The organism is Amycolatopsis sp. NPDC049253, from assembly GCF_040678995.1.
Taxonomy (GTDB): Bacteria; Actinomycetota; Actinomycetes; order Mycobacteriales; family Pseudonocardiaceae; genus Amycolatopsis.
On sequence record NZ_JBFAQX010000007.1, the window covers coordinates 79,544 to 302,740 of the forward strand.

223 protein-coding genes, 3 tRNA genes, 1 other RNA gene and 6 pseudogenes (1 of these 233 running past the window's edge) are annotated in these 223,197 nt (G+C 70.0%); 88 read left to right on the forward strand and 145 right to left on the reverse strand.

Translation table 11 applies throughout. The annotated features are described in order from the left end of the window. A partial coding sequence (locus tag AB0K15_RS18075; RefSeq protein ID WP_364051116.1) for a Zn-binding domain-containing protein occupies positions 1–795 on the forward strand: 795 nt, incomplete at its 5' end. Positions 796–837: 42 nt separating this feature from the next. On the opposite strand, the gene AB0K15_RS18080 is transcribed toward AB0K15_RS18075, so the two are convergent. From AB0K15_RS18080 to ssd, 8 genes are all read right to left on the reverse strand, one after another. Further along, on the reverse strand, positions 838–1,458 hold the full coding sequence (locus AB0K15_RS18080; RefSeq protein WP_364051119.1) for a bifunctional DNA primase/polymerase: 621 nt from the start codon (positions 1,456–1,458) through the stop codon (positions 838–840). Between the two features lie 421 nt (positions 1,459–1,879). Next, on the reverse strand, positions 1,880–2,233 hold the full coding sequence (locus AB0K15_RS18085; RefSeq protein ID WP_364051122.1) for an Rv3654c family TadE-like protein: 354 nt from the start codon (positions 2,231–2,233) through the stop codon (positions 1,880–1,882). Then, positions 2,230–2,568: a TadE family type IV pilus minor pilin gene (locus AB0K15_RS18090; protein ID WP_364051125.1), complete on the reverse strand. Its 339-nt coding sequence runs from the start codon at positions 2,566–2,568 to the stop codon at positions 2,230–2,232. Before AB0K15_RS18090 ends, AB0K15_RS18085 begins: the two co-directional genes overlap by 4 nt. Further along, positions 2,568–2,732: a DUF4244 domain-containing protein gene (locus AB0K15_RS18095; RefSeq protein ID WP_220244842.1), complete on the reverse strand. Its 165-nt coding sequence runs from the start codon at positions 2,730–2,732 to the stop codon at positions 2,568–2,570. Before AB0K15_RS18095 ends, AB0K15_RS18090 begins: the two co-directional genes overlap by 1 nt. Before the next feature lie 31 nt (positions 2,733–2,763). Next, a complete protein-coding gene (locus tag AB0K15_RS18100; protein ID WP_364051128.1) occupies positions 2,764–3,456 on the reverse strand; it encodes a type II secretion system F family protein in 693 nt (230 codons plus the stop codon). Then, on the reverse strand, positions 3,453–4,205 hold the full coding sequence (locus tag AB0K15_RS18105; RefSeq protein WP_364051131.1) for a type II secretion system F family protein: 753 nt from the start codon (positions 4,203–4,205) through the stop codon (positions 3,453–3,455). Before AB0K15_RS18105 ends, AB0K15_RS18100 begins: the two co-directional genes overlap by 4 nt. A 295-nt stretch (positions 4,206–4,500) precedes the next feature. Next, positions 4,501–5,637, reverse strand: a complete 1,137-nt coding sequence (locus tag AB0K15_RS18110) for a TadA family conjugal transfer-associated ATPase (RefSeq protein ID WP_364051134.1) — start codon at positions 5,635–5,637, stop codon at positions 4,501–4,503. 173 nt (positions 5,638–5,810) lie between these two features. Next, entirely contained in the window at positions 5,811–6,875 is a 1,065-nt protein-coding gene (ssd, locus tag AB0K15_RS18115) for a septum site-determining protein Ssd (protein WP_364051137.1), read from the reverse strand. A gap of 556 nt (positions 6,876–7,431) precedes the next feature. Here ssd and AB0K15_RS18120 point away from each other — a divergent pair. The 7 genes from AB0K15_RS18120 to AB0K15_RS18150 all read left to right on the forward strand — a co-directional run bounded on the left by AB0K15_RS18120 (position 7,432) and on the right by AB0K15_RS18150 (position 17,281). Further along, the gene (locus AB0K15_RS18120; RefSeq protein WP_364051140.1) at positions 7,432–8,277 is read left to right on the forward strand and encodes an HAD family hydrolase; all 846 of its coding nucleotides are present in this window, start codon (positions 7,432–7,434) and stop codon (positions 8,275–8,277) included. Between the two features lie 587 nt (positions 8,278–8,864). Then, entirely contained in the window at positions 8,865–10,688 is a 1,824-nt protein-coding gene (locus AB0K15_RS18125; RefSeq protein WP_364051143.1) for a glycoside hydrolase family 3 N-terminal domain-containing protein, read from the forward strand. Continuing rightward, positions 10,685–11,953: a DUF1343 domain-containing protein gene (locus tag AB0K15_RS18130; RefSeq protein ID WP_364051146.1), complete on the forward strand. Its 1,269-nt coding sequence runs from the start codon at positions 10,685–10,687 to the stop codon at positions 11,951–11,953. The genes AB0K15_RS18125 and AB0K15_RS18130 overlap by 4 nt, the downstream gene beginning before the upstream one ends. A gap of 11 nt (positions 11,954–11,964) precedes the next feature. Then, positions 11,965–13,740: a serine hydrolase domain-containing protein gene (locus tag AB0K15_RS18135; protein WP_364051149.1), complete on the forward strand. Its 1,776-nt coding sequence runs from the start codon at positions 11,965–11,967 to the stop codon at positions 13,738–13,740. A 211-nt stretch (positions 13,741–13,951) separates the two neighbouring features. Continuing rightward, entirely contained in the window at positions 13,952–14,953 is a 1,002-nt protein-coding gene (locus AB0K15_RS18140; RefSeq protein ID WP_364051152.1) for a MurR/RpiR family transcriptional regulator, read from the forward strand. Positions 14,954–14,970: 17 nt separating this feature from the next. Further along, positions 14,971–15,900 carry an N-acetylmuramic acid 6-phosphate etherase gene (murQ, locus tag AB0K15_RS18145; protein ID WP_364051155.1) on the forward strand — a complete coding sequence of 310 codons (930 nt, stop codon included), beginning with the start codon at positions 14,971–14,973 and terminating at the stop codon, positions 15,898–15,900. A gap of 277 nt (positions 15,901–16,177) precedes the next feature. Continuing rightward, complete coding sequence (locus tag AB0K15_RS18150; protein ID WP_364051158.1) at positions 16,178–17,281, forward strand: HoxN/HupN/NixA family nickel/cobalt transporter; 1,104 nt, start codon at positions 16,178–16,180, stop codon at positions 17,279–17,281. Positions 17,282–17,284: 3 nt separating this feature from the next. On the opposite strand, the gene AB0K15_RS18155 is transcribed toward AB0K15_RS18150, so the two are convergent. The 5 genes from AB0K15_RS18155 to AB0K15_RS18175 form a co-directional block, all read right to left on the reverse strand. After that, entirely contained in the window at positions 17,285–19,066 is a 1,782-nt protein-coding gene (locus tag AB0K15_RS18155; RefSeq protein ID WP_364051161.1) for a GAF domain-containing protein, read from the reverse strand. Continuing rightward, positions 19,063–20,385: an MFS transporter gene (locus tag AB0K15_RS18160; RefSeq protein ID WP_364051164.1), complete on the reverse strand. Its 1,323-nt coding sequence runs from the start codon at positions 20,383–20,385 to the stop codon at positions 19,063–19,065. The genes AB0K15_RS18155 and AB0K15_RS18160 overlap by 4 nt, the downstream gene beginning before the upstream one ends. 32 nt (positions 20,386–20,417) lie before the next feature. Beyond that, positions 20,418–21,191 carry a 3-hydroxybutyrate dehydrogenase gene (locus tag AB0K15_RS18165; protein ID WP_364051167.1) on the reverse strand — a complete coding sequence of 258 codons (774 nt, stop codon included), beginning with the start codon at positions 21,189–21,191 and terminating at the stop codon, positions 20,418–20,420. A gap of 88 nt (positions 21,192–21,279) precedes the next feature. Then, a complete protein-coding gene (locus tag AB0K15_RS18170; protein WP_364051170.1) occupies positions 21,280–22,002 on the reverse strand; it encodes an oxidoreductase in 723 nt (240 codons plus the stop codon). Beyond that, complete coding sequence (locus AB0K15_RS18175) at positions 21,999–22,505, reverse strand: phosphoribosyltransferase (RefSeq protein ID WP_220244857.1); 507 nt, start codon at positions 22,503–22,505, stop codon at positions 21,999–22,001. Before AB0K15_RS18175 ends, AB0K15_RS18170 begins: the two co-directional genes overlap by 4 nt. A 114-nt stretch (positions 22,506–22,619) precedes the next feature. On the opposite strand from AB0K15_RS18175, the gene AB0K15_RS18180 reads away from it, so the two are divergent. The 3 genes from AB0K15_RS18180 (at position 22,620) to AB0K15_RS18190 (ending at position 25,932) form a co-directional block, all read left to right on the forward strand. Next, complete coding sequence (locus AB0K15_RS18180) at positions 22,620–23,201, forward strand: GNAT family protein (RefSeq protein ID WP_364051173.1); 582 nt, start codon at positions 22,620–22,622, stop codon at positions 23,199–23,201. 94 nt (positions 23,202–23,295) lie between these two features. Then, positions 23,296–25,275 (forward strand): acetate--CoA ligase, encoded by a 1,980-nt coding sequence (acs, locus tag AB0K15_RS18185; RefSeq protein ID WP_364051176.1) that lies wholly within the window; start codon positions 23,296–23,298, stop codon positions 25,273–25,275. Between the two features lie 150 nt (positions 25,276–25,425). Next, positions 25,426–25,932, forward strand: coding sequence for a DUF6319 family protein (locus AB0K15_RS18190; RefSeq protein ID WP_364051179.1), 507 nt, complete (start codon positions 25,426–25,428; stop codon positions 25,930–25,932). A 194-nt stretch (positions 25,933–26,126) separates the two neighbouring features. Here the strand turns inward: AB0K15_RS18190 and AB0K15_RS18195 are convergent, their stop codons facing one another. Beyond that, positions 26,127–26,312: a hypothetical protein gene (locus AB0K15_RS18195; RefSeq protein ID WP_364052000.1), complete on the reverse strand. Its 186-nt coding sequence runs from the start codon at positions 26,310–26,312 to the stop codon at positions 26,127–26,129. A gap of 108 nt (positions 26,313–26,420) precedes the next feature. Here AB0K15_RS18195 and AB0K15_RS18200 point away from each other — a divergent pair. Then, a pseudogene (locus tag AB0K15_RS18200) lies at positions 26,421–26,660 on the forward strand (DUF2848 family protein); the annotation flags it as partial. 150 nt (positions 26,661–26,810) lie between these two features. Further along, positions 26,811–27,536, forward strand: coding sequence for a VIT family protein (locus tag AB0K15_RS18205; RefSeq protein WP_364051182.1), 726 nt, complete (start codon positions 26,811–26,813; stop codon positions 27,534–27,536). Positions 27,537–27,539: 3 nt separating this feature from the next. On the opposite strand, the gene AB0K15_RS18210 is transcribed toward AB0K15_RS18205, so the two are convergent. Then, positions 27,540–28,997, reverse strand: coding sequence for a peptide MFS transporter (locus tag AB0K15_RS18210; RefSeq protein WP_364051185.1), 1,458 nt, complete (start codon positions 28,995–28,997; stop codon positions 27,540–27,542). Positions 28,998–29,205: 208 nt separating this feature from the next. Here AB0K15_RS18210 and nhaA point away from each other — a divergent pair, with 208 nt between their 5' ends. The 3 genes from nhaA to AB0K15_RS18225 all read left to right on the forward strand — a co-directional run bounded on the left by nhaA (position 29,206) and on the right by AB0K15_RS18225 (position 32,025). Then, positions 29,206–30,450 (forward strand): Na+/H+ antiporter NhaA, encoded by a 1,245-nt coding sequence (nhaA, locus tag AB0K15_RS18215; RefSeq protein ID WP_364051188.1) that lies wholly within the window; start codon positions 29,206–29,208, stop codon positions 30,448–30,450. Between the two features lie 4 nt (positions 30,451–30,454). Beyond that, a complete protein-coding gene (locus tag AB0K15_RS18220; RefSeq protein ID WP_364051191.1) occupies positions 30,455–30,955 on the forward strand; it encodes a phage holin family protein in 501 nt (166 codons plus the stop codon). Between the two features lie 149 nt (positions 30,956–31,104). Next, positions 31,105–32,025 (forward strand): alpha/beta hydrolase, encoded by a 921-nt coding sequence (locus AB0K15_RS18225; RefSeq protein ID WP_364051194.1) that lies wholly within the window; start codon positions 31,105–31,107, stop codon positions 32,023–32,025. Between the two features lies 1 nt (position 32,026). Here AB0K15_RS18225 and AB0K15_RS18230 read toward each other — a convergent pair whose 3' ends face one another. The 4 genes from AB0K15_RS18230 to nth are packed head-to-tail and all read right to left on the reverse strand — an operon-like array spanning position 32,027 to position 35,196. Then, positions 32,027–33,211: a MarP family serine protease gene (locus AB0K15_RS18230; protein WP_364051197.1), complete on the reverse strand. Its 1,185-nt coding sequence runs from the start codon at positions 33,209–33,211 to the stop codon at positions 32,027–32,029. Between the two features lie 4 nt (positions 33,212–33,215). Then, positions 33,216–33,920, reverse strand: coding sequence for a CoA pyrophosphatase (locus AB0K15_RS18235; RefSeq protein WP_364051200.1), 705 nt, complete (start codon positions 33,918–33,920; stop codon positions 33,216–33,218). Next, positions 33,917–34,516 (reverse strand): TlpA disulfide reductase family protein, encoded by a 600-nt coding sequence (locus AB0K15_RS18240; RefSeq protein WP_364051203.1) that lies wholly within the window; start codon positions 34,514–34,516, stop codon positions 33,917–33,919. The genes AB0K15_RS18235 and AB0K15_RS18240 overlap by 4 nt, the downstream gene beginning before the upstream one ends. Beyond that, positions 34,513–35,196 (reverse strand): endonuclease III, encoded by a 684-nt coding sequence (gene nth, locus AB0K15_RS18245; RefSeq protein ID WP_364051206.1) that lies wholly within the window; start codon positions 35,194–35,196, stop codon positions 34,513–34,515. Before nth ends, AB0K15_RS18240 begins: the two co-directional genes overlap by 4 nt. Before the next feature lie 226 nt (positions 35,197–35,422). Between nth and AB0K15_RS18250 the strand changes: the two genes are divergently transcribed. The 4 genes from AB0K15_RS18250 (at position 35,423) to AB0K15_RS18265 (ending at position 39,451) form a co-directional block, all read left to right on the forward strand. Further along, positions 35,423–35,674 (forward strand): hypothetical protein, encoded by a 252-nt coding sequence (locus AB0K15_RS18250; RefSeq protein WP_204092841.1) that lies wholly within the window; start codon positions 35,423–35,425, stop codon positions 35,672–35,674. A 159-nt stretch (positions 35,675–35,833) separates the two neighbouring features. Next, entirely contained in the window at positions 35,834–36,508 is a 675-nt protein-coding gene (locus AB0K15_RS18255) for a Crp/Fnr family transcriptional regulator (RefSeq protein ID WP_204092840.1), read from the forward strand. 548 nt (positions 36,509–37,056) lie between these two features. Beyond that, positions 37,057–38,319 carry an MFS transporter gene (locus AB0K15_RS18260; protein ID WP_364051211.1) on the forward strand — a complete coding sequence of 421 codons (1,263 nt, stop codon included), beginning with the start codon at positions 37,057–37,059 and terminating at the stop codon, positions 38,317–38,319. Positions 38,320–38,383: 64 nt separating this feature from the next. Further along, on the forward strand, positions 38,384–39,451 hold the full coding sequence (locus AB0K15_RS18265; protein WP_364051214.1) for a DNA polymerase III subunit beta: 1,068 nt from the start codon (positions 38,384–38,386) through the stop codon (positions 39,449–39,451). 16 nt (positions 39,452–39,467) lie between these two features. Here the strand turns inward: AB0K15_RS18265 and AB0K15_RS18270 are convergent, their stop codons facing one another. Next, the gene (locus tag AB0K15_RS18270; RefSeq protein ID WP_364051217.1) at positions 39,468–40,439 is read right to left on the reverse strand and encodes an AsnC family transcriptional regulator; all 972 of its coding nucleotides are present in this window, start codon (positions 40,437–40,439) and stop codon (positions 39,468–39,470) included. Positions 40,440–40,540: 101 nt separating this feature from the next. On the opposite strand from AB0K15_RS18270, the gene AB0K15_RS18275 reads away from it, so the two are divergent. Continuing rightward, on the forward strand, positions 40,541–41,392 hold the full coding sequence (locus AB0K15_RS18275) for a VOC family protein (RefSeq protein ID WP_364051220.1): 852 nt from the start codon (positions 40,541–40,543) through the stop codon (positions 41,390–41,392). Between the two features lie 5 nt (positions 41,393–41,397). Next, positions 41,398–42,612, forward strand: a complete 1,215-nt coding sequence (locus AB0K15_RS18280) for a carboxylesterase family protein (RefSeq protein ID WP_364051223.1) — start codon at positions 41,398–41,400, stop codon at positions 42,610–42,612. Positions 42,613–42,672: 60 nt separating this feature from the next. Here AB0K15_RS18280 and AB0K15_RS18285 read toward each other — a convergent pair whose 3' ends face one another. From AB0K15_RS18285 to AB0K15_RS18315, 7 genes are all read right to left on the reverse strand, one after another. After that, positions 42,673–42,927, reverse strand: a complete 255-nt coding sequence (locus tag AB0K15_RS18285; protein ID WP_364051226.1) for a glutaredoxin domain-containing protein — start codon at positions 42,925–42,927, stop codon at positions 42,673–42,675. Further along, the gene (locus AB0K15_RS18290; RefSeq protein ID WP_364051229.1) at positions 42,924–43,697 is read right to left on the reverse strand and encodes an MBL fold metallo-hydrolase; all 774 of its coding nucleotides are present in this window, start codon (positions 43,695–43,697) and stop codon (positions 42,924–42,926) included. Before AB0K15_RS18290 ends, AB0K15_RS18285 begins: the two co-directional genes overlap by 4 nt. A 3-nt stretch (positions 43,698–43,700) precedes the next feature. Continuing rightward, entirely contained in the window at positions 43,701–44,525 is an 825-nt protein-coding gene (locus tag AB0K15_RS18295; protein ID WP_364051232.1) for an NUDIX hydrolase, read from the reverse strand. A 115-nt stretch (positions 44,526–44,640) separates the two neighbouring features. After that, positions 44,641–45,780 (reverse strand): hypothetical protein, encoded by a 1,140-nt coding sequence (locus AB0K15_RS18300; protein ID WP_364051235.1) that lies wholly within the window; start codon positions 45,778–45,780, stop codon positions 44,641–44,643. A gap of 37 nt (positions 45,781–45,817) precedes the next feature. Beyond that, on the reverse strand, positions 45,818–46,447 hold the full coding sequence (locus AB0K15_RS18305) for a hypothetical protein (protein ID WP_220244880.1): 630 nt from the start codon (positions 46,445–46,447) through the stop codon (positions 45,818–45,820). After that, complete coding sequence (locus AB0K15_RS18310) at positions 46,447–46,902, reverse strand: RidA family protein (protein ID WP_220244881.1); 456 nt, start codon at positions 46,900–46,902, stop codon at positions 46,447–46,449. The genes AB0K15_RS18305 and AB0K15_RS18310 overlap by 1 nt, the downstream gene beginning before the upstream one ends. A 12-nt stretch (positions 46,903–46,914) precedes the next feature. Then, positions 46,915–47,076 carry a DUF4177 domain-containing protein gene (locus AB0K15_RS18315; protein ID WP_020664158.1) on the reverse strand — a complete coding sequence of 54 codons (162 nt, stop codon included), beginning with the start codon at positions 47,074–47,076 and terminating at the stop codon, positions 46,915–46,917. 162 nt (positions 47,077–47,238) lie between these two features. Here AB0K15_RS18315 and AB0K15_RS18320 point away from each other — a divergent pair, with 162 nt between their 5' ends. The 3 genes from AB0K15_RS18320 to AB0K15_RS18330 are packed head-to-tail and all read left to right on the forward strand — an operon-like array spanning position 47,239 to position 49,638. After that, positions 47,239–47,487: a hypothetical protein gene (locus AB0K15_RS18320; RefSeq protein ID WP_364051240.1), complete on the forward strand. Its 249-nt coding sequence runs from the start codon at positions 47,239–47,241 to the stop codon at positions 47,485–47,487. A gap of 22 nt (positions 47,488–47,509) precedes the next feature. Next, positions 47,510–48,514, forward strand: coding sequence for an ArsA-related P-loop ATPase (locus AB0K15_RS18325; protein ID WP_364051243.1), 1,005 nt, complete (start codon positions 47,510–47,512; stop codon positions 48,512–48,514). Further along, entirely contained in the window at positions 48,514–49,638 is a 1,125-nt protein-coding gene (locus AB0K15_RS18330; RefSeq protein ID WP_364051246.1) for an ArsA family ATPase, read from the forward strand. Before AB0K15_RS18325 ends, AB0K15_RS18330 begins: the two co-directional genes overlap by 1 nt. Before the next feature lie 37 nt (positions 49,639–49,675). Here the strand turns inward: AB0K15_RS18330 and AB0K15_RS18335 are convergent, their stop codons facing one another. Next, a complete protein-coding gene (locus AB0K15_RS18335; protein WP_364051249.1) occupies positions 49,676–49,972 on the reverse strand; it encodes a WhiB family transcriptional regulator in 297 nt (98 codons plus the stop codon). A gap of 341 nt (positions 49,973–50,313) precedes the next feature. Here AB0K15_RS18335 and AB0K15_RS18340 point away from each other — a divergent pair, with 341 nt between their 5' ends. Further along, on the forward strand, positions 50,314–52,461 hold the full coding sequence (locus AB0K15_RS18340; protein WP_364051252.1) for a transglycosylase domain-containing protein: 2,148 nt from the start codon (positions 50,314–50,316) through the stop codon (positions 52,459–52,461). Between the two features lie 241 nt (positions 52,462–52,702). Further along, positions 52,703–53,134, forward strand: coding sequence for a hypothetical protein (locus AB0K15_RS18345; RefSeq protein WP_364051255.1), 432 nt, complete (start codon positions 52,703–52,705; stop codon positions 53,132–53,134). Positions 53,135–53,146: 12 nt separating this feature from the next. On the opposite strand, the gene AB0K15_RS18350 is transcribed toward AB0K15_RS18345, so the two are convergent. Both AB0K15_RS18350 and AB0K15_RS18355 read right to left on the reverse strand, forming a co-directional pair. Next, the gene (locus AB0K15_RS18350; RefSeq protein ID WP_364051258.1) at positions 53,147–55,294 is read right to left on the reverse strand and encodes a protein kinase; all 2,148 of its coding nucleotides are present in this window, start codon (positions 55,292–55,294) and stop codon (positions 53,147–53,149) included. 128 nt (positions 55,295–55,422) lie between these two features. Beyond that, positions 55,423–55,884 carry a hypothetical protein gene (locus AB0K15_RS18355; protein ID WP_364051261.1) on the reverse strand — a complete coding sequence of 154 codons (462 nt, stop codon included), beginning with the start codon at positions 55,882–55,884 and terminating at the stop codon, positions 55,423–55,425. A 78-nt stretch (positions 55,885–55,962) separates the two neighbouring features. Between AB0K15_RS18355 and AB0K15_RS18360 the strand changes: the two genes are divergently transcribed. Together AB0K15_RS18360 and AB0K15_RS18365 are read left to right on the forward strand one after the other, a co-directional pair. Next, positions 55,963–56,931, forward strand: coding sequence for a metallophosphoesterase (locus AB0K15_RS18360; RefSeq protein ID WP_364051264.1), 969 nt, complete (start codon positions 55,963–55,965; stop codon positions 56,929–56,931). 29 nt (positions 56,932–56,960) lie between these two features. Then, a tRNA-Pro gene (locus AB0K15_RS18365) sits at positions 56,961–57,034 on the forward strand. Between the two features lie 266 nt (positions 57,035–57,300). Here the strand turns inward: AB0K15_RS18365 and AB0K15_RS18370 are convergent. Continuing rightward, positions 57,301–57,987, reverse strand: a complete 687-nt coding sequence (locus AB0K15_RS18370) for a methyltransferase domain-containing protein (RefSeq protein WP_364051267.1) — start codon at positions 57,985–57,987, stop codon at positions 57,301–57,303. A 40-nt stretch (positions 57,988–58,027) separates the two neighbouring features. Here AB0K15_RS18370 and AB0K15_RS18375 point away from each other — a divergent pair, with 40 nt between their 5' ends. The 3 genes and pseudogenes from AB0K15_RS18375 to AB0K15_RS18385 form a co-directional block, all read left to right on the forward strand. After that, entirely contained in the window at positions 58,028–59,869 is a 1,842-nt protein-coding gene (locus AB0K15_RS18375; RefSeq protein WP_364051270.1) for a prolyl oligopeptidase family serine peptidase, read from the forward strand. Between the two features lie 86 nt (positions 59,870–59,955). Continuing rightward, complete coding sequence (locus AB0K15_RS18380) at positions 59,956–60,468, forward strand: hypothetical protein (RefSeq protein ID WP_364051273.1); 513 nt, start codon at positions 59,956–59,958, stop codon at positions 60,466–60,468. 474 nt (positions 60,469–60,942) lie between these two features. Continuing rightward, positions 60,943–61,491 (forward strand): annotated as a pseudogene (locus tag AB0K15_RS18385) (histidine phosphatase family protein); the annotation flags it as partial. 15 nt (positions 61,492–61,506) lie between these two features. Here AB0K15_RS18385 and AB0K15_RS18390 read toward each other — a convergent pair. Continuing rightward, on the reverse strand, positions 61,507–62,133 hold the full coding sequence (locus AB0K15_RS18390) for a TIGR03085 family metal-binding protein (protein ID WP_364051276.1): 627 nt from the start codon (positions 62,131–62,133) through the stop codon (positions 61,507–61,509). Between the two features lie 73 nt (positions 62,134–62,206). Here AB0K15_RS18390 and AB0K15_RS18395 point away from each other — a divergent pair, with 73 nt between their 5' ends. Next, positions 62,207–63,274, forward strand: coding sequence for an NADH:flavin oxidoreductase/NADH oxidase (locus tag AB0K15_RS18395; RefSeq protein WP_364051279.1), 1,068 nt, complete (start codon positions 62,207–62,209; stop codon positions 63,272–63,274). Positions 63,275–63,320: 46 nt separating this feature from the next. On the opposite strand, the gene AB0K15_RS18400 is transcribed toward AB0K15_RS18395, so the two are convergent. The 6 genes from AB0K15_RS18400 to AB0K15_RS18425 all read right to left on the reverse strand — a co-directional run bounded on the left by AB0K15_RS18400 (position 63,321) and on the right by AB0K15_RS18425 (position 69,154). Next, positions 63,321–63,986, reverse strand: a complete 666-nt coding sequence (locus AB0K15_RS18400; protein WP_364051952.1) for a hypothetical protein — start codon at positions 63,984–63,986, stop codon at positions 63,321–63,323. A gap of 55 nt (positions 63,987–64,041) precedes the next feature. Next, positions 64,042–65,433, reverse strand: a complete 1,392-nt coding sequence (locus AB0K15_RS18405) for a glutamate decarboxylase (RefSeq protein WP_364051282.1) — start codon at positions 65,431–65,433, stop codon at positions 64,042–64,044. A 64-nt stretch (positions 65,434–65,497) separates the two neighbouring features. Beyond that, positions 65,498–66,979: a hypothetical protein gene (locus AB0K15_RS18410; RefSeq protein ID WP_364051285.1), complete on the reverse strand. Its 1,482-nt coding sequence runs from the start codon at positions 66,977–66,979 to the stop codon at positions 65,498–65,500. A 534-nt stretch (positions 66,980–67,513) separates the two neighbouring features. Continuing rightward, complete coding sequence (locus AB0K15_RS18415; RefSeq protein ID WP_364051288.1) at positions 67,514–67,990, reverse strand: DNA starvation/stationary phase protection protein; 477 nt, start codon at positions 67,988–67,990, stop codon at positions 67,514–67,516. Positions 67,991–68,038: 48 nt separating this feature from the next. After that, positions 68,039–68,461 carry an organic hydroperoxide resistance protein gene (locus AB0K15_RS18420; protein WP_364051291.1) on the reverse strand — a complete coding sequence of 141 codons (423 nt, stop codon included), beginning with the start codon at positions 68,459–68,461 and terminating at the stop codon, positions 68,039–68,041. Between the two features lie 132 nt (positions 68,462–68,593). Further along, positions 68,594–69,154 carry an NAD(P)H-dependent oxidoreductase gene (locus AB0K15_RS18425; RefSeq protein ID WP_364051294.1) on the reverse strand — a complete coding sequence of 187 codons (561 nt, stop codon included), beginning with the start codon at positions 69,152–69,154 and terminating at the stop codon, positions 68,594–68,596. 121 nt (positions 69,155–69,275) lie between these two features. Between AB0K15_RS18425 and AB0K15_RS18430 the strand changes: the two genes are divergently transcribed. After that, positions 69,276–70,337, forward strand: coding sequence for an alpha/beta hydrolase (locus tag AB0K15_RS18430; RefSeq protein ID WP_364051297.1), 1,062 nt, complete (start codon positions 69,276–69,278; stop codon positions 70,335–70,337). 336 nt (positions 70,338–70,673) lie between these two features. On the opposite strand, the gene AB0K15_RS18435 is transcribed toward AB0K15_RS18430, so the two are convergent. Then, a complete protein-coding gene (locus AB0K15_RS18435; protein ID WP_364051300.1) occupies positions 70,674–71,198 on the reverse strand; it encodes a hypothetical protein in 525 nt (174 codons plus the stop codon). Positions 71,199–71,689: 491 nt separating this feature from the next. Further along, on the reverse strand, positions 71,690–72,283 hold the full coding sequence (locus AB0K15_RS18440; protein WP_364051303.1) for a TetR family transcriptional regulator: 594 nt from the start codon (positions 72,281–72,283) through the stop codon (positions 71,690–71,692). Between the two features lie 154 nt (positions 72,284–72,437). On the opposite strand from AB0K15_RS18440, the gene AB0K15_RS18445 reads away from it, so the two are divergent. Next, positions 72,438–73,595: an MFS transporter gene (locus AB0K15_RS18445; protein ID WP_364051955.1), complete on the forward strand. Its 1,158-nt coding sequence runs from the start codon at positions 72,438–72,440 to the stop codon at positions 73,593–73,595. A gap of 1 nt (position 73,596) precedes the next feature. Here AB0K15_RS18445 and AB0K15_RS18450 read toward each other — a convergent pair whose 3' ends face one another. Together AB0K15_RS18450 and AB0K15_RS18455 are read right to left on the reverse strand one after the other, a co-directional pair. Further along, entirely contained in the window at positions 73,597–73,974 is a 378-nt protein-coding gene (locus AB0K15_RS18450) for a hypothetical protein (protein WP_364051306.1), read from the reverse strand. Positions 73,975–74,024: 50 nt separating this feature from the next. Further along, positions 74,025–75,215, reverse strand: coding sequence for an RtcB family protein (locus AB0K15_RS18455; protein ID WP_364051309.1), 1,191 nt, complete (start codon positions 75,213–75,215; stop codon positions 74,025–74,027). A 459-nt stretch (positions 75,216–75,674) separates the two neighbouring features. Between AB0K15_RS18455 and AB0K15_RS18460 the strand changes: the two genes are divergently transcribed. The 3 genes from AB0K15_RS18460 to AB0K15_RS18470 are packed head-to-tail and all read left to right on the forward strand — an operon-like array spanning position 75,675 to position 79,574. Then, a complete protein-coding gene (locus AB0K15_RS18460) occupies positions 75,675–77,147 on the forward strand; it encodes a M48 family metalloprotease (protein WP_364051312.1) in 1,473 nt (490 codons plus the stop codon). 10 nt (positions 77,148–77,157) lie between these two features. After that, on the forward strand, positions 77,158–78,294 hold the full coding sequence (locus AB0K15_RS18465) for a DUF4034 domain-containing protein (protein ID WP_364051315.1): 1,137 nt from the start codon (positions 77,158–77,160) through the stop codon (positions 78,292–78,294). Between the two features lie 56 nt (positions 78,295–78,350). Then, a complete protein-coding gene (locus AB0K15_RS18470; protein WP_364051318.1) occupies positions 78,351–79,574 on the forward strand; it encodes a hypothetical protein in 1,224 nt (407 codons plus the stop codon). Positions 79,575–79,622: 48 nt separating this feature from the next. On the opposite strand, the gene AB0K15_RS18475 is transcribed toward AB0K15_RS18470, so the two are convergent. Both AB0K15_RS18475 and AB0K15_RS18480 read right to left on the reverse strand, forming a co-directional pair. Next, the gene (locus AB0K15_RS18475) at positions 79,623–80,663 is read right to left on the reverse strand and encodes an aspartate-semialdehyde dehydrogenase (RefSeq protein ID WP_364051321.1); all 1,041 of its coding nucleotides are present in this window, start codon (positions 80,661–80,663) and stop codon (positions 79,623–79,625) included. Beyond that, the gene (locus AB0K15_RS18480; RefSeq protein WP_364051324.1) at positions 80,663–81,928 is read right to left on the reverse strand and encodes an aspartate kinase; all 1,266 of its coding nucleotides are present in this window, start codon (positions 81,926–81,928) and stop codon (positions 80,663–80,665) included. The genes AB0K15_RS18475 and AB0K15_RS18480 overlap by 1 nt, the downstream gene beginning before the upstream one ends. Positions 81,929–82,162: 234 nt before the next feature. Here AB0K15_RS18480 and AB0K15_RS18485 point away from each other — a divergent pair, with 234 nt between their 5' ends. Beyond that, a complete protein-coding gene (locus tag AB0K15_RS18485; RefSeq protein ID WP_364051327.1) occupies positions 82,163–82,759 on the forward strand; it encodes a nitroreductase family protein in 597 nt (198 codons plus the stop codon). Positions 82,760–82,884: 125 nt separating this feature from the next. Next, positions 82,885–83,565 (forward strand): hypothetical protein, encoded by a 681-nt coding sequence (locus tag AB0K15_RS18490; protein ID WP_364051330.1) that lies wholly within the window; start codon positions 82,885–82,887, stop codon positions 83,563–83,565. Positions 83,566–83,628: 63 nt separating this feature from the next. On the opposite strand, the gene AB0K15_RS18495 is transcribed toward AB0K15_RS18490, so the two are convergent. Beyond that, positions 83,629–84,009 (reverse strand): hypothetical protein, encoded by a 381-nt coding sequence (locus tag AB0K15_RS18495; protein ID WP_364051333.1) that lies wholly within the window; start codon positions 84,007–84,009, stop codon positions 83,629–83,631. Positions 84,010–84,253: 244 nt separating this feature from the next. Here AB0K15_RS18495 and leuA point away from each other — a divergent pair, with 244 nt between their 5' ends. Next, positions 84,254–86,041: a 2-isopropylmalate synthase gene (leuA, locus tag AB0K15_RS18500; protein ID WP_364051336.1), complete on the forward strand. Its 1,788-nt coding sequence runs from the start codon at positions 84,254–84,256 to the stop codon at positions 86,039–86,041. A gap of 7 nt (positions 86,042–86,048) precedes the next feature. Then, the gene (locus AB0K15_RS18505) at positions 86,049–87,020 is read left to right on the forward strand and encodes a YafY family protein (RefSeq protein ID WP_364051339.1); all 972 of its coding nucleotides are present in this window, start codon (positions 86,049–86,051) and stop codon (positions 87,018–87,020) included. On the opposite strand, the gene AB0K15_RS18510 is transcribed toward AB0K15_RS18505, so the two are convergent. Next, positions 87,011–87,910, reverse strand: coding sequence for an SDR family oxidoreductase (locus AB0K15_RS18510; protein WP_364051342.1), 900 nt, complete (start codon positions 87,908–87,910; stop codon positions 87,011–87,013). The two genes, AB0K15_RS18505 and AB0K15_RS18510, sit on opposite strands and share 10 nt — an antisense overlap. Positions 87,911–88,039: 129 nt before the next feature. Between AB0K15_RS18510 and AB0K15_RS18515 the strand changes: the two genes are divergently transcribed. Beyond that, a complete protein-coding gene (locus AB0K15_RS18515) occupies positions 88,040–88,588 on the forward strand; it encodes a DedA family protein (protein WP_364051345.1) in 549 nt (182 codons plus the stop codon). On the opposite strand, the gene AB0K15_RS18520 is transcribed toward AB0K15_RS18515, so the two are convergent. Continuing rightward, positions 88,585–89,490 (reverse strand): LysR family transcriptional regulator, encoded by a 906-nt coding sequence (locus AB0K15_RS18520; protein WP_364051346.1) that lies wholly within the window; start codon positions 89,488–89,490, stop codon positions 88,585–88,587. The two genes, AB0K15_RS18515 and AB0K15_RS18520, sit on opposite strands and share 4 nt — an antisense overlap. Before the next feature lie 88 nt (positions 89,491–89,578). On the opposite strand from AB0K15_RS18520, the gene AB0K15_RS18525 reads away from it, so the two are divergent. Then, entirely contained in the window at positions 89,579–90,487 is a 909-nt protein-coding gene (locus AB0K15_RS18525) for an EamA family transporter (protein WP_364051348.1), read from the forward strand. Here the strand turns inward: AB0K15_RS18525 and AB0K15_RS18530 are convergent. Then, positions 90,470–91,627, reverse strand: coding sequence for a YbfB/YjiJ family MFS transporter (locus tag AB0K15_RS18530; RefSeq protein WP_364051351.1), 1,158 nt, complete (start codon positions 91,625–91,627; stop codon positions 90,470–90,472). The genes AB0K15_RS18525 and AB0K15_RS18530 overlap by 18 nt on opposite strands. 89 nt (positions 91,628–91,716) lie before the next feature. Here AB0K15_RS18530 and AB0K15_RS18535 point away from each other — a divergent pair, with 89 nt between their 5' ends. Further along, positions 91,717–92,286: a TetR/AcrR family transcriptional regulator gene (locus AB0K15_RS18535; protein ID WP_364051354.1), complete on the forward strand. Its 570-nt coding sequence runs from the start codon at positions 91,717–91,719 to the stop codon at positions 92,284–92,286. Here AB0K15_RS18535 and AB0K15_RS18540 read toward each other — a convergent pair. The 3 genes from AB0K15_RS18540 to AB0K15_RS18550 form a co-directional block, all read right to left on the reverse strand. After that, on the reverse strand, positions 92,283–92,924 hold the full coding sequence (locus tag AB0K15_RS18540) for a DedA family protein (protein ID WP_364051357.1): 642 nt from the start codon (positions 92,922–92,924) through the stop codon (positions 92,283–92,285). The two genes, AB0K15_RS18535 and AB0K15_RS18540, sit on opposite strands and share 4 nt — an antisense overlap. 107 nt (positions 92,925–93,031) lie before the next feature. After that, positions 93,032–94,228, reverse strand: a complete 1,197-nt coding sequence (locus AB0K15_RS18545; RefSeq protein WP_364051360.1) for a DUF6596 domain-containing protein — start codon at positions 94,226–94,228, stop codon at positions 93,032–93,034. Then, entirely contained in the window at positions 94,225–94,614 is a 390-nt protein-coding gene (locus tag AB0K15_RS18550; protein ID WP_364051363.1) for a YciI family protein, read from the reverse strand. The genes AB0K15_RS18545 and AB0K15_RS18550 overlap by 4 nt, the downstream gene beginning before the upstream one ends. Positions 94,615–94,719: 105 nt before the next feature. On the opposite strand from AB0K15_RS18550, the gene AB0K15_RS18555 reads away from it, so the two are divergent. Beyond that, positions 94,720–95,142, forward strand: coding sequence for a nuclear transport factor 2 family protein (locus AB0K15_RS18555; RefSeq protein ID WP_364051366.1), 423 nt, complete (start codon positions 94,720–94,722; stop codon positions 95,140–95,142). A 52-nt stretch (positions 95,143–95,194) separates the two neighbouring features. Here the strand turns inward: AB0K15_RS18555 and AB0K15_RS18560 are convergent, their stop codons facing one another. From AB0K15_RS18560 to AB0K15_RS18610, 11 genes are all read right to left on the reverse strand, one after another. Then, a complete protein-coding gene (locus AB0K15_RS18560) occupies positions 95,195–96,316 on the reverse strand; it encodes an oligopeptide/dipeptide ABC transporter ATP-binding protein (protein ID WP_364051369.1) in 1,122 nt (373 codons plus the stop codon). Further along, on the reverse strand, positions 96,313–97,308 hold the full coding sequence (locus tag AB0K15_RS18565) for an ABC transporter ATP-binding protein (protein WP_364051372.1): 996 nt from the start codon (positions 97,306–97,308) through the stop codon (positions 96,313–96,315). Before AB0K15_RS18565 ends, AB0K15_RS18560 begins: the two co-directional genes overlap by 4 nt. Before the next feature lie 3 nt (positions 97,309–97,311). Then, a complete protein-coding gene (locus tag AB0K15_RS18570; protein ID WP_364051375.1) occupies positions 97,312–98,247 on the reverse strand; it encodes an ABC transporter permease in 936 nt (311 codons plus the stop codon). After that, complete coding sequence (locus AB0K15_RS18575; RefSeq protein ID WP_364051378.1) at positions 98,244–99,245, reverse strand: ABC transporter permease; 1,002 nt, start codon at positions 99,243–99,245, stop codon at positions 98,244–98,246. The genes AB0K15_RS18570 and AB0K15_RS18575 overlap by 4 nt, the downstream gene beginning before the upstream one ends. 91 nt (positions 99,246–99,336) lie before the next feature. Then, positions 99,337–101,007 (reverse strand): ABC transporter substrate-binding protein, encoded by a 1,671-nt coding sequence (locus tag AB0K15_RS18580; RefSeq protein ID WP_364051381.1) that lies wholly within the window; start codon positions 101,005–101,007, stop codon positions 99,337–99,339. Positions 101,008–101,288: 281 nt separating this feature from the next. Then, positions 101,289–101,768, reverse strand: a complete 480-nt coding sequence (locus AB0K15_RS18585) for a uridine kinase (RefSeq protein WP_364051384.1) — start codon at positions 101,766–101,768, stop codon at positions 101,289–101,291. A 44-nt stretch (positions 101,769–101,812) separates the two neighbouring features. Beyond that, positions 101,813–102,250, reverse strand: a complete 438-nt coding sequence (locus AB0K15_RS18590) for a DUF2304 domain-containing protein (RefSeq protein WP_364051387.1) — start codon at positions 102,248–102,250, stop codon at positions 101,813–101,815. A 9-nt stretch (positions 102,251–102,259) separates the two neighbouring features. After that, positions 102,260–103,006 (reverse strand): glycosyltransferase family 2 protein, encoded by a 747-nt coding sequence (locus AB0K15_RS18595; RefSeq protein ID WP_364051390.1) that lies wholly within the window; start codon positions 103,004–103,006, stop codon positions 102,260–102,262. A gap of 18 nt (positions 103,007–103,024) precedes the next feature. Further along, on the reverse strand, positions 103,025–105,001 hold the full coding sequence (locus AB0K15_RS18600; protein WP_364051393.1) for a DUF6541 family protein: 1,977 nt from the start codon (positions 104,999–105,001) through the stop codon (positions 103,025–103,027). A gap of 79 nt (positions 105,002–105,080) precedes the next feature. Beyond that, positions 105,081–106,391 carry a hypothetical protein gene (locus AB0K15_RS18605; protein WP_364051396.1) on the reverse strand — a complete coding sequence of 437 codons (1,311 nt, stop codon included), beginning with the start codon at positions 106,389–106,391 and terminating at the stop codon, positions 105,081–105,083. Beyond that, complete coding sequence (locus AB0K15_RS18610; protein WP_364051399.1) at positions 106,388–107,407, reverse strand: glycosyltransferase family 2 protein; 1,020 nt, start codon at positions 107,405–107,407, stop codon at positions 106,388–106,390. The genes AB0K15_RS18605 and AB0K15_RS18610 overlap by 4 nt, the downstream gene beginning before the upstream one ends. 71 nt (positions 107,408–107,478) lie before the next feature. On the opposite strand from AB0K15_RS18610, the gene AB0K15_RS18615 reads away from it, so the two are divergent. After that, entirely contained in the window at positions 107,479–108,588 is a 1,110-nt protein-coding gene (locus AB0K15_RS18615) for a UDP-N-acetylglucosamine 2-epimerase (RefSeq protein ID WP_364051402.1), read from the forward strand. 240 nt (positions 108,589–108,828) lie between these two features. Here the strand turns inward: AB0K15_RS18615 and AB0K15_RS18620 are convergent, their stop codons facing one another. From AB0K15_RS18620 to AB0K15_RS18630, 3 genes are all read right to left on the reverse strand, one after another. Beyond that, positions 108,829–109,350, reverse strand: coding sequence for a hypothetical protein (locus AB0K15_RS18620; RefSeq protein WP_364051405.1), 522 nt, complete (start codon positions 109,348–109,350; stop codon positions 108,829–108,831). Further along, positions 109,337–113,287 carry a nucleic acid/nucleotide deaminase domain-containing protein gene (locus AB0K15_RS18625; protein ID WP_364051408.1) on the reverse strand — a complete coding sequence of 1,317 codons (3,951 nt, stop codon included), beginning with the start codon at positions 113,285–113,287 and terminating at the stop codon, positions 109,337–109,339. Before AB0K15_RS18625 ends, AB0K15_RS18620 begins: the two co-directional genes overlap by 14 nt. Positions 113,288–113,767: 480 nt before the next feature. Then, positions 113,768–114,319 carry a hypothetical protein gene (locus tag AB0K15_RS18630; protein WP_364051411.1) on the reverse strand — a complete coding sequence of 184 codons (552 nt, stop codon included), beginning with the start codon at positions 114,317–114,319 and terminating at the stop codon, positions 113,768–113,770. Between the two features lie 780 nt (positions 114,320–115,099). On the opposite strand from AB0K15_RS18630, the gene AB0K15_RS18635 reads away from it, so the two are divergent. Further along, entirely contained in the window at positions 115,100–117,043 is a 1,944-nt protein-coding gene (locus tag AB0K15_RS18635; protein ID WP_364051414.1) for an FG-GAP-like repeat-containing protein, read from the forward strand. Between the two features lie 357 nt (positions 117,044–117,400). Here the strand turns inward: AB0K15_RS18635 and recR are convergent, their stop codons facing one another. Both recR and AB0K15_RS18645 read right to left on the reverse strand, forming a co-directional pair. Beyond that, the gene (recR, locus tag AB0K15_RS18640; RefSeq protein ID WP_364051417.1) at positions 117,401–117,997 is read right to left on the reverse strand and encodes a recombination mediator RecR; all 597 of its coding nucleotides are present in this window, start codon (positions 117,995–117,997) and stop codon (positions 117,401–117,403) included. A gap of 3 nt (positions 117,998–118,000) precedes the next feature. Beyond that, positions 118,001–118,360: a YbaB/EbfC family nucleoid-associated protein gene (locus tag AB0K15_RS18645; protein WP_364051420.1), complete on the reverse strand. Its 360-nt coding sequence runs from the start codon at positions 118,358–118,360 to the stop codon at positions 118,001–118,003. Positions 118,361–118,456: 96 nt separating this feature from the next. Between AB0K15_RS18645 and AB0K15_RS18650 the strand changes: the two genes are divergently transcribed. Next, complete coding sequence (locus AB0K15_RS18650; protein ID WP_364051423.1) at positions 118,457–119,314, forward strand: N-acetylmuramoyl-L-alanine amidase; 858 nt, start codon at positions 118,457–118,459, stop codon at positions 119,312–119,314. A gap of 13 nt (positions 119,315–119,327) precedes the next feature. On the opposite strand, the gene AB0K15_RS18655 is transcribed toward AB0K15_RS18650, so the two are convergent. Next, positions 119,328–121,463, reverse strand: coding sequence for a DNA polymerase III subunit gamma and tau (locus tag AB0K15_RS18655; RefSeq protein ID WP_364051426.1), 2,136 nt, complete (start codon positions 121,461–121,463; stop codon positions 119,328–119,330). Positions 121,464–121,508: 45 nt separating this feature from the next. Further along, positions 121,509–123,101 carry an ALF repeat-containing protein gene (locus AB0K15_RS18660; protein ID WP_364051429.1) on the reverse strand — a complete coding sequence of 531 codons (1,593 nt, stop codon included), beginning with the start codon at positions 123,099–123,101 and terminating at the stop codon, positions 121,509–121,511. Between the two features lie 124 nt (positions 123,102–123,225). Between AB0K15_RS18660 and AB0K15_RS18665 the strand changes: the two genes are divergently transcribed. Next, on the forward strand, positions 123,226–124,092 hold the full coding sequence (locus tag AB0K15_RS18665; RefSeq protein ID WP_364051432.1) for a fused MFS/spermidine synthase: 867 nt from the start codon (positions 123,226–123,228) through the stop codon (positions 124,090–124,092). Between the two features lie 19 nt (positions 124,093–124,111). Here the strand turns inward: AB0K15_RS18665 and ffs are convergent. From ffs to AB0K15_RS18680, 3 genes are all read right to left on the reverse strand, one after another. Next, positions 124,112–124,206, reverse strand: an RNA gene (ffs, locus tag AB0K15_RS18670) — signal recognition particle sRNA small type. Positions 124,207–124,234: 28 nt separating this feature from the next. Further along, complete coding sequence (locus tag AB0K15_RS18675; RefSeq protein ID WP_364051435.1) at positions 124,235–124,663, reverse strand: roadblock/LC7 domain-containing protein; 429 nt, start codon at positions 124,661–124,663, stop codon at positions 124,235–124,237. Next, a complete protein-coding gene (locus tag AB0K15_RS18680) occupies positions 124,660–127,134 on the reverse strand; it encodes a nitrate- and nitrite sensing domain-containing protein (RefSeq protein ID WP_364051438.1) in 2,475 nt (824 codons plus the stop codon). Before AB0K15_RS18680 ends, AB0K15_RS18675 begins: the two co-directional genes overlap by 4 nt. Positions 127,135–127,364: 230 nt before the next feature. On the opposite strand from AB0K15_RS18680, the gene AB0K15_RS18685 reads away from it, so the two are divergent. Next, the gene (locus AB0K15_RS18685) at positions 127,365–128,288 is read left to right on the forward strand and encodes a serine/threonine dehydratase (protein WP_364051441.1); all 924 of its coding nucleotides are present in this window, start codon (positions 127,365–127,367) and stop codon (positions 128,286–128,288) included. Here AB0K15_RS18685 and AB0K15_RS18690 read toward each other — a convergent pair. From AB0K15_RS18690 to AB0K15_RS18700, 3 genes are all read right to left on the reverse strand, one after another. After that, positions 128,275–130,197 (reverse strand): glycosyltransferase family 39 protein, encoded by a 1,923-nt coding sequence (locus AB0K15_RS18690; protein ID WP_364051444.1) that lies wholly within the window; start codon positions 130,195–130,197, stop codon positions 128,275–128,277. The two genes, AB0K15_RS18685 and AB0K15_RS18690, sit on opposite strands and share 14 nt — an antisense overlap. A gap of 66 nt (positions 130,198–130,263) precedes the next feature. Further along, positions 130,264–131,787: an ATP-binding protein gene (locus tag AB0K15_RS18695; protein WP_364051447.1), complete on the reverse strand. Its 1,524-nt coding sequence runs from the start codon at positions 131,785–131,787 to the stop codon at positions 130,264–130,266. Continuing rightward, complete coding sequence (locus tag AB0K15_RS18700; protein WP_364051450.1) at positions 131,765–132,514, reverse strand: response regulator transcription factor; 750 nt, start codon at positions 132,512–132,514, stop codon at positions 131,765–131,767. The genes AB0K15_RS18695 and AB0K15_RS18700 overlap by 23 nt, the downstream gene beginning before the upstream one ends. Before the next feature lie 176 nt (positions 132,515–132,690). Between AB0K15_RS18700 and AB0K15_RS18705 the strand changes: the two genes are divergently transcribed. The 4 genes from AB0K15_RS18705 to AB0K15_RS18720 all read left to right on the forward strand — a co-directional run bounded on the left by AB0K15_RS18705 (position 132,691) and on the right by AB0K15_RS18720 (position 136,413). Further along, positions 132,691–133,317, forward strand: a complete 627-nt coding sequence (locus AB0K15_RS18705; protein ID WP_364051453.1) for a hypothetical protein — start codon at positions 132,691–132,693, stop codon at positions 133,315–133,317. Between the two features lie 993 nt (positions 133,318–134,310). Then, positions 134,311–135,462, forward strand: a complete 1,152-nt coding sequence (locus AB0K15_RS18710; RefSeq protein ID WP_364051456.1) for a histidine kinase — start codon at positions 134,311–134,313, stop codon at positions 135,460–135,462. A 70-nt stretch (positions 135,463–135,532) separates the two neighbouring features. Next, on the forward strand, positions 135,533–136,195 hold the full coding sequence (locus tag AB0K15_RS18715) for a response regulator transcription factor (protein WP_364051459.1): 663 nt from the start codon (positions 135,533–135,535) through the stop codon (positions 136,193–136,195). An 11-nt stretch (positions 136,196–136,206) separates the two neighbouring features. Further along, positions 136,207–136,413 (forward strand): hypothetical protein, encoded by a 207-nt coding sequence (locus tag AB0K15_RS18720; RefSeq protein WP_364051462.1) that lies wholly within the window; start codon positions 136,207–136,209, stop codon positions 136,411–136,413. 1 nt (position 136,414) lies between these two features. Here AB0K15_RS18720 and AB0K15_RS18725 read toward each other — a convergent pair whose 3' ends face one another. After that, positions 136,415–136,864, reverse strand: a complete 450-nt coding sequence (locus AB0K15_RS18725; RefSeq protein ID WP_364051465.1) for a nitroreductase family deazaflavin-dependent oxidoreductase — start codon at positions 136,862–136,864, stop codon at positions 136,415–136,417. Between the two features lie 126 nt (positions 136,865–136,990). Between AB0K15_RS18725 and AB0K15_RS18730 the strand changes: the two genes are divergently transcribed. Then, complete coding sequence (locus AB0K15_RS18730) at positions 136,991–137,668, forward strand: TetR/AcrR family transcriptional regulator (RefSeq protein WP_364051468.1); 678 nt, start codon at positions 136,991–136,993, stop codon at positions 137,666–137,668. Positions 137,669–137,765: 97 nt separating this feature from the next. Further along, positions 137,766–139,286 carry a 3-hydroxyacyl-CoA dehydrogenase gene (locus AB0K15_RS18735; protein ID WP_364051471.1) on the forward strand — a complete coding sequence of 507 codons (1,521 nt, stop codon included), beginning with the start codon at positions 137,766–137,768 and terminating at the stop codon, positions 139,284–139,286. A gap of 55 nt (positions 139,287–139,341) precedes the next feature. On the opposite strand, the gene AB0K15_RS18740 is transcribed toward AB0K15_RS18735, so the two are convergent. The 3 genes from AB0K15_RS18740 to AB0K15_RS18750 all read right to left on the reverse strand — a co-directional run bounded on the left by AB0K15_RS18740 (position 139,342) and on the right by AB0K15_RS18750 (position 143,798). Continuing rightward, a complete protein-coding gene (locus AB0K15_RS18740; RefSeq protein WP_364051474.1) occupies positions 139,342–139,773 on the reverse strand; it encodes a cupin domain-containing protein in 432 nt (143 codons plus the stop codon). 117 nt (positions 139,774–139,890) lie between these two features. Beyond that, positions 139,891–142,869 (reverse strand): PQQ-dependent sugar dehydrogenase, encoded by a 2,979-nt coding sequence (locus tag AB0K15_RS18745; RefSeq protein ID WP_364051477.1) that lies wholly within the window; start codon positions 142,867–142,869, stop codon positions 139,891–139,893. Between the two features lie 266 nt (positions 142,870–143,135). After that, on the reverse strand, positions 143,136–143,798 hold the full coding sequence (locus AB0K15_RS18750; protein ID WP_364051480.1) for a L,D-transpeptidase: 663 nt from the start codon (positions 143,796–143,798) through the stop codon (positions 143,136–143,138). Between the two features lie 212 nt (positions 143,799–144,010). Here AB0K15_RS18750 and AB0K15_RS18755 point away from each other — a divergent pair, with 212 nt between their 5' ends. Beyond that, positions 144,011–144,517, forward strand: coding sequence for a hypothetical protein (locus AB0K15_RS18755; RefSeq protein ID WP_364051483.1), 507 nt, complete (start codon positions 144,011–144,013; stop codon positions 144,515–144,517). Between the two features lie 50 nt (positions 144,518–144,567). On the opposite strand, the gene AB0K15_RS18760 is transcribed toward AB0K15_RS18755, so the two are convergent. Both AB0K15_RS18760 and AB0K15_RS18765 read right to left on the reverse strand, forming a co-directional pair. Further along, positions 144,568–145,452, reverse strand: coding sequence for a serine/threonine-protein kinase (locus AB0K15_RS18760; protein ID WP_364051486.1), 885 nt, complete (start codon positions 145,450–145,452; stop codon positions 144,568–144,570). A gap of 9 nt (positions 145,453–145,461) precedes the next feature. Then, positions 145,462–147,204, reverse strand: coding sequence for an N-6 DNA methylase (locus AB0K15_RS18765; RefSeq protein WP_364051489.1), 1,743 nt, complete (start codon positions 147,202–147,204; stop codon positions 145,462–145,464). A 77-nt stretch (positions 147,205–147,281) separates the two neighbouring features. Between AB0K15_RS18765 and AB0K15_RS18770 the strand changes: the two genes are divergently transcribed. Together AB0K15_RS18770 and AB0K15_RS18775 are read left to right on the forward strand one after the other, a co-directional pair. Beyond that, a complete protein-coding gene (locus AB0K15_RS18770; RefSeq protein ID WP_364051492.1) occupies positions 147,282–148,031 on the forward strand; it encodes a protein phosphatase 2C domain-containing protein in 750 nt (249 codons plus the stop codon). A gap of 57 nt (positions 148,032–148,088) precedes the next feature. Next, positions 148,089–148,173, forward strand: a tRNA-Ser gene (locus tag AB0K15_RS18775). Positions 148,174–148,263: 90 nt separating this feature from the next. On the opposite strand, the gene AB0K15_RS18780 is transcribed toward AB0K15_RS18775, so the two are convergent. The 32 genes from AB0K15_RS18780 to AB0K15_RS18935 all read right to left on the reverse strand — a co-directional run bounded on the left by AB0K15_RS18780 (position 148,264) and on the right by AB0K15_RS18935 (position 165,396). Next, complete coding sequence (locus tag AB0K15_RS18780; RefSeq protein ID WP_364051495.1) at positions 148,264–149,622, reverse strand: site-specific integrase; 1,359 nt, start codon at positions 149,620–149,622, stop codon at positions 148,264–148,266. A 14-nt stretch (positions 149,623–149,636) separates the two neighbouring features. Next, entirely contained in the window at positions 149,637–149,936 is a 300-nt protein-coding gene (locus AB0K15_RS18785; RefSeq protein ID WP_364051498.1) for a helix-turn-helix domain-containing protein, read from the reverse strand. 390 nt (positions 149,937–150,326) lie between these two features. Then, positions 150,327–151,847, reverse strand: coding sequence for a hypothetical protein (locus AB0K15_RS18790; protein WP_364051501.1), 1,521 nt, complete (start codon positions 151,845–151,847; stop codon positions 150,327–150,329). Positions 151,848–152,034: 187 nt separating this feature from the next. Further along, a complete protein-coding gene (locus AB0K15_RS18795; protein WP_364051504.1) occupies positions 152,035–152,469 on the reverse strand; it encodes a hypothetical protein in 435 nt (144 codons plus the stop codon). After that, positions 152,444–152,680, reverse strand: coding sequence for a hypothetical protein (locus AB0K15_RS18800; protein ID WP_364051507.1), 237 nt, complete (start codon positions 152,678–152,680; stop codon positions 152,444–152,446). The genes AB0K15_RS18795 and AB0K15_RS18800 overlap by 26 nt, the downstream gene beginning before the upstream one ends. After that, the gene (locus tag AB0K15_RS18805; RefSeq protein ID WP_364051510.1) at positions 152,677–153,213 is read right to left on the reverse strand and encodes an RRQRL motif-containing zinc-binding protein; all 537 of its coding nucleotides are present in this window, start codon (positions 153,211–153,213) and stop codon (positions 152,677–152,679) included. Before AB0K15_RS18805 ends, AB0K15_RS18800 begins: the two co-directional genes overlap by 4 nt. A gap of 21 nt (positions 153,214–153,234) precedes the next feature. Further along, positions 153,235–154,164, reverse strand: a complete 930-nt coding sequence (locus AB0K15_RS18810) for a bifunctional DNA primase/polymerase (RefSeq protein ID WP_364051513.1) — start codon at positions 154,162–154,164, stop codon at positions 153,235–153,237. A gap of 74 nt (positions 154,165–154,238) precedes the next feature. Continuing rightward, positions 154,239–154,412, reverse strand: coding sequence for a hypothetical protein (locus AB0K15_RS18815; protein ID WP_364051516.1), 174 nt, complete (start codon positions 154,410–154,412; stop codon positions 154,239–154,241). Positions 154,413–154,457: 45 nt separating this feature from the next. Next, positions 154,458–154,925: a hypothetical protein gene (locus AB0K15_RS18820; protein WP_364051519.1), complete on the reverse strand. Its 468-nt coding sequence runs from the start codon at positions 154,923–154,925 to the stop codon at positions 154,458–154,460. Next, entirely contained in the window at positions 154,925–155,164 is a 240-nt protein-coding gene (locus tag AB0K15_RS18825) for a hypothetical protein (protein ID WP_364051522.1), read from the reverse strand. The genes AB0K15_RS18820 and AB0K15_RS18825 overlap by 1 nt, the downstream gene beginning before the upstream one ends. Before the next feature lie 51 nt (positions 155,165–155,215). Continuing rightward, on the reverse strand, positions 155,216–155,452 hold the full coding sequence (locus tag AB0K15_RS18830) for a hypothetical protein (RefSeq protein WP_364051525.1): 237 nt from the start codon (positions 155,450–155,452) through the stop codon (positions 155,216–155,218). A 294-nt stretch (positions 155,453–155,746) separates the two neighbouring features. Continuing rightward, entirely contained in the window at positions 155,747–157,996 is a 2,250-nt protein-coding gene (locus AB0K15_RS18835) for an FtsK/SpoIIIE domain-containing protein (protein ID WP_364051528.1), read from the reverse strand. 97 nt (positions 157,997–158,093) lie between these two features. Further along, positions 158,094–159,200 (reverse strand): conjugal transfer protein TraI, encoded by a 1,107-nt coding sequence (locus AB0K15_RS18840; RefSeq protein WP_364051531.1) that lies wholly within the window; start codon positions 159,198–159,200, stop codon positions 158,094–158,096. Next, on the reverse strand, positions 159,197–159,514 hold the full coding sequence (locus AB0K15_RS18845; protein ID WP_364051534.1) for a conjugal transfer protein TraH: 318 nt from the start codon (positions 159,512–159,514) through the stop codon (positions 159,197–159,199). Before AB0K15_RS18845 ends, AB0K15_RS18840 begins: the two co-directional genes overlap by 4 nt. Beyond that, on the reverse strand, positions 159,511–159,858 hold the full coding sequence (locus tag AB0K15_RS18850; RefSeq protein ID WP_364051537.1) for a hypothetical protein: 348 nt from the start codon (positions 159,856–159,858) through the stop codon (positions 159,511–159,513). Before AB0K15_RS18850 ends, AB0K15_RS18845 begins: the two co-directional genes overlap by 4 nt. Then, the gene (locus AB0K15_RS18855; RefSeq protein ID WP_364051540.1) at positions 159,851–160,102 is read right to left on the reverse strand and encodes a hypothetical protein; all 252 of its coding nucleotides are present in this window, start codon (positions 160,100–160,102) and stop codon (positions 159,851–159,853) included. Before AB0K15_RS18855 ends, AB0K15_RS18850 begins: the two co-directional genes overlap by 8 nt. After that, the gene (locus tag AB0K15_RS18860) at positions 160,102–160,275 is read right to left on the reverse strand and encodes a hypothetical protein (RefSeq protein ID WP_364051543.1); all 174 of its coding nucleotides are present in this window, start codon (positions 160,273–160,275) and stop codon (positions 160,102–160,104) included. Before AB0K15_RS18860 ends, AB0K15_RS18855 begins: the two co-directional genes overlap by 1 nt. A gap of 24 nt (positions 160,276–160,299) precedes the next feature. After that, positions 160,300–160,488: a hypothetical protein gene (locus AB0K15_RS18865; RefSeq protein WP_364051546.1), complete on the reverse strand. Its 189-nt coding sequence runs from the start codon at positions 160,486–160,488 to the stop codon at positions 160,300–160,302. A gap of 3 nt (positions 160,489–160,491) precedes the next feature. Further along, the gene (locus tag AB0K15_RS18870) at positions 160,492–160,707 is read right to left on the reverse strand and encodes a hypothetical protein (RefSeq protein ID WP_364051549.1); all 216 of its coding nucleotides are present in this window, start codon (positions 160,705–160,707) and stop codon (positions 160,492–160,494) included. Positions 160,708–160,807: 100 nt separating this feature from the next. After that, the gene (locus tag AB0K15_RS18875; RefSeq protein WP_364051552.1) at positions 160,808–160,951 is read right to left on the reverse strand and encodes a hypothetical protein; all 144 of its coding nucleotides are present in this window, start codon (positions 160,949–160,951) and stop codon (positions 160,808–160,810) included. Beyond that, entirely contained in the window at positions 160,951–161,112 is a 162-nt protein-coding gene (locus tag AB0K15_RS18880; RefSeq protein ID WP_364051555.1) for a hypothetical protein, read from the reverse strand. The genes AB0K15_RS18875 and AB0K15_RS18880 overlap by 1 nt, the downstream gene beginning before the upstream one ends. 55 nt (positions 161,113–161,167) lie before the next feature. Then, the gene (locus AB0K15_RS18885; protein WP_364051558.1) at positions 161,168–161,410 is read right to left on the reverse strand and encodes a hypothetical protein; all 243 of its coding nucleotides are present in this window, start codon (positions 161,408–161,410) and stop codon (positions 161,168–161,170) included. A 110-nt stretch (positions 161,411–161,520) separates the two neighbouring features. Continuing rightward, complete coding sequence (locus AB0K15_RS18890; RefSeq protein ID WP_364051561.1) at positions 161,521–161,778, reverse strand: hypothetical protein; 258 nt, start codon at positions 161,776–161,778, stop codon at positions 161,521–161,523. Between the two features lie 100 nt (positions 161,779–161,878). Continuing rightward, positions 161,879–162,286: an SsgA family sporulation/cell division regulator gene (locus tag AB0K15_RS18895; protein ID WP_364051564.1), complete on the reverse strand. Its 408-nt coding sequence runs from the start codon at positions 162,284–162,286 to the stop codon at positions 161,879–161,881. After that, positions 162,283–162,723 carry a hypothetical protein gene (locus tag AB0K15_RS18900; RefSeq protein ID WP_364051567.1) on the reverse strand — a complete coding sequence of 147 codons (441 nt, stop codon included), beginning with the start codon at positions 162,721–162,723 and terminating at the stop codon, positions 162,283–162,285. Before AB0K15_RS18900 ends, AB0K15_RS18895 begins: the two co-directional genes overlap by 4 nt. Beyond that, positions 162,720–162,938, reverse strand: coding sequence for a hypothetical protein (locus AB0K15_RS18905; protein WP_364051570.1), 219 nt, complete (start codon positions 162,936–162,938; stop codon positions 162,720–162,722). Before AB0K15_RS18905 ends, AB0K15_RS18900 begins: the two co-directional genes overlap by 4 nt. A gap of 96 nt (positions 162,939–163,034) precedes the next feature. After that, on the reverse strand, positions 163,035–163,184 hold the full coding sequence (locus AB0K15_RS18910; protein ID WP_364051573.1) for a hypothetical protein: 150 nt from the start codon (positions 163,182–163,184) through the stop codon (positions 163,035–163,037). Positions 163,185–163,243: 59 nt separating this feature from the next. Then, positions 163,244–163,447: a hypothetical protein gene (locus AB0K15_RS18915; RefSeq protein WP_364051576.1), complete on the reverse strand. Its 204-nt coding sequence runs from the start codon at positions 163,445–163,447 to the stop codon at positions 163,244–163,246. 41 nt (positions 163,448–163,488) lie between these two features. Continuing rightward, positions 163,489–164,019, reverse strand: a complete 531-nt coding sequence (locus AB0K15_RS18920; RefSeq protein WP_364051579.1) for an NUDIX domain-containing protein — start codon at positions 164,017–164,019, stop codon at positions 163,489–163,491. 36 nt (positions 164,020–164,055) lie between these two features. Further along, positions 164,056–164,754 (reverse strand): hypothetical protein, encoded by a 699-nt coding sequence (locus tag AB0K15_RS18925; protein ID WP_364051582.1) that lies wholly within the window; start codon positions 164,752–164,754, stop codon positions 164,056–164,058. Between the two features lie 103 nt (positions 164,755–164,857). After that, complete coding sequence (locus tag AB0K15_RS18930; protein WP_364051585.1) at positions 164,858–165,094, reverse strand: hypothetical protein; 237 nt, start codon at positions 165,092–165,094, stop codon at positions 164,858–164,860. Beyond that, on the reverse strand, positions 165,094–165,396 hold the full coding sequence (locus AB0K15_RS18935; RefSeq protein WP_364051588.1) for a hypothetical protein: 303 nt from the start codon (positions 165,394–165,396) through the stop codon (positions 165,094–165,096). The genes AB0K15_RS18930 and AB0K15_RS18935 overlap by 1 nt, the downstream gene beginning before the upstream one ends. A 114-nt stretch (positions 165,397–165,510) precedes the next feature. Here AB0K15_RS18935 and AB0K15_RS18940 point away from each other — a divergent pair, with 114 nt between their 5' ends. Then, positions 165,511–165,861 carry a winged helix-turn-helix domain-containing protein gene (locus tag AB0K15_RS18940; RefSeq protein ID WP_364051591.1) on the forward strand — a complete coding sequence of 117 codons (351 nt, stop codon included), beginning with the start codon at positions 165,511–165,513 and terminating at the stop codon, positions 165,859–165,861. On the opposite strand, the gene AB0K15_RS18945 is transcribed toward AB0K15_RS18940, so the two are convergent. The 6 genes from AB0K15_RS18945 to AB0K15_RS18970 all read right to left on the reverse strand — a co-directional run bounded on the left by AB0K15_RS18945 (position 165,858) and on the right by AB0K15_RS18970 (position 171,971). Next, positions 165,858–165,995 (reverse strand): hypothetical protein, encoded by a 138-nt coding sequence (locus tag AB0K15_RS18945; RefSeq protein ID WP_364051594.1) that lies wholly within the window; start codon positions 165,993–165,995, stop codon positions 165,858–165,860. The two genes, AB0K15_RS18940 and AB0K15_RS18945, sit on opposite strands and share 4 nt — an antisense overlap. A gap of 174 nt (positions 165,996–166,169) precedes the next feature. Further along, a complete protein-coding gene (locus tag AB0K15_RS18950) occupies positions 166,170–167,108 on the reverse strand; it encodes an NAD-dependent epimerase/dehydratase family protein (RefSeq protein ID WP_364051597.1) in 939 nt (312 codons plus the stop codon). A 4-nt stretch (positions 167,109–167,112) separates the two neighbouring features. Beyond that, entirely contained in the window at positions 167,113–168,579 is a 1,467-nt protein-coding gene (locus AB0K15_RS18955) for a helix-turn-helix transcriptional regulator (protein ID WP_364051600.1), read from the reverse strand. A 97-nt stretch (positions 168,580–168,676) separates the two neighbouring features. Further along, entirely contained in the window at positions 168,677–170,137 is a 1,461-nt protein-coding gene (locus AB0K15_RS18960) for a pentapeptide repeat-containing protein (protein WP_364051603.1), read from the reverse strand. Between the two features lie 620 nt (positions 170,138–170,757). Further along, positions 170,758–171,111 (reverse strand): hypothetical protein, encoded by a 354-nt coding sequence (locus AB0K15_RS18965; RefSeq protein WP_364051606.1) that lies wholly within the window; start codon positions 171,109–171,111, stop codon positions 170,758–170,760. A gap of 149 nt (positions 171,112–171,260) precedes the next feature. After that, positions 171,261–171,971, reverse strand: a complete 711-nt coding sequence (locus AB0K15_RS18970) for a hypothetical protein (protein WP_364051609.1) — start codon at positions 171,969–171,971, stop codon at positions 171,261–171,263. A 52-nt stretch (positions 171,972–172,023) separates the two neighbouring features. Between AB0K15_RS18970 and AB0K15_RS18975 the strand changes: the two genes are divergently transcribed. From AB0K15_RS18975 to AB0K15_RS18990, 4 genes are all read left to right on the forward strand, one after another. Next, positions 172,024–172,938, forward strand: coding sequence for a hypothetical protein (locus AB0K15_RS18975; RefSeq protein ID WP_364051612.1), 915 nt, complete (start codon positions 172,024–172,026; stop codon positions 172,936–172,938). Between the two features lie 72 nt (positions 172,939–173,010). After that, positions 173,011–173,217 carry a YDG/SRA domain-containing protein gene (locus tag AB0K15_RS18980; protein WP_364051958.1) on the forward strand — a complete coding sequence of 69 codons (207 nt, stop codon included), beginning with the start codon at positions 173,011–173,013 and terminating at the stop codon, positions 173,215–173,217. After that, on the forward strand, positions 173,207–173,611 hold the full coding sequence (locus AB0K15_RS18985) for an HNH endonuclease (protein WP_364051615.1): 405 nt from the start codon (positions 173,207–173,209) through the stop codon (positions 173,609–173,611). The genes AB0K15_RS18980 and AB0K15_RS18985 overlap by 11 nt, the downstream gene beginning before the upstream one ends. Before the next feature lie 339 nt (positions 173,612–173,950). Further along, positions 173,951–175,477, forward strand: a complete 1,527-nt coding sequence (locus tag AB0K15_RS18990) for a pentapeptide repeat-containing protein (RefSeq protein WP_364051618.1) — start codon at positions 173,951–173,953, stop codon at positions 175,475–175,477. Positions 175,478–176,203: 726 nt separating this feature from the next. On the opposite strand, the gene AB0K15_RS18995 is transcribed toward AB0K15_RS18990, so the two are convergent. After that, positions 176,204–177,691 (reverse strand): MFS transporter, encoded by a 1,488-nt coding sequence (locus AB0K15_RS18995; protein WP_364051621.1) that lies wholly within the window; start codon positions 177,689–177,691, stop codon positions 176,204–176,206. A gap of 167 nt (positions 177,692–177,858) precedes the next feature. Here AB0K15_RS18995 and AB0K15_RS19000 point away from each other — a divergent pair, with 167 nt between their 5' ends. Next, positions 177,859–178,761 carry a LysR family transcriptional regulator gene (locus AB0K15_RS19000; RefSeq protein ID WP_364051624.1) on the forward strand — a complete coding sequence of 301 codons (903 nt, stop codon included), beginning with the start codon at positions 177,859–177,861 and terminating at the stop codon, positions 178,759–178,761. A 263-nt stretch (positions 178,762–179,024) separates the two neighbouring features. Next, positions 179,025–179,921: an alpha/beta hydrolase gene (locus AB0K15_RS19005; protein ID WP_364051627.1), complete on the forward strand. Its 897-nt coding sequence runs from the start codon at positions 179,025–179,027 to the stop codon at positions 179,919–179,921. A 129-nt stretch (positions 179,922–180,050) separates the two neighbouring features. On the opposite strand, the gene AB0K15_RS19010 is transcribed toward AB0K15_RS19005, so the two are convergent. Both AB0K15_RS19010 and AB0K15_RS19015 read right to left on the reverse strand, forming a co-directional pair. Then, on the reverse strand, positions 180,051–180,419 hold the full coding sequence (locus AB0K15_RS19010; protein WP_364051630.1) for a hypothetical protein: 369 nt from the start codon (positions 180,417–180,419) through the stop codon (positions 180,051–180,053). 480 nt (positions 180,420–180,899) lie between these two features. Next, positions 180,900–181,895 carry a hypothetical protein gene (locus AB0K15_RS19015; protein ID WP_364051633.1) on the reverse strand — a complete coding sequence of 332 codons (996 nt, stop codon included), beginning with the start codon at positions 181,893–181,895 and terminating at the stop codon, positions 180,900–180,902. 917 nt (positions 181,896–182,812) lie between these two features. On the opposite strand from AB0K15_RS19015, the gene AB0K15_RS19020 reads away from it, so the two are divergent. Genes AB0K15_RS19020 through AB0K15_RS19035 form a run of 4 tightly spaced genes read left to right on the forward strand, consistent with a single transcriptional unit; the run spans position 182,813 to position 186,459 of the window. Further along, the gene (locus AB0K15_RS19020; protein WP_220244957.1) at positions 182,813–183,073 is read left to right on the forward strand and encodes a hypothetical protein; all 261 of its coding nucleotides are present in this window, start codon (positions 182,813–182,815) and stop codon (positions 183,071–183,073) included. Positions 183,074–183,077: 4 nt separating this feature from the next. Then, on the forward strand, positions 183,078–183,326 hold the full coding sequence (locus tag AB0K15_RS19025; protein WP_285971769.1) for a hypothetical protein: 249 nt from the start codon (positions 183,078–183,080) through the stop codon (positions 183,324–183,326). Between the two features lie 26 nt (positions 183,327–183,352). Continuing rightward, positions 183,353–186,091, forward strand: coding sequence for an FtsK/SpoIIIE domain-containing protein (locus tag AB0K15_RS19030; protein ID WP_364051637.1), 2,739 nt, complete (start codon positions 183,353–183,355; stop codon positions 186,089–186,091). Further along, positions 186,091–186,459, forward strand: a complete 369-nt coding sequence (locus tag AB0K15_RS19035) for a hypothetical protein (RefSeq protein WP_364051640.1) — start codon at positions 186,091–186,093, stop codon at positions 186,457–186,459. Before AB0K15_RS19030 ends, AB0K15_RS19035 begins: the two co-directional genes overlap by 1 nt. A 4-nt stretch (positions 186,460–186,463) precedes the next feature. Here the strand turns inward: AB0K15_RS19035 and AB0K15_RS19040 are convergent, their stop codons facing one another. The 3 genes from AB0K15_RS19040 to AB0K15_RS19050 form a co-directional block, all read right to left on the reverse strand. Then, positions 186,464–187,573: a serine protease gene (locus AB0K15_RS19040; RefSeq protein ID WP_364051643.1), complete on the reverse strand. Its 1,110-nt coding sequence runs from the start codon at positions 187,571–187,573 to the stop codon at positions 186,464–186,466. Between the two features lie 112 nt (positions 187,574–187,685). Continuing rightward, entirely contained in the window at positions 187,686–188,261 is a 576-nt protein-coding gene (locus tag AB0K15_RS19045) for a hypothetical protein (RefSeq protein ID WP_364051646.1), read from the reverse strand. Between the two features lie 98 nt (positions 188,262–188,359). Continuing rightward, complete coding sequence (locus AB0K15_RS19050) at positions 188,360–190,858, reverse strand: endonuclease/exonuclease/phosphatase family protein (protein ID WP_364051649.1); 2,499 nt, start codon at positions 190,856–190,858, stop codon at positions 188,360–188,362. A 138-nt stretch (positions 190,859–190,996) separates the two neighbouring features. Here AB0K15_RS19050 and AB0K15_RS19055 point away from each other — a divergent pair, with 138 nt between their 5' ends. Next, entirely contained in the window at positions 190,997–192,001 is a 1,005-nt protein-coding gene (locus tag AB0K15_RS19055) for a CapA family protein (protein ID WP_364051961.1), read from the forward strand. 332 nt (positions 192,002–192,333) lie between these two features. Here the strand turns inward: AB0K15_RS19055 and AB0K15_RS19060 are convergent, their stop codons facing one another. After that, complete coding sequence (locus AB0K15_RS19060) at positions 192,334–192,762, reverse strand: limonene-1,2-epoxide hydrolase family protein (RefSeq protein ID WP_364051652.1); 429 nt, start codon at positions 192,760–192,762, stop codon at positions 192,334–192,336. Continuing rightward, positions 192,759–193,694 carry a TauD/TfdA family dioxygenase gene (locus tag AB0K15_RS19065; protein ID WP_364051655.1) on the reverse strand — a complete coding sequence of 312 codons (936 nt, stop codon included), beginning with the start codon at positions 193,692–193,694 and terminating at the stop codon, positions 192,759–192,761. Before AB0K15_RS19065 ends, AB0K15_RS19060 begins: the two co-directional genes overlap by 4 nt. A 313-nt stretch (positions 193,695–194,007) precedes the next feature. On the opposite strand from AB0K15_RS19065, the gene AB0K15_RS19070 reads away from it, so the two are divergent. Continuing rightward, on the forward strand, positions 194,008–194,307 hold the full coding sequence (locus AB0K15_RS19070; RefSeq protein ID WP_285971760.1) for a hypothetical protein: 300 nt from the start codon (positions 194,008–194,010) through the stop codon (positions 194,305–194,307). Next, the gene (locus tag AB0K15_RS19075) at positions 194,307–194,879 is read left to right on the forward strand and encodes a hypothetical protein (RefSeq protein ID WP_364051658.1); all 573 of its coding nucleotides are present in this window, start codon (positions 194,307–194,309) and stop codon (positions 194,877–194,879) included. The genes AB0K15_RS19070 and AB0K15_RS19075 overlap by 1 nt, the downstream gene beginning before the upstream one ends. Before the next feature lie 632 nt (positions 194,880–195,511). On the opposite strand, the gene AB0K15_RS19080 is transcribed toward AB0K15_RS19075, so the two are convergent. Beyond that, on the reverse strand, positions 195,512–196,063 hold the full coding sequence (locus AB0K15_RS19080) for a hypothetical protein (protein WP_364051661.1): 552 nt from the start codon (positions 196,061–196,063) through the stop codon (positions 195,512–195,514). A gap of 51 nt (positions 196,064–196,114) precedes the next feature. Here AB0K15_RS19080 and AB0K15_RS19085 point away from each other — a divergent pair, with 51 nt between their 5' ends. After that, positions 196,115–197,077 (forward strand): site-specific integrase, encoded by a 963-nt coding sequence (locus AB0K15_RS19085; RefSeq protein ID WP_364051664.1) that lies wholly within the window; start codon positions 196,115–196,117, stop codon positions 197,075–197,077. Between the two features lie 86 nt (positions 197,078–197,163). On the opposite strand, the gene AB0K15_RS19090 is transcribed toward AB0K15_RS19085, so the two are convergent. The 3 genes and pseudogenes from AB0K15_RS19090 to AB0K15_RS19100 form a co-directional block, all read right to left on the reverse strand. Further along, positions 197,164–197,250, reverse strand: a tRNA-Ser gene (locus AB0K15_RS19090). Positions 197,251–197,295: 45 nt separating this feature from the next. Beyond that, positions 197,296–197,721: pseudogene (locus AB0K15_RS19095) on the reverse strand (nucleoside deaminase); the annotation flags it as partial. Between the two features lie 23 nt (positions 197,722–197,744). Next, positions 197,745–198,227 carry a tRNA adenosine deaminase-associated protein gene (locus tag AB0K15_RS19100; RefSeq protein ID WP_354864834.1) on the reverse strand — a complete coding sequence of 161 codons (483 nt, stop codon included), beginning with the start codon at positions 198,225–198,227 and terminating at the stop codon, positions 197,745–197,747. A 76-nt stretch (positions 198,228–198,303) separates the two neighbouring features. On the opposite strand from AB0K15_RS19100, the gene AB0K15_RS19105 reads away from it, so the two are divergent. Next, a complete protein-coding gene (locus AB0K15_RS19105; RefSeq protein WP_364051667.1) occupies positions 198,304–199,536 on the forward strand; it encodes a M20 family metallopeptidase in 1,233 nt (410 codons plus the stop codon). An 836-nt stretch (positions 199,537–200,372) separates the two neighbouring features. Here AB0K15_RS19105 and AB0K15_RS19110 read toward each other — a convergent pair. Further along, entirely contained in the window at positions 200,373–200,933 is a 561-nt protein-coding gene (locus AB0K15_RS19110; RefSeq protein WP_364051964.1) for a phospholipase domain-containing protein, read from the reverse strand. Between the two features lie 243 nt (positions 200,934–201,176). Then, positions 201,177–202,154 (reverse strand): annotated as a pseudogene (locus AB0K15_RS19115) (alkaline phosphatase family protein); the annotation flags it as partial. Between the two features lie 330 nt (positions 202,155–202,484). On the opposite strand from AB0K15_RS19115, the gene AB0K15_RS19120 reads away from it, so the two are divergent. From AB0K15_RS19120 to AB0K15_RS19150, 7 genes are all read left to right on the forward strand, one after another. Then, complete coding sequence (locus AB0K15_RS19120) at positions 202,485–202,955, forward strand: heme-degrading domain-containing protein (RefSeq protein WP_364051670.1); 471 nt, start codon at positions 202,485–202,487, stop codon at positions 202,953–202,955. Positions 202,956–203,060: 105 nt separating this feature from the next. After that, positions 203,061–203,522, forward strand: coding sequence for a dihydrofolate reductase family protein (locus AB0K15_RS19125; RefSeq protein WP_364051673.1), 462 nt, complete (start codon positions 203,061–203,063; stop codon positions 203,520–203,522). Beyond that, positions 203,519–204,121, forward strand: a complete 603-nt coding sequence (locus AB0K15_RS19130; RefSeq protein WP_364051676.1) for a dihydrofolate reductase family protein — start codon at positions 203,519–203,521, stop codon at positions 204,119–204,121. The genes AB0K15_RS19125 and AB0K15_RS19130 overlap by 4 nt, the downstream gene beginning before the upstream one ends. A 58-nt stretch (positions 204,122–204,179) precedes the next feature. After that, entirely contained in the window at positions 204,180–205,082 is a 903-nt protein-coding gene (locus tag AB0K15_RS19135; RefSeq protein ID WP_364051679.1) for a dihydrodipicolinate synthase family protein, read from the forward strand. 175 nt (positions 205,083–205,257) lie between these two features. Continuing rightward, positions 205,258–206,307, forward strand: coding sequence for an acyl-CoA desaturase (locus AB0K15_RS19140; RefSeq protein WP_364051682.1), 1,050 nt, complete (start codon positions 205,258–205,260; stop codon positions 206,305–206,307). Beyond that, complete coding sequence (locus AB0K15_RS19145) at positions 206,304–206,489, forward strand: RGCVC family protein (RefSeq protein WP_364051685.1); 186 nt, start codon at positions 206,304–206,306, stop codon at positions 206,487–206,489. The genes AB0K15_RS19140 and AB0K15_RS19145 overlap by 4 nt, the downstream gene beginning before the upstream one ends. Next, a complete protein-coding gene (locus AB0K15_RS19150; RefSeq protein WP_364051688.1) occupies positions 206,489–206,644 on the forward strand; it encodes a DUF6307 family protein in 156 nt (51 codons plus the stop codon). Before AB0K15_RS19145 ends, AB0K15_RS19150 begins: the two co-directional genes overlap by 1 nt. Before the next feature lie 81 nt (positions 206,645–206,725). Here AB0K15_RS19150 and AB0K15_RS19155 read toward each other — a convergent pair whose 3' ends face one another. Continuing rightward, positions 206,726–207,685, reverse strand: coding sequence for an RNA polymerase subunit sigma-70 (locus AB0K15_RS19155; protein ID WP_364051691.1), 960 nt, complete (start codon positions 207,683–207,685; stop codon positions 206,726–206,728). Between the two features lie 209 nt (positions 207,686–207,894). Between AB0K15_RS19155 and lysA the strand changes: the two genes are divergently transcribed. Next, positions 207,895–209,232 (forward strand): diaminopimelate decarboxylase, encoded by a 1,338-nt coding sequence (gene lysA, locus AB0K15_RS19160; protein ID WP_364051967.1) that lies wholly within the window; start codon positions 207,895–207,897, stop codon positions 209,230–209,232. Positions 209,233–209,251: 19 nt separating this feature from the next. On the opposite strand, the gene AB0K15_RS19165 is transcribed toward lysA, so the two are convergent. From AB0K15_RS19165 to AB0K15_RS19175, 3 genes are read right to left on the reverse strand one after another with little or no spacing between them, the layout of a single operon-like run. Beyond that, on the reverse strand, positions 209,252–209,710 hold the full coding sequence (locus tag AB0K15_RS19165) for a dihydrofolate reductase (RefSeq protein WP_364051694.1): 459 nt from the start codon (positions 209,708–209,710) through the stop codon (positions 209,252–209,254). Next, on the reverse strand, positions 209,707–210,504 hold the full coding sequence (locus tag AB0K15_RS19170; protein WP_364051697.1) for a thymidylate synthase: 798 nt from the start codon (positions 210,502–210,504) through the stop codon (positions 209,707–209,709). Before AB0K15_RS19170 ends, AB0K15_RS19165 begins: the two co-directional genes overlap by 4 nt. A 15-nt stretch (positions 210,505–210,519) precedes the next feature. Continuing rightward, complete coding sequence (locus tag AB0K15_RS19175; protein ID WP_364051700.1) at positions 210,520–212,061, reverse strand: APC family permease; 1,542 nt, start codon at positions 212,059–212,061, stop codon at positions 210,520–210,522. 311 nt (positions 212,062–212,372) lie between these two features. Between AB0K15_RS19175 and AB0K15_RS19180 the strand changes: the two genes are divergently transcribed. Next, a complete protein-coding gene (locus AB0K15_RS19180) occupies positions 212,373–212,870 on the forward strand; it encodes an Lrp/AsnC family transcriptional regulator (RefSeq protein WP_364051703.1) in 498 nt (165 codons plus the stop codon). 122 nt (positions 212,871–212,992) lie between these two features. Here AB0K15_RS19180 and AB0K15_RS19185 read toward each other — a convergent pair. The 4 genes and pseudogenes from AB0K15_RS19185 to AB0K15_RS19200 all read right to left on the reverse strand — a co-directional run. Beyond that, positions 212,993–213,119, reverse strand: a pseudogene (locus AB0K15_RS19185) (IS30 family transposase); the annotation flags it as partial. A 574-nt stretch (positions 213,120–213,693) separates the two neighbouring features. Then, entirely contained in the window at positions 213,694–215,877 is a 2,184-nt protein-coding gene (gene helR, locus AB0K15_RS19190; protein ID WP_364051706.1) for an RNA polymerase recycling motor ATPase HelR, read from the reverse strand. A 155-nt stretch (positions 215,878–216,032) separates the two neighbouring features. Further along, a pseudogene (locus AB0K15_RS19195) lies at positions 216,033–216,268 on the reverse strand (LamG-like jellyroll fold domain-containing protein); the annotation flags it as partial. Positions 216,269–216,466: 198 nt separating this feature from the next. Then, entirely contained in the window at positions 216,467–216,967 is a 501-nt protein-coding gene (locus AB0K15_RS19200; protein WP_364051970.1) for a DUF6328 family protein, read from the reverse strand. 330 nt (positions 216,968–217,297) lie between these two features. On the opposite strand from AB0K15_RS19200, the gene AB0K15_RS19205 reads away from it, so the two are divergent. Continuing rightward, positions 217,298–217,867 carry a superoxide dismutase gene (locus AB0K15_RS19205; RefSeq protein WP_364051709.1) on the forward strand — a complete coding sequence of 190 codons (570 nt, stop codon included), beginning with the start codon at positions 217,298–217,300 and terminating at the stop codon, positions 217,865–217,867. A gap of 1 nt (position 217,868) precedes the next feature. On the opposite strand, the gene AB0K15_RS19210 is transcribed toward AB0K15_RS19205, so the two are convergent. Beyond that, positions 217,869–218,270 carry a pyridoxamine 5'-phosphate oxidase family protein gene (locus tag AB0K15_RS19210; RefSeq protein WP_364051712.1) on the reverse strand — a complete coding sequence of 134 codons (402 nt, stop codon included), beginning with the start codon at positions 218,268–218,270 and terminating at the stop codon, positions 217,869–217,871. Positions 218,271–218,330: 60 nt separating this feature from the next. Next, entirely contained in the window at positions 218,331–220,910 is a 2,580-nt protein-coding gene (locus tag AB0K15_RS19215; protein WP_364051715.1) for a DUF2339 domain-containing protein, read from the reverse strand. A 124-nt stretch (positions 220,911–221,034) separates the two neighbouring features. On the opposite strand from AB0K15_RS19215, the gene AB0K15_RS19220 reads away from it, so the two are divergent. Beyond that, a complete protein-coding gene (locus tag AB0K15_RS19220; RefSeq protein WP_364051718.1) occupies positions 221,035–221,328 on the forward strand; it encodes a hypothetical protein in 294 nt (97 codons plus the stop codon). Positions 221,329–221,462: 134 nt separating this feature from the next. On the opposite strand, the gene AB0K15_RS19225 is transcribed toward AB0K15_RS19220, so the two are convergent. Continuing rightward, positions 221,463–222,413 (reverse strand): Gfo/Idh/MocA family oxidoreductase, encoded by a 951-nt coding sequence (locus AB0K15_RS19225; RefSeq protein ID WP_364051721.1) that lies wholly within the window; start codon positions 222,411–222,413, stop codon positions 221,463–221,465. 74 nt (positions 222,414–222,487) lie between these two features. Here AB0K15_RS19225 and AB0K15_RS19230 point away from each other — a divergent pair, with 74 nt between their 5' ends. Next, positions 222,488–223,042 (forward strand): isochorismatase family protein, encoded by a 555-nt coding sequence (locus AB0K15_RS19230; protein ID WP_364051724.1) that lies wholly within the window; start codon positions 222,488–222,490, stop codon positions 223,040–223,042. Positions 223,043–223,053: 11 nt separating this feature from the next. On the opposite strand, the gene AB0K15_RS19235 is transcribed toward AB0K15_RS19230, so the two are convergent. Further along, positions 223,054–223,197: the final stretch of a 3,4-dihydroxy-2-butanone-4-phosphate synthase gene (locus AB0K15_RS19235; RefSeq protein ID WP_364051727.1), read on the reverse strand. 375 nt of this gene lie beyond the right edge of the window; the window shows 144 of its 519 coding nt (coding positions 376–519); its start codon lies beyond the right edge, outside the window; it ends in the stop codon at positions 223,054–223,056.

A 223,197-nucleotide genomic window follows, 5' to 3' on the forward strand; every position in this document is an offset into this window, starting at 1 on the left:
TTCGCGCCGACGGGCACCGCAAGCGCTCACGTCGGCACCGAGAACGCAGCGCCGGCGGGAACCGGAGACGCTCCCGGCGACGCTGCAACAGCGACCATCGCGCCGACGGGCACCGCAAGCGCTCACGTCGGCACCGAGAACGCAGCGCCGGCGGGAACCGGAGACGCTCCCGGCGACGCTGCAACAGCGACCGTCGCGCCGGTGGGGACCGGAGGCGCTCGGGTCGGGGCCGAGAGCGTGGAGGCGGCGGGGACCGGGGGTGCTGAGGGCGGGGCTGGTGCTGCGGCTCGGGCCGGGGCCGTCGCGCCGGTGGGGGCCGGGGGCGCTCGGGTCGAGGCCGAGGGTGGGGCGCCGGTGGGGACCGGGGGTGCTGGCAGAGCACCGGGGGGCGCCGGATTGGTTCCGGCGCGCGTCCCCGGTGCCCTGCATGCCGCCGAGCACGCGGCGATCGGCCTGCTACCGCTGTTCGCTACGTGCGACCGCTGGGACATCGGCGGGGTGTCTACCGCGTGGCACGAGGACACCGGGGAGGCAACGGTGTTCGTGCACGATGGGCATCCCGGGGGTGCGGGATTTGCCGACCGCGGTTATGCCGCGATTGTCCCGTGGCTGGCCGCAACGCGGGAGGCGATCGTCTCCTGCGAGTGCCCGACGGGCTGCCCGTCCTGCGTTCAGTCGCCGAAGTGCGGGAACGGCAACGAACCACTGGACAAGGCAGGGGCGGTGGCCGTACTGGATACCGTGCTTGGGGCTTTGCGTCAGCACGGGGAGCAGTGCGGCCACGGTGGTGCGTGAAATCTCTTCAGTTGTCGACGCTGCTTGCCGGGGTGGAACCGGTCAGGCAGCGGTGGTCTCCGCGAGCAGCGGGGCGTGCTCGTCGGCGAGGGCGCGCATGAGCACGTCGTGCACCTCGGCCGGGTCGGGCAGCTGCCAGCCGCACACCTCGGGCTTCACGCGCCAGTGCACGACACCGTGCTGGAACGGCGACGGCGGCAGCGGGATGTAGCTGCCGGCACCGTGCCACTGCACGGACGCCTGCTCGGCGAGCTCGGCCGGGATGCGGTCGGCGGGCGTGGTGAGGAAGAGCCAGCGGCCGTTGGGCATCGCGACGATCGGCGCGGGGTGCCCGAGGGCACGCAGCAGACGGGCGGCGCGCTTGCCGAGCTCGTCGTCGACCTCGATGGCGTCGACGACCGTGCCCGTGGCCACGAGCAGGCTGTGGGTGCGGTCGGAGAACCAGGTGGCGACCTCGTGGGCGTGGGTGCCGACCAGCTCACGCCAGTCGTCCCGCACCGGCACCGGCCGGCGCCACGTGAGGTCGTCGCCCTCTCCGGTGATCGGCGCCGGGGTCGCCCCCGGGAGCACCGGCCAGCCGCGCCAGGCGAGGCCGATCGCCTCCGCACGAAGTTCGATGCGGAAGGCGCTCCGCCAGCTGTCCGGCCAATTCGCGTCCAACATTGCTTTCCTGCCTTCAAGGTCCGGTTTCGCGCCACCCGGGTCGGGGCCGTTGGTGGCGCACGTCTCACTAAACGGCAATTTGCACATTGCGCGGAAGAGCCGCGCGACAACCGGTGGTTACTGGGCGATGAACGCCCGGTAGTGCACCGCTCGGCCGATAACGGACAGCCGATGATCGGCCGCTGAGCCCCCGCTGAGGCCCTTCAGCACGCGGGTTGGCACCTTCGCCGCCCTTCGCGGCCGCGGTGGCGCGCCACGTCTTTTAGGCCGCTGAGCAGCTGTTTTTACCGCTCGCCGTGCGTCAGCTACCGCTGCTCGTGGCTGTTCGCCGCTCGTCGAGACAGCGCGTCTGATTGCTCCGGCGATGATCAACAGTGACCGCCATTCGTCGTGACAGCTCGTGGACGAGCGGTGGCGGGGGTCACTCCGAGAGGCCGACGGGGCCGGCCCGGGCCCGTGCCGAGGGCGGCGGCAAACCGGGCACGGGCGGGCTCGCCGCGCGCACTTCGACGAGGGCATCGCGCTCATGCCAGCGGCAAGCCGTGACGACCGCACCTTCGTGGTCGGCCACCTCGCGAGCACGGTCGCAGGCCCGCGCGGGCCCGTCGGCGGCGTGCGCGGCCGCCGCCAACGCGCCGAGGTCAGCAGCGGCCTCGACGCGGTGCCGGGCTGCCACCGCCGCCCCGAGGCAGCAGCCCGCCGCGGCTAGGCCGACGAGCGCGGCGATCACGAGGGCCGTCCACACGGTGGCGACACCGTCGTCGTTCTTCTTCATTGCTGTGCTCCGGGTTCGGCGACGGCGTAGGCCCTGGCGTCCAGGTGGAAGCCGGTGAGCGTGTCGGTGGTGACCTCGGCGGTGATGCCGTCGCCGGTCCGGCGGATGGTGAGGCGCGCGCCGCGGGGCGCGATCGTCTGCACGACGGCCTCGGCCGCACCGGGCTGTCCGGCGGCGGCCAGGCGCGCGGCTTCGCGGGCGGCGTCGAGGCACCGGATGTGCCCGAGCACCGCGGCGAGGCCGGCGAGCAGCAGAGCCACCACGGCCGTGAGCGCGCCCAGCGAAAGGGCGGCTTCGACCGTGACCATCCCGCCGTCCCGGCGACGGCCGGCCATCAGGTCGCCACCGTGAGGGCGCGCTGCACGAGACCCGACAGCGCCGTGCTGATCGAGTCGCCGCTGAGCAGCACGAACAGCGCGAGCGCGAACGCCGCGGCGGCCACCGTGCCGATGGCGTACTCCGCCGTGGTGGTGCCCTCGTCTCCGGGGAGGAAGTGCATGGTCGGTCCTTTCTGTCCATTGTGGATTCATCTACAACACGCTCCCGATCCGCTCGGCCAGGCCGAGCACCACCGGCAGCACGCCGAGCACGAAGAACGCGGGAAGGAAACAGAGCCCCACCGGCAGCGCGAGCGCGACCCCGGCCCGTTCCGCGCGTTCCTCGGCCTCGACGCCGATCCCGTCGCGCAGGCGGCGGGACACTTCGTCGGCCGTCGCCGCCAGCGCGGCGCCGGACCGGGCCGTGCGGGTCGCGGCGACCGACAGTTCCTCGAACCCGGGCCGGGTTTTGAGGTGGGCCCAGGCGTCGGCCGGTCCCGCGCCGAGGGCGAGGAGGTTGGCGGTGGCCTTCATGGCGGTCGACGTGTGCTCGGGTGCCGTGGCGCTGACGGCTTCGAGAGCCGTCGGCACCGGCAGGCCCGTGCGGAGGCAGGCGCCCAGGAGGTCGAGGGTGGCGGCGGAGTTCAGACGTTCGGTGACGTCGTCGCGGGGTTGGGGTCGGCGGGAACGGCGGAGGAGCCACCACGCTCCTGCGCCGGCGAGTGCGCCGCCCGCTGCCCCGGCGACCACGGCCACCGATGCTCCGGCCACCGCCGCGGCGAGGGCGTGTCGCGTACGGACGCTCGGCAACCTCAGTCGACGGGTGGTCGGTGGCACGAGGGTCCGCGGCTTCGGCGCGCTGGGCCAGACGAGGAGCGCGACCGCGGCGAGGACGTACGGCGTCATCGGACCTCCCGCCGGCCGGTGAGCGCTCGGGACCACGCGGTGCCCGCCCAGAGCAGCGCGGCGCCCGCCACCAGGAACAGCTGCCCGAGGACGGTGTGGGTGAGGACGGTCAGGGGCTCGGCGCCGATGGCCTGGCCCATGGCGAGGCAGAGGACGGGCAGGCCGGTCAGCACGGTCGCGCTCATCCGCGGGCCGGCCATCTTGGCGTGGAGCCGCCGGGCGAACGTGGTGGCGGCATCGACGTCGCGGCGGGTGGCGTCGAGGGTGTCGGCCATGGGGAGGCCGTGCCTGCGGGCGAGAGTCCAGGCGGCGGCCAGTTCCGGGAGTTCCGGCGATTCGAGTGCGCCGTCGAGTCTCGCGGCGGTGGCCAGGTTGGTGAGCTCGCCGGCCAGCGCGGGGACGGCGTCGGCCGCTGCTTCGGCCGCGAGCACGGGATGAGCCCCCGCCCGCAGCTCGGCGACCATCGTGCGGAGGGCAGCCGAGGTCTGCTCGGCTCGGGTGAGCGCCGCGGTGGTTTCCCTTCTGCTACGCCATTCCTGCCTCGCCGCGACGGTGATCAGGGCGGCCGCCACCGCGGCTCCGACTCCGGCCACAGGAAGGGCGAGGAGGGTCGGCAGCACCCAGACGGCCTGGCGCGGCGGCGCGGGGATGGCGAGCCGTCGCCGCGGTGGTGGCAGCAGACGGGTCGGCAGGGCGGGCCAGGTGAGGAGCGCGGTACCGAAGCAGAGGAACGGCCAGGCGGTGATCACGCGGTCGCCTCCTCGGCAGAGGAGGACCGGGGCGCGCGCGAGGGACACTCCAAGAACGCCGGGTGGGTGTGAAAGGGGCGTCGAGTCCTCATGGCGGCTCCTCCTCGACGGTGAGGAAATGAATCGCGGTTGAAGGTTCGGCCCCTCGAGGATGCCGCTGCGGCCCGGCATGTCTCAGCAGGGCAACAGACAGCTCCAGGCTCGGCATGAGAAGCCGCGGAAGAAGAGCCCTGAAGCGATGAGCTCTGGGCGGTGCGGCGGAGCACGGGCTGCGGAGGAATGGGGCGGTAGGCGATCACGCGGTCGCCTCCTCGAAGAGGGGGCGGTAGGGGGTCCAGTGGCCGTCGCGCCAGATGGGGGTGGTGTGGGTGGTCACGGTGGTGCGATGGAGGGTCGCGATTTCGGTGAGGCTGCGGGCGCCGGTGGGGTCGCGGCGGAGGTGGAGGACGACGCGGACCGCGGCGGCCAGCTGGCTGTGGAGGGCGGCGCCGGTGAGGCCACCCAGAGAGGCGAGCGCTTCGAGGCGCGCGGGGACCTCGGAAGGCGAGTTGGCGTGCAGGGTGCAGGCGCCGCCGTCGTGGCCGGTGTTGAGGGCGTTGAGCAGGGAGCAGACTTCGGCGCCGCGGACTTCGCCGACCACCAGGCGGTCGGGGCGCATGCGCAGCGCCTGGCGGATGAGCTCGGGCAGCTCGACGGCACCGGCGCCTTCGACGTTGGCCGGGCGCGCGACGAGGCTGACGAACTGCGGGTGCGCGGGGCGGAGTTCGCCGGCGTCCTCGACGCAGACGATGCGCTCGCGGGGGCTGACCTCGGCGAGGAGTGCACTGAGGAGGGTCGTCTTGCCGGCACCGGTGCCGCCCGTGACCAGGAACGCGAGGCGGCGCGTGATGATCGAGCGGAGGATGTCGGCACCTTCCTCGTTGACGACGCCGAGTGCGGTCAGCGTGTCGAGCGTGTGCGTCGCGGGGCGCAGGACGCGCAGGGACAGGCAGGTGCCGTTGGGCGCGATCGGCGGCAGGACGGCGTGGACACGGACGTGCCCGCCCGGAACAGGAAGCCAACCGTCCACATAGGGCTGTGCGTCGTCGAGGCGCCGGCCCGCCGCGAGCGCGAGGCGCTGCGCCAGGCGGCGGACGGCTTCTTCGTCGGCGAAGCGGACGTCGGTGCGGGTCAGGCCGGACTCGCCGTCGGTCCAGGTCTGATCGGGCGCGGTGACGAGGACGTCGGTGACGGCGGGGTCCTCCAGCAGCGGCGCGAGAGGGCCCGCGCCGACGAACTCGTCGTGGGCCTGGCGGACGGCGTCGAGGACCGCGTCGTGGCTGAGGGTGCCGCCGGCTTCCGCGCGGACGGCCTCGGCGACGGCGACGGGGTCTGCCAGGCGGCTCTCACCGGCGAGCCGGTTGCGGACGCGCTCGACGAATTCGGTGGTCATGCCGGTGGCTTCGGACGGGTGGACATGGCTGGTCTCCAGGCGTCGGAGGGCGAAGGGTTTGGGGGCGAAGGAAAAGACCGCAGGCGCGAGCCGCGCAGTGAGCGGCTGCCCGAGCGAGGGCCGAAATCACGGCGAGGACAGCCTCCGCGGGACACCCGTGAGGCGGGGAAACGTCAAGCCGCCGCGGGGAGGGTGGCCGCGGAGGGGCGGAGTTCGGCCAGGACGGCGCGCGCTGCGGTGGCCAGAGCGCCCTTGGGTGGGAGGTCGAACTCGCCCGTTTCGAGGGTGGCGGCGACGCGGCGTTCGGGCGGCAGGGTGGCGAGCAGAGGCGGGCCGAGGAGCGCCGTGGTGCGGGAAGGGGGTGCGCCGGCGTGGGGAGGTCCACTTGCGACGATGGCGAGGCGGTCGGTGTGGGGCGTCAGGAGGTCGAGGACCTGCCGCGCGGCCATGCAGGCGCGGAATTCGACCGGCACGACCAAGACCACCAGATCCGCGAGCGAGGCGACGGCGAGAGCGCCCTCGTCGAGGTGGCGGGGCAGATCGCAGACGACGGTGCGGCCCGAGCGGCGGCCGGCGGTCACGACGGCGGACAACGCGCGCGGGTCGGGACCGGGACCGCTCCGGCCGCAGGCCAGGACGGGCAGGGTGCCGCGGCGAGGGAGGGCGTCGACCAGCGACGGCAGCGAGACGCGGCCCGACAGGCGGACGTCGGGCCAGCGGTGACCGGGGGTGTTTTCCAAGCCCAGTGGGAGATCCAGGCCGCCGCCCAACGGGTCGCAGTCGACGAGCAGGGCGAGGCCGGCCCGGTCCGCCTCGACGGCCGTGGCCGCGGCGAGCACGGAAGCGCCCGCGCCGCCGCGGCCGCCGATGAAGGCGAGGATCGGCCCTGGGTTTTCGGCGGGGGCGTCGGCGACGTCGGCCAGAACCACCGTCAGGTCGGATTCGTCGTCGGGCAGGCACAGGACCCGCCTGGCGCCGACAAGAGCCGCGCGGCGCCAGGAGTCGACGCCGACCGCGCCTTTCGACACCACCACCACGCCGTCGCGTCGCGGCAAGAGCACACGGTCGTCAGCGCAGTCCTCGTCGATCACGACCAGCGGCGCCCGTGTCCAGCGTGGACGCGCGGCCGCGAGATCCGGTGCCCGGTCGAGCTCACAGCCGGCGACCGCGGCGACGCGCAGGATCTCGTCGAGCACCGCGCCGTCGGCGGCGACGACGAGTGGACGTGCGGTTCTCATGAAAGCCTCCCCCTCGCGGAGCGGAACCCGGGCCACGTGGACCGGGTCCCACCAAGATCACCCGGCCCGGACACGACGGCAATGGGCAACCGCGCAGCCTGTGGACAACTCGGGGCTTGTGGACAACTCCCACCCGAAACGCCTCGGCGCGGAGTTCCGGTCGGATCGATGAGGCACAATGCGCAACCCGCCAACACCCCGGAACCGGGGAATTCCAGGCAATCTCGTAATTGCCACGAAAAACATCCTGGCGATCCGCGAACACGGCGGAAAAAATGCGCTAACCCGGGAAAAGAGGGCGGCCCTCGCCAGGGGGGAGGGACGAGGGCCGCCGTGGGTTCAGCCCCGGGGGGTCGGACTGAACCGGCCCGGTTGGACACCGGGTTCCCCCACTGTAACTCGGCAGGGCACCGATTGGGGCCGCGAGCGACACCTACGATTCGATAACGGCATCCAGAGCCGGATGCACTGTCCTGTCATGGATTTTCCGCCGGACGGGCGCGCCGGTGTTCGATCAACGCGAGAACGCGAGCGCCGCTTCTCCTATCCTGATCACGTGGCCGAACCCAGCACCGCGCCGCCGCGCGAATCCCACCCCGAAGAACCCCGGCGAGCCGTCGCCGCGTTCTTCGATCTCGACAAGACCATCATCGCTTCTTCCAGCGCGCTGGCGTTCAGCAAACCATTACTCAGAGAAGGGCTGATCAACCGCCGAGCCGCTTTGCGTAGCGCGTACGCACAACTCGTCTTCTCCCTCGCGGGCGCCGACGCCGACAAGACCGAACGCATGCGCGCCGAGGTCTCGAAGCTCTGCGCCGGCTGGGATGTCGCCCAGGTTTCCGCGATCGTGCGGGAAACGCTGCACGACGTGGTGGACCCCCTCGTGTACGTCGAGGCCACCGATCTCATCAACCGCCACCTCGCCGACGGCCACGACGTCGTCGTCCTCTCCGCCACCGGTGAAGAGGTCGCCGCACCCGTCGCCGCGATGCTCGGCGCCACGCGCTGCGTCGCCACACGCATGGGTGTCATCGACGGCCGCTACAACGGCGAAATCGACTTCTACTGCTACGGCGACAACAAGGCCGTCGCTGCGAAGCAGCTCGCCGCGACGTACGGGTACGACCTCGCCGAGTGCTTCGCCTACACCGATTCGAGCACCGACATCCCGCTCTTGGAGACCGTCGGCAACCCCCACGCGGTGAACCCCGACAAGCTCCTGCGCCGCGAAGCCGGCGAACGCGGCTGGCCGATCCTCGCGTTCGAACGCCCGATGTCTCTGCGCAGCCGGATCCCCGCTCGGTCCGCGGGCATGGTCGCGCTCGGCGTGGGCGCCGTCGCGGCGGGCGCCACCTGGTACAGCCTGAGTCGTCGCCGACGGTTCCGAACGCCTCCGAGCTAGGCACCCACACGGCGGTACCGCGACCGGTTTTCTCAAGCGCAGAGCGGAATCGGCCGTTGCTCAGGGTGTGTGCATCACCGGATCGAGCCTCTTTTGCCGGTGCACCCGTCCACACTCTTGAAGTGACCGGGCTCACGGCGTAGAAAGTAAGTGCGGACGTTGAGCCGGCCAGGGCAGAGGTAGAAGAGAAGCCTCTGTCACCCCGGGCAACCTCCGTGCGCGGACTCCGGGTACCCACGCGCAGCGCGCCGCGGGAGGCTCGTCGTCTAGGGACTGCGTACCGGGACGCCGGACGCCGAGTCCATGAAGGTACGACCAGAGTTGCACGCTTGGTCGCCCGAGATGTTCCGCGCTTGCAGGCGGCGCCCGCCGGCTTCGGCCGACGGGCGCCGCCAGTGTTTCCACCCCACGGTGTTCTCTCAAACGCTGTTTTCTCGAGAGCTGTTTTCTCGAAAGCTGCAGCACAACCCCCATGTTCCTGCGCTCGGCCGATGGACAACGCTCGAGCCGGTGAGTAGCTTCCCGATACCGGCGCTGCCAGGTGGACTTCTCACCACCGGCGGCGCACGACACTGGGAGGCCCTTTCGTGACGACCCGACTCGCGCGCACGCGCCCGCGGAGGATCCATGCGCTCGCCGTCCCCCTCGCGGGGCTCCTCGCCGTCGCCGGAATCGGCGCGACCGCTTCAGGCAGCACGCCGGACGCGAAGGCGATGACCTCCCTCGACGCCGCCGCCCAGCAGGCGCTCCACGGCCTCAGCCTCGAGGAAAAGGTGGGCCAGCTGTTCGTCACGTGGGTGAACGGCAAGTCCGCCGATGAGGTCAACCCCAAGAACCAGGCGGACTTCGGCGTCGACACCCCCGCCGAGGTCGTCCGCAAGTACCACCTCGGCGGCGTCATCTACTTCAACAACGACACCCGCGACAACTTCGACACCCCGACCCAGGTCGCGAAGCTGTCCAACGGCCTCCAGCAGGCCGCGATCTCCAGCGGCGCCCACATCCCGTTGCAGATCGGCACCGACCAGGAGGGCGGCACCGTCACCCGGATGGGCGCTCCCGCCACGGAGTTCCCCAACTCCATGGCCATCGCCGCCGGCCGCAGCACCGACAGCGCGACGCAGGCCGCCACGATCATCGGCCACGAGCTGCGCGCCGTCGGCATCAACCAGGACTTCGCGCCCGACTCCGACGTGAACTCCAACCCGGCCAACCCGGTGATCGGCGTGCGGTCGTTCGCCGGGCAGCCCGGGCTCGCGAGCCAGTTCGTGACGGCCGAGGTCAAGGGCTACCAGAACTCCGGGCCGGCCTTCGAAACCGTTTCCTCCACGGCAAAACACTTCCCCGGCCACGGCGACGCCGCCACCGACAGCCACACCGGGCTGCCGCGCATCGACCGCACCGAGGACGAGTGGCGCAAGATCGACGTGCCGCCGTTCAAGGCCGCCATCGCCGCGGGCATCGACTCGATCATGAGCGCCCACATCCAGTTCCCGAGCCTCGACCCGTCGGGCGAGCCGGCCACCCTGTCGAAGCCGATCATCACCGGCAAGCTGCGCAACGAGCTGGGTTACGACGGCGTGGTGATCACCGACGCGCTGGAGATGCAGGGCGTGCGCGAGCTCCACAGCGATGCCGAAATCCCCGTGCTGGCACTGAAAGCGGGCATCGACCAGCTGCTCATGCCGGTGCACCTCGACCTCGCGATCAACTCCGTGATCTCCGCCGTGAAGTCCGGCGACCTGCCGATGCAGCGGATCGACCAGAGCGTGCTGCGCGTGCTCAAGCTGAAGCTCAAGCGCGGCATTCTCACCTCGCCGTTCGACAACCCGGCGCTCGTCGCGAAGAAGGTAGGCACGCCGGCGCACCTCGCCACCGCGCAGGGCATCGCCGACCGTTCGATCACCGCGATCGCCAACGACGCGGGCGTGCTGCCGCTCAAGCAGAAGCCCGCCACCGCGCTCGTCACCGGCTGGGGCGTGGCCAGCACGCAGACGCTCGCCGACCGCCTCACCGCCCACGGCACCCAGGCGACGGCGTTGCAGACCGGGCAAACCCCGTCCGACAATCTCATCGCGCAGGCCGCCGCGGCCGCCGCGAAGACCGACCTCGTCGTGGTTCTCACGAACAACCTCGGCGGATTTCCCTTGCAGAACAAGCTTTTGCAGGCGCTGATGGACACCGGCAAGCCGGTGGTCGCGGTCGCCGCGCAGATCCCGTACGACGCCGGGTACGCCAACCCCGTGCCCACGTGGCTGGCCACCTACGGCTACATCACGCCGTCGCTCGAGGCGCTGGCGAAGGTCGTGCTCGGCGAGACGAAGCCGAGTGGCAAGCTGCCCGTCGACGTCCCCGCGGGCGCCGACGTGAACACCGTCAAGCACCCCTTCGGACACGGACTGAGCTGGTGAACGTCAACCGCAGGAAGTTCCTCGCCGTCCCCGCACTCGCCGTACCGGTGCTCGCCGGCGGCTCGGCCGTCGCGCACGCAACACCGGCAGGGCAACCGAGCCGGCACCACAAAGTGCTGACCGGAGCCGAACAACTCGCCGCCCAGCACTGGCGTCCGCTCGCCGGACGCAAGCTCGGCGTGCTGTCCAACCCGACGGGCGTGCTCGCGAGCGGCGACCACATCGTCGACGACATGGTCGCCGCCGGCGTGAAGCCGGTCGCCGCCTTCGGCCCCGAGCACGGCTTCCGCGGCAGCGCGCAGGCCGGCGGTTCCGAAGGCGACTACACCGACCCGCGCACCGGCATCCCCGTGTACGACGCGTACGGCGCCGACGCGGCGAAGCTCGCCACGCTGTTCACCAAGGCCGGCCTCGACACCGTCGTGTTCGACATCGCCGACGTCGGCGCCCGCTTCTACACCTACATCTGGTCGCTCTACACGGCGATGGTCGCGGCGGCGAAGGTCGGCGCGGCCTTCGTGGTGCTCGACCGGCCGAACCCGATCGGCGGCCGCCTCGCCGGCCCGGTGCTCGACCCGAAGTTCGCGTCCGGCGTCGGCCGCAAGCCGATCGCGCAGCAGCACGGCATGACCGTCGGCGAGCTGGCGCGCCTGTTCAACACCGAGTTCCTGCCCGGCGAAGGCGTGAAGCCGGTGAAACTCGACGTCGTCGAGGTCCGCGGCTGGCGGCGGGACATGCTCTTCGCCGAAACCGGTCTCGACTGGGTCATGCCCAGCCCCAACATGCCGACGCCCGACACCGCGATCGTCTACCCCGGCACCTGCCTGTTCGAAGGCACGCTCTTCGCGGAAGGCCGCGGCACCACGCGGCCCTTCGAGATCATCGGTGCGCCGGGCGTCGATTGGCACTGGCGCGACGAACTCGAAGCCCTCGACCTGCCGGGCGCGCGCTTCCGTGAGACGTACTTCGTCCCCACGTTCAGCAAGTTCGTGAACGAGACCTGCGGCGGCGTGCAGCTCACCGTGACCGACCCCCAGGCGTTCGACGCGATCACCACCGCCGTCGCGATGCTCGTGACCGCGAAGCAGGTCGCGCCGCAGACGTTCGGCTGGCGGCCCGACCACGCCATCGACTTGCTGTCCGGTTCCGACCGGCTGCGCACCATGATCGACGCCGGCGCCGGGGTCGACGAGGTCACCGGCGCCTGGCGCGCCGAGCTCGCCGCCTTCGACCGCCAACGCCGGCCCTACCTGATCTATCGCTGAGGAGAGCGGTCATGCGTGCTAGGAAGGTGCTCGCCGCGACGAGCATGGCGATGGCCGTGCTGGTCGCGGCCACGTCGATCACAGGAGCCTCCGCCATCGCCACCACAACGCAGCACGACCCGCTCGCCGGGCGCTTCGACGTGGTGCGACACGGCTTTGCGGCGCCGTCGACGACGTTGCGCGAGGGCAAGCCGTCCGACGTCGGGCTCGACGCCGGCCCCATCAAATCCGCCGAGCAGTTCCTGGCGAGCTGGACCCAGCCCGACGCGTCGGGCCACCCGCACTTCTCCGGCGCGGTCGGCCTGCTCGCCCACGACGGCGTGGTCGTCGACCGCTACGCCGTCGGCGGCGCGCTGCGGTACGCCGACGCCGCGGGCACCGAGCTGCCGACGGACCAGCAGGTCCCGATGCGCGACGACACGATCTTCGACATGGCGTCGGTCTCCAAGCTGTTCACCTCGATCGCCGCGCTGCAGCTGGTGGAGCAGGGCAAGCTCGACGTCAACGCACCGGTCGTGCGCTACCTGCCCGAGTTCGGCGTGAACGGCAAGGAAGCGGTGACGATCGAGCAGCTGCTCACGCACACGTCGGGCTTCGACGCCGACCCCGCGCCGTCGCTGTGGCAGGGCTACTCCGACATCCCGTCGCGCCGCAAGGCCGTGCTCGACAGCCCGCTGAAGAACGCGCCGGGCACGACCTACCTCTACTCCGACCTCAACATGCTCACCCTCGGCTTCGTCATCGAGAAGCTCACCGGGCAGACGCTGGACAAGGTGGTGCACGACCGCATCACCGCGCCGCTGGGCATGGTCGACACCGGTTACAACCCGCCCGCGTCGAAGCTGAACCGCATCGCCGCCACCGAGTACGAGACCGACCCGCCGCGCGGGCTCGTGCGCGGCCAGGTGCACGACGAGAACGCGTGGTCCCTCGGCGGCGTCGCCGGGCACGCCGGCGTGTTCTCCACCGCGAGCGACCTGGCGATCCTCTGCCAGACGATCCTCAACGGCGGCACCTACCGGGGCAAGCGCATCCTGCGTCCGGACACCGTCGAGACGATGCTGACCAACTACAACCAGCGCTTCCCCGACGACGCCCACGGCCTCGGGTTCGAGCTCGACCAGCCCTGGTACATGGGTGCGCTTTCCTCACCGGTGACGGCCGGCCACACCGGTTTCACCGGGACGACGCTGGTCATCGACCCGGAATCGCGGTCGTTCGCGTTGTTGCTGACCAACCGAGTGCACCCGAGTCGGAACTGGGGCTCCATCAACACGGCCCGCCAGGTCTGGGCCACTTCGCTGGCCCAAGCCATGGCGGTGAAGCCCGCGCAGGGCCGCGACGCGTGGTTCGCGGGCCTCGGCGACAAGTCGACGGCTACGCTGAGTACGCAGCCCTTGACACCGCGATCCGGCGGTCCGCTGCAGGTCTCCTTCTACGCTTTCGTGGATACGGAAGGTCCGACTGATCCACTTCAGCTGGAATCGTCCTCCGACGGCGTCAATTGGCAACCAGTCGCGGTTCGTGCAAACGGACCAGGAGCACCCCCCGGACAGGTGACGTCGCTCTCAGGGCACGGACACCGTGCCTGGTGGCGCGTGACGGCAGAAGTACCGGCCTCAGGCGTTACAACCCTGCGCTGGCGTTACAACACTGACGCGAGTTACACCGGACGCGGGGTTTCTGTCGACGGTGTGAAAGTCACCGAACGCGGCCGGGCAGTTCTCGATGGTGAGCGGAATCCGTCGGCACTCACCGCGACGGGGTGGATTTTGAGCGCTCGGTGACCGGGCTGTCGCGCAGCGCCGAACTGGCCCTCCCACTCAGCGATCCGAAGCCTTTTGCGGGGCGACACTAAGTTGCCAAGTCGTTAGCTTGAGCTCGTTAACAAGGTCGACCTGGTTAGCGACTTTCTGGTCAACGATTAATCGCAAAACGAAGTCCGCAGACACGGACGGGTTGCGATCCTGCCGAAGGATGTGGGTAGCCTTGTCGCAAATGCCAACGGTTAGTAACTTTCCGACGGTGGACGATGCCGATTCCGTAACCATCCCGGCACCGTCCGAGCAAACCCCAGCTCAGACCACTGTGCGTGACGCCGATGCGAGCCCGCTGGTCCGCATCCGCTCGCTGCTGCCCGGGCTCGCCCGCGCCGAGCAGCGCGTGGCGAAGGTCGTGCTGGAGGACCCCGCTTCGGTAGCACGCCGGAGCATCACCGAGGTCGCCCTCGCCGCCAGCACCAGCGAGACCACGGTCACGCGGTTCTGCAAGGCCGTCGGCGTCGGCGGATACCCGCAGCTGCGCATCGCGCTGGCTGCGGACACCGCGCGCACCGAGGCCAGAACCACGCGCAACCTCGGTGGCGAGATCGCTCCGGACGACGACCTCGCGGCCGTGATCGGCAAGGTCAGCTTCGCCGACGCGCGCGCCGTCGAGGAGACGGCCGACCAGCTCGACGTCGCGACCATGCAGCGCGTGATCGACCTCGTGGCCGAGGCCGGCCGCGTGGACGTCTACGGCGTCGGCGCCAGTGCCTTCGTGGCCGCCGACCTGCAGCAGAAGCTGCACCGCATCGGCCGCGTGAGCTTCTCGTGGTCCGACACGCACATCATGCTCACCTCGGCCGCGGTGCTCAGCCCCGGCGACGTCGCCATCGGCGTCTCCCACACAGGCGCGACCACCGACACCGTGGAGGCGCTGCGCGTCGCCCGCGAGCACGGCGCGGTCACCGTCGCCGTCACGAACTTCCCGCGTTCGCCGATCACGGAGGTCGCCGACCACGTGCTCACCACGGCCGCGCGGGAAACCACCTTCCGTTCCGGGGCCACGGCCAGCCGCATCGCGCAGCTCACCGTGATCGACTGCCTGTTCATCGGGGTCGCGCAGCGCCACATGGACGCCTCCGTCCACGCGCTGGACGCCACGAGGGACGCGGTCGGCTCGCACCGGCTCGGGGTCAGGCCCGACGGTCGCCGCCGTCCGCGGGAAACCGGTAAGTGAACCGAGAAACGAGGCGCATGATGTCCGTCCCCACGCAGGCGGTACACGTCGATTCGCCGACCGAGCAGCGCAACCCTCGCACGGTGGACATCGACCTGATGTCCACCATGGGGATCCTCAGCGCCATCAACGCCGAGGACCGCCGGGTGCCCGACGCGGTGGCCGCGGTGCTACCGCAGCTGGCGCGTGCGGTCGACTACGCCGTGGAAGCCCTGCGGGGCGGCGGCCGCGTGCACTACGTCGGGGCGGGCACGTCGGGCCGCCTGGCGACGCTGGACGCGGCGGAGCTCGTGCCGACGTTCAACGTGCCGCCGGACCTCTTCGTCGCGCACCACGCGGGCGGCGAGAAGGCCCTGCGGCAGGCGGTCGAGAACGCCGAGGACGACGACGAGGCCGGCGCCGCCGAGCTCGCTGCCGTGGTGCAGCCGGGCGACTTCGTGCTCGGCCTCGCCGCCTCCGGGCGCACGCCGTTCGTGCTCGGCGCGCTCGAGGCGTCGAGCCGCCTCGGCGCGCACACGGGGCTGGTCTCGGCCAACCCGCGCGCGGCGAAGCCGGCCGGCGTCGACGTGCTCATCGCCGTGGCCACCGGCCCGGAGGTGATCGCCGGCTCCACCCGCATGAAGGCGGGCACGGCGCAGAAGCTGATCCTCACGGCGTTCTCCACGGCCGCGATGATCAAGCTGGGGAAGACGTACTCGAACCTGATGGTCAGCATGCGGGCCACGAACGCGAAGCTGCGCGGCCGCACGATCCGCATCCTGCAGGAAGCCACGGGCCTGACCATGGCCGACTGCTCCGACGCCCTCACCGAGGCCGGCGGCGACCTCAAGACGGCCCTCGTGCACCTGCTGTCGGGCTCCGACGTCGAACACTCCGCGGCGGCGCTCGCGGCCAGCGGGGGCCACGTGCGGAAGGCCCTCGACTCGCTGCACCTGCGCGCGGGCTGAGCTGTGTCTTCGGCCTCGGCTCCGCCGAGGCGCGCGAGATCGCCTCAAGCCGGCTTCTTCCCTCCCGATGTGCTCGGCCCGAGAGGCCGAGCACATCGCTCAGAAGCCGGCGCGATCTCGCGTGGTGGCAGAGCAGTCGCCAGGCGCCCATGACGTAAATCGGGCAAGAGCCCCTCATCTCCTGGTGAGGGGCTCTTTTGTGAACCTGCGCTTATTGCGGTTCACCTGTTCACCTGCCTAACCTCTCAGGTGTTGTCTGCGAGGAGGGCGGGTGTCGATGACCGGGGTGACTGAACCGACCCGCGCGAGGCAGCCGCTGTCGAGGCGGGAGTGGGGGTCGCTCTCCGGGATGGCGGCGGTGATCCTGCTGCTGAACCTCGTGGGCTGGGGTGTGCTCGTGCTGTTCATCGCGCCGCACCACTACGACCTGGGTGCGTCGGGTGTGTTCGGGATCGGGCTGGGGGTCACGGCGTTCACGCTCGGCATGCGCCACGCGTTCGACGCGGACCACATCGCGGCGATCGACAACACCACGCGCAAGCTGATGTCGGAGGGCCAGCGACCGCTGTCGGTCGGGTTCTGGTTCTCGCTGGGCCACTCGACGATCGTGTTCGGGTTGTGCCTGCTGCTGTCGCTGGGTGTGCGTGCGGTCGCCGGGCAGCTCGAAGACGACGGGTCGGCGCTGCACCAGACCACCGGGCTGATCGGTACGTCCGTCTCCGGCGTTTTCCTCTACCTCATCGCGATCATCAACCTCGTCGCACTCGTCGGGATCATCCGGGTGTTCGCGCGGATGCGCCGCGGCGAGCTCGACGAAGCCGCACTGGAACGTCAGCTCGACAAGCGCGGCTTCATGAACCGCCTGCTGCGCGGCGCGACGAAGGCCGTGCGGAAACCGTGGCACATCTACCCCGTGGGTGTCCTCTTCGGACTCGGCTTCGACACCGCCACGGAGATCGGCCTGCTGGTCCTCGCGGCCGGCGCGGCGGCGTTCGCCCTGCCCTGGTACGCGATCCTCGTGCTGCCCGTGCTCTTCGCCGCGGGAATGAGCCTGTTCGACGCCGCCGACGGCGTGTTCATGAACTTCGCCTACGGCTGGGCGTTCTCACGGCCGATCCGCAAGATCTACTACAACATCACCGTCACGGCGCTGTCCGTGGCCGTCGCGCTGGTCATCGGCACGATCGAGCTCGTGTCGATCCTCGCCGAGAAGCTCGGCATCACCCACGGCCCGCTCGCCGCGATCGCCGCCGTGAACCTCGACTACGTCGGGTTCGCGATCGTCGCGCTGTTCATCCTCACCTGGGCGGTCGCGCTGGCCGTGTGGCGGTTCGGGCGCATCGAGGAGAAGTGGTCGGCGCGCCTGACCACCGCGGATTGACGCTCAGCTCAGCCGGTGGACGCGCAGCGCGAGCTGGATCTCCAACGCGCGTTCCGGCTCGCGCCAGTCGTCGCCCAGCAGCGCGGAGACGCGGTCCAGGCGCTGCACCACCGTGTTCACGTGGACGTGCAGCTCATCCTTGGCGCGCGCCAGGTTCCCGCCGGCCGCGAAGTACGCGCGCAGCGTGCCGACGAGGTCCGTGCCGCGGCGGGAGTCGTAGTCCAGGACCGGGCCGAGCGTGGCCGTGACGTAGGCGGGCAGGTCGGCGTGGCGGCCCAGCAGTACGCCGAGGAAGCCCAGCTCGGCCATCGCCGCGCCGTCGCCTTCGCGGCCCAACGCGAGCAGGGTGCTCACGCAGCGGACGGCCTCGGCGTACGCGTGGGCGAGCGCGGCGGGACCCTTCGCGGGGCCGGCGGCACCGACCGTCACCGGACAGTCCACAACGGACTGTAGCTCACGAGCCACCCTGGGCGCCGCGACACCCTCCGGCGCGAGGGCGACCACCTGCTCCGCGTGCACACCCACCAGGTCGCCGTACCGCGCGCACGCCGACGCGAGGCCACGGCGGGAGATCCCGGGCGCGTGGGCGACGAGCACCACGTGCGGCGCCGACAAGTCGACACCCAGCCGCCGCGCGCGGGCCGTCAGCGACGCCGGGTTGCGCGCGGGCGCCGTGAGCAGGTCGGTGAGCAGCTCGCCGCGCACCTCGTCCTCGGCCTGCGCCACGGACCGGCGCAGCATCAGCAGCAACGCCGTCACCACGGCCGCGCGCTCGAACAACCGCCGGTCCGCCCCCGCCAGCTCCGGCCGGCCCGCCAGTGTCAGGCTGCCCAGCAGCTCCTGGCCGGCCCGCACCGCGCACACCCACGTGTCCGATGTGGACTCCGCGCGCCCGCTGCCGCGTGAGGCAGCCACCGCCGGCGCGTCGAACGGCAGCGCCGAGCCGGCCAGCAAGTCACCGGAAGCGTCGTGCACGGCGATCTCGCCCCGCAGCACGCCCGCCACCTCCGCGGCGACCTCCGGCAGGTCACCGCCACGGAGCACGAGGTCCATCAGGCGGTCGTGGGCCTCGTCGGCGCGGCGCATGGTCGCGTTCACGGCGTTGAGCTCGGCGGCCGAGCGGCGCGTCTCGTCGAGCAGGTGGGCGCTGTCCAGGGCGATCGCCGCGTGGTTGGCCAGCGACGACAGCAGCGCGACCTCCGCCGTCGAGAACTCGCGCGGCCCACGGTCCGACGCGTAGAGCACGCCCAGCACCTTGCCGCCGATGGCCAGCGGCACACCGAGGATCGCCGTGAGGCCCTCCTCCAGCACGCCCGTGTCGATCGGCGAGGTGTGGCGGAAGCGCGCGTCGGCGAAGTAGTCCGCCGTCGCGTACGGCCGCGCGGTCTGGGCCACGAGCCCACCGAGCCCCTCGCCCATGCCGAGCACGATCTGCTGGAACAACGCGGAAACCGAGCCGTCCGTGACGCGGATGTAGGTCTTGCCGGCGGCTTCGTCGTTCAGGCTCAGGTACGACACGTCGACGCCGAGGAGCGTTCGAGCCCGCCGCACGATCGAGCGCAGCACCGCGTCCGGGTCACGCAGCCGCGCGAGGTCGCTCGCGGTGTCGAACAACGCCGTGAGCTCGGCTTCCCGCCGCTGATGCTCGGTGAGCGTCTCGCGGACGCGCAGCGCGAGCTCGGTCGCATCGGCGCCGGACTCCCTGGCGGCGTGCGCCAGCTGCTCGCTGCTCGCCCCGGCGGCGAGCAGCTCGAGCAACCGGCGGTAGGGATCCACACAGGTCATGCTGTCACTGAAGGCCTCGCGGCGGCAGTCTCGGACTCGTGCAGCGACTCGCCGCGCGTTTCCCGCGCGCCGAGCAGGGCCAGCACCGACAGCACGCACATCGCGGCGACGTAGACCGAAACCGGCACCGTCGAGTGGTACGCCTGGAACAGGGCGACGGCGATGATCGGCGCGATCGCGCCCGCCGCGATCGACGACAGCTGGCCGCCCACCGAAAGGCCGGTGTAGCGCACGCGCGTGGGGAACTGCTCGGCGAAGAACGCGGCCTGCGGCCCGTACATCGCGCCGTGCACCACGAGCCCGATCGTCGCCGCGCCGATCACCGCGCCCGTCGTGCGCAGGTCCAGCAGCCAGAAGAAGCCGAACGCCCACGCGGCCATGCCGACCACGCCGAACAAGTACACCGGCTTGCGCCCGACCTTGTCGGAGAGCAAGCCCCACAAGGGAATCGTCACGAAGTGCACGGCCGAGGCGACCAGCACCGCCGTGAGCCCTGTCGCCTTCGGCAGGCCGAGCCCGGTGGTGACGTAGACGAGGATGAACGCCGTGATCACGTAGTACGACACGTTCTCCGCCAGCCGCGCCCCGAACGTCACGACCAGTCCGCGCAGGTGCCCGCGGAAGACGTCCACGATCGGCGTGGCTTCCTCCTCCCCCGCCGCGGCCTTCGCGGCCAGGAACACCGGCGACTCCGCGACCGCCAGCCGCACCCACAACCCGATCGCCACGAGCACGCCCGACAGCAGGAACGGGATCCGCCAGCCCCACGAGTTGAACGTCGCGTCGGACTGCACCGCCGCGAGGATCGCCAGCACCGCCGTGGCCAGCAGGTTCCCGGCCGGCACGCCGGTCTGCGGCCACGACGCCCAGAAGCCGCGCCGCCGGTCGTCACCGTGTTCGGACACGAGCAGCACCGCGCCGCCCCACTCGCCACCGAGCGCGAAGCCCTGCACGAGCCGCAGCAGCGTCAGCAGGATCGGGGCGAGGACGCCGACCGCGCCGTACGTGGGCAGCACGCCCATGAGGAACGTCGAGCCACCCATCATCACCAGGCTCACCACGAGCAGGCGCTTGCGCCCGATGCGGTCGCCGAAGTGGCCGAACACCAGCCCGCCGATGGGCCGCGCCAGGAAACCGACCGCGTAGGTCAGCAGCGCGAGCAGCGTGCCGGTGAGCGGGTCGGCGTTCGGGAAGAACAGCTTGTTGAACACGAGCGCGGCGGCCGAGGTGTAGAGGAAGAAGTCGTACCACTCCACGGTGGTGCCGATCAGGCTCGCGCCGACCACGCGCAGCAGGCCGGCCCGGGTTGGTGTTGTCACTGCAGACTCCACTTCGTTGTGGGGACGGGGTTTCAGGCGGCCGACCAGCCGCCGTCGAGGGGCAGCGACGCGCCCGTGACGTGCCCGGCGTGCTCGCCGCACAGCCACACCACGAGGTCGGCGACGTCCGCCGGTTCGATGAGCCGTTTGATGGCCGCGCGCCGCAGCAGCACCTGCTCCACGACCTCGTCGGCGTCGAGGCCGTGTTCGGCGGCCTGCGCGTCGATCTGGCCGGTGACGAGCGGCGTGCGCACGTAGCCGGGGTTGACGCAGTTGGACGTCACGCCGTGCTCCGCGCCTTCGAGAGCGGCCACTTTGGACAGTCCCTCGAGCGCGTGCTTCGCCGTGACGTACGCGGCTTTGAACGGGCTGGCGCGCAGGCCGTGGACGCTTGAGACGTTGACGATCCGGCCCCAGCCGCGCGCGTACATCGCCGGCAGCGACCGGCGGATCAGCAGGAACGGCGCCGTCACCATGAGCGCCTGGATCCGCGCGAACTGCTCGGGCGGGAACTCGGGCAGCGCGGCCACGTGCTGGAACCCGGCGTTGTTGACGAGCACGTCCAGCTCGTCCGGCAACGCGTCGATCACGGCGGGGTCGGTGAGGTCACCGACGTGCGCCCAGCCACCGATCTCGGCCGCGGCCGCTTCGGCACCACGCGCGTCGAGGTCGACGACGTGCACCTTCGCGCCGGCCGCCGCCAACGCCCGGACACAGGCGAGCCCGATTCCGCTCGCGCCACCGGTCACCAAGGCAACGCGGCCATCAAGGGCGCCTGGTGAGCTGTGACGTACCCCACTGGTCATGGGCTACGAGGTTAGGTCTCACCCACCTCGCCGACCATGTGTCCGACCACCACAGCCCGGCAAGATCCAGTGTGGCCGGACCACACCCCTAACCGGCGGCGGACGAAATGCCGCGCGCCTCCCGCGCACCCGCTTCGAACGCCTCACAGCAGAACAGCAGCCACTCCCGCACCCCGTCCGCCGTCCCGGCGGCGAAGCCGGAAGCGAGTTCGACGTACTTCGGCACGCGCCGGAAGAACGCCACTTCCGGCACGGTCAGTGCCTTCGGGTCCAGGCCCGTCGCGATCATCGACAGGCGCGCCGCCGCGCGGGCGACCACGCCGTCGGCCGAGCCGAACGGGCGCAGGGCCAGCAGCTCTCCGTGCACCACGGCCGTGAGCACCGCCCCGGGCACGGACGTCGCCCCCGTGACGAGCTGGGCCAGCAGCTCCAGGCGCTCGCCACCGGCACGGGGCCGGCCGAGCGCGTCGGGATCGTCGACGACGTCGGCCGCGGCCAGGACGTGCAGCTTCGCCAGCGCCTGCAGCGGCGCGCGCCGCCAGGTGGGCAGCAGCGGTTCCAACGACTCGGCCACGCGCAGGGCGCCGGCGAGCAGGGGGTCGGCGACCGCGCCGTCGGCGGGCAGCTCCGGGTTCGCGCCGTCGATGCCGGCCGACGCTCGCGCAGCGCGCACCGACGCCTCGGCGGCCGTCTCCGCGCCGCCGCGCAAGTTGGCGGGCAGGCGGTGCACGGCGAACACCGCGTCCTGCGCCGCCTTGGCCGCGGCGGCGACGCCGTCGAGCTCCAGCAGCGGCTTGAGCGGGTCGCTCATGCGTCGAGCACCTGCCCGGCGCGCTTGACGACCGGCGGCAGGACCGACCACGGGAAGTTGATCCAGCGGTCGGTGCGGCGCCACACGTACTCGCTGGTGACCGTGGAATGCGGCTTCTCGTAGATCACAGCGCAGCGCACGTCGGCCACGTGGTCGGCGCAGAAGTCGCGCACGAGCTTGAGCGTGGCACCGGTGTCGGCCACGTCGTCGGCGACGAGCACCCTCTTGTTGCTCAGGTCCACGACGTTCGGCACGGGCGGCAGCATCACCGGCAGGTCGAGACGCTGGTCGACGCCGGTGTAGAACTCCACGTTCATCACGTGCAGGTTCTTCACGTCCAGCGCGTAGCCCAGCGCGCCGGCGACGAAGAGCCCGCCGCGAGCGATGGAGAGGATGAGGTCGGGCTCGAAGCCGTCGGCGGCGACCTGCTCGGCGAGCTCCCTGCTGGCGGTGCCGAACAACTCCCAGGTGAGCTCTTCCCGCGCCGCGCCGTCTTCAGCCATGCCCATGCCTCTCCTCGATCGTTCCCGCGAGCATAAGCAACCGGGGAGTGGCCTGGAGAAATGATCGAGAAATGGCTATCTGACACGACCACTTGACGCCGTAGCTTGGGTCTCGTGAGCGACTGGAACGACCACCCGACCCTGTCCGGCACCCACGTGCGCCTCGAGCCCCTCGGCCCGGACCACGCGAAGGGCCTCTTCGAGGCCGGCCAGGATCCCGCGATCTGGGCTTGGCTGAGCGTCCGGCAGTTCGAGAACCCGGAAGACGCCGAGCGATTCGTCGAGGCCGCCACGGCCGATCCCGACCGCCGCGCGTGGGCGCAGATCGACGTCGCCACGGGCCTCGTCGCCGGCACCACGTCGTACTACCAGATCGTGGCGAAGCACCGGATCCTCTCGATCGGGCACACCTGGATCAGCCCCCGCTGGCAGCGCACCGGGCTCAACACCGAGGCCAAGTTCCTGTTGCTGCGCAACGCTTTCGAGGTGCTCGGCGCCCAGCGCGTGGCATGGGAGACCGACAGCCGCAACCTGCGTTCGCAACGCGCCATCGAGCGGCTCGGCGCGCTGCGCGAGGGGGTGCTGCGGGCCCACCGGATCCGTCCGGACGGCACGTCGCGCGACACGGTGGTGTACTCGATGACGGAAGCTGAATGGCCCGGCGCACGCGCCCGGCTGCCGGCCCGCCTCACCTGAGGGCGCGCCCACACGGCTGCATCCTTGTCCTGGGCGGACTAACGTCGCTAGCGTGCCGTGAGCCGCGGGTTCGCACTACAGGAGGCCTTGCACCATGACCGAGCAGTCCCCAGCGCTGGACAACCTGCTCACCGAGAGCCGCACCTTCCCACCGAGCGACGAGTTCGCCGCTCAGGCCAACGCCAAGGCCGACACGTACGAGAAGGCGGACGCGGACCGGGAGCAGTTCTGGGCCGAGCAGGCCGAGCGCCTGAGCTGGGACACGAAGTGGACCCAGGTACTGGACTGGACCAATGCGCCGTTCGCGAAGTGGTTCGTCGGCGGCAAGCTCAACGTCGCCTACAACTGCGTCGACCGGCACGTCGAGTCCGGCCACGGCGACCAGGTCGCCATCCACTGGGTCGGTGAGCCCGGCGACACCCGTGACATCACCTACGCGCAGCTGAAGGACGAGGTCTCCAAGGCCGCCAACGCCCTGGTCTCGCTCGGCGTGACCGCCGGCGACGTCGTGGCGATCCAGCTGCAGATGGTGCCCGAGGCGATCTTCGCGATGCTCGCGTGCGCCCGCATCGGCGCGCTGCACAGCGTGGTCTTCGGCGGCTTCTCCCCGACCGCGCTGCGCGCCCGCGTGGACGACGCGGCGGCGAAGATCGTGATCACCTCCGACGGCCAGTACCGCCGCGGCAAGGCCGCCGCGATGAAGGCCAATGTGGACGAGGCGCTCGAGGGTGCCGAGACCGTGGAGAAGGTCATCGTGGTCCGCCGCACCGGCAGCGACCTTGCCGGCGAGGTGCCGTGGACCGACGGGCGCGACCTGTGGTGGCACGAGCTCGTCGACGGGCAGCCGGCCGAGCACACGCCCGAGGCGTTCGACAGCGAGCACCCGCTGTTCATCCTCTACACCTCCGGCACCACCGGGCGCCCGAAGGGCATCCTGCACACCTCCGGCGGCTACCTCACGCAAGCTGCGTACACGCACCACAACGTGTTCGACCACAAGCCGGGCGAGGACGTGTACTGGTGCACGGCCGACATCGGCTGGATCACCGGCCACAGCTACATCGTCTACGGGCCACTGGCCAACCGCGTCACGCAGGTCGTGTACGAAGGCACGCCGAACACCCCGCACGAGGGCCGGCACTGGGAGATCGTGCAGAAGTACAAGGTCTCCATCTACTACACCGCGCCGACGCTGATCCGCACGTTCATGAAGTGGGGCGCGGAGATCCCGGCGAAGTACGACCTCACGTCGCTGCGGGTGCTCGGCAGCGTCGGCGAGCCGATCAACCCCGAGGCGTGGATCTGGTACCGCGAGACCATCGGCGCGAACAAGGCGCCGATCGTCGACACGTGGTGGCAGACCGAGACCGGCGGGATCATGATCTCGCCGCTGCCGGGCGTCACCTCCACCAAGCCGGGTTCGGCCCAGCGCGCGCTGCCGGGCATCTCGGCGAAGGTCGTGGACGACCAGGGCCACCAGGTTCCCCACGGAGGCGGCGGCTACCTCGTGCTCGACAAGCCGTGGCCGGGCATGCTGCGCGGCGTGTGGGGCGATGAGGAGCGCTTCCGCGAGACGTACTGGTCGCGCTTCGCCGACCAGGGCTTCTACTTCGCGGGCGACGGCGCCAAGTACGACGCCGACGGTGACATCTGGTTGCTCGGCCGCGTCGACGACGTGATGAACGTGTCGGGCCACCGCATCTCGACCACCGAGGTCGAGTCGGCGCTGGTCTCGCACCCGACGGTGGCCGAGGCGGCCGTGGTCGGCGCGACCGACCCGACGACCGGGCAGGGCATCGTGGCGTTCGTGATCCTGCGGGGCAACGCCGTCGACGGTGGCGACGAGGCCGTGCAGGAGCTGCGCAACCACGTCGCGAAGGAGATCGGCCCGATCGCGAAGCCGCGCCAAATCATGGTCGTGCCGGAGCTGCCGAAGACGCGCTCGGGCAAGATCATGCGCCGCCTGCTGCGCGACGTCGCGGAGAACCGGGCGATCGGCGACGTCACGACACTCGCGGACTCGTCGGTCATGGACCTGATCTCCTCCGGCCTGCAGTCGGGCAAGGAGGAGTAGGCGCCGCGCGGTAGATTCTGCTCGTGAGGAAGGGGCGCTCCCGGCCGGGAGCGCCCCTTCCTGCTGACTACCCCAAATGGCGGACATCGAACGCATGTTCTAAGATGTGCCGCTGTACCCACCCCAGACCCGGGCAAGGAGACGACACGAATGACCGTGGAAGCCTTGACGCACGACGAGGACACCGCGGCCGAAGCGGCGACGACCGAGGCAGCACCTGCCTCGGCGCAGGCCGCCGAGGCCCCGGAGGTCACCGAGCCCACTGAGACCACTGCCTCACCTGCGTCGTCTTCCGATTCGGACGCGGCCGCCCCCCCGGCCGCCGAAGAGGCGCCGAAGCCGAAGCGCGGCCGCCCGAAGGCCGCTCCCGCGTCCACTGCGAAGAAGACCCGCACCGTGGAGCTCACGCTCACCGTCACCGGCACGGCCGACGGCGAGTGGCAGGCCGAGCTCAAGAACGGCAGCAAGTGGGTCGCGAAGGGCCTGGAGATCCCGGCCGCCGCCGTCTCGCGCGCGGCGAAGGAGCTGCACCAGGACCTGTCGGGCCCGATCGACGAGGTCATCAACCAGGCCCGCGAGGCGCAGGCCGCGAAGGTCGCGCAGCTCGAGGCCGAGCTGGAAGCCGCCAAGGCGGCCCTGGCGGAGCTCGACGTCTGAGTATTCGCTCCGTGAAAAGGCCCGGCATTTCCCTGCCGGGCCTTTTTCATGCCAGGGCGGCCTTTTCGGCAGCGGCGCTTTGAACTCGAGCCAGCGACTGTCCACAATGGTCGTCACCTGGTGCTCGGCTCCACGCGGGTGCACCACGGTGTCACCGGGGCCGAGCTCCCCCGGCACACCCCCGACCACACCGGTCAGCCGACTTCGAGCACGTAGCTGACGCTGTCGTGATCGTGGCTGTGCACGGGCGACCCGACGCCGGCCGGGTACCGGATCTCGCACCCGGGCCCGTGCGCGGCGCGCTCCCTCTCACGGACGAACGCGGTGCCGCCGGTCAGCCGTCGTCCTTCCACAGTGGACACTTCGAGCCACTCGCTCATTCCGCCGCCTTCCGCCACACAGATATACTCCAGGTATACACACACGACGCAAGACTCGCGGAGCCCTTCGAGACGGCTCCCGGATCACGACCAGCGTCCACACCCCGCTACGCCGGCCGCAGCCAGGACGACGTGGCGGCGCACGTGAAGGAGCCAGCGCAGCTCCGCGTGCCCGCACAGAACGAGCGGACGTCGGGCGAGGCGGAGTGGGCGCTGGTGATCACCGACGAAGGCGTGCTACTCACCACGGCGTGCGACCACACCGACCACGACCTGGAGGCGCACGACGTCGCCTGGAGCAAGAACGCGGCGCCGGACGTGCCGGCCCGGAAGGCCTGGCGCCTCGAACACCTCGCGGAGCTGCTGCCGCCGTCGTACTGGCTGCCGGCGCCGAGCGGCTGACATTCAAAGGATAGGCACAATTAAATAAGGAAACCCTTCCTTGATGTTGCCCATCCGACAGAGGCGATCAGCCGAATTCCGTGTTTCACTATTCTCGTGACAGAAACGGTGGACGCGACTGATTCCCACTCCCACGAGCCCCACGAGGACGTCGGTGGCAAGCTGAACTGGCTGCGCGCCGGGGTTCTCGGGGCCAATGACGGGATCGTGTCCGTCGCGGGCATCGTGGTGGGCGTCGCGGGGGCGACCACGAACAGCGCGGCGATCCTCACCGCCGGAATTGCCGGACTGGTGGCCGGTGCGTTTTCGATGGCCGGCGGAGAATACGTGAGCGTGAGCACGCAGCGCGACACCGAACGCGCGTTGCTGCAGCTGGAGAAGCAAGAGCTGAAAACGATGCCCGAGGCCGAGGAACGCGAGCTCGCCGAGATCTACGAGGGCAAGGGCCTGTCCAAGGAGCTCGCCGCGCAGGTCGCGCGCGAGCTGACCCGCAAGGACGCGTTCCAGGCCCACGCCGAGGCCGAGCTGGGCATCGACCCGGACAACCTCACCAACCCGTGGCAGGCGGCGTGGGCTTCGCTGATCGCGTTCTCCGTCGGCGCGCTGTTGCCGCTGCTGTCCATCGCCTGGACGGCGGTGTCGGTGCGGGTGTGGGCGTGCGCGCTGGCCGTGGTCGTGGGCCTCACGCTCACCGGATTCGTGAGCGCGCGCCTGGGCAACGCGCAGGTGGGGCGCGCGATCGCGCGCAACGTGGGCGTCGGCGCCCTCACCATGCTCGTCACCTACTTCGTGGGAGTGCTGTTCGGCACCACCATCGCCTAGGAGCTAGTGCACGCCCTTCATCAGCCGCCGGATGAACGGGATCAGCGCGAGCAGGATCAGGCCGATCGCGATGGCCACGCCGCCGATGATGCTGAAGTACGGCGTCTCGTCGTGCACGTCGTAGGACTCCGCGAGCTTGCCCGACAACGCGGTGCCCAGCGAGACCGACAGGAAGTTCAGCGCCACCATCTGCGTGCGGAACGCCTGGGGCGCGAGCTTCGTCGACAGCGACAGCCCGACCGGCGACAACATCAGCTCCGCGATCGTGAACACCAGCAGGATGCCGGCGAGCGCGATGAGCGGGCTGCCGTTCACGCCGGTGCCGGTCATCGGCAAGAACAGCAAGAACGCGAGACCCATGAGCACCGTGCCCAGCACGAACTTCATCGGCGTCGAGGGCTGCTTCGGCCCGAGCTTCGTCCAGATCGCGGCGACGATCGGCGCGAAGATGATGATGAACACCGGGTTGATCGAGTTGACCCACGACACCGGCATGTCCCAGCCGAACAGGTTCCGGTCGAGGCGCTGGTCGCTGTAGACCGAGACGACCGTGGACTGCTGCTGGTAAAGCGAGAAGAACGCGGCGCTCGCGATGTACATCGGGATGAACGAGAACACGCGGCTGCGCTCGTCGGACGTGATCTTCTTGCTGGTCAGGATGACCACGAAGTACACCACCGAGATCGCGACGACCACGTACACGACGACATCGGCCAGGTTCGACGGCCCGACCACCCCGGACATGATCAGCGCGGCCACGGCGACCACGATCACCACGGCGACGCCGATCGCCAGCCAGCGCTGCGAAGGCAGCAGCGGGTTCGGGATCTCCGACGCCTTCTCGCCCAGGTTCTTGCGGCCGAGCGTGTACTGGACCAGGCCGAGCGCCATGCCGATCGCGGCGAGCCCGAAGCCGAGGTGGAAGCCGACCTCCGACTGCGCGAGCCCGGTGAGCAGCGGGCCGATGAAGCCACCCAGGTTGATGCCCATGTAGAAGATCGTGAAGCCGGCGTCGCGGCGCTCGTCGCCCTCGGCGTAGAGGGTGCCGACCACGGCGGTCGCGTTGGCCTTGAGGCCGCCGGAGCCGATCGCGACGCACGCGAGGCCCACACCGATGCCGGTCAGGCCCGGCAGCAGCGCCAGCGCGATGTGGCCGATCATCACCAGGATCGCGCTGTAGAACAGCGTGCGCTCGGAGCCGAGCAGGCGGTCGGCCACCCACGCGCCGATCACGGTGGCGAGGTAGACCGTGCCGCCGTACGCGCCGACGACGCCGAGCGCGTCGCCCTGGTCGATGCCGAGACCGCCCTGGTCGGCCTTGTAGTACAGGTAGATGGCGAGGATGCCGAGCATCCCGTAGTAGGAGAACCGCTCCCACATCTCGACGCCGAAGAGGTTCGCCAGCCCTCGTGGGTGCCCGAAGAACCTCGTGTCGTGCTGGGCCTCGGTAGAGGTACTCACAACTGTCTCGTCCTTGTCCTAGACAACGTTGTCGTTTCCGATTCGCATGCTAGAAGGCAAATGGGTGAAGAGAACACCGGACCGGGTGTGGTGAGCGTCATCGGGCGCCCGGGCCGGCTCGGACGGGCCGCTAAAATGGCGTCAAAGGTGCGCCGGGAAGCCTGGTCGGCAATGTTTGTGACGATTGCCGCACCTGGAGGATCCGCCCATGACCGCTTCGCGTCCGGCCCGCGCCGCCGAGTTCGCCCGCTACCTGCGCACGGAGACCACCGGCGGGATCATCCTGCTCGCCGCCACGGCCGTCGCGCTGATCTGGGCCAACTCGCCGGCCGGTGACGTCTACCGGGCCGTGCGCGACTTCCACGTCGGCCCCGAGTTCCTGCACCTGAACCTGTCGATCGGCGACTGGGCGAAGGACGGGCTGCTCGCCTTGTTCTTCTTCGTCGCCGGGCTCGAGCTGAAACGCGAGCTCGTGGTGGGTGAGCTCTCGCGCGTCAAGCAGGCGGTCCTGCCGGTGATCGCGGCCGTCGGCGGGATGGTCGTGCCGGCGCTGATCGCGCTGGCCGTCGCCTGGGGGACGCCGGGGATCGACCGCGCGTGGGCGATCCCCGTGGCCACGGACATCGCGTTCGCGCTCGGCGTGCTGGCGCTGACGGCGTCGAACCTGCCGAGCAGCGCGCGGGTCTTCCTGCTTTCGCTGGCGGTGGTCGACGACCTCGGCGCGATCCTCGTGATCGCGATCGTCTTCACCACCGGGTTCGACCTCGTGGCCGCCGCCGTCGCCGTGGTGGCGCTGGCGTTGTACTGGTTCCTGCAGCACAAACGCGTGCGCACGGCCTGGTTGTACGTGCCACTCGCGGTGGTCACCTGGGTCGCGGTGCACTCGACGGGCATCCACGCGACCATCGCCGGCGTCGCCCTCGGGCTGCTCACCCGCGTGAAGCCCGACGAAGGCGAGGACGAGGCACCGGCGGTGCGGCTGGAGCACCGGCTGCAGCCGTGGTCGGCGGCGGTCGCGGTGCCGGTGTTCGCGCTGTTCGCCGCGGGGATCTCCGTCAGCGGGCACGCGTTGGGCCAGGTCTTCACCACCGCGTTGCCGCTGGCTGTCCTGTTGGGACTGGTCGTGGGCAAGTTCGTCGGGATCCTCGGCGCGAGCGTGCTGGCGGTGAAGCTGGGCGTCGCGGAAAAACCCACCGGCACGGGCTGGCGTGATCTCGCGGCGCTGGCGTTGCTCGGCGGGGTCGGCTTCACCGTGAGCCTGCTGATCGCCGATCTCGCGCTCGACGAACCGGAGACCGAGCTGGCCAAGGCGGCGGTGCTGATCGCGTCGGCCATCGCCTCGCTGGCGTCCGCCGCGCTGCTGGTGCGCCGCAGCCGGGCGCACGCTCGCGGATCCGATCCCGACACTCCCGACGGTCCGCCGCGCCCAGGGAACGGGTACGTGGCACGATGACCCGGTGACCAGCCCCAAACACGAACGCACCGGCCCCGACGGCGTGGGGGCCGTGCCCTACCTGCCCCTGTCGAGCGACGAGGAGGCCGCGGCTGCGGAACAGTCCATCGGCAAACTCGTCGGCGATGCCACCCAGCACCTGTCGACGCTGGTCAGGGCCGAAGTCGAGCTGGCGAAGTCGGAGCTGGTCGGCGAGATGAAGAAGGGGCTCAAGGGAGCCGTCTACTTCCTCATCGCCCTCGCCGTGGGGCTCTACAGCACGTACTTCCTGTTCCTGTTCATCGCCGAGATCCTGTCGGACTGGTGGGGCGTGCGCTGGCCGGCGTTCCTCACCGTGTTCGGCCTGATGCTGCTCACCACCGCCGTCACGGCGTTCCTCGGCTGGCGCAAGGTGAAAAAGCTGAAGGCGCCGGAGCGCACGATCGACAGCGTCAAGGAGACGGCCGCGGCCCTGAAGCCGCATCGCGCCGCCGAAGAAGACAACCTGCCCGCGACCCGTCCCTGACGCGGCACCGCACCCAGGCTGAGTTACCGATCCGGCCTAAGGTAGGCCGACCCCTACCCGGCACGTAACCGTTGCTACGAAGTCATTCGGCCGTGACTGTGGTTGGATTGGTAGCGATCGGCACAGTACCGGCTGAAGCGGAGCCCGCAGTGCAGCTCACGCCCGACCCGTCGATCGTCCGGATCGACGGTCCGTGGACGCACCGCGACGTCTCGGCCAACGGCATCCGCCTGCACGTCGCCGAGCTCGGTGACGGACCACTGGTACTGCTGCTGCACGGCTTCGGCGAGTTCTGGTGGACGTGGCACCACCAGCTGCGCGGCCTCGCCGACGCCGGGTTCCGCGCCGTCGCGGTGGACCTGCGTGGCTACGGCGACTCGGACAAACCCCCGCGCGGCTACGACGCCTGGACGCTGGCGGGCGACGTCGGCGGTCTGATCAAGGCCCTGGGCGCGCGCCGCGCCCACCTCGTCGGCCACGCCTGGGGCGGCATGCTCGCGTGGACCGTCGCCTCGCTGCACCCCCGGCTCGTGTCCTCGGTGACGGCTGTGGGCGCCGCGCACCCGCTCGCGCTGAAGTCCGCCATACTGCGTTCGCCCCGCCGCCAGGGCCGCGCGGCCGGGCACCTGTTCCGCTTCCAGGTGCCGATGAAGCCGGAGAAATGGCTGGTCCGCGACGACGCCGCCAACGTGGAGTCGTTGTTCCACAGCTGGTCCGGCCCGGCATGGCGGTCCTCTTCGGACTTCACGAACACGGCAGGCCGGTTCCGTCAGGCGATGCTGATCCCGGGCGTCGCGCACTCCGCGCTGGAGTACTACCGCTGGGCCTTCCGCGCCCAGTTCCGCGGCGAGGGGCGCCGCTTCACCGACGCCGTGGGCAAACGCGTCGCCGCGCCCGTCCTGCAACTGCACGGCGCCGTGGACACGTGCATCGTCCCGGAGACCGCACGCGCGTCCGTGCACTGGGCCGGGCCGCACGGCGAGCCCCGCATCTGGCCCGGCGTCGGGCACTTCCCGCATCTGGAAGAGCCGGACCGCGTGACGAAGTCCGTTGTGGACTTCGTGAGCTGACTCAGCTCGCGCAGGCGCCTGTGCTCACGTTCGTCGTCTGCGACGGCGCCGCCGCGACCTCCGCGCGCACCTGTTCCGCGGTCAGGGTGAAGCCCGTGTCCGGATCTTCCACCGCCGCGCCGAAGACGACGCCGATCACGTCGCCGTCAGGGGTGATCATGGGGCCGCCGGAGTTGCCGCTGCGGATGCCCGCGCGGATGGTGAACACGTCGCGCTGCACGGTGTTCGCGTCGTAGATGTCGGGGCCGCGCAGGTTGATGCGGCCGCGCACGCGGGCGGCGGTGGAGGTGTACGGGCCGTCGAGCGGGTAGCCGAGCACGATGGCGTTGTCGCCGGCGCGCGCGGTCTCCTGCGCGAACGGCAGCACCGGCGCGGACAGGCCCGGCACGGCCAGCACGGCGATGTCGACCTCGGGGTTGAAGTACACGACGCGCGCGCGGTAGTCGCCGCGCGTGGACTCGATGCCGACCTCGTCCGTGCCCGCGACCACGTGCGCGTTGGTCATCACGCGCTGCGGGGCGATCACGAACCCGCTGCCCTCCAGCGATTTCGAGCACGACGGCGCGTTGCCGCGGATCTTCACCACGCTCGGGTGCACCCGGCGCGCGACCGCGGTGATGTTCATCGACGTGTCCGGAGGCGCGGCGTCGGCGGCCGGTGCCTTCTCGAACGGCGAGAGCGCCGAGGGGAAGCCCGACGCGTCGAGCAGCTTGCGCAGGTCGCTCGGCAGGCCCTGGGCCTCGGCCGGCATCAGGTCGTTGACCTCGCCCAGCACGACCGACGAGTTGATGGACTTAGCCAGGCCTGGAATGGCCGACACCGTGGTGAGCGGGTTCGCGACGAGCCACGCCACCACGAAAACCGCTGCGGCCTGGACGATCGCGCCCAGCGTCTTGTCCACTCCGGACAACTTGTCGGGGTTGATCTTCTGGCGCAGCTTGCGCCCGATCCACACCCCGAGCGTTTCGCCGAGCACCACGAGGAACACCACCACGGCGAGCGCGAAGGCCACCTTCGCCACGGGGTTGTCGAACAGCTCGATCACGAACGGGGCCAGCTTCACGCCGAGCACCGCCCCGATGGCGACCCCGATCAGCGCGGGCAGCGCGACGATCACGCCCTGGAACGCCCCCGAAACAGCCGCCAGCACCGCCAGCACCAGCACGAGGACATCGACCCAGTTCACGCCGTCACTCCTCGATCGCCTCTCCCCGCGCCGCGTTGCGGGCCCGGTGTTCGGCCAACGCTACGTCAAGGTCGCGCACGTCGCCGGTGTCCCACTCACGCTCCCAGCCGCCGAGCGAAAGCAACGCCGACAGCAGCCCGGCGGTGAAGCCCCACACGAACAGCCCGTCGACGGCGAACGCCGGGCCCTTCCACGTGCGGCCCTTCATCTGCACGCGGAAGCGGTTGGCCGGGTCGGCGAGGTCGGCGAGCGCGACCCGCGCGACGGCCGCCGTCTCACCCGGGTCCACGGCGTGCACCGGCGACGGCGTGTGCCAGTAGGCGAGCACGGGCGTCACCGCGAAGCGCGACACCGGCACGGGCAGCTCCGGCAGGATCGCGATCGGCAGGATGCCCGCCGGGTCGACGCCCGTCTCCTCCTCGGCCTCGCGCAGGGCGGTGCCGACGGGTCCGCCGTCGCCGTCCTCCGCGCCGCCGCCCGGGAACGCGACCTGGCCCGCGTGCGAGCCGAGCGTGTCGGCGCGGCGCTGCAGCAGCACGTCGGGACCATCGGCGCGTTCGCCGAAGAGGATCAGCACGGCGGCGGAGCGCGTGAGCGACTCGTCGACGGTGAAGCGGGTGAAGGTGCGACTCTCGACCTCAGCGGACACCTTGACCAGCGGCCGCAGCCACTCCGGTACTTCTTCGGGGTCGACGAGGGGACCGGTCATGAGAAGTCCTTCACGGCTGCGCGCACCTGGTCGGTGCTGTCGAACAAGCGGGGGCTGGAGATGAAGCGCACCTGCCCGTCGGGGGTCACGAGGTAGGACGCGGGCAAGTTCGAGGGCACCTTGAGGGCGGTGCGGATCGGTCCGGTCGAGCCGTCGCCGTCGTAGACCGAGGGCAGGTGCACGCCGAGGGTCCGCAGCAGGCCGAGCCCGTCGGCCGCGGGGCTGGCCACCTGCACCCCGACCACGCGCACGGCGCCGGGTTCGGTGGCGTACTTCTGCAGCACCGGCAGCTCGGTGCGGCACGGTGTGCACCACGAGGCCCACACGTTCACCAGCGTCGGGCCGCCGGCGAGGACCTTGCCGACGTCGACGCGCGAGCCGTCGCCGAGGCAGTCGGCCTGGATGCCGGACAGCTGCGCGACCTCCGTGGCGGCCGGTGGCGGGCACGCGTTCAACGCGGCCTGTGCGCGGGCGGCGGTGAGGTCACCCGTCGCGGCGGGCGCGTCCTTCGAGGAGCCCCGCGTGGTGAGGACGGCGACCAGCACCGCGACCACCAGGACCGCGACGCCGAGTGCCCACTTGGTGACCGTGGTCACCCGCGCGCCGCCAGCTCGAGGATGTGCTCACGCTCCTCGCCCTTGACGAGCTTCGCGGCGGCCTCGAACTCCGTGGGTCCCAGCCCGTAGGACGGGCAGTCCTTCTTCAGCGGGCAGGCGCCGCACGCCGGCTTGCGCGCGTGGCACACCCGGCGGCCGTGGAAGATCACGCGGTGGGACAGCATCGTCCACTCCTTGCGCGGGATCAGCTCCCCCACGGCGTGCTCGACCTTCACCGGGTCTTCCTCGGCCGTCCAGCCCCAGCGGCGCACGAGGCGGCCGAAGTGGGTGTCGACCGTGATTCCCGGCACGCCGAACGCGTTGCCGAGCACGACGTTGGCCGTCTTGCGCCCGACCCCGGGCAGCGTCACGAGGTCGTCGAGCTTTTTGGGCACCTCGCCGTCGAAGCGTTCGACGAGCGCCGCGCCCAGGCCCATCACCGAGTTGGCCTTGGCCCTGAAAAACCCGGTGGGCCTGAGGAACTCCTCGAGTTCGGTGCGATCGGCACCCGCGTAGGCGGCCGCCGTGGGGTAGCGCTTGAACAACGCGGGCGTGACGAGGTTCACCCGCACGTCGGTGGTCTGCGCAGAAAGCACCACCGCGACCAGCAGTTCCAGCGGATTCGTGAAATCCAGCTCGGCTTTCGCGTCGGGATACACCTCGTCGAGGCAACGCTTCATACGCCGGGCGCGTCTCACCAAGGCGAGCCGGCTTTCACCGGCGCCCTCGCGGGGGGCGTTCGTGACGGCAGGTGGCACCCCGATAGCCTACGGGCGCGTCGGACGAGCCGGGCGGGAGCACCCGCCGGTGGACGGCCGACACGCCAGAGCACCACCTCGGCGCACCGTGTGCCGCGAGGAGCGAGGATCTGGAGTCGATGCTTACTTTCCGTAGTGGATGTGCGTCATGACCGCGTGGTTCGTGATTCTGGTCCCACTCGTGATCATGTTCTTCGCTCTCTTCATGGAGCGGGTGGAAAGCCGCCTCAAGCACGTCGCGGTGCAGGAGAACGAGGTCGAGGAGTTTCTGGAGCAGGCCCAACCCAACGAGGTCAGGGCCCTTTACGGCCACGGGATCGGCCGCGCTCTGGAGCTGTTCCGGCTCCGCAGGCTGGGCGGACGGGCAGCCAGGCTACGGGCGCGGCGCGTGCGGAGTTAGGCTCCCTGTTCGTGCGAGATCGTCTCCGGCTGCCGCGCCCCGCGCGGCGAGCCGACGGGCGATCTCGCCGACACGCCCTAGACTGACGCGAAAGTGATCGGCGACACGGCCTTCGACCTGCGAAGGAAGTGATCGTTTCTCGACGAGGAGGCACCCGAGGTGGACGAAACCCTGGCCCGTGCGGGCATTTTCCAGGGTGTTGAGCCGGCAGCCGCTGAGGCTCTGGCCCAGACCTTGGAATCCGTGGAGTTCCCCCGCGGCCATGTCATCTTCAGCGAGGGTGAGCCGGGCGACAAGCTGTACATCATCCAGTCCGGCAAGGTGAAGATCGGCCGCAAGTCGCCGGACGGCCGCGAGAACCTGCTGGGCATCTTCGGCCCGTCGGACATGTTCGGCGAGCTGTCCATCTTCGACCCCGGCCCGCGCACGTCGAGTGCGACCACGGTCACCGAGGTCCGCGCCGTCACCATGGACCGCCCGGCCCTGCGCCAGTGGATCTCGACGCGCCCGGAGATCGCGGAGCAGCTGCTGCGCGTCGTGGCCCGCAGGCTGCGCCGGACCAACAACATGGTCGCCGAGCTGATCTTCACCGACGTGCCCGGCCGCGTGGCCCGCGCGCTCCTGCAGCTCGCGCAGCGCTTCGGCAGCCAGGAGGCCGGCCTCCTGCGCGTGACCCACGACCTCACGCAGGAGGAGATCGCCCAGTACGTCGGCGCCTCCCGCGAGACCGTCAACAAGGCCCTCGCCGACTTCGCCCACCGCGGCTGGCTGCGACTGGAAGGCAAGAGCGTCCTGATCCTGGACCCGGAGCGCCTGGCCCGCCGCGCGCGGTAACTGTTCTGGACTGAAGGCCACCCCCCGCCTCCCGGCGCCGGGTGGCCTTCGTCGTTTTCGGGGCTTTTGTGCCTGGCGCCGGGATTCGGCCTTTGTGGGCGTCCCCCACACGAGCGGCATCCCGGTGGCGTGGTCGTGTCGCGGGGCGTTTTTCTTCCACGGCAGCGAAAATGAGTCAACGCACACGGCTTCCCCAAAAACAAGAAGCCGGGCGCCACCCCCGACGTGGCGCACCGGCTTCTTGCCTTCGCGCGGACCATCCCCCGACGACCCGCGCTCCCCGCCCTCCGGTTCAGGCCCCGACCCGTATGCCGGAGGGAGCTGGGATGTGCTGTTTCTCAACCATCATGGCCACTACCCACGAATTCAAGGCCATTCACTCTCAAGGACGCCGCTTCGGCCGTTTCGTTGCACGAGTTCACCGAGAATCCATAGAGCGTTACGGGATCGAGACCTCTGCGACGTAACTCGCGCAGTTCGACGGGGGTGACGCACCTGACCGGAAAACAACTGGTACTTCCGTACCACTCGCAGGCATACTGGTACGCGTGTCCCACTCTGCTCGCTCCGAAGGCCGCACCACACTCGCCGACTACCGTGCCGCGCTGAGGGCCCCCGGCTCTCGCCGCCCGGTCGTCGCGTCGGTGCTCGCCCGCTTGCCGATCGCGATGATCGGCATCTCCGCGCTGCTCTACGTGCAGCGCGAGACCGGCTCGTTCGCCGCCGCCGGGCTGGTTTCCGCCAGCTCGCTCGCCGGCGTGTCCGTGGGCGCGGTAGTGCAGGGGCGCCTCATCGACCGTTACGGACCCACGCGGCCGCTGCTGGTCACGGTGGGGCTGTTCGCGCTGTCGATGGTCGCGCTGGCCCTGGCGATCGAGGCCCACGCGCCGACGTTCCTGCTGGTCGTGCTCGCCGCCGCCACGGGCCTGTCGGAGCCGATGATCGGGTCGGCCTCGCGTGCGTTGTGGACGAAGCTGCTTCCGGAAGGCCCCGCGCGCAACGCGGCCTTCTCGTACGAAGCGATCAGCATGGAAGTGTTCTTCATCCTCGGCCCGGGTATCGCGGGTCTGCTGATCACGGCGCCGTGGGCCGGCACAGGCATGGTCGCGGGTGCCGCGGCGATGGTCACCGGCGCGACGGTGTTCGCGCTGAGCCCCGCCGTGCGCGCCTGGGGCCCTGCTCCGCGCGCGAAAACGCGGCTGCTGGGTGCGCTGGCGAGCCCGGGCATGCGGACGCTCGCCGTGGCCGCGCTGGGCTTCGGCGTGGTGATCGGCTTCGTCGAGGTGGCCGTGCCGGCCGCCGCGACCGAGTCCGGGCACGCGGCGCTGAGCGGGCTGCTGCTTTCGGCGTGGTCGCTGACATCGGTGGCGTTCGGCGTGGCCTACAGCCTGCACCCGTGGCCGCGCCGGCTGGGCCTGCGCCTGCCCGCGTTGCTGGGTGGGTTCGGCGCGCTGGTGGCGCTGCTGGCGCTGCCGTCGTCGCTGTGGGCGCTGGCCCTGCTGATGCTGCTGGCGGGCGCGCTGATCACGCCGCAGTCGACCACGCACTCGACGGCGATCGAGACCGTCGCGCCGCGCGGTACGGCCGCGGAGGCCTTCGGCTGGGTCCTCACCTCGGTGACGCTGGGGCTGGCCGCCGGCCAGTCCGTGAGCGGTTACCTGGTCGAGCACTCGGGCCCGAGCGCGTCGTTCCTGGCCGCCGGTGTGGCCGGGGTGGCGCTGGCGATCGTGGTGTGGCTGATGCGCGGCACCGTGCGCACGCCGGCGGCGGAGCCGACCGACTCGGGTGAGCTCGTGGGCGCCGGTCACTGACGTTTCCGCAGGCCAGCAGGGCCGTGGCCGGTTCTTGTCGGTGGCCCGCGCTAGCTTCGCGGGCATGGATCTGACGTCACCGGCACGGCCCCTGTCCACGGCCGTGAACGCCGCCGCGCGCCTGCTGCCGAGGCAGGCCGCGCTGCGGTTGCGCGCCGACGCGGACGGGCTCGAGGTCGCAGGCAGCGACCGCGACCTGTCCGTGCGCTTGGCGTGCCCGGCGACGTCCCACACCGACGGGGAGGTGCTCGTGCCGGCGGCGCCGCTGGCCGAGACGCTGAAGATGCTGGACGTCGACCAGGTGCGCCTGGTCGTCGAAGGCAGCCGGCTGGCGGTGCGCGTGGCAGGGGCGCGGTTCGCCGTGCCGCTGCTCGACCGGGGTGCGCGCGTGGAGCCCGCGCGGCCACCGCAGTTGTCCGAAGTGGACGGGGAGCTGCTGGCGGCCGCGGTCCGCACGGTCGCGGGCACGGCCGCCAAGGACGATCCGCTGCCGGTCTTCACGGGCGTGCGCGTGCAGAGCTCCGGTGACACGCTCGTGCTCACCGCCTCGGACCGCTACCGCATGGCCGTGGCGCGCGTGCCGTTGCGAGCGGCGTGGGGGCCGCTCGACGTGCTCGTGCCCGCGCGCCTGCTGACCGAGGCCACGCGCCACGCCACCGGCACGCTCACCCTCCACGCCGACACCGGCCACTTCGGCCTGGCCTGGACCGGCGGCACCGTCACCACCGCCGTCCTCGACGCGGGCTTCCTGTCCGCCGACGCGATTCCGAGTGGCGACGTCGACACGGAGGTCGAGCTGCCCGCCGACGCCCTCGCCGCGGCCATCCGCCGCGTCGGCGTCTACGCCGAAGACCGCCGCGTCCTGACCCTCGAGGTGGGCGACGCGCACGTCCGCCTCGCCAGCACCCGCGCCGACACGGGCGAAGCCGAGGAAACCCTGAAGGCAAACGTTTGCGGCGGCCGCACCTCGCCGTCCTTCCAGGCCCGCTACCTCCTGGACGCCCTCGCCCCCTTCGCCGATTCCACCGTGCGGCTGTCGATCCAGCCGGGGCTGCGCGCGTGCGTCCTGACGGCTGCGGAGGCCCACGAGGTGAGCCTCACGTACTACCTGATGCCGATGTTGCCCCGCTGAGCCGAGCGGGGACGTTTCAGGGTGCGACCCAGCTGCCCGAGCGTTTGATGGTCCGGATCATCGGCGCCGTCTCGACCTGGTGGATGCCGGGGAGGGCGCCGAGGCGGGTGGCGAGGAAGTCGTAGAGGGCGTCGTCGTCGCGGCAACCGATGCTGAGCGTCAGGTTGGTCGGACCGGTGGTGGCGGCGACGAGCGCGACCTCCGGATAGGTCGCGACCTCGCGGGCCACGGCGTCGAGGCGGGAAGGGGTGACGCCGAGCCACAACAGGGCCGACAGGGAAGCGCCGAGGAGAGCGGCGTCGACCTCGACGTCGAAGTAGAGGGCGCCGGTGGCCCGCAGGTGCTCGAGGCGACGGCGGACGGTCGTTTCGGAGCGTCCCGACGCGGTGGCCAGGGTGGCCAGCGACGCGCGGCCGTCGTGGGCCAGGGCGGCGAAAAGGGCGTCGTCGCCCGATTCCAGACGCGGTGTCACTGCGCTGCCGTCCCAGACGGGGGTCAGCGCGGCGACCTGAGCGGCGTTCAGGGCACTGGCGCGACCAGGCCAGCCCGCCGGGCCACCGGCGAAGCGGCGCAGCAACCGGTGCGCCGTCACGGACACCACGCGCGGCGTGCGCGGTAGTTGCCCGAGCAGCAGGCCCTCGTCGGCCTCCTGGCGGGGCGCCGAGGTGTAGCAGGCGATCTCCGTGCCGCCGGACGTCAGGCTGACCCACGACGTGTCGTCGCGCCGCGCGAGGGCCGTGGCGATGGCGCCCGCGGCGTCGGGCATGCAGCGCACCCGCAGCAGCCACACCACGCGCCCGAGTTTCGTCACCTCCGGCACGCCCACGACCCGCACCACCCCCGTCGAACGCAGCCGGTGGTAGCGCCGCGCCACGGTCTGGTCCGACACGCCCAGCACCTCGGCCAAGCGGCTGAAGGGCACGCGCCCGTCGAGCTGGAACGCGTGCGTCAGCCGGCGGTCGAGGTCGTCGAGCTGAGGTGAATCCACCGGATCAGCCTATGCCGTGTCGGATTTCGAGCATCCGGAGCGAATGAGCAGCTGGAACCGCCGGTGCGGACGAGAGTCGGGACCACCGGAAGGAGCCGTGAATGAACCTCGACCACACCGTCTTCCTGGCCCAGCACTACGAACGCGTCTGGCAGCGCTACGAGCGGCTCGGCTTCACCCTCAGCCCACCGTCGCGCCACTTCGCCGCGGGCACGAGTGGTAGCGAGCCGACGCTCAGCTGCACGGCCAACCGCTGCGCGTACTTCGGCGACTCGTTCGTCGAGCTGATCGGCATCGTCGACGCGGCCGCGGGCGACCCGTGGCACGTGCTGCCGATCGTCGCGCGCGGCGACGGCCTGCACGGCGTGTCTTTCGGCGTGCCCGACACCGAGGCCGCCGAGCGACGGCTGCGCGAGGCCGGCCTGTCGAAGTCCGGCGTGCTTTCCCTGCAACGAGACGTCGACACGCCCGAAGGCCCCCGCACCGCGCGGTTCCGCAGCGTCCACCTGCTGCGCGACCGCACGCCGGAAGGCATCCTGCACACGGCTGAGCACCTCACGCCGGAGTACGTGTTCCAGCCGCAGTTCCTCAGCCACGCCAACACCGCCACGGGCCTCGACAGCGTCCAGCTCGTCGTCGCCGACGCCGACCTGCCCGCCTACACCCGGCGCTACGAACAAATTCTCGACCGGAAGCCCACGAACAACTCGTTCCCGTTGCGCACCGGCCGCCTCGACCTCGTCCCCGCGACGAGGCTCGACGACGTCCTCCCCGGCGAGCAGGCACCTCGCCTGCCGTACTTCGCGGCGCAGACCGTCGCCGTCGAAAACCTCGCTCCCGCAAGGAAACTGGCCACAGAGGCCGGCCTGCCCACCGTCGACCTGCGCGGCGGCGGCTTCTTCGTCCCCGCCGCGCACGCCGGCGGTGCGGCTCTCGGTTTCGTCGAAAGGTGACCACAATGATCGTCGAGACCACCCATGGCAAGGTCCGCGGCGCCGGCGGCGCGTTCCGCGGCATCCCCTACGCCCACCAGCACCGTTTCCAGCCGCCGGCCAAAGCACCCGCGTGGACGGGCGTGCGCGACGCGCTGGAACCCGGCCCGGCACCGGTCCAGCCGCCGTCCCGGCTCGAAGCGGTGGTCGGGCCGATGTCGCTGCCGCAGTCGGAGGACTGCTTGTCGCTCAACGTCTTCACGCCGTCGGTCACCGGTTCGCGCCCGGTGCTCGTGTGGATCCACGGCGGTGCGTTCGTGACCGGCTCCGGCGGCCAGGACTGGTACGACGGCACCCGGCTCTCGCAGGAGGCCGACGCCGTGGTGGTCACGGTGAACTACCGCCTCGGCGTGTTCGGGTTCCTCGCGCTCGACGGTGTCAGCCGGCCGAACCTCGGGATCGCCGACCAGCTCGCGGCGCTGGAATGGGTGCGCGACAACATCGCGGCCTTCGGCGGCGACCCCGGCCGTGTCACCCTGGGCGGTCAGTCGGCGGGCGCGCAGTCGGCGCTCGCGCTCTGGTCGGCACCGCGGGCGCAGGGCCTCACCCACCAGGTCGCGCTGCAGAGCGCGCCCGTGGGAATGGTGCCGCAGACGCCGGAGGAGGCCGCCGGGTGGGCCGCCGAATACCTCGACGTCCTGGGCCTTGACCCGAGCCGCGCGCACGGGCTCGCCACCCTGCCGGCGGATCAGCTGCTCAACGGGATGACGGAGCTCGCCGTGCGGCACCGGGGACCGTGGCGGATCGCGCCGCCGTTCCAGCTGGTCGCCGACCAGGACCTCGTCGCCGGCGACCTCGTCGCCGCCGTGCGTCCCGGGCCGGCCCTGGTCAGCTGGACCCGCGACGAGACCCGCATCTACAACGTGACCGCCCCTCAGGAGGAGGTCGACGAGTACACGGCCAAGATCTTCAGCGGCGACCTGCCTCGGCTGGCCAAGCAGTTCGGCCCGGACGCCACGCTGATGCGCTTCGACTGGGCGGCCCCGGGCAACCCGTACGGCGCCGGCCACTGCGTCGATGTCGGGTTCCTCTTCGGCACGCAGGACCGCGCGCGAGGGGCGGCGCTGCTCGAAGGCGCCCCCGCCGGCCTGACCGAAGTCGACGACCTCCGTCGGGTCTGGACCGCGTTCCTGCACGGCGAACGGCCCGTGATCGACAGCCCCCTGCTCACCGCCTTCTGAGCAGTTCCGGGCACAGAAAGGGCCGCTCACCAGCCCGGTGAGCGGCCCATTCCCCAGCCGTCAGGCCGCCGAAGCAGCCTTCACCGCCGCCTCGACCTCGGCGAACGACGGGTTCACCATCGCGGTCGACCCGACGATCACCGTCGGCACGGTCTCGTTGCCACCTGCCACCTCGCGCACGCGCTCGGCCGCCCCCGGCACCTCCCAGATGTTGATCTCCTTGACGTTCAGGCCGCTCGCCATCAGCGGCCGCCGCAGCGCCGCGCAGAAGCCGCAGCCCGGCCGCCAGTAGAACTCGACCTCGACGTCACTCATCGCCCGTCCTCCGAAGCACGTAGGTAGTCCAGCTGCGCCCGCACGCTCATTTCGGCAGGCGCCCACAGCGCCCGGTCGACGTCCGCGTAGACCACCTCGACCACCTGTCGCGGCGACGCGTCCGCCCCGAGCACCTTCAAGGCGGAACGCACCTGGTCCAGCCGCTGTTCCCGGTGGGCCAGGTATTCGCGCGCGGTCGCGGGCAGATCGGCCAGCTCCGGGCCGTGGCCGGGCAGGCCGGGCGTGCCGTCCGGCAGCGCGATGAGCTTGCGCAGCGACCGCAGGTAGTCGCCGAGGTCCTTGAGCACGGTCGTGCCGCGCCCGAGGATCGTGTCGCCGGTGAGGATCTGGCCGGCGACGTGCAGGGACACGGAGTCGTCGGTGTGCCCCGGCGTGTGCAGCACGCGGAACCCGAGCCCGCCCGCGGTGAACACCTCACCGTCGGCCAAGGCCGGGGCGCCGACGCACAGCGAAGCGTCGAACGCCCGGATCGGCGCGCCCACGCGCTCGGCGAACCGCGGCGCGCCCTCGGCGTGATCGGCGTGGTGGTGGGTCAGGACCACGAGCTCGACGGCACCGACGGCCGCGAGCTTCTCCAGGTGCTCGAGGTCGCGGTACCCGGGGTCGACGACCACGCCGGCCGACGCGTCCGGACCACGCAGGATCCAGCTGTTCGTGCCCTCGAGCGTCATCGTCGACGGGTTGTTCTCCAGCAGCACCTGCGCGGTCTCGGAGACGCGGCGAAGCACGCCGTACGCGGGAGCGGTCACCGGTCAGGCCTCCGTCGGGTCGAGGACGACGCGGAAGCGGTCGCCTTCCTTGATGAGGGTCGGCATGGTCCGCACGATCTCGCGCGGGGCGGCCAGCAGGGCTTCGGCCGTGGTGAATTCGTCGATCTCGGTGAGCGTGAGCCACGTCGGGGGCATCAGCATGCGGCGGCCTTCACGGGCGTCGCCGATCGCGGCCGACGGGCGCTGCCAGCCGGTGGCGAGCGCCTCGGACGTCGCGCCGTCCGCGCGCTGGCCTTCGGGCAGCTTCGCGGAGAAGAAGCGGGTGTCGTAGCGGCGCGGTTCCTGCGGCGGCGTGACCCAGTGCGCGAACGGCCGCAGCAGGTCCGCCCGCAATGTCAGCCCGGCGTCGGCGAGGAACGCGGCGAGTGAGATCTCCCGGCTCTCCAAGGCTTTCCGGGCTTCGGCGTACGGCGCGACGTCGGCGACCACCGCGTCTTCCGTACCCGCCAGCAGCACGCCGGACTCCTCGAACGTCTCACGCACGGCCGCGCACACGAGCGCGCGGGCGAGGTTCTCGTCGCACGCGAACTGCCCGGCCCACCAGCTCGGCCGCGGCCCGGCCCACGCGACGGACGCGTCGGCGTCGCGCGGATCCACCCCGCCGCCGGGGAACACGGTCATGCCGCCGGCGAAGGGCATCCCCTTCACGCGGTGCTGCAGGAAGACTTCGAGGCCGTCCGCGCCGTCGCGGGTGAGGATCACCGTGGCGGCGTCCTTGGGCGTCACGGGCGGGCCGTCGGCGTTCGCCCTCGTGCTGACTCCGGCCCCCACGGGGATGTCGAAAAGGAACTCACGCGGCCGATCCACCGAGGCAACATACCTCGCACCCGTGACCTCACGCCCACAAGTTGTGACATGTCACCGACGCACCGCAGCCCCGGACCCACGCGGGGCCCGGGGCTGCGATCGAAGCGTCAGAGCCTCAGGACGACGACCAGCGGTCGCCACCCGAACGGGACGCGCCGTTGAGCCGCAGCCGGGCCGCCTCGGCGCGTTCGCGCTCGGCCAGCTCCTCGTGCAGCTCCCGCAGCAGCGCGCGGTCGCGCTCCGACAGGCTCGGGTCGTCCAGGTCCAGCGCCGGCAGCTCCACGACCTCGTGCATGCTCGGCTTGCCCGCGGCGATCTCGCGGCCCTTCTCCGGGTCCTCCGCGAGCGCCTGGCGCAGCTGGGCGACCTCGGCGGGCGTCAGGTCGGCGGTGCGCTCGGCGCGCGTCTCCGACCGCGACTTGCGCGAGTTTTCCGTCTGCGGGGCCGGCGTGTTCTGCACGATCGGCACCACCGGGGCGACGGCCTCGGGTGTCTGCCGGATGCTGTGCCGGCTCGGGGCCTCCATGACCACCGGCTCCACCACGGGCGTCGGCACCGGGGTGGGTGCCGGGGCCGGCGGCGGGGTCACGACCGGCTCGGGCCGGTACTCCGAGGTCGACGTGTGCGTGCTGCCGGTGACCCACACCGGCGTGGCGACGGACGCGGCCGACTGGTGGTACGCGGACCGCGCGACACCCGGGCCGCTGACCTCGACGACGGACCGGATGCCGGCGCGGCGCAGGGCCGTGTCGACGCGGAACGCGACGGCGGGCGGGTTGCCCTCCGGGCCCAGCTCCACCAGCACCACACGCTGCGGCAGCGCACCCGGCACGGAACCCGCCGGGGTGTTGCGCCACACCGCGTGCACCGAGCGGACGTCCGGCAGCACCTGCAGGGTGCGGTCAAGCGCCTCGGCCAGCCCGAACTCCGGCTGGTTGTCGCCGGTGAAGCGATGGCTGTGGACCTGCTCGGCCTCGTCGACCAGCAGGTCGTTGGCGAGCGTCGCGTCCGAGCGGCTCATCTCGAGCACCAGCGCCAGCTCGCGCTGCTCGGCGGAGCTGACGGAGATGCGGCCCGCGATGAGCGTGCCAGTCGTCAGCTCCACGGCTTCGTCGATGTGCGCGCGGGCGATCAGCTCACGCGCTTCGGTGAGCGCGCTGTCGTCGATGCGGCCCGCCAGGGCCAGCAACAAGTTGTGCAGGCGCAGGGGCACCGAGAACCCGTCCATGGGCGGGCCTTCGTGAACCTCCACCATTGCTCTGCTCCTCCCAGCTCGCCTGGCGGCTCGAGCGTTAAGCGGCGACGAGTCGATTACCGGAACCCGCGGCGCCGACGCAGACCAGCTCGGAATTGGCGAGCGCGGCCCGGTGGTACCCGGGAAGGTCGAAGCGCGGTGGGATGACCTCGACGCTCGGTTCCTCGTCCCCCAGCACCCGCAGCACGCGCTGCAGTTCGCCGGTGAGCCTCGGCAGCCCGGACGTCGCCGTCACCAGCAGGACTCGCTTGGCCCCACCCTCACCGACCACACCGAGGTGTCGCCAGCTTTGCCGCACTTCCCCCACATCCGCGCGTCCTCGCAACGTTGCGTGGAGCAAGACGGACACAGAGTCGACTGAGTTCACCCATTCGGGCGCACTCGGTGTGAATGTGTACCTGGTCTCGGTGACGTCGTCTACCCCCAGGGTGGAACTGACCTGGTGCCAGTCGGCGCCGTGCGGGATGAGACCCGCGACGAGCAGGCGGTACTCGGTTTGGTCCAGGTCGATCCTGTGCTTAAGCAAAGACCTGGGGAGCGTGCGCGCGAGCGTGCCCATCGCCCCCTCGCCCAGCCAGTCGCGGAACCGCCACAGGAGCTGGTCGGGCGTGCGGCCCGCGAGCCGGATCAGCAGCTCGTGCAGGGACTGTTCGATGTCGGGGTCCATCACTTCACCTCCACGATCAGTTCGACCTCCACGGGCGCCCCGATGGGCAGCTCCGCGACGCCGACGGCCGAGCGGGCGTGCTTGCCCGCGTCACCGAAGATCTCGCCGAGCAGCTCCGAGGCACCGTTGATCACAGCGGGCTGGCCGGTGAAGCCCTCCGCGGACGCGACGAAGCCGACCACCTTGACGATCCGCGTCACCGAGTCGATGCCCACGAGCGCGTGCACCGCGGCCAGCGCGTTGAGCACGGACGTGCGGGCGTGGCCCTTGGCCTCTTCGGGGCTGACCTCCGCGCCGACCTTGCCGGTCGCGGCGAGCGTGCCGTCGACGAAGGGCAGCTGACCGGAGGTGTAGACGTGCGAGCCGCTCTGCACGGCCGGCACGTAGGCGGCCAGCGGCGCGGCGACGCCGGGCAGTTCGATGCCGAGCTCGGCGAGCCGGGAAGTCCAGGTCACGACGGGTCCCCCTCAGCTCTTCGGGCGCTTGAGGTACGCGACGTGCTGCTCGCCGCTCGGGTTCGGGAGCACGGTGACCAGCTCCCAGCCGTCCTCGCCCCACTGGTCGAGGATCTGCTTCGTCGCGTGGATCAGCAGGGGGACGGTCGCGTACTCCCATTTGGTGGCGCTCATGACCGGGGAGCGTAGCCAAGCGGGCAAGGGCGGTCATGGCCACCGCCGTCCAACGGCCGAGCCGCTCAGGGGAACACAGGTGCACCCGTCCAGGTGAACGACTCACTGACCGTCGGCGGATGTGGTCCACTTCACACCTTCGACGCTCGCTAGCGTGGGGTCGTGGAGACGTGGCGGATCGTCGCGACCGCCTTGCTCGCCGCGGCCGGGCTGCCGCTCGTGCTCGTGGTGATGGCCAAGGTGCGCGACCGCGTGAACAGCTCGGCCCGGGTCGCGATCGGCGGCGCCATCACGTTCACGGCGCTGGTGGTGGTGGCCGTGCTCACGCTCACCGTGCTGCCCGGCGCGCTCACCTGGATCCTCGTGGCAGTGGTCGCGGCTGCGGTCGGCGTCATGGTGCTGGCGAGCTGAGCGCCGGTTTAGTGTTGACGGTGTGACCACACCCTCCGCCGGCTGGCCCGACGAGCTCACCCGGGCCCGGCTGCACTTCGTCACCGGCAAGGGCGGCACCGGCAAGACCACCCTCGCCGCGGCGCTGGGCCTGGCCCTCGCGCGCGAGGGCCGCCGGGTGCTGCTGATCGAGGTCGAGGGCCGCCAGGGCATCGCCCAGCTCTTCGACACGGAGCCGCTGCCGTACGCGGAGCAGCGCATCGCGTCCGTCCCCGGCGGGGGCGAGCTTCGCGCGCTGCACATCGACGTCGAGGCCGCGCTGCTCGAGTACTTCGAGATGTTCTACAACCTGGGCTTCGCCGGCCGGACCCTGCGGCGGATGGGCGCGATCGAGTTCGCGACCACGCTCGCGCCGGGCCTGCGTGACGTCCTGCTCACCGGGAAGATCAAGGAGTGCGTGGGCCGCACGGAGTCCGACGGCCGCCACACCTACGACGCCGTGGTGGTCGACTCGCCGCCCACGGGCCGCGTGGTCAAGTTCCTCGACGTCACCAAAGCCCTGACCGACCTCGCCAAGACCGGCCCGATCCGCGGCCAGGCCGACGGCGTCGTGCGGCTGCTGCACTCGGGCGAGACGGCCATCCACCTCACCACGCTGCTGGAAGAGATGCCGGTGCGCGAGACCGTGGAGGCCGTGGCGGAGCTCGACGGCGCCGACCTGCGCCCGGGCGCCGTCATGGTCAACCGCGTGCGCCCGCCGCGCCTGCCCGCGCGTTCGGTCACGGCGGCCGCCGACGGTCGCGTGGACGCCGGCCGCGTGCGCTCGGGCCTCGCGTCGGCCGGGCTGAAGCTGCCGGACGACACACTCGAAGCGCTGGTGGAGGAGACGGTCGAGCACGCCGTGCGCGTGGCCGCCGAGCAGCGGGCGCGCGAGCAGCTCGCCGAGGCCGACCTGCCGACGCTGGAGCTGCCGGAGGTCACCGACGGCGTCGACGTCGCGGCGCTCTACGACCTCGCGGAAGCGTTGCTGGAACAGGGGGTGCGCTGATGACGGTGATCGACGTCGACGCCCTGCTCGACGACCCGGACAGCCGCGTGATCGTGTGCTGCGGCTCCGGCGGCGTCGGCAAGACGACCACCGCGGCGGCGCTCGCGTTGCGGGCGGCCGAGCGCGGCCGCCAGACCGTGGTCCTGACCATCGACCCGGCGCGCCGCCTGGCGCAGGCGCTGGGACTGCGCGAGCTGGGCAACCACCCGCGTCAGGTGCAGGTGGCAGGGTTCGAGCCCAAGGGCGAGCTGTGGGCGATGATGCTCGACATGCGCCGCACGTTCGACGACATGGTGCGCGTGCACGCGGGCCCCGAGCGCGCCGAGCAGCTGCTGCAGAATCCCTTCTACCAGACCATTTCCACGTCGTTCTCCGGCACGCAGGAGTACATGGCGATGGAGAAGCTGGGCCAGCTCGCCGCCACGGACGAGTGGGACCTGATCGTGGTCGACACGCCGCCGAGCCGTTCGGCACTCGACTTCCTGGACGCGCCCACGCGCCTGTCCAGCGCGCTCGACGGGCGCATGATCCGGCTGCTGACCGGCCCCGCGAAGGCGGGCGGCTGGGGGCTGCGCAAGGTGGTCAGCGCGGGGTTCTCGATGTTCGCCAAGGCCGTGTCGACGATCATCGGCGGGCAGCTGCTGGCCGACGCGTCGGCGTTCATGCAGGCCTTCGACAGCATGTTCGGCGGGTTCCGCGAGCGGGCGCGCAAGACGGCGGAGCTGCTGCGTTCCAGCGGCACGTCGTTCCTCGTGATCGCCGCGCCGGAGCCCGACGCGCTGCGCGAGGCGTCGTACTTCGTCGAGCGGCTCGCGGACGAGTCGATGCCGCTCGCGGGTCTCGTCGCGAACCGGACGCACCCGGTGCTCGCGTCGCTTTCGGCGTCGGAGGCGATCGCGGCCGCGGAGTCGCTGCAGAAGGGCGACACGAGCGCACCGCTGGCCGAGGCCGTGCTGCGGCTGCACGCCGACCGCGTGGCGCTGGCCGAGCGGGAGAACCGGCTGCTGGCGCGGTTCACGAAAGCACATCCGGAAGTGCCGCTGGTGCGAGTGCCGGCGTTGGCCGGTGACGTGCACGACCTCGAAGGTCTGCGCGACATCGGCACCAAGCTCGTGAGTGGCTAGGCCTGGTCTCGACCCAGCCCAGCCACTCACGAAGGTGTCAGCTGACTTGTGCGCCTTCCAGCGCGTCGCGCTTCGCCGCCTCGAGCAGCTCGGTCCAGCTGGTGACATCGGAACGCCGGCGCAGCAACGCGCGGCGCTCGCGTTCGGTCATGCCACCCCAGACACCGAAGTTGATCCGGCCGTCGAGTGCCTCGGCGAGGCATTCCGTGCGAACCGGGCACCCCATGCACACGGCTTTCGCCCGGTTCTGCTCGGCGCCGCGCACGAAGAGCCCGTCGGGATCCGCATCCCGGCACGACGCGCTCATGCGCCAGCTCGACTGGTTGGTCTCCATACCCCCAGCTCCCTACCCTGGTGTTCGACACCAGCGAAGGTGAAGCTCCCGCTCCCACCCCCGCGAGCGTGTCTCCCTCTGCTCCCACGTCGGTGACGGCACCTCCCCGGTGCCGCTGCCGCCGTTCGGTCCAGAGGAGCTCCCACTCGCACTGGGCCGTCGGTCGGCAAATCTTTCGTGAGACGTTGACGGACTGTAGGGGCCTTCGGTTCCCCCCGCCAAGACCTAGCATGCATTCCGTTACCGGAAGTCACCTCATGGGGTCCGTTTTGTCACTACTGTCGACCCCTGGCGGGTGTGAGGTAACGGGAGCACAACTGGCCTTCAGTACCCTGGCCTTCGTGCGCAAAACGGACGGTCTCTTCAAGCTCATCGGCCTCTGTCTGCTCGCGGGGGTGCTCGTCGCCGGAATCCTGTTCCCCGTGGTGGGCGCGGCCGGCGTCGCGTCGAACCAGGCGAGCGAGACGGTGGAGAAGACATCGTCCGACCTCGCCGACATCCCGCCACCCCTGGTGACGACGATCACCGACTCGGGCGGCAAGCCCATCGCGACGCTGTACGACCAGTACCGCATCCCGGTGGCGGCCGACGAGATCAACGAGGCCATGCAGTGGGCTCTGGTGTCGGTGGAGGACAAGCGCTTCTACGAGCACCACGGCGTCGACTGGCAGGGCACGCTGCGCGCGGCCGTGTCCAACAGCACCGGCGGTGACACGCAGGGTGCTTCGACGCTCACGCAGCAGTACGTGAAGAACTACTTGATCAACGTCGTGTACCGAGGCGACAAGGTCGGCCAGGAGAAGGCACAGGAGCAGACCCTCGCGCGCAAGCTCAAGGAAGCGCGCATCGCCATCCAGCTCGAGACGAAGCTGTCGAAGCAGCAGATCCTGGCCGGGTACCTGAACATCGTCGAGTTCTCGCGCCAGATCTTCGGCATCGGCGCCGCCGCGCACGCGTACTTCAACACCACGCCCGAGAAACTCACGGTGCCCCAGGCGGCGCTGCTCGCGGGCCTGGTGAACAACCCGATCAACAACGACCCGTGGAAGCACCCGGACAAGGCCACCGCGCGCCGCAACCTCGTGCTCGACCGCATGGTGGACAACCGCAAACTCGCGAAGGCCGACGCCGACCGCTTCAAGGCCTCGCCGCTCGGCGTGGTCCCCGACGCCCCGGCGAAGCCCGCGTCCAACTGCACCGGCGCCGGCCCGGAGAACGGCTTCTTCTGCCAGTACGTCGAGGACTACCTGCTGAAGGCCGGCTTCTCGAAGGACGACCTGTACACCGGCGGCTACACGATCAAGACCACGCTGGACGAAAAGGCCAACCACGAGGCGAAGGTCTCGGCGGAGACGCAGGTCAAGAAGACGCAGAAAAACGTGGCGAACACGCTTTCGTTGGTGCGTCCAGGGAAGACGCGCCATGAAGTGGTGGCGTTGGCGGCGAACCGGGACTACGGGATCGACGCGGATCAGGGGCAGACGACGTTTGCGCTGCCGTCCGGTGTGTACAACACCGGCGGGGCGGGATCGAGCTACAAGATCTTCACGACGGCTGCTGTGCTGGACCGTGGGATTGCCGGGATCTACAGCAACATTCCGGTCGGCGACAGCTACACGTCGCACGTGTTCTCCGGTGGTGGCGACCAATGCCCACCCACCGGGCCGCCGCTGCGTTCCCGTTGGTACTGCGTCGGAAACGCCGGGCACTACGGCGCGTCGAACACGCTTCAGGGTGCGCTGGCGACTTCTCCCAACACCGCGTTCGTGGCACTCGAGGACAAGCTCGGCAGCACCGCACCGGGTATCGACATGGCGGTGCGGCTCGGTATGAAGAACACGATGGCGAGCAACACCGGCGGTGGTCCCGTTGACCCGAATGACCCGGCCAGGGCCCAAAGCCAGGCCAAGGCATACGGCCCGACCGACCGCACTCCCGGCTTCGGCGCGTTCACGCTCGGCTTCAGCCCGACGAGCGGGTTGGAGATGGCGAACGTCGCCGCGACCCTCCTGAGCGGCGGCGTCTGGTGCCCGCCCACACCGCTGTCCGGCATTAGCGACCGCAACGGGAAAGCCGTGCCCTACAAGGAAGAGCCTTGCGCGCAAGCGGTGCCTGAGGGCCTGGCCAACACGATGGTCGTCGGCATGAGCAGGGACGACCAGCCTGGCGGCACCTCGGCCGCGGCGGCCGCCGCCGTGGGCTGGAACCGCCCCATCCTCGGCAAGACGGGCACCACCCAGAACAACGGCTCCGCGACCTTCGTCGCCGGCACCCCGCAAATGGCCGGCGCAGCCATGGTCTTCCGCCCCGAAGGCGGCTCGGGCGGCCTCTGCTTCCGCTCCGTCGGCACCGTCACCACCTGCGGCACCGGCAACATGTTCGGCGGCAAAACCCCCGCCCAGACCTGGTTCGGCGCGATGAAGAACATCATGGCCGACCAGCCGATCGCGCCGCTGCCGCCGGAGGATCCGCAGTACACCGGTCGCTGACGGTTGGCGCCGGCCGGGAGCTCGATCTCCCGGCCGGCGCTTTTTTGTGCGCGCTGGCACAATTCTTGCCCTGAATGGCCGCTGTTCAGGCCCGCGATTCGGCGGCAACATGATCACATGGGGGATTCGAACCGCACCATCACTCCTACCGTGCAGTGCTTCGAACAGCTGACCGGAGAGTCGCGATCGTGCGCCTTTTCCTGATCGCACTCGGGCGTTCTGCCGGGAACGTGCGCCCGAAATGAAGTCGGTGACCATCGTGGCCGGCGTGGCCGTGGTTCTCGCCGCCGCGGTCGGCGCGGCGCTCTATGTATCGAATGTCGAATACTGGCGACCAGAAGCAGAAGCTGTGAGTACCGTGCGGGCGGAAGCACACCGGCTCCTCAGCTCACTGAACCAAGATTCGTCCGTGCATGATGCGGATGTTCAACGTGCCGAAGCCGCAGCAAAAAGGCAACTGCACAACCTATTCTTCGAGGAGACGCGGGCCGACGGGTTCACCGTCGCCGTCTGGCTCACCTCCGAAGGGCACATCCCGAACGCAAAGCAGGAACCAGTGCTGTGCGTTGCGTACGTGTCAACCCGCGATCGGGCTGTCCGGATGGAGGATCGGGCCTGCCCGCCCAGCGCCGGTAGCTCCCTGGACAAGGAGTACGTCACGCTGGACGGTTGAGCCGTGGCACCGTCACGACTTGGGCATGTTGCTCAGGATCGCCTGGTTCCACCAGTTGTAGAGCTGATCCAGGTCGGTGTTGTCCTTGACCCAGTCGGCGACGAGGACGCCCAACACGTGGGTCCGCGAGTCCGTGAAGACGAGGGTGCCGTCGTAGCAGGTGAGGAAGTCGCCGGTGAGGGCGATGCGGGCGTCGGGGCGGTTGTAGCTGCCCCAGATGCCGGAGTGTTTCACGGGGCTGCAGGCGCCGTCGGCGTCGTCGCGGGTGAGGTCGTGGGCCTGGACCATGCCTTCGAAGAAGGCGGCCAGCGAGGCTTCGTCCGGGAACTGGTTGAAGTGCGCCTGGGTCGGCTGGCGGAAGGTGACGGTGCCGGACTGGACATCCCCGGCGATCGACTTCGTGCAATCCGCCGCTGCCGTCGCGCCCTGGACGGGTTGAGCCGCCGTGCAGCCGGCGCCCTGGTAAGTGGCCGGCACCGTCACGTTCCCGCTCGGCGCGTTCGGCTCGCTGTTCGGAGCCTGTCCCGAAGACTCCGGCGCGCCACTCGACGAAGGCGGAGGACCGGACGGGCTGGACGGACCTGACGCGCTCGAAGTCGGCGTCGGCGGCGGGGTCGACGCGCCGCCACCCGCCTCGGCTTGCCCCTGGGTGCGAATGATCAGCACCGTCGCGACGACCGCGAGCACCACCACGACCGCCACCGCCGCCGTGATCACCGCGCCCTTGCGCGATTTCCGCCGCGGCACCGGCGCCGGCCGCGTCTGCGGCGGGCCGCCCGGCCACGACGGCGCCCCGGAAGCCAACGGGATCGGCGTGTTCACCGACGTCGCCGGAACACCACCCGACGTCGCAGGGCCGCCCGGGGAGGCGTGCCCACCGCTGAACACCCCCGACGGCGGCCCGACCCTCGTGCCCGGCCCTGCGGCAAACCCAGGCGGCGGAGTGCCCGGCCCAACCACACCCGGCGGCGGCGTGCTCGGCGCCCTGGCACCCGACCCAGCCGCAGCAGCCAACCCCACGCCAGGCGTGCCTGGACCGCCGACTGACCCCGAACCCGGCGCAAGAGCTCCCGGCCCGGCGGCCGAGCCGGGACCCACCGCAGGCGAGGCCGGTCCGGCAGCCGCCCATGGCATCCCAGCCCCGGCGCCCGGCTCGGCCGGCCCCGCGGCGGAGCCAGAGCCGGGTCCGGCCAACCCCGGTGCCGCGGCCAACCCCGGTGCCGCGGCCTGTCCGGAGCCCGGCATCCCGGCAGACCCGGGACCCACCGCAGCAGACCCCTGCCCGCCAAGCTCCCCCCGCTGCCACACCGGCGCGCTCGTCTCTGCACTCGTCGCGGTGGGACCCGGCGGACCCGCCAGCACTGCGCGCACGGCCGCCGCGAAGGCGCCCGCCGTGGGGTAGCGGTCGGCCGGGTCCTTCGCCATGCCCCGTGACACCACGGCGTCGAGAGCGCGCGGCAGGTCCCGTCGCGCTGCGGACAAGACCGGCGGCGGCGCCGTCAGGTGAGCGCCCATCTGGGCCACCGCGCCGTCAACGGGAAACGGCCGATGCCCCGTCAGGCACTCGTAGAACACACAAGCCAGCGCATACACGTCGACAGACCCGTCGAGCGGTTCGTCGCCAAATCGCTCCGGCGCCATGTAGTCCAGGGTGCCGATGACGTTGCCCGTGCCCGTGATCGACGTCACGGCGCCCGACATCGAGCGCGCGATGCCGAAATCCACCAAATAGACGAAATCGCCATCGGTGACGAGGATGTTCGACGGCTTCACGTCGCGGTGGACGAGGCCGTCGGCGTGGGCGGCGTCGAGCGCACTCGCGACCTGTGTCATCAGGCCGGCGGCCCGCGCGGGGGTCAGCGGTCCCGCCGTGATCAGATCCTTGAGGTCCTGCCCCTCGACCAGGCGCATGTCGAGGTAGAGCCGGCCGTCGATCTCGCCGTAGGCGTGGATGGGGATGACGTGTGGCTCACGCAGCCGCGCCACCACCTGCGACTCGCGGCGGAAGCGCGCGCGAAACGCCTCGTCGGCCACGTACGCGTCGGAAAGCCGCTTCAGCGCGACAACGCGGTCGTGCGCGGTGTCGTAGGCGCGGTGCACCTCGCCCATCCCGCCGCGGCCCAGCAACGCCTCGATCCGGTACGGCCCGAACTGTTCCATCGTTCTCCCCAAGCCCCCCCCGGCTTGCCACCCGTACTCGGGCCGACGCAGATGCTAACCAGCCCGTTCCCCCGAACCGGGCCGTGTCACCCAACCGTTGAGCACGCAAGCGGATACCGGACGCACGCTCAGTGATCAGCGCTGTCCGGGAAGACGTGGTGCACCTCGGACCCGCGCTCGAACAGCCGCCACTGCTCCACCGGCCCCGCGCACGCCGGGAACACCTCCAGCACCGCGGATCCGGAGATCACCAGCGTCACCGCGCCCGCACGGCCGAGCTCGGCCGACTCCACGCGGTACTCGCCGGCCGCGAGGTGCGCGGTCAGCCGCCGCGCCTTGCGGTCGTACATCGTGCGGCGCTCGGCGTACGCGGTCTCGTCGCCGCGTGTGGCGGGGTACGCCAGGTCTTCGCTGCCGATCAGCACGGTGTCTCCGCCGACGAAGCGGAACGGGCACTGCGCGTGCAGCCGCGTCTCGACTTCGCCGAGTGTGAACCCGACCTCGACCATGTTCACGGTGCGCCCGACGTCCGTGACGCGGGCGCCGACCAGCCGCCCCAGGCCCGCGCGCAACTCCGCTTCGGTCGACATCGGACTCAACCTAGCCGCACGCAAGAGCCGCACGCTGCCCGCAAGCCCCGGAACACGCCGACCACGTATCCTCGCCTTGTGAGCACGCTCAGTAACACCAGCACCGCCAAGAAGCTCGCCGTGGGGACCCTCGCGCTCGGGACCGCGACGCTCGGTTACGCCGTAGGCGTCGAACGGCGGCGGTTCACCCTCCGCACGGCCGAGCTGCCCGTGCTGGCGCCCGGCTCGAAGCCGTTCACGATCCTGCACGTCTCCGACCTGCACATGCTCCCCGGACACCGCGCGAAGCAACGCTGGGTGGCCGCGCTGGACCGGCTCGAACCCGACCTCGTGGTGAACACCGGCGACAACCTTTCGCACCAGACGGCGGTGCCGTCGGTGCTTCGCGCGCTCGGCCCGCTGCTCGACCGGCCGGGCGTGTTCGTCTTCGGCAGCAACGACTACTACGCGCCCAAGCCGAAGAACCCCGCCCGCTACCTCATGCCGAAGGGCAAGAAGAAGCGCATCCACGGCACGAAGCTCCCGTGGCGCGATCTGCGCGCGGCGTTCCTCGAGCACGGCTGGACCGACCTCACCCACTCGCGCCACACGCTGGACGTCGCGGGCCAGGCCGTGTTCGCCGCCGGCCTCGACGACCCGCACCTGCACCGCGACCGTTACGGCGAGATCGCCGGCCCGGCCGACGCGGGCGCCGTCGTACGGCTCGGTGTCACGCACTCGCCCGAGCCGCGCGTGCTGGACCCGTTCGCCACGGACGGTTACGACCTCGTCCTCGCCGGCCACACTCACGGCGGCCAGCTGCGCGTGCCCGGCTACGGCGCCCTCGTGACCAACTGCGAGCTCGACCGCACCCGCGCCCGCGGCGCCTCCCGCTGGGGCGCGCACATGTGGCTGCACGTCTCGGCCGGGCTGGGCACGTCGCCGTACGCGCCGGCGCGGTTCGCGTGCCCACCGGAGGCCAGCCTGTTGACGCTGGTCCCGCGCGGAAGCGGGGCAGCCGAAGCGCGTAAGGCAACCCCGCGCAAACCCGCCAAGACCGTCGGCTAAACTTCTCCACGACCCGTTAAGCAGTACCTCGGGGTGTGGCGCAGCTTGGTAGCGTGCCTCGTTCGGGTCGAGGAGGTCGTGGGTTCGAATCCCGCCACCCCGACAAGATAGTCCGGAGGCCCTATATCCGCGGAAATGCGCGGATATAGGGCCTCTCTTGTGTGTCCTCTGGGGGTCGAACCCCCAGACCCCCGCCAGGGAGGCTCCGCCCCCTGGACCCCCGAAGGCGGTGGGTCACCTCAGGACGGTCAGTTCCGAAGGCAGTGGGTCACCTCAGGACGGTCAGTTCCGAAGGCAGTGGGTCACCTCAGGACGGTCAGTTCCGAAGGCAGTGGGTCACCTCACAACGGTCAGTTCCGAAGGCGCGGGTCACCTCGTGGCCGTGAGTTCCGTCCAGCACTGGAGGAAGTCGCCGGGGCCGGCCGTGCGCGTCCAGGAGTAGGCCGAACGCGCGGCGGACGTCAGCTGGTCGCGGTCCGGGTGGTCCAGATCCGCGAGGGCCTTGGCCAGTGCCTGCTCGACGAAGGTCGCCAGATCGCGGTACGCCAGGTCGGAGCGGTGCCGGGTCCGCGTGACGACCTCGGAGAAGCCGGTGTCGGACACCTGGTCGGCAATGGTCCGGCCCGCGAACGGGTTGGCTCCCGAGCGGCGCAGCAGGAGGTAGTAACCACGCAGGGCCGCGTCGACGTTGGCCGTCTTCGGGCGCAGCCGCGCACGGCTCCAGTCCGAAGTGGACAGCGCGAGCCGGCCGCCGGGCCGGAGCACGCGGTGCAGCTCCGCGAGCACCCCCGCCGGGTCCGGCAGGCGTTCCAGCAGGGCGTAGGAGAAGGCGACGTCGGCGGACGACGTCGGGAACGGCAGGTCGAGCGGGTCGGTCACGACGTAGTCCACTGTGGACTTGCTGCTCCCGAAACCCAGCGTGATCGTGCCGCGCCCGCAGCCCAGGTCGACCACCTGCATGCCCGGTGTGAACAGGGCCTGCGCGAACGCCGACCGCTCCACCGCCGTGCGTGCCGATCGCCTCGACGCCGCGTCCCGCGTGTATCCCTCCAGCACCCGGCACACAGTACGGCCACCAGGGTGGCAGGATCGAGGGGTGAGCACGCAGTCAGGCAACAAATATCCGCCCGCGGTGGTCCCCGACCGCCTGTTCGCCGACGCCGACGCCGAGTCCCGCTGGCGAGCCCGCTTCCACGCGGCCCGCATCTCCGTGCCCGAATGGGCCCGCGACGCCCCCGACGCCAACGTCTACGTCTCCAACGCCAGCGGCGTCTGGGAGGTCTACGCGTGGGACCGCGCCACCGACAGTCACCGCCGCGTCACCGACCGGCCCAACGGCACCCTGCACGCCACCCCCGCCCCCGACGGCTCGGCCGTCTGGTGGTTCGACGACACCGACGGCGACGAGTTCGGCTCCTGGGTGAGCCAGCCGTTCGACGGTGACAGCTCGGCCGCCACCAAGCCGCTGCCCGAGGTCCACGACGGCTACCCGGCCGGCCTCGAACTCGGCTCGCGCGTGATCGCGGTCGGCGTCTCGACCGACGACGGCAGCGAGCTGTTCGCGAAGATCGGCGACAAGACCGAGCGCTTCTACAGCCACCCGGACGACGCCGGCATCGCGTCGCTCTCGCGTGACGAGAGCTTGGTGGCGATCTCACATTCCGAACACGGCGACTCCCGCCACCCCGCGCTGCGCGTGCTGGCGACCGACGGCTTCACGACCGTCGCGGAGAAGTACGACGGCGAGGGCAAGGGCCTTTCGGCGCTGGAGTTCTCGCCGCTGCCCGGTGACCAGCGGCTGCTCGTGCTGCACGAGCGGCGAGGCCGCGAGGAGCTGCTGATCTGGGACGTCCGCGCGGACACCGAGACGGAGCTTGACATCGACCTGCCCGGCGAGGTCGTGGCCGACTGGTACCCCGACGCCCGCGCGCTGCTGGTGGTGCACTTCCACCAGGGTCGCAGCTCGCTGTACCGGTACGACCTCGACGACGGTTCGCTGTCCTCTGTGGACACCCCGGCCGGCCGCATCGGCGGCGCGGGCGTGCGGCCCGACGGCAGCATCGAGTACTCGTGGTCCAGCGCCGCGGAGCCGACGGCGGTGCGCAGCCGCGCGACCGACGGCGCCGACGCCGTGCTGCTGGCACCGCCGGGTGACCAGGCGCCGGGTTCGTCGCCGGTCACCGACGCGTTCGTGGAGGGCGTCGGCGGGCAGATCCACGCGCTGGTTTCGCGTCCCGCGGATGCCGGGCCTGGCCCGCTGCCCACGGTGTTCTCCCTGCACGGCGGCCCGCACGCCGCCGACGAGGACCGCTTCTCCGCCTACCGCGCCACGTGGCTCGACGCCGGCTTCGCCGTGGTCGAGGTCAACTACCGCGGCTCGACGGGCTACGGCTCCGCGTGGCGCGACGCCATCGAGGGCCGGCCGGGCCTGACAGAACTCGAAGACGTCGCGGCGGTGCACGACTGGGCTGTCGAAAGTGGACTGTCCGACAAGGACAAGTGCGTCGTCAACGGAGCTTCCTGGGGCGGCTACTTGTCCCTGCTCGCGCTCGGCACCCAGCCCGCGCGCTGGGCCGCGGGCGTCGCGGGCGTGCCGGTGGCCGACTACGTCGCCGCGTACGAGGACGAGATGGAACAGCTGCGCTCTTTCGATCGCGCTCTGTTCGGCGGCGCACCCTCGGATGTGCCCGCGGTGTACAAGGAATGTTCGCCGATTACCTACGTGGACGCCGTCGCCGCCCCGGTGCTCATCCTGGCGGGCGACAACGACCCCCGCTGCCCCATCCGGCAGATCGAGAACTACCTCGACCGCCTGGGCGCCCGCGACGCACCCCACGAGTTCTACCGCTACGACGCCGGCCACGGCTCCCTGGTGATCGCCGAGACGATCAAGCAGACGTCGATCGAGGTGGATTTCGCTTTGCGCGCTTTGCAGTGAGTTTCGCCTGGCCGGGGTTTCCGGTTGGGACCCCGGCCGGGGAAATTCGCTTGGTTTCGGGCTTTCCGGGGTCGATGTTTCGAACTGTGGACCTGGTGTTCGAGCACGACCCCCGCGGCGAGACGTTCACGCGCATCACCCGCGGAGACGGGGTGGTGCTCGGGTTGTCTTCGTACTCGCGCGAGTTTCGCGTCCCGCACGACCTCGCGCACGCCGCGGTGGAACGCTCGCTGGGCCTGTCCGGCGGCATCTTCGGCTGCATCGCGGCGGGTGGCGTGTTCGACAACATGACCGTGCTGCAGGGAAAACCACGCCACGACGCTCGGGCGCGCAGCCGGCGAGTGCTGAAGGCGGCTTCGGGGACCATCGCCGTGGCGGAAAGCCTGGTCGGCGTCCGGCATCGCGCGGTGGAACATCGCCGGCGCCCACCCTTCGCCGCCGCGCGAGAGGCTTGGGGCGTGGTTCGGGCGGAGCCGCATCCCTTTGGTGATGCCGAGATTCGCGGCGCGGTGGAGTTGCTGGCGGAGCTGGTCGAGGTGTGGACCGGCCGGCCGGAGCCGTTGGAGTTCCAGTGGCCGTCGCGGCTTCGGGCTGGGTAGCTGGTTTGGGCTTGACTCCGACGTCTGGCTTCGCGATCGGCTGCCGGAGAACTTCGCTGAGCCGGCTGGACAGGCCACCGGGGAGTCGCGCGTGTGCGTTCCGGGCGCTTCGCGCGCGTGGTCGCGCCAGTTGTCCACAACTGTTTACCCCTGTGGACAACTCGCCTGAGCAGCAGGTTTTGTCGCCCCACCCCGGTAGAATGGATCATGGGCGGCCCCCGGGAGGGTGGGTTCCGGCCGTGACGCGGATGGGGCACGACGTCAAGCTGCCGTGGGGATGAAAGCCGCGCGGGGTACGAAGCACCGCGGAGCGGAACGGCGCCATGGTGCGGAAGAGCGCCATGGTGCGGAAGAGCGCCGGGGCACAAAGGGTCAAGGAAGGAAAGGGCACTCACCGGTGCGCAGCATCTACGTCGTCACCCACCCCGAGGCCACGCACCACGTCGAGAGAGTGGTGGGTGGTACGACTCGCAGCTCACACCCGCCGGCAGTCGAGCGGCGGTGTCCATCGCCCAGGCCTTGCGAGCGCGGATACCCGGCGACGCCGAGGTCGAGGTGACGTCGTCGGATCTGCAGCGCGCCCGCCACACGGCCGGCGAGGTGGCGAAGGCGTTCGGCGTGAAGCCGGTCGAGGATCGCCGGTTGCGGGAGAGGTCGTACGGCGAGGCCGAGGGACGGCCGCAGGAATGGCTGGACCAGCGGTTCGTCCCGCCGCCGGCGGTCGGGGACCGGATGGGGCACGACGTGGGGGTGCAGGGCGCCGAGACCACGGAGGTGTTCGCGCGGCGCGTCTACGCGGCGATGGAGGAGATCCTGCGACGACCGTGCGAGCACCGGATCATCGTGACGCACGGCGGCACCCTGACGTTCGTCGTCGCGCATTGGGTCGGGATGCCGGTCGAATCGGTGGGACACGTGAACTTCCGGGCGGCCTCCGGCAGCATCACCACGTTGCGTGAAGACGACCACTTTCACGGCCACCAGCTCGTCAGCCTCGGCGACACCCGTCACCTCGACGGATAAGCGGCCGAACCCCGCTCACATCCCGCGGCTCAGCGCCTGCAGCCGGTCGACCGCGGAAGGGTCGCCGTCGTAGGTGAGGTGGACGGCGTCGCGGCCGAAGACGAACAGCAGGAGGTCCACGGGGTCACCCGTGACGGTCACGACGGGGTCGCCGGACCTGACCTGGGCGGAGCGGCCGTCGGTGTGGCGCAGGACGACGCCGACGGGGGCCTTGCGCAGGTTGAGCTTCGCGGACTGGCGCGCGAGGCGCCAGGCGGCCTCGTCGCGCGCCGGGTCGGCCGGGCGGGGTTCCCAGCCGGGCTGGGCGCGGCGGACGTCTTCGTGGTGGACGAGGAACTCGGCGCCGTTGGTGAGCTCGTCGAGGGGGCCGATGGCCATGGGCCAGTACCAGGCCGGGCCGCGGCGGACCTGGTCGACGAGCGCGGGCCACGGCTTGGCCGCGTAGCCGTCCTGCACGCGCTTCGTGTAGCCGGCGAGCGCGGGCACCATGATGCCCGGCGACGCGTCGAGGCGGTGTTCGCGCACGATGAGGTGGGCCGCGAGATCGCGCGTCGCCCAGCCGTCGCACAGGGTCGGGGCGTCGGGGCCGACCTCTTCGAAGAGTGTGCTCAACGCCTGGCGTTCGTCTGCGGCAAGACCCATGCCATCGACATTACTCGCGAGTACACCCCCCGCGCCGGGACGAGACGACCACCACTGGGTGTTTCATCGAATCGTGAGCCGACTCTTCGAACCCCTCTCCCTGCGGGGCCTGACGCTGCCGAACCGCGCGTGGGTCTCGCCCATGTGCCAGTACTCCGCCACCGACGGCGTGCCGAACGACTGGCACCTCGTCCACCTGGGCCAGTTCGCCGTTGGCGGCGCTGGCCTCATCCTCACCGAGGCCAGCGCCGTCACCCCGGAAGGCCGGATCAGTCCGCAGGACACGGGCATCTGGAACGACGAACAGGTCGCCGCCTGGCGCCGGATCACCGACTTCGTGCACGCGCGCGGCACGGCGATCGGCACGCAGCTCGCGCACGCCGGGCGCAAGGCGTCCACGCAACGGCCGTGGGAGGGCACCGGCAGCGTGCCCGCGGCCGAGGGCGGCTGGCAGAGCGTCGGCGCCGACGACCAGCCGTTCGGCGACTACGCCCCCGCCCGTCCGCTGACCACCGACGAGGTCGCGCGCATCCCGGCCGATTTCGCCGCCGGCGCCCGCCGCGCGCTCGACGCCGGGTTCGACCTGGTGGAACTGCACCTCGCGCACGGCTATCTGGGCCACCAGTTCCTGTCGCCGCTGTCCAACTCCCGCACCGACCGCTACGGCGGCGACTTCGAGGGCCGCGCCCGCCTCGCGCTCGAGATCACCGAGGCCGTGCGCGCGGAGATCGGCCCCGACGTGCCCCTGCTCGCCCGCATTTCCGCCAGCGACTGGGCCGACGGCGGCTGGTCCCCCGACGACTCCGTGCACCTCGTGAAGCTCCTGGCCGACCGCGGCACCGACCTCGTCGACGTCTCCTCCGGCGGCAACGTGCCTCACCCCCGCATCCCCATCGGCCCGGGGTACCAGGTGCCGTTCGCCGAACGCATCCGCCGCGAGACCGCCGTACCCACCGGCGCCGTCGGCATGATCACCGAACCGGAACAAGCGGAACAAATCGTCGCCACCGGCTCGGCCGACGCGGTGTTCCTCGCGCGCGCCCTCCTGCGCGACCCGCACTGGCCACAACGCGCGGCGCACGCCTTGGGCGCCGAGGTGAAGTGGGCGGATCAGTACTTGCGGGCGAAGCCGCGCCGCTGACCACGCCGGAGCGCGCCGCACTGACCTGTGAGTGCGGCGCGCTCCCTCACGGAGCCGAGCTGCTGCCGAGTCGAAGCCTGGCCGGCTGCCCCGAGTGGATGTCGCTTGGTCCCGGGAGGTCGAGCACGCGGATCAGGGCGGAGATGACCGGGAAGGCGTGGCCGGGCAGATTCCGGTGGGCCCAGTCGGCAGCCAGCGCGAGAAAGCCGGCCAGGTCGCGCTCGACGCCGTCCAGAAGGTGCCGGAGCTCGACGGACGGCACCTCGATCACCGGGCTGTCGATCCGCTCCGGGTCGACGGTGAGCCGGACGATGTCGCCGTCGCGTCGAGCCAACGGACCGTGTCCGAGGCAGACTGAGCCGCCGAACGCGAAGGCCTGGTTCCAGTCGCGCCATTCCTCCAGACCACCGCAGCAGCCCGGCCAGGACACCACACCGGTGGCGGTGTCGGTCACCTTCAGACCACCGGCCGCGAAGAGGCTGTCGAACGTGAGCAGGCCGTGCAGGAAGGACCCCAGCGCGTCGGCGGGGCGCGGCGGCCGGCCGTCGTCTCCGGGGTCGACGTCGTTGCAGCCGGCCACGCACATCAGCGCGGTCCCGACTTCGAGGGGCGTCAGCTCGCCGCTGAGCGCGAGGTAGCCGTCCGTTCCGGCCTCGCAGACCGGCCAGAGGGCGAAACCGTCACGCGCGAGCACCTCGACAACGGGCTGCATCGTGATCACCCGCGAAGTGTCGCGCGTCGACGCTTCGGCCTGCCTCTGATTTACGTCAGTGGTGGAACGCCGTCGAGGTGGCTGCGTCGTGTTGGGGGGCGCTTTGGCGTTCCAGCTCGGGCAGGGTGCGGCGGAGGTCGTCGAGCAGGAGGTCGGCCAGGTCGTGGGTGAAGCCGTTGCGGACGACGACGCGCAGCACCGCCAGGTCGGTGCGGTTGGCCGGGAAGGTGTAGGCCGGGACGAGCCAGCCGCGTTCGCGGAGCCGGCGGGAGACGTCGAAGACGTCGTAGCCGGTGATTTCGGGTTTCGTCGTGAAGGCGAAGACCGGGAGCTGGTCGCCGCGGGTGAGGAGCTGGAACGGGCCCAGGTCGGCGATCGCGTCGGACAGGTGGAGGGCGACGTCGCGTGAGGCCTGCTGCACGGCGCGGAAGCCTTCGCGACCGAGGCGGACGAAGGTGTAGTACTGCGCCGCTACTTCGGCGCCTGGGCGGGAGAAGTTCAGAGCGAACGTGGGCATGTCGCCGCCGAGGTAGTTGACGTTGAAGACCAGCTCTGCCGGCAGCGCCTCGCGGTTGCGCCACACGACCCAGCCGACGCCGGGGTACACGAGGCCGTACTTGTGGCCCGAGGTGTTGATCGACGCGACCCGCGGCAGGCGGAAGTCCCACTCAAGGTCCTCGTCGAGGAACGGCGCGATCATCGCGCCCGACGCGCCGTCGACGTGGACGGGGATGTCCCAGCCGGTGCGGGCCTGCAGGTCGTCGAGCGCGGCGGCGATCTCCGCGACGGGCTCGTAGCTACCGTCGAAAGTGGACCCGAGGATCGCGACGACGCCGATGGTGTTCTCGTCGCAGCGCTTCACCGCTTCCTCGGCGGACAGGTGCAGCCGGTCGCCGTCCATGGGCACCAGGCGCGGCTCGACCTCCCAGTACTCGCAGAACTTGTCCCAGCACACCTGCACGTTCACGCCCATCACCAGGTTGGGTTTCCCGGTGCGGCCGAGCTTCGTCCAGCGCCGCTTCAGCGCCATCCCGGCGAGCAGGCACGCCTCGGACGAGCCGGTGGTCGAGCAGCCCATGATGTCCGTGGGGTCGGGCGCGTGCCACAGATCGGCGAGGATGTTCACGCACCGGCGCTCGAGCTCGGCCGTCTGCGGGTACTCGTCCTTGTCGATCATGTTCTTGTCGACGCACTCGGCCATCAGGTCACGCGCCTGCGGCTCCATCCACGTGGTGACGAACGTGGCCAGGTTGAGCCGCGCGTTGCCGTCGAGCATCAGCTCGTCGCGCACGAGCTGCAACGCGGTGTCGGGCGGCAGCGACGTGTCGCGAAGCTTCTTGTGCGGCATCACGAAGTCGGCCGCCAGCGCGGGATTCGCCCCCGCGTACATGGGGTTCGTGCCCGATTGACGGATCGATCCGTTCTGTTCCCCGCTGTGCAGCACCATGTTTGCGACGGTACTGCCGCACCCCCGCCCGCGACAGCTCCCGACACCCGGCCGGGGCGGCTCGTCAGCCCAGCGGCTCCACCTCCAGCACCTGCGCTTCGGGACCGCACCGGAAGACCAGGCCGGCTTCGGTCCGGTCCAGCGTTGAAAGTTCAACCCCGTCGAGCCGGGCCCGGTATGCCCCGGGGACCCGGCCGATCGTCACGGTGCCCTCACCCGGCACGTCCGGCGTGCGCCGCAGCCGGGCGCGCAGCACACCGTCGACGACCTCCGCCTGGCTGACCTCGACGTCGCGATCGACGGCGGTCAGCGCCGGCTCCTCGAAATGACTCGCCGGCCACGGGTTGGTGTAGAGGCCCCAGAGCCCGTCCGGGGTGTTGAGGCGGGCGTAGCCGAGCAGGACGTTGCCGCTCATCGGCTCGAGCTCGGTGCGGTTGCCGTCGGCGTCGGCCGGGATGTCGTTGCGGGGGTAGTACAGGCCGCCCTCGCGCCAGGTCGGGTTCATGAAGCGGTCGGCGTGGGCGAGCAGGCTGTCGAGCGTGGTGGTGTCGCCCATCTCCGACGCCCACGCCGCCACCCAGCCGAAGTCGCACGTGTCCGTGATGACGGGCTGCCCCATCACCTCCCGCGCGGGCGCCGAGCGGACGGACAGGGTGCCGTCCGGCCCGTCGACGAGGAACCGCTTGACCTGCTCCGGGTAACCGTCGTGGACGAACTCGCGGTTCCACATGTTCATCAGCGCGCCGCACCACGCGTCCACCCACGGCGACGGCGCTTCGTTCGGCCGCACGCGTTTCGAGTCGGCGGTGATCATCATGTTGTAGTGGCCCGATTCGTCGAGCCGGCCGAAGTCGGCCCACGCGCGTTCGTAGCCGGCGACGACCTCCTCGGCACGGCTGCCGCCCGTGATCAGGTCGTGGAGGCGGAAGCCGAGGATGGCGGGCTGGTTGCAGATCTGGAACACGCAGTTGGGCTCGCACGCCACGCCCAGGTAGCCGTTTTCCACCATCTGCCAGTAGATGTGCTCGTTGAGCGACTCACGGTCGTACGGGAACCGCTTCTCCTCGCCGCCCCAGAAGTACGACCAGTGCCGGAACGTCAGCGACCCCGGCGCCGCGAACTCGTCGGCGGCGAAGAGATAGTCGTGCAGCAGTGCCATCGACTGCACGTACGCGCTGTACATGATGTTGTCGCGCACCACCGGATCCCACTCCTCCTTGAGATCCCCGAGGTGCGCGTTGACCACCGCCCCGCCGCGGCTCACGTCGCGCCAGTACAGCCACACCTCGGGCAGCAGGATCTTCTCGACGAGCCGCCGCAGCGTCGGCCGGAACAACCCGGGCGCGGCCGGCAGCCGGTGCCGGTGGGTCAGGGCCAGCGCGTATGCCATGTACGCGAGCTGGAACCGGTAGCCGCCGAAGTCGTCCTGGCCGGTTCCCTTGCCCTGCATGAAGGACCAGTCGTTGCGGAACTGGCGGGAGAGGTTGTCGAAGTGCCTGAGATGACCGAGCTGCTGCCGATCCAGCGGCGGGTGGAGAGCGGGCATGACCTCAAGTGAACACGGAGGCGAGCCGAAAAGCCCGTGTCAGGTGGTGCGAACGGTCCCCTCGCGCCGAAACGGCACGAACGGGCCGTTCGTGCCGCGCGACTGTCTGGTGCGTACGCCGTGAAGCACACAACGCACGCCGGACGACGCACAGCTCACAGGAATCGCCACGGCGGCGATCGCCGCCGGCACCGACCACGAAGACACCCCGCGCTCCGGCTACGCAGCCCAGGACGGGGTCCAACAGAGCGCGGGCGACGAAGACGACCCGGCTGAAGACCATTTGCTCGACCTCATGGACAAGCTGGCGGGCCGGTGCCCGCCCGGTGCTGCCCTCTGACGCCCGGCCGGCCCGTGGGCGGCTCCGCCGAACCGATGCACCACGGACACAGCCGCAGCCAAGCGAACGGGCCGTTCGTGCCACGCGACAGCCTGGTGCGTACGCCGCGAAGCACACAACGCAAGCCCTCGGCACGACAAAGACACGACAAAGGCCGCCCACCCGAAGGGTGAGCGGCCCGTGAGCAAGAGCCGTCAGGCCTGCTGCGCCTGCCACATCCAGTGCGCCTCTTCCAAGGCGCGCGTGATTTCGATCAGCAGGTCCTGCGTGACCAGGTCGCTCTTGTCGGTCTCGTCGATGCGCTTGCGGAGGCGCTCGATGAGCGTCGCCAGGATGTCGACGATGGCGGCCACCGTGGTTTCCACCGACTGCCAGTTGTCGGGGTAGTCCGGGACGCCCGAGCTCTCGACGACGGTCTTCGCCTTGCCGTTGGGCGAGATGCCGATGGCGTTGGCGCGCTCGGCGACCTCGTCCACGTACTGGCGGGCCGTGGCCACGAGCTCGTCGAGCTGCAGGTGGGCGCTGCGGAAGTTCTTGCCCACGACGTTCCAGTGGGCCTGCTTCGCGATCAGCGAAAGGTCCACGAGGTCGACGAGCGTCGCCTGGAGGGCGTTGCCCGTGATCTCCTTGTCGGCGTCAGTGAGCGGGCTCTTGATGGGAGAGTTGACCATCGGGGTGTCCTTTCTGTGTCGTGGTGGTGGAAGCGGGCCGGGAACGGGTCAGACCGTGGTGGTGAGCGCGACCTCGATGTTGCCCCGGGTCGCGTTCGAGTACGGGCAGACCTGGTGCGCCTGGGCCACGAGCTCGTCGGCCTGGGCCTTGTCCATGCCGGGCAGCGCGACGTTCAGCGCCACGCCCAGCTTGAAGCCCACTTCCTGCTTGTACAGGCTGACCTCGGCGGTCACCGTCGACTCCGGCAGCTGCACCTTCCCCGCACGGGCCACGGCCTGCAGCGCGCTGTGGAAGCAGGCGGAGTAGCCGGCGGCGAACAGCTGCTCGGGGTTGGTCTTGTCACCGCCCGGGCCGCCCATTTCCTTCGGCACTGCCAGCGACTCGTCGATGACCCCGTCGGACGAGGTCACCTCGCCGTTGCGGCCCTCGCCTCGCGCGGTCGCGGCCGCGGTGTAGATCGCGTCAGCCATTCCTTCGCCTACCTCCTCGTCGGGACGCCTGGCTCAGCGTCTCATCGATAACAACGTTCCGCATCAGCGGGACCTTGCCACCGCATGGCAGGCATCACGCCGGGGAATACCCGGCGTCCGGCGGATGAAACCTCAGCGCGACAGGGTGAACTCGGCCACCTGGCGGCCGATCAGGCGCAGCGTGCGCACGCTCTTGTCGTCGGACGCGCCGCCGGACTCGTCGAACTTCGTCTCGGCGGAGTTGATCGAACCACCCAGCGGAGTGGGCCAGCCGCGCAGCGCGTGCGTGATCGTGCGCAGCTGGTCGAGCGTGGTGACGGCGGCCTGCCACCCGAAGGCGACGGCGGCGAGGCCGACCGGGCGGCCGTCGAGGTAGGGGCGGGTGTCCTCACGCAGGTCCTCGACGTAGTCCAGGGCGTTCTTGACCAGCCCGGACAGCGCGCCGTGGTAGCCGGGGGAAACCACGATCAAGCCGTCGGCGCGGCGGATGCTCTCGATCAGCCGCCTCGCGCGATCGTCGCGCTCGCCCGCGGCCGTGTCGTAGAACGGCAGCACGAGCTCAGGCCCGGGGATCAGCTCAGTGTCCACCCCCAGCTCGGCCGCCGAGTCGAGGGCGATCCGCAGGGCGCGCTCGGACTGCGAGCCGTCGCGTAGCGAGCCGCCGATCCCGAGCACCGTCTTGGCTGAAGTCACGCCCCCGAGGCTAACCCCTCGACTTAAGTGGAGGACCAGGATTTGGGACGGAGTTCTCGATCACAGCTGGACCCGCTACCTACTGACAAGTAACGTCGGGGTCCACAGCCGAGGAGGAACGATGGCGATCCCGCTCCAGGTCCGCGCCCAGGCCGCCGCCGCGCAGCTGGTCTTCTGGCTGCCCCGGCCCGTCCGGCGGCTCATCGCCGGCCCGCCGCTGCGGCGCGACGGGCAGGAGCTCGCCCTCGACGCGCAGCTCCTGCTGCGGTTGCAGCAGCTCACCGGCACCGCGCTCGTCGGCGAGACGGTCGAGGGCTCGCGTCTCGGACTCGAGCTCGGCCGCCACCTGGTGAGCGGCAGGACGATCGAGCCCGTGGCCGTGCGCGACGTGGTGATCCCGTCCGGCGACGCATCGCTCGACGCCACCCTCTACACGCCCGCGGGGCTGCCCGAACCGTCCGGGCTGCTCGTGTTCTTCCACGGCGGCGGCTGGGTGGTCGGCTCCCGCGCCACGCACGACAACGCCGCGCGCTACCTCGCGAAACACGCCGGCGTGCGCGTGCTGTCGGTGGAGTACCGGATGGCGCCGGAACACCCGTTCCCGACGCCGTTCGAGGACGCGCTGGCGGCGTTCGACTACGCCCACGCGAACGCGGCGGAGCTGGGCGCAGACGCGGACCGCATCGCCGTGGGCGGCGACAGCGCGGGCGGCAACCTCTCCGCGGCCCTGACCCTGGCGGCGGTGCGGCGCGGCGGCCCGGCGCCGGCGTTCCAGCTGCTGATCTACCCCGCGGTGGACTTCACGACACGGCGCCGCTCGCGCGAGATCTTCGGCGAGAAGCTGTTCCTCACCGACGAGTCGATGACCTGGTTCGAGGGCCACTACGTCCCGGCCGGCACCGACAAGGCCGACCCGCGCCTGTCGCCCCTCGTCGCGACCGACCACAGTGGACTGCCGCCGGCGTTCATCATGACCGCGGGCTTCGACCCGCTGCGCGACGAAGGCGAGGCGTACGCGGAGAAGCTGCGCGACGCCGGGGTCTCGGTCGCGGTGAGCCGCCAGCCGGACCTGATCCACGGCTTCCTCAACTTCACCGGCGTCGGCTCCCGCTTCCGCGAGGCGACGGCCGAGCTGGCCGGCGCGTTGCGGCTGGGGCTGACGAGGCAGCAGAAGGAGAAATAGCGCGAGGCTCGTGCGAGGCACTGGTCTCAGCCAGCACGACGAGCTTCGCCTGCACTCGCCCGACATCGCGAGACAGCTGAGGGTCGCGCCGACGCGGAGCCCGGGCGCGGAGTCACCGTGCGCCCGCCGGACCAGGCAAGCGCAGGGCACTTCCCGCAGCCAGCACGACGAGCTTCGCCTGCACTCGCCCGACATCGCGAGACAGCTGAGAGTCGCGGCGGCGCGGAGTCCCGGTGCGCCAGTTGGCGTCGAAGCAGAAATAGTCTCGGAAACCACCGGAGCCTGGTGCGGCGAACCGCACCAGGCTCCGAAAACCCCGTGTTCCGGGGGTGGTTGCTACGCGCCCGGGACGGGCAACGGCGGCACCGGCAGCGGAGGCACCGGCAGGGAGCCGAGCAGTCCGCCCAGGATGCCGGTGACGGCACCCAGCAGGGCCTTGAGCAGGTCGCTCACGATCTTCAGCGGACCGGGCAGGTCCGGGATCGGCGGGAGCGGCAGCGGCGGGAGCTGACGCGGCGACGCCGACGGGTCGGCCAGCAGGCGGCTGGACTCGTCCGCACGGCCCTTGGCCGCCGACGAGAGCTGCTGCGTCTCCGACTGGATCGTGTAGCGCTTGCCCGCGGCGAGGTCGCCGAGGACAGGGCTGAGCTTGTCCAGGTCGGCACGCGTCAGACCGACGTCGCCGGCGTACGCGGCCTTCGTCAGGTCGTCTCGCATCTGGAGCACCTGCGCGCCGACCGCCTCGGTGGACGACGAGCCCTTGCCACCCGCAGGGCTCGCCGAGGCCATCCCCGAGGTGCCGACGGCCAGCAGACTGCCGGCGGCTACCAAGGCGATGATCCGCCCAATCTTGCCTTTCATTCCTTACCTCCTGGCCTCTGGAGACCTGACGGGTAAATCGATACCCGCCGTGTCGACCCAGCACCAGCCGATCACCGGATAGGGACGTTTTCTAACCCTTACGTGCCGAATCCGTCTTTCGGGAACATGCCCGCAATTGATTAACGTGGACGGCTTGCCCATCCCCCTGAAGATCATCGTGACCGATCATGAATCGGACTCGGAGTAGCCGTCCGCCACGAATGGCCCTGTTGCTCACCCACACAGGTGTATTACGTGATCGTTTACCCTCATCACTCCGTCGGACCGCGTGTCGCCACTGCTCCGGTCGGGGTGTCCCCCACGCACGCACCGCCACCGGTGGAGTAGCCGGGTCACGCGCAGATCTCCGCCACGGAGACCAGCGGAAACAGCGCACGAATGCGCACCGAACCGCGCACGCCGAGGTCAGCACACCAATGCGCAAAAACATTCGCGAATTGTTTCGCGCCAGGATTGCGAGTTGCCGCGATTCAGAGCGGCAGGCCTTCTTCGAGGTGCGTGAACGCGCGTTCCAGCAGGGCCACGAAATCGGCACTCTGATCCGCCGCGGCCGCCAGCGCCGTGGAGAGGATGACGCCGACGACCGCGCCCGCCCAGTTGCGCACCTCGAAGTCGCCGCGGGCGCGACCGGTCCGTTCGGCGGCCAGCTCGACGAGCATCGTGATGCCCGAGACGTAGTTGTCCACCACCTTCGCGCGCAGCTCCGGCACGGAGAACACCAGCAGCTGCCGGCGCCGCTCCTCGGCCCACACCTCAGGCGGCAGGTTGTCGTAGACCTCGCGCAGCGTCGCGCGGACGACCCCGAGCAGCGTCAGGTCCTCGGGCTGCCGGCGGGCGGCCTCGACGAGCAGCGGGTCGATGCGGTCGTAGAGGACCGTCGCCTCCTTCGTCGGGAAGTAGCGGAAGAACGTGCTCGGCGAGATGTCCGCGGCCGCCGCGATCTGCTCGACGGTGGTCGTCGCGTAGCCCTGCTCCTGGAACAGCCGCAGCGCGTGCCGCTGGATCGCCTCGCGCGTGCGGGCCTTCTTGCGTTCGCGCAGGCCTGTCGGTTCAGCCGGGGTCATGGGGCGATTGTCGCTGTCGCTCTCGTTTGACAGCAACTGTCACGAAGATCGCCCCAAAAGAAGTTGCACGCGCGTACCAGGATTTGCTCTCATGAGGTACGTGCCCTTCGAGCCGTACCGCCAGGTCCTGACCCTGACCCGTGTCCGTCCGTCGATGGCGCTGATGTTCTTCGCGCGTCTGCCGATGACGATGACCGGCGTCACGCTCACCCTGTACGTGGTCACCGACCTGGGCCACGGCTATGGCGCGGCCGGTGTCGTCGGCGCCGCCACCACGCTCGGCATGGCGCTGGGCGCGCCGCTGCTCGGGCGCACGATCGACCGCTACGGCCTGCGTCCGGTGGTCGGCGTCTGCGGCGTCGCCTCCACGGCCTTCTGGGTCGCGGCGCCCCACCTCTCCTACGCGGTGCTGGTGGCGTGCGCGCTGCCCGCCGGGTTCCTGTCCGTGCCCGCGGGCTCGCTGGCGCGCCAGATCCTCGCGGCGCTCGTGCCCGCCGAGCACCGGCGCGCGGCCTACTCGCTCGACACGATCCTCGTCGAGGCGTCGTTCATGATCGGCCCGGCCGCCGGCATCGCGGCGATCACCTCGCTGTCGGCCACGTTCACGCTCAGCGGCATCGGTGTGCTCTTCGGCGGCACGGCGTTGCTCATCTTCCTGCTCAACCCGCCCATCCGGAACGAGGACGAGCTCGCCCCCGCCGGCTCCGTCCGGCCGCCGCTGCGGTCGTGGCTCACCGGCCGGCTGCTCGCGACGCTGCTGGTGGCCGCGGGCGCGCTGTTCTGCCTGGTCGGCACGGAGGTCGCGACGCTGGCAGTCTTGCGCTCCCACGGCGATGTCGGCTGGACCGGCCTGGTCATCGCGGTGATGTGCGCGGCCTCGATGCTCGGCGGGATCGTGCACGGCGCCGTGAAGAAGTCGTTGCCGCAGGGTGTGCTGATGCTGCTGCTCGCCGCGCTGGTGCTGCCGGTGGGGCTGGCGGACCAGCCGTGGTGGCTGCTGATGCTCGTGCTGATCCCGACGAATCTGCTCTGCGCCCCGACGCTGGCCGCGACGACGGAGACGGTGAGCGCCATCGCGCCCCCGGCCGTGCGCGGCGAGGCGATGGGGCTGCAGGACGCGTCGACGCGGCTCGGCCTGGCCGCCGGCAGCCCCGTGGTGGGTTTCGCGATCGACCACTCGAGCCCGGCGTGGGGCTTCGTCGCCGCGGGCGCCGGTGGTCTGGTCCTGGCCGCGGCGGGCCTGGTGTGGACGCACCGGCGCCGGGCCGCCACGGCGCCGGCGATGGCCGCGGCCGTGCAGGCGCGCCGCTGAGTCAGCTGCAGGCTTTGCGCAACGCGTCGAGCTTCGCGACGTTCCGCTTGGCCCACGCGGCGACCACGCCGGCGTCCTGGATGTGCTCCTTCTGCACCTCGACGTAGGAGTCGGCCATGCCGAGCAGCGCGTTCTTCACGTCCTGCTCCTGCACGTCGGCCGCCAGCGCGCGCAGGCGTTGTTCCTTGTCCTGCGCGCGGGCCTTGAGCTTGTCGGGGTCGACCAGCGGGTTGAGGTCCGCCAGCCCCAGCGCCTGTGTGCAGGTGCTGACCTTGTCGGCCGTCGAGCTGGCCGTGTCCACCGCCGAGTTGACCTGGTCGCACCCGGCCAGCAATGCTCCGGCAGCCGCCAACGCGGCCACCGCTCCCCACCTCGTCATGGCTCGAGCGTAGCGGGCTCGAGGCGCCGGAAGTGGCGCCTCGAGCACCTTCACCCCTTCACGCAGACGACCTGCTTGAGGTGCGCCACGACCTCCACGAGGTCGGTCTGCGCCTCGATCACCGCGTCGATGTCCTTGTAGGCCGCCGGGATCTCGTCGACCACGCCGGTGTCCTTGCGGCACTCGACGCCGTCGGTCTGGGCCGCGAGGTCGGCCGCGGTGAAGGTCTTGCGCGCCTTCGTCCGCGACATCCGCCGCCCCGCACCGTGCGAAGCCGACTCGAACGACGCCGTGTTCCCGAGCCCGCGCACGATGTACGAGCCGGTGCCCATGCTGCCCGGGATGATCCCGAGGTCGCCCGCACCGGCCCGGATCGCACCCTTGCGGGTCACGAGCAGGTCGACGCCGTCGTAGGTCTCCTCGGCGACGTAGTTGTGGTGGCACGAGATCGCCTCGTCGAACGTGGTCCCCGGAATCACCTCGGCGACGGCGAGCTTGACCAGCGCCACCATCGTGGCCCGGTTGCGCGCCGCGTAGTCCTGCGCCCAGAACAGGTCACGCCGGTAGGCCGCCATCTCCGGCGTGCCCGCGACGAACACGGCGAGGTCGCGGTCGGGCAGATCCGCGTTGTGCGGCAGCTTGCGCGCGACGGCCATGTGCCGCTCCGCGAGTTCCTTGCCGATGTTGCGCGAACCCGAGTGCAGCATCAGCCACACGCGGCCCTCGTCGGCCCCGCCCTGTTCCAGGCAGACCTCGATGAAGTGGTTCCCCCCGCCGAGGCTCCCGACCTGGCGCGCCGCGCGGTCGTGCAGGCCCTGCACGCCCTCGTGGAGATCGCCGAACGACTTCCAGAACGCGTCCCAGCCGCCCACGCCGTGGACCTTCGCGGGGTTCACGGGCGTCTTGTGCAGCCCGAACCCCACCGGCACGGCCGACTCGATCCGCCGCCGCAGCCGGCCGAGGTCGTCGGGCAGGTCCGCCGCCGTCAGCGACGTGCGCACCGCGCTCATCCCACAGCCGATGTCGACGCCCACCGCCGCCGGGGACACCGCGTCACGCATGGCGATCACGCTGCCCACGGTGGCGCCCTTGCCGTAGTGGACGTCGGGCATCACCGCGACGCCGTGCACCCAAGGCAGATTGGCGACGTTGTGCAGCTGGCGCATGGCTTGTTCCTCGACCGACGTGGGGTCGGCCCACATCCGGATCGGGACGCGAGCACCGTCTACCGCCGTGTACATGACTTTCCTTTCCTGGCTGGGATTCTTCGAAGAGCATCCCCCGCGAGGACCAGGTGGCGCCAGGGGTTTTCGCCGTGGCGGATTCACGGGCGAAACGAAATCGTCGCTCCCGGCGGCATTTTGCTACCGCTACCGCCGCCGTCGCGCTGGCCGGGCTTGCGGTGTTGGTACTGGCCCTTGTCGCCGCGATCGTCGTGTTACGCGTCCGGTTCGCCAGCACGACCTACCGCGGCGGGGTGGCGATCGTGTTCCGTCCGCCTGATCCCCGAGCCGAACGGGTGCCCGCTCCACAATGGATCAACCTGAGCCAGGGGGACAATCGTCCGAATAGCACGATATGCCGGAGTAGCCCGGCCAACGTCGTTTCGTGAGCGAAACGAAATCGAGGTTTCCGCCGATACCCGCCAGGATGATCGAGCCCGGCGCTCGAAGCGCCGCCTGGGAGGAATCCGCTTTTCCATGAAGAACTCTTCGCGAGCGTTGCTCGCTGTTGTCCTGCTGGCCGGATTTCCCGTGCTGGTGCTGGTGATCGTCGCCGCGATCGTCGCGGCCGAGGTCTGGGCGATCCACGACTCGCCGAGCATCGGGCTGCGGCTGGCGATCATCGCCGTGCCGGCGGTCTACGTGCTGCTGCAGGCCCTGTTCACCATCGAACGCACCCACGACGACGGCGGCTCAGGGCTGCCGGTGACGCCCGAAGCGCAGCCCGGGCTGTGGGCGCTCGTCCGCGAGCTCTCCGACGCCGTCGGCACCCGGCCGCCGGACGAGATCTACCTGGTGCCGCAGGTCAACGCGGCCGTGAACGAACAGACTCGCTGGCTCGGCCTGCGGGTGACGCGACGCCGGTTGTTCATCGGCGCGCAGCTGTTCGCCGGCCTGCGGATCGACCAGTTCCGCGCGGTGCTGGGCCACGAGCTCGCGCACTACAGCAACCGCGACACCCGCTTCGGCGGCGCGACCTACCGCGGGCGGCAGACGATCGGCCGAGTCGTGAATGGACTGAACGGCACCAGCTGGTTCGGCCGAATGCTGCGCTCGCTGTTCCACGCCTACGCCAAGCTCTACTTCGCCGTGTCGATGCGGGTGAGCCGCGACCAGGAGCTCGCCGCCGACGCCGCGGCCGCCCGGGTCGCGGGCACTGCCGCGGCGAGCAGCGCGTTGCGCGAGATCGAGGCGCTGGCCGTGGTGTGGCGTTTTTTTCTGAACACCTACGCGACGATGGGCTGGACGGCCGGCTACGTGCCGGCCCGGCTGGCCGAGGGCTACCGGCACCTGCTGGCCGACGACAGCCGCGCGGTGGAGATCGACAAGGTGCGGGAGAACCCGCCGCAACGCGAGGTCTCGCGGTACGACAGCCACCCCGCCACACTCGAGCGCATCGCGGTGCTCGAAGCGGCACCCGTCGTGCCGGTGGCGGAAGGCGGCGAGCGCCCGGCAACCGAGATCCTGCACAACGCTTCCGCGACGCTCGACGAAGCGCTGCTCACCGGCCTGTCGACCGAGGCCCGCCGGAAGAAGCCGACGGACTGGCCGACCCTCGTCGACGCCGCCACCCGGCACCAGTTCGGTGAGAACGCGACGAAGATCCTCACCGGACGGTCGCTTCACGGCCTGCTCGACGCACTCGACGCCGGTCGGCTCGAAGACCTGGCCGATCCTGGCCTCAAGGTGCCCGCCGGTGCCGGCGCGCGAGCCCGCCGGGAGCTTCTCGGCCAATCCGTCCGGGACCGACTGTCCACTGTGGTCGTCTCGCAGCTCGCCCGCGCCGGGTTCGCGCACTGGACGCTCTCGTGGTCCGGGCCGGCCGAGCTGACGCTCGACGAGCCGTACGCCGAATCGCTCTCCCCGGCGCTCGACGCCGCCGTCACCGGGGACACCGCCGGGCTGCGGGCGCTGCTGCCCGCCGCCGAGCCCGACCCGATCCGTTCCTGAGAGGAAACCCATGGGAATCGTGAGCCTGCTGTTCAACTCGAGACGCCGGAAGACCGCGTTCGCGCTGGCCAAGGCCGCCCGCGAACGCGGGATGAGCGTCGCGGAGTTCACTGCCTCGCTCAGCCGCGAGGACCTGGCGCGCTACGTCGCGCCGGACAAGAAGGCGCCAAAGGTCGAGATGCCGGACGTGACGAAGTTCGGCCTGCCGCCGGACAGCGAGGTCACGCGCGCCGATTTCGTCGGCGACCGCGAGATCGACGAGGCTCGCCAGGCGCTCGTGACCGGCGGCTGGGAACCGGCGGCGCGCCTGCTGACCGAGATCGGCACGGACTGGGACCGGCGCACGTTCCTCGTGCGCCAGCTCGGTGAGGTCGTGGCGAACGACGAGATCGGGCTGGAACGCTGGCAGAGCGAGCGGCCGGGCGACGCGGACGCCGCCGCCGTCAACGTCGAGAGTCTCGTGCAGCTGGCCTGGCAGGTCCGCAGCGGGCTGCGGGCCGAGCACGTGAGCCGCGAGCAGTTCCAGAAGTTCTTCGCCATCCTCGAGTCCGCCGTGCCCGCGGCCCACGAAGCGGCGGCACTGGCGCCCGAAGACCCCACGCCGTGGGTGACGATGCTGGCGGTCGCACGCGGCCGGCAGTACGACAACGACACGTTCCGCGAGGTGTGGAACGAACTGGTCGCTCGCGACCCGCTGAACCTGCCCGCGCACGGCTCCGCGCTGCAGTACTGGTGCGAGAAGTGGTTTGGGTCGCACGAGCTGATGTGGGCGTTCGCCGAAGAAGGCGAGGCGAAGCACCCGAAGCTCGCGTGGCTGCCGCTGGCCGCGGCGCACGAAGCGGAGTTCGGCGGGGTCGAGGGCGCGTGGCGGAACTCGCTGGTCGCGCCGGCCGTCGACCGGCTGCTGCCCTGGCTCGAAGGCGAGGGGGGCGACGCGCCGGGCACGGCGACGAGCCGGGCGTACGCCGCGCGGGCGCTGGTTGAGCTCGGGCGCGGCGAGGAGGCCGTGGAACAGTTCCGGCACCTCGGCGTGCACGCGGACGCCAACATGTGGGCGTACGGCAAGAAGGGACCGGTCGTCGAGTTCCGCAAGACCCGGTACCTGGCCTGTCACCTCGCCGAGAAGGCCAAGTCCACAGTGGAGTGACGAAACGTTGTCGCCGCCGCGAGCGATATCCGACAAGACCGAGCGAGGAGGTCCGGATGGCGCTGCGTGCCGTGGGGCTCCTCGCCGCGTTCTGGCTGGTCGTGGTCCTCGCCGTCGGCGGGTTCGTCGCGGCGGAGGTCGTGCTGTGCGTGGTGATGTCCCCCGGGGCGCTGGCCTTGCTGGTCCTGGCACCGGGACTCGCGACGCTCGTGACCGCACTGTGCTCGCGCGCCGACCCCACGCCGACGATCCGGCTCACGCCCGCTTCGACGGGGCTATGGGAGCTGGTGCACTCCGCGGCGGACGACGTCGGCGTCGATGCCCCCGCGTCCGTCCGGCTCGACGCCGGCGTCGCGGTGCGGCTCGCGTCGCGCCGCCGGCTCGTCATCGGGGTGCCGTTGCTCGCGGCGGTGAACCCGGCGCAGCTGAGCGCGCTGGTGCGCCGCGCGCTCGGCGAGGACGTCCGCTTCCGCCCGGCGATCGCGTGGGGTGCGCGGTTCCTGTCGCGGACGCGCGACACCCTGGCCCACGCTCCGCGCTGGACCGCGCCGGCCCGTCCCGCGGTGCGGGCTTTCACCGAGTACTACCTGCGCGTCGCCGAACGAGCGCTGGCCGCGCCGGATGCGGCGGAGGTGCGGTGGGAACGCGAGGTGATCGAAGAGCTCTGGGAGCTGTTCCTGGTCCGCTACGCCGCGCTCGGCCTGCGAGCGGGATTCCTGCCGGCGATGCCGATGGCGGGCTTCCGGCAGCTGCTCGACGCCGAGCTCCCCCTCGGTGACGAGCCTCGGGCCAGCGCACTGCTCGCCGACGACGAGACGCTCGACCACGCCTTCGCGCAGCTGCTCTCCAAGGAACAGCGCGCCATGCCGCGCGCCGACTGGGACACGCTCGCCGACCTGTCCCAGCGGCACGAGATCGCGTGCTCGGCCCTGGAGGTCCTCGGCGGCCTCACCCTCGGGGCCGCGCTCGATCGGCTGGCCACGGGTGAGCTCGCGTTCCTCGCCGAATCCGGTGCCACGGACGTCGTGGCTTCCGTCCGCCACCGCCTGGCCCTCGTCGTCACGGCGGCCCTGGCCGACGCGGGAGTCGTGCGCTGGCGCATGGCGTGGCCCGGGCCGCCGGAGCTGCTCGTGGACGATCCGGGTGCCGAGGCGATCACGACCGCGCTCGACGAAGCGGCAGCGCCGACGCCGGAGGTCTTGCCGCTGCGGATGCTGCTCGTGGTTTCCGGTGTGTCGCCGGACTTCCGGCCGGTTCGGCAGCTGAGCTCGACCCGATGAGACAGGGCCGCCTTCCCGGGGGAAGACGGCCCTGTGTCACACCGGGGATCAGCGGTTGCCGGCCACCAGCTCCGCGATCTGCACCGCGTTCAACGCGGCGCCCTTGCGCAGGTTGTCCGTCGCCACGAACAGCGCCAGCCCGCGGCCGTCCGGCACGCCGGGATCGGAGCGGATGCGGCCGACGAAGCTCGGGTCCTTGCCCGCGGCCTGCAGCGGCGTGGGGACGTCCGAGAGCTGCACGCCGGGCGCCACCGAAAGCAGTTCCGTGGCCCGCTCCACCGAGATGGGCTGCGCGAACTCGACGTTGATCGACAGCGCGTGTCCGGAGAACACCGGGACCCGGACGCAGGTGCCGGACACGAGCAGCTCCGGCAGGCCAAGGATCTTGCGGCTTTCGTTGCGCAGCTTCTGTTCCTCGTCCGTCTCGAACGAGCCGTCGTCGACGACGGAGCCGGCCATCGGCAGGACGTTGAACGCGATGGGCGCCACGTACTTGGCCGGGGCCGGGAAGTCCACGGCGGAACCGTCGTGGGTCAGGGCGGCGGCGCGGGTGGCGACGGCGTTGACCTGGGCGGCCAGCTCGTCGACACCGGCGAGGCCGCTGCCAGACACGGCCTGGTAGGTGCTCGTGATCAAGCGCAGCAGGCCGGCCTCGTCGTGGAGCGGCTTGAGCACCGGCATGGCCGCCATGGTGGTGCAGTTGGGGTTCGCGATGATCCCCTTGCGCGCCTCCTTGATGGCCTCCGGGTTGACCTCGCTCACGACCAGCGGCACGTCCGGGTCGCGGCGGAAGGCCGACGAGTTGTCGATCACCGTCACGCCCGCGGCGGAGAAGCGCGGCGACTGCTCACGCGAAGTCGAACCGCCCGCGGAGAACAGGGCGATGTCCAAACCGGACGGGTCCGCCGTGGCGGTGTCCTCGACCGTGATCTCCTCGCCCTGCCACGGAAGCTTCGTTCCCGCTGACCGGGACGACGCGAAGTAACGCATCTCGTCCACCGGGAAACCGCGCTCCGCCAGCAGTTTCCGCATCACACCGCCGACCTGGCCGGTCGCCCCGACCACCCCGACGCGAAGACCGTTGCCCATCAGCGACCACTCCCCGCGTAGACGACGGCTTCTTCGTCGCCGCCGAGCTCGAACGCCTCGTGGATCGCGCGCACGGCGTCGTCGAGCTGCGCGTCGCGGATCAGCACCGAGATGCGGATCTCCGAGGTGTTGATGATTTCGATGTTGACACCCGACTGCGCGAGCGCCTCGCAGAACGTCGCCGTGACACCGGGGTGCGAGCGCATCCCCGCGCCGACGAGGGAGACCTTGCCGACGTGGTCGTCGTAGAGCACGGTCTCGAACCCGATCTCGGCCTTGACCTTCTCGAGCTCCTGCACGGCCTTGGCGCCGTTGGCCTTCGACAGCGTGAACGTGATGTCGGTGCGACCCGAGATCGTGCTGGACACGTTCTGCAACACCATGTCGATGTCGATCTCCGCGTCGGCGATCACGCGGAAGATCCGGGCGGCCGCCCCGGCGTGGTCCGGCACGCCGGTGACCGTGATCTTGGCCTCCGAACGGTCGTGTGCCACACCGGTGATCAGCGCTTGTTCCACGGGGATCTCCTCGATTGACCCGGTCACGGTGGTGCCCGGCTTGTCGCTGTAGGAAGAGCGGACTCGGATCGGCACGCCGTAGCGGCGCGCGTACTCGACCGAACGCAGGTGCAGGATCTTCGAACCGCTCGCGGCGAGCTCCAGCATCTCCTCGTACGGGATGGTGTCGAGTTTCCGCGCGTCCGGCACGATCCGCGGGTCGGCCGAGTACACACCGTCCACATCGGAATAGATCTCGCACACGTCGGCGCCCAGCGCCGCGGCGAGCGCGACGGCGGTGGTGTCCGAACCACCGCGGCCGAGCGTCGTGATGTCCTTGGTGTCCTGGGAAACGCCCTGGAACCCGGCCACCAGCGCGATGTAGCCCTGCTCCAGCGCCTCCGTGACGCGGCTCGGCGTCACGTCGATGATGCGCGCGTTGCCGTGCACCGACGTCGTGACGACCCCCGCCTGCGAACCGGTGAACGACCACGCCTCCGCGCCGTGCGCGGAAATCGCCATCGCGACCAGTGCGTTCGAAATGCGCTCACCGGCGGTGAGCAGCATGTCCATCTCCCGCTCCGGCGGCGCGGGGTTCACCTGCTGCGCCAGGTCGAGCAGCTCGTCGGTGGTGTCACCCATCGCCGAGCACACCACGACGACGTCGTTGCCCGCCTTCTTGGTGGCGACGATGCGTTCGGCGACGCGCTTGATCCGGTCGGCACTTTCCAGCGACGATCCGCCGTACTTCTGGACCACGAGGGCCACAGCCCGAACCTCCTTGACGGGCCGGGTCTGCTCCTGGTGGGCACCGAGGAGCCCCCGCGTCCCTTCACTTGGGCGAAACTCTACCGGGGCCGACCGCGCTCGCCACTCAATCGAGTGGCGGCGCACACCGATCGAGGGTGTGTTGGAAGTAAATCTTCCTTAACACCACCGAAATGTTCGAAGCCCTTCCTCCGGAGTGATGGAGAGCACTCCCGCCGTACTACGGTGCGGGACGTGCGCAAACCCGCCGAGACGAGCGTCCCCGTGATCCCGGCCGTCGCCGAGCGCTGGAGCCCCCGCGCCTTCGACGCGACCGCCGAGGTGTCCCCGCGTGAACTGACCGCCTTGCTGGAGGCCGCGCGCTGGGCGCCGTCCTTCGGCAACACCCAGCCCGCGCGCTACCTCGTGGGCCGCCGTGGCGACACCACGTTCGCCCGGATCCTGGCCGCGTTGAACAGCGGCAACCAGGCCTGGGCGTTCCGCGCGGGCGCGCTGCTCGTCGGCGTGATGGTGACCACGAACGAGAAGGGCGAGGTCCCCTACGCGGAATACGGCCTCGGCCTGGCGAGCGAGAACCTGGTGCTGCAGGCCGTGGAACTCGGCCTGATCGCCCACCAGATGGCGGGCTTCTCGCCCGACGCGGTCCGCTCGTCGTTCGGGTTGCCGGACGAAGCCGTGCCGCGCGTGGCCATCGCCGTGGGACACGCCGCCGAGGCCGCCGTGCTGGAAGACGAGCGGCGCATCGAGCGGGAGCGCAAGCCGCGGCAGCGGATTCCGCTGAGTGAGTTCGCGTTCAGCGGCGAATGGGGCACGCCCGCGTTGGGTGGCTGAACCGCCGGACGACTGATCGCATTCGCTTCGCACCGCTAAGTAATGTCGCTCGACCGGGGAACCGCTGATCGGGGCACCGCATCGAAGCCGGCAACACACTGGGTGGACACGAGGAGAGAACGATCATGCGTAGTCGTGTGCTGGCGGTCCTGGGGGTCTCCGCGGCGGTACTGGCGCTGGCCGGCTGTGCGGGTGAGACGAACGGCACGCCTTCGGCCGCGTCCGGCGCCCCCGCGCCGAGCCAGAGCAGCAGCAGCGCGAGCGCTCCCGAGACGAGCAGCTCCGCGTCGTCGGGCGGCACGGGGAACACGTCGTCGGCCGGCGGGTTCACGCCGCAGGGCACCAAGCTGAAGCTGGGCGAGAAGGCGATCGTGCCGTTCAAGTCGGAGGACAAGACCGGCTCGATCGGCGTCACGGTGAAGTCGATCGACAAGGGCACCGAGGCCGACCTCGCGCCGCTGGACCTGGGCGACAAGGCGAAGGGCATGACGCCGTACTACGTGCGCGTCACCGTCTCCAACGAGAGCGGCACGGACTTCTCCTACACCTCGCTCGGGCTGATGAACGCCCTGCTCCCGGACGGCTCTGAAGCGCAGGGCGTGTCCGTGATCGGCACGTTCGACAAGTGCGACAGCGGCGACGCGGGCAAGGACTTCACCACGAAGGGCGCCACGTACGAAAGCTGCGTGCTCGCGGTGGCGCAGGCCGGCACGACGGTGACCGGCGCGTCGTACAACGAGGGCGACTACAGCGACCAGGCGCCGGGCACGGACTACGGCAGCAAGCCGATCACCTGGCAGAGCTGATCCGGAGCCGGACCCGTGCGAACGGGCCGTTCACGCCACGGCGGGAACGGCCCGTGACCGCGGTCAGGAGGAGAGGCCGCCGCCGATGCGGCGGAGGATCTTCGCGACGATCCCGGACACCACGAGCCAGAAGATCGCCGCGATGCCGTAGTTGACCAGCACCCTGAGTTTCGCGTCACTCGGGGTGAAGAGGTCCTTGAAGCCGATCGAGAGAACGTCGGCCCAGCTTCGGACGAACGAGACGATTCCATTGTCCGGATTGGCCTCGCCGACGGTGAAGATCACGTGCAGCACGAGGATCGCGGCGAAGATCAGCCCGACCCACCGCACGAGCGTGGCGAGGAAGGAAAACACCTGCTCACGGGTGCGTCGCCAGTCGATCTCGGCGCGCTTCGGCCGCGGCTCGGTCTCCGCCTCAGGTGTCTGTTCGGCGTGCTCGCCCATGCCCGGCAGTCTGACACGTCACACCCCCGCCCGCTACCCGCTGGTAACACCCAGCGGGCACCGGACGTAACAGTTCGATCGCGGAGGTGACTTCACAACGGCCGCGTTCCGTGGTTAAGGTGACCTCGTGGCGCGTGCTCTCCTGCTTCGCTGCCGCGACGGGGCCTGACCAGACCGGCTCCTCGTCGCGGGGCTTTGTGGTGCCGGTCGTATGCACCCACCTCGTCAGGAGACGTCTTCACCCATGGCCACGAACGACCCCCGCACGAACACCTCCCGTGTCCGCACGCCGTCGCGCCCGGCGCCCGCGGACCAGCCCCGCTGGAACCCGCAGCGCGGCACGTCGATGCCCGTCCACCGCTACAAGCCCTGGTACGAGCTGATCGAGAACATCGAGCTGCCCGACCGCACGTGGCCCGAGAAGCGCATCGAGCGCGCGCCGCTGTGGTGCGCGGTGGACCTGCGTGACGGCAACCAGGCCCTGATCGACCCCATGTCGCCGGCGCGCAAGCGCAAGTTCTTCGACCTGCTCGTACGCATGGGCTACAAGGAGATCGAGGTCGGGTTCCCCGCCGCGTCGCAGACGGACTTCGACTTCGTCCGCGAGATCATCGACGAGGGCGCGATCCCCGACGACGTGAGCATCCAGGTGCTGACGCAGTGCCGCCCGGAGCTGATCGAGCGCACGTTCAAGTCGCTCGAGGGCGCGCCGCGCGCGATCGTGCACATCTACAACTCGACCTCGATCCTGCAGCGCCGCGTGGTGTTCCGCGAGGAGCGCGAGGGCATCAAGAAGATCGCGACGCAGGGCGCGGAGATGGTCGTCGAGCTGGCCGCCAAGCAGCCGGACACCGACTTCCGCTTCCAGTACTCGCCGGAGTCCTACACCGGCACCGAGCTGTCGTACGCGCTCGAGGTCTGCAACGCCGTCACGGAGATCTGGCAGCCGACGCCCGAGAAGCCGGTGATCCTGAACCTGCCGGCGACCGTCGAGATGGCGACGCCGAACGTCTACGCCGACTCGATCGAGTGGATGAGCCGCAACCTGGAGCGCCGCGACTCGGTGATCCTGTCGCTGCACCCGCACAACGACCGCGGCACCGGCATCGCCGCCGCCGAGCTGGGCTACCAGGCCGGCGCCGACCGCATCGAAGGCTGCCTGTTCGGCAACGGCGAGCGCACCGGCAACGTCGACCTCGTCGCGCTGGGCATGAACCTGTTCAGCCAGGGCGTCGACCCGCAGATCGACTTCTCGGACATCGACGAGATCAAGCGCACCGTCGAGTACTGCAACCAGCTGCCCGTGGGCGAGCGCACGCCGTGGGGCGGCGACCTGGTGTTCACCGCGTTCTCCGGCAGCCACCAGGACGCGATCAACAAGGGCCTCGACGCGCTGAAGGACGCTGCCGACAAGGCCGGCGTGCCCGTGGACGAGTACCCGTGGGAGGTCCCGTACCTGCCGATCGACCCAAAGGACGTCGGCCGCACGTACGAGGCCGTGATCCGCGTGAACTCGCAGTCGGGCAAGGGCGGCGTCGCCTACATCATGAAGGCCGAGCACCAGCTCGACCTGCCGCGGCGCCTGCAGATCGAGTTCTCCAAGGTGGTCCAGGCCTACACCGACACCGAAGGCGGCGAGGTCGACCCGGCCACGATGTGGAACGCGTTCTCGAAGGAGTACCTCGAGCCGCGCACCCCGCTGGAGCTGGTGCGCCAGCGCGTGACCGACAACGGCGGCGGCGAGTACGACATCGAAGCCACGGTGACCGTCGACGGCGACGAACACGACATCACCGGCCGCGGCAACGGTCCCATCGCGGCCTTCTTCGACGCCCTGTCCACCGTCGGCTTCGACCTGCGGCTCCTGGACTACAGCGAACACACCCTGACCCCGGGCGACGACTCGCGCGCCGCGTCGTACATCGAGTGCGCGATCTCCGACCGCGTGTTCTGGGGCGTGGGCATCGACCCGTCGATCGTGACGTCGTCGCTGCGCGCGGTGGTGAGCGCGGTCAACCGGGCGAACCGCTGACGTTGTCTTGAAAGCGGAGAGGCTGGTCGCGCTGCTGTTCACGCTGCAGCGCCGCCGCAGCGCGACCGCCTCCGAGCTCGCCGCCGAGCTGGGTGTTTCGGAACGCACGATGCACCGCGATCTGGCGGCGTTGCGGGACGCCGGCGTTCCACTGTGGACGGAGCAGGGGCGGCACGGCGGCTTCCGGCTCGTCGACGGCTGGCGGGCCGGACTCGAGGGGCTGACCGCACGGGAAGCCGTGGCGCTGTTCGCTTTGGGGGCGCCGGAAGCGTTGGCCGGGTTGGGGTTGGACACCGCCGGCAGCGCCGCCCGGGCGAAGGTTTCGGCGGGCATGCCGGCTGAGCTGCGCGAGCACGCGGCGCTGGTGGCCGGCCGGTTTCACCTGGATGCGCCGGGGTGGTTCGGTGGCGCTGACCAGCCGCCGGCGTTGGGCACCGTTTCGCGCGCGGTCTGGACGCAGCGCCGGCTCGCGATTTCCTATCAGCGCAAGGACAAAGTCGCCGACCGGGTGCTGGAGCCGTTGGGCCTCGTGCTGAAGGCGGGGGTCTGGTACCTGGTAGCGCGGGTCGAGAACGCCTACCGCACGTATCGTGTCTCCCGGATCCTCGACGCCGACGAGCTCGCCGAAGCGTTCGACCGTCCCGCCGATTTCGACCTCCCGACCTGGTGGCACACGTCCTCCGCGACCTTCGAACAGGTCTCCCGCCCAGTGCGGGTGCGGGCCCGCCTGAACCGCCTCGCCGTCCGCGAACTCCGCCGCGTCTTCGGCGGCGAACACCTCGCGGACACCGTCCTCTCCCTGGCCGAGCCGGACGCCGACGGCTGGGCGATGGCGGAACTCGCGTTGGAAGGCGGCGAGATCGCCCTCGGCCAGCTCGTGGCGTTGAGCCCCGGCGTCGAAGTCCTCGACCCGCCGGAGCTGAGGGCTGCCCTGGCCGACATCGGCACCGAACTCGCCGCCCGCAACGCTCAGCGGTAGCCGCTCACGTCCGCCGGCTTGCCGACGTCCGCCACCTCCACCAGGTACCGCCACGCGTCCGGGCGGCTGCCGTCCACGTCGTCGACCGCATACGCCTGCGCGAGCTGCCCGCTGCTCACCGTCTGACCCGACCACCGGGCCCGGTCGGGATCCGCGGCGAGCGCGACGATCGTGCGGCCGCAGAACGTCGGGGATTCCGAGATCGCGAAGTGCGGCTCCTTCGCCACCGCGTCGCGCCAGGTGGCTTCCGTGACGCCGTAGTGCTCCAGCATCGCCTCCGAACGGAGCCAGCCCGGGGTGAAGGCGACGGCCGTGCCGCCGAAGGGCGCCAGCTCGGCGGCTTCGCCGATCGCCAGCGGATGGGCCGAGGCCTTCGCCAGGTAGAAGGGCAGCGAAGTCCCCGTGCGGTACTTCGCGTTGTACGACGCGGTGCCGTCCGTCAGCTCCACCACCAGACCGCCCGGGCGGTCGATCAGCAGCGGCAGCAGGTGGTGGCTGGTGATGAGGTGCGCGTCGATGGCCAGGCGGATCATGCGCAGGCCCGCGTCCAGGGAGTGTTCCCAGACGGGTTTGCCCCATTCCAAGTGGCGGTCGCCGCCCCAGAGGCCGTTGACGAGGATGTCCAGGTGGTCCAGACGAGAGGCCAAAGCCGCGACCTCGGAGGGCACGAGGTGGTCGACGCGGATGGCCTCGGCCTGGCCACCGGCCGCCTCGACCAGCGCAACCGTCTCCTCGATCGTCTCCGGACGGTCCACTTCGGACCGCCCGGCGCCCGACGTCCGGCCGGTCACGTACACGAAGGCGCCCGCGCGGCCCAGCTCCACGGCGATCGCTCGGCTCGCACCTCGTGTGCCGCCCGCGACGAGGGCGATCTTTCCCGAAAGGTTCATACGGACCAAGGTCGCGGTTAACCATGACACCCGCTGTCATGGTTAACCCAAGCTGTGTACCGCCTGTGCCTTGCTGTGAGTACTCGGTGAACGGGACTCATCCGCCCGCTCACGGCGGTTAATGGGAGTGTGGACGCAACGACGGCAGGGCTCGTGGTGCTGTTCGTCGTCTCGCTGGTGCCCCTGCTGCCCACCGAGGTGACGATCCTCGGCATGGGCATCGCGGCCGCGCAGGGCGGGACGTCGCTGGCCGTGGTGATCGCCGTCGCCACCGCCGGGTGCCTGGTGAGCGACCAGGTCCTGTACGCGCTGGGCCGCTTCGGCGGCGCCCGGGTGCTGGCACGTCTGAGCCGGCGCCGCAAGATGGCCGCCGGCCTGGCCTGGCTCGACGGCCGCCTCCAACGCCACCCGCGCCCGATCCTGGTCGTCGCCCGCTGGCTGCCCTCGGGCGGCACGGTCGGCGCGCTGCTGGCCGGCTCGCTGCGCTGGCCGATGGGCGAGTTCTTCAGCGCGTCGGCCATCGGCATCACGCTGTGGACGTCGTACGTCGCCTTCCTCGGCTACGCCGGCGGCGAGCTCATCGACGAACCGGTGGTCAGCATGCTGCTCTCCTTCGGCGTCGCGACGCTGCTGGGCGTGGCGATCACCTTCGGCGTCCGCCGCGGAGCCCGCAACTAGCTCGTCAACGCCGCCACTTCCTCGCGCAGCTGGGCGATCACCGTCGCCACCGCGGGACGCGACAACGCGCCGCGCCGACACACCACCTCGACCAGCCGCGCAGCGCGGATCCCCGCCAGCGGACGCCCGACCAGACCACTGCCCCGCCGCGCGTCCATCGTGTACCGCGGCAGCAACGCGATGCCGTGCCCGGCCGCGACGAGCCGTTCGGTGATGCGGAAATCGTTGATGCGCTGGACGATCTGCGGCCGCACCCCCGTCCGCACGGTCAGCGACCGCAGCACGTCGTCCACCGGGAACCCGTGGTCCACGGAGATCCAGCGTTCGTCGGCGAGGTCCGCGAGATCCACCCGGCGCCGCCGCGCCAACACGTGCCCGGCCGGCAACGCGACGTCCAGCGGCTCGCGCAGCAGCGGCACCACCTCGAGCCGGTCGGAGGTGAACTCACCGGCGTGCTCGTCCCGGTGCGTCACGACCACGTCGTAGTCCGCGACCAGCCCTGGCACGTCCGAAGGCGTCATGTCGACATCGCGGACGTCCACCTCCAGGCCGTCGAACGCCGCGACGCGCGTGAGCAGCCCCGGCAGCAGCATCAGCCCCGCCGACTGGAAGATCGCGATCCGCACCCGCCCGCGCGGCGCACTTCGGTACGTGTCGAGCTCGGATTCCGCCCGATCCAGCGCGGCGAGCACCTCGTCGGCGCGCGCGACGAGCGCCCGGCCGGCGTCGGTGAGCCGCAGACCGCGGCCGTCCGGCTCGGTCAGCGGCAGGCCGACCTCCGCCTGCAGCGCGCGCAGCTGCTGCGACACCGCCGAAGGGGTGCAGTGCAGCGCCCTCGCCGCGGCCGTCACGCTGCCGCGGTCCGCGAACTCCCGCAATGTCCGGAGTCTTCCGAGGTCCACGATGCGTAGTTTATGTGAAGCGCGGCTACACGGTCAGTGCAGTTTTTCTCGCTGGTCCTTCACGATCCGCGCCTGCACAGTGGAGGACATGCCCGCACGTGACCGTCTCCTCGCCGTGCTCGTCGCCGTGCTGTGGGGCTGCAACTTCCTCGCCATCCACGCCGCGCTGGGCCAGTTCCCGCCGATGTTCGCCGGCGCGCTGCGGTTCGCGCTGATCGCGATCCCGACGATCCTGTTCGTGCCGTGGCCCAAAGTGAAGTTGCGCTACCTGCTCGGCTACGGCCTCGGGTTCGGCACCGGCCAGTTCGCGTTCCTGTTCGTCGCCATGGACCTCGGCATGCCGACGGGCCTGGCCTCGCTGGTGCTGCAGGCGTCCGCGCCGTTCACCGTGCTGCTCGGCGCCGTGCTCCTGCGCGAACGCGTGTCGGGCCGCCAGCTCGCCGGCATCCTGCTGGCCGTCGCCGGCATGACGGCGATCGCGTGGCAGCAGTCCTCGCACGCCGCGCTGCTGCCGGTGATCCTGACGGTGCTGGCCGCGCTGAGCTGGGCGTTCGGCAACCTCGCGATGCGCCGCGCGACGCCCGACAACCCGATGCACCTCATGCTGTGGATGTCCGTGGTGCCGCCGCTGCCGATGCTCGCGCTGTCCTTCGTCTTCGAAGGCCCGACAGCCGGCTGGCATTCGCTCACGACGCTCGGCACCACCACCGGCCTGATCGGCGTCGCGGGCATGGCCTACGTGATCGTGTTCGGCACCGTCGTCGGCTCCGGCATCTGGACCACGCTCATGAAGCACCACCCCGCCGGCGTCGTCGCGCCGTTCTCGCTGCTCGTGCCGGTGGTCGGGCTCACGGCGTCGTACTTCGTGCTCGACGAGGTGCCCACCGTGCTCGAGATCGTCGCCGCGGCCGTGGTGATCGGCGGCGTGCTGCTGGGGAGCCTGCGGCGCAAGCCGGTCGAGCTGCCCGACGAAGATCTGCTACCCGCCGGGACCTGACGGCGGGGCGAGGCGGGCGTCGAGCTGGCTCCACGCGGCGAGCGCCACCAGCCCGGACAGCCCGAACACCGCCGCCAGGCCGATCCCGGACGCCGCCGCGCCGGCCAGTGGTGACGCCGCGGTCTGCCCGACGCCGAGGCCGACGAACGACCAGGTCACACCCCGGGCCGGGCGCGTGGGGAACAGCCGGGCGGCCCAGAGGATGCAGAGCCCGGTCAGGGCCATGTAGGTGCTGCCGAACAACGCGCTGGAGACGAGTGCGCCCGAGAGACCAGGCGTCGGCAGGGCCAGTAGCGCGAGGCCGGCCGCCGCCAGCGTCCACGTGACCAGGTTGGCGGTCCGCAACCCGACGCGCTCGGCGGCCCGCCCGGCCAGTCCGCCGAGCAGCCCGGCCACGCCGATGGTGAACCAGCACCAGGTCGCCGCGATCGGGCTCAGGCCCGTCGCGGTGAGGCGGGAGCTGGAGAACGTCCAGTACGGCGCGCTGGTCACCCCGATGAGGACCGAGTTGACCACGAGCGGCACGAGGCCGTGGACGAGCGTGGACTCCGCCGGGATCTCGGCAGCCGCAGACGGACGCGGCAACGTCCGCCAGGCGAGCACCGTCATCGCCGCGGCGAGCACGGCGAAGCCCGCCCAGATCGACGACCAGCCGAACGCCAGCAGCGGGGTGAACGCGGACGCGGCCAGCCCGAGCCCGGTCCCGGTGTTGGCCCAGGTCTGCGCCCGGACCTGGCGGCGCACCCCGACCGTTTCCCCGATCAGCTGCGCGACGCCGGGCGAGACCAGGCCCGCGCTGCCGCCCGCGAGGACGATCCCGGTGCCGAACACGGCCACGTCCGGCGCGGTGGCCATGAGCCCGAGCCCCACCGCCGCCAACGCGCCGGCCAGCACCACGGTGCCGCGCGCGGATCGCGTGGCCGTACGCAGGGAAAGCAGCAGCCCGACGCCGTAGCCCGCGGTGGACAGTCCGCCCAGCACACCGATGCCGACGGTGGTGAGCCCGAACGTCTCGCCGAACCGGGGCACGAACAGCCCGTAGGCATAACGCGCGAAGCCGTAGCAGAGCGCGATCACGCCGGCGCCGACCGCCGCGGTGGACCACCACCGCGCGGTTGCCTGCTCACCGATCCCGACCATCACCGCAACCAAACAGACAGGTCTGTCTGTTGTCAACTGGTGCTAGAGTTTGGACTGGTCAGAATGAGACCGAACAGTCTGGAGGAGCCGTGAGCCGGACCCGGCCCGGCGACGCGGGAGCCAAGGTGCTCAAAGCCGCGTCGACGTTGTTCTACCGCGACGGCATCCACGCCGTGGGCGTCGACACCGTGGCGGCCGAGGCGGGCGTGACGAAAGCCGCGCTCTACGGCAACTTCGGTTCGAAGAGCCGGCTCGTCGTCGCCTACCTGCGCGAACGGGACCGGCAGTGGCAGGAGAAAATCGACGGGATCACGGCCGGGCACACCGATCCGGCGGAGCGGGTGCTGGCGGTGTTCGACGCCTACGAAGCCTGGCTCTCCCGCGACGGCTACCGCGGCTGCGGCTTCCTCAACGCCACCTCGGAGTTCCCCGACCCGGCCGACCCGGTGCGCGAAGTCGTGCGCCACCACAAGACGGCGCTGCACAGCTACCTGCGGACGCAGCTCCGCCGCATCACGCCGGAGCACGCCGAAACCCTGGCCGACGAGCTGATGCTGCTGCTGGAAGGCGCCGCGGTCACGTCGGTCGTCGCCCAGGCCTCGCGGCCGTTCCACACAGCGAAGCGGCTCGCGGGGAACCTGATCTCACCCGCGAACTAGGCGACCGCGTCGTCCTTCTGCTCCACCTGCGCCTCGTGGCTGCGCGACATGCGCTTCTTCAGCACCAGCGTCACGACCACGCCGATCACCACCGCCGCGCCGAGGCCCGCCCACTGGAAGCCCTTGAGCCACTTGTCCGCGACCACGCCGAGGTAGTAGATCAACGCCGTGGTGCCGCCGGCCCAGACGATGCCACCCAGGGCGTTGGCGATGAGGAAGCGCGGGTAGTGCATGTTCAGCGAACCCGCGAGCGGGCCGGCGAGGATGCGCAGCACGGCGACGAAGCGGCCGAAGAACACGGCCCACATGCCGCGCTTGTGGAACATCCGTTCCGCGTTCGCGATGTGTTGTGGACCGAAGTGCTTGGGGAACTTCCGGCCGGCCCAGTCGAAGAGGCGTTTCCCGCCCTTGCGGCCGATCAGGTACCCGATGCTGTCGCCGACGATCGCGCCCGCGCTGGCCAGGATGCCGATCCACAACGGGTTGAGGCCACTGTGCGAAGAGGCGAGCAGGGCCGCACTCACGAGCACGATCTCACCGGGCAGTGGGATGCCGAGGCTCTCGACCATCACGACGAGCCCCACGAGGAGGTAGACCGACAGTGGAGGGATCGCCTCCAGCACGTGGTCGATGTTCACTGCCCGTACCCCCTGCGGCTTGCCGGTTTTGTGCCTGCACTCCGCAGACTACCGGGGCCCTGATGCGCGGGCGTCACCCTTCAGTCGGGGGTGGGGTCCGACTTGAGTCAGGGTTTTCCCGGCATATCGGGCAAACTACGCGCTTCGAGGTGCCGGCGCTCCGGCAGGCTCAATGTCCGCCGCGCCGCCGCCGCGTAGTACTCCCGGGCGGCTTCGCGATCACCCGCGAGCTCCAGCAGGTGCGCGCGGACGACGTCGACGCGGTAGTGGTCCGGCGGCTCGGCGGCGTCGAGCTCGGCCAGCGCGATGGCCGGACCCTCGACCATCGCGAGCGCCACCAGCCGGTTGAGCGTCACCATCGGTCCCGGCGCGACCTGGCGCAGCAGGTCGTAGAGCAGCAGGATCTGGGGCCAGTCGGTGTCTTCGGCCGAAGCCGCCTCGTCGTGGACGGCGGCGATCGCGGCCTGCAGCTGGTACGGACCGACGGGTGCGGTCGCCAGCGCGCGGGTGATCAGCGCCGTGCCCTCGGCGATGGCGTCGGCGTCCCATCGCGAACGGTCCTGGTCCGCGAGGGGGACCATCGTGCCGTTCTCGCCGAGGCGCGCGGCCCGGCGCGCGCCGGTGAGCAGCATCAACGCCAGCAGGCCCGTGACCTCGCCCTCGTCGGGAAGCTCGGCGTGCAGCTGCCGCGTGAGCCGGATGGCCTCGGCCGTGAGCTCCACGCGGTCGACGGCCGGGCCCGCGCTGGCCGTGTGCCCCTCCGTGAAGACCAGGTACAGCACCTGCAGCACGGCGGCGACGCGAGCGGGCCGTTCGTCCGCCGGCGGGAGGCTGAACGACGTGCCCTTCACCTTCTGCTTCGCGCGACTGATGCGCTGGCCGATCGTCGGCTCCGGCACGAGGAACGCCCGCGCGATCTCCGCCGTCGTCAGGCCGCCGACCGCGCGCAACGTCAGCGCGACCTGCGAAGGCCGCGTCAGCGCCGGGTGGCAGCAGAGCAGCAGCAACGTGAGCGTGTCGTCTACGGCCGGTGCCGGATCCGGGTCGGGTGGTGCCAGCGCGGCCACCGCCTCCTCCCGCCGTTGCCGGGCGGAATCGCTGCGCCACAGCTCGATCCGCCGCCGCGACGCCGTGGTGATGAGCCAGCCCTTGGGGTTGTCCGGCACGCCGTCACGCGGCCACTGAACCGCGGCGGCGAGGAGAGCCTCCTGCACAGCGTCCTCGCACGTGTCGAACCCGCCGTAGCGGCGCACCAGCGCGGTGAGGACCTGCGGTGCCAGCTCGCGCAGGAGGCCCTCGATCACAGGTCCGCCAGGTCGAAGTCCACGTCGCCGGTCAGGCCCATCACGGGCCGGACCTCGATCGTCGCGTACGGCGCCTCCGGGATCCGCGCCGCGATCTCCAGCGCGCGCTCCTCGGAGTCGCATTCGAGCAGGTAGAAGCCGGCGAGCTGCTCCTTGATCTCCGCGAACGGGCCGTCGGTGGTGCTCACCTCGTCGTCGCGCACGATGACCTGCTTCGTCAGCTCGGGCGCGGCCAGCCGTTCGGAGACGATGCGCTCGCCGGAGCCGTCGAGGTCGTCGTTGAACTCGACGTACGCGCGCAGGCCCGCGGCCTTCTGCTCGTCGCTCATCCCCGCCCACGCCGAGCGCGACGCCGGGTTTCCGTAGATCAGGACCAGGTACTTCATCGGGTGCCTCCTCGAAATCGTCGTCACCCGTGATGTCGAAGCCACGCGGACGGCTTCGACGTCCCCGGTGAACGCATCCGGCGAAGGAATCAAGGAGAGCACAAAATGTCCGAAAACGAGATCCGCGACCTGCTGACCGAGCGCACCGCCGCCATGTCCGCCAAGGACCCCGAGCGCCTGGTCGCGGGCTACGCGCCGCAAGCCGTGAAGTTCGACCTCGCGCCGCCGCTGCGGACCACCGGCGCGTCCGCGGAGTACCTGACGAAGTGGTTCGCCACGTTCGACAGCCCGGTGACCTACGCGTACACCGACGTCGAAGTGACCGTGTCCGGCGATCTGGCCTTCACCACGGCGCTGGCGAAGATGTCGGCCGTGCCGGTGGGGATGAGCGAACCGTTCACGCTGTGGTTCCGCTCGACGCTGGCCTTCCGCCGCGCCGATGGCGTGTGGCGGATCGTGCACGAGCACAGCTCGACGCCGTTCCACATGGACGGTTCGTTCCGGGCCGCCATCGATCTGCGGCCGTGAAACGCGGTGAAGGGCACCTCGCGGAGATCGAGGTGCCCTTCACGCTCAGCGGTTACAGGATTTCGGTGACCGAGCCGATGTCCGGCGCCGCGTCCGGGCTCAGCACGCCGGTGAGCTCCACCAGCTCGGGCTCCACGTCGTGCGGCTGGATGCGGCCGTCGCGGATGTCCTCGGCGTAGTGGCAGGCCACGCGGTGCCCGGCGCCGATCTCACGCAGCTCCGGCCGGTCGGTGTCACACAGGCTCGCCTGCCGCCACGGGCAGCGCGTGTGGAACCGGCAGCCCGTGGGCGGGTTGGCCGGCGAAGGCAGGTCGCCCGCGAGCAGGATCTGCTCCCGGGTGTCCTCGACGACCGGGTCCGGCACGGGAATCGCCGAGAGCAGCGCCCGCGTGTACGGGTGCAGCGGGTTCTCGTACAGCTCCGCCGAGGTGGTCTCCTCCACCAGCGCGCCCAGATACATCACGCCGATCCGGTCGGAGATGTGCCGGACGACGGCGAGGTCGTGCGCGATCACCACATACGTCAGGCCCAGCTCGTTCTGCAGGTCCTCCAGGAGGTTGACCACCTGGGCCTGCACCGACACGTCGAGCGCGGACACCGGCTCGTCGGCCACGATCAGGTCCGGCTCCACGGCCAGCGCCCGCGCGATGCCGATGCGCTGCCGCTGCCCGCCCGAGAACTCGTGCGGGTACTTGCGCAGCGCCGTCTCCGGCAGGCCGACCGCGCCCAGCAGCTCACGCAGCCGCTGGTCCGTGGCGGCCTTGTCCTTGGCCAGCCCGTGCGCGCGCATGCCTTCGAGCAGGATCGACTCCACCGACTGCCGAGGGTCCAAACTGGACATCGGGTCCTGGAAGATCATCTGCATGCGCCGCCGGGCCCTGCGCAGCTTCTCGCCCTTGAGCTGGGCCACGTCCGTGCCGTCGAACACGACCTTGCCGGCCGTCGGCTCGTTGAGGCGCAGGATCGCGCGGCCCAAGGTGGACTTACCGCAGCCGGACTCGCCGACCAGCCCGTAGGTCTCACCGCGGCGGATCGACAGGTCGACCCCGTCCACCGCATACACGTGCCCGACGGTGCGGTCGACCACGATGCCGCGCTTGATCGGGAAGTGCACCTTGAGGTCGGTGACCTCCAGCAGGACGTCGTCCTGCGGCTCGTTGATCACCTCGGTCATCGGGTCCCTCCTGCGGTGGCCACGGCGGGCTGCACCGGGTTGTGGCAGCGCAGCAGGCCGGTGCGGTCGGGCACGAGCTGCGGCGAACGCTCCTCGCAGACCTCGAGCGCGTTGGGGCAGCGCGGCGCGAAGGCGCACCCGCCGTCCCACGGGATGTTGTCGGCCACGGAGCCGCGGATCGGCACGAGCTTCTCGCCCCGGCCCTCGTCGAGACGCGGGATCGAGGCCAGCAGACCGTGGGTGTACGGGTGGCGCGGCTCGGCGAACAGCGCGTGGCGCTCGGCGCGCTCCACGATCTTGCCGCCGTAGAGCACGTTGACCACGTCGCAGAGGCCGGCGACGACACCGAGGTCGTGCGTGATCATGATCAGCGCGGTGCCGGTGTCCTGCACGAGTTCGCGCAGCAGCGCGAGGATCTGCGCCTGGATGGTCACGTCGAGCGCGGTCGTCGGCTCGTCGGCGATGAGCAGCCGCGGCCGGCACGCGAGCGCGATCGCGATGAGCGCGCGCTGGCGCATCCCGCCCGAAAGCTGGTGCGGGTACTCGGAAAGCCGCCGCGTCGGGTCGGGGATGCCGACCTTGTCGAGCAGGTCGGCGGCCTCGACTTTGGCCTTGCTGCGCGACATCCCGCGGTGGCGTTCGAGCACCTCGGTGATCTGCAGGCCGATCGGGATCACGGGGTTGAGCGAGGACAGCGGGTCCTGGAACACCATGCCCAGGTCGCGCCCGCGCCGGTCGCGCATGTCGCGGTCGGAGATCTTCAGCAGGTCGGTGCCCTCGAACGACACCGAACCGCTGACCTTGTTGCCGCGCTTGGCCAGCAGCCGCATGATCGCCAGCGACGTCACGGACTTGCCGCAGCCGGACTCGCCCACGAGCCCCACCGTCTGGCCGGGCTCGACGTCGAAACTGACGCCGTCGACCGCGGTGAACGGCTTCTCACCGCGGCGCTGGAACACGACCGTCAGGTCGCGGACTTCGAGGAGTGCCATGGGTTACCGCCGGTTCTTCGGGTCGAGGGCTTCACGCAGGGACTCGCCGAGCAGCGTGAACCCGAGCGCCACCACGATGATCGCGATGGCCGGGTAGTACGCGAGCTCCGGGCGGATGTCGAGGAACTGGCGCGAGGCGTTGCCCAGCATCAGCCCCCACTCCGCGCGCGTCGGGTCCGGGTCGCCCAGGCCGAGGAACGACAGCGCCGCGGCCTCCAGGATCGCGGTGGCCAGCGTGAGCGTGGCCTGCACGATCACGGGCCCCAGCGAGTTGGGCAGCATGTGGCGGAAGACGATCGTGCCGCGCTTGACGCCCAGTGACGTCGCGGCCAGCACGTGGTCGGCTTCCCGTTGCGCCAGCATGGAACCACGCAGCAGCCGCGCGAAGATCGGCACGCCGATGATCGACACGGCCAGGATCACCGTCCACTGGCTCGGCTTCGCGAACAGCGCCGCGATCGAGATCGCCAGCAGCAGGGAGGGGAACGACAGCAGCACGTCGACCAGTCGCATGAGGACGGTGTCGACCCAGCCGCCGAACGCACCGGCGATGCCGCCGATGATGACTCCGATCAGCACGCCGATCACGGTGGCGAGCACGCCGACCAGCAGCGTCTGCTGCGCGCCGACGATGAGCCGCGACAGGAAGTCGCGGCCGAAGTCGTCGACACCGAGCGGGAAGCCCGGGCTCGGGCCGGGGATGATGCCCTTGCCGAGCTCGACCTGGTCCTGCAGGTAGCGGATCTGCGGGTCCTTCGGCGCGAGCAGCGGCGCGAAGATGGCCAGCAGCAGAAACAGCAGCGTGATCACGCCACCGGTGATGGCGACCGGGCTGCGCAGCATGCGCCGCAACGCTTCGGCCCCGAGACTGCGTCCGCCCACCGACGCCGCGGCGAGCTTGTCGATCGGTTCCTTCTTCTTGGCAAGCAGAGTGTTCATCGCACACGCACCCTCGGGTCGATGATCCCGTACGAGATGTCGACCAGCATGTTCACCAGCACGTACACCAGAGCCCCGAACAGCAGCAGAGCCTGCAGCCGGGGGTAGTCACGCCGTTCGATGCCTTCGGCCAGCAGGAAGCCGAGGCCGCGGAAGTTGAAGACCCGCTCGGTCAGCACCGCGCCGCCGAGCAGCGCGCCGGTCTGCAGGCCGATGGTGGTGACCACCGGGAGCAACGCGTTGCGCAGCACGTGCCGGCGCCGGATCACCGACTGCGTCAGGCCTTTGGAGTTGGCCGTGCGGAGGAAGTCCTCGTTGAACACGTCGAGCACCGAGGCGCGCGTGATGCGGGTGATCACCGCCAGCGGGATGGTCGCCAGCGCGAACGCCGGCAGGATCAGGTGCTTGATCGCGTCCCAGACGGCGTCCCACTCGCTCGTCATGATGCCGTCGAGGATGGCGAAGTTCGTGATGCTCGTGGCGTCGATACCCGGGGCCTGGCGGCCCTGCGACGGCAGGCCGAGCGGAGCGGCCAGCAGGTCCTGCATCGTGTAGCCGAGGAAGAACACCGGCACCGCGACGCCGACCAGCGTCAGCACGATGATGATGTTGTCCGGCACGCCGCCGCGGTAGCGCGCGGCCAGGTAACCGAAGGGCACGCCGAGGACGATCGCGATGATCATCGCGGACAGCCCGAGCTCGATGGTGGCGGGGAGGAACGTGCCGATCTCGCTCATCACCGGCTGGGCCGAGACGAGGGAGTTGCCGAAGTCGCCGGTGACGGCGCGGCCGAGGAACTTGAAGTACTGCAGGATGATCGGCTGGTCCAGGCCGAGCACGTGGTTGAGGCTGGCGATCTTCTCCGGCGTCGCCTTGTCGCCCAGGAGGGCGGCCGCGGGGCCGCCGGGCAGGGAACGCAACCAGGCGAAGACCAGGATGGACAGGATGAGGAGCGTCGGAATCGCTTGTAGCACCCGACGCACTAGGAAACGGAGCACTTGTAGTCCTTTGTGTACAGCCCGGGAACGTGGGCAAAGGGGGCAGGCGCGGTAGCGCCTGCCCCCCAGCCCGGCTGCTCAGCGGAGCACGTCAGCCGATCGTGACGTTGTTGAAGCGTTCGTCGGTGAGCGGGCTGGCCACCACACCCTTGATCTTCGGTCCGACCACGATCGCCGGCGTCGGGTAGGCGATCGGGATCGCGGGCAGGTAGTCCATGATCTGCTTGTTCACGCCCTGGTAGGCCTTGGCGTGCGCGTCGCCGGCGGGCGAGGCGTCGGCCGCGGCGAGTGCGTTGAACAGCTCGGGGTTGTTGAACCCGAACTCCTTCTTCTCGCGGCCGAAGAACGTGCCCACGAAGTTGCCGGCGTCGTTGTAGTCACCGGTCCAGCCGAGCAGGTGCAGGTCCTGCTTGCCGAACTTCTGCACGTCGTCCTTGTAGCCGCCGTTCCACGGCTCGGCCACCGGCTGGATGGTGATGCCGATGTTCTTCAGGTCCTCGGAGATCGAGGTGAACGTGTCGGCCGGGTTCGGCATGTAGGGCCGGGTGACCTCGGTCGGGTAGTAGAACTTCAGCGTCAGGTTGCTGGCGCCGGCCTCGGCGAGCAGCTGCTTGGCCTTCGCCGGGTCGTACGGGTACTTGGTCACGTCGTCGGTGTAGCCCGAGATGGCCTTCGGCACGAACTCGGTGGCGACCTCGGAACCCTCGGCCAGCTTCGACTTCACGAACTGCTCGCGGTTGATGCCGTAGGCCAGGGCCTGGCGGACGCGCACGTCCTTGAGCTTCGGGTTGCCCGACTGGTTGATACCCAGGTACAGGACGTTGAACGACGGGCGGATGAGGACCTGCTCACCCTCGTTGCGCAGCAGCCCGTAGTCGGCCGGGGCCGGGAAGTCGTAACCCTGGATGTCGCCGGCCTTCAGGGCCTGCTTGCGGGCGTTCTCGTCGGGGATGACCTTGAAGACGAGCTTGTCGAGCTTCGCCGGCGCGTAGCTGGAGTCGTTGCGCACCAGCGTGATCTCGCCCTTGCCCTGGTCCCAGCTGTCGAACTTGAACGGGCCGGTGCCGGTCACGAACTTGTACGCGTAGTCGCTGTAGGTGAAGGAGTCACCGGACTGCGTGACCTTGTCCGCGTCGTGCTGCTTCATCGCGGTCGGGCTCTGCATCGCGAACGACGGGAGCGTGAACGCGGCCGGGAACGCGCCCTTGGCCTTGTTCAGGTTGATGACCGCGGTCGACGGGTCCTTCGCCTCGCAGTTCTTGTAGACGGGGTCGCCGCCGGCGTCGCCCTCGTTCTTGGCGAAGCCCTCGAAGACGTCGCCGTAGTAGATCATCTGGCTCTGGGCGGCGGCGCCCTTCATGTTGTACCAGCGGTCGAAGTTGTAGCAGACCGCGTCGGCGTTGAAGTCCGTGCCGTCGCTGAACTTCACGCCCTGCTTGAGGGTGAAGGTCCAGGTCTTGCCGTCGTTGCTCGACTCCCACTTCGTGGCGAGCGAGGGCTCCAGCTCCGCGGTGCCCTGCTTGTTCTGGATCAGCGTGTCGAGCATCTGCCGCGTGATCCGGAAGGTCTCGCCGTCGTCGTTGAACACCGGGTCGAACATCTTCGGGTTGCCGGTGTCGCCGAAGACCATCGTGCCTCCGGTGCCACCACCTCCGGCCTCGTCGCGCTTCGACTCGGCGCACGCGGTGAGCGAGACCGCGAGCACCCCGGCAAGCCCGATCAGGGCCGCTCGACGTGTTCGGGTCAGGCGCAATTGCTGCATCTGGCACCCCTTGGGAGATGTTCGGTGTCAAGAACCGTCCGGTCGGTCAGGAACTCTCGGACGGTCGGTGTGCTCGCCGACACTAGCGGGAACTCGGCTTGCACTTAAGCACGTGAGGTTACGATCGCGCTACGTAAGGGCCAAAGTCACCGCAATGTGTCGAGAATTGTGTACGCAAAGTGACGAATTTTGTCGCATTGGTACGGAGCGTGGCACTATGGCCACTCTAATGGCCTAGTACCGAAGGCGGTTTTCGGGTCGTTTCGGACGCGCGGTGACGATCAAGGCAGTCTGGTTTGTGCCGATTCGGGTGTGCCGTCGACGGCGAACCACCCTTGTTCGAACCACTGCCAGCGACGCAGGTGAGCGCGCGACGCCTCACCGTCCCGGGCCACGGCGCGCTCCAGCCGTTCGGACTGCGTGCCACCCTCGATCCAGCACAGGTGCGACAGCCGCGGACGCATCGAACGGCGGCCGCTGGACACGCCCTCCAGCACCAGAACCTCAGGCACCCCAACTGTCACGAGTTCACCCGGTCGTGGCTCCCCGGAGGTCCAGTCCACCCGCCGGTACTCGCCGGCGCGCCCGGCCGAGAACGGTTTCAGCACGCCGCGCTCGAGCCGCGGCCACCACGCCACCGGGTTGTCCCAGGTCGCGAACGCGTCCGTGCTGACGAGCGCGGCCCGCGACCCCAGCTCGGCGACCACGGCCCCGGCCAAGGTCGACTTGCCGGCCCCGGAGGGCCCGTCGACCGCGAGCACACGAACGCCGCCCAGCCGAGGCGGGGCGGCGAGCAGTGCGGAGATCAGCGAACGCGTGCGGCGCTCACTTCGGGCAGGCCCTTCACATCGTCGGGCGTGGCCGTCTTGGCCTCCAGCGCCTCGATGCGGGCCGCGAGTTCCCGTTTGGTGTCCTCGAGCTCGCAGCGCAGCAGCGCCGTCTCCTCGACAGCGGTCCGGACCTCTTCCTCTAGGTGCCCGACCTCGGTGGACAGGTGCAATGCGACAAGAGCCAGGACAACGCCGGCCAAGAAGAAGACCAGGTTGGACGGTGTCTCGACACCTGTCGCTCGGGCGAGGAACTGCGCTGCCGAGGGCACCACGGCGAGGACGACCACGCCGATCGCCAGCACGAGCCAGATGCCTGCGTACTTCTCGCGCAGCTTCCGACGCCGCATCATCTCGATGACGACTAACAGCACCAGACAAGCGATGACGATGCTCAGTACGCGCCAGCCGGCCATGTGGTCCCCTTACGCAGCGTCGGACGAGTCGACGGACGGACGACGACGGACAAGAGCGAGCAGCAGTGCCAGGCCGGCGCGGCCCAGGTACACGGCGGATTTCACCGGCGAGTGGCTCGGCGTGCCACCAGCGCGTTCGCGCATGACGACCGGGATCTCGGCGATCGTGAGCTTTGCCCTGATCGCCATGACCAGGGACTCGACCGTGTCACCCAGGTACTCCGCCGGGTAATACGCGGCGAAGAGCCGGATCGCGCGGGGACCCATGGCCTTGAAACCGGACGTGACATCGCTGAGTTTGCGTCCGGCGAGACGACTGAACACCAGGGACAGCACCACCATCGCGTACTTGCGAGGGCCGCTGGCCTTGTACGCGCCCTTACCGGCGAATCGGGAGCCGATCGCGATGTCGGCGCCTTCGTCGAGAGCCTGCAGGAGCGCGCCGACCTCGTCCGGGTCGTGTTGCCCGTCGGCGTCGACCTGGACGACGACGTCATAGCCACGGGCGACGGCATAGCGGAAACCGGTCCGCATTGCCCCGCCCACACCCAAGTTGACCGACAGCCGGGCCACCTCCGCACCGGCGGCTCGCGCCAGCGCAGAGGTCCGGTCCTTCGAGCCATCGTCCACCACGAGCACATCCATGCCCGGCAAAGACTGCTTGACGTGGGCGATCACGGCCCCGACACTCGCCTGCTCGTTGAGTGCCGGCATCACGATGAGTACTCGACGGGTGCTCAAGGACGTGCTGGACACGGAGATCACCTTAGCTTCTCACTGCCCGTGAGCATCGTCGGACCCGGAGCCGGGCGTCGTGGCACCTGAGGCGACCACACCGGACTGGCCTTCGATCTGGTAGATCGTGGCACCGTCGTTGTGGAAGACCTCACGAAAATCGGGACCCGCGGTGATATCCGCCACTCCGACGGACTGCTCGGCTGTCGGCGTGGCCATTCCCTTGCCCACGATGACGTAGCGTACGTGCAGGTCGGTGAGGTCCTTGCGCACCTGGGGGAACTGCTCGATGTCGTCGAGCCAGACGCTGAGGTATCCCGCCTCGGTGTCGGGTGTCGCACCGTAGAAGTTCCACTCCACCGGCATCACGCCGGCAAGCGCGTACATCCACGCCGACCCGTCGGCCTTGTTGTTCATCACGTGCTCGCCGGGAACGGTGTGTGCCGCAAGCCACGCGTACGCGGCTTCTTCGTCCTTCGAAACCGTCGGCCCGTTCCCGTAGTTGATTTCGAGCCGGGCGCTGTTGCGTCCGATGTAGCCACCACGACTGAGCCCGCCGACCACCACGCCGAGCAGGAGCAGGCCGACCAGCGACACTGTCGCCGGCGCCAGCGGCACCCGGGTGCCGACCTTCCGGGCAAACCAGGCGGCCGCGGTGTGCGCGAACTCGCCGAACGCCACCGCGCCGGCCAGCGGGACGAGCGCGGCGATGCGCCAGTGGTCGTTGTAGAACGGGCCGGTGATGGTGTCGATGAGCGGCGTCTCGAGCGACACAGTGGCCGCGAACAGCCCGCCGAAGACGATGTACGCGCCCACCATCCACATCATCCGGCGATGCCGCACCAGCAGGATGATCCCGATGAATGCGGGGACCCCGATCCACCACTGCGGGAAATCGGCCATCGGGGAGAAGGTGATGGTCTCGCCCAGTCCTCCGCTGACGGTGGCTTCCGAAGCCCACGTCGCGCTCGTCACCCCGCCCGCGTTGTACAGCGACGGCAGCACGAGTGGAACGCCGAGCACCGCCGCGAGGACGACCGTCGCGATCAGGGTGGGTGCCGAGCGGCGCCAGTCGATCTTCTCCCAGCGGAACAGCACCGCGACCAGGATGAGGATAAAATAGACGGCGATCACAAAGACCAGGCTCGTGTGCAGGCCGGAGAGCCCGGCCACGCCGACGCCAATCGCGACCGGACCCGTGATCCCGCGCGGCCTCAGCAGGTGTTTCGCCAGCGCGAGCATCGCGGGCACCATTGCGACGCCGGCGACGTAGGGCCACAGCGGTCCGCGCCACAGCGAGTCGTATGGGAAAGAGGTGAACCACGTCGTGACAGCGGCCGCGGCGGCGACGCCCAGCGGAGGCATCTTCCACGCGTGGCACATCGCCGCGACGCCGAGCGGCACGGCAAGGATGACCGCCAGGACGGCCAGGTTGAGCGTGGGCATCATCGTCAGTCCGCCCTTGCCGAAGACCAGGGCGAGCAGCGCGTGGTAGGTGTCCGGGTAGAAGTAGTCCGTCTGGTTCGGCAGGTTCGCGATCGTGCCCACAGTGGACGGCCGAGCGTCACCGTGCTCCGCGATCCAGCGGACGAGGTTGCCGTGGAACGGCGCGTCCCAGCCCTGCTGGACGCTGTCGATGCCATTCGTACCGCGCAAGAACGTCACCGTGCCCACGGCCATGCCGGCCAGGACACCGAGACCCATCAGGACGTGGTCGCGCGCGGGCAGCCGCGCGTCCGGCTCTTGGGCCGCGCGTTCCGGGTGCCGGCGTGCGGAGAACCGCTGGACCGCGAACGACAGCCCGAAACCGACGGCGGAGAGCACCAGCGTCCACAGTGCGACGTCGAGCATCGACCAGCGGATGCCGAACCCACCGAGTACCGGGACGCCGAGGGCGACGATGCCGAATGTCATCGGCGGAGCGGCCGCGGCGAGCGTCCACCCCCTGAGCCGGATGGCAGCACCGAAGACGAGCCCGGGCAGCCAGAACGCCACCAACACCAAGAGAACGCTCATCGAATTCGCTGTCCAACCTGATCTGCGCTTGGTCCCGACGTATTCACGGGCGTGATTCCGCGGTCACACTACTGCGACCCTATGCAGACGTTTCACCGGTGCCCGAAGTTGCCTCCACGGGTGATTTCCCGAGCACGAAGGCGAGTACGACAACAAGTCCGACGGTCGGCGCGACCGCCAGCGCGATGACCGCGCGAAGCACAGCGTCGCCCGGCAACGCCAGCAGTAGCACCGCAGCCGTCGCCGCCACCACCGCCCAGGTGATCAGCACGCGTCGAGCCTGCGTCCGTGCGACGAGTACAGCGGTGAGCAGCTGCATCGGCACCAGCAACACCGACGACCACACGAGTCCCGCGACCGCCCAGCCGTCCACCTGGTAGCCCGAACCGTTGACGAACTGCACGGCCCACGGTCCGATCAACGCGCCGACGACAGCACCCAGTGCGGCCAGCGCCAGAGACGCGAGCGTGCCCAGCGACAGGACCCGGCGCAGCCGGTGGCGCCCCTCCGTGCTGGTGGACAACCGAACGACGAACGGCACGGCTAGCGACTGCACGGGGCCGATCAAGGTGAGCGGCAGCCTGGCGATCACGAGCGCGGCGAACAATGCGCCGACCCGGTCACGATCCCCGCCCGGAGCGAGCAGACCGACCAGCGCCGGGTAGCCGGTGATGACGCTGGCCGTCAGCGCGGCGCCGAGCAGGAGCATCAGCATCCGGCGCACGGTCACCGGCCAGCCGTCGCCATCCGCCTGCAGGTCGACCAGGCCGCGCCCCTGCCGCACGAACAGCAGCCACGCGAAGGAGCCGGCGGCGACCGCGAGCGCCAGCGACACGAGGTTGTAAGCCGTCGCGACCACGAGTGCGCCGAGCACGATCGCGCGTAACGCCGGCTCGGCCACCACCAGCCAGGAGAAGTGCTTGACCTGGTGTTGCCCGATCAACAGCCCACGGGTGCCGAACTGGCAGGCGAACGCGATGCCGCCGGCGAGGACGATCAGCGCCAGCTCCCACGTGCCGTGGAACAGCCGCTCGTTGATCGGTGGGATAAGCAGGCACAGGCCGAACAGGGCCGCCACCGCGGCGCCGGTCGCCACGGCGCGCAGCGCACCACGCCCCGCGAGACCCCCGGTGAGACCCGCCACCGCGGACTGACGCGAAAGCTCTTGCTCCAGCGGCGACAGCGCGCTGCCGAGCCCCATGAGAAGGCCCCAGAACGTCACGAAGGTCGCGTACTGGTCCGGTGGCAGCAAGCGTGCGCAGGCGACGGTGAGGACGTAGCCGAGGCCGATCGACACGATCAGCGAGCCGCCCAGCTTGCCCGCGGTCCCGCGTGCACCGCCCGGAGCCTTGCTCCCCGATTCCTGCGCTTCGCTCACCGGCGTGCTCATCGGCGGCGCAGCATGGTCCGCAGCGCGAGGTACAAACCCCGCACGACCCCCGCGCCGAAGCCGGTCGCGAACACCGGCAGCAGGGTGGTGACCGCGCGGGCTTCGGCGTCCGTGGCCCCGCAGCGCTTGACCACCGCGCCGGCCGCCACGGCCCCGGCCGCCCCGGCGACGGCCGCGGTCTTCGGGCGTTTCCCGGCGACAGCGAGGCCTAGCACACCGGCGGCGAGTGCACCGAACAACGCGTTGCGGCCTGGTCCAGGGGAAGCGAGGTATGAATCGACGTAGGTGGTGCCGCGAAAGAATGATTGAGCGTAGAACTTTTTGAAGGAGTCACGTCCGTGATATGTGGCCGACAGCTCCGGTGCGAGGAAAATCCGTTCCCGCTCGGCGATCCAGCGCAGCATCCGCGTGTCGTCACTGGCGAAGCGAATGTCGTCGAACAGGGACGCGAACGCGACGACCGAACCCTCCAGCAGATCGCGGCGGGCGCAAAAGAACGTGGTCCCCTTCGGATAGACGTCGAAGTCCTCGATACCGAAGGACATCAGACGCGGGTTCGCGCAGTAACGGCGCCACGGCACCTTGACCAGACCTGCCATGAAACCGGCGTAAGGATTGTGCTCGGACGCGACGTTGATATGCCCGTTCCACACCGCCCGTTCGGGGTGCTCGACCAGCTGTTCGCGAAGGAAACCGAAGCTGTTCAGGTCGACGATCACCCGACTGTCCAGCAGCACGATCCATTCGCCGGACGCCTTGGCCATCCCGGCCCGGCGGGCCTCGAAACGGCCGCCGTTCGCCTGGCTGAGCACGATGATTTCGTGCCGTTCGCGCAGCTCAGCGAGCTTCTCGGCGGTGCCGTCGGTGCTTCCGTCGTCGACCACGACGATCTCGACCGGCCATTGCGCCGCCTCTGCGGAGGCGACCAGCGCGCCGACTGACCGGCTGATCCAGTCCTGCTCGTTGTAGACCGGAATCACGACGCTGAGCGAGGGGAGGAGCGGGTTCGCACTCACGGGGCGAGGCTACCCTGTGCCCCGGGGCCGGACGTGCCCAGTATCCTTCGGGCACCGCAAACCGACCAGAAATGGGCCTTACGGTGATTTCCTTCATTCTCGGCACCACCGCGGAACTGATCAAGATCGCGCCGGTCTACCACGGGATCGCCGAACGCGGCATGAGGCCGAAGATCTGGTTCACCGCGCAGCACGTGGACGAGGTCGCCGACGTGCTGTCGGACCTCAAGCTTCCCGAACCCGACGTCTGGCTCGTGCCGGAGGGCAAGGCTCACAACCTGGAGTCGCCGGCGCAGGTGCCGGGCTGGGCCGCGCAGGTGCTGCGCACCGCGTGGAGCCGCCGCGCCGAGCTGCGCGCCGCGCTGAACGAGGACGGGCGCCCGCCGCTCGTGCTGGTGCACGGCGACACGTTCACCACGCCGTACGGGTCGCTGATCGGCAAGCGCATCCTCAAGTCGCGCGTCGGGCACGTCGAGGCGGGCGCGCGGTCGGGCAGCATCCTGTCGCCGCTGCCGGAAGAGCTGAACCGCAAGATCGCGGCGAAGATCGTGGACATGCACTTCGCGCCGAGCGCGCGTGAGGTGAACAACCTGCGCCACGCTCGCGGCGTCGTCGTCGACACCGAGGCCAACACCGCGATCGACGCGATGCGCCTGGCGATCAACCAACCGCTGGACGTGCCGAACCTGCCCGAGAAGTTCGGCCTCGCCACGCTCCACCGCTTCGAGCTCGTCTCGCGCGCGGACAAGTACCGCGAGGCGCTGGAGATCCTGCGCGAGCAGAGCCGCAAGATGCCGATCCTGTACATGGCGGGCGCGCCGGAGCGGGAGAAGATCCGGTCGCTGGGCCTGGACAACCTGTTCGACGACAAGTTCATCGCGCAGCCCAAGATGCGTTACCTGAAGTTCCTGCCGCTCGTGGCGCGCGCCGAGTACGTCGTCACCGACTCCGGTGGTCTGTCGGCCGAGTGCTACTACCTCGGCCTGCCCTGCGCGGTGCACCGCGAGCGCACGGAAACCCCGCAGCACCTGGGCGAGACCGTGGTGCTGACGGAAATGCGCGGCGACAAGCTGCAGAACTTCCTGGACACGTACCAGAACCGCCGTGGTGAGTCCTGGATGGACAAGTACCACCCGTCCGACATCATCGTGGACACCTTGGCCCGCTTGGGTTACTGCTGACCCCGCCGTAAGGTGCGGCACTCGGTGCGACGATGCGGCTTTGAGTAGGCCTCATGTGTCGGCGTCACCTCCTCGCATCACGATCAATCAGAGGCAGCTGCGAGACGGCAGCTGGATGCGTGCCCGGTCACTGCATCACGCCGTCAATCGAACAGCGACCTGTTTGCGAGCAGCTTCGGGAACAACAGCGTGGAGATCACAGAGGACATGGCGGCCTAAACCCATCCTTCACGTCACGACCTATCTATATTCAACTACAGAATTTCGCGGTGTAAACAAAATTCGATAGGTAAATCCACTTCCCTCGAAACCTTCGATGGCAGTAGTAAATCCTGCGGCAGCCAGTAGCCTGATACAAGCCATACTCATTAATTCTTTCCCCTCCACAATGTACTTGAGGAGAGGTGAATCTGTCGATCTGCTTAGCACGGCATTCTTGAATTCTTCACTACCCCTGAGCGGCGGCTCCCAGGCTAGAATAACCCCGAAGGGGCGCGCATTGCAGACTATTACTTGACCACCAGGGTCACCACCTAGGCCAACTCTGTCTTCTGCGGCCAGAACGGTTGCAGGGAGCCCAAAATTTCTAAGTTCACTGCATGCTTGGTTGGCAATTTCCATCCACCCCGCGACTACGTCCTCAGGCGCCCGAAACAAGGGCTGCTCCTCGAATGGCGGCGCCATCCAATAGAACTGGCGCGCATCAAGAGGCATTGAAATAGCTTCCTCCTCGTTCTGATCGGTATAATCACCCGACACCACCTATTCCTCCTTGCTTCCGAATCTCGATCAGGCCTAACAGCAACTCCTTCTCCATCTTACTCCCACCCATGTAGGTCACCGCATACAGCACCGGGACATTGTCAGCCAAAGCGCCGATGAGCGCTGCGCTGCACTGGCCGCAGGGGGACCGTTCAGTGAATAACCTCTCAATAGTTTTAGGGTCGATTTTAGCGGCTACTAGCTTATTAAGTATTTGCTGCTCTGCGTGAGGTCCTGTTTCTCCACCGCTCACACCGAGAACGTATCCATCACCCAGCCCGGGTTCCATCCCATTAAGAGTCTCATCGACATATCCGGGAACTTTCGCGACTGCGATGTTATTTCCAGGATCGAGGGTATGTTCAAATTCTCGCCTCGCCTTATACCCGATGTCTACAACGTCGATTCCCCATTTCTCGAACCGGATCGGCTTCGTGCACAGACCCCCGGCAGCTGCTGCTGTGGTGCGGGCGACGAGGCCGGTAATACAGCTTCCGACCTGTTTGGCGAGGTTGAGGGCGAGATTGGCGAGGCCTCGACTGACGGCGGTGTCGGTGAGGAAGGAGGCTTCGGTGAGAGCGTTGAGCCGGGTGGTGAGGAAGGTGTCGGTGGCGAGGCCGGTGAGGAGTTCGGTACCGAAGGTGATTTCGAGGCCGGCGCCGGCGGCGTCGGCGACGGCTCCGGCGCCGAGGGACGCGAGTCCACCGATGATGGGTGCGGCACAGGTTTCGGCGCAGAAGATCCCGACCCCGGCGACGACGACTCCGGCGACGATAGTGCCGCCGATGATCCACCATTTTTGGGTGTTGGCGTCGTCCTGGGCTTGCTGATATTCGTGAATCGCCTGGTTGACGACGTAGGCCAGGCTGGGGTCGTAGGCGGCCTTCAGGCAGTTCTGAAAGGCGTCCTGGCTGAGGCCATTGAGCTGCTGGCAAACCGCGACGTTCCGCTGGGACTCGCCGGTCGGGTCGTCGACCAGGCGTGACGCAGTGACCAGGCACGCGTCCCGATCCGGACCTGCAGGAACGGTCCCGCAACGCTGATTGAGCTGGTCTTGTGCGTGTTGTTTCGCGGCGGCTTGTTCAGCCTCTGCTTTCTGTACCGCCTGGTCGCGGGCTGCGTTGGCGGCGTCGACAGCAATTTGAGCGTCTTTGCCGGCCGCTATGGCATCGTTGTAAGCCTGCTGCCAAGCGGCGACGGCAGACTGTGCCGAACGAGCCGCGCTGTTTGCCGAATTTCGGGCGCTGATCGCGGAAAGCGTCGCGTGCACCGCGGCCTGCGACGCCCGTCGCGCGGCCGTGTCCGCTGTATCGGCGGAGGTTGCTGCCTGCTGCGCTGATGTCAGCGCATGCTGTGCCGATTGTGCGGCTTGAGTGGCGAAGTTCGCCGCTTCGGTGGCGTGGTTGTTGGCCTCGGTCGCGTAACCAGCGGCTTCGTCTGCGGCGTTGCGTGCGGTCGCAGCGACGGATTGTGCGGTGGCCGCGTCTTGCGCTGCTTTTGCGGCGACGGAGTGGGTTTCGGAGACGAGGCTGGCGACCGCGGAGTCGTGGACGGCGGCTTCGTGGTCGTGACGTTCGGCGATGTATTGCCCGTTATCCCGGTACTGGCGGATGATTTCCGGCGAACCGGCAAGGGCGGCTTGGGCGAGGAGCTTGGTCTCGGGGCCAGCGTCAGGGTTGGCGATGAGCTGGTCGAGGGCGATCCGGTCGTCATGGTTGCGGGCGATGTTCTGCCCGGTGTCGAGGAACTGTTGGAAAGCGTCGACGGTTCCCGTATCGAGTGCGGTTTGGGCAGCGTCGACGACAGTTGCGTTACCGTCGTCGCGGGCGGCAGCGAGTGCCTGGTTGACAGTGATTCGCAGGTCGGTGGACTGCCGGAAGTAGGTAGGGTGAGTCAGGAACTCAGTGACGGCGTCGTCACCGGCCGCGAGTGCGGCTTGGGCACCGGCTTTGAAGTTGGCCGTGCCGTTGTCGATGAGTTCCTGCAGCGCTTCCCGGTTGTCCCTGGCTGTCGCGTCAGTGAGCGCGGTGTGGACGAATTCGGTGACGCCGGTGTCGTCTCCGGTGAGTGCGCCTTCTGCGGCGGCACGGGTCCACGGGCCCGCGGTGTCGAGAAGTCGCAGGGCGATCTTGCGTCCGTCGGCGACGACCAGCGCGGGATCCGCGCCGGGGGCGGTGGCTTCAGCGATCCAGCCCTGGGTTTCGGCGTCACGCTGGGTCTGCTGCGGGAGATCGCGGTCGCGAGTCAGGCCGAGCTGGTCGGAGACGGTGAGTGATTGCTGCGCCGCGTCGGTCGCCTGCTCGGATTGCACCTCGAGCCGGTCGGCGTCCACCTGGCGAGCTGCGTCGTAGAGCTTCTGCGCCTGGTCTGCCGAGTCCACTGCGATCTGCGCGGCGGCGGTCGCCGAGTTCGCATGGTCGGTGGCGAGTTGCGCGGCGTTTTCGGCTTCGCCCGCGTGCGCGGCCGCGTCGGCGGCGGCTACGGCTGCGATAGCGGCGTCGGCTGCCGCGCGCACAGCCAGGTCACGCGCCTGAGCGGCGGCAGCCGAGGCCTCGTTGGCGTAGGTTTGCGCCGCGTTTGCCGCGCGGGCAGCGATGTCGGCCTGTCGTCGCGCGGCCGCGGCTGCCGCGACGGCGCGACTAGCGTCCGCTCCGGCTGCCTGCGCCCACTGAGCCGCTTGCTGTGCGGCCGAGGCGGCGCCGTTGGCGTCGTCCTTGGCCGAGACTGCGTATCCGACCGCTTCTTTGGCTTTCCCTAGCGCGGCCTGTGCTTGGTCGATAGCGTCGACAGCCTTCTGCGCGGCTGTGGACGCGGCCGCGGCGTCTTGCGCGGCCTTCGAGGCGTCTCCGGCCTTGGTGCGGTCGGTTCGTGCCGCGGCTGCGTAACGCCACGCGGTACTCGACGCCTGTCCGGCCTTGGCCGCCGCGGCCGAGGCACGCGCGGCGGCGCTGGCCGCGATGCGGGCGGCAGCCGTCGCGGCATTCGCGGCGCCGATGGCCGCAGTCGCGGCACTGGCCGCGCGGTTGGCAGCGCTGGCCGCACGATCAGCCGCTGCGGCCGCGCCCTCGGCGTTCTGTTGTGATTGCTCGGCTGCCGCGGCCGCTAGCTCCGCGTCCTGGCGGGCGAGATCGGCTTCATGGAGGGCTTTGTTGGCGGAATCCGTCGCGGCTTGGGTTTCTTTTGTCGCGCGGTCGCCGGCGACCTTCGCCGCGTCCGCGAGCTGGGAGATGCTGTCGGTCTCCGCGTCTCGTGCTTCGGCGACTTCCCATTCGCGCTCGATGAACAGCCGCAACGCATCCGGGGTGTGTGCATCCAGCGCGGTTTGTGCAGCGGCCTTCACTTCGGGACCACCGGCGGCGAGGATCTGGTCGACCTGGACACGAAGGTCGACCGCCTCGGCCTGAACGGAGGTGGTATTGAGGAAGGTCTCCAGCGCGTCCTGGGTCCCGGCGTCGAGCGCGGTCTGGGCCGCTACCTGCACCTGCGGGCCGCCTCCGGCGAGGATCTGGTCCACCCTCACGCGCAGGTCGTTCGTCTGCGCTTGTGGCCACTCCGTGTCCAGAAAGGTCCGCAGCGCCGTGGGGTCGCTGTTGGCGGCATCGAGTGAATGCTGAGCCGCCGCCTGCACCGCGGGCCCGCCCGAGGCCAGGATCTGGTCGACCGCGATCCGGTCATCCAGATTGTGGAGCCGGTCGACATTGCTGTTGAGGAACGCATCGATGTCGGCGTCCGAGCCCAGCAACGCCCGCTCTGCCGCGGGTTTGACCTGGCTACCCCCGCTTCGCCACAGCTCCAGCACCTTCGCCCGAGGCGGCAACGCCGTTGTGGGCGACGGATTCGTCGCCGCCGCAACAGCGGCCGCCCTGACTTGTTGGGCGTCAGCTGGCGTCAGACCGAGCAGCGAAACGACAAGCGCGGTGATCAGCGTGAAGATCACGCCGCGCCGCAGCGGATGTCTGAGCTGGCGCAGTAACCGCGTGTGGCTGGATCTCCCACCCGATGTCCGGCCGAAACGGTGCGCTCTCAACTCGGATTCCTTCCTGCGGACGTGCGAGGGTAACCCGGTGACACCTCAACACCTCGAGGCGTCCTTGGAATGATCAAGCGACTGAGGTCTGGAACTGTCGACGCTGTCGGGGATTTCGCGGCAAAGGCATCGCGAAACCCCGATATGACGGCCAGTGCCAGAAGTACGGCACCTTCGTGGAGCCGTTGATGCCGAGGCAGCTAGTAGCGCTGTAATGGAAGCTGCTGCGATGGCCGGCGATGATGATGCGTTCATCGTTCCTGGGACAGTCCAGCGTGCCGGGTTCTCCTACATCACGGCCCATGGACGGTACGGGCTGAGGTGCCGCCGCTACACCGCAAGCGCACATGACGCCGGTCGGCTTCACCGCTCGACACCTTCGAACCCTGGTCAGGCGTGGGACTCCAGGCGCAGCAGAGTGGTCGGGGCGTTGTTCGGGTCGTCGCCGATTCCCACAGGGGTGGAGCCTATGGGTCTAACCTCGACGGTGCTGTGCTCGCCGGAGTCGGTGGTCAAGTCCGCCTTGACCTTGTGGCCTTGCTCTGAGGACGACCCATCCCCGCGGATCTCGTACACCGCCGGCACCAGCAAGTTCAGATATCCGGCGGATGCGGTGACCTTAAAGCAAAGCATGCCTTCACCGTTGGCGCCGATGAACTCGGTGGTGTAGACCTGCAACAAGCCCTTTCCGAGGCCCTGGTCGGTCGCGCAGTCAGCGAAAAGGATGTGACCATCACCCGAGGTCAGGACGACCCCATACTCGTCCTTGATCTGCGCTGCACCCGGATAGGAAAAGTCCTCCACCAGGGTCGCCTGGTCGTCCGCGACAGCGGAGGTCGGCCCCGCGACCGCCACCGGACTCGTCAATGAGCCCGAAATCATCACCAGCACGCCTGCGGCAGCGCCAACTAGCAGCGGAAACCATCTTCGCGAAATGCGCACGAGACCTCTCTCCATGACCAAAGTTGCGTGGTTGACAGTTTCACGAACAGCCCAAATGCACAGAGATGCGATAGTGAAAATATTATAATGGCGGATCCCGATACCCCATAATTGCAAATTAACACTAGCAAGATCACCTCGGTATGATCAACGTAAAGAACCAGTACAGTGATCTGTTTCACATGATGGTAAATAACTGACATACTCGGCTCCCACTATCGTTTGAGCTGATTGGGTGGAACCCTACTGCCGCATGGAGTAAATCAACTGCAAATGGTCCACAGAGCTACCACCACTACGGGCCGCGCCTTAAGCTGCGTCTAGGTCATCCGGAAGATTCGGACACTCGACACCCCAGCTTCAGGCCCTCACCCGATCCAGACCGATTTGGTTCAGACCGGTCCAGCCAGGCGAGGTCAAGCCCCCACGAGCAAACCAGACAAGTAATCTGGATCACCCACAACCGGCGGTAGCTCGCCGCTGGCTGTCGTGGTTAGTCTCGATCGCGCCGGGATGCGAAGCGCGATTTTCGCAGAACCTAACAGTGGGTAATTCCGATATGCACATGGCCAAACTAACATCGTTTTGTCACTGCGCTGTCGAAACACTGTTGTGTCTCGCGAATCGCAACCGTGGTACTGGCACTGACCACCGCGATCGGTGCCAGGCCTGCGGCATAGCTGCCACCTCGTACTGCAACCTGTCCTAGAAAGAAGATTGATGCGGAAACACGCAAAGTCGCTCGGTGCGGTCACCGCGACCGTCCTCGCAGGAGCGTTGGTGACCGTACCCTCGGCACAGGCCGTTTCTTCCCCGGGCACGGGAACCGACGGTTTCGCGACCAAGATCACCTTGGACGGGCGCTCGTGCAGCGGCGCGCTCGTCGCCCCCAGCTGGGTGGTCACGGCTGCCACATGCTTCGCCGAGACTCCCGACGGCGGCGTGCCCGTGAAGGACACCACGGCGATAGTCGGGCGGCCCGACCTTACGACCAGTACCGGCCACGCGGTGAAGGTCACGACAGTCACCACGCAGGCCGACCGCGGCTTCACCTTGGCGAAGCTGGAAACCCCGATCAGTGACATCACCCCCCTGGCGCTTGGGAGTACCGCTCCGACGGCCGGAGACTCGCTCCGCGTGGCGGGCTTCGGGCGTACCGGCACGGAATGGATCCCCAACCAGCTGCACACCGCGACGTTCAGTGTCGCCTCGGTCGGGGTCACCGACGACGTGCTGACCGGCGACAACGGGGTTGACACCTGCCGAGGCGACGCCGGCGCGCCCGTAGTCGCGGACCGCGGCGGCGTGGCCACGCTGGTCGGCGTGGTCACCAAATCGTGGCAGCACGGCTGCTTCGGCGAGACCGAGACACGCCAGGGGACCACGGCCACGCGGATCGACGACCTCACCAGCTGGGTGCGCGACCAGGTCCTCGCCGCCACGGCCAAGGGCATCGGGCACTCGATCACCGTGAGCTGGAACTCGCTGCCCGCCGCCGACAACGCGACATACCGCGTCTACGGCTCGACGAGCCCCGACGTGCCGACCGATGCCGCGCACCTGCTGGCGACCACGCAGTCCACGTCGTACAGCCAAGGCTCCCTGCCCGGTCATCAGACCCGCTACTACCGGGTCGCTGCCGCGACCGCGGACGGGTTCGCCAACGCCCCGACTGATGTCGTCTCCGCCACGACCCCAGCCGCTGCCCACGACTTCACCGGTGATGGCAAGGACGACGTCGCCGCAGCGTACGACTTCGGGAGCAAGCGCACCGGCGTCTACGTCTGGCCGACCACCGCCACCGGAACCGGCGCTCCGGCGCTCAGGTGGGACAGCGGCGCCGGCCAGTTCAACGCCGCCCAGGCCCGATGGGTCACCGGTGACTTCAACGGTGACGGCCGCAGCGACTTCGCCGCGGTCTACGACTACCTGAACAACACCGCCAACCTGTTCTTCTGGTACGGCAACGCCTCCGGCGGCTTCGACCCGCAGGGGGTCAAATGGGGCGGCAGCTTCAACGCCACCAAGGCCAAGTTCGTGTCCGGTGACTTCGACGGTGACGGGCTCACCGACATCGGCGCCGCCTACGACAACGGCAACTCCGACACCTCGTTCCTCGTCTGGCACACCACCGCCACGGGCGTCGACGCGCCGGTCACGAATTGGTCGAGCGGCGCGGGCAACTGGGTCACCTCGCGGTCGTACTGGCTGACCGGCGACTTCAACGGCGACGGGCGGGCAGACGTGGCGTCGTTCTACGACTACCTGAACAACACGTCGAACCTGTTCGTCTGGTACTCGAAGCCGGACGGCACCTTCACCGACCGGAGCGTAAAGTGGGGCGGCACGTTCTCCGACCCCAAGGCGCAGTTCGTGTCCGGTGACTTCGACGGTGACGGGCTCACCGACATCGGCGCCGCCTACGACAACGGCAACTCCGACACCTCGTTCCTCGTCTGGCGGGCCACCGCAGCCGGTGTCGACGCACCGGTCAGCCGGTGGGACAGCGGTGCCGGCGGGTGGTCGATCACCAAGTCGCACTGGACCACCGGTGACCTCGACGGAGATGGTCGCACCGACGTCGTCGCGATGTACAACTACGGCAGCGCGAACACCGTGTTGTACACCTTGCACAGCGAGGCAGGCGGAACTCTCGGCGCCCTTACCCACCACTGGGACAGTGGCGTCGGCAACTTCGACGCCACCCCGGCCGTCCTTTTCTGACAGGCCCTCGCGAACGGCCTGTCCGGCACCCCCTGCGCCGGACAGGCCGTTCGTCGTCGATGCCTGGCCGCCGGGTGGATGGCCTTCGCGGACACCACATCCACCGCGACGAGGGTGTCAGGCTCTGGCCGTTCCTGCGAAAGCCCCAACTGAAGGACATCCGCGAGCCAGACCACCGCAGACTGTGCAACGTCGGCAACAGACCACCGCCAGCTGGAATGCGCGGCTGGTCGACGAACCTGTCACGCCAACCGACTCTTACCTTCAGCGCACCCGATTCCACAATCGTTGCGTTGAACCCACTGAAAGCCGCATTCGGGCGCTCGCTGCGCCGGAACCGGGGGTTGGTTGCGCAGTTCAGAGGGCCCGCCGGCCGGACAGCGCGCGGCCGAGGGTCAACTCGTCGGCGAACTCCAGGTCGCCGCCCATCGGCAGGCCCGAGGCCAGCCGCGTGACGGACAGGCCCGGGAAGTCGCGCAGCATGCGGACCAGGTAGGTGGCCGTGGCCTCGCCCTCGGTGTTGGGGTCGGTCGCGATGATGATCTCTTTGATGTCCGCCGCACCGATGCGCTTGAGCAGCTCACGCATGCGCAGCTGCTCCGGCCCGATGCCCGACAACGGGTCGAGCGCCCCGCCCAGGACGTGGTAGCGGCCCTTGAACTCGCGCGTGCGCTCCACGGCCAGGACGTCCTTCGGCTCCTCGACCACGCAGATCACCGTGAGGTCGCGGCGCTCGTCCCGGCAGATGCGGCAGGTCTGCTGCTCGGAGACGTTGCCGCAGATCTCGCAGAACTGCACGCCTTCCTTGACCTTGCCGAGCACGTCCTGCAGCCGTCCGATGTCGGCGGGATCCGTTGCCAGGAGGTGGAAAGCGATGCGCTGGGCGCTCTTCGGCCCGACCCCGGGCAGTCGCCCGAGCTCGTCGATCAGGTCCTGGACCACACCCTCGTACAAGGGTCAGCCGCCGAACCCGAGGCTGCCGAGGTCCGGCATCCCGCCACCGCCGCCGAGGCCGCCGGCCAGGGGGCCGAGCTTCTGCTCGGTGAGCTTCTGCGCGTTGGCCGACGCGTCGCGCACCGCGGCGACCACGAGGTCGGCCAGGGTCTCGACGTCGTCCGGGTCGACCACCTTGGGGTCGATCACGAGGTTCTTGAGCTGGCTGTCGCCGGACACCGTCGCGGTGACCAGGCCGCCACCCGCGGTGCCCGTGACCTCGGTGTTCGCGAGCTCCTCCTGCGCCTCGACCAGCTTCTGCTGCATCTGCTGCGCCTGCTGCATGATCTGCGACAGGTCGAAGCCGCCGCCGGGTTGCACCATGATCGCTCTCGATCCTTCCGCCACTGGGTGTTCCTCCCCAGCGTAGCCGCGTCGCCGCGCTGCCTGCCCAGGCGCCACGCGCACGCCTGTGGCACGGTGGTCGCCGTGCGTGTGAACCCTCTCCCGCTGCTGGCCGGGCTGGTGCTGCTCACGGCGTGTTCCGGTGGTGGCGGGACGCCGGCCGCGGCTCCTGCGCCGAGCACTTCGGCGCCGGTGACCACGACGTCGGCGGCGGCTTCCTCCTCGGTGGCATCGCCCCCGCCGGTGCCGTCGACGTCCTCGTCCCGGCCCGCCGTGCCGGCGGTGACGGGCAAGGTCGTGGTGCTGGACCCCGGGCACAACGGCGGCAACGCGTCGCACCCGAAGGACATCAACCGCAGCGTCCCGGCCGGGCGCGGCGAGATGAAGCCGTGCAACACGACCGGCACGGCCACCAACGCGGGGTACTCCGAGCACGCGTTCAACTTCGCGGTGGCGCAGGAGGTCGGGACCGCGTTGGCGGCCAAGGGGATCAAGGTCGTCTACACGCGCACGAACGACACCGGCGTGGGCCCGTGCGTCGACCGCCGCGCGGAGATCGGCAACGATGCCGAGGCCGACGCGGTCGTCTCCATCCACGCCGACGGCTCCACCTCGGCGGGTGCGCACGGGTTCCACGTCGCGTACTCGTCGCCACCGCTGAACGCGGCCCAGGGCGCCCCGTCGACACGGCTCGCCCGCGCCCTGCGCGACGGGCTTCGCGCCGACGGCTTCACCACGTCCACCTACATCGGCAGCGCGGGCCTGTCCGCGCGCTCCGACCTCGGCGGGCTGAACCTCTCGACCCGCCCGACGGTGCTCGTGGAGTGCGGCAACATGCGCAACTCCGCGGAGGCCGCGCTGATGTCGTCGGCCGCGGGGCGCGCGAAGTACGCGGCCGCCATCGCCGAAGCGATCGAGGCCTACCTCGCCTGACGCGCCGCCCGGCTCAGTCGAGCGGGCGCGCGCCCAGGTGGTCGGAGATGAGCTTGCGGGCGATCTCGTCCGGGTCCTCGTCCGGGGACGGCGGAGGCGGCGGCGGAACGGGGCTCGAGTCCTCCGAGTAGATGTCGTCGTCCTCGTCCGAGGGTTCGGGCGGGAGCGGGATGTCCGGCTCGGCGGTGGTGACCTTCGGGCGTGCCGGGGGTTCCGGGGCACGCGGGGGCTCGGGCGCCGCCTGCTGTTGCTGCGGCGCGGGCGCCGCGGCGGCGGCGGACGGAGCGGCTGACGGGCGCGTGAACGAGCGTTCCGGCGCGGGCGCGGCCTGCTGCCGCTGGGGCGCGGCGGCGCGGGAGGGTGCTGCGGCCGCGGCGGCGCCGTGGACGCAGCGGACCTGCCAGTCGCCGCCCAGCACGTCGGACAGCGCACCGGCGATCTTGCGCGCGTTGTCCTGGTCGGACAGGCGCCGGGCGAGGGGCTCGGACTTGTGCGTGAGCGTGACGCTCGTGCCCTCGACGTCGGCGACGGTCGCCTGCGTGAGCATCGCTTCGAGGCTGCGGCCGCCGGCCAGCTTGCGCAGCGCGGCCAGCAGTTGCGGCCAGACGTTGCGGATCGCGGCGGCGTCGAAACCGCCTTCGGACACGGCCGGTGCCGCGGGGGCCGACGGTTCGGGGGCCGGCGCCGCGGCGGCGGGCGCGGGGGTGCCGCCTGGCGTCCGCGGGGTGCCCCAGCCGTCGTCGGACGGAGCCGGAGCCGCGGGTGCGGCGGCGGCCGGAGCGGGCTCTTCCGCCGGACGCGCCGGAGCCGGGGCGGCAGGCCGGGACGGAGCCGGCGCAGCCGGAGCCGGGGCCCGGACCGGCGGCTCGGCCGCCGGAGCGGCCGGCGTCGCGGAAGCCGGACGCTGCGAAGGCCGCTGGAACTCCCGCTCGGGCGCGGGAGCCGAACGCAGCTGTGGCTCGACACCCGCCTCACCGCCACCGCCGGCGACGACGGCACGGCGTTCGAGCCGCTCGATCCTTGCCAGCAAAGCCTTTTCCGCCTCCGTGACCGAAGGCAGCAGCATCCGCGCGCACAGCAGTTCGAGCACGAGCCGCGGTGAGGTCGCCCCGCGCATCTCGAGCAGTCCATTGTGGACGATGTCGGCGTAGCGCGACAGCGTGCCGAGACCGATGCGTTCGGCCTGCGCGCTCATCCGGCCGAGCTCCTCGGCGGGTGCGGACACCAGACCGCGCTCGCCGGCCTCGGGCACCGAGCGCATCAGCACGAGGTCGCGCAGGCGGTCAAGCAGGTCGGTGGCGAAGCGGCGCGGGTCGTGGCCGGCGTCGGCGAGCTTCTCGACCGTGCTGAACACCGTGGCCGCGTCTTCGGCCGACAGCGCGTCGACCATGTCGTCGATCAGCGCGACGTCGGTGACCCCCAGCAGCGACACCGCGCGCGAGTACGTGACGCCCTCGGGCCCCGCCCCGGCCAGCAGCTGGTCGAGCACCGACTGCGTGTCCCGCGCCGAGCCGCCGCCCGCGCGGATCACCAGCGGGTACACGGCGGGCTCCACCTGCGCGCCCTCGGCCGCGACGTTGCGTTCCAGCAGCGCGCGCATCGAGCTCGGCGGGATCAGGCGGAACGGGTAGTGGTGCGTACGCGAGCGGATGGTGGTGAGCACCTTGTCCGGCTCGGTCGTCGCGAAGATGAAGATCAGGTGCTCGGGCGGCTCTTCCACGATCTTCAGCAGGGCGTTGAAGCCCTGCGTGGTGACCATGTGCGCCTCGTCGATGATGAACACGCGGTAGCGCGACTCGGCCGGCGCGTAGAAGGCCTTGTCCCGCAGCTCACGGGCGTCGTCGACACCACCGTGGCTGGCGGCGTCGAGCTCGGTGACGTCGACACTGCCGGGCCCTTCGGGCGCCAGCGCGCGGCAGGAGTTGCACTTGCCGCACGGGTCCGGCGTCGGCCCTTCGGCGCAGTTGAGCGATCGCGCCATGATCCGCGCGCTCGACGTCTTGCCGCAGCCGCGCGGGCCGGAGAAGAGGTACGCGTGGTTGATGCGGCCCGCAGCGAGCGCGGTCCGCAGCGGTTCGGTCACATGCTCCTGACCGACGACCTCGGCGAAGGTCGCCGGACGGTACTTGCGGTACAGCGCGAGAGCCACCCCGCGAGAGTACCGGCACCGACCGACAACCTTCGCCTGGCCAGGTCAGCGCACCGAGGCCGCCGCCTTCGCCGCGTCCGCGACCAGCGCGTTCACCGCGGCGACGTGCGCGGCGGTCGTCGCGTCACGCTGCTGGGCGCGGGGCACCTCGTTCGCGAGAAACGCCGCGAGCGCCGAGTCCGGCCCGTCGAGCGCGCCCTGCGCGACGGCGTTGACCTCGTCGGCCCCGGGCGCGGACATGGCCCGGCCGACGAAGATGCGGTCGTCGATCTGCTTCGCGGTGTACTGCCCCTTCTCGAGGAATTCGGTGACGTCCGCGGGGGTGCCGTCGAGTGCCTGCTGCGCCCACTCCTTCGTCGCGGGACCTCCGGCGGCCATGATCTGGTCCACGGCGAGGCGCTCGTCGTTCTCCTTGCCCGGGTACTCCTTGGTACGCAGGAACTCCTTGACCTGAGCCCAGGTGCCGGCCAGCGCGTCGGCCGCGGCCTGCTTCAGCGCGGGCTTCCCGTCGCCGTTGGCGATCGCCGTGACGGCCGCGCGGTCGTCGGCCTCCTGCGCGGTGTCGAGGCCGGTGCGGACGAACGCGGTCAGGTTCTCGTCCGTGCCGCTCAGCGCCGCGCGGGCCGCGGTGCGGACGGTGGTGCCGGCGTTGCGCAGCAGGTACAGCGCGGCGGAACGGCCGTCGGTGAGGGCGAGCGCGGGGTCCGTGCCCGGCGCGACGGCCTCGGCGAGCTGCCGGTCCTTCTCGGCGGCGAGCTTCGCCGCTTCGTCGGCCTTCGCTTGGGCGTCGGCCTCGGCCTTCGCGGCGTCAGCAGCCGCCTTCTGCCCGGCCACCTGCCCCGCGGCGAGCTGCTTGGCCAGCCGGTCGGCGTTCGCCTTGCGCGCGTCGCTCGCGAGCTTCGCCGCCGCGTCGGCCGCCGCCTGAGCCTGGGCCTTGAAGTGGAAGTCGGCGGCCTTCCGCGCGAGGTCGCGCTGGTGCGTCACCGCCGCGATCTCGGTGTCGCCCGCCGCGGCGACCCCGCTCCACACGGACAGGAAGTAGCGGACATCCTCGATCGTGCCGTTCAGCGCCTGCTGCCCGGCCGCGTGGACTTCGGACCCGCCGGTGGACGTGACCTGCGTGGCGCGCACGCGGTCGTCGTCGGCCTGGGCCTGGGCGAGGCCGGTCTGCAGGAACTCGTGCCGGTCGGCCGGGGTGCCGTCGAGCGCGATCTGCGCCGCCCGCTTCACGCCCGGGCCGCCCGCGGACATGGCCTGGTTGACCAGCAGGTCCTCGTCGATCTCACGCGAGACCTGCAGGCCGGTGGCCAGGAACGCGCGGATGTCGTCGGGCGTGCCGTCGAGCGCCTTCTGCGCGTCCCGCTTCACGATCGGCCCACCCGCGGCCATCGCCTGGTCGACGAGCAGGCGCTCGTCGTTGTCCTGCGCGTTCTGCCGGCCGGTGGCGAGGAACTCATGCAGCTCGTCGGCGGTGCCGAGCAGGGCCTTGCGGGCCTCGCTCGTCATCGTCGGGCCGCCGGTCTCGTACAGCGCCACAGCCTGCGCGCGGTCACTCAACACGTCGGCGCTCGCCGGCGTGGCGATCCCCAGCCCGAGCGCCAGTACGGCCCCGGCGACGAGCAGTCTTGTCCCGTTCAACGGTTTCCCCCACATCGGTACAGGATCTTCCGAACCCTTATCGCCGGGGACGCGAAGGCGTTTCAGGTATCCGCGAAAGCGCCACAAGTACGCTCGGACAGACTCGTCCGAAGAGAGGAACCCCGTGAGCCGTTCTGCCCGCAGCCGTGCCAAGGGTGGGCCGCGGCCGGGGAAGTACCCGGTGCGGTTCGGCACGGCCGAGCTGCTCGCCGACGCCGACCGGGCAGGCGCGTGGCTCATCTCGGTCGACGGCGTGGCGCAGTCCTACGTCGACCTCGACGACCCGACGAACCTGGAGTTCGACTACGTCCGCCGGCTCGGCGACATCGTCGACTGCCTGCCCGAAGGACCGCTCGACGTGCTGCACGTGGGCGGCGCCGGCTGCACGCTGGCCCGTTATGTCGCGGCGACGCGGACGGGGTCGCGGCAGCTGGTGTTCGACGCGGACGGGCCGCTGATCGACCTGGTGCGCGAACAGCTGGACCTGCGCAGCGTGCCGCGGTTGAAGGTGCGGATCGAGGGCGGGCGTGAGGGCGTCGCGTCCCGGTACGACGCGTCGGCGGACCTCGTGGTGGTGGACGCGTTCGAGCGGGCGTCGTTCGCCGGCGGCCTGGCGACGGTGGAGTTCGTGACCGACGTGGCGCGCGTGCTGCGCGGTGGCGGCGCGATGCTGGCGAACATCACCGACGGACCGGGCCTGGCGTTCGTGCGGAGGTTCCTGGCGACGGTCGGCGAGGTGTTCGACCACGTCTTGCTGCTGGCCGAGCCCGGGGTGCTGCGCGGGCGGCGCTTCGGCAACGTCGTGGTGGCGGCTTCGCGCGCCGAACTGCCGGTGGACGTCCTGACGCGCAAGGCGGCTTCCTCGGCGTACCCGGCGCGCTGCGTTTCCGGCGACGAGCTGCGGAAGCTGCGGGGGAAGGCGCTGCCGGTGCGGGACGCCGAGCCGGTCGCGTCGCCGGTGCCGCCGGAGGACGTGCTCGGCCTGTTCTGAACGGCCGGCCCCCGAAAAACAAAGGGGACCCCGCGCACCCGTCAGAGCCTGCTTATCCTTGCTGCCTTCCGGCCCTGGGGAGGTTCACAGGGTGGACGCCGCGCGGGGTCCGTTGTCCAGTGTAGCGGAGGCGAACCGGCGCCTAGCTGCCGACCGCTTGTTTGAGCTCCTCGATGAGCGCCGGGGTCAGGACCTCGGTGGCGCGGTTGGCGAACATCGCCATCTCGTACGCGATCGTGCCCAGGCTGGCCTGTTTGTTGGCCAGCACGCCGAGCGAGCAGCCGACGCTGATGGTGCAGACCAGCAGGTAGCCGCGCTCCAGTTCGACGATCACCTTGTCCGGCGAGCCCAGCGGGTGGCTGTCGGCGACCCCCTGGGCGAGGCCGAGCATCGCCGAGGAGATGGCGGCCAGGCGGTCGGCGTTGGCGCGTTCGAGTTCCTGGGACATGGCGATGAGCAGGCCGTCGGACGACACCGCGAGGGCGGCGATCGCGCCGGCGGTGTGGAGGGCGAAGCGGTTGACCAGCCAGTTGAAGTTCTGGGCTTCGGCGCTGACTTCCGGGATCGTCATGTGTCTCCTCCTGCGTTGGCGGTGGCGGTGGCTCGCGACGCGTCTGCCTTGGCCACGCCGTCGGAGTACGAATCGAAGACTGCCCGTTCCGCGGCCGGGTCACGCAAACCGCGGCGGGCGGCGCGCAGCGGGGTGCGGACGGTCTGCTGCGCCTTGAGGCCCGGGGCCAGCTGAGCGCCGGGGACGCGGCGGGTCAGCTCCTGGTCCAGCGGCGCGAACCGCTGCGTGGTGAGGCCGTGCACGGCGGACTTCGTGCGTTCCAGCCTCGCCGCCAGCTCCTTCGCGCGGGCGACGGCGGTGTCCACCGTCTGCTGAGCCGGCACCGGCGGGTCGGCGGACAGCGAGGTGGCGAGGTCGTCGCCGTCGAGGGTGAAGCCGGGTGCGGGTCGCTCGTCGGGTTCGGTGGCGGGCCACTCGGGTTCGGGTTCCGGGTCCCGGAACCAGGTGAAGCCGAGTGACGCCGTCTCCAGCACCGCGATCGCGGGTGCCGGCAGGGGTTCGGGCACGCGGCCCGCGTCGAACAGGCCCGCGGCTTCGGCCGCCGGCTCCGTTTCCACCGGCGTGTCCTCGACCGGCGCGTCCATGCGGTCGAACTGCCCGGCGGGCACCGTGACGCGCGCGGTGACCCCGCCCGTGTCCGGCGTCGAGGTGAGTTCGACTCCCAGGGCGTGCCGCCGCGCGAGACGACCGGCGACGAACAGGCCGAGCACGCTCGTCGGCGCGAGCTCGAGGCGTTCGCGCTCCAGCAGGCGCCGGTTCTCCTGCGCCAGCGTCTCCGCGGCCATGCCGATGCCGTGGTCGACGATCGCGACGACGAGGTCGCCGGACGCCAGGAACTCCGTCTCGACCTCGACGCTCGTGCTCGGCGCGGAGAACGACGTCGCGTTCTCCAGCAGCTCCGCGAAAAGCCGCACGAGGTCGGCGCCGAGTGAAGACGTGAGCTGCACGTCGGGCAGCTCCCCCAGCCGCACACGCGGGAAGTCCTCGATCTCCGCCAGCGCCGCGCGCACGGCCGTGGACAGCTGGATCGGGCCGGCGATCGGGTTCTCGTCGTGGGTGCCGGAGATGACGAGCAGGTTGTCGGCCGTGCGGCGCAGGCGCGCGGACAGGTGGTCGAGCCGGAACAGCCCGGCGAGCGCGCGCGAGTCCTGCTCGTGGCGTTCGAGCTCGTCGACGAGCGCGAGCTGGCGCCCGACGAGGTTCTGCGTGCGCTTCGCGACGTTCGCGAACATCAGGCTGGTGTTGCGCCGCGTCAGCGTCTGGCGCTCGACCAGGGCGGCGGCAGTGGTCTGGACCCGGTTGAACGCGGTGGCGAGCTCGCCCAGCTCGTCGTCGGAAGCGACGTCGATCGTCGCCAGCCGGGGCACCAGGTCGTCGTCGGCCTCGGTGTCGCCGACGCGGACGAGCTCGGCGTCGGCCAGGTCGGCGACGGAGGTGGCGGCCGAGGTGAGGCGGCGCAGCGGGTCGGCGATCGAGCGGCTCACGGCCAGCGCGAGGAACGCGACGAGTCCGAAGAGGACGGCCGCGCCGCCGCCGACCAGCCAGGCCAGCCGGGTCGCCGCGGCCGCGCGGTCGCCCGCCGCGGTGTTGATCTCGCCCGTCACGCGGTCCTGCGCGGTGCGTCGTTCGGCGGCCTGCTGCTGGCCGGCCGCGACGACGTCGTGCACGTAGGGCTCGGGCGCCGCGTCCGGCTCGGGCAGCTGGGTGGCGAGCTGGTCGACGCGGTGGGCGGCCTCGCCGGAGTCGACGTCGGCCAGGAGCGCGGCCTGGTCGTGGCCGGCCAGCTGCGTGAAGCGGTCGGCGTGCACCTGCGCGCGCTGGGTCGCCTCGTCCAGGAGGGACTGTCCGGCCGACTGCGACTGGGCAGCCACGACCAGCGCGGTGACGCGCAGCGACTCCTCCTCGTCGGCACGCAGGAGCGCTTCGAGCGCGGAGAGCTGACGGGCGCCCTCGGCGTCGGCGGCCGTGCGGGGCACGAGCTGCAGCGCGTCGATCAGGGCGCTCACCACGGTGTCGTACGTGCGGGCGATGCGTTCGGCGGAAATGCTGCGGTGCAAGGTGTTCTGCCGCTCGTCGCCCAGGGAACCGACGCGCGTGAGCGCCGTCCTCAGCTCGGCCGGCATGCCGGCGCCGAGCGCGGTACGCACCTGGCCGACGGTCGCGTCGACGGTCTGCTGCTGGCGCACGAGGTCGGTGTCGGCCGTCGAGGGCGACGCCACGAACGCGGCGGCGAGCACGCCCTCGCGCTGCACCTGCCAGACGAGCCCGCTGAGCTCCTGGGTGTTCCACGCGGCCCGGACGGTGTCGTCGGCCGAGGCGACGCTGCCGGTCTGCTTGACCACGAACGGCACGGAGACCAGCAGCACGGCGGCCAGCGGCGGCAGGAGCAACAGGTTGAGCTTGCCGCGGATACCGAGTCTCGACAGCACCCGCGCACCGGCCCACCGGGGCCGGGTCCTGCCGTGGCGCATCAGCGTCACCTTCCCGTTCCTCCGCTCACCGCGGGTGGACTTCTGTACACAAAGGAGCAATACCGAACGGATGACACCACGAAGAAGGACCATGCATGGAACCCGACACGCACAGTGAGACCCGTACCGTGACGGACAAGGGTGGCCAGCCCCTGGCTCTTCCGCGCGAGAGCTTAGCGACTGGCACAAGATCCCGACAACGCTTCAAGACCGCGTGTCCCAGGACGAAGATGGACGGTATGAGCACACCACCGCGTACGCCGACGCCCGCCGACGTGGCCGCAGCCGCGAACCGCATCCGGCCACACGTTCGGAGGACGCCGCAGCTACGGACCGAAATCGACGGTCGGCCCGTGGTGTTCAAGCTGGAGCACCTCCAGCGCAGTGGTTCGTTCAAGCTGCGCGGCGCCGTCAACGCGCTGCTGGCCGGACCGGCCCCGCGCCGCGTGGTCACGGCTTCCGGCGGCAACCACGGGCTCGGCGTCGCGACGGCCGCACAGGCGCTGGGCCTGCCCGCGGTCGTGTACGTGCCGGAGTCGGTCCCGGCCGCGAAGGCCGCGGGGATCGAGGCCGCGGGCGCGAAGCTGATCCGCCACGGCGCCACCTACGCGGAGGCGGCGGCCGCGGCGCTGGCCGTCGGCGACGAGCCCGGCACGCGCTACCTGCCGGCCTACGACGACCCCGACGTGGTCGCCGGCCAGGGCACGGTGACGGCCGAGATCGTCGCGGACGACCCGGACGTCGACGCCGTGGTGGTCGCCGTCGGCGGTGGCGGGCTCGCGGCGGGCACGGCGCTGGCGGCGAACCGCAGACGCGTGTTCGCCGTGGAGCCGGAGCACTGCCAGGCGCTGCACTCCGCCCTCGAGGCCGGTCAGCCGGTGGACGTCACGCTCGACTCGGTGGCCGCCTCGGCGCTCGGCGCGACCCGCGTGGGCGAAGTGCCGTTCCGGATCCTGAACGCTCCGAACGTCACGTCCGTGCTGGTCAGCGACGCCGAGCTGCTCGCCGCGCGCGACCGGTTGTGGGCGGAGTTCCGCCTGGCCGTGGAGCCGGCCGCGGCGGTCCCGCTCGCGGCGTGGCTCGCCGGTCGCGTTCCCGCCGCGCGGCCCTGCTTCGTCCTCTGTGGAGCGAACACGACCGTTACTTTCGCGTGAGGTCGTAGACGGTCGTGCCGTCGACGGTCGTCGCGGGGAAGTTCTGCTCGACCCACGTGGTGATCTGCCCGGCCGTGCCGCGGTTGCCGCCGAATCCGCCGAAGCCGCCGAACCCGCCACGGCCGCCCGCTCGGCCGCCCACGAAGTAGTGCACCTCGCCGGCGCCGACGTACTGCTGGAACTGCGCGAGCGTCGGCGCCGGGTCGCTGCCGCTGAAGCCACCGATGGCCATCACGGGCTTGCCGCTGCTCAGCGCGAGCCCGGCCGACTGCATGGCGCCGGTCTGCGCGGCGGCCCACTTCGTGGTGGTCGCCTGGAGGAGCCGATCGAGTTCCACTGTGGACGCCGTGGTCCCGCCGAAGCCGCCTCGGAACCCGCCGCCGCGATGGTTCGCCGGCCCCGAAGACGGCTGGCCGCCGGTGTGCGCGGACGCGGCCGTGACGACGGTGAACGACGCCGTGCCGAGCAATGCCGCCACGAGCCCGAGCACCGCGACCACCGGGGCCGCGCGGCGGAGCGAGCCGGCGCCGAAGAGCACGGCCGCCGTGCCGAGCGCGCCCAGCACGAGCACGGCGTAGCGCAGCCACGGCTGCCAGTCGGGCGTACGCGCGAGCAGGATGAACGCCCACACGGCCGTGGTCGCGAGCATCAACGCCAGCACCGCGCGGGGGGCGACGTGCGCGCGGCCGCGCCACAGCTCGCGGGCCGCGATGCCGATCGTCGCGGCGATACCGGGCGCGAGCGCCACCGTGTAGTACGGGTGGATGATCCCGCTCATGTAGCTGAACACCACGACCGAGACGACCATCCAGGCGCCCCACAGCAGCAGCGCGGCGCGCGTGCGGTCAGTGCGCGGGGCGCGGCGGGTGAACCACAGCCCGGCGACGAGCCCGATCAACGCGGCAGGCAGCAGCCACGAGGCCTCGCCGCCGAACTGCTCGGTGAACAGCCGCGTGAGACCCGTTCCGCCGCCGAAGCCGCGGAATCCGCCACCGCCGCCGGCCCGGTCCGGCAGCTCGAAGCCGGCAGGCAGCTCGGGCCGGGCACCACCCCCACCGTGGCCTTGGCCGAAGATCCGGCCGAGCCCGTTGTAGCCGAAGGCCAGCTCCAGCACGCTGTTGTTCGTCGAACCGCTGATGTACGGCCGGTCGGCGGCGGGCCACAGCGCGACGGCCAGCACCCACCACCCCGCCGACACGAGCACCGCACCGGCCGCGGCGAGCAGCTGCCACACGCGCCGGCCGAGCGACGTCGGCGCCGCTACCGCGTACGCGAGCACGAACGCCGGCAGCACCAGGAAGGCCTGCAGCATCTTGTCGAGGAACCCGAAGCCGATCGCGACGCCCGCGAGCAGCAGCCACTTCGTGCTCGCCCGCTCCAGCGCGCGCACCACGCAGTAGCCGCCGGCGACCAGGAGCAGCACGAGGAACGCGTCGGGGTTGTCGAAGCGGAACATCAGGGCGGCGACGGGCGTCAACGCGAGCGCGGCGCCCGCGAGCAGCCCGGCGCCTGGGCCGGACAGGCGCCGCACCGCGAGGTAGAGCAGGCCGACGGACGCGACGCCCGCGAGCGCGTCGGGCACCAGCATGCTCCAGCTGGAGAAGCCGAAGATCCGGCCGGAAAGCCCCATGACCCACAGCGAGAACGGCGGTTTGTCGACCGTGACCACGTTGCCCGGATCGAGCGAGCCGAAGAACCACGCCTTCCAGCTCTCGGTGCCGGCCTGCACGGCCATGGCGTAGAAGTCGTTGCCCCATCCCGAAATCGCGACATCGGTGACATACAGCGCAGCGGTCGCGACCAGGAGCACCGCGACCGCCGGCCGCACCCATCTGGGTCGCTCCGCGGGCGGAGCGGCGGGCGTCGGGTCCACTGTGGTCGGTCCGGGCGCGGTGAGGGCACTCGTCATGCGGCCATGCTCACGACGCGGTTTGTGGGCTCCTTGTGCGCTTCCTGTGCGCGTCCTGTGAGAAATTCACGACCGGGTGATAGCCGGGTCACGAAACTCCGGGAACATTGCGACAAACTCTGTTCGACCGGGCTCGCTGAACACCGAGACGCGCCCGCTGTGCGCGGCCACCACCGCGGCGACGATGGCCAGGCCGAGGCCCGTGCTGCCGGCCGCGCGGGAGCGTGAGTTGTCACCGCGGGCGAAGCGTTCGAACACATCCGGCAGGATCTCCGGCGGGATGCCGGGGCCGTCGTCGAGCACCGAGAGCCGCACCCATCCGTCCTGTGTGGACAATGCGGTGGTCACGGTGGTGCCGGGCGGGGTGTGGGTGCGCGCGTTGCCCAGGAGATTGAGCACGACCTGGTGCAGCTGGCCGGCGTCGCCGAGCACGCTGATCGGCTCGCCGGGCGCCTCGAGCCGCCACTTGTGGTCGGGCCCGGCCACGTGGGAGTCGGCGACGGCGTCGGCCACCAGGCGCGAGAGGTCCACCGGCTCGGGCACGACGGGGCGGCCGGAGTCGAGCCGGGCGAGCAGCAGCAGGTCCTCCACCAGCGTCGTCATGCGCGCCGACTCGGACTCGACGCGGTTCATGGCGAACGCGACGTCGGGCGGCACCTGCTCCTTGCTGCGGCGCGTGAGCTCCGCGTAGCCGCGGATGGCGGCCAGCGGCGTGCGCAGCTCGTGGCTCGCGTCGGCGACGAACTGGCGCACGCGGCTTTCGCTGGCCTGGCGGGCTTTCAGCGCGTTGGCGATGTGGCCGAGCATGCGGTTGAGCGCGAAGCCGACCTTGCCGACCTCGGTGCGCGGATCGGTGTCCACTTCGGGCACCCGCTCCGACAGCGCCACCTCGCCGCGGTCGAGCTGCAGCTCCGACACGCGCGACGCGGTGGCGGCCAGCCGGTCGAGCGGCGCCATGGTGCGCCGGATCGTCACGGCGCCCGCGACGCCGGCCACGATGATGCCGCCGAGCGCGACGCCGCCGAAGATGAATCCCAAGCGCCACAGCGTGTCCGTGACGTCCGACAGCGGCAGGCCGACCACCGAGAAGTCACCCGACGGGGAGAACGACGCGATCACGCGGTACTCGCCGAGGTCGCCGCCGAGGTCGATCGTGCGGCGGTGACCGTCGGGCGGCAGGCCGAGCAGGAGCTTCTGCTGGGCGGTGGAAACCGACTGCAGCGGCGGCTTGACCTTCGACGGCGTGGCCGAGCCGAAGTTGAGCACGGCCGCGCGCACCGCGCCGTTGTGGACCTGGACGGCGAGCGTGCCGTCGCCCTGGCCGAGCACGCGCAGCGGGTCGGGGGGCGGTTTGTCGCCGTAGATCCACGGTGGCCGGTCGCCGCTGCGGAAGCCGCGGTCGGTCGCGGCGGCGAGGCGCTTGTCGACCTGGCCGACGAGGAAGTCCTGCAGCGCGAACTCCGTGACCACACCGACGACCAGGCAGACGAGCGCCAGCAGCGCCGCCAGCTGCACGATCAGCCGGCGCCGCAGCGACCACGGCCGGCGCGCGCGGCCCGGGGGCGCGTCAGCCGGCGGGTTTGAGGACATACCCCGCGCCACGCATCGTGTGGATCATGGGCTCGCGGTCGGCGTCGATCTTCTTGCGCAGGTAGGAGATGTAGAGCTCGACGATGTTGGCCTGGCCGCCGAAGTCGTAGCTCCACACGCGGTCGAGGATCTGCGCCTTGCTCAGCACGCGCTTCGGGTTGCGCATGAGGTAGCGCAGCAGCTCGAACTCCGTGGCGGTGAGCGGCACCAGGTCGCCGCCGCGGTGGACCTCGCGGCTGTCCTCGTCGAGTGTCAGGTCGCCGACCACGAGCTGCGAACCGCTCGCGCCCGTCACCCCGTTGGCGCGCCGGAGGAGGGCGCGCAGCCGCAGCGCGACCTCTTCGAGGCTGAAGGGTTTGGTGACGTAGTCGTCGCCGCCCGCGGTGAGGCCGGCGATGCGGTCTTCGACCGCGTCCTTGGCCGTGAGGAACAGCACCGGCAGGAACGGCGCCTCGGCGCGCATGCGGCGCAGCACCTCGAGGCCGTCGAAGTCGGGCAGCATCACGTCGAGCACCACGGCGTCGGGCCGGAAGTCGCGCGCCACGCGGACGGCCTCCGTGCCGTCGCCCGCGCTGCGCACCTCCCAGCCCTCCATGCGCAGCGCCATGGCGACGAGCTCGGCCAGCGTCGCCTCGTCGTCCACCACCAGCACCCGCACCGGGCTGCCGTCGGCGCGGCGCAGCTCGTCCTTGCCCCGGCCGGGCGACGTCGCGTTCATACTGCTCATGGTGCCATCCTCGGGCCTGGTGTTCAGGCCGAGCTGTGCGGCGACTGTGCGTTTCCTGTGCGCGGGTTCAGCCGTTCGTGGCGGTCTTGCACAGCCTCAACCCACTCCGGACACAGCTCCCGCACAGCGGCGGCCGCGACTCTCGGTCGGACAGTCAAGACCCGGAGGAAAACACCATGACGACCGATCCAGCACAGGGCGCCACCTGGGGCGCACCTGGCGGCGAGCCACCGGCGGCCCCGAAGAAGTCGTGGTCGGGCCGCAAAACGGCGATCGCCGCGGGCGTCGCGGTGGTCATCGCCGTGGGCGGCGGCCTCGCGATCTGGGCGGGCACCAGCTCCAATGACGCCTCGGCGCAGCAGGGCCCCGGTGGCCCCGGTGGCTTCGGCGGCCCTGGCGGCCAGGGCGGCCCCGGCGGCTCCGGCGGCTTTGCCGGCCGCGGCTTCGGCGGCCCGGGCGGCTTCGGCGGCGCCGCGGCCCTGCGCAACGCCCTCCACGGCGACTTCGTCGTCACCGACGCAAACGGCGGCTACGTCACCGAACGCCTCCAGACCGGCGCCATCACCGAGATCAGCGCGACGTCCGTCACCCTGACCAGCAAGGACGGCTACAAGCAGACCTACGTCCTCGACTCGTCCACCCAGAAGTCCGCCACAACTCCCAAGACCGGCGACAACGTCACCGTCATCGCCAAGCTCAACGGCACCACCGCCACCGCCACCTCCCTGGAATCCGCCACCACCGCCACCCGCGGTGGCGGCACCGGACAGCCAGGCCAGGGCCGCCGCCGCTACGGCAACTGACCCGGCTCCCCGACGTCGGCGCCACGTCCCGACCGCCATCGGGACGTGCCGCCGGCGTCGTCCTTTCCGGCACGACGGGTCCGTTCGCGCGGAGGAACCGGCATGACCGGTCCACTCGCGCGGGTGGACTTCCGCGCGACCGGTCCACTCGTGCCTCGGGCTTCCGCATGACCGATCCACTCGCGCCCTTGAGATGGCACGACCGGTCCACTCGCACATCAAGCTCGGCATCACTGGTCCCATCGCAGGCCCGGCTCCGCACGAGCCGTCCCGTCGCGACCACCGGCGCACGACGACCGGCCCGGTCGCACCACCGACGTGACCCGACCGGTCCACTCACCACGAAGCCGTCGCGACCGGTCCACTGGCGCGGCGGGCCGGCGTTGAGGGCCCATTCGCGCGGAGGACCCGACGTGATCGGTCCACTCGCGCCTCCGCGACGGCACGATCGGTCCACTCGCACCGCGAGCCCGACCTGCAAGGCCCCGGTGCCGCAAGCTGGGCATCAGAAGTCCGGTCGCGCCACCCAGGCAGCACGACTTGTCCCATCGCAGGCCCGGCTCCGCACGAGCCGTCCCGTCGCGACCCACCGGCGCACGACGACCGGCCCGGGCGCACCACCGACGTGACCCGACCGGTCCACTCGCGCCTCCGCGACGGCACGATCGGCCTACTCGCACAGCGCGATCGGCGCGACTGGTCCCGCAGGCCGAGGGGCACGACCCGTCCACTCGCGCAGTCACCTCGGTCCAATCCGACCGTTCGCGAAGCCAGCCCATCACGACCGGTCCACTCGCGCGGGTCATCCCGGCCCAACCGGTCCCCTCGCAAACCCGCCCGGGCCCGACCGGTCCCCTCGCACAACCAACCCCGCCCAACCGGTCCCCTCGCACAACCAACCCCGCCCGACGCCAACCCAACCCCGCACAGCCGAACGTGCGCCCCCTTCCCAAACCGCACCAAAACCCCGCCACCGATGCGTAAGTTGGCCGGGTGCGGGACATCAGTGGGTCACTGGCGCGGCAATCGCTGCTGGTGGCCCTCGTCTGTCTGGTCTGCGACGTCTCCCTGTTCGCCCTCCGGGGGCCGCTGCCGGAGGGCGGGTGGCGGGGCTGGGTGGTCCTCGCCGGAGCGGTCGTCGTGGACGGAGCCCTGGCCGGGGCGGCGAGGTACGCCGGCTGGGTGGCGGCCGGTCACGCCGCGCTGTTCGTGGCCGCGCCGCTGCTTCTCTGCACCTGCACCGGCTTCGTGGTCGGCAACAACGCGGGCATCCTCGTCGCCGGGTATCGGGCCGGGGCGTGGTTGCGGGTGGGGCCGGCGGTGGTGGCGCTCGCGGCGATGCTGGCGGGGGTGGGGGCAGGCGAACTGCTGGGCGGCGGCCGGGGTGCGAACCCGGCGCTCGTCGCGATCAGCATGGCCGTCTCGGCGGTGCTGCCGTGGCTCGTGGGCCGGTACACGACCGCGCGCGGCGCGTACATCGCCGACCTGGAGCGGGAAGCCGAAGAGCGCCGCAGGCACGAAGCCGAAGCAGTGAGGCGGGCCGTCCTCGAGGAGCGCGAGACCATCGCCCGCGATCTGCACGACGTGATCTCCCACCACGTCAGCGCGATCGGCGTCCACGCCGGCGCCGCGCGGCTCGGGCTGCCCGACGGCGAGAGCCCGGTCCGGACCTCGCTCGGCGAGGTCGAGTCGGCAAGCCGCTCCGCGATGGCCGACCTGCGCCGTCTGCTGGATCTGCTGCACGCGCGAGGCGACGAAGCCGCGCAGCCCGGGCTGGACAACCTCGACGAGCTGCTCGACACCGTCCGCGCCGCCGGGCTGCCCGTGCGCCTCACGGTGCACGGCGACGTCCGCGAAGTCCCCGGCTCGCTCGACGTGGCGCTCTACCGCATCGCGCAGGAAGCGCTCACGAACGCGTTGCGCCACGGCACCGGGCCCGTCGAGCTCGAGCTGGACCACCGGCGCACGGAGATCGTCCTCACCGTCACCAACGAAACCGCCCGGCCCGCCCCGCACCACGACGGCGCCCACCGCGGCCTCGCCGGGATCCGCCAGCGCGTGACGCTCTTCGGCGGCGAAGTCACATACGGGCAGAGGGACAACACCTGGCAGGTCAAGGCCGGCTTCCCCCTGGAGGTGGCATGAGCACACCATCGCGCCGGCCCGCTGATGCCGCCGACCGGGTGCGGGTGTCGCGCAAGACACAGGAGATCCCATGATCCGCGTGCTGCTCGCCGACGACCACGCCATGTTCCGTTCCGGCATGCGCGCCCTCCTCGACACGCAGCCCGACTTCGAGTGCGTCGGCGAAGCGGCCGACGGACGCGAAGCCGTGGCGGAAACCCAGCGCCTCAAGCCGGACGTCGCCGTCCTCGACGTCCGCATGCCCCGCCTCGACGGCCTCGCCGCCACCGAAGCCATCCTCGCCGCCCCCGGCAACGACACCCGCGTACTGGTCCTGACCACCTACGACGCCGACGAGTACGTCTACCGCGCCCTGCGCGCCGGCGCCAGCGGCTTCCTGCTCAAGAGCCTCGCGCCCGAAGAGCTCGTGGCCGCCATGCGCGTCGCGGCGAGGGGTGACGCGTTGATCGACCCGTCCGTCACGCGCCGGCTCGTGGCCAGCTTCGCCACCAGCCTGGAGCCCCGCGCCGCCGAGCCGCCGGAGGTGGCGCGGCTCACATCCCGCGAACGCGAGGTGCTCCTTCTCATCGCCGACGCGCGCAGCAACGCCGAGATCGCACGCCAGCTTCACGTCGGCGAGGAGACTGTTAAGACGCACGTCTCGCGCGTGCTCGCGAAGCTCGGCCTGCGCGACCGTGTGCACGCCGTCGTCTACGCCTACCGCAACGACCTGGTCGCGAAAGAGGCCACCTAGGAGGAACCCCGGTGAAACGCTGGATCACGCTGGCCATCGGCGCGGTGCTGGTGCTGGTGGGGGCCGTCTGGGTCCTGCAGGGCGCCGGCGTCATCACCGGCAGTTTCATGACCGGTGAGAAGCTGTGGTTCCTGATCGGGCTGGTCGCGATCCTCGTCGGGGTCGTGGCCATCGCCGCCACAGCTCGGCGGACCACGAAGCGGACCACGAAGAAGTAGCTCAGGCGGGCATCAGCTCGAAAATGGGGTAGCCCGGCGCGATCTCGCGCAGCTTCTCCTCCGGCGCCTTGGCGTCCACGCCGTCGAAGAACACGCCGACCTCGAACTTCCAGCGCTTGAGGTACGCGCGCAGCAGCACGGGCTTCTCGTCGTCGGTCAGCTCGCGGTAGGTGAAGCCCTCCACGCGCTTGCCGACGCGCAGCTGCCCCTCGCCGGCCACGCGCAGGTTGCGCACCCACTGAGTCTCGCCACGCGGCGCGACCAGGTAGCGGCCGCCCTCGAACGGCAGCAGGTTCACCGGCACCTCGCGGATCTCGCCGGTCTTGCGGCCGCGGACCATCAGCACGCGACTGCCCACCACGCTCACGCCCCGCTTGGTCAGCCACTGCACGAAGGTGTTGAACGAGTTGGTGGCCTTGGCGGGCTTGATGTAGCGCTTCTCGGTGTTCATCTCAGGACCTCCAGTTCGTCGAGAGCAGTGCTCTCTGTTGAGATCAGTGAACACCACAACGCGCTCAGCGTCAAGAGCAGTGCTCTCCATTTTGTGCAACGCTCTCGAAGTGGCACACTGGTCCCCATGACCGCCACCAAGACCGCCCGCGAACGCGCCCGCGCCGAGCTGACGCGGGAGATCAAGGACGAAGCCCGCCGCCAGCTGGCCGAGGTCGGCGCGCACGGGTTGTCCCTGCGCGCGGTCGCCCGTGAGCTGGGCATGGTGTCCTCGGCGCTCTACCGCTACTTCCCCAGCCGCGACCGCCTGCTCACCGAGCTGATCATCGACGCCTACGACGCCGTCGGCGAGGCCGCGGAGAAGGCCGACCCGGGCAAGGGGGACCCGCGCACGCGCTGGCACGCCGTTTGGCAGGCCACCCGTGCGTGGGCCAAGGCGCACCCGCACGAGTACGCGCTGATCTACGGCTCGCCGATCCCCGGCTACCGGGCGCCGCAGGACACGATCGTGCCCGCCGCGCGCGTGGCGCAGGCGATGGCGAAGGTGCTGCTCGAGGCCGATCCGCACGAGCCCGCCGTCACGGCGCCGATGTCCGCCGAGCTGCGCGGGCAGGCCGAGAGCCTGGCCCGGGCACTGGGCGCGCACGCGCCGGCCGAGGTCGTGACCCGGCTGATCGGCGCGTGGACGCAGCTGTTCGGCGCGATCAGCTTCGAGCTGTTCGGGCAGTACGTGGGCAGCGTCGACCCGTCCGACGCCTACTTCGAGCACCTCACCGGACAGATGGCCGACTTCGTGGGGCTGTGAAGTCCCGAGCTGTGAACTAGCCCTCCCGAGACGGTTCGCCCACGGCGCCGAGACGGTACGTTCGCCGGTGACGGCTTCGCGGGGAAGGTGGTTCGACGTGGCGGGATGGGCCGAGCGGGTCAGCAGGGTCCGGGTGGTCGGGACCGGCGTGATGGGGCGCGGCATCGCCCAGCTCGCCGCGACCGGCGGGGTCACGGTCGAGCTGGCCGACCTCGATCTCGACGCGGTGCGCTCCGCGCTCGCCCACGTGCACACCATGCTCGACAAGCTGGTCACCAAGGGCCGCCTCGCCGAGGACGAGGGGCGCGCCGCCAAGGATCGCCTGGTGATGGTGGATGCGCCGTCCGCGCCGGCCGAGAACGTCGACCTCGTGATCGAGGCCGTGCGCGAGGACCTCGAAGCCAAGCGCGTGCTGTTCGGCAAGCTCGAACAGGTCTGCCGGCCGGACACGGTGTTCGCCACCAACACGAGCTCGCTGTCGGTCACCGAGATCGCCGCGGGCCTGAGCGACCCGACGCGCGTGGTCGGCCTGCACTTCTTCAACCCGGTGCCGCTGATGCGGCTGGTCGAGGTCGTCCCCGGCGTCCGCACGGCCGAGTGGCTGCCGGAGGAAGCGCTGAAACTAGTGCGCCGCTGGGGTCACGAACCCGTGCTCGCGAAGGACGCGCCGGGCTTCCTGGTCAACCACGCCGGGCGCGGCCTGAACACCGAGGCGCTGCAGATCCTGTCCGAGTCGGTCGCCGAGCCGGTGGACGTCGACCGCATCGCGCGCGACGTCCTGGGGCTCAAGCTCGGGCCGTTCGAGTTGCTCGACCTCACCGGTCTCGACGTATCCCACGCCGTGCTCGAAAGCATCTGGAGCGGCTTCCACTCCGAGCCGCGGCTGCGCCCGTCCTGGCTGACGCGCCCGCGCGTGGCGGCGGGGCTGTTCGGCCGCAAGAACGGCGAGGGCTTCTACCGCTACGTCGACGGCAAGCAGGAGGTCGCGCCCGAACCGGCCGCGCCGCCGGCCCCGGACAAGCCCGTGTTCACCGCCGAAGAACGCCTCGGTCGCCTGCTCACCGGCGCCGGAGTGCAGGTCGTCGCCGACGCGTACCCCGACGCCGTGCTGCTGGTGTCCCTGCGTGGCGAATCCACTTTGGACGCCGCCGCCCGCGCCGGCCTGCCCGCCTCACGCGTCTGCGGCGTGGATGCCCTGGGCGGCTACGAAGGCCGCCTCACGATGTCCGTCCACCCTGGACTCGACCCCGCCGCGGGCCGCGCCGCATGGGGCGCGCTGGCCGCGACGGGCCGCCCGGTGACCATCGTCAAGGACGGCCCCGCACCCGTCGCGCAGCGCCTGCTGGCCTCGATCGTCAACACGGCGTGCTCCATCGCGGCGCAGAACCTAGCCGACCCGGCCGACATCGACACCGCCGTCCGCCTCGGCCTCGGCTACCCGCGCGGCCCCCTGGAATGGGGCGACCTCGTCGGGCCCGACAAGGTGCTCCGTGTCCTCTCGGGCCTGTACCAGTCCACCGGGGACCCCCGCTACCGCCCGAGCAGCTGGCTGATCGACCGCGTCGCGCTCGGACTGCCGCTCACCTCGAAGGGCACGCAGCCCGCCGACCTGCTCTGAACCGGCCGGAACCGGGGGTGCCGCCCCGACCGCGGCAACCCGGGCCGGCGCGGGTTCAGTCGAAGCTGCAGCCCGGGTTCGGCGCGTCGTCCGAGAGTGGCGCGCCGTGAGGCAGGACGTAGAGGACGTCGAGGACCATCGGCGTGGTGCCCTCGTTGCGGCCGATGTGGACGTGGTCCGCGCCGGCCGGCTCCATGATGGGGGCGCCCTGGTGGTAGACGCCGTCGATGGCGCAGTCGGAGTCGTAATGGGTGAGCGTGCCGGAGCGGACCCGGCCGTAGAGGTTGCCCTCGTGGGTGTGCCAGCCGGTGGAGCCGCCCGGGGCGAGGGTGATCTCGCGCAGGACGAAGTCGGTGTTGCCGGCCGTCCACTGGGAGATCAGGGTCGCGCTGACGCCACGACCGGGCGTGGCCGACGCGACGGACGGCACGAACAGGGTGGCAAGGGCGGCAACGCCGGCGACGGCGGCCGTGGCGAGCTTGCGCATGGAAGACCTTTCTCGATGATCTTCCGTGAAGTTACCCCACGAACGGTTGTCTGAAAGTTCCTTACTTACCGTCCACTCGGGCACTTCCCGCCCGCTGGGAACGCCACAATGGACAGCTCACCAGCGGCGGTCGACCGCCCCGGCCGGGGTCCACACGATGTAGCCGCCCTGGAAGTCGCTGCGGAACCCGTTGGCGCCGTAGCGGTACTCGTCCGACGTCGGCAGCCCCAGGTACGACTTCTCCCAGCCGAGCGCGGCCCAGCGCTTGCGGATCTCGCCCTTCACGTTGTGCGCGCCCGTCGCCGGGCTCCAGTAGATCGACGCGTTACCGGTGAAGTGGTTGTAGCGCGCGGCTCCGTTGGGCGTCGCGGTTTCGTCCGTGGTCGGGTAGCCGAAGCCGCGCTCCCAGCCGTAGGCCGCCCACTTCTGCTTGATCGCGCCGCCGATCTCGTGTGCGCCCGTCGACGGCGTCCAGTAGACCGAGGCACCACCGGTGAAGTGGTTGTAGCGGCCGACGCCGTCCGGGGTCACCGATTCGTCCGTGGTCGGATAACCGAGCCCGCGCTCCCAGCCGTACGCCGCCCACTTCTGCTTGATCGCCCCGTTGATCCAGTGCGCGCCCGTGGCCACGGTGTAGTAGATCGAGCCGCCGCCGGTGAAGTGGTTGTACCGGCCGGCGCCGTCGGGGGTACTGGCCTCGTCGTTGATCGGGTAGCCCAGCGTCTTCTCCCAGCCCAGCGCCGCCCACTTCGCGCGGATCAGGCCCTGGATCGAGTGCGCACCCGTCGACGGCGTCCAGTAGATCGACGCCGCCTGCGTACCCGGCGTGCCCTGCAGGTGGTTGAAGCGCCCGACGCCGTCGGGGGTCCGCGTCTCGTCGGTCACCGGCGGCCCGTAGGCCTGGTGCCCGCCGATCGCGAGGTACTCGGCGAGGAGCTGGCCGCCGATCTCGCGCACGCCGGTCGCCGCCGTCCAGTACAGGCGGGCGTCGGCGTACGGGCGATAGTGCACCGGGCCGTCGACGACCTCGGGACCGGTCGCCGCGCCGACGAGCGTGCGCAGGGCGGGTTCGGCGGCGTAGCGCTGGTCGATCGCGGTGGCGTAGTTCGCGGTCAGCGTCGTGTCGTCCGCGCCGACGGTGATCGACCACGACGCGGTGGCCGGCCCGTCCTGCCAGCCGGTGAACGTCGACGCGCCGTCGCTGCCCAGCGGCGCCGCCGTCACGTCGAACGTCGCGCCTTCGGTCACCATCGCGCTGCTCACACCGCCCTCGCTGGGGATGCTGAGCGCGGCCGGCTGCGTGCTCACGAGCGTGAGCCGGTGCTGGCGCGGCATGGCGACGTACGTCTTGCTCGCCTTCACGCCGGCGCTGTCGGTGACCGTCGCGGTGAACTCCATGCGCGAGTCGGTGTGGTCGGTGAACGGCACCGAGAGCGATGGTCCGGTCGCGCCGTCGTCGGGGTGCACGTGGCACGCGCCGAGGTCGGGGCAGTGCCGGATCAGCGACGTCCAGGTGACGGGTAGCGTGCCGTCCTCTTCGTCGGTGGCCGTGGCGGTCAGCGAAACCGGCTCGCCGACGGCGAAGGTCTTGTCCGGAGTGGACAGTTCCAGGTCGGGCGAGTGGTTCCCCGGCGCGACCGCGACCGTCGTGGTCCCCTTGGCACCCAAGGGATCCTGAGCCGTGAGCGTGGCCGTGAACGACGCGCCCGCGCCGTACTGATGACTCGCCGTGACCCCCGTCGCCGTGGTGCCGTCGCCGAAGTTCCAGGTGTAGGTGAGCGCGTCACCGTCGAAGTCGTAGGAACCAGTGGCGTCGAAGGAGACCGTGCGAGTGTCGGGATCGGTCGACGACGTGGCCACCGCGACCGGCGCCGCGTTGTTCGTCGAGTAGCTCAGGCGGCGCAGGCGGCCGCCGTTGAGGTCGGCGAAGACGATGTCGCCGTTGGGCGCCGCGGAGATCCGCGTGACTCCGCCGATGTTCGCGAACGGCGGCGGGTTCACCGGCGGCTGCGTGAGGGTGCCCTGCGCGTTGTACTTGAGCGTCCACAGCTTCTGGCTCGCGTAGTCGCCGAAGAAGTACGCGCCCTGGTAAGCGGCCGGGTACGTCGTTCCACTGTAGACAACGCCGCCGGTGATGCTGTTGCCGTTCGTCGGCCCGGTGCCGTGCTGGTGTTCCCACAGCGGCGGCGTGTTCACGACGTGGGCGCAGCGCGCGTCGGTGCTGTAGCCGGGCGTCGGGTGGTTGCCCTCCCAGCACGGCCACGCAAGGTTCGCGCCGGGCTGCACCACGTCGATCTCTTCCCACAGGTACCAGCCGACGTCGCCCACCACGGGCAGGCCGCTCTTCGGGTCGAGCGTGAAGCGGAACGGGTTGCGGAAGCCGCTGGCGAACACCTTGCTGCGCGTCGAATCCGGGTCCGAAGCGGAGTAGAACGGGTTGCTCGGCACACCCTTGCCGTCCGGCGTGATGTGCAGGATCTTGCCGTGCGGCGAGTCGAGGTCGAGCGCCACGAAGGCGACCTCGTTGGTCTTGCCCGCGTCGCCGTTGTCGCCCACGGAATACCAGAGGGTGCCGTCGGGCGCGGGGATCACGGTGTCGAGGCCGTGGATGTAGTACTGGCTGCCAGGCAGCTCGAAGATCACCTTCTCGCCGGTGAGCCCGGACGGGTGGCCCGAACCGTCGAGGGTCACGGTGAAGCGCGCGGCCCGCAGCACGTACTGGCCGCCGCCCGTGCTCACGGCGCGGTTGAGGTAGATCTGGTGCGAGGTCGCGTAGTCCGGGGCGAGCGCGACGCTCGTGAGCCCCATGTCGCCCTGCGTCTCGACCGCGAAGTTCGCGATCCGCACGGGAGCGCCGCCGGCCGGGACCCAGTTGACGGCACCGCTCTTGCCCAGCGCCAGCACGCTGTCGTCGGGCAGCCACGCGAAGTCGGTGAAGTCGTAGGGCGAGAGCCCGGTGGGCGTGTCCCGCAGCACGAAGTCGGCGGGCAACGTCGGCGCGACGTCGTCGGCCGCCGCCGCGGACGCGGTGATCGGGACCAGCGCCACGACCAGCACGGCGGCCGTGAGCAGCGAGCGGAGCTTGTTCCAGGCCATTCGGTGCCCCTTCGTGAGTGATCGGTTATCGCTCACGAAGAGGACGTTGTTACCACATCCGGGTGAATCGTGTTAAGTACCCGCGCCGATCGCCGAGGTCATCCGGACCTGCGAACACCGTGAACATTCGAACAGCTGAGCACACCTCGGGTGGTCGATCGTCGTCTCCTCGTTCGTGCGCCCGATGACCGCGGCCGCCTACGAACGAAAAGAAGTGGGGGGCGCCGGTTCGACCGGCGCCCCCCACTTCGCGTTTCACCGACCCGTCAGGGCACGACCTGCACGACGTCGCCCACGTGGAGGGTGTTGAAGAACTTGAGCGACGACGTCGCCGAGAGGTGCACGCAACCGTGCGAGTAGGTCTTCAGGCTGCCGGTGTGGAAGGCGTCGCCGGGGTAGAAGAAGACCGAGTTGGGCATGGGCGCGTTGTCGAACTCGCGGCTGTAGTGCATCTTTTCCTTCGACAGCACGCGGAACGAGCCCGTCGGCGTCGCGTAGCCCTCGCGGCCCGGCAGCATCGAGACGGGGCCGTAGATCACCTTGCCGTCCTGCAGCAGCCACGCCTTGTGCGCCGAGATGTCCACGCACGCGGCCGTGCCCGACGCGGCGGCGGCCTTGGCGCACGGCACGTCGGCCGTGGTCGTCGCCGGCTTCGGCTTGGTCGCGGTGGGCTTGGGCTTCGGCTTGGTGCTCGTCGGCTTGGGCTTCGCCGTGCTCGTGGCGGGCGAGCTGGTGGTGGCCGGGGCACTGCTCGTGGTCGCGGGCGCGCTGCTCGACGTGACCGCCGAGGTCGTCGGCGCGCCGCCGCCGGCACCGGCCTCCACCGCGCCGCCGCCGGTCACGTTGGCGGGCGACGCACCGCCGCCGGAACACGCGGCGAGCACGAACGCACCGGCCACGGCCGCGATCCCCACCAGAAGCCTCTTCACGATCCGGTACCCCCAGGGAACTCGATCAGGTCGAACTTGTCACGGGGATAGACGACCGTCCCCCGGTGGTGGTTGCGGCCCGAAGGTCACGATTTCGGCGCGGGTCCACCCCCGGGTGGACGCGGGGATCCACCCGGAACCCGCCCGTGAGCCGACGAAACGGCAGGTCGGAAAGACGAATCTGGGTACTACCACCGACCAAGGAGCCCCCGATGAACCCGCTGACCATCCTCGTCTACCTCGCCATCGCGGCCCTCGTCTTCTACCGCGTGGTCTACAAGCAGCTGCGCGGCTCGCTGCTGAGCCGGAAGTCACTGGTCACGACGCCGCTCGTGCTCACCGCCATCGGCGTGTTCACCACCGCCCAGGCGCTGCCGAAGGCGAGCACCGGCGAGCTGGCGCTGCTCGGCGCGGACATCGCCGTGCTGATCGTGCTCGGCCTCGCCCGCAGCGCCAGCACCACGCTCACGGCGCGCGGCACCACGACGTTCCAGAAGGGCTCGGCGCTGACCCTCGTGCTGTGGCTCACGACCATCGGCGCCCGCGTCGGCTTCGGCTTCCTCGGCGGTTACCTGGGCTTCGGCAGCGGCCTCACCTCGGCGTCGATCCTCCTGACGCTGGGCCTGAGCATCGGCGTCCAGAACGCGCTGACCTACTACCGCATCCAGCAGCGCGGCCTCCCGCTGACCGAGCAGAGCCGGCCGGCGGTGCGGGCCTGACACCCTCGCCGCGAAATCCTCCCGCCCGCACCCGGGCCGGGAGGATTTCGTCATCCCCGGACCTGCGCCACCACGCGCGCGTACATCCGCGCGGGACTCGGCACCGCGTGCAGGAAACCCGGCAGCGGCGGCAGATCACGGACGAACGGGCCCAGCCGCGCGTACAGCGTGTCGGCGCCGGCCGGACGGTCCGCCGGGTCCTTCGCGAGGGTCTCGGCGAGCAGGGCGTTGAGCGTGGCGGGGACCCCCGGCACGGCGGCGGGCGCGTCCTTCACCTGCTTCTCGAACACGGCGTACGCGGTGGGACCGGTGAAGAGCTGACGACCGGTGAGCATCTCGTGCAGCGCGCAGCCCAGCGCGTACAGGTCGCTTCGCGGCTCCGCGAGGCCGCGCTGGATCTGCTCCGGCGCCATGTACGACGGCGTGCCCAGCAGCTGCCCGGCGCGCGTGAAGCGGGCGACGTCGGCTTCACGCAGCACGGCGAGGCCGAAGTCCATCACCTTCACGCTGCCGTCGGGGCAGAGCATGAGGTTGGCGGGCTTGAGGTCCCGGTGGCAGACGGACCGGGCGTGGGCCGCCGCGAGCACGGCGGCCGTCTGCGCCGCGATGGCCGCCGCCCACGGGACCGGGAGCGGGCCGTGCTCGGCGAGGAGGTCGGCGACCGTGACGCCGTCGACGAACTGCATGACCTGGAACAACCGGTGGTCGTGGGTGCCGAAGTCGTACAGCGTGGGTACGCCGGCGTGGTCGAGCGTCGCGAGGATGCGGGCTTCGCGGGCGAAGCGTTCTTCCAGCTCTTCGTCGCGGCCGGGCAGGCGCAGCAGCTTGATGGCGACGCGCCGGTCGAGCCGCCGGTCGTGCCCGCGGTGCACCGCGCCCATCCCGCCGCGGCCCAGCGGCAGCTCGTCGACCTCGTAGCGATCGGCGATGAGCATGGTTTCCCTTCAGGCGCCTGGCCGCAGCCGTCCTTCGGCGAGCGCCGCAAAGCCTAGCCGGACCAGGTCACGGCCGATTTCCGCCGTCTCCCGCAGCGCCCGGTCGAACTCGGCGAGGGCTCGGAACGCGGCGCCGTACGAGCGTTGTTCGGCCAGCGGGTAGCGCGGCACCTTGAGGCGCCGCGTGTCGATGCGCGTCGACGCGCTGTGCACGGGGAAATCGGCCGCGCGCAGACAGCCGGCGAGGAACTCGGCGTCGAGGCGGGCGGGATCCACGCGGTAGAGCGAAAGCGCGGGGCCGAGCCGCACGGGTGGTCCACTGTGGACTCTGACGGCGCCGGTGACGGACGCGATCACGTCGCCGTCGTGCGCGATCACGGCCGCGTCGTCGGGAGCCGCGTAACCGGTGGGGGCGCGGCCGGCCAGCACGTCGTCGGGGGTGAGGACGGGTTCGTCGCCGTCGCCGGTCCGCGCGGGCGCGTGGTGGATCTCCAGCGCGCCGGCCTTCACGAGCTCACCGACGGTGGTGTGCGGCGGCTCCTCGCCCGCCGGCTGCAGCGGCGGGAGATCAAGGCCGACGCGGCCGAAAAGGCGCTGTGCGGCAAGGAAAGCCTCGCCGAGGTCTTCACGGGCGGTGCGGCGCTGGGCGGGCGTGAGGTCGACGTCGTCGTCGAGGAGGTCGATGATGCGCTCGCCGGTGCCGTTGCCGAGGTGGTCGCGCCAGAGGGCTTCGGCGGCGTCGACGGTCGTCTCGGCGATCAACGCGGTGGCCGGCGCGCGGGTGCCGGGCTCGGGTCTGGTGAGCACCCACAGGTCGGTGCCCGGAGCGAGCGTGAGCACGGCGCGCAGGGCGCCGGCGCGCAGGAGGTTCGCCCGGATGCGTTTGCCGCTGCGCCGGGCGGCGGCGGCGCCGGGCATGAGGATGGCGACGGTGCCACCGGGTTTCACGCGCGCCAGGCAGTGCTGCACCCACGCCAGCTCCGACTCGCCGCGCGGCGGCAGCCCGTACTCCCAGCGCTGGTCGCCGACGAGTTCTTCGTGGCCCCACGCGCGTTCGTTGAACGGCGGGTCGCACAGGACGACGTCGGCCTGCCGGCCGGTGAAGGCGTCTTCGCGGAAGGAGTCGCCGGCGTGGATCTCGGTGTCGGCGCCGTGGAGACGCAGGCGCAGGGCGGCGATGCGGGCGGTGGTGGGGTCACTGTCCTGCCCCTGGGCGCGGGTGGCTTCGGCGGCGAGGAGCAGGGACCCGAAGCCGCACGCCGGGTCGAGCACGGTGGTCCCCTTCGCGCCGGTGAGGCGGACCATCAGGCTCGCGTACGCGGGTGTCGTCGGGGAAACGCGGCGGGCGTGGGCTTCGAAGTAGCGTTCGCAGAGCTGCTCGAACGTCCGGCTCGCGCCGTTCGCCGTGGCCACCTCGGTGAGGAGGGCGAGCAGCTCGGGGTCGTCTTGAGGGCGTTCCGTGGCGTGGGCGAGGTACTCACCGGCGTCGGCGACACGGGTGCCCAGCTCGAGGTCGTCGCCGAGGGCGCGCAGCCGTTGCCACGCCAGGTCGATCGGCGCGAGCTCCACGGGCCGGCCGCGACCGGCCAGCCACGCCTGCACCTCGGGCAACGAGAACAGCGGGCTGGACGCGGTGCCGCCGACCGGGCGCGGGAAGTCGTCGTGGCGCCGCCGCCAGTTGCTCACCGCGGCGCGGCGCACCCCCGCGAGCCGGGCGATGTCGGCGGCGCTGACCGTCGCGGTGTCGTCCATGGCCAGCACGATAGCTGATGACTGCGGTTTTCATCGTTTTGCTTGTTAACTCAGTCAACCAATGGTTTCATGGTGACATGGTCACCAACCAGACCCGGTTCACCCTGCGCTACGCCGCGGGCTCCGACACCGGGCGACGACGCTCGATCAACGAGGACTCCGTCTACGCCAGCGGACGCCTGCTCGCCGTGGCCGACGGTATCGGTGGTCAGCCCCACGGGGAAGTGGCCAGTGCCACCGCGGTCGGCGTGCTCGCGAGCCTCGACTCCGAGCTGCGCTCGCTCGACCTCACCTCGCTCGACCTCCAGAGCACCCTCGCCGACGGCGTCCGGCGCGTCGGCGAGCGCCTCGCCGAGGTCGCCGAGCAGGACCCCGCCACCCACGGCATGGGCACCACCCTCACCACCGTGCTCTTCGACGGCGTCCGCTTCGCCGCCGCCCACATCGGCGACTCCCGCGGCTACCTCCTGCGCGACGGCGAACTGCACCGCATCACGCGTGACCACACCCTCGTCCAGGCCCTCGTCGAAGACGGCCGCATCTCACAGGCCGACGCCATCGACCACCCGCGCCGCTCGCTGCTCATGAAGGCCCTCCAGAGCACCGGCTCGGGCGACCCGGACGTCTGGGAGTTCACCCCCCTCGCCGGCGACCGCCTCCTGCTCTGCTCCGACGGCCTCACCGCCGGCGCCGGCGAACCCGCCATCGCCGAGACCCTGGCCGCCGGCACCCCCGACGAAGCCGTGCCCGCCCTCATCACCCTCGCCAACGACGGCGGCGGCCCCGACAACATCACCATCGTCGTCGCCGACGTCGTCCCCGCCTGATCGCCACCCCCGGCCCACCTGCGGGACCGCACCACCCCATCCGGTACCCTTCTCCACGGAGGATTGGCCGAGCGGCCTAAGGCGCACGCTTGGAAAGCGTGTTGGGTTCACGCCCTCGCAGGTTCGAATCCTGTATCCTCCGCCGCGTTACCAGGCAAAACGCCGGGTGCCCCACTTCGGGACACCCGGCGTTTTCCGTCTTAGTCTCAGTTCTAGTCTCATTTGCCCCCGGTTAGGCCACCTCCGGAGGCTCCTCGTCCTCGTTCGCAGCGGCGTCCGGCGGTGCCCAGAGCAGCCCGTCGACCCGGCCGGCCACGCCCCGGCGGATGCGGTCGGTGACGTGCTGGTATCTCGCGGCCATGGCTGTGCTGGACCACCCCATGATGGACATGACGGTCCGCTCGGGAACCTCCAGCAGCAGAAGCACCGTCGCGGCGGTGTGCCGGGCGTCGTGAAGCCGCCGCTCCCCCACCTTGGCGTCGCGCAGCAGTTCCTTCCAGTGGTGGTAGTCGGTGTTAGGCACGAGCGGCTGGCCGGTCGGCTTGGTGAAGACGTAGCCGGTCTCCTCCCACAGGTCTTCCGCCAGCGCACATTCCTGGGCTTGAGCTGCCTGGTGCCGCACGAGCAGGAGTGCGAGCTGCTTGGGCAGCCCGATGTACCGCTTACCGGCCCGCGACTTCGTGGGTGCGGTCTCCCGCCGTGCCGAGACACGCTGCGGGCAGTAGCCCGCGAACTTGCGGCCGCACGGCGTCGAGCAACCGTGCTTGTACTTCGGCCGGAGCCTGTTCCGTCGCACGCCGATTTCGGGCGCGTGGTGCTCGAAGCACGCGGCGCAGAACGGGGACCCGTGCTTCTTGCACGGCCGGTCCCAGCGGTCCCAGTTCACGTCAGGCCATTGGATTCCGAGGGCCTCGCCCTGGCGGAGACCCAGCGCAAGAGCGATGGCCCAACGCGCACTGTTCCGCCTGCGGTCGGCGGCTTCCAGAATGCGCTGGACCTCGTCGACGTCGTACGGCTCGTAGTCCTTCTCCTCCACCTTCGGGGCCCGGGCAAGTTCCGCGGGGTTCTTGGTGATGATGTCGCGCCGCTGCGCCACTTTCAGCGCCGTCCGAATGGTTCGGTGCACTTGGTGCACGCGACCCGGCGCGGCGCCCTCCCGGATCATTTTCCGGTAGAGCTTCTCAAGGTGCTCCGGTTCCAGCTTGTCGCCCGAGTGCGACCGCTGAAGCCTGTGGGCACCGATACCGGGAATTAGGTGAACCCGGCATGCCACCTCGTAAGCTTCCCAGGCGTTTTCAGTGATGGTCGGCGGTGCGATGATGTTCTCGAGCCAGTGGTTCAACCATGCCTCAACCGTCCAATTGAGACCGGCTTTGCGGACCTTGCCCTGGTCGCGCTCATTCTCCCACTCGCGGACCTTGTTGCGGACCTTCGTTTCGTCCTTGGACATCGTGTGTCGACGGTCGGGCTTTCCGTTGTCCTTGCGCCCAACCGTCACGCGACCGTGCCAGTGGCCATCGGTCTCGCTGAAATAGACACTGCTCGCCCCGTTCGGCGCGCGTGTGCCCTCGGGGCGCTTCTTCCTCGGCATGGATTTCCCCTCCCTCAGGCGGCTTCGCCGGTAGCGCGGCGGATCAGCTCAGCGGCGTACGCATCGACCGCAGACGTGTGGATACGACGGAGCCGCCCGATCTGAACGGATTCGAGCTGTCCAGTCCGGACGAGGCGGTAGGTCATCGTCCGGCCGATCCCAAGTCGTTCGGCTGCTTCCTCAACGGTGAGGAGGACACGCTGCGACGTGGGCCGGAGTGATGGACGAGCGATGCCGGCTTCTTGCGCCGCGATGCGTTCGGCGAGTTGGGCGAGCGTGGCTGCGAGCTGAGTGATGTCGTCAGCGGTAGGCATGTGTTGTGCCTTTCGGGGTCGTCGGGTTGAGACGTCAAGCCCGCATGTCCGAGTTCGGTCCCCCCACGCAGATCTTGTTACTCTGCGTAATCGTCAGCTGCGCGTGCTGGCAGGTGGGGGGTGCGGGTTTGGCGGCTCTGGGGCGTCGGGGCCGTGGAGAAACCCGCAAACCCGCAAACCCGCAAAGTGGTCGTTGACCTCGGGTTTTGCTTGCGGGTTTCTCCTCGCGGGATGGTGGGCGAAACCCGCAAACCCGCGGGTTTGCGGGTTTGGATGGGTTCATGATCAAACAAACCCGCAACCTTGAGAGGCCTTGTTTTTCCTGGTGAGAGAGTTAGGACAAGATCTTTTGCGGGTTTGCGGGTTTGCGGGTTTCTTGTGGCGGTTGTTCTAGGAGCCGTTGCGTACTACCCAGTAGGTTTTGCAGTTGCGGTGGCTGTCGACTTCGCTGCGTAACACGACGTCGGTGTGCCAGCGGTCCACCTGCCCTGCCAGCTTCCTGCCGAGGCTCTTGGTGGTGAGTGGCTTTCCGGAGGCGGTGACGGGGAAGGTCCCGGCCCAGGGGTCGGTGCCGGCGGTGGGTTCGCCGCTGACCCGTAGTTCTTGCGCGGTCATGTGTCGGTCGCCGTGGAGTTCGTCCCAGGTGAGGAAGAACGAGCGCCATTCGGCGTCTTCGTCGTCGAGGTCGCGGGTGGCGTCGGCGTTGGCGAGGAACCCGCGCACCCCGTGGTGTTCGAGGAACCCCCCGAGGTGCCGGGCCCACGGGGTGAACTGGCGCATCTGGGGGACCGCGGTGGCCGAGGGTGCGCCGTGGGCGGTCCAGTCGAGGATCAGGATCAGGATGTGGCGTAGCACGGTGGCGCGGTTGGCGGGATCGAGGATCCAGGTGTCGAGGTTGGGGATGGTGAACCCGGTGCGAGTTTCGGGGCGGGGGCAGTTCGGGTCGAGCCGCACCCACACCGAACGGGAGGCCATGTCGCCACCGGTGCGCAGGTTGTTCCCGGTAGCCAGCCACAGCCGGTCGTTCGGGAACGTCGCGGCGGCGTTGGTGCCGAGCTTGCGATCGGACCAGGTCCGTTCGGTGACCAGGCGGGCGAGCACGGCGGAGTCGACGACGGCGCCTTCGGCGAGGTTGTCGAACACGATCACCCCGACCGAGTCCGACAGCACGGTCGTGATCGATTTGCGGAGTTCGTCTTCGGATTCGGTCCAGGTCAGCACGCGCTGTCCGACCAGGAGCCCGACGCAGCCGGCGAGGATGGTTTTGCCGGAGCCGGGCATGGAGGCCTCGATCATCCCGAACGGGGACAGCGCGCGGGTGAACGGCCGGATCAGCGGCGTCACCAGCAGCGCCAGGTAGTTCGCGCGGTCGGCCTCGGTGCGCCACGGGAAGTCGCGCAGGAACCGTTCGAACAGGAACTCGCGGGCCTGGGCGACTTCCCGCGGTGTCGGGTGGTCGGGCACGGGTTGCAGGTGGTGGTTGCCGGCGAGGTAGAACCCGGTCGCCGGGTCGTAGCCGGGTTCCTGCAACAGGGTGCCGTCGGGGCGCAGCACGGGGGTGGAGATGATCCGCCGCAGGACCGGTAGCCCGGGCCAGGACTGGCGCGCCAGTACCGCGGCGAGCACCGGCCCGGGCGGGCTGACTTCGGTGTCGACCCACGCGTCGCGTACGAGCTTGGGCCGGTAGACCTCGGCATGCTCGGCCAGCAACCCGGCCAGCAGTGCCGGCTTGAGCACGGAGGCGACGATCGGGAGGGCGACGTCGTCTTCGGCGGTGGCGGGGTCGGCGGCGCCGGAGATTTCCTCGACCACCACTGGTGCTCCGTCCGAGACGTAGGTTTCGGGGATGAGGCGGCGGTTGACCGCGTCGGTGAGCACGCGGATCGCCTCTGGGTCTTCTCCGATCCGCACGCGCGGGCTCCCTTCGGTGTTCACTGCCCACAGCGGGCGGGCTGGATTCGGCTGGCTGGACATGGAGCTCTCCCATCGAGCAAGCGCGCCGCCGGAGACCGCAATGGGTGCGGTGTCAGGCGGCGCGGGGGGTGGTGCGTTCGAGCGAGTCGACGGCGGCGACGAGCCATTCGGCGGCAGTCGGGGTTCAGAGGCGAATGCCGGTCAGTCGCCCTGCACGGATGAGTTGCGGTGCAAGGGTTTCGATCCGGCGCCAGTGGCGGCCGACCGCGGCCCGAGCCATGGACCGGGCCCTGCTCTCGGACAGGCGCTTGTCGAGGCCCCGGTTCACGTGGCGGAAGTTGCCGATGTCGTAGGAGGAGTTGCCCCGGCTGGCGTGTCCGGCGCGGTGGGCACGCAGCCAGCGGTCTTCGGCCTCGAAACCGCCCCAACAGCCGACGGCGTACCCGGTTAGGTTGTCCGGGTCCCACACGACGTCGCAGTGCCCGGAATCCCCGGTGTGCACGACCTCCCGGATCTGGAGTCCGGCGTCGGACCAGACGGCGGCGTGGCCAAGTTCGTGGATCGCGATGCGCAGCTGGTGCGTGTCGGTGGGGTCACGACGGGGGCTGAACCATCCCATGCTCAACTCCTCTCTCGTCCAGCAACGCGGGCAGGCACCCGCAGTCGTCTTCGGCGTCGTGGTGGTAGCCGATGCAGCGATCGTCGGGACACCCGCAGGCGTCGCCGTGCCACTGGCCGTCCATGAAGTAGTTGCGGCGGGCCCATTCGGTCGGGCTGATCCCGGCGGCGCGCAGCTGCTCGCGCGCGTGCTCGTTCAGTCGTGTGCTCATGCGGCGATCTCCTGTGTCCATCCGGGGTTCTCGTGCTGCCCGGGGCGGGCGTGGTCGAGTGCGGCGTGTTCGTCGGCGGTGAGGGTGGGTTCGCCGACGAGGAAGTCGTGCAGGTGGCTGTCGGGCGGGAGGCCGGCGTCGGCGAGGCAGGGGTCGCAGGTGCGGTGCGCGCGGGGCAGCTCGGCCCAGCCGGTTTCGCCGCATGCGCGGCAGGTGCGCCGCGCTGCCATGGCCTTCTCCAGTGCGGCGCGGCGGCCGGGGGTCATCGGCCGGACCGGTTTGGCGTGCTCGATCAGGTACAGGTCGGCATAGACGAGCTTGGCGGCCTTGCGGCAGCGGAAGTACAGGAACGCCACCGGGTCCTGCCCACCCGGGCGCAGGCCGAGCGCGCGCAGCTGGCGGCGGGTCGCGAGCTTGTCGCGCGGCGCGATGCCGTGGGACATCAGGGGTTTGCCGTGCCAGGTGCCGCGGGTGAACTCCCGGTCGGGCGACCAGCACACTGTCGCCAGGACCCACGGGTGTTGACGTGCCATGGTGTGTCACCTCCTTCACGGTCATGCGGCACGGTGGCCGCAGGGTGTGACGCGCCGGGGGTTGGCGGCGCCGGCGCGCAGGCTGGTTTCGATGACGCCGTGGTCCTTGCCGAGCGAGGCCGTGTCGCCCCACGAGGCGACGGCGGCCTGCAGCTCGGTGCGAGCGTGGTGCTCGTCCAGCAGCCCAGCGCCGACGAGCTGCCCCAGGGCGTAGGCGGCGGTGGAGAGCACCCTGTTCCGCCGTCCTGGTGGCTCCCTGCGGACACGATCGGTCTCGCCCTGCAATGCCTTCGCCACGTAGGCGCTCGGTGCGGCTACGGCCTTCTCGCGTGGCTCTGAGAGGGCCGTGGAGGCGTGTTCGACGTTGGCTTGGACCAACCACCCCGGCAGCTGCACGGGGGCGGTGTCGTCGAGTAGCTCGTAGGCACCGTCCGGGCGGACCGAGCCGGCGCCGACGAGGTAGCCGCCCCAGCCGCGGGTGTCGACGTTGCTGGCGATGTGCTTGACCGTCGAGCGCAGCACGCACCCGGGCGGGACGGTGTAGAGCAGGTGCCGGCCACCGGAGGGTGTGGTGACCGTGTAGGTGTCAGGCAGCGGCCCGCCCCGCTCGGCAGCCAGCCGTTGCAGCTGAGTCCAGCCATCGGGGTCACGGGCGCCGGTCTGCCCGGGCTTGGGCTGATCGCAGTCGATCCCAAGCATCCCGGCCGGGCCGGGGAAGATCGCGATGTTCCACGGAGTCGCCGCCCACGCCCGCTCGACCAGCTCGGGGTCGGTCGAGGCCATCTGCTCGGGGGTGACGTGCCCGTCGGCGCAGCGCCCGGCCTGCGGGCAGCGGTCCTTGCGGTGCCACTCCGGGCGCTTGGCGCCGGGTCGCAGCGGGTAGACCGGCCACCCCCTGCCAGCAAACTCCAGCGCCCACCGCCGCAGCGACACCACCAGACGCTCGACCATCGGGGCCTCCTTTCTCCACTATGGACAGTGCTCACCCCGGCCAGCGGAGCGCCGGCCGGGGTGAGCGGGGTTGGTCAGATGAACGGCATTACTTCGGGCTTGTCCTTGTCCCGTACGAAGATCGTGTGGGTGCAGCCGTGGCAGTTCCACAAGGTCTTGCGGGAGAGCTTCCGCTGGATCCCGCTGTTGTAGTTGTGGCGCCCGTACTTGGCCACGTACGGACACTTGGCGGGGCTCGGCTTGCTCATGATCAGTTGTCCTTCCTGTTCTGTCAGGTGTCGGGCGTGCTGGGGTCAGGCGAAGTGGCTGCCGGAGAGACGGCCGTCGGCGGCGAGCTTGTGGGCGAGGCGGTCGATGCGGCCCCAGTTGCTCGCGACCACGGCGCGGGCCCGGTTTTCGAGCCAGCCGGTGGAGCGGTTGGAGTGGTGCTTCATCGTGTTGAAGAACGCCAGATCAGATCCGCAGCCGTGGGCCGCCCAGCGCAGCGCCTGGCCGCGCCAGCAGCCGTCATGGCGCTGCACCCAGCGGGCGGCACCCTCTCGCCCGGCGAGCGCCACGATCAGCTCGGTGTTGATCTGGTCCTGGTTGCCGGGCTCTGGCGCGGAATGTTCGATGAACCCGCGCTCGGATGTGAGCACCACGCGGCGCACCTGCAGCCAGGCCCGCCGGCTGGTGGCCGCCGCCCGGCAGGCGACCGCGTGGGCGACCTCGTGTGCCTCCAGGGCGAGCAACGCCGCTTCGTCGGGGCTGTAGCGGGCCATCACCAGCTCCGCAGGCCCGCGAACTTGAGACGCGCACCGATGGCCTGGTTCAGCACGCGCTCGGTGAGCTTGTTCATGCTCAGCCGGACGGGGATGCGCGTGAGCCCCAGCGCGGGGGCGACGGCGAGCAGCTGCTCGCGGTCCAGGCGCAGCGCGTTCAGGTACGCGGCGCCCTGCTCCTCGGTGTCGATCGGGCGCAGCTTCGCCGCGATCGCGGCGGGATCAGGCTGGGTGTTCACGGGATTGCCTCCTTGGTGTGTATGGGGTTTCGGGCTGGCCGGGACGGTGGGTCAGCGGTGCAGGCGCCAGACGGCTTTGCCCAGCGGGACTTCGCCGGCCGCGTTGAGTGCTTGCTGGATCACTCGCGCGTCGCTGGTGTTGACCTGGTTGCCGTGGGCGTCGAGGGCTTCACCGGTACGGCGGTCGATGCGGAACATCAGGCGCTCGCGGCGCGAGTTCCAGGCGACCGTGACGAACGCGCCCCGGCTGGTGACGGTCAGGTCGAGGTCCTTGTCGCTGAGTGCCATGGCTGTGCTCCTTTTCGTTGACGGGCCGGGAATCGTGCTGGGGTGCCGGGCCAGAATGGTTACGATGAGTGATCGGTGTGGTGTGTGGTGGGTGCAGTCGAGCGGGGGGAATTCCGGGGGAACCGGCGGGGGAAGCGTGCCCGGGGAGAAGGATTTGCTTCTCCGGGCTCCCCTCCCGGCCTCACCTAGGCTGATCAGCCCTGATAAACCGAGAGGGGACAGAGGGGAGCGGGGGTTCCGGCGGGTGTGGCGCCTCGGAACCCCCGCTTTTTCGTTACCGGCGGGGTGTGGGGTTCACTCCCCTTCGTCGGCGCGGTCGGCGATCGCGTTCTCGACGTTTCGTGCACGGACAGTGAGCGTTCCTTGCTTCTGGCGCACCGGGCAGCCCGCGTCTTCGAGGGCGGCTTTGACCTTGTCGGCGGTCAGCTCGGCGTAGGGCTCGTAGCCCGGCGCGAGCCGGCGCAGGCGGGCGCCGACATCGGTGGCCTTGATGTCCTTGCCGCCCAGGACCTCGGCGACGTCGGCGAGCAGGTCACGCTCCTGCGGGGCTTCGACCTGCAGGTTCTCTTCTTCGGCGCCGCCCCGGATGGCGACGGCGCGGTCGATGACGGCGGCGGAGTCGTCGCCGTCGATGAAGTGCGTGCGCACGGTCATCGCCGCTTGCCCCGGCGGCAGCGGGACGCCCTCGCCGGCGACGACCAGGGTGCCTTTGTCCAGGCCAGAGCGCAGTTCGTGCGGTGCGGCGCCGCCGTCGACAGCCTTCTCGCCGATGGCCATCCGGGCTTGGGATTCGGTGCCCAGGCACAGTGCCGCACGGATGTGAGCGCCTTCGCGGACCAGCTTGGGCAGGTTCTGGTCGGTCGGGTCCTGCGTGCCCTGCCACAGCACGACGTTGACCGCACGGCCCTGGTTCTGGATCCGGCGGGCGGCCATGAAGTAGCGGCTCTTGTTCGTCTGTCCGCCCCAGGGGTTCTTGTGCTCGTCCTTGAGCGGGTTCATGAACGCGTTCTGGGCCTCGTCGACCAGGAGCACGATGGGCTCGAACGGGCCGCCCTTCTTGGCCAGCTCGCGCGGGATGCCGTTGCGGTACTTCTCGCCGTCGAAGGCCTCCAGCCGTCGTTCCATCTCCTCGACGCCCCACTCCAGCATCTCGGTGGCGGCGATGCAGTGCTGGTCAGAGGGGCCTTCGATGAGGGTTTTCGCGACCGGCTTGAACATCCGCCAGTCGCCGATGCCCTTGAGGTCGGCGATGTGCAGCTGCACCGAGGGGTCCAGCGCCAGCCACAGCGCCAGGGCCCGCAGGCTGGCGGTCTTGCCCTGCTTGGACAGGCCGGTGATGAGCAGGTGGCACTGCAACAGCGCCAGCAGCACCGCGTCGCCGCGCAGATCCTCGCCCCACGGTGCCCGCCCGCTGTAGAGGTCGGCGGTCAGGGTTGGGTCCGTGACCAGCGGAGACGGGCCGATCGGCTCGTCCAAGGCACCCGAGTCCGCCGCCCACACGCGGATCGTGCGCGGGGAGGGCGGGGTGGACAGGAACACCTCGTGCTCGTGGCGGCCCATGTTCTCCGCGAGCTTGCGGCGCTTGCGCTTGACCTCCTCGGTGTCCACGCCCGAGGGCAGGTGCACGTCGAACTCGACGCCGCGTCCGGCCAGCCGGATCGGCGAGAGCATCGCCGCGCCGTTGTCCTCCATCTGCTCGATCTTCTTGCGCAGCACGGAAATCCGCAGGTCACGTAGGGCGGTGACGACGATCGACGGGGTGATCTCCACGTCGTCGGCCACCCGCTGGTGCGCCGGGCGGAACATCGGCGGGACGGACTCGGAGCGGCGGCCGAGGTTCCACAAGTAGGTCACCAGCCCGGCGGTGCCGGCCAGGACCAGGAACGCGCCGTAGCTGATGACGAACCACACGCAGAACGCGATCGCGTCGATCACCCCGATGATCGGGTCCAGCACGCCGCCCTTGCCCGCGACCCACAGGACCAGGCCCAGGACCAGCAGGAGTACAGCGGCGGAGAACGTCAGCATCGCCGCGGCCTTGGCGATCTGCCAGGGCGACTTCATCCAGTCCATCGACCGCTCGTGCCGCCGCTGCTTCTCGGTCACGTCGCGGGCTTCCCACTCGGCCACCTTGTCGTGATCGCCGGCCAGCTCGGCCGCGCGCATCATCCGCTCGTAGCGCGACGAGCCGTGGGTGTCGCGCCAGCGCTTGACCGCCGCGGCCGCGCCCAGGGACGGGTACACCAGCGCGTTGCGGCACACGAACCGCAGCGTCGAGACCGTCCGGTCGTGCGAGATCGCCGTCCGGGTCACGCGGGCGACGGTGACCGCGTTGCGGCGGTACTGCTCGTAGCGCCACAGCGCCTGCGCCTTCTGCGAGGTGAGCAACGCCCACTCCTCCTCGGACACCACTTCGCCCTCGATCACCGGACCGGACTCGGCCTTGCGCAGGGGGTGGACCGTGGCCAGCTCACCGGCGGACTCGACGGCCGCGGTGGGGGTGGTCTCGGGGGTGGTTTCGTCGTGGTGGTCGGTGGGTGCCATGGGGTCCTCCTGCGGTGTACTCGTGCAGGTCACGGGCAGGGTCGGCACCGCGTGCCCGGTGGGCAGGGTGACCGACCCTGCCCGGACCCGGGTGGGGTTAGTCGGTGGGGCGGTTCTTGTACTCGTCGCGCAGCGTCATGGCGTACTTTTTGCCGCACTGCAGTGCCTTGCGGATGTCCTCCACGACGTCCGGGCGGAACCCGGCGGGCGGGTCGGCGAGCAGCGCCTTGAACTCCTGGCGGAGCTCGTCGAGTCCGCGCCGCTTGGGCTCGGGGATGGTCGAGCGGGCTGTCGTGCGTCGGGTCGTCCGGCGCACGGGCACCGCCCTCGGGGCCGCTGTGGCGACCGTCGCCGGCGTGGCGTTGGCGGCCGGGGTGGTTTCCGTCGCGGCGGGTGCCGGGTCGACGGTGGCGGCGTCGGGGTGGACGTCGAGCCTGCCGAACGCGGCGAGCAGGTGGGGCAGGCAGCGCACGACCGCGACGGCGACGACCGGGCCGAGCAGGTGCAGCACGAGGCTGGACACGGTGAAGTCGGGGGCGACACCGGGCAGGTGGGGCCAGGCGTTCATGCCGAGCGTGAGCCCGAGGAACACCCACTCGGTGCGTTCGACGCTGCCCGAGCGCAGCGGCTGGCCGCGGGTGGTGAGGTAGGCGCGGCCGGCCACGACCATGAGCAGCGCGAGCGAGCAGAACGGTTCGGCCAGCCACGCGAAGCACCACTGCGGGCTCCACAGCGGGTTGCCCTCGGCCGCGAAGGCCTGGACCCCGGCGGTGGACCAGGCCAGCGCCAGGACCAGCGACACCAGCGCCACGCCGATGATCAGGCGCAGCATCCGGGCGTCGCGGTAGGCCAGCACGCGGGGGTCGCGGGAGAGCTGCCACAGCGCGGCGGCTTCGTTGACCGCCTTACGGCGGGTGCGGACCTTGTCGGTGGTGACCTCGAACGGTGCGGTGTCGGCCTCCAGCGCGAGCAGCCGGTGGGCCTCCTCGTGCTCGGCTACGCGGCGCTTGACCCGCCGCGTCACCCCGGCCCGGCCCGCGCTGGTGGTCTCGCGCGGGTCCGGGCCCGCCTCGCCGTCCTCGTCGGGCTCGCCGAGGGCGTCGGCGTCGGCGACTTCGGCGAGGTGGCGTTCGAGGGCGGCCAGGCCCTGGGAGAACTCGCCGCCGGGGTCGCCGTCGTCGAGGTGTTCGGTCGTGGTGGTCATGCGTTGGCCTCCTTCCGGCCGGTGGGCTCGGCCTCCCCGGCCGAGGCCGGATCGGTCGAGCGCGAGGTGGTGGTGAGCTGGGGTCGGGGCGGGGTGCCGGCGACCGCGGCGCGGGTGGCGCGGGTGGTGCGGTGCAGCCGGATCTCGTGCGCGGCCCAGACCGCGGCGATCGCGGCGGAGAGCAGGTCGAGCCAGCTGGTGGTGAACGCGCCGATCACCACGGGCGTGGTCACCGCGGCGAGTTCGCCGAAGCGTCCGACCGTCCACACCAGAGCCTTCTCGGTCCGGGTGCGGCACGGGTGCTGCTCGGTCATGGCGTCACCTCCGGGTAGTGCGGGCAGTGGCGGCGACCGCAGAGATGCACCGTGGTGCCGTCGTCGAGGCGGGTGTCGAACGTCATCCGCCCGGTCACGACCGCGGCGAGGTCGCGGCCGTCTTGCAGAACACCGCCGGCGTAGAGGCCGATCAGGCCCCAGCCCCACCACGGCGGCATCCACGAGCGGGTCACCAGCGCGCAGACCACGACGATGACGGCGATCATGAACAGCTGGCCTGCCACCAACCTGACCGCCTCGCGGCGGGCGTCGTCGCGGGCCAGCTGCAGCGCGTCGGCGGCGTCCTCGCGGGTGGCCGGGCCGGGCATGGTGAGCTCAGGCATGGGCGGGCTCCTTCCGGGTCACGGGGAAGTTCGGGGGGAAGAACTGGTTGACCGGGCCGCGCGGCGGCTCGGTTGCGAGCCGTTGCAGGCTGGTGTTGAGCCGGGCCATCACCCCGGCCAGGATCGCGGCGAGCAGCACCAGCGGGATCCGGATCAGGTGCAGTACCACGAACCCCAGCAGCGCGGCCAGGAACCCGAGCAGCACGAGGGTTCCCTTGCGCTCCAGTACCTCGAACACGTTCATCACGCACCTCGCTCGGTGCTGGTGTAGGTGCACTGCGGGCAGCCGAAGATGGCCTGGGGCAACGTGAACGTGCGCTCGGGCCAGCCGCACGCGGGGCAGTCCGCGTCGATGCACAGCACGACCTCGGGCGTGGTGTCCGGGTTTTCGGTGGGTCGGTGAGTGATCTGGTCCATGGGTCAGAACTCCTTGCTGGTCGGCTACGCGAGCAGGCCGCGCCACACCTGGGCGCGCTGCTCGGCTTTGGCCGCCGCCGTGAAGTAGGTGGAGGCCATACGGAAGTCCCCGGCGTGTTCGAGCTGCTCGGCCTTGTCTCGAAGAGCGGTCGCGGTCGATTCCTCGTCAGCGGCGTTGCGCCGGTATGCCTCGGCGAGCTTCTTGTCCGTCACGGCTCAGCGCTCCCGGCTGGTTGGGGCGGCCGAGGCGGCCGTGCTGCGCAGGTGGCAGTTGGCGGCGGCGGGCTTGCGGCAGTGGGTGATGCAGCGGCAGGCGCCGGGCTTGCGCGGTGGTGTGGTGGCGTCGGTGTGGAAGGTGCCGACGGGCTCGGCCGGCTGGCGGTCCGGGCGGCCGGTCGGTGCCGGGCTGGGCGCGGGTGGGGCCGGTACCATGGGGTTTCCCCTTTCCGGGTACGTGAGTGCTGGGAGAGCGGGGTCAGACCCCGGCCCGGTGGGTTGTGCTCGCGAGGCGTAGGCCACCGGGCCGGGGTCCTCAGCGCTTGACCGCGGTGAGCGGCTTGCGCGATTCGCGCCGGGGCATGGCCTCGGACCAGGAGTGCTTGCAGTAACGGCAGGTCTTGTAGGCCCAGCCGCCCTTCAGCTTCGCGATGAACGCGGTGTGCTTGCAGGCGCCCATCAGTCCATCTCCATTCCGACCTTGCGCGAGCACGCCGGCCGGTTGCAGATGTTGACCTTCAGGCTGATGCGGCGACCGCAGCCGGCACACCTGCCCCGCGTCAACCCGGTCACCGTGTAGCCGAGGACGTCCTTCGGCTTCTTCTTGCCGAGCAGAGCCATGATGTTGTTCTCCTTCTGTGTCACGGGGTTGCGGGCGGATCAGGTGGTGCGGTCGTCAGCGCAGGGCGTTCCATTCGGCGATGGCGGCGCTGTGGTAGGTGACGATGAGGTCCTTGACGTAGCGGAAGTCGCCGTTCTTGCCCTTGAGGACCTCGCGGTCGAAGGCGGCCACGGCGCTCTTGCGCAGGGCCGCGAGCTTCTTGCCGCGCGAGCCGAGCTTGCGGGCCTTCGCGGCGAGATCGTCGCCGTCCTTGATCCAGCGCTGAAGCTCTCGCGTCTGCCAGTCTCCGTAGCTCATCGGTCTTACGTCCTTTCGTCGTGGTTGACAGGTTTCTGGCGGTGTTGGTGCACCGGGGCGGCCTCGGGCGTCGAGGCCGGCGAGACCGCCCCGGCCAGCCGGGCCGCGGGTCAGCGGCGGCGGGCGGTGTTGATCGCGTGGATGACGCCGGCGGCGTACTTGTCGACAGCCGCGGTGACGATGTGCAGGGCCTTGCGCTCGCCGTGCTTCGCGACCAGGTTGTCGAACGCGTCGAGGGCCAGCGTCGCGTCGCGCTTGCGCCCCTCGATGCGGGCCCGCTCACGAAAGGTGAGGTGGTCCTCGGCGTTGTGCTGTGCCTTCCGCAGCGTGGTGCGGGCGGCAGCCAGGAGTTTCTCGGTGTTGGCCATCTCGGTCCCTCTCCTCATCGGTTTTCCGTGTCGCACGCCCGGTTTCGGGCGTGCGGAAGCAGAGGCCGGGTGGCCTCTGCGTTGTGGTGCGGGTGGTGGCTCAGGCGGCGTCGCGGCCGAGCAGGGCGATCTCGTGGTCCCAGTCGAACGCGGCGGCTTCGGCGCCTGTGGGCACGAGGGTTTCGGTCTCGTCGAGGCCGCGTTGCAGCTCGGCGCGGGAGAACTCCAGGCGCGCCATGCCGTCCGGGGAGGACAGGACGATCTCGACGGTGTCGGCGAAGGAGATGATGCGCACATCGCCGTGACCGGCGTCGCCGGCGAGGCCGTCGGCGAGCAGGTCACGGCTGAACAGCCAGCTGATTCGCCGGCCACCAGTGTCGGTGACGTTCAGCTGCACCGCGTACGGGTCGGCCGGGTCGTAGCGGAAACACACCCGCAGCTCAGGCCCGACCGCACACCGGTTGGCGGGGTCGAGCAGGCGGGCGGTCATGAACACGTTCAGCGTCACCGTGTCGCCCCCGTCGGTTCCTGCACTCCGGCCACCAGGTACGCCTGCGCCATCCAGTTACGGGCCATCTGCAGGTGGTCTTTGCGGTCCGAGGACGTCCAGTCGAGCCACAGCGCGCACAGCGCGTGTGCGAGCAGGTTGAGCAGCACGTCGGCCGGCATCGGTGTGCGGCTGTGCTGCACCGCGCGGGCCAGGCCGGACACGACCGCGGCGACTTCGCTGACGTGGTCGAGCTCGGAGCGCCAACCTGCCTGCGCACGCCGGACGATCGCGGCGTGCATCTCGATCAGGGCGTCCTCCTGATCGGAGACGCTGTCGAGCCAGCGGGTGAGGTAGGTAAGCGCTTGGTCGAAGTACACGGAGCCGTACTCGCTGAAGATGTCGTCGTTGTTGAAACCGGCGAGGATGGCGTCGGTGGCTGTGGATGTGGTGGTCATCGGGCACCCCGCCCGTGCTTGCGGCAGAAGGCGCCGTTCTTCGGGGTGCGGATGCAGCCCTTGACCTTGCAGGGCCGGGCTTCCGGGTTCCAGCTCCACCGGCCGGTGCCCGTCCAGTTCGCCTGATCGCTGAGCAGGGCGTCGACTTCGGCTCCGGAGGCGGCCCACTCGTCTTTCAGCTGGGCGATTTTGGCTTGGACGACCTTGCGTACCATGACGGTTCTCCTGTTCTGCATTCGTGTGGTGGCAGGGGTTTCACCCCGGCCCGGCGGAGTGTTCTTGGCGGAATGGGCCGCCGGGCCGGGGCGAGCTCAGCGCGGGGGCGTGACCGTGACGGAGATGACCTTCGGGTCGCGGAAGGGCAGCGTCTCCAGGGTGTTCGCCTCCTGTTCGGTGACCATCCGGGTTTCCTTCGGCTTGCCGCCGCGCGAGATCTCGACCTTGTGGTCCTTCTTGGCCATGCGGGTTCCTCTCTCCTGTGTGGGCGGTGCGGATGTGCCTGCGGGGCCGGGGTGGCGGGCTACTTGTTCGTGACCACCCACTGGACGAACTCGGGGTTCGCGGCCGGGTTGGTCGCGCCGAGCGTGTAGTCGAGCCAGTCGACGATGGCCGGGACGGTCTCGCCGGCGTCGCTCTTGTCGATCACGGCCAGCACGACGGCTTCAGCGAGCAGCTCGCGGCATCCGAGCTTGCGGCTGGCCTGGGTGATCAAGGTCGCGTTCATCGGGTGGAGATCCTTTCGGTATGGGTGCTGGGGATCGGGGTTCAGCGGGCGTCTTCGTCGTCGTGCGGCCAGGACGGCTCCAGCTCGCGGTACAGGCGGACCGCCCGGGCGAGGATGCGGTGGTGGTCGAACGCGAACCCGCCCATGTCGGCGACGCGGGTGGCGATGTGCAGCGGCATCCACTCGGCCGCGGCGGCATCGTCGGCGGCGACAGGGTCCGGGGCGTCGTTCAGGAGCACGCCGTAGGCCACCGACACGTACCGGCCGCGAGCGTCGCGGCCCGGCTCGTCGAACACCCCGACCTGGGCGACGAACGAACCCTCCGGCACGTGGATCCCGGTTTCCTCGGCCAGCTCCCGCACCGCCGCGTCCCGCGAGCACTCGTCGCGGTCGACGTGCCCGCCGGGCAGGGCGAGCTTGCCCTTATCCGGGTTCCAGCCGCGCTGAATCACCAGCACGTGCCACACCCCGTCCCGCCGGGTGAAGGCGGCCATGTCGGCGGCGTAGAACACCGGGGCCCGGTCATCAAGACGGGCGGCGAGCTTCGCGGCCATCGAACCGATCAGCGACATCGAAAATCCTTTCGAGAAGGGGTTTTCAGGGGTGGTTCAGGCAGCCCGCAGGTCACGGCCCGCGGGGGTCGGGGTGAGCAGCTCGGTGACGTAGGAGACGAACGAGCGCTGCGCGCACGGGTGAATCGCGTCGGTCTGCGGGTCCCGCAGCGTGGTGCGCAGCCACAGCGTCAGCCGGGCCACCGACCAGCCCTGGCGCCGCCGCGCGGCGATCGAGTCGACCAGGGCGTCCAGGAACGCCGGCCGAACCCGCGGCGCCCGGATGGCGGCCTGCTCCACGAGGGGGTTCGGTCCCGCCAGCACGGTCGAGAGCGGCGGCCGGCTGGTGTACCGCGGGCGGGCCGCGGCGTGGGCGGCCTCGTCCTCGGCCCACAGGCGAGCCTGAGCGGCGACGTCGCGGTAGACCGTGGCACGGCAGTGCATCACCGGGTCGGTGGTGCGGGTGGTGAGCAGGCGGGCGTTGCGGGTCAGCTGGCCGGCCAGCTGCTCCAGGCGGCGGGCCACCGCGATCGCGGCGTCGGTTTCGGCCAGCACCACGACGAGGGGGTTGCCCTCGGTGGCTTCGGCCTCGGCCAGCAGGTGCAGCTGGGCCGCGACGTCGCGGTAGACCTCCGCCCGGACCGACATGACGGTCTCCGGCAGACCGGCGGTGGCCAGGATCGTGGCGTTACGGGTCAGGGTGTCCGCCAGGTCGCGGAAGCGGCCCGAGATCGCGGCGGTCGCAGTGCTGGTCATGAGCGGTCCTTTCGAGCGGGCCGAACCGGGAGAAGGCATGGCGGTCCCCGGGCGGGAATTCGGAAACTGTGGAAAAGTGCGCGGAAGGCGTGCGCGGAAGGCCTCAGGCGGCCGAAGTGGTGGTGCTGTTCTTGATCTCGTCGAGCGTGGCGCCGCGGGCCTGGTCGATCACCTTCGCCAGCCGCATCGCCACCAGCCCGTGCGGGCCACCGAACATCTGGTGCAAGCCGTTGTGCGTCTGATTCAGCCACACCCACCGGGTGGTCGGCGGCGCCGACGCGGGCGGCATCGTGGCTGCCAGCTGCGAGAACTCGGCCGGGAGGAACAGGCGGTCAGCCATCACGCCACCTCACCGAAGAACACGGCGCGCACCGCGGCCGTCTTGCCCTGGCCGGCCTTGCTGCCCACGATCACGTTCTGCTCGAACAGCGGCACCACCGGAGCCACCGGACCCTCCAGCTCGGCCAGCGCTGCGTCAATCTCCGCGATCTCCCCGTAGAGGTCGGCCAGCTCGGCCACCGCGTCGAACATGTCCACCGCGAACCCGTCGCCGGCCAACCCGGTCGTGTCCTCGAAGTAGTCGAAGTCCAGGTCAGCCGCGGCCATCTCGGCCTGGCGGCGGGTCTGGTGTGCGTTCCTCATCGTTCGTCTCCGTTCGTCGTCGGTCATTACAAACTAGTACGTACTAGTTTGTAGGTGGTATCGGCCGTTCGAGTGAACTAGGCCATGGTGGTTTGTGTCGCTAATATGGCGCCTATGGAGGCAGAGTCCCGACTTCAGGCACCGTTTGAGCAGGTAGCCGAGAAGATCGCCGAAGAGATCCGGTCCGGTACCTACGCGTTGGGGGAGAAGCTGCCGAACCAGCGGGACATGGCCGAGCGGTACGACGTCGCGATCGCCACGCTGCAGAAGGCGCTAGGGCTGCTTCGTGACCGCGGCTGGGTCAACTCACGGGCACCGATCGGCACGTTCGTGGCCGCTTCCATTCCGGACTCCGGCGAGCCTCTGCCATCCCTGCCCGAGTTGTCGGCAACGGTCAAAGATCTGCAGGCCGAGGTCGCTTCGCTGCGGAAGTCCGTCGATGACCTCATGGCCGGCCGCGATTAGCCGTTGCCCAGGTCCCGGAAGAACTGCGCAACGCTGTCAATGATGCCGTTGCCCTTGTCCGTGGCCGAGTTGACCATGCCAGCCGCGTCGTGCGGGTGATGGATCACCAGGGCCAGCACGACGAGGACGATCACCGCCCCGACCACCTTCTTGAGGATCCCAGCCGCCGGTCTTGATGCTGAAGGGGTTCTTCGCCATCTCGCTACTTCCTCTCGGTGTTCTTGTTCGCTGTGATGCATTAAGAACACCGCAAAGAAGGCTGGGTTGGTAGGCGATCTACAGTCGCGTCGAACCTATTCCGAACAGGACTATTCCGGGGCGGCATACGCGCTGGTCAGGGCGCTCCAGCCGTCCGAAAGAATCCGCAACAAATCTGAGTTCGGGGCTTTCCAACCCAACTCGTCGCGGATGCGTCGACTGTCCGCGAGCAATACGCGCGGCTCGTTCGCGGGCGGGTTCCGCTTGGTCCGGACTGGGCGGCCGGTGACCTGCTCGGCCGCGGCGAGAACGTCGTTGATCGACGTCTCCCGGCCGCTGCCGACGTTGTAGGCGCGCCACTCGCCGACGGCGCACGCTTCGATCGCGAGAACGAACGCCTGGGCCATGTCGGCCACGTGCACGAAGTCGCGGACGGCCGTCCCGTCGCCGTTGAGGCCCAACTCGTCGACGAGTCCGGCCTGGACGGCGAGCACCTTGGGGATCAGGCGGGTGAGGTCACGATCGTGGCAGCCGCCAACGGCACCGGCGATGTTGAAGGCGCGGAGGCTGATCGCTCCTAGCTGTCCCGTCGCCGCGACGTTTGCAGCTGCGAGGTCGGCTGCAGCCTTGGTCGCTCCGTACGGGTTCGTCGGAGCGATCGGCGCGTCTTCGCTGATGGGCTGGGCCTCGGAAGTGCCGTAGACGGCCGCTGTTGAGGCCAGGACGAGGCTGGCCGGCGCATCCCGGCTCGTGAGCGCGTCAAGCAGGTTGAGCGTGCCGCTGACGTTGGTGCGCCAGTAGCTCATGGGGTCGGTTAGGGACTCGCGCACGCGCGCGCGGGCCGCGAGGTGGCACACGCCGTCGACATCGTGGACCGCGGCACGGAGGCTTGCCGGGTCCTCCAGATTCCCCACTGCCGCCGTCGCTGCCCGTTGTGGTGCATTGGAAGCATCGCGAACGAACGCCACCGGTTCATGCCCCTGGTCGGCGAGGGCAGCGACGACGGCGTGTCCGAGGAACCCGGCCGCGCCGGTGACGAGAACGCGCACGTGCTCAGCTTGCCAGCAGTGTGCTGCGGTGCTGCCAGGCCATCTCGATGCAGGCGCGCGAGATCGGGGAAAGCGGTTCGGACTTGAGCCGCTCACGGGCCTCGGTGTTGAAGGGAATGCCGACAGTCGGCCGCGTGGCGTCGGTGCTGACTGCAGCGCCTTCCTCGTTGACCTCGACCATGTTGGCGAAGAGCTTGTCGAACACCGGGCCGTCGATGACGGCGACGGTCAGCAGTTCTACCCACAGGGTCAGCGGTTCAAGCACTACTGCGCAGGTGAAGACCCGGAAGTCGCCGGCCGCGCGAGCGGCGGCGAACGAGCGGAACGGCTCGTCCTGGTCGTAGTCGATCGGGTCGAGCGAGTTGCCATCGTGCTCGGGGTTGCCGAGGAATTCCTCGGAGTACTCGCGCTGGATGTTGCGCCACACCGAGAAGTCGTTCGACTGGTGCGCCGGCGCCAAAGCAGCCGGCTGGAACACCCCGGCGGGGATGACGTGGAACATGCCGCCTGCGACAGCGGTGGCCTTGGCGTCGCGGCGGTGCAGGAACATCCGGTGCCCGTCGATCGGGTCGCGCCGGATTGTCAGAGTGTTGATGCTGGGCAGCATCGGGCGCGCCAGCAAGTCGAACGGGTCCTCGATGTGCCTTCGCAACGGCAGGTGGGCCAGGCTGGGCCGCTTTCGCCCCGCACTGAGCCAGGCGTCGGCGAACTCGTGCGCTGCCGCTTCGCACACGTCGAGCACGTCAAAGTAGGTCGTGTAGTTGAACCCGAGGCGGCCCCGGTCGCCGGTCCAGTCAACGTCGAGGAGTCGGTAGCTGACCCGGTTGTCCAGCAGCTTGGGCCGGGCGAGGTCGCGAAGGGCGCGAGAGTACAGCCGGAAGTGTTCCCCGTCCGCGGCGAGCGGCCGAACGCCCTCGGTCTGGTCTATGCCGCCCGTGATGACTGGCTTGGGCGGTGTTTCGGCGATCCAGTTCAGCTCCACGTCGGTCAGCTCGACCGGGCGCGAGGGAAGCCACTCGGACTGAGTGAGGACAGTCGTGCCCGGGATTACGTGCGCTCGGGGATACAGCTCGGAGGCGAGGTCACCCAGCACCGCACGGTTGGCGTTCAACTCACGTCGGACGAACTTCCATCGCTCCTGGCTCTCATGCGGCGCGCCGGCCTCGCTGACCTGTCCGGGCTTGGGTACGGCGTCAGCCGAGCGGTCGGGCAGGACACCCAGGCGCTCCGGCGGAATGTGCAGCTTGCCTGCGATCGTGCGCAGTTCGGCGACTCCGGGGACCAGTTTGCCCTTCTCGATCTTGGATACCCACGACTGCGTGGTGCTGAGCAGGTCGGCGGCGTCCTGCTGCGTGAGGTTGTGCTGCTGTCGGTACCAGCGGATCACCTCGCCGGCGTTGGAGCCATCAGGCGGAGCCGCGACGGACTGTGCCACGTGTAACCATCCTCCGTTTCGCGCAGTGTCGGTCACGCTGTCTCCTCGCATCCGCTCCATGGTTCGCCTTGCACTTACTGTGCCACGAGCCCTGTATGATTTGGCGCCGTAGGGCCTAGCCGACGTCTCTATTCTACCGTCCGGTGGCTGCGTCTGTAATTGTCAGCTGCTTTCGTACGTCAGAGACTTCTCCTGCACTGTGGTAGAACTTGACGTTTTTATCAGCAATCTCGGAGAGTTTCACGGTGTCGCCATCTTCAAAATTTACTCCCCGAAAGCAAATTTCGCCCCGCCTAATGTCCGGCTGAGTGATGCTCAGTAGTCCTGATTGGAAGGTCGCTTCAGAGAAATCTATGATCCCGCCGTTCATGACGAGGTTTTCAGCGTGTATCCGGCTTCCGGAGAGGACGGCGTTTCTTATGGCCAGAGTTCCTCCGTTAAGGTCCATTCCATCCATTGACAACTCCGTGCCCTCAAGAATAAGTTGCTGGTTGGAAAACCTATCATCGCCCTTGATGGTCATGGAACCGTCGTTGATCGTAAGTCCGTTCAGCCAGATTGTGCCGCCGCGACAATTTTGGCCGATAATGTTGATTTCCGTTCCGTCTATCACGGCTCGGCTAAATGCGAGACTAGAACCCTTTGTCATCTCTAGGCGATGAAGCTCAATCGTTCCACCTTCGAGATGACTACTTATGAAGCTGAGATGTGCACCCCTGCTCAGGTCGGGCACCAGTCGCAGTATTCCGCTGTGCAGGTTTATCCCTTGAAAGTTCACAGAGCAATCGTTGCCGAACGAAAAGTACAGTGTGAGGTCTGAGTCCTCAATGTAAGAGAATTCGAAGCCGAGGCTATCGTTTACGATGGCTGCTGCGAAGGAGACGTACGAGCTGATAAATTTACAGTTGCTGAACCAGGACTCTCCGTAGAACAAGCACCCGTCAAAGATGACTTGACACTCCTTGAAGACGGCGCCCTCGAATAGTGCGCCTTCGAACACTGAGCCTTGAAAATCGAATCTATAGCCAAACCAGTTTGATTCGGCATCCGGATCTAGGTGAGCGGTTATAACCTTCTGTATAGTTGTTCGTACGTGACTTTCTTCGTGTGGGTTTCGGCTTTCTGTGGGAACGGCCTCGAGCCACTGGCGCCACGGCTGCATTGGGTTCTCGGTCACGGATTCTGGCTCTGGAATTTCGGACGGCTCCAGTATTATCGGGAAGGGCATCCGGAGGTATGCGCAGAGTACATCGATGCAGACTTGCCTTTGCTCGGGCCAGTCGTCGGCGAGGGCTGCCATTGCGTAGACGCCGGCTAAGCGTATTGCGGCAGTGTTGGAACCAATCTGCTCCGCAGCCTTCGCAAATCTTTCGTTTGAAAGGCGGGTAAAGTCTCGCAGGTCTTGTGCTTCGTGAATCCGTTGGCGTCGGTAGCCGACCACGAGCGCGACTACTCCGCCGATTCCAGCGATCGTTGCGAAGCTGACCTTGAGGGAATCGAAGAGGAGTGTTGGTGAAACGGACCCCGCACGTCCGTCAATTGCCAACGTTGGGCGGCTGTAGGCAAGCCAGAGTGTCAGCAGGGACGCGGTCATGATTGTAACCGCGGTGATGAGCCAGTACGTTATGTGAGCCGATAGGCGGCCCTTGTTGGCCGACGGTCGATCTCGACGATGGGCATCTCTTCGGCTTTTTCGCCGAGTCGACATATCGATCTCCTGTTCAATCTGCACTGAGTGCGGGTCGACGCATCCGCACGCTGTATCTGACGCGCGGTTCGGAGCCGCGTTTGTGGGCGCGCCGACCCTTGAGTGCGGGTGTGACGTGTCCTAGGGCTGCAGCTTGTTCCTGTCGTTGTAGCTCCTCTCGCAACGATCACCTTGGTGTGGAGTTTGGCAGATGACACTGACAGCCGCTGACAACGCCGCGCGCAGCGAGCACCGGCTGAGACAGGAAGTCCGACAAGGTGCCCAGTCATTGCCGGCTCATTCCTGACCAGAAGAGGTTCGGCGCTCGATATTTATAATGACTTCCCGCCGCCGTTCTAAGCCTCGCCCGCCGAGACCTCGTGAGCGGACCTGAACGGTCAGGGGAGTTGACCACGGCGTTTCCATCTCATGGCACCTGACCGACGTCATGTCCGCGAGTGGAAGTCGGTCGAGGTGGCCGACGGCCGGGAGCGGAAGTCCCGACCGCCGGACCTCTGCACGTGCGATCAGTCGCTCACGAGATCTGCCTCCGAGAACCCGCCGGCTGCCAGATTCTCCTGGATTGAACTGACAATCTGCATGGTTGTCGCTACAGCCTCCGCCATCTCGATCGACGATTGGGCCTTCTGGCTGTCACGGGTGATCATCCAGTGTCGCGTGTATGAACCCATCAAGAATCGCCACACGTCGCCCAGGCGGTCGACGAGCCGCGCAAGTTCGACAGGCCTGGCGCAGTGACATTTGACGTCGTCGTGCGAGGCGTGGCTGTAGTAGACGGCGACTGACCCATCGGGCAGGGGTCGGCAGGGCGCCACCGCCACGTGCCCGTCGTGCCGGATGTAGCTCATGGTGGTGGACATCTCGACTCCCGTAGAAGTGTGCGTACATGCTCACTCGGTTCGACCACATGCTGCGTTACGCGATGTCTGCCCTATGACATCGCGGTCCCAGGGGCCTATGCGGCTGACGATGTCCCATCCGTGCCCACGGGACTTGGTCTGGTGGTCGCCTACGACGTGAATCGTGCGGCCGCGTCGAGCATGTGCCCGCAGTACCGCGGTTCCCCCACTGACGGCAGTGGGAGCCACTCGGCGAACCCGCGCGCCTCGGTGGTGTTCTCGATCAGCGTGGTTGTCCACGTGTACCCGGCGCCGCGTTGCGCCGCGCGCAGGGCCCGCACCCGCCGGTCGCCGCGCACCCAGGGCGGCCCGTCAGTGGACCAGTCCAGGCGGGAGAAGGCGGCGAGCGCCAGGATCCGCCCGTAGCCGCGGCGCCGGATCCCGTCGTCGACCTGGACGTGTTCGAGTACCCCGATGCGGTCCTGAGGGCACAGCGCGAGCGTGGCCGCGCCGACCGGCTGGCCGTCCAGGTGCAGCTCGATCCGGCCGGGCTCGGCGACCTCGCCCGGTGCCACGGCGACCAGTTCCAGCCCGGCCCCTGTGGCTTTCCCCGCGTCGGCTTGTTCGTAGGCGGGGTCGATGAGGGCCCACTCGTGCTCGGTGTGGCCTTCGTCGCGACATCGGTGGCAGATGAGCGCGTGCAGGCGCAGCGCCGCGATCCAGGAGAACGTGCCCGAGTCGGTGACGGGGTGCTGGCGCGGGCAGTGCTTTGGCGGGTGGACGGTCAGCGTCCCGTCCGGGTTCAGCTCGTGCCGTGGCGCCGGACGCACCGGGAGGTCCCCGCTGCCGTACTCGCCGGGCGGTCGCCGAGATTCGAACATGCGTGCGAGTCTAGCGCTGCGGTGCTGGTCAGCCGGGTTGATGATGAGACACATGCCCGTGCCGGAACTGCCGCTGCGGCTCGCTGTGGTCGAGCCGGCCACGGCGCTGCCCGTCGGGCCGTACGAGTACTCGCCGAAGCTGGATGGGTGGCGGTGCGTGGTGCACGTGCCGGGTGGGGTGCTGCAGTCGCGCACCGGTGGCGACTTGACCGACCGGTTCCCGGGGATTCTGGAGGCGGCGGCACCACTGGGCCGGGTGGTGTTCGACGGTGAGCTGTGCGCCTACCGGCAGGGTCGGCTGGAGTTCGCGGCGCTCGGCTACGGTCCGGCGCGGCGCCGCGCCGAGGGCATCGCCGTGGTGTTCGTGGCGTTCGACTTGCTCGGTGCTCGCGGCCGCGACTTGCGGTTGTGGCCGCTGTCGCGCCGGCGGGAGCGGCTCGCGGCGGTGGTCGGTGCGGGCAACGCCGGCGTGCAGCCGATGCTCTCGACCCTCGACCTCGCCCAGGGCCGGGCGTGGGTCAGCGCGGACCAGGCGGCCGTCGGTATCGAGGGCGCCGTTGCGAAGCCGCTGGCCAGCCGGTATCCGCTGCGCGGTGGCCGCGCCGGATGGGTGAAGGTGCGCCACTACGACGACGTCGACGCGCTCGTGCTCGGCGTCACCGGCAGCCCTACCCGGCCCACGGCGCTGGTGCTCGGCCAGACGGACCGGCGCGGGCGGGTGCGGGCCGTCGGCCTGTCGGCGCCGCTGTCCCGGACCGCGCTCGGGTCGCTGGCCGGTCGGCTTCGGCTCGCCGAGGGTGGGAAGAAGCGAGCATCGGGGATTCTTGCCGGTCTTCCCGGTGCCGAGGACTTCACCTACTGGCCGGTCGAGCCGAGCGTGGTGGTCGAAGCACGCGCGGACCGAGCCTTTGAACTGGGCCGATTTCGCCATCGAGTGTCCGTCGTGCGCGCAAAGCCGGATCAGTAGTCAACGGATGCGAGCTGTTTGGCTGCCGACGCGCGTTGCTACTTTGCCGAGGACGTCTGCGAGGGATGCTGGTTGCGGTCCCCGGCCTCCGGAGATCCGAAATACTCACCTGCCTCCGGCTATCGATACGACGGCTTGTACCGGATCGTTGACGTGTGGCCAGAGCAGAACTCGGACGGGTTCCGTATCTGGCGGTTCCACCTGGTGAAAGCTGACGCTCCGGAACCTTCAGTCGCGGGGGGCGGCAGCCTCCCGCACGAAGCGAGGTGTGAAGTCTAGGAAGAGCGGCAAGCGCAAGGTTCTGGTCGACGTCCGCATTGGCCAGGACGGCTTTCGCAAGGACCTGCTCGATCGATACGGCCTGGTCTGCGCGGTCACCGGTGAATGCCCTGGTGAGGTACTTCAGGCAGCCCACCTTCGCGCCTTCTCGAAGTTCCAGCGCCACGTCGTCACCGAGGGGCTGTTACTCCGATCCGACATCCACCGCCTTTTTGACACGGCCCGAATGACGATCGAGCCACGCGACCGGACATTGCTGGTCCATCCTGGCCTCATGGGATTCGCTGAGTACGCACGCTTCGCGGGCCAGCGGCTCGCTATCGCTGACGGGCTGCTGCTGGACCTCGAAGTGCTCATCGAGCACCACGCAGAGGTCACGGGCGGCTGGGCGTAGTCCTCCACCCGTCGTCTCAGCCGTCAAGGATCGTTGGCCGTAAGTGCCGGTGCCAAGGCGTTCTGACCTGCACCGGGATACTTCGCGCCCGTCGTGACCGACGAACCTGACAGCGTGCAAACAGTTGAGTTCTTGTCAGTGGCGAGGTAAGCCTGGCACTCGTGGTCCTGGCTGGGCCCACGCCCGGACTCTCTGCCTTTTGGCGAGTGGAGCCCGCGGACGGTCCGAGCCGGGCATCATGTTGCGGTGCGCATACTTGATCGACTTTTTCGGACGCCGCCAACGACGAAGACTCGCACAGCGGTGATCCTTTTGGGTTCGGCTGCGGTGCTCCTAGCGGTGGCTTCGAGTCTGCAGTTCGACTGGATCAACTGGTCGGCGGCCGGTAGCTGGCTGAAGGCGCATGCTCCGCAGGTGGTTTTCGTGGTGGTCGCCGTGATTCTCGTCGTAGCTGCGGGTCGCGTATGGTTCCGCAAGCCGCGCCATCCGTCGACGCCCGTACAGTTGACCTGGCGAGTGGTTGCGCTCGCCGGCACGATCGTGTGCGTCGTCGCCTGGGGCGCAACGTCGTGGCTGCTCACCGAGGCCGACAGTGCCACGGACCGCGGCGCAGCACGCGTCGACGCGATCAAGACTGGCCTCGGCATTGCCGCCGGCACCACTGGCATCTTCGCCCTGCTCTTGTCTCTCCGCCGACAGTCCCACCAGGAGCGCGATGCCACGGAGAAGAACGTCACGGAGCTGTACACCAAGGCTTCCGACCTCCTCGGCTCCTCCAAAGCCGCTGTCCGTCTTGCTGGGCTCTACGCATTGGATCGTCTCGGCCAGAACAACGAGGACCAGCGCGAAACGATCATTAACGTTATCTGCAGCTACTTGCGGATGCCCGTAAACGCGCCGGGCGTGCTCGCCGAGGACGCCACCCCGGAACAGCACACCCGCCACGAAGATCAGATCCAGGAAACCCAGGTCCGCCTCGCCGCCCAACGCATCCTCCGCAACCACATCACGCCGGGACGCCGGGAATGGCCTGGTCTCACGATTGATCTCACAGGCGCCGATCTCACCAACGCGAACTTCGACGATGCGAACTTCGCTTTCGCCAAGCTCGCTGACGCAAACTTCACCGGCGCGATCCTCACTCACGCGAACCTCTCCCGAGCGGACCTGCGAAAGGCGCACCTCGCCGGCGCGAACCTGGTCAAGGCGAACCTCGCCCACGCGACCCTCGCTAGCGCGATCCTCGCCCATGCGAAGCTCAAGGGTGCGTGCCTCACAGACGCAAACCTGATTGAGGGCAACCTCGTACACGCTGACCTCGGTCACGCGGACCTCTCCGGCGCGGACCTGCGAAAGGCGGACCTGACCGGCGCAACGCTTATCAACGCGAGGCTTCTCGAGTCAGACCTCACCCGAGTTAACTTTACGGGCGGGATTGGCCTCATGGTGAAGCTCACCAAAGCGAATCTCGGGCAGGCGAACCTACCCCGCGCGGCTCTCGTCCAGGCGAACCTCGCCGGCGCGAGGCTCGTCGAGGCGAACCTCGCCGGCGCTGATCTCACTCAGGCGAACCTCGCCGGCGCGAGGCTCATCGAGGCGAACCTCGCCGGCGCGAAGCTGATCGAGGCGAACCTCGCCGGCGCGACTCTCGCTGAGGCGAACCTCGCCGGCGCGAATCTCGCCCAGGCGAACTTATCCCGTGCTGACTTGCGCGATGTGCATCTCACCGGAGCCAACCTCAGCCAGACGAACCTCATCCAGGCGAACTTATCCCGTGCTGACTTGCGCGATGTGCATCTCACCGGAGCCAACCTCAGCCTGGCGGACCTGACCGAGGTAGCTCTCCCTGAGGGCTTCGTGCTGTAGCGCGAGGCCGAGCACGGCGACGCATCGATCGTTTGGCTGAGGTGTGACCACGTACAACTCCGCGAGCATGCTGGGCGCCCTGGAGACCATGCCAACCTTGCTGGGCCAGTTGGTCTCAGTTCACCCAGTTCACACTAGTTCCGTGAAGACCGGCGGAGTGGCATGACCACGCCGTGCTCGGCATCAGGTGACAAACGCGCCCGGAGGAGGCTCGAGACTTGACCGGCCGCCCGCTTCCCCGAGCGTTGAGCACACCCGCGCGCCATGAGTTCGCGTGTTTACGTTGGTCAAAGGCTGTAACTGGGCTGGCGGCCCTTCAGATTGGTCCGGAGGCCGGGGACTGTCGCCCTGCAGTACAGCAGTGAAGTACAGCAACCGCACTGGCCCTCCGCGACCAGGATCGACCAGCGACGGCCCTCTGACCTCGGCAAAGACGGACAACGGCTTTCGTGCTGATAGTTCGCATCGAGAAGGTCAGGGGTTCGATTCCCCTTAGCTCCGCCGGGACTCAAGGGCCGCCGACAGTAGGTCAAACGAGCACGCCGAACCGTCTTGAACGACAGGGAATCGAACTCGAAATCGCTAGACGGCTAATCCCCGTCCGTGGGTTCAAATCACACCGACACCGCTCTTACCAGGCAGAACGCCGGGTGCCCGTGACAGGACACCTGGCGTTCTGCCGTGTGGTCTCAGTTCTGGTCGGCCCGCCGTAGGACCTATCAGCTCCTACCGAGCTGCGGGGCGGGCGGCGCGGAAGGCGGTGCGCCGGGGCCAGCCTGCTGGTGCGCGGCTTCCACGCGGTGGGTTTTTCGTGCTGAGCTGGAGCGCGACGATGATCGCGGCGAGGACTGCGAGACCGGTCGCGATGAGGAACGACAGGCGGTAACCGTCCACCAGGGAGCCGCCGTGGCCGTCGGTGGCCGCCGCGGCCGCGGTGGCGAGGATCGCGAGGCCGACCGCGGCGCCGGTCTGCTGACTGGTGGTGAACAGCGCCCCGGCCAGTCCCTGGTCGCTGGCCCGGACCCCGCTGGTGATCGCGATCGACGCGGTCGGCAGCGCCAGCCCGACCCCGGCCGCGGTCAGCACCAGCCCCGGCAGCACCGCCGCCGGGTAGCTGGCCCCGGCGGTGATCTGCGCGAGCCACAACTGCCCGGCGCCGATGCAGGCCAGTCCGGCGAGCAGAACGGCCTTGATGCTAAACCGGGCCAGCAGCCGGCGGGTACCGAGCGTGGAGACAAGCACCACCGTCGCGGTCGACGGGCCCAGCGCCAGGCCGGTCGCCACCGGGCTGAACCCCAGCACCTTCTGCATATACAGCGACGCGAAGTACACGTAGCCGGCCAAGATGGCACCGATCAGCAGCATCGCCGCGATCGCGGCCCGCCGGGCCGGCTCCGCCAGGATCGACAAGGGCAGCATCGGGGCCGCCGCCCGCTTTTCGGCGAACACGAAGCCCGTGCTCAGCAGCACAGCCAGGACGAGAGCGATGATGGTGACGGGCGCAGTGAAGCCGTGCTGTTGCCCACTGCTGAGTCCGAAGATCAGCGCCGCGATGCCGGTGGTCACCAGTAGCGCCCCGCGCACATCGACGCTGCCGCCGCCGGACCGTTTCCCGGCCGGCAGTCGCGGGACCAGCGCGAGCATGAGGGCGATGATCGGCGGGTTGATCAGGAACACCGCCCGCCAGCCGAAGTACTGGGTGAGCAGCCCGCCGACCACTACCGCGGCGGTCGCGCCCGCGGCGGTGGTGGCCTGCCAGATCGCCAACGCCCGGTTGCGCGCAGCCCCTTCTGCGTTGGTCGTCGTCAGCAGCGACAGCGCAGCCGGGGAGACCATCGCCCCGGCCGCGCCCTGCACGATCCTGGCGATGATCAGCATGATCGGCCACTGCGCGAGCCCGCAGGCCAGCGACGCGATCCCGAACAGCGCCAGGCCGAGGGCCAGCACCTGCCGCCGGCCGAGCAGGTCCGCCAGGCGACCGCCTGCCAGCAGCAGCGACCCGAACGCCAACGCGTACCCGGTGACGATCCATTGCAACTCCGCCGCGGGCATGCCCAGCTCCCGCTGGATCGAGGGCAACGCCACGTTCACAATGCTGAAGTCCAGCTGCAGCACGAACTGGGCGGCGCAGATCAGCGAGATGACAAGCATGGCCCGCCGCGATTCGCGCGCAGCGGGTAGCGGCGCGGCGCCATTCATCGAGTGGTCTGCCATTGGCGAATCTCCTGTCGTGGCTGTGTTCCGTAGCGGTTCGTCGGCGTCAACCACGCCCGTCGTAACTTCGATGCCGATCCGGCGGCAGCGCGCACAGATACACTGCATCTGCCTGACAGATGACACTGTCCAGATATGCTGCAATTCAGGCCTGGAGGCGGTGTCCGATGGAACTCAGACAGCTACGTCATTTCCTGGCGTTGGTCGAGGAACGCAGCATCACTCGCGCCGCCAAGCGCGAGCTCATCGTGCAATCAGGCCTGTCGAATTCCCTCCAGGCTCTCGAACGCGAACTCGGTACGCCGCTCTACGTCCGCGGAACCCGACCCGTCCGACTCACCGCGGCCGGCGAGGCTTTGGTGGGCCCGGCTCGCCGGACCTTGACCAGCGCTGCGCAGGCAGAACAGGCCGTACACCACACCCGTGACGTGCTCATCGGCACACTGCGCCTCGGCATCTCGCACTCCACTCAGCATCTGGTGCCGTTCATCTCCTATCTCGGCGAGTTCACCCGCGAACATCCCGGCATCGACCTACGCCTGCAGTACGCGCCCGCGTTGACGATGATCTCGATGGTCGAGGCGGGAGAACTGGATTGCGTGATCGGACCCGCGGTCAACCAGGTCCCGGGCCTCCGGATGACTCGCCTGGCGCGAGAACCACTGCACCTCGTCTGCCGTGCTGATCACCGCCTGGCACAGCAGGCCGAGGTCACCATCAGACAACTCGCCAACGAACGGTTCGTCGAAGTACCCACAGGGTGGACAGGTCGCCTGTTGAGTGACGCCGCGTTCGCCGGTGAAGGAATAGCGCGCCGGATCGTCTGTGAGGTCGGCGACTGGGAACTGTTCCTCGAGCTGGTCAGCGCAGGCGTCGGTATCGGCTTCGCTCCAGCCGGTCTGCAGTACCCGGTGTTGACCGCGCCAGACAGCGTTCTGCGGCTCATCGCGGTCGAGGACATGCACCCGGAAAGGCACATCTACCTGATCCTGCCCTCGGTGGGCGAGACCAGTCCGGCAGCACAGCGGTTCGCCGATCAGCTGCTGCGCATCCACACCGCGGGCAGCTAACCGGCACCGGTAATCCACCCCAGCCCCGCCAGCTCGGAAGGGGCGGTTGCCGACGCGCTCATGGCGCGACCATCTGATCGTCAGATGCACTCCATCTGTGACAGGTGCGCCGCAGGCGACATCGGCGGCCACGGAGACGCGGTTATATGAAGCGAAACTTCCATGCCGAGCGTGGACGCCGACCCAACCGTCGCCGCGGCCGCTCTGGAAGATCCACCACCCAGTCGGCGCCTACCCGCCCGAAGCTAAAGGAGTTCGCCAAGATGAACCTCACCGACCACGCCGGAGTCCGGCTCACACACGGCAAGCCCAAGGTCAACGGCGTGGAGATCCACTACGCCATCGGCGGCGCCGGCGAGCCGGTGTTCTTGCTGCACGGCGTGCCGAAGACCATGTCGTACTGGCGCCACCTCGTGCCGCTGCTGACCCCGCATTACACCGTCATCGCGGTCGACAACCGAGGCGCCGGCGGCTCCCAGCGCCCCAGGACCGGCTACGACACCGCCACGATGGCCGCTGACGTCGCCGAACTGGCCACCCACCTGGGATTCGACCAGTTCCGCGTCGCCGGAGAGGACTGGGGCGCGGCCATCGCCTACGCCGTCGCCGCCTTCCACCGGCCCCGGGTGCGGCAGCTGGTGTTCCAGGAAACGCTCCTGCCGGGATTGCCGGCCGGCCCGGGATTGCCGGGCGGCGGACCCGACCCCTCGCTCGCCGCCGACGACGTCCGCACCGGCTGGCACTTCAGCTTCTTCAGCCTGCCGCACGTGCCCGAGCTGTTGCTGGCCGGGCGGGAACGCGCATTCTGGACCTGGTACGCCCGACGCCACATGTGGGACCCCAGCGCGCTGGCGGAGCAGGACATCGACGAAATAGTGCACTCGGCCGAACAGCCGGGCGGCACCAGCGCCATCTTGGAGATGTACCGTGCCCGCCAGGCCGACGCCGAACAGAATCGCCCGCACTACGCTGACCCGATCAGCTGCCCGGTCCTGGCCGTCGGCGCCGAGGCCTATCTCGGGGACGCAATAGCCAAACAGCTCGCGCAAGTGGCCCGCGACGTCCGGGGCGTCGTCATCCCCGCGTCCGGCCACAACATCGCGTGGGAGAACCCCGCCGCCCTGGGCCAGGCGTACCTCGACTTCTTCGCCGCCGGCTAAGCCCGCGGGTTCAGCCATGTGACCCAGCGGCATACAGATCATCCATTCCGCGCGACACTGGGCAGCCAACTTAGTTGTTGTGTTGCTCGAACAACCTCTGACCCGCCGCACAAGCCTCGCGTATCGATGTTAGCGGTTAGGTGTCTCAATCAAGGTGATTGTGTTCCCGTCTGGATAGGTCAGAGTCACTGCGTTCCCTGCATGAGTCCACATGTAGGAGCAAACTTTGTTCGGCTGATAGTCGGCACTATTGACGACTGGGCACACCATCTTGCATTGCTGCATCACAGTAGTGACGAATGCCGTTTCTTCATTGCCGCAGATCTCCGGGTTAAGGCTGACAGCGCCACCACCCGACTGCTGAGTAGGTGGTGCTGCTGCCTGCGGGGCGTGGCTCGCCGCGTTAAGGATTGCCGGAAGGGAGAGTATGCCGGTAATCAGTAGCCCTGCGAACGTCAAGATGGAAGTGACCCAGATCGCGGTCTTGTTCACAGCCATGCCTCACTCTTCTCGATGTCTGCGGTCCAAGTCGCTAACTTGGTGCAGACTGTTACGGCATGTGATCCAGCACGCAACGGCTTGTCTCTGCGCAACTAAACGGCCTTGCCTTCTGAGTGGGGCTCGCCAGCCAATAGGTCACGGCCCGCTTCTTCGGGTTAGTCCTCGCCGGGATGACTTCGGCTGCAACCGTCTCGACGAAGCTTCGTTTGATGGCCGCGCGGTGAGCTCGGGAGGGATTTGGCGAAACATCGGCCTCCTGGACGCAGCCGGCGACCGCGTGATCGGTCAATTACGCGCGCCGCAGAGGTAGGCGGCTGGTCTCAGTTCTAGTCCCAGTTCAGGTGCGTTCGTGCCTGTTCACATCAGGTCATCGATGCCCTATGAGCAGGCCAAACGAGCCCGTTGACCCACCTTGAACGACCGGGAATGGAACTCGAAATCGTGTGAGGGTAAGTCAGGTGCACGCTGTGCACCGATTCACAGCGGCCGAGCCGGCGAGGGGACGGGGTAGCCGACGTAGTCGGTGCCATCGCGGTAGACGAGGGCGACGCCGGCGCTGGCGAGGAGGTCCTGGAGGTCGTCGTGTGGCCTGGAGGGAAGCAGGATGGCGGTCGTAGGGTTTGGCGGCGTCACGTGACGGCGGTAGTCGAAAAGCTGACCGATTGCTTCGCGCACAGCCTTGCGGGACGCGCTGCCCTTGGCCTCGTAGAGGACCTGCGCGTTCTGGTCGTAGATGTCGGTGAGCAGGGTCGACGTGGTGCCCTTGATCTTGATCTGGAATCGCGCGACGGCGTGACCTTGGCGCCGCAGGAAAGCCTCGTAGTGGTCGGTGAGCTCAGCTTCGCGACGTTCGGCAACGGTGCCGCCCGACCATGTGCGCTTGCTCGATTTCGTCCTGGATTGCTCCGGCGGGATCACGGAGCTGGTGGTCACGTCGGCCGGCACGAGCTCGGCCTTGGTCGTCGGAGCCGGCGGGATCTTGTCGCCAGGAGCGGGTGCCCGGCCGTCCGCGGCGCGCATGCGGAAGACGATGACCTTGCGCTGGTTGTCAGCCTGGTCGCGGGACTGGCGGACGTAGTAGGGCTGGTCGTCGTCGAGGCGCATCGCTCCGACGTAACGATGGATCTTGGTGTCCGAGTCTGGCAGCTTGTCGACGGCCTTAAAGACGTGCAAGGTGCGGCCCGCTTTGACGTGTTCGAGAACCGCCTTGTTCATCGCGCCCATACGGCCACCGAAGCTCTGGTCACCGATGTTGCCGGCGCCGGTGTACTCGAAAATCGGCCCGCGGGAGTCTTCTTCGGCTAGCCAGCCGTCGACGTAGCCGAAGCGCTTCCCGGCCGCGTCGTCCGAGTAGATCAGGATGGTGTTCGAGCTGGTCGAGGGGACGATGCCCCCTTGGGTGGAGCCTCCGAGCACCGCCCGGACGTCCTCGCGGGTGTAGATCCCACCTGGCCTGAGTTGCCCTGCGGCCACGCTGCCCCCTCGTGTCGTGCTACCCACGCCTTGAGTCTGACACCCACTGCCGACAGTCTCGGCAGTCACAGGGCCGCTGAGCGGCCGGCAAGCGAGGTTGCACAGCCACGACCTCGCGGCCGCGTCTGGAACTACCCGATCGGGTGGCATCGGTGAGGACCGCGCCTAGTCTCACTTCTAGGCTCATTCATCCCCGGGCACCGGCGTTCACTCACAGGTGGGGTGGGCCTGACCAGGCACTTTGTGGCCCGAGAACCCCCGTGCACGGGCGTGTGCAGACTTGGAAAGCGTGTTGGGTTCACGCCCTCGCAGGTTCGAATCCTGTATCCTCCGCCGCACCAACAGGCGAAGCGCCGGGCAGCTTTCACGAGCCGCCCGGCGTTTTGTCGTTCACAGGTCCGACGCGCCGCGCTGTTTACGCGGCCACGGTTGCTCGCCAAACGCGCTCGGTCCACGAAGTGAGCCGAGCGAGGCACCACTTCCGGAAACGCGAATTTCCTTTCATATAACCGATTTCTCCCCATGCGCGGCCGTGCGGAGGCCGTTGCCGAAGCGTTGCTGATCGACACCCGCGCAGGCCAGGGGCTAGCCGAGGACCTCCGAAACCCACCCCGATCCCACCCGCTAGTCTCCTCCGCAGACTCGATCGTAGAAGTTCGGAGAGGTTCATCGGTGTCACGAATACCGGCCTGACCTGGGCGCGGCCACTCGCGCGCGAGCCTCGAGAACCGCAGGTCACCATGGCTGGAACACGGTTCGGGGGTCCCGTTACCGACCGCTGCCCGCGAGGCCCCGGACGTCACCCACGTCCGGGGCCTTGTCGATTCTCCCCCAGTTCCTCACTTACCGAAGACACCTGATCACGCTAAGTTTGTACGTGGTCGTTCCAGCCCCGACGCACCGAGGAGTCCGCCCCCATGCCCGGAGTGGAAGAGATCCGCGCTGGCATCGCGCTCGCGAACGAGAAGGCGTCCGCGAGCATCGCCGCCCTGCAGCAGGCAGCGCAATCTCTCGAAGAAGCCCAGTTGTCGCTTTCCCAGGCGACGCAGGGCAGCAGTCAGCACGAGGTCAACCAGGCCCACGGCCTGCTGGCCGAAGCGCTGAACGGAATCACCGGGATGCAAAGCACCATCCAGGCCAGCATTTCGTCCGCCGACTCCTACTCGGCCCGGTTGTAACCGCATGTCGGGACTCGCCGAGATCCACCAGTTGCTCACCGCCGCGATGACGGGACTCACCGACGGGCGCGCCCACGCCGAGCGGGCCAAGTCCCTGCTCGGGGACGCTCGCAGAGCGCTCGTCGACGCACAGGCGAAAGCCGATCCTTGGCTGCCGACGCAACTGGACCAGGCCGACGAGGGACTCGACCATCTCCTCACCCGCCTAGCCGCCGCCGACGACCTGGTGAGCGGATATCAGTCACGCCTGTAGGGACGACCGCCTCATGAGCAGCACCGATGGCCAGTAAATCCGCCGAGCAGCGCAACCGCGTTCAGACGGCGCTGGACCGGGTCCGGCACCAGATCGGGCTCGTGCTCGGTGCCGCCGCCGGCGCCCGCGAAGCCGCGGAGGCCGACGTGGCGCGGCTCGCTCTCGAACAGGAAATCGTGCGCGTCGGCATGAACCACGCCGACGCCGAGCAGCAGACGGAGTGGGCGCGGCACCCGGCCGCGCACGAGGTTTTCGCTTCGCTCGGCGGCGTGCGCAACGCGTTTTACACCGACTGGAGCTCGGGCCCGGGCGCTCTGCGGGACCTGGTGGCGGCCAACGCGCCGGGTCCCGCGGGGCGGCCGCCGAGCGAATGGCTCGGCCGGGTGGGGACCAACCCCGGCATCACCGCGCCGGGGTTGTGGCGAGTGGGCTCGGCGACGGCGGCCGGCCGCGACATCTCGCGGACGTTCGACGTCGCCGTGCCCCTGCTCGACGAGTCGCACCTGCAGATCACCTCGGCGCCCAAAACGCGTCCGGTGATCGACGGGATCGTGCAGAACCTGCTGATGCGGGTGCTCTCGACGTTCGAGCCCGGCGCCGTGAAGATCCACCTGTGGGACATCGGGCAGCTCACCGCGATCCTGCCCGACCTGTACCCGATCAGCCGCACCAGCGCGCTGTCGCTCTACGACCCGACGCGGCTGGAAGACCTGCTCGACGAGCTGGCCGGCCACATCCGCCGCATCCACGCCACCGGCATGCAGGCCGGGCACACGTCGTTGCGGGAGCTGCGGCGCGCCAGCAACCAACGGGTCGAGCCGTACCGGATCGCCGTGCTCTACGGCAACGGCGAAACACTGGAACCCGAGCTCGCGCGCGACCTCAAGCGCGTGGCCAGCGGCGCGCTCGCCGCCGGGATCTGCCTGATCCTCATCGACGTGCCCACGGCCGTGAGCGCGTCGGTCGAATCGCTGAGCCTGCTCGACGAGCGGCGCGCGATCAGCAGCATGACCGGCACCGACCTCGTCGTCGACCTCGATCCGCCGCTGCCGTCGGGCCAGGTGATCCGGGCGGCCGGGCGGATCGCGGACGCGTTGATCGCCAAGCAAGGCGGGCCGCGGTCCTTCGCCGACCTGCTGCCGACGGAGTTCGGCCAGGAGAGCTCGGCGCGGGAGCTGCGCGCACCCGTCGGGTTCTACGAGGGCGAGGCCGTCGAGGTCGTGATCGGCGACGCGAGCCCCCACGCGCTCATCGGCGGCCCGAGCGGTTCCGGGAAGACGAACTTCCTCTACGCGCTGCTGGGCAGCCTCGCGGCGCGGTACACACCGGACGAGCTGGCGCTGTACCTCCTGGACTTCAAGGAAGGCGTCTCGTTCGCCGGTCTGGCACCCGGGCGCAAGGACGCGAGCTGGCTGCCGCACGCGAAGCTCGTGGGTGTCAACGTGAACACCGACCGCGAGTTCGGCCTGGCGCTGCTGCGGTTCCTCGCCGATGAGCTGCGCCGGCGTTCGGCTGCCGCCAAGGAACACGAGGTCACGAACCTCGCCGACCTGCGCGAGCAGGACCCGGGTGGGCACTGGCCGCGGATCGTCGCCGTGATCGACGAGTTCCAGTACCTGTTCGCCGGCCGCGACCAGGTCACCGCCACGGCCACGCAGCTGCTGGAGGACATCGCGCGGCGCGGGCGTTCGCAAGGCATCCACCTCGTGCTGGCGAGCCAGGACGTCGCCGGCATCGAGGCGTTCTGGGGCAAGCCGGCGGTGTTCGAGCAGTGCACCCTGCGCATCGCCATGCCGAAGGCGCGGCGCGTGCTGGCGGAGACGAACAACGCGGCCGTGTCCGCGCCGAAGTGGCACGCGGTGATCAACCACGATTCCGGCGTGGCGCACGGAAACCTGCTCGCGCACATCCCGGACGCGAGCAGCCGCAACGTGTTCGTCGACCTGCAGCACAAGCTGTGGGAGCTCTACTCCGGACGCTTCCCGCGCCCCCGGCTGTTCGACGGCGCGCATTCACCGGTACTGGAACAGTTCCCGGCGTACACGGAGCTCAAGCCGACCTCGCGCCCGCGCGCACTGCTGGGCCAGTCGATCGACGTGACGGAGGCCGCGCAGGGCGTGGAGCTGCCCCGGGCGCCGGGCCGCAACGTCGCGGTGCTGGGCGGCGCCTCGGCCGAGGCACTGTCCATCATGGACTCGGCGGCGCGGTCGCTGGCGCGGCAGTACGACCTCGGCGAGGTCGAGTTCGTCCTGCACTGCCCGATCGAGGCGTGCGCGCCGGCCGTGCTGGAGCTCACGGACCGGCTGCGCGCCGAGGGGCACATCGCGGACCTGATCGACGACCTGACGGCCTTGCTGACCTCGATCGTCGAAGGGGAGCTCGGCGGTCCCTCGCGGATCCTGCTGCTGTACGGAGTGGACGCCGCGCTCCCCGCGCTGGAGGCGAAGGCGCCCGGCCAGCTCAAGAGCGGCCTCGACCACCTGCGCACGGTACTCAAGACCGGCCCGGGCCACGGCGTGCACACCATCGGCTGGTGGCGCAGCATCTCGCGCCTCAAGGACACGCTCGGCTTCGGCGGCACCGACGACATCGGCACGTGGGCGGCGCTCGACGTGCAGGGCAACGAGCTCTCCCCGTTCGCCGCCGGCCAGGTCGTGCACTGGTCACCGCGCCAGGGCCGCGCGTTGTTCTTCGACCGCACCACGCACGGCGCCCCCGAAGTGATCATCCCCTTCCAGCGCCCCGAAACCTCCGGAGACGTGTGATGACGGACGACGCGAGCGCGGCCATGCGCTACAAGGAGATCGTCGGCCTGGCCCGCGGCTCCGCCGACAACCTGCGGGCCTGGGAGCTCGCCCGCGCCGACGAGATCGACCACCAGCTCGCCGACGCGCAGGCCGCCGTCTCCGCCGCGAAGGAACGCGAGGAGAAGGCGGCGGAACGCGCTTCCCGCTGGTGGAAGATGGCCCTGCACAACGTCGCCCGGCTCAACTTCCTCGAGCCGGCCGACGATCCGCAGCCGGTGTCGACGGCGCGGCCGCAGTACCTGGACCGGTACCTCGAGGAAGTGAAGCCGTCGTACCAGGAGCTGGTGCAGGCGGTGCTGGCGCTGGGGTGGCGAGCGAAACGCTGATTTCTCAGATGACGTCGGTGTAGAGCACGACGGTGCCGCCCGCGGTGCTGGCCGTGACGCCGCAGTTCAGCTTGTGGGCCGCCAGGTCCGGGGTGATCTTGAGCTGCGGGTTCGTGGCGCCTTCGACCGGGACGTAGAACTCGAAGCCGTTGGACGGGTCGATCCGGTTGAAGTACCAGGCGTAGTCCACCTCGGCCGGCTTTCCTTCCGTCCACTTCGGAGCGTTACAGGTGAGCGTGTTGCCGGCGGCTTTGGTGCCGGTGATCGTGGGGTCGTGCCGGGTCATCGGCGCCAGCGGCGGCCTCGGCTGCGTCAGGAAGGAACGCAACGCGGCCGCGTCGGCGAACCCGTTGGCGGTCGGCTCACCACACTGCTTGCCGGCGACCTCGCCGGCGAAGCTGACGACGCCGACGAGCCGACCGTCCTGAACCAGCGGCCCGCCGCTGTCGCCGGAACAGACCGTGGCCGCGGCCTGTGTACACAGCACGGACGGGCCGTCGATCACGTCCTGGCTCCCGAACGACTGCGCGCACGCCTGGTCGTCGATCACCGTGAGCTGCGCGTGCGCGAGCTGGTCACCGAGCGCGGGCAGCGGGTCCTTCGGGTCCGGTGTTTTGGTGAGCCCGTGCCCGTACACGTCCACAGTGGATCCCGGCTTCGGCGCCCGGGTGGCCGCCGGCAACGTCGGGATGTCGAACACCGGGCGCGCCAGCTTGATCACCGCGACGTCATCGGCGGCGCCGGCCTTCGAGTAGTCCTCCGGCGCCTGCGGCGACGGGATCAGCCGGAACCCCGGGTTGACCGACCACCCCTCGATCGGCACGATCCGCCCGGGATCCGTCGACAGCGTCCCGGCCCCGAGGTGCACTTCGAAGTGCGTGGGGTCCACATGATCGAGGCAGTGCGCCGCCGTCGCCACCCGATCCGGCGCGATCAACGCCCCGCCGCAACTTTCCCGCTGCACCAGGGGCTCGTCACCCTTGAACACGACCGTCGCCATCCACGGCGCCGCGCCGCTCGCCGCGGGCTCACCACCGGACACCGCCATGGCGGGCGCCGCCACCACCGTGCCGGCCACCAGAACTGCCGCGCCCACGGTCACCATCCTGCGCATTCGGACCTCCTCATCGGTTGGTCCGAACGTACGAATCACACGGCCGCCGGGACAACACCCAGCGGACTGATCACCACGTACGCCTTTCGGCTACGGGTTGCTCGCCGAACGGCTACTTGTTCCAGACCACCACGTCGGAGACGATTCCTCGGGCAGTAACGACCTTTACATTTATCCGGAATGGGCGGTTCTTGGCCGTCAGACCGCAGACGATGCTGCCCGCATGGAGCGAAAACACGTTGATGTCACTCGCGGACTGGGCGAGCGTTGTGCAATCGTCTCGGCCCGGGTTTCCGCTGTCGGCCCAGACACGCATGAGGTTGCCGCCGGTAGCCTGGAGGTAGTCGCCGGCTGCCAAGATGTCGCTCTCTCCGGCGGACGCCGGTGGGTTGAGGTCGAGGTTGATGTCGCCGAACGTGACCGCGCCTGCGTAATAGACGCTCGGATCAGAAGTACTCTGTTTCGCGGTGGTCACCGGCGCGGCCGGGCGGCCGTCGCCAGAGCCCATCGCAGTCACTGTGACGGTCGTGGTGACAGGAGAGGGGGACGGCGTGGCGTTCGGCGCGCTGGCCCGCCCGACGAAAAACCCAGCCCCGGTCAACGCCGTTACCAGCGCGGCGATCGCGGTGATCCACTGGTGCCCCAGCGTGCCCCAGCCGGTTTTCTTGGCTTCACCCTCGTCTGCCACGCCGCCCCCTTCACTTGCGAGAGGCCGATCTTAGCGACCCCGGACACACCGAAGGCCACCATTCACGGAGAACGGTGGCCTTCGGTGCCGATCAAGAACTACTTGCGCGGAGCAGTCCGCCCCAGCAGCTGGTCCAGGTAGTCCAGCAGGTCGTAAGCCACGTCCTCCAGCTTGTTCCCCGTCGACGGCCGGAACCGCACGATCTGCGGATCGTGATCACTGGCCTGGTCGGCGAACTCGGCGTTGATGTGGACCACGTCGTAGTCCACGCCGCGAAGAGCCGGCGCGGCCAGGATGTGGTCCAGCACCTGCGACTGGCCCTCGAACACGTAGCTGTACCGCTCGGCGGCGGGCAGCGTCGCGATGAGGTCCTTCAGCCCGCCCGACGTCAGCTGCGCCAGGGCCGGCGAGAACTGGTAGTCGTTCAGGTCACCGGCCACCACCACGTTGGCGTTGCGGTCGGCTGCCAGCAGCTGCGAGACGAAGCCCTTCAGCACAGTCGCCTGCTTCTGGCGCTGTACCTCGGAACTGCGCACCGGCGGCTGGAACCGGCCGTGCGTCGGCTGGTCGCCGCCCTTGGAGTTGAAGTGGTTGGCGATCACGAACACCGTGCGGCCCTGGAAGACGAACTCGCCGGCCAGCGGCTTGCGGCTGTCGGTCCACGCGTCGTTCGTCGGGTCGACGCGGCCTGGGGACTGCGTCAGGTGCACCTTGCCGTGGTCCTTCACAACGCCCACCGAGGAGGTCGCGCTGCCGCCCGGACGGTCCACGAAGGACACTCGCGCCGGGTTGAACAGGAAGCCCACGCGGATGTTGCCGCCCGGCTCGCCACCGTCCTCGTCGTTGGTCGGGTCGATCTCGCGCCACTGGTAGTGCGGGCCGCCCGCCGCGACGATCGCGTCGGTGAACTTCTTGAGCGTCACGTCGGCAGTGACCACACCGTCGTCGGTGGCGCCGTCGTTGTCCTGGATCTCCTCCAGGTTCACGACGTCCGGCGCGGCCAGGTTGTCGACGATGCCGTGCGCGAGCTGCGCGAACTTCGTGTCCGGGTCGGACGGCGCGAGGTTCTCGACGTTGTACGTCGCCACCGCGAGCTGGCCCGGACGCTGGCGCGCCGTGACCTCCTTCTGCAGGTGGTTGTCCTTCGCCGCGCCGAGCTGCGACGCGAAGAGCGTGTAGCCGCCGAAGCTGCTGTACTCCACCGGACCGGAGGTGGTCCCGGTCAGCACGTCACCGGTGTTGACCTTCGGGAACGCCTGCTGGTCGAACGGGATGATCGACTGGACCTTCAGCACCCCGGTGTTGATCTTGTCGTAGCCGAGGTAGACGGTGCCGCCGCGCGGCGTCGGGTTCTGCTGCGGCTTCGTGGTCACGTAGAGCTCGTCGAAGTCGTTGCTCGGGCCGACCACACGAGCGTCGGAGATGCTGACGATCTCGCTCTCGTGTGACTCCCAGAAGTCCAGCGCGTACTTCGCCGGCTCCAGCGGCAGCGCCTCGATGTTGCCACCGGCGTTGGGGGCCAGCACGTCCGGGACCTGGTCGGGCGTGATCTTAGTGGGCGCGGGCAACGGGTTCCCGTGCGGGCCGACCGTCCACTGTGCACTGGACAGCTCGGTGAGCGACTGGTAGTTCGACGTCGCCGGGGCGTCCGGGTAGAACTCCTTCACTGTGCCGGCCGCGGTCACCGCGTCGCCGACGGCCACGGCGGGCGTGGTCGAACCGGTGAACACGAACAGGCCCTCACTGGTGCGCGGGTCGCTGTCGGGGTTCGGGTCGGTGAGCCAGAAGCCGCGCGACGAACCGAAGGTGCGCACGGCCGTGACGATGCCCGTGACGTCGCTGACCTTCTTGTCCTTGAACGGCGAGATCCGCGTGGCGCCCTGGATGTCGTGGATCTTCGCGGGGGTGCCCGGGTCGACCGGACCGGTGTCGCCACCTCCGGCCGTGTCGCCCTTGGAGTTGGTGGGCGTCGGGTCGCCGACGGTGAAGTCAGCGCTGTTGTCGTCCGTGTCGGCCAGCGACGCGGCGCGCGCGGCCGAGGTCGTGTTCGACAGCGCGGCGGTCGGCGTGCCCTCGCGGACCACGGCGTCACCGAAGCCGACGAGGTCCTTGACCTGCGGGTCGGCGGCGCAGTCGGCGGCGGTTTTGCAGGTCAGCGCGGTGGAACCGCTGACGAGCGCGATCGTGCCCGCGGTCCCGGACATCGAGATGGTGCCGGTCGCGTCCGGGGTGGGCAGCGCGACGGTGCCGCCGGTGCCCTTCGACTCCTGGACGAGGTAGCGGCCGCCCGCGGCGACCGAACCGGCGAGCTTCGTGACCTGCCACGTGCTCGACGCGCTGGCCGTGGCCGGCAGGTACTGCACGCTGAAGCCGTCGAGCACGAGCGGCGCGCCGCCGCGGTTCGCGAGCTCCACGAAGTCGTTGGTGAGCGTGGCGCCGGCGTTGCCACCGCCGCCGTAGACCTCGGCGATGACCGCGTCCGCGCTGGGTGCGGCGAGTGCGGCGGGAGCTCCGCTCACCACCAAGCCCGCGACGGCAGCGGCGGTCAGCACGCTCTTTCTTCGACCGGATATGGTCACCCTGAGTCCCCTTTGCATGAACGGTCGACGCATCGTCCCCCGAACAAGCGAAGGGTAGGAAGACTAAGAGGCAACGATTCGTAACGAGTTTGCGGAATTACCTCCGAGGGACGGGTTGACACAGTGATCTCTCTCGTACTCGGCGGAGACGTCAACGTGCAAGGACGGACCGAGCCGAAAACGGCATTCCGGGCGCTGACTCCGTTGTTGAGCGGAGCCGACCTGCGTTTCGTCAACCTCGAGGGCCCGCTGTCGGGGTCGATGGGTGACCACGGCGGTCTGGACATCCCGCACAAGCCGAATTGGCGCCATTCCGCACCCGAAATGGTCGAGGCGCTCACCGCCGCCGGCATCGACGTGGTGTCGGTTGCCAACAACGTGACGTACCCGCCGCCGGCCATGCTCGCGAGCCTGGCGGTGCTGGAGAAGGCCGGGATCGCGTACTGCGGCGGCGGTCCGAACCTCACCGCCGCGCACACGCCGGCCGTGATCGAGCGGGCCGACCGCCGCGTCGCCTTCCTCGCGTTCACGTCGCTGTGCTGGCCGGTCGGCCAAGAGGCGAAGGCCGATTCGGCGGGCGTCGCGGTCGCCGGCGCGTACACCTCCTACCAGCCGGATCCGCGGGTGCTCGACGTGCCGGGCCGGCCGCCGATCGTCCACACCACCCCGGTGCCGGCGGACCTGGAACGCCTGGTCGCCGACGTCCACCGCGCCCGCGCGACGGCCGACCACGTGATCGTGTCGATGCACTGGGGACTGCCGGGCGAGGAGCTCACCGAGTACCAGATCGCCTACGCCCACGCGATCATCGACGCGGGCGCCGACCTCGTCGTGGGCCACGGGCCGCACAGCATCCAGGCCGTGGAGGTCTACCGCGGCCGCCCGATCCTCTACAGCCTCGGCAACCTCGTGTTCGACTGGCCGGCCATGCGCGGCCGCCACGTCGACGGGCTGCTCGCCGGGTGCCTGCTCGGCGACCGGCCGCGGCTCGAGCTCATTCCGGTGCGCCGCGGCGAGGACAACGAGTGCGTGCCGCTGGCCGGCGAAGCCGCGGCGCAGGTGCTGCGGCACGTGGCCGAACTGTCGGCGCGGCGGGCGACCAAGGTGGCCGTGGGTGCCGGGATCGGCACCGTCGAAGGGTTTCTCGCGCCGAAGCGCTGAGGGCGTTTCCGCAGCTCGTCACCCGGACGGCCCATCTGCCTTAAATGCAGGTCAAGCTTTGGCGCGGTCGGTTTGCGGCGGAGGTACCTTTACTCGCGAGCCCACGAGAAAGTGGCCCAGACCACTTTCCGGGAGCTCACGGGTCGCACACCGCGGGGGGAGGCGACACGATCACATGGGGGTTGATCGTGTTCGGCTTGCGCGGTTTCGCGCCCCGCTGGGGTACGCCGCGGACGCGGGATCTTCCGCTTCTCCCGCGACCGCGGCGTCCCGACGAGTTTGCCCCGGGGGTTCGTGAGTGGTGCGGTTCAGCGGCTCGGCTGCCGCACCACTCACGAGCGGTACTTGCCGATGAGCGTCTTGGCGCCGGACAGCGCCGCGCGTCCGGCGCCCTTCGCGCTGGCGGCGAGGAACGTCGTCCAGTCGAAGTAGTCGCGCCACAGCACGATCCGGCCGTTCTCGACCTCGAAGGTGCCGCACACCCAGAACTCGGCCGCGAACGAGCCGCGGCGCAGCACGTCGGTGCGTTCGGTGAGCACGACGTTGCCGTCGGCGGCGATGTGGTGTGTGCGCGCTTCGAACCCGGTACCGAACCGGGTCAGCATGCGCAGCTGCTTCTCCACCGCCGTGAGCCCGCGGGCGGCCGGAAGCGGCACGTTCTGGTAGGTGATGTCGACAGCGACGTGGCTTAGCGCCCGCTCGACGTCCATGTCCTCGAGAGCCTGCAGGAACGCGGTGACCACGGCCTTGGGTTCGCTCATACGACCAGGTTAGGCCCGAACGGCCGGTCGCCCACGATGGCGACGCGTTCGGCTACCCGGTTGTGGGGGTGGTAATCGTTCACGGCGTAGTGCTGGGTGGCGCGGTTGTCCCAGAACGCCACGGCGTCGCGGGTCCAGCGGAAGCGCACCTGGTACTCGGGCGTGTGGGCCTGGAGGAAGAGGTAGCGGAGCAGGCGGTCGCTCTCGGGTTTGTCGAGGCCCACGACGTGGGTGGTGAAGGCCTGGTTCACGAACAGCGTCCGCCGGCCGGTCTCGGGGTGGACGCGGACGATCGGGTGCTCGACGGGCGGGAAGCGGTCCTGGTGGGCGGCCAGCAGGTCCGGGTCGGTGAAGCGCTCGAAGCCGGGCACGAAGTCGTGGACCGCGGTGAGGCCGTCGATGCGTTCGCGCACGTCGGCGGGCAGGTTGTCGTAGGCCGCGGCCATGTCGGCCCACATCGTGTCGCCGCCCACCGGCGGGACCTCGACCAGCCGCAGGACGGAGCCGAGCGCGGGTGCGGGGCGCCAGGTGACGTCGGTGTGCCAGATGTTCTCGTAGCCCGGCATGCCGGCGCTGCGCGTGAAGCGGACGACCTCGCGGTTGTCGCCTTGCGGGATGAAGGGGTTGGTTTCCAACGCTCCCCAGTGGGAAGCGAACACGCGCTGTTGTTCCGACGTCATTTTCTGTTCGCGGAAGAACAGCACCTTCCACTCCAGCAACGCGCGGTTCAGCTCTTCGCGAACCCCGGGGGCCAATGACGCTCCGAGGTCGACACCCTCGATTTCGGCCCCGATCACCCGACCGAGGGGACGGAGGGTGAACAGCTCGTAGGGGCGTTCTTCGGCCCCTTCGGGCAGCCGGCGCAGCACGCGCGGGCCTTCGAGGATGCCGTCGGCGGGGGTGGCCGACGAGCGCAGCAGATCGATCGACATCAAGCCCTCCGGGTGGGCGAATCGGCTTGGTTGAGCGGAGTTCGGCCGATCGGGGTGACTTGCCGCGTCGACCGGAGCGCGGCTGTGCCTGCGCCGGCCGGGCGGCCGGGTCGGCTGCGCGGGCGGGTGGCTGGCATGGGCGCGATGGTCGTCAGCGCTGCCGCGGTGGGTCAAGGCTCTTCACGATGTGGAACTGTCCTACGCCCGGCCGAGTGACCACACAGGACGTGATGAGGTTAGATCTCCCCCTACAGGGTGACGAGGTAGGGGCCTGGCCACCTTGAACTGGTTTGTTCCGGGCAGGGGAGGTCCCATGGCGAGCTCGACGAGCGAGCGGCTGCGTGCCGCAGCCGACGCGCTGGACAAGGCCGCGGCCGACGCCGACCAGGCGGCCGGCCGCTTCGCCGAGGCGCGCCTGGAGTCGACGCCGTTCGGCATCTCCGCGCCCGCGCGCGAGCTGGCCGCGCGCTGGGAGGCCGCGCTGGCCGCACGCGATGTCGACGCCCGCGTCCTGGGCGACGCGACGTCCGACCTCGCCGGGCGCCTGCGCATGGCGGCGGGCGGGCACGCGGAGAAGATCCGCCCCGCGGTGGCGACGGCGTTGTTCACCTGATGCCCTTCCTCCACCCGGCGCTGGAGAAGGCCGCCGCGACCCTCGAGCCGCTGCGGAAGGCCGGCGCGCGCCTCGGCGCCCCGGACCCCGTGGCCGCGCTGCAGCAGATCGACTGCTCGCCGCCCGCCATCCGCGAGTCGGCCCGCACCCTGTCGGCCGGCCGCGACGTCCTGGTCACCGCGAGGCTGGCGTTCGAAAGCGGCGCCCACCGCGCGGAACGCCGCTGGGGCGGCGAGCCCGCCGCCCTCTTCCGCACCCGCGCCGACGAGCTCGACGTGCACTACCGGCAGGCCGCCGAAGCCGCCGCCCGCACTGCCGCCGTCGGCCTGGACTTGGCGGATCTGCTGGACCGGCTCGCGGCGGAGACGGCCGCTCAGGTCACTTGCGTCGCCGGGTCAGCCTCGGCGTCCGCGGTCGCGGTACTGGCGGGCGACCGCTCGACGGAAGCGGTGCAACCGGTGATCGAGGCGTGCGCCGCCGTGGTGCGTGCCGTCGAAACGGGCGTCTCGACGATCATGGAGACCATCTCGTTCCTGGAGCCCTTCGGCACGCCGGTCCTGCCGTTCGACTGAGGTTGCTCGTCGTTGACCGGTTCGACCAACGCTCACGGGTTCCGACGGACCCGTGCCCCGGCAACGAACACCCCGAGACCGGCTGCACTGCCGACAGCCCACCCGAACGCAACCACCGGATTCGTCTTTCAAAGACACCCATCCGCCCCAGCGACCCATCCTCGGCAGGTAACCACCACCGGGGGTCCGGGGGCACCGCCCCCGGACGGGGCCTGGGGTTGCACCCCCAGAAAACACAGCGAGCGAGGCACATCGACGCTTTCCGTCGATGTGCCTCGCCCACTCGCGAGCGGTGGCGGTGGGATTTGAACCCACGGACGGGATTAACCGTCACACGATTTCGAGTTCCATTCCCAGTCGTTCGGACCGGTTCAGTATGCTTCTTTTGCCTGTTCAGCCAGCTTCAGCGATCCCACACGACCTGTGGCGAACGTACCTGAACTGAGACTAGAAGTGAGACCAGGCGGTCGGGTCTGGCCTGGTCACTCGGTCGCCGAGTGCGCCTACGCAGCCAACCTCATCCACCGTCACGGCGGCGCCTGAGAGACTTCACGACCCGCGACACCCCCAAGCCCAGCCACGCCCGAATAAGTCGAACGGAATGCCCGTATCACACAGCCACTTCGGTGAGATCAGGACGCGATCCAAGGCGGCAGGCGTTCGCCTGTGCGATGAGCGAACAGAAACTCGTGTCGGCTCCAGAAGGGGTGCTCGCCGCCCAGCGCACCGACGTCGAACTCGATGTCATCGGTTCCGATGAGGCAGATCAGCCGCCGACCGAACAGCAGATGCCATCGGGCGATCGACGCCAAGACTTCCAGCAGGGCCAGCACAGAGGCCTCGTCCTTGCTCCGGACCTGGTCGAGACCCTTCAGAGTCAGGACCAAGAGCGGACGCTCCGCAGTGAGCAGGTAGTCCATCAACCCGTCGTTGAAACCCGGCCAGCTGTCGCGTCCGTAGTCACTCGGCCAATCAGCGATCGCTGCGATCACCGCGTCGCGCAAGGCGTCCGCACCATCGCACGACGCCGCATCCACCTCGACGACCTCGTACCCCAGCCCGGCAAGATCAGTCACGAGGCGAGACAACGCCCACGCGTGCCGGAACAGATGCAGATGCCCGTTGTGAAGCAGCTGAAAATCTTCCGGATGCGTCCCCCGGACACCGTCGTCGAACACCACCACCGGGGCACCATAAGCCACCTCACGCCCCAAGTCACACGAGGTGCTGTCCAGATGATCGCAGGCGGGCTGAAACCGTCCACCGCGCACCTCGCTCATCGAACCGTTCGGGTCGCGCTCAACGAGGCCGTTCGCCGTCGGCACATCGTCGAGAATCCCGCGCGAATCGCGAAAGCGCCGCGTGTCGAGGAGGAGGAGATCATCCCGCTGTCGCGGGAGGACGCCAAGCGGCTCATCCGGGCATCCGGGGAGATCAGGAACGGCGCACGATTCGTTGTGGCCCTCTCGCTCGGCCTCCGTCGTGGCGACGCGCTCGGCCTCAAGTGGGAGGACATTTCGCTCACCTGGAAGCACGGATGCGCGAAGGGTGCTTCCTGTCGACGCACTCTGCTGTCGAGTGAATGCCCGGCACGACGCGGTTCAGGGACGATGCGGGTTCGCCGCTCAATCGGTCAAAGGAACTGGCAGCACGGGTGCAGCATGGACAAGCCGTGCGGGCACGAATTTGGAGCGTTCTGCCCGTCCCGGTGGGGCGGTGGCCTGGTGGTCGGCGAGGTGAAATCCCGGGCCGGTCGGCGGACGATCGGGATCCCACACCCGCTCGCAGAAGCGCTTGATGCTCACCGTGCGGGTCAAACAGAGGAGCGGGAGGCGGCAGGCAATCTGTGGGAGGAGGGTGATTGGGTGTTTGCCACTGCGATCGGCCGGCCAACGCACCCGACGCCTGACCATCGTGCGTGGAAGGCGCTGCTTCGCCTTGCCGAGGTGCGGGACGCTCGGCTGCACGATCTCCGCCACACGGCCGCGACGGTCCTGCTTGAGCTCAAGGTCCCGCTCCCCGCGGTGATGGAGCTGATGGGCTGGTCGAACGCTGCTATCGCGAAGCGGTACATGCACGTCACGAGCGAGCTGACAGCCGCGATCGCAGACCAGGTCGGCAACCACGTTTGGTACACCGACGACGAGCGAGAGGACGACGACGAAGACGGTCCGGAAGGAGTCCTGGTGCCCGCGTAGGGGTACATCTGAGACCAGAACTGAGACCAGATAGCAGAACGCCAGGTGACCGTTTACGGGTCACCCGGCGTTCTGCCTGGTAAGAGCGGTGGCGGTGGGATTTGAACCCACGGACGGGATTAACCGTCACACGATTTCGAGTCGTGCTCCTTCGGCCGCTCGGACACGCCACCGCCGAGAACAATACCGGAGGCCGGAGCCACGGTTTCGGCGGGGTGGCGGCGGGTGGCGAAGTAGGTCTCGAGCAGCGCGGCGCACTCCGTGGCCAGCACGCCGCCGTGGACTTCGGGGCGGTGGTTGAGGCGGCGGTCGCGCACGACGTCCCACAGGGACGACACGGCGCCGGTCTTGGGTTCCCACGCGCCGAAGACCAGGCGGGAGATGCGGGCGAGCACCAGGGCGCCCGCGCACATCGTGCAGGGTTCCAACGTCACGGCGAGCGTGCAGCCCTCCAGGCGCCAGCCGTCGCCGTGGACGCGGGCAGCGGCGCGCAGGGCGAGGATCTCCGCGTGGGCGGTGGGGTCGCCGAGCTCGACGCGAGCGTTGCGGGCCGCGGCGAGTGGCCTTCCGTCAGGGCCGAACACCACGGCGCCGATGGGCACATCGGCGCCTGGACCGCGCGCGGCTTCGAGCGCCGCCTGCACGGCTTCGGTGTCGGCCGGGCGTCTCAGAGCTCGTCCAGCAGTTTCGAGAACTCGGCCGCGAAGCCGCAGCGCTGGGCGATCATCTGGAGCTGCTCGTCGGGGTAGAGATCCACCTCTCCGACGATAACTTCAAGCTCGCCGCCCGGCAGTCCGAGATCGGCGAGGATGTCGAGGTCGCCTTCGGGCCAGACGGCGTCGTCGTCCTCGTCGGGCGGGTCGACGCGCAGGACGTCGAGCACGTCCGCGGCGATGTCGTAGTCGAGCGCCGCCGCGGCGTCCGACAGCAGCAGCGACGGCCCCCGCGGGCTCGGCCGCACGATCACGAAGAACTCGTCGTCCACCGCCAGCAGCCCGAATGCCGCGCCGGTCGAGCGGAGTTTTCCCAGCTCGGTGATCGCCGCGTCGAGCTCCGTGAGCGCCGCGGGATCGAGCGCACTGCACCGCCACCGACCGTCTTCTCGGACCACTGCCATCGCGAAGCCCGTGACCGGCTCTTGCACCGCCATGCGCACACCGTATTCCGCTGCCGATGCGAGCGCACGCACGGTGCACCCGAAGCGTCCGTGGTGCCACTATCGAGCCATGACCGGACCCACCGACCTGCCGACTCTCCCGGACACCCGCCTCGACGGGCTGCTCGACGCCGCGCGGGAGCTGCAGGACCGCACCGTCGCGTTGCGCCGCGCCCTGCACCGCCGGCCGGAGCAGGGGCTCCAGTTGCCCCGGACGCAGGAAGCGATCCGTTCGGCCCTGGCCGACCTGCCTCTTTCCGTGACCGAAGGCCGCGCCACGACGTCGCTCACCGCCGTGCTGCGCGGCGCGCGTCCGGGTCCGGCCGTGCTGCTGCGCGGGGACATGGACGCGCTGCCGCTGCACGAGGACACCGGCCTCGAGTTCTCGTCCGAGGTCGACGACTCCATGCACGCGTGCGGGCACGACACCCACGTCGCCATGCTCGCCTCCGCCGCCCGCCTGCTGGCCTCGCGCGTGGATTCGCTGGCCGGCTCCGTGGTCTTCATGTTCCAGCCCGGCGAGGAAGGCCACCACGGCGCGCGCTTCATGATCCACGAGGGTGTGCTCGACGCCGCCGGCCCGCGCGTCTCGCGCGCCTTCGGCCTCCACATGATGGCCAACGTGCCCACCGGCCTCCTCCAGGTCCGCGGCGGCGCGATGATGGCGTCCGCCGACACCTTCCGCGTCGAGGTCATCGGCCGCGGCGGCCACGGGTCCGCCCCGCAGGAAGCCATCGACCCCGTCCCCGCGGCGGCCGCGATGGTCGGTGCGCTGCAGACGATGGTCACCCGCCGCATCGGCGTCTTCGACCCCGCCGTGATCTCCGTGACCCGCATCGAAGCCGGCACGACCACGAACATCATCCCCGAGACCGCCGTGCTCGAAGGGACCATCCGCACCCTGTCGGAAGCCACGCGCGCCGTGGTCCGGACCGAGCTGCCCCGCGTCTGCGAGTCCATCGGCGCGGCCCACGGGTGCCGCGTCCTGGCCGACATCGACCCGGGCTACCCGCCGACCGTCAACGACTCCGGCGTGGCCGCCGAGGTACTGGCCCTGGGTGCGACGGTCCTGGGCGAGGACAACGTCCAGGAGATCCCCCACCCGATCATGGGGGCGGAGGACTTTTCGTATGTCCTGCAACGGGTTCCGGGGGCGTTCGCGTTTCTCGGGGCCTGCCCGCCGGGAGTGTCGCCCTCGGGCGCTCCGGCCAACCACTCGAACCGGGTGGTGTTCGACGAGTCCGCGATGCCCGCCGGGGTGGCGATGCATGCGGCGTTCGCGTTGAACGCTTTGCGGGGCTGACGGGGTTCATTCGCCCTTTCGCCACGCGACCGGACCGCTCGTGCTCGATCGACGGTGCGAACGGTCCAGTCATGCGGGCGTTCGACGCGCGGGGACCGTTCGCGTGGCGAACGGGGCGGTCGTGGCGGTTCCTGAGCGCAAAGGGTCCCCTCGCACTCCCTGCGGCGGCGCGAGGGGACCGCTCGCTCCGCCGCTGTGGCACGAGAGGTCCCCGCCGGCGCTCGATGCGCCGCGACTGGGCCGGCCGCGCTCGATCGACGGCAAGAACGGTCCAGTTAGCAGCCAGCGCACGAGCGGTCCCGTCGCACCCACACGCGGCGCACAAAAGGCCCGGTCGCGCCGCAACCAGCGCACGAGCGGTCCCGTCGCACCCACACGCAGCGCACAAAAGGCCCGGTCGCGCCGCAACCAGCGCACGAGCGGTCCCGTCGCACCCACACGCAGCGCACAAAAGGTCCAGTCGCGCCGCAACCAGCGCACGAGCGGTCCCGTCGCACCCACACGCAGCGCGTAAAAGGTCCAGTCGCGCCGAAACCGGCGCGCGAATGGTCCAGTCGCACAGCAGCCACCGCGCGAGCAGTCCAGCCGCACCCACACGCTGCGCACGAAAGGACCGGCCGCGCCGCAACCAGCGCACGAGCGGTCCCATCGCGCCGCACGCTGTGCACGAAAACCCCGGTCGCGCCCACACGCTGCGCATGAAAGACCCAGTCCGTCGCAACCGGTGTGCGAAGAGGTCCCGTCGCATCCGCGGGCTGCGCGAAAGGTCCAGTCATGCGCAAGCTCGGCGTGGGGGGACCCTTCGCCCAGCGAACGGTCCCCCCGCGCCGGCCAGATCAAGCCGTCCGGCTCAGCTGTCCGTTCTCCAGGTGCCCGGCGAACCGCCGGTGCCACTCCGGGTGCCCGACGAGCGACAGGCGCACGTCGTACCAGCCGGAGTTGTCGGCGAGCGCGTCGATGCTGACGGTGTGCGAGCCGTGCGGGCCGACGACAAAACCGGGGCGGCCCTTCATCGTCAACGTCGCCGAACGGGACGACGAATTCGTCACCTTGACCTGAAAAACCGGATGCGCGGCCGATCCCGAAATGGCAGCCGCAACCTCCACTCCCGCGGTCGACGAATCCCCGGACGCCTCCACCACAAATCCATTCGGCCCGCGAACAGCGATATCATAAGAACCGGAAAACGCAATCTTCCCCGCAGCCGACCTACCACCGGAAACGTCGAACCGCAGCGAAACCCCACCGGCGTGATAAGCGTAAGAAGCCAGCTGCAATCCAGCCGCCCCGTGGTTCGACGCCCGCAAAGCCAGCGACCCGGCGCCCACCGAAACAAAAGCCACCGGCTGGTACGGCAACGCCCGCGCCGGAGCCGTGCCGCGTTCCTGTTCCGGCATCGACTGCTGCCCCGGCAGCGGGGGCGCGGGCTTGGGCAGCTTCGCCTGCGTGCGGTCCGCTTCGGCGCGCAACGCCGTCGCGTCCGGCAGCGCGGGGATCGAAACATCCCGACGCGAAAAGTCGAAGCAGCTCGTCAGGTCACCGCAGATCTCGCGCCGCCACGCGGAGATGTTGGGCTCGCGCACCCCCGTCGACGTCTCCAGGAACCGCAGCACGGACGCGTGGTCGAAGACCTGCGAGTTCACGAACCCACCACGGCTCCACGGCGAGATCACCGTCATCGGCACGCGCGGACCGAGGCCGATCGGCGCCGGCGCGCCCGTCCCGACGCCGCCGGGGCCCGAGGGCTGGTTCACCGGCAGCAGCTCGCCCGGGGTCCCGGCCGGAGCGCACGGCGGGACGACGTGGTCGAAGAACCCGTCGTTCTCGTCGTAGTTGATCAAGGCCACAGTGGACTCCCACAGCTTCGGGTTGTCCCACAACGCCTTCAGCACGCCCTGCGTGTAAGCCGCACCGTCGACCGGCCGCGCGGCCGGGTGTTCGCAGTACGCGTACGGCGCCACCACCCACGACACCGCCGGCAACGTCCCCGCCTTGCAGTCCGCCACGAACTGCTGCAGCACGCGGTCGACGTTCTTGCCCTGCCCCGAATCCGCCTCCCACTGCGCGCAGGCAGGCCCGTTCGGCGAGCTGGCGCTTCTTCGGGTCCGGCGACGCCAGCGCGTCGTGGTACTGCTGGAACAGCCACAGTGGATTGTCGCCGTAGTCGCCGACGTAGCCGTCCGCGCCGTCGCCGGCCCGCCGAGCTCGCCGTCCGGGTCGATCATGCCCGTCCAGTGGTAGAGGCGGTTGGGCGTAGTCGGGCCCTGCAGCGAGCAGAAGTAGTTGTCGCACAAGGTGAACGCGCTCGCGAGGGCCCGGTGGAACGGCAGGTCTTCGCGGTTGAAATAGCGCATGGTCATCTCGGTCTTGGCCGGGACCCACGCGTTGTAGACGCCGTTGGCTTACGCCTGGTGCGTCGTGGCCCAGTCGTGCGCGAGGTCGCCGAGGTCCTGGCCGTCGGCGAGCGCGGTGTCGACGTGGAACGGCAGCAGGTACCCGCCGTCGGTGCGCTTCGCGTCGGGCTGGCGGAACACGTCGCGCACCGCGGCGGTGTCGCCGAACCCGCGGACACCGGCCGCCGTGCCGTAGTAGTGGTCGAACGACCGGTTCTCCTGCATGAGCACCACCACGTGCTCGACGTCGTCGAGGCTGCCGCGCCGCTGGGGACCCGTGGCCGCCTCGGCGAACGCGCCGCCGAGACCCGCCGCCGAGACCCGCCGCCGCGCCTGCCATGCCGGCCGCCGCCGCGCCGCCGAGCACCGAGCGACGGCTCAGCCGCCCTTCCGCCTGCCCCATTCCGTACCTCCTCGTCCGGAATGGGCGTAACGAGATCCACATCACACGCGGCAAGCGGCCTTCCCCAGGCCACGGCGGACGACAAGCAGCTGAATGTGAACCGCCGCTGAACACGGTGGCAATTAAACAACAGTGTTGATTTAATAAGGGACATGACGACCGAAACCGAGCTCATCCAGGAGCTCCTCGAGCAGGAGAGCCGGCTGGTGTTCCCCCGGTTCGACAACGAGACCGCCCTCGCGCTCGGCCAGCACCTGCTCGCCGCGGCGCGCGAACGCGCCCTGCCCGTCACCATCTCCGTGCGCAGAAACGGACAGCGGTTGTTCCACGCCGCACTCCCGGGAACATCGGCCGACAACGACGCGTGGATCGACCGCAAGAGCCGCGTCGTCGACCGCTACGGGCACAGCTCGTTCCTCGTGGGCGCCCAGTTCCGCGCGAAGGGCAGCAGCTTCGAGGCCGACTCGCGCCTCGACCCCGACCTCTACGCGGCCCACGGCGGCGTGGTCCCGGTGCTGGTCAAGGACGTCGGGCCGATCGGCACGGTCGGCGTCTCGGGTCTGCCGCAGGCCGATGACCACGCGTTCGTGGTCGAGCAGCTCGCCGCGTTCCTCGCGGGCTGAAAAACTCCGCACAAAAACCCGTAGCCCGCGCACCAGAAGTTGTCGATTCGGCGCATCCCTCGTTCGACGGTTCACCACAGATCCGACGAACGAGGGAGACGACCGATGGGCAAGCTGACCGTCACGGCGTTCCTGACCCTGGACGGCGTGGTGCGCGGACCGGGTCACGTCGACGCGCAGATGGGCGCGGCGCTGGCCCGCTGGCAGCGCCGCGCGTCAGCGTTCCTGCAGGTCAGGAACGTCGCCGACTATTGTCCGAGCTCCGGTGACCTGCCCCGGCACGTCGTCACCGGCGACCTCGCCGCCGAGGTCCGCCGGCTGAAGACGCGCTACGACGGAGAGCTGCAGCTCCACGCCAGCGGCAGCCTCGTGGCCGAGCTGGACGACCTCGTCGACGAGTACCGCCTGCTCGTCTTCCCCGTCGTCCTCGGCGAAGGCCATCCGCTGTTCCCCGCCGGCGCCCACCCGCTCGCGCTGCGCCCCCTGTCGACGAGCGCGACGAGCACCGGCGTCGTCATCCAGGAGTACGCGGCCGCGGGCGCCCCGACGTTCGGGTCGATGGCATGACCACGCTCACCGCCACCACGTTCGTCTCCCTCGACGGCGTGGTGCAGGGCCCGGGCACGCCCGCCGAAGACCCGCGTGGCGGCTTCGACCTCGGCGGCTGGCTCACGCCGTACTACGACGCGGTGATGGCCGAGTACACCGCGGACTGGTTCTCGCGCGCCGACGCGTTCCTGCTCGGACGCCGCACCTATGAGATCTTCGCGGGCTACTGGCCCACGGTCGGCGGCTCCGACCCGATCGCGGGACCGCTCAACTCGCTGCCGAAGTACGTCGCCTCGCGCACGCTCACGCGCTCGTCGTGGCAGGGCACCGCGTTCCTGCGCGACGACGTCGTGCGGGCCGTGACCGAGCTCAAGGCCGAGCCCGGACGCGAGCTGCAGGTGCACGGCAGCGGCGATCTGCTTCGGACACTCATGGCCGCCGGCCTGGTGGACGAGCACCGCGTGTGGGTGTTCCCGGTGGTGTTGGGAAAGGGACAACGGCTGTTCCCGCCGGGATCAGCGCGCCAGTCACTGCGGCTCGTCGAGCACCGCACGACCGGCAAGGGCGTCTCCGTGCAGGTCTACCGGACCGCCCGACCCGAAGATCAGGACGCTTGACCCACCACGTCGTGCTACCCTCTGCGCCGACACATCATATATCAGATCGGACACACCGGTGGCGTTCGAACAGCAGAAACGGCGGCTGGCAGGCGTCGTCGCGATCCCCGTGACGCCGTTCAATGGGAGCGGCGGAGTCGAGGCCGAGACGTACGGCCGGCTCGTCGAGCGACTGGTGACCAGCGGCGTCGAGGTGGTCACGCCCAACGGCAACACCGGCGAGTTCTACGCGCTCGACGAGCACGAGACCCGGCTGTGCGTCGAGGTCACGGTGAAGGCGGCGCGGGAGGCGAGTGTGCTGGCCGGCGTCGGGCACGACGTGCGCACGGCTGTGAAGGCGGCGCGGCACGCGCGCGACACCGGTGCCGACCTGGTGATGATCCATCAGCCGGTGCACCCGTACGTCTCGCGCGAGGGCTGGGTCGAGTACCACCGCGCGATCGCGTCGGCCGTGCCGGAGGTGGGCGTGGTGCTGTACGTGCGCAACCCCGATATCGGCGGTGAAGAACTCGCACGCCTCGCCGACGCGGCGCCGAATGTGATCGGTGTGAAGTACGCGGTGCCAGATCCTGTTCGTTTTGCGACAGTTTCGCGTGACGCCGGCCTCGAACGGTTCGTGTGGATCGCGGGGCTGGCCGAACTTTCGGCGCCGGGTTATTTCGCCGTGGGCGCGCAGGGGTTCACGTCGGGGCTGGTGAACGTCGCGCCGCGCATCTCGCTCGATCTGTTCGCCCGGCTGCGCGAGGGCGATTTCGCCGGTGCCATGCAGCTGTGGGAACTGATCCGGCCGTTCGAACAGCTGCGCGCGGCCGAACACAACGCCAACAACGTGAGCGTGGTCAAGGACGCGTTGTCACAACTGGGCCTCTGCCGGCCCGACGTGCGCCCGCCGAGCCGGCTGCTGACCGCAGCCGAGCGCGAGCGGATTTTCGGTCTGCTGTCGTCGTGGGGACTTTCGTAAGGTTTCTCGACACGGCGGGCAATTGCCTTCCCACGCCAAGGATGAGAGGGTAGGTACAGGCTGCGGTGCCACCGCGGCCAGGCCCCAGCGCCCTTCTCCCGGACTGGACCCGGACCCGTCGTGGCCGGAAACCGTCGCTGGACAAGCGATTCGCCTGAACCAGAGCGGTGCTGGCATGACTTCGTCCTCAACTTTCGACACCACGGAACCGTCCGCCGGAAGCGATTTCGCCGAACTTTCCCGGTTGGTCAAAGCCGCCGGGCTTCTGAAGCGCCGTCGCGTGGCCTACGGCATCCGCATCGGCCTCAACCTCGCCGCCTTCGCGGGCGGCTGGGTGGCGTTCGCGTTCCTCGGAGACTCGTGGTGGCAGCTTTTCCTCGCTGCCTTCTTCGCGATGATGTTCGCGCAGCTGGCCTTCATCGGCCACGACGCCGGGCACAAGCAGATCTTCTCCAGCCGCAAGGCCAACGACGCCACCGGACTCGTCCACGGTGGACTCACCGGGCTCAGCTACGGCTGGTGGATCGCCACCCACAACCGTCACCACGCCAACCCGAACCACGAGGACGAGGACCCCGACGTCGACATCGCCGCGCTCGCGTTCTCGCGAGCGCAGAGCCACGAAAAGCGCGGGTTCCTGCGCTGGGTGGCGAAGTACCAGGCGTTCTTGTTCTTCCCGCTACTGCTGCTCGAAGGCCTCAACCTGCACGTGGCGAGTGTTCGCGCCGTGTGGGCGGGTGACATGCGCCGGCACAAACTCGAGTCGGCCTTGCTGATCGGGCACCTGGTGGCGTACCTGGCCGCGGTGTTCGTCGTGTTGTCACCGCTGACGGGTCTGGTGTTCATCGTCGTACACCAGTTCCTGTGGGGCTTGTACATGGGATGTTCGTTCGCTCCCAACCACAAGGGCATGGAAATGCTCACGGCGGGCCACAAGCTCGACTTCCTGCGCAAGCAGGTGCTGACGTCGCGCAACATCCGCGGCGGCGTCGTCGTCGACTTCGCCCTCGGCGGCCTCAACTACCAGATCGAACACCACCTCTTCCCCAGCATGGCCCGCGGAAACCTCAAGCACGCGCAGGTCATCGTGCGCGAGTTCTGCGCCCGCCACGGGATTTCCTACGCCCAGTGCGGATGGGCGCGCTCCTACGGCTACGTGCTCGAACACCTCCACTCCGTCGGCGCTCCCCTGCGCGAGCGCACGCCGGAGCCGGCCACGTCATGACCGCCGCCGAACACGACACGCCGACCGAGGCCCGGCCCGAGACGTCCTGCCCCAGCTGCCCGCACCCGCTCGAAGAACACGACGTGATCGCCCGCAGGTACTGCGCGGCGACCGCCGCCGGTCACACCGAGCGCGGCTGCGTTTGCGGCGCCGCGAAAAAAGCCGAACACCGAGGACGATGATGACCGCCACTGCCCCGCCGAGCCGGTACGAAACCCGGGTCGAGCGTGTGAAGAAGATCGTGCTGGACAACACCGAGCTCTCCGACGAAAAAGCCCGTGAGCTGGCCGTGCAGATGGTGCACGCGCTGGACACGGTTCCGGAGAAGATGCGCTGACCGGACTCGCCCGAGCGTCGGCACCGCGAACGGGATCGCGGTGCCGCGCCTCGAGTTCCCGCGCCGGGACCCTGAAAAGTGTTACCCGACTGGCAGTACTTGCGGGAAATCGAACAGCTCGAACACCACCGGCGAGAATGTTGTCACTTCAGCGACATTCCCCCGCGCGATTCGCAACACGTTGAGCCCGAACGCCCGGAACTCGCCGTCGAGCCGGACGTAGGTCGCGAGCGCCGGGAGGCCGTTGGCTCGTGTTGCCAGCACGTGGAAAGCGACGGCGTCCGGACCGCGCAGCGCCGGCGCCCAGCCTTCGAGCACCGTCTCACGGCCCGTGTACCAAGTCGGCTCCGCGCCGACGTGCCCGCCGGCGCCCGGGGCGTGACTGCAGCGGACGTCTTCGCGCAGCAGCGAGGCGAACGCCTCTTCGTCGTGATCCACCAACGCCGCCATGTACCGAGCCACCACGGCGCGTTCCTCGTCGCTGCCCTCGGCGGACCAGTCCGTGCGCTGCGCCGGCAGGTGCTCCTTCAGCGCCGCACGCGCCTGCAGCACGGCGGTGTTGATCGACGCCGGCGTCGTCTCGAGCGCGGCCGCCGTCTCGCGGGCCGACCAGCCGAGCACGTCACGCAGCACGACCGCCGCACGGCGCCGCGGGGACAGGTGCTGGATCGCCGCGAGGAACGCCAGCTCCACCGTTTCGCGCGCGACCACCTCACCGAGCACGTCATCGGGTACCGGCTGCAGCCACGGCACCGCGACGTCGGGCCGCGGCGCCAGATCGGAACCGCTCGCCGCCGGCAAGTCGAGAACGGGCAGCTCACGCGGGTGCGCGGCGAGGTGATCCAGGCACGCATTCGTCGCGATGCGGTACAGCCAGGCGCGCAGGCCCGCGCGGCCGTCGTAGGTGCCGCGGCCGCGCCACGCGCGCAGCAGCGTCTCCTGCACCAGGTCCTCGGCCTCGTCGAAAGAACCCAGCAGCCGGTAGCAGTGCACCCGCAGCTCGTGGCGGTGCGTCTCGGTTTCGGTCGCGAAGTCCGTCATCTCTTCCACCATGTCCCATGAGACGGGACGCGGCGGGAAAATTCGACTCTTCGCAGGTCAAACGGAATTGTGGCCGAAGTTACTCGCGCGTTAAGAACGTGTCAGCGCGGCCGGGCGGAGCGTCAGGGTGGTGTTCACGGCTGGGGCGAATCGAACACCACCGCAGTGTGCTGACGGTGTCCGAATTCGCACATCGCCCGGAGGTCACCGTGACACTCAGCGAGCTCCTCCCCAGCCTCGGTTGTGAGGCCGCCGACCATCTCGAGCCGGGGCTCTGGCCGCGCAGCACCTGCCTCGGCGAAGGCGGTGAGCTGATCTTCGCGGGTGCTCCGGTGAGCCACCTGGCCAACCGGTTCGGGACCCCGGCGTACCTCATCGACGAGGCCCAGGTGCGCGACACCGCGCGCGCCTACCGCCGCGCCCTGCCCGAGGCCGAAGTGGCATTCGCGAGCAAGGCGCTGTGTACGCGCGCCGTGCTGCGCTGGGTGGCCGAGGAAGGCCTGTCGCTGGACACGTGCTCGGCGGGCGAGCTCGCCGTGGCGCGGTCGGTCGGCTTCCCCGCCGAGCGCATCCTGTTGCACGGCAACGCGAAAACCCCCGAAGACCTCAAGGCCGCGCTGGAGTACGGCGTGCGCCGCATCGTGCTCGACTCGCTCGACGAGATCGAGCAGCTCGGCGCTCTGGCGCACGGCGCGCAGCAGGTGATGATCCGCGTGACACCCGGCGTCTCCGGCGACACGCACGCGGCGATCACCACCGGCACCGAGGGGCAGAAGTTCGGCTTCTCGCTGCGCCCGGACGTCCGCGACAACGTGGACCGCGCCGTCGCCGCCGTGCTCGCGCAGCCCGGGCTCAGGCTGGTGGGGCTCCACTGCCACATCGGCTCGCAGGTCGCCCGCGTCGACCGGTACGAGGAGGCTGCGCGGCGGATGGTGGAGGTGCTGGTGCGCGTGCGTGACCAGTACGGCGTCACCCTGCACGAGCTGGACCTCGGCGGCGGCCACGCCGTGCCGTACCTCGACCGCGAGGCCTCGTTCGACCTCGACGGCTACGCGCGTCGGCTCCGGGTCGCGCTGGCCTATGAATGCTCGTCGCACGACTTTCCGTTGCCCCGCTTGACGATCGAGCCCGGCCGCGCGATCGTCGGCCCCGCCGGGATCACGGTCTACCGGGTCTGCGCGGTGAAGCGCGGCAGCCGGACGTTCGTCGCCGTCGACGGCGGCATGAGCGACAACGCGCGCCCCGCGCTGTACGGCGCCCGCTACACCGCGCGCCTCGTCGGTCGGCACACGAAGGCCGCGCGCACGCCGATGACCGTGGTCGGCCGCCACTGCGAGTCGGGTGACGTGCTGGCCGACGACGTCTGCCTGCCCGACGACGTCCACGCGGGCGACCTGCTGGCCGTGCCGTGCACCGGCGCGTACCACCATTCGCTGGCGTCGAACTACAACCTCGTTGGCCGCCCGCCGCTCATCGGCGTGCGTGACGGCGTCGCGAAGCTGCTCGTGCCGCGCGAAACCGAGGAGGACCTGCTGCGGCGCTGCTGACCGTTGCCGGTTGCTGACCTCAGCCCCAGGTCAGCAACCGGTAGTGCAGCCCCGTCGTCGACTCCTGCCACTCGCCGGTGGAGTCCGGCGGGCGCCCCACTTCAGGCGCGTACGTGTCGCCCTCGAAGTGCTCCTGGATCTCGGTGACCACGATCCGGTCCGCGAACGGCAGCGCCGCCCGGTACACCGCTTCGCCGCCCATCACCCACACGTCCTCGGACACCGCGGCGAGCGCCTGCGACAGGTCGGGGAACGTCTCGACGCCGTCCTGCGCAGTGCTCGACAACACGAGGTTGCGCCGGCCGGGCAGCGGCCGGAACTTCGGCGGCAGCGACTCCCACGTGCGGCGGCCCATCAGCACGGTCGCGCCCGAGGTCAACGTGCGGAAGTGCTTCATGTCCTCCGGCAGCTGCCACGGCAACGCGCCGTCGCGGCCGATCACGCCGTTGGCCGACTGCGCCCAGACCAGCCCGATCACACCGCCACCGGTGCCTTGATACCGGGATGGGGGTCGTAGCCGTCGACCGAGATGTGCTCGTAGGTGTAGTCGAACAGGCTGCCGGCCGGCTTCAGGCTCAGCGTCGGGAACGGGCGCGCCTCACGCGAGAGCTGTGTGCGGACCTGCTCGACGTGGTTGTCGTAGATGTGGCAGTCGCCGCCGGTCCACACGAAGTCGCCAACGCGCAGGCCCACCTGCTCGGCGATCATGTGCGTGAGCAGGGCGTAGCTCGCGATGTTGAACGGCACGCCGAGGAACAGGTCGGCACTGCGCTGGTAGAGCTGGCAGGACAGCTCGCCGTCGGCGACGTAGAACTGGAAGAACGCGTGGCACGGCGGCAGCGCCATCCGCGGGATGTCGGCGACGTTCCACGCGGACACGATGATCCGGCGTGAGTCGGGGTTCTCGCGCAGCGTCTTGAGCACTTCGCTGATCTGGTCGACGTGCCCGCCGTCAGGGGTCGGCCACGAGCGCCACTGGACGCCGTAGACCGGGCCGAGGTCGCCCTCGGCCGACGCCCACTCGTCCCAGATCGTGACGCCGTTGTCCTGCAGCCAGGAGACGTTGGAGTCGCCGCGCAGGAACCACAGCAGCTCGTAGGCGATCGAGCGGAAGTGGACCTTCTTGGTCGTGACCAGCGGGAAGCCGTCGGCCAGCCGGTAGCGCAGCTGGTGCCCGAAGATCGACCGCGTGCCGGTGCCTGTGCGGTCCTGCTTGACCGCGCCCGCGTCGAGCACGTGGCGGAGCAGGTCTTCGTACTGTGTGTCCGGCATGCCCACCAGCCTAAATCAGGCCTCGATCGACTCGCCGTCACGCGCCACCGACCCGCGGGGCAGGCGCCGGCCGGCGAAGAACTCCCGGCACGCGCGGTGCACGGCGAACATCAGCGGGAACCCGGCCAGGATCGACACGACCCCGATCACCGCGACGCCGCCGATGCCGAACACGGTGGTCTCCCCGGCGTCCGGCTTCGCGTATTCGATCACCGCGAGCACGAGCACGGCCAGGAAGAACACCCCGCCGACGAACGGCAGCACCCCGCGCAGGACGAAGTGGCGCAGGCCGGTCAGCAGGGTCTTGCGGAACACCCAGACGCACGCCAGCGCCGTCATCGTGTACTCGATCGCGATGGTGAGGCCGACGGCGTCGACGGAGTCCGAGAGCACGTTGTCGCTCCACACCGCGAGGAGCACGTAGAGCACGAGCGAGACGAGCCCGAACGTCCAGGTGGAGACCGACGGCGTCTGGTACTTCGGGTGCACGCGGCCGAAGACCTTGGGCAGTGCGCCGTGGCTGGCCATCGACAGCGTGGTGCGCGCGGCGGGCATGATCGTCGCCTGGCTGGTGGCGGCGCCGCTGGTGAGCACGGAGACGATGAGCAGCAGGCCCATCACCTTGCCGAGCCCGGAGCCGCCGAACACCGCGCCGCCGAGGCCGGCCAGCACATCTTCGGAGTTGGCCTCGTTGCCCAGCCCGATGCCGCTCTCGCCGACACCGGCGAACGCGATCGCGGCGACCGTGACGAGCAGGTAGTTGAGCACGAGCAGCACGGTCGAGAGCACGGCAGCGCGGCCGGGCGCGCGGCGCGGGTCGGCCGACTCCTCGTTGACCGACAGCGAGCTTTCCCAGCCCCAGTAGATGAACACGGCCAGCAGCACCGCCGAGACGGCCGTGCCGAGGTTGACGCCGTTGGGCCACAGCCAGCTCCACTGCGGGTGGGTCGCCTGCGGGCCGGCGCTGCCGTCGTAGACGCGGACGAGGGCGACGACGGAGAAGACGACGAGCACGGCGAGCTCGATGCCCAGCAGGATCCACTGGGCGCGCGCGGATACCTCGATGCCGCGGTAGCACAGGTAGCAGAGGGCGAGCAGCCACGCGCAGCCGATGGCGGTGGTCACGGCGCGGTTGTCCGCGAGGCTGTCGGCGCCCAGCAGGAGCAGCGTGTAGCGGCCGGTGAGCGCCGACTGGCTGCTCATGACCAGCAGCTGCGCGACGGTGACCACCCAGCCCGTCATCCAGCCCGCGCGGCTGCCGAACGCGCGCGTCGCCCAGGTGAAGTTGGTGCCGCAGTCGGGTTCGGCGGTGTTGAGCTCGCGGAACGCGACGGCGACGAAGAGGACGGGGATGAACGACAGCAGGATGAACGCGGCCGCCTTGAAGCCGGCGCCCGCGAGCACGATGAAGCCGAGCGTCGCGGCGATCGAGTACGCCGGGGCCGTCGACGACATCCCGATGACCATCGCCGACACCATGCCCAGCGCCCCGGTGCGGAGGCCCTTGGCCGGCACGACCGGAGCGGGGTGTGCACGGAGCGCGACGGCTTCGGACATGACGGGTCCTCCTTATGGGGGTGGGATTTGGTCAGAGCCGCTCGACTTCACTAGGCCTTCCGGGTCTTTCCGGGCCTCTTACGGCCGCCAGACGGTACCGGGTGGGCACCCGGGCCGGGCACCCCGTGTGCGCCGTCGCACACCTGTGCGCCGAAAACATCACCTCGATGGCGACTTGACCACTGATTTCGCCGTTGTCATCGGCCTTGCCTGGGAATCGCGTGAATCCCGAATCAAACTCCTGTTCCGGCGCGAGGGCAGATACGCTGCGCGCCTAAGGAATCACATGCCGAAACACAGGGAGGGACGGCATGGGTGACGGAAACCGTACGAAGATCGAGGAGCAACGCCCGCCGAAGGCGTTGGACGGCACCGACAGAACCTTGATCGCCCTACTCCAGAGTGACGGCCGCGCCTCGTTCACCGCGCTGGCCAAAGCCGTCGGGCTCTCCGAGGGCGCGGTGCGCCAGCGCGTCCAACGACTGCTTCGCGACGACATGATGCAGATAGTCGCCGTGACGGCCCCCGAACACGTCGATCTGACCCGCCAGGCCATGATCGGCATCACCGTGAGCGGCGACCCGCGGGAGGTCGCCAACCGCCTGTCGGACCTCGCCGACGTCCATCAGGTCGTCCTCTGCGCCGGCCGCTTCGACCTCCTGGCCTCACTGATCTGCCGCGACGACGAGCACCTGCTGGCCGTCTTGGGAGACCAGGTGCGCCCCATCCCCGGGGTGACGTCCACGGAGCTGTTCGTGTACCTGAAGCTGGCCAAGCAGAACTACGCGTGGGGCAACCTGACCGTGTGAGGTTTTCTCCGCGTTTCTCGGATGAGGCCGGGTCCCCGCCTCACTTCCGAGCTTTCAGGGCTGCAGTGTCCGGGTGGTGAGGTGGAGTTTCCGGTTCTGCTGACCGTCTGGGTGTAGATGTCGTTCTCGTGGCTGCCGCGTTGCCACGGCGCGTGGGGATCGCAGAAGTAGACCGGCAAGTTCGTGACCTGGGCGAAACTGGCGCAGGTGCCTTTCACTGCCTTGGTCCCCCGTCAACGGGTGCCGCAGTTGCGCGCGGACTGGTCGTACCTCCAGGGGCTCGGTAGTTCCTTTCGCAGGTCACATGCCACTCCAGCCGGTCAGGACAGTCACGGCGCAGCGTGCGGGTGATGTGCTGCGGCCGCCACCGCGGGGTCAGCCCATCTTGACGATCGCCCGTAATGCCGGGATCCACAGCGAGTCTGCGGGTCTTGGGACGGGCTCGCCGGCCCACAGCGATCTGATCGGCGGTGAGGCTGATAGGTCCCTGACCGGTTGCTGGTTGCGGCCCAGTTCCGGGCTGGTCGTCGAGAACTGCCAGCGATGTCCCAGACTCACGGACCCGGTCGGCGATCAGGATCCGCTCCTCCAGCATGGGAAGCCGCGGGCAACACCGAACTCTGTGGACAGGTGCTGCCTCGGACGAGTGGGTTGTGGACAACTCGGAGCCGCCGTGCGCCAGGCACCAGATCCGATATCTGATGGGAGGCATCCACCACGCCGGCACCGAGCGCCTTCCACAGCCGCAACAACCTCACCGGTCAACGGCTCTCGGCCGCGCGGGACAACAACGCCGGGCCGTCACCGCAGCCCAGCGCTTCCCTCACACATAACGGCGATGACTCACCCGCCCACCACCATCCGACACCGCCCCACGCAACGCCGCCGGAAGCGGTCCGTCGTGCACGATCCCGAGCCGCTGGGTCGCCCGGGTGAGGGCGACGTACAGCTCCGCCGCCCCGCGAGAGCTCGCCGCGAGGATGCCGGCGGGGTCCACGACGAGCACCGCGTCGTACTCCAGGCCCTTGGTCGCCGACGGCGGCACCGCGCCCGCCAACCCCGGCGGCCCGATCACCACACTCGTGCCCTCGCGGGAAGCCTCCGAGTCGACAAAAGCAGAAATCGCCAAGTCGTAGGAAGAAACCCGGCGCGACCAAGGTGAGACCCCGCAGGACCGCACCGACTCCGGCGGGCGCACCCCCGGCGCGAACTCCGCCAGCAGCCGCGCCGCCACCGCCATGATCTCGGTCGGCGTCCGGTAGTTCACCGTGAGCGGCCGGAAAACCCACCGGTCCGCGACGTAGCGTGACAACACCTCGGCCCACGACCGCGCGCCTGCTGCCGAACGCCGTTGCGCGAGGTCGCCCACGATCGTGAACGACCGGCTGGGACAGCGCCGCATGAGCACCCGCCAGTCCATTTCGGACAGTTCCTGCGCCTCGTCGACGACGACGTGCCCGTAGGTCCAGTCGCGGTCCGCGGCGGCGCGCTCGGCGAGGGCGCGGTTGTCGCGCTCTCGGTGACGCTCCGCGAGCGCGCGCTCGTCCAGCACATCGGCGGCGGTGAGCTGCTCCTCGTCGTCCATCGCCTCCTCGACCTCCAGGACGTCGAGCACACCGGCGGCGTAGTTCTCCTCGACCCGCGCCCGCCGCGCGGCGGCGCGCTCCACCGAACGGTCCTCGCCGAGCAGGTCGACGGCCTCGTCCAGCAGCGGCACGTCCGACACCGTCCACGCCGCGCCGTGCGTCCGGTACAGCGCGGGCGCCCCGCCGGCCGCCGCCACGCGGGTGCGCGACGAATACAGCTGCGCGAGCAGCCGGCGCGGCGTCAGCAACGGCCACAGCCGGTCGAGCGCCGCCGCGAGCTGCTCGTGATCCGCCAGCTCCGCCAGCACCTCGGCGCACAACTCGGCCCGCATCCCGTCCGACGGCGACAGCCAGCCCGCCCCGATCCGGTCCACCGCGCGCTCCGCCAGCCCCCGCCGGACGGCCTCGCGGAACACCGGCCGGGCCTCGTTGTGCGGCAGCCCGGTCGCACGGGCCTCGTCGCGCGCCGCACGGGCGACGTTCGCGTCGAGCAGCACCGGGCCGTCCGTCAGCTCGATCGCCACTGGCTCCGGCGGCAGCTCCTGCCGATCCGCGACGGCCGCGGCCAGCACGTCGAGCATCGCCAGCGATCCTTTGATGCGCTGCAGTTCGGGCTCGTCCTCGGCCGTCACGCTCAGCCCGGGCACGAGGTCGCCCGGCGTCTGGAACACGACGTCGGTCTCACCGAGCGACGGCAGCACGCGGCTGATGTGATCGAGGAACGCCGGGCTCGGCCCGACGACCAGCACGCCGCGCCGTTGCAGCCGCTCGCGCTTCGTGTACAGCAGGTACGCGACGCGGTGCAGCGCGACGGCCGTTTTCCCGGTCCCCGGCCCGCCCTCGACCACGACGACGCCGGGGTGCCGCAGCCGGATGATCTCGTCCTGCTCGGCCTGGATCGTCGCGACGATGTCGCGCATCCCGTCGCGGCGGGGCGCGTTGACGGCGGCCAGCAGCGCGGCGTCGCCCCTGGTCCCGCCGCTGTCGCCGAGGAATTCGTCGGTGAAATCGACAACGCGCCGGCCCCGCGTGTGGAACTGCCGGCGTCGCGCCATTCCTTCCGGTGACGCCGCGGTGGCGCAGTAGAACGCGCTCGCGACCGGCGCGCGCCAATCCACGAGCAGAGGTTCGTAGTCGTTGTCCTCGTCGAAAATGCCCAGCCGGCCGATGTACGTCCGTTCACCGGAAAGGGCGTCGAGACGGCCGAAGCACAATCCGTTGTACGCCACATCGAGCCGCGCGACGGCCTTCGCGCGCTGGGCGGCCTGGACGTCGCGCTCCCACAGCACGTGGCCAGGTTCGCGCAGCGCCTTGACATGCGCTCCGTTCGCCCGCTCCTGCTCGGCGGCGAGCCGATCGTAGAGCGACACGACGTACGCGCGTTCCGCTTGCAATTCCTCGTCGTACCCCTGATTTGACAAGTTCCCTCACAGCGTTTATCCTGATACCAGGTTCGGCGTTCACATGCGGTTTCGACCTGAGCGCCGATTTTCTATTGTCCAGGTCCTGTCAAGTCGAGTCCTTCGGGCAGGAAAAAGGCGCCCCTCGACGTGCGGGGCGCCTTTCCCGGCAGGTCTCAGCCGAGCAGGAAATCGCGGACAGGCAGAGTGCGGTCGACCACGCACACGTCGCCGAGCAGGCCGTAGAAGCTCTGCTCCACCTTGCCGTCGTAGGCGTATGCGCCCACGAACCAGCCGCCGCCCGGGTTGGCCAAACCGTTGGCGGGCGTCTTCGGGTTGCGCGGCAGGGGGAGCCGTCGACGTACGTCGTGGTGTGCTTGCCGTCGTTGGCCACGGCGACGTGCCACCACCTGGCCAGCTCATCGGCGCACGCGGTCCCGCCGCATGGGGCGGTGAAAGCGCCCCAACGCGCTCGCCCACGGCTCACACGGCAGTCGCGCGGCAGGGCCTCGCCGTCGGCAAGGTCTCGCGGTGCTGCCCCGCCAACGCCCGAGTCCTCAGCAGCAGGCCGAGCGGTCCGGCCAGCCTGCGGGCGCAGCTCGTCAGCCCGTCAGCGCTGTCGGTCGCGCGCCGGCCGAGTCGGGCCGGGGACCGGGTCGTCTTTGGGGAGGCGGAGGGGTAGGACGAACCACAGCAAGCCGAACAGCAGGACCGTGAAACCGCCCGCTGCGATGAGGGCTGGGGTGCCGTAGACGACCTTCGCGATGAGGGCGACCGTCAGCGTGACCGCCCCGGCGAGGCAGCCGAAGCCGGCGAGCACGACGCGGTTGCCGACGCGCAGGATCTCATCGCGGCGGCCCGTGCGGAACAGTAGGCGGTGCCACGCCGCGGGCGCGGTGAGCAGCGCCGTGGCGGCGACCGCCAGCAGCACCGCGACCAGGTGCAGCATCTTCTCGAGCCCGCTCGCCGCCTGGAACCGATCCGTGAACACGACCGCCAGCAGGAACCCGAAGAGGATCTGCACCCCGGCCTGCGCGACGCGCAGCTCCTGAAGCAGCTCGCCGACGTTGCGCTGCAGCTTCTGGTTGCGCGTCTCCCCGGTGTGCTCCACGTCGACGTTGTCGATGACCTCGTCGGCCTCCACCGGCGGTGCGCCGTCGGTGGTCGAGCCGGGGCCGGCCCCACGGCGGAATTCGGCTCCTGCGGGGTCGGTGGAGGACGGGTTGGTTCGGCGGTGCTCGTCGGGGTCAGTCATCGGATGGGCTCCAGAGTCGGCTTCGTGTCGAAACACTAAGCCCGACCGCCCGACTCCGCCCCCACCGCGAACCCGGCCGACCTGCCCGTGGAGGATTCACCCGACGCGGCCCACGACGGGGGAACTGCTCACACGTTCGGGTGGCGCCCATGGCGTCGCAGTCCGCGCGCTGGCTAGAGAATGACCATGCGACTCGCTCCCACACTCCTTTCCGCTGCTCTCGCCGCCGGCTTGGCCGGCCTCTCCGGCGCCACCGCCGCCGCGGCGACCCCGGTGCACTTCACCTCCGCGCACGGGACCTTCACCGGATACGCCCCCGGCGCCCACGCCGTGACCTACCGCACCGACCTCGTCCCGGGCGGCGCGCAGGCCCACGTGTTCGGCACGTCCGCAAGGGCCACTGGTACGACGACCGCGCTCGTCGTCACCGGCCTGCTGCCGAACCACCAGTACGGCGCCCACGCCCACGCGAACGCGTGCGGCCCCACCGGCGACGACGCCGGTCCCCACTTCCAGCACACGCCAGACCCGGTGAAGCCTTCGGTCGACCCCGCCTACGCGAACCCGCGCAACGAGATCTGGCTCGACTTCACCACCGACCGCTTCGGCACGGGCCACGCAAAGTCCACTGTGGACTGGAAGTTCGGATCACGACGCGCGCACTCCGTGGTGATCCACGAAACCCACACGCACACCGATCCCGGTCACGCCGGCACCGCGGGCGCCCGGCTGGCCTGCCTGGACGTCGCCTTCTGACCTAGAACCCCCAGGAGCGCTCCGGGACGATGCGGACTCGCACGGAGTACGACGCGTCGAACGCTGCCGCGTCGGCGTATCCGATGCCGGCGTAGGACGGCTCGTACTTGTCGAGGTAACCCGGCGCTTCGGAGGGTTTGCCGTCGTCGACGTGGGCGCGGCCGTTGACGACGAGGATGCTGCCGCCGTTCTCGTCGCTGTTCAGGTGAAAACTCACCTCCGAGCTGGCGGCGATGTGGCGAAGCTTGGCGGTGCCGGGCTGGCTGAACACCAGGATGTCGTCGCCGTCGAGGACGAACCACACCGGGCGTGGTGCGGGGCGTCCCTTCGGCGTGATGGTGGTCAGCCAGCCCACGGGCTCGCCGGCGCGCTTGATCAGGTTCGGGTCGGGTGTGTACGTCATGTTCGGTCTCCCCTCGGAAGTGGTGAGACCAAGAGAACCACAACCCACCGACAGTTTCCGCTAGCGCGAGGCGACCATCCGCGCATATCGGCTCCCTGCAAGCAAAAGAACCAGACCGGCGCCGAGAAATGCACCCACTCGGGCGAGCCCGTCGAGTGCCGCGAGGTCGAACAGCACCAGCTTCGCGACCGCGGCGGCGACCAACACCAGACCCACCACGCGAAGCGCGACGACCGCGATACCGCGGAGAAGCAGGACGAGGGCGGCGACCGTCCAGGAGACGGTGATCAACGCGTGGCCCAGCAGGAAACCGGACCGGCCGGGAACGGCCAGGAGTGCCACGCACAGGACGAGGCCGGCGGCGCCGTAGAGGGCCGCGAGGCCACCGGGCAGCCACGGCAAAAGCTTGCTGGGCTTGAGGATTTCGAGACGTTCGGCGGCCCAGGTCAGCGCGATGGCGACGCCCAGCATGAGCGTGGCCGCGGCGAGTGCCGTGAGCAGGTCGGCGGTCGTGTGCGGACTCGGGACGACGAGCAGCGCCGGCGTGACGTCCTCGACGATCGCGACGAGTCCGCCGATCACCGCGAAAGCCAGCGAACCCGCCAGTACGAAACGGTTCTTCGTGTAGCGGGCGGCGAACGCGAGTGCCACGGCTTCGCCGAGCAGCACCGCACCACCGTCGAATTCCGTGACAGTGGCCTGCAAAGCGGCAACCAGACCGGCGACACCCGCGACAGTCCCGGCTTGGCCGCGCACGAACGGCCATGTCGCGACAAGGACAACCGCCACCGCACCCGCCAACAGCGCGGCCTGCGTCTTCGGCAGCACCACCGCGGCGGCCAGCACGGGCAGTGGCGCGGCGGCGAGGACGGCCAGCAAGGCCGGATCGTTTTCCTTGCGGCGCAGCATGATCAGCGAAACAGCCGCGCTCACGAAGCCTGCGGCGATCGCGACGCCGGTGTTCTGCGTGTGCAGCACGGTGCCGATCAGCGACGCTGTCAAGGGCGGAATCGCGGAAGTGAGCGAAAGGGACCACCACGACCGTCGCAACTGGACGGGCACCGTCGCGATCTGGATGATGAGCAAGAAGGTCACGAGTTCCGGCGTGAAGCCCTGGGTGATCACGGGTGCGCACACGCCGCACGCGACGACGACGGAACTGGCGAGCAGAGGGGAATCCCACATGACGGCGAGCAACAGCCCGCCCACCGCGGTCACGAGGCCGACGGCGAGGCCCGCGGGGACGGGCAGGAACTCGTACAGGGAGGTGGCGGCTATCGCGTCGAGGTAAAGCGTCGCGATCCCTGTCGCGGCGAGGGCGAACGCTCCGGTGCGCGCCGCCGGCTTGCGATGCAGCCACGCCCCCGCCCCGACGAGCGCCGCGCCGAACACGGCACCCACGAGCACCCGGGGCAACGGCCCCAGCCACCCGCGCTGCACCGCGAGCACGAGCAGCAACACGACACCCAGCAACGTCACGGCCCCACCGACCCACGCGAGCAACCGCGACCCGGCGCCCTCCTTGCCGAGCCGCTCGCTCAGGGTGGGCGGCGGCGTGTAAGGCGGAAAGGGGTTGGTCTGGGGGTAGGGCTGCTGCGCGTACGGCGGGGGTGCGGGCTGCATCGGGTAGGCGTACGGGCCTCGGTAGGGCTGGTAGCCCTGGCCGTAGGGCGAGTACGGCTGCGGGCCGGTCTGGGGGTGCGATGGTTGCGGAGCTGCCCCGGGCTGTGCCGGATGTGAGGCGGCCGGATCCTGCTGCGGTGACGTGCCTGGCTGCAGCGGACCGGGCTGCGCTTGCGCCGCCGGCTGCGGGGTGGTCTGGGGCGGCTGATGCAGTCCAGCTTGGTGGGTCGCCTGCGGAGCTGCCCCCGGCGATACCGGGTGTGAGGCGGCCGGGTCCTGCTGCTGCGAAACGCCTGCCTGCGGGCTGGGCTGCGCTTGTTCGGCTGGCTGCGCGCCTGCCTGGGGCGGCTGCTGCAGTCCGGCCTGATGAGTCGACTGCGGAGCTGCCCCGGGCGACGCCGGGTGTGAGGCGGCCGGATCCTGCTGCTGCGAAACGCCTGCCTGCGGGCTGGGCTGCGCTTGTTCGGCAGGCTGCGCGCCTGCCTGGGGCGGCTGCTGCAGTCCGGCCTGGTTGGTCGACTCCGGAGCTGCCCCGGGCGACGCCGGGCGTGAGGCGGCCGGATCCTGCTGCGGTGACGTGCCCGGCTGCAGCGGACCGGGCTGCGCTTGCGCCCCCGGCTGCGGGGTGGTCTGGGGCGGCTGATGCAGTCCAGCCTGATGAGTCGACTCCGGAGCTGCCCCCGGCGACGCCGGGTGTGAGGCGGCCGGATCCTGCTGCGGTGACGTGCCTGGCTGCGGAGCGGCCGGCGGAGTGTCCGCCTGTCCGAGCTGGCTCGGGTCCTGGACCGCAGCGGACGGGTGCGGCTCGGCGAGTGTCGCCTGCTGGCCCGACGGCGCGGGCGGCTGAGGCACAGGCTTGACCAGCGGATTGACCGGCTCACCCGGCGAGGCCGGCGCCGCGGTCGGTGTGCCGGGTGTCCCGGCGGCGCGGAGTTCGGTGCCGACGGCGGTGATGTGCCGGCCGAGGTCGTCGAGGGCGTCGGCGAGGCGGTGCAGCGTGGCGGCGTCCGTGGTCATGCGGTCAGGGTCGGGGATGGGTGGTGGTGATCGGATCCGTAGCACTACTCAACCCCGGACACGGGACGGTTGCGATCACCCCGGGGCTAGTCTTCGCGACGAAGGCGCGGCGACGAGGAGCGGCGTGGACGATCAGCTGCTGGACGACCTCGCCGAGCTGGCCGAGGTGCTCCGGCCGCACGAACCGGGCGCGGCGGCGTTCCTCCGGACGCACCACGAACGGCTCGCACAAGCCCGGACCCGGCCCGAACGGCGGCGGGAGCTGAGGTCGTTGCTCGGACTGTTCCGCGGCGCGGCGGGGAGCTTCAACGACCTCTCCCTCCACGATCACGGCAACCTCCTGCCCGAGAACGCCCGCATGGAGGAGCTGCGGGCGGCTGTCGCGCGGCAGGCTCGGGAGGAGCTGGACCAACGCTGAAGCTCCGGCAGCCAGGCCCGCAAGCCCCGGGGTGAGGTCGCGCCGGTTGCCGTCCACCCGGCGGCGAGGGCCGGCGCGCGAGCCACACTTCGCGGTCCGGGGCTGCCCCGGCAGGAGGGCAACCCCGGAGACCGTCAGCCGGCTTGGGCGATCACCTCGTCCATCGTCGCCATGATCGAGATGGTTTCGTCGAGCGGCATCAGCGGGCTTTCCCGCTCGCCGGCCGCGAGGAGGCGGGCGACCTCGTCGGCCTGGTGGCGGAGGCCGCGGCCGGGGTCGGTGTGGGTGTGGTGGACGGGGGTGCCGCCGCGCGGGGTCACGGTGAAGGAGGCCGGGGCGTAGAAGGCGCCTTCGATGTCCAGGCGGCCCTCGGTGCCGACGATGGAAGCCGTGGTGGCCGAGGCGGCGCGGAGGGTGCAGTTGAGGACCGCGTGGGCGCCGCTGTCGTAGCCGAACAGCATGGACGTCTGGGCGTCGACGTCGGTGAACGCCGGCGAGACGATCGAGGCCACCCGAGAGGGCGTCCCGAGGATCATCGACGCGAACGACACCGGGTAGACGCCCAGGTCGAGCAGCGCGCCGCCGCCCAGGGAGGGCGCGAAGAGGCGGAAGTCGGCGTCCTCGGCGAACCACTGGCCGTGGTCCGCGGAGACGGTGACGATGTCGCCGAGCTCCGGGAGCAGGCTGCGGACGTGGTGGATGTGCGGCAGGAAGCGCGTCCACATCGCTTCCATCAGGAACAGCCCGCGTTCGCGAGCGAAGGAGACCAGCGACCGGGCCTCGTCGGCGTTCATCGTGAACGGCTTCTCCACCAGCACCGGCTTGCCGGCGGACAGCGCGAGCATGGCGTTGTCGTGGTGCATCGGGTGCGGGGTGGCGACGTAGACCACGTCGACGTCCGGGTCCGCGGCCAGGGCCTCGTAGCTGCCGTGGCGGGTCGGGATGCCGAGGCGGTCGGCGAACGCGTCGGCGGTCTCCTTGCTGCGCGAACCGACGGCGGCGACCACGCCGGAATCGGTGAGCTTCAGGTCCTCCGCGAAGGCACCGGCGATGCCGCCCGTACCCATGATTCCCCAGCGCAGCATGCGTCCTCCACGTTCTCGCCCGAAACTGTCGGACCGAAGACATACCATCGACCCCACCGAACGGAGGAGCCGCCATGACCACGCTCGTCAACCGGCCCAAGACCGGCCTGCTCGTGATCGACGTGCAGAACGGCGTGGTCGACCACGCCCACGAGCGCGACAAGATCGTCGCCAACATCGGCGCGCTCGTCGACAAGGCGCGCGCCGCCGAGGTCGACGTGGTGTGGGTGCAGCACAACAGCGAACAGATGCCCCGCGACAGCGAGAAGTGGCGGTACGTACCTGAGCTCGTCCGGCACGACGAGGAAGCGCTGGTGCAGAAGGCGTACCCCGACTCGTTCGAGGACACCGACCTCGAGTCCGTGCTGGCCGAGCGCGGGATCGGGCGCCTGTTCGTCTCGGGCGCGCAGACCGACGAGTGCATCCGCTCGACGCTCCACGGAGCCATCGCGCGCGGCTACGACGCCACCCTGGTCGGCGACGCGCACACCACCGAAGACCTCTCCGAGTACGGCGCGCCGACGCCCGACAAGGTCATCGCGCACACGAACCTGTACTGGACGTACCACACGGCGCCCGGCCGGAAGGCCGGCACGGTGACCACCGAGGAGGTCGACTTCACGGCCTGACCTGCGGGAAGTCAGAACACGTCCGCTGCCGAGACCCTCGGCAGGCCGGCGAGCACCGGTTCCTCACCCTCGACCGTGGCGAGCACGGCCACCGCGGCGAGGCCGGCTCGGCAGCACAGTTCCACGGCCGCTTCCGCCACGCCCGTGCAGCCCGG

Coding starts and splice junctions, on each gene's coding strand:
- AB0K15_RS18080 (WP_364051119.1), bottom strand. CDS start 1,458: ATGTTGGACGCGAATTGGCCGGACAGCTGGCGGAGCGCCTTCCGCATC.
- AB0K15_RS18085 (WP_364051122.1), bottom strand. CDS start 2,233: ATGAAGAAGAACGACGACGGTGTCGCCACCGTGTGGACGGCCCTCGTG.
- AB0K15_RS18090 (WP_364051125.1), bottom strand. CDS start 2,568: ATGGCCGGCCGTCGCCGGGACGGCGGGATGGTCACGGTCGAAGCCGCC.
- AB0K15_RS18095 (WP_220244842.1), bottom strand. CDS start 2,732: ATGCACTTCCTCCCCGGAGACGAGGGCACCACCACGGCGGAGTACGCC.
- AB0K15_RS18100 (WP_364051128.1), bottom strand. CDS start 3,456: ATGACGCCGTACGTCCTCGCCGCGGTCGCGCTCCTCGTCTGGCCCAGC.
- AB0K15_RS18110 (WP_364051134.1), bottom strand. CDS start 5,637: ATGACCACCGAATTCGTCGAGCGCGTCCGCAACCGGCTCGCCGGTGAG.
- ssd (WP_364051137.1), bottom strand. CDS start 6,875: ATGAGAACCGCACGTCCACTCGTCGTCGCCGCCGACGGCGCGGTGCTC.
- AB0K15_RS18135 (WP_364051149.1), top strand. CDS start 11,965: ATGCGTGCTAGGAAGGTGCTCGCCGCGACGAGCATGGCGATGGCCGTG.
- AB0K15_RS18140 (WP_364051152.1), top strand. CDS start 13,952: ATGCCAACGGTTAGTAACTTTCCGACGGTGGACGATGCCGATTCCGTA.
- murQ (WP_364051155.1), top strand. CDS start 14,971: ATGATGTCCGTCCCCACGCAGGCGGTACACGTCGATTCGCCGACCGAG.
- AB0K15_RS18150 (WP_364051158.1), top strand. CDS start 16,178: ATGACCGGGGTGACTGAACCGACCCGCGCGAGGCAGCCGCTGTCGAGG.
- AB0K15_RS18155 (WP_364051161.1), bottom strand. CDS start 19,066: ATGACCTGTGTGGATCCCTACCGCCGGTTGCTCGAGCTGCTCGCCGCC.
- AB0K15_RS18165 (WP_364051167.1), bottom strand. CDS start 21,191: ATGACCAGTGGGGTACGTCACAGCTCACCAGGCGCCCTTGATGGCCGC.
- AB0K15_RS18170 (WP_364051170.1), bottom strand. CDS start 22,002: ATGAGCGACCCGCTCAAGCCGCTGCTGGAGCTCGACGGCGTCGCCGCC.
- AB0K15_RS18175 (WP_220244857.1), bottom strand. CDS start 22,505: ATGGCTGAAGACGGCGCGGCGCGGGAAGAGCTCACCTGGGAGTTGTTC.
- acs (WP_364051176.1), top strand. CDS start 23,296: ATGACCGAGCAGTCCCCAGCGCTGGACAACCTGCTCACCGAGAGCCGC.
- AB0K15_RS18190 (WP_364051179.1), top strand. CDS start 25,426: ATGACCGTGGAAGCCTTGACGCACGACGAGGACACCGCGGCCGAAGCG.
- AB0K15_RS18195 (WP_364052000.1), bottom strand. CDS start 26,312: ATGAGCGAGTGGCTCGAAGTGTCCACTGTGGAAGGACGACGGCTGACC.
- nhaA (WP_364051188.1), top strand. CDS start 29,206: ATGACCGCTTCGCGTCCGGCCCGCGCCGCCGAGTTCGCCCGCTACCTG.
- AB0K15_RS18235 (WP_364051200.1), bottom strand. CDS start 33,920: ATGACCGGTCCCCTCGTCGACCCCGAAGAAGTACCGGAGTGGCTGCGG.
- nth (WP_364051206.1), bottom strand. CDS start 35,196: ATGAAGCGTTGCCTCGACGAGGTGTATCCCGACGCGAAAGCCGAGCTG.
- AB0K15_RS18250 (WP_204092841.1), top strand. CDS start 35,423: ATGACCGCGTGGTTCGTGATTCTGGTCCCACTCGTGATCATGTTCTTC.
- AB0K15_RS18265 (WP_364051214.1), top strand. CDS start 38,384: ATGGATCTGACGTCACCGGCACGGCCCCTGTCCACGGCCGTGAACGCC.
- AB0K15_RS18275 (WP_364051220.1), top strand. CDS start 40,541: ATGAACCTCGACCACACCGTCTTCCTGGCCCAGCACTACGAACGCGTC.
- AB0K15_RS18280 (WP_364051223.1), top strand. CDS start 41,398: ATGATCGTCGAGACCACCCATGGCAAGGTCCGCGGCGCCGGCGGCGCG.
- AB0K15_RS18285 (WP_364051226.1), bottom strand. CDS start 42,927: ATGAGTGACGTCGAGGTCGAGTTCTACTGGCGGCCGGGCTGCGGCTTC.
- AB0K15_RS18300 (WP_364051235.1), bottom strand. CDS start 45,780: ATGGTGGAGGTTCACGAAGGCCCGCCCATGGACGGGTTCTCGGTGCCC.
- AB0K15_RS18305 (WP_220244880.1), bottom strand. CDS start 46,447: ATGGACCCCGACATCGAACAGTCCCTGCACGAGCTGCTGATCCGGCTC.
- AB0K15_RS18315 (WP_020664158.1), bottom strand. CDS start 47,076: ATGAGCGCCACCAAATGGGAGTACGCGACCGTCCCCCTGCTGATCCAC.
- AB0K15_RS18330 (WP_364051246.1), top strand. CDS start 48,514: ATGACGGTGATCGACGTCGACGCCCTGCTCGACGACCCGGACAGCCGC.
- AB0K15_RS18335 (WP_364051249.1), bottom strand. CDS start 49,972: ATGGAGACCAACCAGTCGAGCTGGCGCATGAGCGCGTCGTGCCGGGAT.
- AB0K15_RS18345 (WP_364051255.1), top strand. CDS start 52,703: ATGAAGTCGGTGACCATCGTGGCCGGCGTGGCCGTGGTTCTCGCCGCC.
- AB0K15_RS18350 (WP_364051258.1), bottom strand. CDS start 55,294: ATGGAACAGTTCGGGCCGTACCGGATCGAGGCGTTGCTGGGCCGCGGC.
- AB0K15_RS18355 (WP_364051261.1), bottom strand. CDS start 55,884: ATGTCGACCGAAGCGGAGTTGCGCGCGGGCCTGGGGCGGCTGGTCGGC.
- AB0K15_RS18390 (WP_364051276.1), bottom strand. CDS start 62,133: ATGGGTCTTGCCGCAGACGAACGCCAGGCGTTGAGCACACTCTTCGAA.
- AB0K15_RS18400 (WP_364051952.1), bottom strand. CDS start 63,986: ATGCAGCCCGTTGTCGAGGTGCTCGCGCGTGACGGTTTCGCCCTCTGG.
- AB0K15_RS18405 (WP_364051282.1), bottom strand. CDS start 65,433: ATGGTGCTGCACAGCGGGGAACAGAACGGATCGATCCGTCAATCGGGC.
- AB0K15_RS18410 (WP_364051285.1), bottom strand. CDS start 66,979: ATGCCCGCTCTCCACCCGCCGCTGGATCGGCAGCAGCTCGGTCATCTC.
- AB0K15_RS18415 (WP_364051288.1), bottom strand. CDS start 67,990: ATGGTCAACTCTCCCATCAAGAGCCCGCTCACTGACGCCGACAAGGAG.
- AB0K15_RS18420 (WP_364051291.1), bottom strand. CDS start 68,461: ATGGCTGACGCGATCTACACCGCGGCCGCGACCGCGCGAGGCGAGGGC.
- AB0K15_RS18430 (WP_364051297.1), top strand. CDS start 69,276: ATGGCGATCCCGCTCCAGGTCCGCGCCCAGGCCGCCGCCGCGCAGCTG.
- AB0K15_RS18435 (WP_364051300.1), bottom strand. CDS start 71,198: ATGAAAGGCAAGATTGGGCGGATCATCGCCTTGGTAGCCGCCGGCAGT.
- AB0K15_RS18440 (WP_364051303.1), bottom strand. CDS start 72,283: ATGACCCCGGCTGAACCGACAGGCCTGCGCGAACGCAAGAAGGCCCGC.
- AB0K15_RS18445 (WP_364051955.1), top strand. CDS start 72,438: ATGGCGCTGATGTTCTTCGCGCGTCTGCCGATGACGATGACCGGCGTC.
- AB0K15_RS18450 (WP_364051306.1), bottom strand. CDS start 73,974: ATGACGAGGTGGGGAGCGGTGGCCGCGTTGGCGGCTGCCGGAGCATTG.
- AB0K15_RS18455 (WP_364051309.1), bottom strand. CDS start 75,215: ATGTACACGGCGGTAGACGGTGCTCGCGTCCCGATCCGGATGTGGGCC.
- AB0K15_RS18460 (WP_364051312.1), top strand. CDS start 75,675: ATGAAGAACTCTTCGCGAGCGTTGCTCGCTGTTGTCCTGCTGGCCGGA.
- AB0K15_RS18465 (WP_364051315.1), top strand. CDS start 77,158: ATGGGAATCGTGAGCCTGCTGTTCAACTCGAGACGCCGGAAGACCGCG.
- AB0K15_RS18470 (WP_364051318.1), top strand. CDS start 78,351: ATGGCGCTGCGTGCCGTGGGGCTCCTCGCCGCGTTCTGGCTGGTCGTG.
- AB0K15_RS18475 (WP_364051321.1), bottom strand. CDS start 80,663: ATGGGCAACGGTCTTCGCGTCGGGGTGGTCGGGGCGACCGGCCAGGTC.
- AB0K15_RS18490 (WP_364051330.1), top strand. CDS start 82,885: ATGCGTAGTCGTGTGCTGGCGGTCCTGGGGGTCTCCGCGGCGGTACTG.
- AB0K15_RS18495 (WP_364051333.1), bottom strand. CDS start 84,009: ATGGGCGAGCACGCCGAACAGACACCTGAGGCGGAGACCGAGCCGCGG.
- leuA (WP_364051336.1), top strand. CDS start 84,254: ATGGCCACGAACGACCCCCGCACGAACACCTCCCGTGTCCGCACGCCG.
- AB0K15_RS18510 (WP_364051342.1), bottom strand. CDS start 87,910: ATGAACCTTTCGGGAAAGATCGCCCTCGTCGCGGGCGGCACACGAGGT.
- AB0K15_RS18525 (WP_364051348.1), top strand. CDS start 89,579: ATGCCCGCACGTGACCGTCTCCTCGCCGTGCTCGTCGCCGTGCTGTGG.
- AB0K15_RS18530 (WP_364051351.1), bottom strand. CDS start 91,627: ATGGTCGGGATCGGTGAGCAGGCAACCGCGCGGTGGTGGTCCACCGCG.
- AB0K15_RS18550 (WP_364051363.1), bottom strand. CDS start 94,614: ATGAAGTACCTGGTCCTGATCTACGGAAACCCGGCGTCGCGCTCGGCG.
- AB0K15_RS18555 (WP_364051366.1), top strand. CDS start 94,720: ATGTCCGAAAACGAGATCCGCGACCTGCTGACCGAGCGCACCGCCGCC.
- AB0K15_RS18560 (WP_364051369.1), bottom strand. CDS start 96,316: ATGACCGAGGTGATCAACGAGCCGCAGGACGACGTCCTGCTGGAGGTC.
- AB0K15_RS18565 (WP_364051372.1), bottom strand. CDS start 97,308: ATGGCACTCCTCGAAGTCCGCGACCTGACGGTCGTGTTCCAGCGCCGC.
- AB0K15_RS18570 (WP_364051375.1), bottom strand. CDS start 98,247: ATGAACACTCTGCTTGCCAAGAAGAAGGAACCGATCGACAAGCTCGCC.
- AB0K15_RS18580 (WP_364051381.1), bottom strand. CDS start 101,007: ATGCAGCAATTGCGCCTGACCCGAACACGTCGAGCGGCCCTGATCGGG.
- AB0K15_RS18590 (WP_364051387.1), bottom strand. CDS start 102,250: ATGGCCGGCTGGCGCGTACTGAGCATCGTCATCGCTTGTCTGGTGCTG.
- AB0K15_RS18600 (WP_364051393.1), bottom strand. CDS start 105,001: ATGAGCGTTCTCTTGGTGTTGGTGGCGTTCTGGCTGCCCGGGCTCGTC.
- AB0K15_RS18605 (WP_364051396.1), bottom strand. CDS start 106,391: ATGAGCACGCCGGTGAGCGAAGCGCAGGAATCGGGGAGCAAGGCTCCG.
- AB0K15_RS18615 (WP_364051402.1), top strand. CDS start 107,479: ATGGGCCTTACGGTGATTTCCTTCATTCTCGGCACCACCGCGGAACTG.
- AB0K15_RS18645 (WP_364051420.1), bottom strand. CDS start 118,360: ATGGTGCAACCCGGCGGCGGCTTCGACCTGTCGCAGATCATGCAGCAG.
- AB0K15_RS18675 (WP_364051435.1), bottom strand. CDS start 124,663: ATGACGATCCCGGAAGTCAGCGCCGAAGCCCAGAACTTCAACTGGCTG.
- AB0K15_RS18680 (WP_364051438.1), bottom strand. CDS start 127,134: ATGCGCCACGGCAGGACCCGGCCCCGGTGGGCCGGTGCGCGGGTGCTG.
- AB0K15_RS18685 (WP_364051441.1), top strand. CDS start 127,365: ATGGACGGTATGAGCACACCACCGCGTACGCCGACGCCCGCCGACGTG.
- AB0K15_RS18690 (WP_364051444.1), bottom strand. CDS start 130,197: ATGACGAGTGCCCTCACCGCGCCCGGACCGACCACAGTGGACCCGACG.
- AB0K15_RS18695 (WP_364051447.1), bottom strand. CDS start 131,787: ATGTCCTCAAACCCGCCGGCTGACGCGCCCCCGGGCCGCGCGCGCCGG.
- AB0K15_RS18700 (WP_364051450.1), bottom strand. CDS start 132,514: ATGAGCAGTATGAACGCGACGTCGCCCGGCCGGGGCAAGGACGAGCTG.
- AB0K15_RS18705 (WP_364051453.1), top strand. CDS start 132,691: ATGACGACCGATCCAGCACAGGGCGCCACCTGGGGCGCACCTGGCGGC.
- AB0K15_RS18715 (WP_364051459.1), top strand. CDS start 135,533: ATGATCCGCGTGCTGCTCGCCGACGACCACGCCATGTTCCGTTCCGGC.
- AB0K15_RS18725 (WP_364051465.1), bottom strand. CDS start 136,864: ATGAACACCGAGAAGCGCTACATCAAGCCCGCCAAGGCCACCAACTCG.
- AB0K15_RS18730 (WP_364051468.1), top strand. CDS start 136,991: ATGACCGCCACCAAGACCGCCCGCGAACGCGCCCGCGCCGAGCTGACG.
- AB0K15_RS18740 (WP_364051474.1), bottom strand. CDS start 139,773: ATGCGCAAGCTCGCCACGGCCGCCGTCGCCGGCGTTGCCGCCCTTGCC.
- AB0K15_RS18745 (WP_364051477.1), bottom strand. CDS start 142,869: ATGGCCTGGAACAAGCTCCGCTCGCTGCTCACGGCCGCCGTGCTGGTC.
- AB0K15_RS18755 (WP_364051483.1), top strand. CDS start 144,011: ATGAACCCGCTGACCATCCTCGTCTACCTCGCCATCGCGGCCCTCGTC.
- AB0K15_RS18760 (WP_364051486.1), bottom strand. CDS start 145,452: ATGCTCATCGCCGATCGCTACGAGGTCGACGAGCTGCCGCTGGGCCGC.
- AB0K15_RS18765 (WP_364051489.1), bottom strand. CDS start 147,204: ATGGACGACACCGCGACGGTCAGCGCCGCCGACATCGCCCGGCTCGCG.
- AB0K15_RS18770 (WP_364051492.1), top strand. CDS start 147,282: ATGGTCACCAACCAGACCCGGTTCACCCTGCGCTACGCCGCGGGCTCC.
- AB0K15_RS18780 (WP_364051495.1), bottom strand. CDS start 149,622: ATGCCGAGGAAGAAGCGCCCCGAGGGCACACGCGCGCCGAACGGGGCG.
- AB0K15_RS18785 (WP_364051498.1), bottom strand. CDS start 149,936: ATGCCTACCGCTGACGACATCACTCAGCTCGCAGCCACGCTCGCCCAA.
- AB0K15_RS18795 (WP_364051504.1), bottom strand. CDS start 152,469: ATGGGATGGTTCAGCCCCCGTCGTGACCCCACCGACACGCACCAGCTG.
- AB0K15_RS18800 (WP_364051507.1), bottom strand. CDS start 152,680: ATGAGCACACGACTGAACGAGCACGCGCGCGAGCAGCTGCGCGCCGCC.
- AB0K15_RS18805 (WP_364051510.1), bottom strand. CDS start 153,213: ATGGCACGTCAACACCCGTGGGTCCTGGCGACAGTGTGCTGGTCGCCC.
- AB0K15_RS18810 (WP_364051513.1), bottom strand. CDS start 154,164: ATGGTCGAGCGTCTGGTGGTGTCGCTGCGGCGGTGGGCGCTGGAGTTT.
- AB0K15_RS18815 (WP_364051516.1), bottom strand. CDS start 154,412: ATGAGCAAGCCGAGCCCCGCCAAGTGTCCGTACGTGGCCAAGTACGGG.
- AB0K15_RS18820 (WP_364051519.1), bottom strand. CDS start 154,925: ATGGCCCGCTACAGCCCCGACGAAGCGGCGTTGCTCGCCCTGGAGGCA.
- AB0K15_RS18830 (WP_364051525.1), bottom strand. CDS start 155,452: ATGGCACTCAGCGACAAGGACCTCGACCTGACCGTCACCAGCCGGGGC.
- AB0K15_RS18835 (WP_364051528.1), bottom strand. CDS start 157,996: ATGGCACCCACCGACCACCACGACGAAACCACCCCCGAGACCACCCCC.
- AB0K15_RS18840 (WP_364051531.1), bottom strand. CDS start 159,200: ATGACCACCACGACCGAACACCTCGACGACGGCGACCCCGGCGGCGAG.
- AB0K15_RS18845 (WP_364051534.1), bottom strand. CDS start 159,514: ATGACCGAGCAGCACCCGTGCCGCACCCGGACCGAGAAGGCTCTGGTG.
- AB0K15_RS18850 (WP_364051537.1), bottom strand. CDS start 159,858: ATGCCTGAGCTCACCATGCCCGGCCCGGCCACCCGCGAGGACGCCGCC.
- AB0K15_RS18855 (WP_364051540.1), bottom strand. CDS start 160,102: ATGAACGTGTTCGAGGTACTGGAGCGCAAGGGAACCCTCGTGCTGCTC.
- AB0K15_RS18860 (WP_364051543.1), bottom strand. CDS start 160,275: ATGGACCAGATCACTCACCGACCCACCGAAAACCCGGACACCACGCCC.
- AB0K15_RS18870 (WP_364051549.1), bottom strand. CDS start 160,707: ATGGTACCGGCCCCACCCGCGCCCAGCCCGGCACCGACCGGCCGCCCG.
- AB0K15_RS18875 (WP_364051552.1), bottom strand. CDS start 160,951: ATGGGCGCCTGCAAGCACACCGCGTTCATCGCGAAGCTGAAGGGCGGC.
- AB0K15_RS18880 (WP_364051555.1), bottom strand. CDS start 161,112: ATGGCTCTGCTCGGCAAGAAGAAGCCGAAGGACGTCCTCGGCTACACG.
- AB0K15_RS18885 (WP_364051558.1), bottom strand. CDS start 161,410: ATGAGCTACGGAGACTGGCAGACGCGAGAGCTTCAGCGCTGGATCAAG.
- AB0K15_RS18890 (WP_364051561.1), bottom strand. CDS start 161,778: ATGGCCAACACCGAGAAACTCCTGGCTGCCGCCCGCACCACGCTGCGG.
- AB0K15_RS18900 (WP_364051567.1), bottom strand. CDS start 162,723: ATGACCACCACATCCACAGCCACCGACGCCATCCTCGCCGGTTTCAAC.
- AB0K15_RS18905 (WP_364051570.1), bottom strand. CDS start 162,938: ATGGTACGCAAGGTCGTCCAAGCCAAAATCGCCCAGCTGAAAGACGAG.
- AB0K15_RS18910 (WP_364051573.1), bottom strand. CDS start 163,184: ATGGCCAAGAAGGACCACAAGGTCGAGATCTCGCGCGGCGGCAAGCCG.
- AB0K15_RS18915 (WP_364051576.1), bottom strand. CDS start 163,447: ATGAACGCGACCTTGATCACCCAGGCCAGCCGCAAGCTCGGATGCCGC.
- AB0K15_RS18920 (WP_364051579.1), bottom strand. CDS start 164,019: ATGTCGCTGATCGGTTCGATGGCCGCGAAGCTCGCCGCCCGTCTTGAT.
- AB0K15_RS18925 (WP_364051582.1), bottom strand. CDS start 164,754: ATGACCAGCACTGCGACCGCCGCGATCTCGGGCCGCTTCCGCGACCTG.
- AB0K15_RS18930 (WP_364051585.1), bottom strand. CDS start 165,094: ATGGCTGACCGCCTGTTCCTCCCGGCCGAGTTCTCGCAGCTGGCAGCC.
- AB0K15_RS18935 (WP_364051588.1), bottom strand. CDS start 165,396: ATGAGGAACGCACACCAGACCCGCCGCCAGGCCGAGATGGCCGCGGCT.
- AB0K15_RS18940 (WP_364051591.1), top strand. CDS start 165,511: ATGGAGGCAGAGTCCCGACTTCAGGCACCGTTTGAGCAGGTAGCCGAG.
- AB0K15_RS18960 (WP_364051603.1), bottom strand. CDS start 170,137: ATGACCGCGTCCCTGCTGACACTCTGGCTTGCCTACAGCCGCCCAACG.
- AB0K15_RS18965 (WP_364051606.1), bottom strand. CDS start 171,111: ATGTCCACCACCATGAGCTACATCCGGCACGACGGGCACGTGGCGGTG.
- AB0K15_RS18970 (WP_364051609.1), bottom strand. CDS start 171,971: ATGTTCGAATCTCGGCGACCGCCCGGCGAGTACGGCAGCGGGGACCTC.
- AB0K15_RS18975 (WP_364051612.1), top strand. CDS start 172,024: ATGCCCGTGCCGGAACTGCCGCTGCGGCTCGCTGTGGTCGAGCCGGCC.
- AB0K15_RS18995 (WP_364051621.1), bottom strand. CDS start 177,691: ATGGCAGACCACTCGATGAATGGCGCCGCGCCGCTACCCGCTGCGCGC.
- AB0K15_RS19000 (WP_364051624.1), top strand. CDS start 177,859: ATGGAACTCAGACAGCTACGTCATTTCCTGGCGTTGGTCGAGGAACGC.
- AB0K15_RS19005 (WP_364051627.1), top strand. CDS start 179,025: ATGAACCTCACCGACCACGCCGGAGTCCGGCTCACACACGGCAAGCCC.
- AB0K15_RS19010 (WP_364051630.1), bottom strand. CDS start 180,419: ATGGCTGTGAACAAGACCGCGATCTGGGTCACTTCCATCTTGACGTTC.
- AB0K15_RS19020 (WP_220244957.1), top strand. CDS start 182,813: ATGCCCGGAGTGGAAGAGATCCGCGCTGGCATCGCGCTCGCGAACGAG.
- AB0K15_RS19025 (WP_285971769.1), top strand. CDS start 183,078: ATGTCGGGACTCGCCGAGATCCACCAGTTGCTCACCGCCGCGATGACG.
- AB0K15_RS19030 (WP_364051637.1), top strand. CDS start 183,353: ATGGCCAGTAAATCCGCCGAGCAGCGCAACCGCGTTCAGACGGCGCTG.
- AB0K15_RS19035 (WP_364051640.1), top strand. CDS start 186,091: ATGACGGACGACGCGAGCGCGGCCATGCGCTACAAGGAGATCGTCGGC.
- AB0K15_RS19040 (WP_364051643.1), bottom strand. CDS start 187,573: ATGCGCAGGATGGTGACCGTGGGCGCGGCAGTTCTGGTGGCCGGCACG.
- AB0K15_RS19050 (WP_364051649.1), bottom strand. CDS start 190,858: ATGCAAAGGGGACTCAGGGTGACCATATCCGGTCGAAGAAAGAGCGTG.
- AB0K15_RS19060 (WP_364051652.1), bottom strand. CDS start 192,762: ATGAGCGAACCCAAGGCCGTGGTCACCGCGTTCCTGCAGGCTCTCGAG.
- AB0K15_RS19065 (WP_364051655.1), bottom strand. CDS start 193,694: ATGTCGATCGATCTGCTGCGCTCGTCGGCCACCCCCGCCGACGGCATC.
- AB0K15_RS19070 (WP_285971760.1), top strand. CDS start 194,008: ATGGCGAGCTCGACGAGCGAGCGGCTGCGTGCCGCAGCCGACGCGCTG.
- AB0K15_RS19075 (WP_364051658.1), top strand. CDS start 194,307: ATGCCCTTCCTCCACCCGGCGCTGGAGAAGGCCGCCGCGACCCTCGAG.
- AB0K15_RS19085 (WP_364051664.1), top strand. CDS start 196,115: ATGATCGCAGGCGGGCTGAAACCGTCCACCGCGCACCTCGCTCATCGA.
- AB0K15_RS19100 (WP_354864834.1), bottom strand. CDS start 198,227: ATGGCGGTGCAAGAGCCGGTCACGGGCTTCGCGATGGCAGTGGTCCGA.
- AB0K15_RS19105 (WP_364051667.1), top strand. CDS start 198,304: ATGACCGGACCCACCGACCTGCCGACTCTCCCGGACACCCGCCTCGAC.
- AB0K15_RS19110 (WP_364051964.1), bottom strand. CDS start 200,933: ATGCCGGAACAGGAACGCGGCACGGCTCCGGCGCGGGCGTTGCCGTAC.
- AB0K15_RS19120 (WP_364051670.1), top strand. CDS start 202,485: ATGACGACCGAAACCGAGCTCATCCAGGAGCTCCTCGAGCAGGAGAGC.
- AB0K15_RS19125 (WP_364051673.1), top strand. CDS start 203,061: ATGGGCAAGCTGACCGTCACGGCGTTCCTGACCCTGGACGGCGTGGTG.
- AB0K15_RS19130 (WP_364051676.1), top strand. CDS start 203,519: ATGACCACGCTCACCGCCACCACGTTCGTCTCCCTCGACGGCGTGGTG.
- AB0K15_RS19140 (WP_364051682.1), top strand. CDS start 205,258: ATGACTTCGTCCTCAACTTTCGACACCACGGAACCGTCCGCCGGAAGC.
- AB0K15_RS19145 (WP_364051685.1), top strand. CDS start 206,304: ATGACCGCCGCCGAACACGACACGCCGACCGAGGCCCGGCCCGAGACG.
- AB0K15_RS19150 (WP_364051688.1), top strand. CDS start 206,489: ATGACCGCCACTGCCCCGCCGAGCCGGTACGAAACCCGGGTCGAGCGT.
- AB0K15_RS19155 (WP_364051691.1), bottom strand. CDS start 207,685: ATGACGGACTTCGCGACCGAAACCGAGACGCACCGCCACGAGCTGCGG.
- AB0K15_RS19170 (WP_364051697.1), bottom strand. CDS start 210,504: ATGCCGGACACACAGTACGAAGACCTGCTCCGCCACGTGCTCGACGCG.
- AB0K15_RS19175 (WP_364051700.1), bottom strand. CDS start 212,061: ATGTCCGAAGCCGTCGCGCTCCGTGCACACCCCGCTCCGGTCGTGCCG.
- AB0K15_RS19180 (WP_364051703.1), top strand. CDS start 212,373: ATGGGTGACGGAAACCGTACGAAGATCGAGGAGCAACGCCCGCCGAAG.
- AB0K15_RS19205 (WP_364051709.1), top strand. CDS start 217,298: ATGCGACTCGCTCCCACACTCCTTTCCGCTGCTCTCGCCGCCGGCTTG.
- AB0K15_RS19210 (WP_364051712.1), bottom strand. CDS start 218,270: ATGACGTACACACCCGACCCGAACCTGATCAAGCGCGCCGGCGAGCCC.
- AB0K15_RS19215 (WP_364051715.1), bottom strand. CDS start 220,910: ATGACCACGGACGCCGCCACGCTGCACCGCCTCGCCGACGCCCTCGAC.
- AB0K15_RS19225 (WP_364051721.1), bottom strand. CDS start 222,413: ATGCTGCGCTGGGGAATCATGGGTACGGGCGGCATCGCCGGTGCCTTC.
- AB0K15_RS19230 (WP_364051724.1), top strand. CDS start 222,488: ATGACCACGCTCGTCAACCGGCCCAAGACCGGCCTGCTCGTGATCGAC.